194 protein-coding genes and 5 tRNA genes (2 of these 199 only partly in view) are annotated in these 230686 nt (G+C 38.8%); 99 read left to right on the top strand and 100 right to left on the bottom strand.

Annotated elements, in window-relative coordinates; all coding sequences use genetic code 11:
* The 8 genes from GQO80_RS05055 to GQO80_RS05020 form a co-directional block, all read right to left on the bottom strand.
* On the bottom strand, positions 1–593 hold the start of the coding sequence (locus GQO80_RS05055; RefSeq protein WP_157207232.1) for a glutamate-5-semialdehyde dehydrogenase. Its footprint begins 604 nt before the window's first position; 593 of the gene's 1197 nt are visible here — the first part of the coding sequence; it begins with the start codon at positions 591–593; its stop codon lies beyond the left edge, outside the window.
* A gap of 79 nt (positions 594–672) precedes the next feature.
* Positions 673–1800, bottom strand: a complete 1128-nt coding sequence (locus GQO80_RS05050) for an aspartate aminotransferase family protein (RefSeq protein ID WP_157207231.1) — start codon at positions 1798–1800, stop codon at positions 673–675.
* 1 nt (position 1801) lies between these two features.
* A complete protein-coding gene (gene proC, locus GQO80_RS05045; RefSeq protein ID WP_157207230.1) occupies positions 1802–2596 on the bottom strand; it encodes a pyrroline-5-carboxylate reductase in 795 nt (264 codons plus the stop codon).
* A 124-nt stretch (positions 2597–2720) separates the two neighbouring features.
* Positions 2721–3722 carry an N-acetyl-gamma-glutamyl-phosphate reductase gene (gene argC, locus GQO80_RS05040; protein ID WP_157207229.1) on the bottom strand — a complete coding sequence of 334 codons (1002 nt, stop codon included), beginning with the start codon at positions 3720–3722 and terminating at the stop codon, positions 2721–2723.
* Between the two features lie 67 nt (positions 3723–3789).
* The gene (locus GQO80_RS05035) at positions 3790–4965 is read right to left on the bottom strand and encodes an argininosuccinate synthase (RefSeq protein ID WP_157207228.1); all 1176 of its coding nucleotides are present in this window, start codon (positions 4963–4965) and stop codon (positions 3790–3792) included.
* 29 nt (positions 4966–4994) lie between these two features.
* Positions 4995–5561, bottom strand: a complete 567-nt coding sequence (locus tag GQO80_RS05030; RefSeq protein WP_157207227.1) for a GNAT family N-acetyltransferase — start codon at positions 5559–5561, stop codon at positions 4995–4997.
* A gap of 30 nt (positions 5562–5591) precedes the next feature.
* Positions 5592–6209 (bottom strand): GNAT family N-acetyltransferase, encoded by a 618-nt coding sequence (locus tag GQO80_RS05025; protein WP_157207226.1) that lies wholly within the window; start codon positions 6207–6209, stop codon positions 5592–5594.
* 460 nt (positions 6210–6669) lie between these two features.
* Positions 6670–8262, bottom strand: coding sequence for an NADP-dependent glyceraldehyde-3-phosphate dehydrogenase (locus GQO80_RS05020; protein ID WP_157207305.1), 1593 nt, complete (start codon positions 8260–8262; stop codon positions 6670–6672).
* Between the two features lie 235 nt (positions 8263–8497).
* Between GQO80_RS05020 and GQO80_RS05015 the strand changes: the two genes are divergently transcribed.
* The 4 genes from GQO80_RS05015 (at position 8498) to GQO80_RS05000 (ending at position 13317) form a co-directional block, all read left to right on the top strand.
* Positions 8498–9904, top strand: a complete 1407-nt coding sequence (locus tag GQO80_RS05015) for a 3-keto-disaccharide hydrolase (RefSeq protein WP_157207225.1) — start codon at positions 8498–8500, stop codon at positions 9902–9904.
* A 10-nt stretch (positions 9905–9914) separates the two neighbouring features.
* Positions 9915–11264: a Gfo/Idh/MocA family protein gene (locus tag GQO80_RS05010; protein WP_157207224.1), complete on the top strand. Its 1350-nt coding sequence runs from the start codon at positions 9915–9917 to the stop codon at positions 11262–11264.
* A 51-nt stretch (positions 11265–11315) separates the two neighbouring features.
* Positions 11316–12494 carry a Gfo/Idh/MocA family protein gene (locus GQO80_RS05005; RefSeq protein ID WP_157207223.1) on the top strand — a complete coding sequence of 393 codons (1179 nt, stop codon included), beginning with the start codon at positions 11316–11318 and terminating at the stop codon, positions 12492–12494.
* 97 nt (positions 12495–12591) lie between these two features.
* Positions 12592–13317 carry a class I SAM-dependent methyltransferase gene (locus tag GQO80_RS05000; protein WP_157207222.1) on the top strand — a complete coding sequence of 242 codons (726 nt, stop codon included), beginning with the start codon at positions 12592–12594 and terminating at the stop codon, positions 13315–13317.
* A 154-nt stretch (positions 13318–13471) separates the two neighbouring features.
* Here GQO80_RS05000 and GQO80_RS04995 read toward each other — a convergent pair whose 3' ends face one another.
* From GQO80_RS04995 to ilvD, 5 genes are all read right to left on the bottom strand, one after another.
* On the bottom strand, positions 13472–14314 hold the full coding sequence (locus GQO80_RS04995) for an aldo/keto reductase (protein WP_157207221.1): 843 nt from the start codon (positions 14312–14314) through the stop codon (positions 13472–13474).
* Between the two features lie 169 nt (positions 14315–14483).
* A complete protein-coding gene (gene ilvC, locus GQO80_RS04990) occupies positions 14484–15959 on the bottom strand; it encodes a ketol-acid reductoisomerase (protein ID WP_157207220.1) in 1476 nt (491 codons plus the stop codon).
* Positions 15960–15974: 15 nt separating this feature from the next.
* The gene (ilvN, locus tag GQO80_RS04985) at positions 15975–16508 is read right to left on the bottom strand and encodes an acetolactate synthase small subunit (RefSeq protein WP_157207219.1); all 534 of its coding nucleotides are present in this window, start codon (positions 16506–16508) and stop codon (positions 15975–15977) included.
* 128 nt (positions 16509–16636) lie between these two features.
* Entirely contained in the window at positions 16637–18370 is a 1734-nt protein-coding gene (gene ilvB, locus GQO80_RS04980; protein WP_157207218.1) for a biosynthetic-type acetolactate synthase large subunit, read from the bottom strand.
* Between the two features lie 41 nt (positions 18371–18411).
* Complete coding sequence (gene ilvD, locus GQO80_RS04975; protein ID WP_157207217.1) at positions 18412–20097, bottom strand: dihydroxy-acid dehydratase; 1686 nt, start codon at positions 20095–20097, stop codon at positions 18412–18414.
* Between the two features lie 583 nt (positions 20098–20680).
* On the opposite strand from ilvD, the gene metK reads away from it, so the two are divergent.
* The 3 genes from metK to GQO80_RS04965 all read left to right on the top strand — a co-directional run bounded on the left by metK (position 20681) and on the right by GQO80_RS04965 (position 23346).
* Positions 20681–21934: a methionine adenosyltransferase gene (gene metK, locus GQO80_RS04970; RefSeq protein WP_157207216.1), complete on the top strand. Its 1254-nt coding sequence runs from the start codon at positions 20681–20683 to the stop codon at positions 21932–21934.
* Positions 21935–22042: 108 nt separating this feature from the next.
* Positions 22043–22438, top strand: a complete 396-nt coding sequence (locus GQO80_RS15750) for a hypothetical protein (protein ID WP_198037723.1) — start codon at positions 22043–22045, stop codon at positions 22436–22438.
* Positions 22438–23346, top strand: coding sequence for an IS3 family transposase (locus GQO80_RS04965; protein WP_198037728.1), 909 nt, complete (start codon positions 22438–22440; stop codon positions 23344–23346). The genes GQO80_RS15750 and GQO80_RS04965 overlap by 1 nt, the downstream gene beginning before the upstream one ends.
* 38 nt (positions 23347–23384) lie before the next feature.
* Here GQO80_RS04965 and groL read toward each other — a convergent pair whose 3' ends face one another.
* The 8 genes from groL to miaB all read right to left on the bottom strand — a co-directional run bounded on the left by groL (position 23385) and on the right by miaB (position 30638).
* The gene (gene groL / locus GQO80_RS04960) at positions 23385–25016 is read right to left on the bottom strand and encodes a chaperonin GroEL (protein ID WP_157207215.1); all 1632 of its coding nucleotides are present in this window, start codon (positions 25014–25016) and stop codon (positions 23385–23387) included.
* Between the two features lie 12 nt (positions 25017–25028).
* On the bottom strand, positions 25029–25406 hold the full coding sequence (locus tag GQO80_RS04955) for a four helix bundle protein (RefSeq protein ID WP_157207214.1): 378 nt from the start codon (positions 25404–25406) through the stop codon (positions 25029–25031).
* 33 nt (positions 25407–25439) lie between these two features.
* Positions 25440–25724: a co-chaperone GroES gene (locus tag GQO80_RS04950; protein WP_157207213.1), complete on the bottom strand. Its 285-nt coding sequence runs from the start codon at positions 25722–25724 to the stop codon at positions 25440–25442.
* A gap of 142 nt (positions 25725–25866) precedes the next feature.
* Positions 25867–26235, bottom strand: a complete 369-nt coding sequence (gene secG, locus GQO80_RS04945; RefSeq protein WP_157207212.1) for a preprotein translocase subunit SecG — start codon at positions 26233–26235, stop codon at positions 25867–25869.
* On the bottom strand, positions 26235–27176 hold the full coding sequence (locus tag GQO80_RS04940) for a hypothetical protein (protein WP_157207211.1): 942 nt from the start codon (positions 27174–27176) through the stop codon (positions 26235–26237). The genes secG and GQO80_RS04940 overlap by 1 nt, the downstream gene beginning before the upstream one ends.
* A gap of 90 nt (positions 27177–27266) precedes the next feature.
* Positions 27267–27776, bottom strand: coding sequence for an LPS assembly lipoprotein LptE (gene lptE, locus GQO80_RS04935; protein ID WP_157207210.1), 510 nt, complete (start codon positions 27774–27776; stop codon positions 27267–27269).
* Between the two features lie 98 nt (positions 27777–27874).
* Positions 27875–29146, bottom strand: coding sequence for a sigma 54-interacting transcriptional regulator (locus tag GQO80_RS04930; RefSeq protein WP_157207209.1), 1272 nt, complete (start codon positions 29144–29146; stop codon positions 27875–27877).
* A 43-nt stretch (positions 29147–29189) separates the two neighbouring features.
* Positions 29190–30638 carry a tRNA (N6-isopentenyl adenosine(37)-C2)-methylthiotransferase MiaB gene (miaB, locus tag GQO80_RS04925; protein WP_157207208.1) on the bottom strand — a complete coding sequence of 483 codons (1449 nt, stop codon included), beginning with the start codon at positions 30636–30638 and terminating at the stop codon, positions 29190–29192.
* Between the two features lie 142 nt (positions 30639–30780).
* Between miaB and GQO80_RS04920 the strand changes: the two genes are divergently transcribed.
* From GQO80_RS04920 to GQO80_RS04880, 9 genes are all read left to right on the top strand, one after another.
* Positions 30781–32022, top strand: coding sequence for an LVIVD repeat-containing protein (locus tag GQO80_RS04920; protein WP_157207207.1), 1242 nt, complete (start codon positions 30781–30783; stop codon positions 32020–32022).
* A 129-nt stretch (positions 32023–32151) separates the two neighbouring features.
* A complete protein-coding gene (locus GQO80_RS04915; protein ID WP_157207206.1) occupies positions 32152–32913 on the top strand; it encodes a hypothetical protein in 762 nt (253 codons plus the stop codon).
* 144 nt (positions 32914–33057) lie between these two features.
* Positions 33058–35547, top strand: coding sequence for a type I DNA topoisomerase (gene topA / locus GQO80_RS04910; RefSeq protein WP_157207205.1), 2490 nt, complete (start codon positions 33058–33060; stop codon positions 35545–35547).
* Positions 35548–35709: 162 nt separating this feature from the next.
* Positions 35710–36876 carry a formimidoylglutamase gene (locus tag GQO80_RS04905; RefSeq protein ID WP_157207204.1) on the top strand — a complete coding sequence of 389 codons (1167 nt, stop codon included), beginning with the start codon at positions 35710–35712 and terminating at the stop codon, positions 36874–36876.
* Positions 36877–37038: 162 nt separating this feature from the next.
* The gene (porK, locus tag GQO80_RS04900; RefSeq protein WP_157207304.1) at positions 37039–38397 is read left to right on the top strand and encodes a T9SS ring complex lipoprotein PorK/GldK; all 1359 of its coding nucleotides are present in this window, start codon (positions 37039–37041) and stop codon (positions 38395–38397) included.
* Between the two features lie 93 nt (positions 38398–38490).
* On the top strand, positions 38491–39126 hold the full coding sequence (gene porL / locus GQO80_RS04895) for a type IX secretion system motor protein PorL/GldL (RefSeq protein ID WP_157207203.1): 636 nt from the start codon (positions 38491–38493) through the stop codon (positions 39124–39126).
* Between the two features lie 47 nt (positions 39127–39173).
* The gene (gene porM / locus GQO80_RS04890) at positions 39174–40730 is read left to right on the top strand and encodes a type IX secretion system motor protein PorM/GldM (RefSeq protein ID WP_157207202.1); all 1557 of its coding nucleotides are present in this window, start codon (positions 39174–39176) and stop codon (positions 40728–40730) included.
* A 140-nt stretch (positions 40731–40870) separates the two neighbouring features.
* The gene (gene porN / locus GQO80_RS04885; protein WP_157207201.1) at positions 40871–41761 is read left to right on the top strand and encodes a type IX secretion system ring subunit PorN/GldN; all 891 of its coding nucleotides are present in this window, start codon (positions 40871–40873) and stop codon (positions 41759–41761) included.
* Positions 41762–41895: 134 nt separating this feature from the next.
* Complete coding sequence (locus tag GQO80_RS04880) at positions 41896–42936, top strand: NAD(P)/FAD-dependent oxidoreductase (RefSeq protein ID WP_157207200.1); 1041 nt, start codon at positions 41896–41898, stop codon at positions 42934–42936.
* Positions 42937–42977: 41 nt separating this feature from the next.
* Here the strand turns inward: GQO80_RS04880 and GQO80_RS04875 are convergent, their stop codons facing one another.
* The 5 genes from GQO80_RS04875 to GQO80_RS04855 form a co-directional block, all read right to left on the bottom strand.
* Positions 42978–44960, bottom strand: a complete 1983-nt coding sequence (locus GQO80_RS04875; protein ID WP_157207199.1) for a putative porin — start codon at positions 44958–44960, stop codon at positions 42978–42980.
* Positions 44961–45168: 208 nt separating this feature from the next.
* A complete protein-coding gene (locus tag GQO80_RS04870; RefSeq protein ID WP_157207198.1) occupies positions 45169–46566 on the bottom strand; it encodes a DUF4302 domain-containing protein in 1398 nt (465 codons plus the stop codon).
* A 5-nt stretch (positions 46567–46571) separates the two neighbouring features.
* The gene (locus GQO80_RS04865) at positions 46572–47426 is read right to left on the bottom strand and encodes a substrate import-associated zinc metallohydrolase lipoprotein (RefSeq protein ID WP_157207197.1); all 855 of its coding nucleotides are present in this window, start codon (positions 47424–47426) and stop codon (positions 46572–46574) included.
* 24 nt (positions 47427–47450) lie between these two features.
* Entirely contained in the window at positions 47451–48962 is a 1512-nt protein-coding gene (locus GQO80_RS04860) for a RagB/SusD family nutrient uptake outer membrane protein (RefSeq protein ID WP_157207196.1), read from the bottom strand.
* A 7-nt stretch (positions 48963–48969) separates the two neighbouring features.
* Entirely contained in the window at positions 48970–52338 is a 3369-nt protein-coding gene (locus GQO80_RS04855; RefSeq protein WP_157207195.1) for a SusC/RagA family TonB-linked outer membrane protein, read from the bottom strand.
* Positions 52339–52619: 281 nt separating this feature from the next.
* On the opposite strand from GQO80_RS04855, the gene GQO80_RS04850 reads away from it, so the two are divergent.
* From GQO80_RS04850 to GQO80_RS04835, 4 genes are all read left to right on the top strand, one after another.
* Positions 52620–53219: a ribonuclease HII gene (locus tag GQO80_RS04850; RefSeq protein WP_157207194.1), complete on the top strand. Its 600-nt coding sequence runs from the start codon at positions 52620–52622 to the stop codon at positions 53217–53219.
* A gap of 113 nt (positions 53220–53332) precedes the next feature.
* Complete coding sequence (locus GQO80_RS04845) at positions 53333–55762, top strand: PQQ-binding-like beta-propeller repeat protein (protein WP_157207193.1); 2430 nt, start codon at positions 53333–53335, stop codon at positions 55760–55762.
* Between the two features lie 117 nt (positions 55763–55879).
* Positions 55880–56557 carry a TapB family protein gene (locus GQO80_RS04840; RefSeq protein WP_157207192.1) on the top strand — a complete coding sequence of 226 codons (678 nt, stop codon included), beginning with the start codon at positions 55880–55882 and terminating at the stop codon, positions 56555–56557.
* Positions 56558–56669: 112 nt separating this feature from the next.
* Entirely contained in the window at positions 56670–57719 is a 1050-nt protein-coding gene (locus tag GQO80_RS04835; protein ID WP_157207191.1) for a nucleoid-associated protein, read from the top strand.
* A 74-nt stretch (positions 57720–57793) separates the two neighbouring features.
* Here GQO80_RS04835 and GQO80_RS04830 read toward each other — a convergent pair.
* The 4 genes from GQO80_RS04830 to GQO80_RS04815 form a co-directional block, all read right to left on the bottom strand.
* Positions 57794–57866: transfer RNA gene (locus GQO80_RS04830), tRNA-Met, on the bottom strand.
* A gap of 118 nt (positions 57867–57984) precedes the next feature.
* Positions 57985–58167: a CPXCG motif-containing cysteine-rich protein gene (locus tag GQO80_RS04825; RefSeq protein ID WP_157207190.1), complete on the bottom strand. Its 183-nt coding sequence runs from the start codon at positions 58165–58167 to the stop codon at positions 57985–57987.
* A 68-nt stretch (positions 58168–58235) separates the two neighbouring features.
* Positions 58236–59060, bottom strand: coding sequence for a leucine-rich repeat domain-containing protein (locus GQO80_RS04820; protein ID WP_157207189.1), 825 nt, complete (start codon positions 59058–59060; stop codon positions 58236–58238).
* A 93-nt stretch (positions 59061–59153) separates the two neighbouring features.
* Positions 59154–61067, bottom strand: coding sequence for an ABC-F family ATP-binding cassette domain-containing protein (locus GQO80_RS04815; RefSeq protein WP_157207188.1), 1914 nt, complete (start codon positions 61065–61067; stop codon positions 59154–59156).
* Positions 61068–61152: 85 nt separating this feature from the next.
* On the opposite strand from GQO80_RS04815, the gene GQO80_RS04810 reads away from it, so the two are divergent.
* Positions 61153–61545 (top strand): DUF983 domain-containing protein, encoded by a 393-nt coding sequence (locus GQO80_RS04810; RefSeq protein ID WP_157207187.1) that lies wholly within the window; start codon positions 61153–61155, stop codon positions 61543–61545.
* 94 nt (positions 61546–61639) lie between these two features.
* On the opposite strand, the gene GQO80_RS04805 is transcribed toward GQO80_RS04810, so the two are convergent.
* Positions 61640–62683: an RluA family pseudouridine synthase gene (locus GQO80_RS04805; protein ID WP_157207186.1), complete on the bottom strand. Its 1044-nt coding sequence runs from the start codon at positions 62681–62683 to the stop codon at positions 61640–61642.
* Positions 62684–62732: 49 nt separating this feature from the next.
* Positions 62733–63350, bottom strand: a complete 618-nt coding sequence (locus GQO80_RS04800; RefSeq protein WP_157207185.1) for a PASTA domain-containing protein — start codon at positions 63348–63350, stop codon at positions 62733–62735.
* Between the two features lie 194 nt (positions 63351–63544).
* Between GQO80_RS04800 and GQO80_RS04795 the strand changes: the two genes are divergently transcribed.
* Positions 63545–64555 (top strand): D-alanine--D-alanine ligase, encoded by a 1011-nt coding sequence (locus tag GQO80_RS04795; protein ID WP_157207184.1) that lies wholly within the window; start codon positions 63545–63547, stop codon positions 64553–64555.
* Between the two features lie 94 nt (positions 64556–64649).
* Positions 64650–65105, top strand: a complete 456-nt coding sequence (gene coaD / locus GQO80_RS04790) for a pantetheine-phosphate adenylyltransferase (protein ID WP_157207183.1) — start codon at positions 64650–64652, stop codon at positions 65103–65105.
* A gap of 100 nt (positions 65106–65205) precedes the next feature.
* Here the strand turns inward: coaD and GQO80_RS04785 are convergent.
* The 3 genes from GQO80_RS04785 to GQO80_RS04775 all read right to left on the bottom strand — a co-directional run bounded on the left by GQO80_RS04785 (position 65206) and on the right by GQO80_RS04775 (position 68901).
* Positions 65206–65287 (bottom strand) — tRNA-Tyr (locus GQO80_RS04785).
* 59 nt (positions 65288–65346) lie between these two features.
* On the bottom strand, positions 65347–68049 hold the full coding sequence (locus GQO80_RS04780) for a carboxypeptidase regulatory-like domain-containing protein (RefSeq protein ID WP_394350995.1): 2703 nt from the start codon (positions 68047–68049) through the stop codon (positions 65347–65349).
* Positions 68050–68058: 9 nt separating this feature from the next.
* Positions 68059–68901 (bottom strand): GLPGLI family protein, encoded by an 843-nt coding sequence (locus GQO80_RS04775; RefSeq protein WP_157207182.1) that lies wholly within the window; start codon positions 68899–68901, stop codon positions 68059–68061.
* Positions 68902–69119: 218 nt separating this feature from the next.
* On the opposite strand from GQO80_RS04775, the gene GQO80_RS04770 reads away from it, so the two are divergent.
* On the top strand, positions 69120–69911 hold the full coding sequence (locus GQO80_RS04770) for a hypothetical protein (RefSeq protein ID WP_157207181.1): 792 nt from the start codon (positions 69120–69122) through the stop codon (positions 69909–69911).
* A 3-nt stretch (positions 69912–69914) separates the two neighbouring features.
* Positions 69915–70529 (top strand): deoxynucleoside kinase, encoded by a 615-nt coding sequence (locus GQO80_RS04765; protein WP_157207180.1) that lies wholly within the window; start codon positions 69915–69917, stop codon positions 70527–70529.
* Between the two features lie 85 nt (positions 70530–70614).
* On the opposite strand, the gene GQO80_RS04760 is transcribed toward GQO80_RS04765, so the two are convergent.
* The 4 genes from GQO80_RS04760 to GQO80_RS04745 form a co-directional block, all read right to left on the bottom strand.
* Complete coding sequence (locus GQO80_RS04760) at positions 70615–73017, bottom strand: sodium-translocating pyrophosphatase (RefSeq protein ID WP_157207179.1); 2403 nt, start codon at positions 73015–73017, stop codon at positions 70615–70617.
* A gap of 129 nt (positions 73018–73146) precedes the next feature.
* The gene (locus tag GQO80_RS04755) at positions 73147–73674 is read right to left on the bottom strand and encodes an inorganic diphosphatase (RefSeq protein ID WP_157207178.1); all 528 of its coding nucleotides are present in this window, start codon (positions 73672–73674) and stop codon (positions 73147–73149) included.
* Between the two features lie 114 nt (positions 73675–73788).
* The gene (locus GQO80_RS04750; protein WP_157207177.1) at positions 73789–76290 is read right to left on the bottom strand and encodes a DUF5686 and carboxypeptidase-like regulatory domain-containing protein; all 2502 of its coding nucleotides are present in this window, start codon (positions 76288–76290) and stop codon (positions 73789–73791) included.
* Between the two features lie 63 nt (positions 76291–76353).
* Positions 76354–77331 carry a pyruvate dehydrogenase complex E1 component subunit beta gene (locus tag GQO80_RS04745; RefSeq protein WP_157207176.1) on the bottom strand — a complete coding sequence of 326 codons (978 nt, stop codon included), beginning with the start codon at positions 77329–77331 and terminating at the stop codon, positions 76354–76356.
* Between the two features lie 214 nt (positions 77332–77545).
* On the opposite strand from GQO80_RS04745, the gene GQO80_RS04740 reads away from it, so the two are divergent.
* The 5 genes from GQO80_RS04740 (at position 77546) to GQO80_RS04720 (ending at position 82678) form a co-directional block, all read left to right on the top strand.
* Positions 77546–78292: an electron transfer flavoprotein subunit beta/FixA family protein gene (locus tag GQO80_RS04740; protein WP_157207175.1), complete on the top strand. Its 747-nt coding sequence runs from the start codon at positions 77546–77548 to the stop codon at positions 78290–78292.
* Positions 78293–78368: 76 nt separating this feature from the next.
* On the top strand, positions 78369–79328 hold the full coding sequence (locus GQO80_RS04735) for an electron transfer flavoprotein subunit alpha/FixB family protein (protein WP_157207174.1): 960 nt from the start codon (positions 78369–78371) through the stop codon (positions 79326–79328).
* A gap of 118 nt (positions 79329–79446) precedes the next feature.
* Positions 79447–80067: a bifunctional nuclease family protein gene (locus tag GQO80_RS04730; RefSeq protein WP_157207173.1), complete on the top strand. Its 621-nt coding sequence runs from the start codon at positions 79447–79449 to the stop codon at positions 80065–80067.
* A gap of 28 nt (positions 80068–80095) precedes the next feature.
* Entirely contained in the window at positions 80096–81667 is a 1572-nt protein-coding gene (locus GQO80_RS04725; RefSeq protein ID WP_157207172.1) for a NupC/NupG family nucleoside CNT transporter, read from the top strand.
* Positions 81668–81823: 156 nt separating this feature from the next.
* The gene (locus GQO80_RS04720; RefSeq protein ID WP_157207171.1) at positions 81824–82678 is read left to right on the top strand and encodes a thymidylate synthase; all 855 of its coding nucleotides are present in this window, start codon (positions 81824–81826) and stop codon (positions 82676–82678) included.
* 51 nt (positions 82679–82729) lie between these two features.
* Here the strand turns inward: GQO80_RS04720 and GQO80_RS04715 are convergent, their stop codons facing one another.
* On the bottom strand, positions 82730–83029 hold the full coding sequence (locus GQO80_RS04715) for an isoamylase early set domain-containing protein (RefSeq protein WP_157207170.1): 300 nt from the start codon (positions 83027–83029) through the stop codon (positions 82730–82732).
* Positions 83030–83333: 304 nt separating this feature from the next.
* Between GQO80_RS04715 and GQO80_RS04710 the strand changes: the two genes are divergently transcribed.
* Positions 83334–84242, top strand: coding sequence for a dihydrofolate reductase (locus GQO80_RS04710; protein ID WP_157207169.1), 909 nt, complete (start codon positions 83334–83336; stop codon positions 84240–84242).
* A 23-nt stretch (positions 84243–84265) separates the two neighbouring features.
* On the opposite strand, the gene GQO80_RS04705 is transcribed toward GQO80_RS04710, so the two are convergent.
* Positions 84266–84445 carry a hypothetical protein gene (locus tag GQO80_RS04705; protein ID WP_157207168.1) on the bottom strand — a complete coding sequence of 60 codons (180 nt, stop codon included), beginning with the start codon at positions 84443–84445 and terminating at the stop codon, positions 84266–84268.
* 194 nt (positions 84446–84639) lie between these two features.
* On the opposite strand from GQO80_RS04705, the gene GQO80_RS04700 reads away from it, so the two are divergent.
* From GQO80_RS04700 to lspA, 4 genes are all read left to right on the top strand, one after another.
* A complete protein-coding gene (locus GQO80_RS04700; protein ID WP_157207167.1) occupies positions 84640–86196 on the top strand; it encodes an NAD(P)/FAD-dependent oxidoreductase in 1557 nt (518 codons plus the stop codon).
* Positions 86197–86207: 11 nt separating this feature from the next.
* Entirely contained in the window at positions 86208–86768 is a 561-nt protein-coding gene (locus tag GQO80_RS04695; protein ID WP_317163219.1) for a sugar O-acetyltransferase, read from the top strand.
* Positions 86769–86851: 83 nt separating this feature from the next.
* Positions 86852–87733, top strand: a complete 882-nt coding sequence (gene fabD / locus GQO80_RS04690) for an ACP S-malonyltransferase (protein WP_157207166.1) — start codon at positions 86852–86854, stop codon at positions 87731–87733.
* A gap of 6 nt (positions 87734–87739) precedes the next feature.
* Entirely contained in the window at positions 87740–88270 is a 531-nt protein-coding gene (gene lspA, locus GQO80_RS04685; RefSeq protein ID WP_157207165.1) for a signal peptidase II, read from the top strand.
* Positions 88271–88354: 84 nt separating this feature from the next.
* Here the strand turns inward: lspA and galE are convergent, their stop codons facing one another.
* The gene (galE, locus tag GQO80_RS04680; RefSeq protein ID WP_157207164.1) at positions 88355–89380 is read right to left on the bottom strand and encodes a UDP-glucose 4-epimerase GalE; all 1026 of its coding nucleotides are present in this window, start codon (positions 89378–89380) and stop codon (positions 88355–88357) included.
* Positions 89373–90527, bottom strand: a complete 1155-nt coding sequence (locus GQO80_RS04675; protein ID WP_157207163.1) for a DegT/DnrJ/EryC1/StrS family aminotransferase — start codon at positions 90525–90527, stop codon at positions 89373–89375. The genes galE and GQO80_RS04675 overlap by 8 nt, the downstream gene beginning before the upstream one ends.
* Positions 90528–90790: 263 nt before the next feature.
* On the opposite strand from GQO80_RS04675, the gene GQO80_RS04670 reads away from it, so the two are divergent.
* Positions 90791–92026 (top strand): 3-deoxy-D-manno-octulosonic acid transferase, encoded by a 1236-nt coding sequence (locus tag GQO80_RS04670; protein WP_157207162.1) that lies wholly within the window; start codon positions 90791–90793, stop codon positions 92024–92026.
* 80 nt (positions 92027–92106) lie between these two features.
* Here the strand turns inward: GQO80_RS04670 and xylE are convergent, their stop codons facing one another.
* The 13 genes from xylE to GQO80_RS04605 all read right to left on the bottom strand — a co-directional run bounded on the left by xylE (position 92107) and on the right by GQO80_RS04605 (position 114725).
* Positions 92107–93525, bottom strand: a complete 1419-nt coding sequence (gene xylE / locus GQO80_RS04665; protein WP_157207161.1) for a D-xylose transporter XylE — start codon at positions 93523–93525, stop codon at positions 92107–92109.
* 12 nt (positions 93526–93537) lie between these two features.
* Positions 93538–94863 (bottom strand): xylose isomerase, encoded by a 1326-nt coding sequence (gene xylA, locus GQO80_RS04660; protein WP_157207160.1) that lies wholly within the window; start codon positions 94861–94863, stop codon positions 93538–93540.
* A gap of 312 nt (positions 94864–95175) precedes the next feature.
* Positions 95176–96672, bottom strand: a complete 1497-nt coding sequence (locus GQO80_RS04655) for a xylulokinase (protein WP_157207159.1) — start codon at positions 96670–96672, stop codon at positions 95176–95178.
* Position 96673: 1 nt separating this feature from the next.
* On the bottom strand, positions 96674–97690 hold the full coding sequence (locus GQO80_RS04650; RefSeq protein WP_317163218.1) for a GntR family transcriptional regulator: 1017 nt from the start codon (positions 97688–97690) through the stop codon (positions 96674–96676).
* Between the two features lie 292 nt (positions 97691–97982).
* Complete coding sequence (bglX, locus tag GQO80_RS04645) at positions 97983–100313, bottom strand: beta-glucosidase BglX (protein WP_157207158.1); 2331 nt, start codon at positions 100311–100313, stop codon at positions 97983–97985.
* A gap of 9 nt (positions 100314–100322) precedes the next feature.
* Positions 100323–101159, bottom strand: a complete 837-nt coding sequence (locus GQO80_RS04640; protein ID WP_157207157.1) for an endonuclease/exonuclease/phosphatase family protein — start codon at positions 101157–101159, stop codon at positions 100323–100325.
* Positions 101160–101170: 11 nt separating this feature from the next.
* Positions 101171–102748 carry a family 16 glycosylhydrolase gene (locus tag GQO80_RS04635; RefSeq protein ID WP_157207156.1) on the bottom strand — a complete coding sequence of 526 codons (1578 nt, stop codon included), beginning with the start codon at positions 102746–102748 and terminating at the stop codon, positions 101171–101173.
* A gap of 108 nt (positions 102749–102856) precedes the next feature.
* Positions 102857–104509 (bottom strand): RagB/SusD family nutrient uptake outer membrane protein, encoded by a 1653-nt coding sequence (locus GQO80_RS04630; RefSeq protein ID WP_157207155.1) that lies wholly within the window; start codon positions 104507–104509, stop codon positions 102857–102859.
* Positions 104510–104527: 18 nt separating this feature from the next.
* Positions 104528–107572, bottom strand: coding sequence for a SusC/RagA family TonB-linked outer membrane protein (locus GQO80_RS04625; RefSeq protein ID WP_198037722.1), 3045 nt, complete (start codon positions 107570–107572; stop codon positions 104528–104530).
* 291 nt (positions 107573–107863) lie between these two features.
* Positions 107864–110635, bottom strand: coding sequence for a helix-turn-helix and ligand-binding sensor domain-containing protein (locus GQO80_RS04620; RefSeq protein ID WP_157207154.1), 2772 nt, complete (start codon positions 110633–110635; stop codon positions 107864–107866).
* A 127-nt stretch (positions 110636–110762) separates the two neighbouring features.
* Positions 110763–111491 carry an MIP/aquaporin family protein gene (locus GQO80_RS04615; protein WP_157207153.1) on the bottom strand — a complete coding sequence of 243 codons (729 nt, stop codon included), beginning with the start codon at positions 111489–111491 and terminating at the stop codon, positions 110763–110765.
* Positions 111492–111622: 131 nt separating this feature from the next.
* The gene (gene glpK / locus GQO80_RS04610) at positions 111623–113113 is read right to left on the bottom strand and encodes a glycerol kinase GlpK (protein WP_157207152.1); all 1491 of its coding nucleotides are present in this window, start codon (positions 113111–113113) and stop codon (positions 111623–111625) included.
* Between the two features lie 64 nt (positions 113114–113177).
* Positions 113178–114725: a glycerol-3-phosphate dehydrogenase/oxidase gene (locus GQO80_RS04605; protein ID WP_232333113.1), complete on the bottom strand. Its 1548-nt coding sequence runs from the start codon at positions 114723–114725 to the stop codon at positions 113178–113180.
* A gap of 165 nt (positions 114726–114890) precedes the next feature.
* Here GQO80_RS04605 and GQO80_RS04600 point away from each other — a divergent pair, with 165 nt between their 5' ends.
* Complete coding sequence (locus GQO80_RS04600; RefSeq protein WP_157207150.1) at positions 114891–115643, top strand: DeoR/GlpR family DNA-binding transcription regulator; 753 nt, start codon at positions 114891–114893, stop codon at positions 115641–115643.
* Positions 115644–115657: 14 nt separating this feature from the next.
* On the opposite strand, the gene GQO80_RS04595 is transcribed toward GQO80_RS04600, so the two are convergent.
* Positions 115658–117139: a sulfatase family protein gene (locus tag GQO80_RS04595; RefSeq protein ID WP_157207149.1), complete on the bottom strand. Its 1482-nt coding sequence runs from the start codon at positions 117137–117139 to the stop codon at positions 115658–115660.
* Between the two features lie 353 nt (positions 117140–117492).
* Positions 117493–119103, bottom strand: coding sequence for a DUF6377 domain-containing protein (locus GQO80_RS04590; protein WP_157207148.1), 1611 nt, complete (start codon positions 119101–119103; stop codon positions 117493–117495).
* Between the two features lie 341 nt (positions 119104–119444).
* Here GQO80_RS04590 and GQO80_RS04585 point away from each other — a divergent pair, with 341 nt between their 5' ends.
* The 5 genes from GQO80_RS04585 (at position 119445) to GQO80_RS04565 (ending at position 129044) form a co-directional block, all read left to right on the top strand.
* Positions 119445–122471: a SusC/RagA family TonB-linked outer membrane protein gene (locus GQO80_RS04585; RefSeq protein WP_157207147.1), complete on the top strand. Its 3027-nt coding sequence runs from the start codon at positions 119445–119447 to the stop codon at positions 122469–122471.
* A gap of 7 nt (positions 122472–122478) precedes the next feature.
* The gene (locus GQO80_RS04580; RefSeq protein ID WP_157207146.1) at positions 122479–123978 is read left to right on the top strand and encodes a RagB/SusD family nutrient uptake outer membrane protein; all 1500 of its coding nucleotides are present in this window, start codon (positions 122479–122481) and stop codon (positions 123976–123978) included.
* Between the two features lie 88 nt (positions 123979–124066).
* Positions 124067–125455 carry a SusF/SusE family outer membrane protein gene (locus GQO80_RS04575; protein WP_157207145.1) on the top strand — a complete coding sequence of 463 codons (1389 nt, stop codon included), beginning with the start codon at positions 124067–124069 and terminating at the stop codon, positions 125453–125455.
* Positions 125456–125474: 19 nt separating this feature from the next.
* Positions 125475–126854 (top strand): alpha-amylase family glycosyl hydrolase, encoded by a 1380-nt coding sequence (locus GQO80_RS04570; protein ID WP_157207144.1) that lies wholly within the window; start codon positions 125475–125477, stop codon positions 126852–126854.
* 15 nt (positions 126855–126869) lie between these two features.
* Positions 126870–129044, top strand: coding sequence for a glycoside hydrolase family 97 protein (locus GQO80_RS04565; protein WP_157207143.1), 2175 nt, complete (start codon positions 126870–126872; stop codon positions 129042–129044).
* Positions 129045–129178: 134 nt separating this feature from the next.
* On the opposite strand, the gene GQO80_RS04560 is transcribed toward GQO80_RS04565, so the two are convergent.
* Both GQO80_RS04560 and GQO80_RS04555 read right to left on the bottom strand, forming a co-directional pair.
* Complete coding sequence (locus tag GQO80_RS04560; RefSeq protein WP_157207142.1) at positions 129179–129658, bottom strand: hypothetical protein; 480 nt, start codon at positions 129656–129658, stop codon at positions 129179–129181.
* A 116-nt stretch (positions 129659–129774) separates the two neighbouring features.
* Positions 129775–130056, bottom strand: coding sequence for a hypothetical protein (locus tag GQO80_RS04555; RefSeq protein ID WP_157207141.1), 282 nt, complete (start codon positions 130054–130056; stop codon positions 129775–129777).
* Here GQO80_RS04555 and GQO80_RS04550 point away from each other — a divergent pair.
* The gene (locus GQO80_RS04550) at positions 130023–130565 is read left to right on the top strand and encodes a T9SS type A sorting domain-containing protein (RefSeq protein ID WP_157207140.1); all 543 of its coding nucleotides are present in this window, start codon (positions 130023–130025) and stop codon (positions 130563–130565) included. The genes GQO80_RS04555 and GQO80_RS04550 overlap by 34 nt on opposite strands.
* A gap of 315 nt (positions 130566–130880) precedes the next feature.
* Here the strand turns inward: GQO80_RS04550 and GQO80_RS04545 are convergent.
* The 3 genes from GQO80_RS04545 to mutS all read right to left on the bottom strand — a co-directional run bounded on the left by GQO80_RS04545 (position 130881) and on the right by mutS (position 133737).
* A tRNA-Leu gene (locus GQO80_RS04545) sits at positions 130881–130964 on the bottom strand.
* A gap of 26 nt (positions 130965–130990) precedes the next feature.
* A tRNA-Gly gene (locus tag GQO80_RS04540) sits at positions 130991–131062 on the bottom strand.
* A 95-nt stretch (positions 131063–131157) separates the two neighbouring features.
* Complete coding sequence (gene mutS / locus GQO80_RS04535; RefSeq protein WP_394350994.1) at positions 131158–133737, bottom strand: DNA mismatch repair protein MutS; 2580 nt, start codon at positions 133735–133737, stop codon at positions 131158–131160.
* Positions 133738–133964: 227 nt separating this feature from the next.
* Between mutS and GQO80_RS04530 the strand changes: the two genes are divergently transcribed.
* Entirely contained in the window at positions 133965–134498 is a 534-nt protein-coding gene (locus tag GQO80_RS04530) for an RNA methyltransferase (RefSeq protein WP_157207138.1), read from the top strand.
* A 40-nt stretch (positions 134499–134538) separates the two neighbouring features.
* On the opposite strand, the gene murI is transcribed toward GQO80_RS04530, so the two are convergent.
* The 8 genes from murI to GQO80_RS04490 form a co-directional block, all read right to left on the bottom strand.
* Complete coding sequence (murI, locus tag GQO80_RS04525) at positions 134539–135318, bottom strand: glutamate racemase (RefSeq protein ID WP_157207137.1); 780 nt, start codon at positions 135316–135318, stop codon at positions 134539–134541.
* 67 nt (positions 135319–135385) lie between these two features.
* A complete protein-coding gene (locus GQO80_RS04520) occupies positions 135386–135892 on the bottom strand; it encodes an OmpH family outer membrane protein (protein ID WP_157207136.1) in 507 nt (168 codons plus the stop codon).
* A 33-nt stretch (positions 135893–135925) separates the two neighbouring features.
* Positions 135926–136990 (bottom strand): OmpH family outer membrane protein, encoded by a 1065-nt coding sequence (locus GQO80_RS04515; protein ID WP_157207135.1) that lies wholly within the window; start codon positions 136988–136990, stop codon positions 135926–135928.
* 256 nt (positions 136991–137246) lie between these two features.
* Positions 137247–139901, bottom strand: coding sequence for an outer membrane protein assembly factor BamA (bamA, locus tag GQO80_RS04510; RefSeq protein WP_157207134.1), 2655 nt, complete (start codon positions 139899–139901; stop codon positions 137247–137249).
* Positions 139834–140574, bottom strand: coding sequence for an isoprenyl transferase (locus tag GQO80_RS04505; RefSeq protein ID WP_157207133.1), 741 nt, complete (start codon positions 140572–140574; stop codon positions 139834–139836). Before GQO80_RS04505 ends, bamA begins: the two co-directional genes overlap by 68 nt.
* Before the next feature lies 1 nt (position 140575).
* Entirely contained in the window at positions 140576–141262 is a 687-nt protein-coding gene (porG, locus tag GQO80_RS04500) for a type IX secretion system protein PorG (RefSeq protein WP_157207132.1), read from the bottom strand.
* A gap of 301 nt (positions 141263–141563) precedes the next feature.
* A complete protein-coding gene (locus tag GQO80_RS04495; protein WP_157207131.1) occupies positions 141564–142448 on the bottom strand; it encodes an NAD kinase in 885 nt (294 codons plus the stop codon).
* Positions 142449–142453: 5 nt separating this feature from the next.
* The gene (locus GQO80_RS04490; RefSeq protein ID WP_157207130.1) at positions 142454–143113 is read right to left on the bottom strand and encodes a CBS domain-containing protein; all 660 of its coding nucleotides are present in this window, start codon (positions 143111–143113) and stop codon (positions 142454–142456) included.
* Positions 143114–143200: 87 nt separating this feature from the next.
* On the opposite strand from GQO80_RS04490, the gene GQO80_RS04485 reads away from it, so the two are divergent.
* The 8 genes from GQO80_RS04485 (at position 143201) to GQO80_RS04450 (ending at position 150934) form a co-directional block, all read left to right on the top strand.
* Entirely contained in the window at positions 143201–143932 is a 732-nt protein-coding gene (locus GQO80_RS04485) for a pyridoxine 5'-phosphate synthase (RefSeq protein ID WP_157207129.1), read from the top strand.
* A gap of 6 nt (positions 143933–143938) precedes the next feature.
* Entirely contained in the window at positions 143939–144703 is a 765-nt protein-coding gene (locus GQO80_RS04480) for an alpha/beta fold hydrolase (RefSeq protein WP_157207128.1), read from the top strand.
* 43 nt (positions 144704–144746) lie between these two features.
* The gene (locus tag GQO80_RS04475; protein ID WP_157207127.1) at positions 144747–145613 is read left to right on the top strand and encodes a class I SAM-dependent methyltransferase; all 867 of its coding nucleotides are present in this window, start codon (positions 144747–144749) and stop codon (positions 145611–145613) included.
* Entirely contained in the window at positions 145610–145963 is a 354-nt protein-coding gene (locus GQO80_RS04470; protein WP_157207126.1) for a phage holin family protein, read from the top strand. The genes GQO80_RS04475 and GQO80_RS04470 overlap by 4 nt, the downstream gene beginning before the upstream one ends.
* 127 nt (positions 145964–146090) lie before the next feature.
* Entirely contained in the window at positions 146091–147419 is a 1329-nt protein-coding gene (gene tig, locus GQO80_RS04465; RefSeq protein ID WP_157207125.1) for a trigger factor, read from the top strand.
* Positions 147420–147597: 178 nt separating this feature from the next.
* Positions 147598–148272: an ATP-dependent Clp endopeptidase proteolytic subunit ClpP gene (clpP, locus tag GQO80_RS04460; RefSeq protein ID WP_157207124.1), complete on the top strand. Its 675-nt coding sequence runs from the start codon at positions 147598–147600 to the stop codon at positions 148270–148272.
* 75 nt (positions 148273–148347) lie between these two features.
* Positions 148348–149580 (top strand): ATP-dependent Clp protease ATP-binding subunit ClpX, encoded by a 1233-nt coding sequence (gene clpX / locus GQO80_RS04455; protein ID WP_157207123.1) that lies wholly within the window; start codon positions 148348–148350, stop codon positions 149578–149580.
* A gap of 76 nt (positions 149581–149656) precedes the next feature.
* Complete coding sequence (locus tag GQO80_RS04450; protein WP_157207122.1) at positions 149657–150934, top strand: UDP-N-acetylmuramoyl-tripeptide--D-alanyl-D-alanine ligase; 1278 nt, start codon at positions 149657–149659, stop codon at positions 150932–150934.
* A gap of 8 nt (positions 150935–150942) precedes the next feature.
* Here GQO80_RS04450 and GQO80_RS04445 read toward each other — a convergent pair whose 3' ends face one another.
* Positions 150943–151692, bottom strand: a complete 750-nt coding sequence (locus GQO80_RS04445; RefSeq protein WP_157207121.1) for a TerB family tellurite resistance protein — start codon at positions 151690–151692, stop codon at positions 150943–150945.
* A 203-nt stretch (positions 151693–151895) separates the two neighbouring features.
* Here GQO80_RS04445 and GQO80_RS04440 point away from each other — a divergent pair, with 203 nt between their 5' ends.
* The 5 genes from GQO80_RS04440 to GQO80_RS04420 all read left to right on the top strand — a co-directional run bounded on the left by GQO80_RS04440 (position 151896) and on the right by GQO80_RS04420 (position 155294).
* Positions 151896–152306 carry a BrxA/BrxB family bacilliredoxin gene (locus GQO80_RS04440; protein WP_157207120.1) on the top strand — a complete coding sequence of 137 codons (411 nt, stop codon included), beginning with the start codon at positions 151896–151898 and terminating at the stop codon, positions 152304–152306.
* Positions 152307–152409: 103 nt separating this feature from the next.
* Positions 152410–152805 carry a hypothetical protein gene (locus GQO80_RS04435; protein ID WP_157207119.1) on the top strand — a complete coding sequence of 132 codons (396 nt, stop codon included), beginning with the start codon at positions 152410–152412 and terminating at the stop codon, positions 152803–152805.
* A gap of 27 nt (positions 152806–152832) precedes the next feature.
* A complete protein-coding gene (locus GQO80_RS04430) occupies positions 152833–153570 on the top strand; it encodes a lysophospholipid acyltransferase family protein (RefSeq protein WP_157207118.1) in 738 nt (245 codons plus the stop codon).
* A gap of 10 nt (positions 153571–153580) precedes the next feature.
* Positions 153581–154576: an acyl-ACP desaturase gene (locus tag GQO80_RS04425; RefSeq protein WP_157207117.1), complete on the top strand. Its 996-nt coding sequence runs from the start codon at positions 153581–153583 to the stop codon at positions 154574–154576.
* 64 nt (positions 154577–154640) lie between these two features.
* A complete protein-coding gene (locus tag GQO80_RS04420) occupies positions 154641–155294 on the top strand; it encodes an HD domain-containing protein (protein WP_157207116.1) in 654 nt (217 codons plus the stop codon).
* A 41-nt stretch (positions 155295–155335) separates the two neighbouring features.
* On the opposite strand, the gene GQO80_RS04415 is transcribed toward GQO80_RS04420, so the two are convergent.
* Positions 155336–156208, bottom strand: coding sequence for an AraC family transcriptional regulator (locus GQO80_RS04415; protein WP_157207115.1), 873 nt, complete (start codon positions 156206–156208; stop codon positions 155336–155338).
* 664 nt (positions 156209–156872) lie between these two features.
* On the opposite strand from GQO80_RS04415, the gene GQO80_RS04410 reads away from it, so the two are divergent.
* From GQO80_RS04410 to GQO80_RS04400, 3 genes are all read left to right on the top strand, one after another.
* A complete protein-coding gene (locus GQO80_RS04410) occupies positions 156873–157469 on the top strand; it encodes a hypothetical protein (protein WP_157207114.1) in 597 nt (198 codons plus the stop codon).
* Positions 157470–157661: 192 nt separating this feature from the next.
* The gene (glgP, locus tag GQO80_RS04405; protein WP_157207113.1) at positions 157662–159302 is read left to right on the top strand and encodes an alpha-glucan family phosphorylase; all 1641 of its coding nucleotides are present in this window, start codon (positions 157662–157664) and stop codon (positions 159300–159302) included.
* A gap of 150 nt (positions 159303–159452) precedes the next feature.
* A tRNA-Arg gene (locus tag GQO80_RS04400) sits at positions 159453–159524 on the top strand.
* Between the two features lie 2 nt (positions 159525–159526).
* Here the strand turns inward: GQO80_RS04400 and GQO80_RS04395 are convergent.
* Entirely contained in the window at positions 159527–159886 is a 360-nt protein-coding gene (locus GQO80_RS04395) for an arsenate reductase family protein (RefSeq protein ID WP_157207112.1), read from the bottom strand.
* Positions 159887–159955: 69 nt separating this feature from the next.
* Here GQO80_RS04395 and GQO80_RS04390 point away from each other — a divergent pair, with 69 nt between their 5' ends.
* The gene (locus GQO80_RS04390) at positions 159956–160420 is read left to right on the top strand and encodes a DinB family protein (protein ID WP_157207111.1); all 465 of its coding nucleotides are present in this window, start codon (positions 159956–159958) and stop codon (positions 160418–160420) included.
* Here the strand turns inward: GQO80_RS04390 and GQO80_RS04385 are convergent.
* A complete protein-coding gene (locus tag GQO80_RS04385) occupies positions 160400–161116 on the bottom strand; it encodes a DUF3298 and DUF4163 domain-containing protein (RefSeq protein ID WP_157207110.1) in 717 nt (238 codons plus the stop codon). The genes GQO80_RS04390 and GQO80_RS04385 overlap by 21 nt on opposite strands.
* Before the next feature lie 81 nt (positions 161117–161197).
* Positions 161198–162028, bottom strand: coding sequence for a THC0290_0291 family protein (locus tag GQO80_RS04380; protein ID WP_157207109.1), 831 nt, complete (start codon positions 162026–162028; stop codon positions 161198–161200).
* A gap of 358 nt (positions 162029–162386) precedes the next feature.
* Here GQO80_RS04380 and gdhA point away from each other — a divergent pair, with 358 nt between their 5' ends.
* Both gdhA and GQO80_RS04370 read left to right on the top strand, forming a co-directional pair.
* Positions 162387–163730: an NADP-specific glutamate dehydrogenase gene (gdhA, locus tag GQO80_RS04375; RefSeq protein WP_157207108.1), complete on the top strand. Its 1344-nt coding sequence runs from the start codon at positions 162387–162389 to the stop codon at positions 163728–163730.
* A gap of 85 nt (positions 163731–163815) precedes the next feature.
* Positions 163816–164610: a cation transporter gene (locus GQO80_RS04370; RefSeq protein WP_198037721.1), complete on the top strand. Its 795-nt coding sequence runs from the start codon at positions 163816–163818 to the stop codon at positions 164608–164610.
* A 134-nt stretch (positions 164611–164744) separates the two neighbouring features.
* Here the strand turns inward: GQO80_RS04370 and GQO80_RS04365 are convergent, their stop codons facing one another.
* Together GQO80_RS04365 and GQO80_RS04360 are read right to left on the bottom strand one after the other, a co-directional pair.
* A complete protein-coding gene (locus tag GQO80_RS04365; protein WP_157207107.1) occupies positions 164745–166163 on the bottom strand; it encodes an FAD-dependent oxidoreductase in 1419 nt (472 codons plus the stop codon).
* Positions 166160–167467, bottom strand: a complete 1308-nt coding sequence (locus GQO80_RS04360; protein WP_157207106.1) for a glycosyltransferase family 39 protein — start codon at positions 167465–167467, stop codon at positions 166160–166162. Before GQO80_RS04360 ends, GQO80_RS04365 begins: the two co-directional genes overlap by 4 nt.
* 178 nt (positions 167468–167645) lie before the next feature.
* On the opposite strand from GQO80_RS04360, the gene porZ reads away from it, so the two are divergent.
* Positions 167646–169985 carry a type IX secretion system anionic LPS delivery protein PorZ gene (porZ, locus tag GQO80_RS04355; RefSeq protein ID WP_157207105.1) on the top strand — a complete coding sequence of 780 codons (2340 nt, stop codon included), beginning with the start codon at positions 167646–167648 and terminating at the stop codon, positions 169983–169985.
* On the top strand, positions 169985–170704 hold the full coding sequence (gene recO / locus GQO80_RS04350; protein WP_157207104.1) for a DNA repair protein RecO: 720 nt from the start codon (positions 169985–169987) through the stop codon (positions 170702–170704). The genes porZ and recO overlap by 1 nt, the downstream gene beginning before the upstream one ends.
* A gap of 125 nt (positions 170705–170829) precedes the next feature.
* Here the strand turns inward: recO and GQO80_RS04345 are convergent, their stop codons facing one another.
* A complete protein-coding gene (locus GQO80_RS04345) occupies positions 170830–173250 on the bottom strand; it encodes a hypothetical protein (RefSeq protein ID WP_157207103.1) in 2421 nt (806 codons plus the stop codon).
* A gap of 79 nt (positions 173251–173329) precedes the next feature.
* On the opposite strand from GQO80_RS04345, the gene GQO80_RS04340 reads away from it, so the two are divergent.
* Positions 173330–173806, top strand: a complete 477-nt coding sequence (locus GQO80_RS04340; RefSeq protein WP_394350993.1) for a regulatory protein RecX — start codon at positions 173330–173332, stop codon at positions 173804–173806.
* 29 nt (positions 173807–173835) lie between these two features.
* Here the strand turns inward: GQO80_RS04340 and dnaE are convergent, their stop codons facing one another.
* On the bottom strand, positions 173836–178224 hold the full coding sequence (gene dnaE, locus GQO80_RS04335) for a DNA polymerase III subunit alpha (protein WP_157207102.1): 4389 nt from the start codon (positions 178222–178224) through the stop codon (positions 173836–173838).
* Positions 178225–178433: 209 nt separating this feature from the next.
* On the opposite strand from dnaE, the gene GQO80_RS04330 reads away from it, so the two are divergent.
* The 3 genes from GQO80_RS04330 (at position 178434) to rimM (ending at position 180805) form a co-directional block, all read left to right on the top strand.
* On the top strand, positions 178434–179495 hold the full coding sequence (locus GQO80_RS04330; protein ID WP_157207101.1) for a lactonase family protein: 1062 nt from the start codon (positions 178434–178436) through the stop codon (positions 179493–179495).
* A gap of 95 nt (positions 179496–179590) precedes the next feature.
* The gene (locus GQO80_RS04325; RefSeq protein WP_157207100.1) at positions 179591–180130 is read left to right on the top strand and encodes a 30S ribosomal protein S16; all 540 of its coding nucleotides are present in this window, start codon (positions 179591–179593) and stop codon (positions 180128–180130) included.
* A 150-nt stretch (positions 180131–180280) separates the two neighbouring features.
* Entirely contained in the window at positions 180281–180805 is a 525-nt protein-coding gene (rimM, locus tag GQO80_RS04320) for a ribosome maturation factor RimM (RefSeq protein WP_157207099.1), read from the top strand.
* 98 nt (positions 180806–180903) lie between these two features.
* Here the strand turns inward: rimM and GQO80_RS04315 are convergent, their stop codons facing one another.
* Positions 180904–181434, bottom strand: a complete 531-nt coding sequence (locus GQO80_RS04315) for a CvpA family protein (protein WP_157207098.1) — start codon at positions 181432–181434, stop codon at positions 180904–180906.
* Between the two features lie 218 nt (positions 181435–181652).
* Here GQO80_RS04315 and GQO80_RS04310 point away from each other — a divergent pair, with 218 nt between their 5' ends.
* The 9 genes from GQO80_RS04310 to GQO80_RS04270 all read left to right on the top strand — a co-directional run bounded on the left by GQO80_RS04310 (position 181653) and on the right by GQO80_RS04270 (position 190923).
* Positions 181653–182009 (top strand): hypothetical protein, encoded by a 357-nt coding sequence (locus GQO80_RS04310; protein WP_157207097.1) that lies wholly within the window; start codon positions 181653–181655, stop codon positions 182007–182009.
* Positions 182010–182247: 238 nt separating this feature from the next.
* Complete coding sequence (gene pheS / locus GQO80_RS04305) at positions 182248–183267, top strand: phenylalanine--tRNA ligase subunit alpha (RefSeq protein ID WP_157207096.1); 1020 nt, start codon at positions 182248–182250, stop codon at positions 183265–183267.
* Between the two features lie 335 nt (positions 183268–183602).
* Positions 183603–183842: a ribbon-helix-helix domain-containing protein gene (locus GQO80_RS04300; RefSeq protein ID WP_157207095.1), complete on the top strand. Its 240-nt coding sequence runs from the start codon at positions 183603–183605 to the stop codon at positions 183840–183842.
* Entirely contained in the window at positions 183835–184122 is a 288-nt protein-coding gene (locus GQO80_RS04295) for a type II toxin-antitoxin system RelE/ParE family toxin (RefSeq protein WP_157207094.1), read from the top strand. The genes GQO80_RS04300 and GQO80_RS04295 overlap by 8 nt, the downstream gene beginning before the upstream one ends.
* Before the next feature lie 155 nt (positions 184123–184277).
* A complete protein-coding gene (locus GQO80_RS04290) occupies positions 184278–184772 on the top strand; it encodes a GbsR/MarR family transcriptional regulator (RefSeq protein ID WP_157207093.1) in 495 nt (164 codons plus the stop codon).
* Between the two features lie 10 nt (positions 184773–184782).
* Positions 184783–185907, top strand: a complete 1125-nt coding sequence (locus tag GQO80_RS04285) for an efflux RND transporter periplasmic adaptor subunit (protein WP_157207092.1) — start codon at positions 184783–184785, stop codon at positions 185905–185907.
* A gap of 19 nt (positions 185908–185926) precedes the next feature.
* Positions 185927–189079 carry an efflux RND transporter permease subunit gene (locus GQO80_RS04280; RefSeq protein ID WP_157207091.1) on the top strand — a complete coding sequence of 1051 codons (3153 nt, stop codon included), beginning with the start codon at positions 185927–185929 and terminating at the stop codon, positions 189077–189079.
* Positions 189076–190494, top strand: coding sequence for an efflux transporter outer membrane subunit (locus tag GQO80_RS04275; protein WP_157207090.1), 1419 nt, complete (start codon positions 189076–189078; stop codon positions 190492–190494). Before GQO80_RS04280 ends, GQO80_RS04275 begins: the two co-directional genes overlap by 4 nt.
* 33 nt (positions 190495–190527) lie before the next feature.
* Positions 190528–190923, top strand: coding sequence for a hypothetical protein (locus GQO80_RS04270; protein ID WP_157207089.1), 396 nt, complete (start codon positions 190528–190530; stop codon positions 190921–190923).
* 16 nt (positions 190924–190939) lie between these two features.
* Here GQO80_RS04270 and GQO80_RS04265 read toward each other — a convergent pair whose 3' ends face one another.
* The 3 genes from GQO80_RS04265 to GQO80_RS04255 form a co-directional block, all read right to left on the bottom strand.
* On the bottom strand, positions 190940–191350 hold the full coding sequence (locus GQO80_RS04265; RefSeq protein WP_157207088.1) for a T9SS type A sorting domain-containing protein: 411 nt from the start codon (positions 191348–191350) through the stop codon (positions 190940–190942).
* Positions 191301–191921, bottom strand: coding sequence for a hypothetical protein (locus GQO80_RS04260; RefSeq protein WP_157207087.1), 621 nt, complete (start codon positions 191919–191921; stop codon positions 191301–191303). Before GQO80_RS04260 ends, GQO80_RS04265 begins: the two co-directional genes overlap by 50 nt.
* 79 nt (positions 191922–192000) lie before the next feature.
* The gene (locus GQO80_RS04255; RefSeq protein ID WP_157207086.1) at positions 192001–193002 is read right to left on the bottom strand and encodes an NAD(P)H-dependent glycerol-3-phosphate dehydrogenase; all 1002 of its coding nucleotides are present in this window, start codon (positions 193000–193002) and stop codon (positions 192001–192003) included.
* A gap of 210 nt (positions 193003–193212) precedes the next feature.
* Between GQO80_RS04255 and GQO80_RS04250 the strand changes: the two genes are divergently transcribed.
* Positions 193213–194148 carry a nicotinic acid mononucleotide adenyltransferase gene (locus tag GQO80_RS04250; RefSeq protein WP_157207085.1) on the top strand — a complete coding sequence of 312 codons (936 nt, stop codon included), beginning with the start codon at positions 193213–193215 and terminating at the stop codon, positions 194146–194148.
* A gap of 90 nt (positions 194149–194238) precedes the next feature.
* Here GQO80_RS04250 and GQO80_RS04245 read toward each other — a convergent pair whose 3' ends face one another.
* The gene (locus GQO80_RS04245; protein ID WP_157207297.1) at positions 194239–194748 is read right to left on the bottom strand and encodes an acyl-CoA thioesterase; all 510 of its coding nucleotides are present in this window, start codon (positions 194746–194748) and stop codon (positions 194239–194241) included.
* Between the two features lie 260 nt (positions 194749–195008).
* Here GQO80_RS04245 and GQO80_RS04240 point away from each other — a divergent pair, with 260 nt between their 5' ends.
* Positions 195009–195845 (top strand): CPBP family intramembrane glutamic endopeptidase, encoded by an 837-nt coding sequence (locus tag GQO80_RS04240; protein WP_157207084.1) that lies wholly within the window; start codon positions 195009–195011, stop codon positions 195843–195845.
* 79 nt (positions 195846–195924) lie between these two features.
* Here the strand turns inward: GQO80_RS04240 and GQO80_RS04235 are convergent, their stop codons facing one another.
* Positions 195925–196869, bottom strand: a complete 945-nt coding sequence (locus tag GQO80_RS04235; RefSeq protein WP_157207083.1) for an HU domain-containing protein — start codon at positions 196867–196869, stop codon at positions 195925–195927.
* 104 nt (positions 196870–196973) lie between these two features.
* On the opposite strand from GQO80_RS04235, the gene dprA reads away from it, so the two are divergent.
* Positions 196974–198077, top strand: a complete 1104-nt coding sequence (dprA, locus tag GQO80_RS04230) for a DNA-processing protein DprA (protein WP_157207296.1) — start codon at positions 196974–196976, stop codon at positions 198075–198077.
* Positions 198078–198186: 109 nt separating this feature from the next.
* Here the strand turns inward: dprA and trpS are convergent, their stop codons facing one another.
* Positions 198187–199155 (bottom strand): tryptophan--tRNA ligase, encoded by a 969-nt coding sequence (trpS, locus tag GQO80_RS04225; protein ID WP_157207082.1) that lies wholly within the window; start codon positions 199153–199155, stop codon positions 198187–198189.
* Positions 199156–199270: 115 nt separating this feature from the next.
* On the opposite strand from trpS, the gene GQO80_RS04220 reads away from it, so the two are divergent.
* The 4 genes from GQO80_RS04220 (at position 199271) to GQO80_RS04205 (ending at position 204116) form a co-directional block, all read left to right on the top strand.
* Positions 199271–200008: a lysophospholipid acyltransferase family protein gene (locus GQO80_RS04220; RefSeq protein WP_157207081.1), complete on the top strand. Its 738-nt coding sequence runs from the start codon at positions 199271–199273 to the stop codon at positions 200006–200008.
* A 349-nt stretch (positions 200009–200357) separates the two neighbouring features.
* The gene (locus GQO80_RS04215) at positions 200358–200708 is read left to right on the top strand and encodes a hypothetical protein (protein WP_157207080.1); all 351 of its coding nucleotides are present in this window, start codon (positions 200358–200360) and stop codon (positions 200706–200708) included.
* Positions 200709–200718: 10 nt separating this feature from the next.
* On the top strand, positions 200719–201468 hold the full coding sequence (locus GQO80_RS04210) for a GLPGLI family protein (protein WP_157207079.1): 750 nt from the start codon (positions 200719–200721) through the stop codon (positions 201466–201468).
* On the top strand, positions 201465–204116 hold the full coding sequence (locus tag GQO80_RS04205) for a TonB-dependent receptor (protein WP_157207078.1): 2652 nt from the start codon (positions 201465–201467) through the stop codon (positions 204114–204116). Before GQO80_RS04210 ends, GQO80_RS04205 begins: the two co-directional genes overlap by 4 nt.
* 97 nt (positions 204117–204213) lie before the next feature.
* Here GQO80_RS04205 and GQO80_RS04200 read toward each other — a convergent pair whose 3' ends face one another.
* The 4 genes from GQO80_RS04200 to recA all read right to left on the bottom strand — a co-directional run bounded on the left by GQO80_RS04200 (position 204214) and on the right by recA (position 207808).
* Positions 204214–205707, bottom strand: coding sequence for a hypothetical protein (locus tag GQO80_RS04200; RefSeq protein ID WP_157207077.1), 1494 nt, complete (start codon positions 205705–205707; stop codon positions 204214–204216).
* The gene (locus GQO80_RS04195) at positions 205708–206250 is read right to left on the bottom strand and encodes an RNA polymerase sigma factor (protein ID WP_157207076.1); all 543 of its coding nucleotides are present in this window, start codon (positions 206248–206250) and stop codon (positions 205708–205710) included.
* Between the two features lie 29 nt (positions 206251–206279).
* Positions 206280–206693, bottom strand: coding sequence for a hypothetical protein (locus tag GQO80_RS04190; protein WP_157207075.1), 414 nt, complete (start codon positions 206691–206693; stop codon positions 206280–206282).
* Between the two features lie 101 nt (positions 206694–206794).
* A complete protein-coding gene (gene recA, locus GQO80_RS04185) occupies positions 206795–207808 on the bottom strand; it encodes a recombinase RecA (protein WP_157207074.1) in 1014 nt (337 codons plus the stop codon).
* A 399-nt stretch (positions 207809–208207) separates the two neighbouring features.
* Between recA and trhO the strand changes: the two genes are divergently transcribed.
* From trhO to GQO80_RS04145, 8 genes are all read left to right on the top strand, one after another.
* Complete coding sequence (gene trhO / locus GQO80_RS04180; protein WP_157207073.1) at positions 208208–209278, top strand: oxygen-dependent tRNA uridine(34) hydroxylase TrhO; 1071 nt, start codon at positions 208208–208210, stop codon at positions 209276–209278.
* 10 nt (positions 209279–209288) lie between these two features.
* Positions 209289–210533: a peptidase U32 family protein gene (locus tag GQO80_RS04175; RefSeq protein ID WP_157207072.1), complete on the top strand. Its 1245-nt coding sequence runs from the start codon at positions 209289–209291 to the stop codon at positions 210531–210533.
* Entirely contained in the window at positions 210533–210763 is a 231-nt protein-coding gene (locus GQO80_RS04170; protein ID WP_157207071.1) for a ferredoxin, read from the top strand. The genes GQO80_RS04175 and GQO80_RS04170 overlap by 1 nt, the downstream gene beginning before the upstream one ends.
* Before the next feature lie 154 nt (positions 210764–210917).
* Positions 210918–212105: a PSP1 domain-containing protein gene (locus GQO80_RS04165; protein WP_157207070.1), complete on the top strand. Its 1188-nt coding sequence runs from the start codon at positions 210918–210920 to the stop codon at positions 212103–212105.
* Positions 212095–212592 (top strand): gliding motility lipoprotein GldH, encoded by a 498-nt coding sequence (locus GQO80_RS04160; RefSeq protein WP_157207295.1) that lies wholly within the window; start codon positions 212095–212097, stop codon positions 212590–212592. Before GQO80_RS04165 ends, GQO80_RS04160 begins: the two co-directional genes overlap by 11 nt.
* 59 nt (positions 212593–212651) lie before the next feature.
* Complete coding sequence (locus GQO80_RS04155) at positions 212652–214979, top strand: penicillin-binding protein 1A (protein WP_157207069.1); 2328 nt, start codon at positions 212652–212654, stop codon at positions 214977–214979.
* A gap of 87 nt (positions 214980–215066) precedes the next feature.
* On the top strand, positions 215067–215768 hold the full coding sequence (locus GQO80_RS04150) for a CoA transferase subunit A (protein WP_157207068.1): 702 nt from the start codon (positions 215067–215069) through the stop codon (positions 215766–215768).
* Between the two features lie 309 nt (positions 215769–216077).
* Entirely contained in the window at positions 216078–216734 is a 657-nt protein-coding gene (locus GQO80_RS04145) for a 3-oxoacid CoA-transferase subunit B (protein WP_157207067.1), read from the top strand.
* 53 nt (positions 216735–216787) lie between these two features.
* Here GQO80_RS04145 and GQO80_RS04140 read toward each other — a convergent pair whose 3' ends face one another.
* From GQO80_RS04140 to GQO80_RS04125, 4 genes are all read right to left on the bottom strand, one after another.
* Positions 216788–217603 carry a mechanosensitive ion channel family protein gene (locus tag GQO80_RS04140; protein ID WP_157207066.1) on the bottom strand — a complete coding sequence of 272 codons (816 nt, stop codon included), beginning with the start codon at positions 217601–217603 and terminating at the stop codon, positions 216788–216790.
* A 74-nt stretch (positions 217604–217677) separates the two neighbouring features.
* Positions 217678–218022: a DUF1304 domain-containing protein gene (locus GQO80_RS04135; RefSeq protein WP_157207065.1), complete on the bottom strand. Its 345-nt coding sequence runs from the start codon at positions 218020–218022 to the stop codon at positions 217678–217680.
* A 108-nt stretch (positions 218023–218130) separates the two neighbouring features.
* Positions 218131–218331, bottom strand: coding sequence for a dodecin family protein (locus GQO80_RS04130; protein WP_157207064.1), 201 nt, complete (start codon positions 218329–218331; stop codon positions 218131–218133).
* A 49-nt stretch (positions 218332–218380) separates the two neighbouring features.
* Positions 218381–219283 carry a NifU family protein gene (locus tag GQO80_RS04125; RefSeq protein WP_157207063.1) on the bottom strand — a complete coding sequence of 301 codons (903 nt, stop codon included), beginning with the start codon at positions 219281–219283 and terminating at the stop codon, positions 218381–218383.
* 169 nt (positions 219284–219452) lie between these two features.
* Here GQO80_RS04125 and GQO80_RS04120 point away from each other — a divergent pair, with 169 nt between their 5' ends.
* The 6 genes from GQO80_RS04120 to GQO80_RS04095 all read left to right on the top strand — a co-directional run bounded on the left by GQO80_RS04120 (position 219453) and on the right by GQO80_RS04095 (position 225670).
* Complete coding sequence (locus tag GQO80_RS04120) at positions 219453–220454, top strand: PorP/SprF family type IX secretion system membrane protein (protein ID WP_157207062.1); 1002 nt, start codon at positions 219453–219455, stop codon at positions 220452–220454.
* Positions 220455–220537: 83 nt separating this feature from the next.
* Positions 220538–221440 carry an AraC family transcriptional regulator gene (locus tag GQO80_RS04115; protein WP_157207061.1) on the top strand — a complete coding sequence of 301 codons (903 nt, stop codon included), beginning with the start codon at positions 220538–220540 and terminating at the stop codon, positions 221438–221440.
* A 17-nt stretch (positions 221441–221457) separates the two neighbouring features.
* Positions 221458–221808, top strand: a complete 351-nt coding sequence (locus GQO80_RS04110) for a bleomycin resistance protein (RefSeq protein ID WP_157207060.1) — start codon at positions 221458–221460, stop codon at positions 221806–221808.
* A 201-nt stretch (positions 221809–222009) separates the two neighbouring features.
* Positions 222010–224178: a histidine kinase gene (locus GQO80_RS04105; RefSeq protein WP_232333112.1), complete on the top strand. Its 2169-nt coding sequence runs from the start codon at positions 222010–222012 to the stop codon at positions 224176–224178.
* Positions 224179–224311: 133 nt separating this feature from the next.
* The gene (locus GQO80_RS04100) at positions 224312–225046 is read left to right on the top strand and encodes a LytR/AlgR family response regulator transcription factor (protein ID WP_157207059.1); all 735 of its coding nucleotides are present in this window, start codon (positions 224312–224314) and stop codon (positions 225044–225046) included.
* A gap of 108 nt (positions 225047–225154) precedes the next feature.
* On the top strand, positions 225155–225670 hold the full coding sequence (locus GQO80_RS04095; protein WP_157207058.1) for a gamma carbonic anhydrase family protein: 516 nt from the start codon (positions 225155–225157) through the stop codon (positions 225668–225670).
* Positions 225671–225682: 12 nt separating this feature from the next.
* Here GQO80_RS04095 and GQO80_RS04090 read toward each other — a convergent pair whose 3' ends face one another.
* From GQO80_RS04090 to GQO80_RS04070, 5 genes are all read right to left on the bottom strand, one after another.
* Positions 225683–226309, bottom strand: a complete 627-nt coding sequence (locus tag GQO80_RS04090) for a carbonic anhydrase (protein WP_157207057.1) — start codon at positions 226307–226309, stop codon at positions 225683–225685.
* A gap of 36 nt (positions 226310–226345) precedes the next feature.
* Positions 226346–227095 carry an SH3 domain-containing protein gene (locus GQO80_RS04085; protein WP_157207056.1) on the bottom strand — a complete coding sequence of 250 codons (750 nt, stop codon included), beginning with the start codon at positions 227093–227095 and terminating at the stop codon, positions 226346–226348.
* Position 227096: 1 nt separating this feature from the next.
* Complete coding sequence (locus GQO80_RS04080) at positions 227097–228866, bottom strand: BatD family protein (protein ID WP_157207055.1); 1770 nt, start codon at positions 228864–228866, stop codon at positions 227097–227099.
* Between the two features lie 74 nt (positions 228867–228940).
* On the bottom strand, positions 228941–229783 hold the full coding sequence (locus GQO80_RS04075; RefSeq protein WP_157207054.1) for a tetratricopeptide repeat protein: 843 nt from the start codon (positions 229781–229783) through the stop codon (positions 228941–228943).
* A gap of 128 nt (positions 229784–229911) precedes the next feature.
* Positions 229912–230686: the 3' portion of a vWA domain-containing protein gene (locus GQO80_RS04070; RefSeq protein ID WP_157207053.1), read on the bottom strand. It continues 263 nt past the right edge of the window; the window shows 775 of its 1038 coding nt (coding positions 264–1038); its start codon lies beyond the right edge, outside the window — the gene reads right to left on this strand; the stop codon is at positions 229912–229914.

Below are 230686 nucleotides of genomic sequence, written 5' to 3'. Positions count from 1 at the left end.
GATGCGTGTTCTTTTACGAAGGCAATTAAACGTTCGCCACCACGAGGCACGATTAAATCGAGTTTCTGTGTTGGTTTTTCTAAAAAAGCCTGGGTTTCGGTTCTGTTGAATTGTAAATATTCAACCCAATCGGTTGAAGCACCTTGACTTTTTAATGCTTGATGCCACAATTCAACAATCTTTAAGTTTGATTTTAAAGATTCTTTACCACCTTTTAATAAAATTTTATTTCCCGATTTAAAAGCAATTCCTGCAGCCTCTACGGTAACATCGGGACGCGATTCGTAAATAATCAAAATCGTTCCAAATGATGCCGTTTTATTATAGACCTGCATCCCGTTATCGTGTTTAAAACTAAACCGTTCTACACCAACAGGGTCGTCTTGCGACGCCAAATGTGTTGCAGCTTTAATCATCTCATCCACTTTGGAATCATCAACTTTTAAACGGTCGTACATAGAAATATCGTCGCCATCATAAGCATCTAAATCTGCTTTATTTATCTTAATAATAGCAGCTCTTTCTTGTTCCAAAAGTGCTGCCATTTTAAGCAATACGGCGTTTCTTGTTTCAATGTTTAATAAAGTATTCATTTTTTTGTTTTTTGTTTCTGAACTTTAAAGTGTTTTCAGATTTTCTGAACTTTAAGTTTCAGAGTTTTTACTCTACATGCTATTTTAAAGCTGTTTTTAAAGCTTCAAAAAATTGATCTACATGTTCTTTTCTAATAGTTAATGGTGGCAAAATTCTAATCAGTTTTTTGTTTGAAGCACCACCTGTAAATATACGATGTTCGTAAATAAGCTTTTTTCTTAATTCGCCAACTTCAAAGTCGAATTCCAAACCAATCATCAAGCCTTTTCCTTTGATATTTTTTATCTGCGGAATGGTTTTGGCTACAGAAATAAAATAATCTGAAATTTCATTCACATTAGCCATTAAATTTTCTTCCTCAATCGTGTTTAAAACCGCTAAACCAGCAGCACAGGCCAAATGATTACCACCAAACGTGGTACCTAACATGCCATGTTTTGCTTCAATACTGGGATGGATTAAAATACCGCCAATTGGGAACCCATTCCCCATGCCTTTGGCTATTGAAATCACTTCTGGCTTTACGTTGTAATATTGAAACGCGAAGAATTTACCCGAACGTCCGTAACCCGATTGCACTTCATCGGCAATAAAATAGGTATTGTTTGCTTTACAAAGTGCATCCACTTGCTCGAAAAATTCGGATGTTCCTTGATCCAAACCACCAACGCCCTGAATAAATTCTACAATCACCGCACAAACATCACCTTTTTCCAATTCTATTTTAACGCCTTCAATATCGTTCAGCGCTAAAAAAGTAACCTGTTGCTGTGCATTAATTGGTGCGACAATGCTTTTATTATCGGTGGCCGCTACCGCCGCCGATGTACGCCCATGAAACCCATTGTTAAAGGCAACTACACGCGATTTTCCTGTTTTAAACGATGCTAATTTTAAAGCATTCTCATTCGCTTCTGCGCCAGAATTACACAAAAACAACTCATAGCCTTTACAACCAGAAAGGGCTTCAATTTTATCGGCAAGTTCAACTTGTAGCGGATTTTGAATCGCGTTGGAATAAAACCCTAAAGTCTTAACTTGGTTTGTAACAGCCTCCACATATTTTGGGTGTGAATGTCCAATGGATATTACGGCATGACCTCCGTAAAGGTCTAAATATTCAACACAATTTTCGTCGTAAACATGCATGTCTTTACCCGAAACCGGTGTTACATTGTATAATGGATAAACGTCAAATAATGGCATTTTAATTCTTTTTAATTTGATTAATTTTCTCGAAAGAAGCCACAATACCTTGTATCAAAGCAGAGCTTAAACCTTGATGTTCCATAGCATTTAACCCTTCAATGGTACAACCACTAGGTGTTGTTACGCGGTCTATTTCCTGTTCTGGGTGTCTTCCAGATTCCAACAATAAACTCGCAGCACCATAACACGTTTGTGTAGCCAATTGATGTGCTTCGTGGGCTTCAAAACCTAACTGAATAGCTCCTTGTGTAGTCGCACGCACAAGTCGCATCCAGAATGCAATACCACTGGCACAAATTACTGTTGCTGCTTGAATTAAATCTTCAGGAATTACCAAGGTAGTCCCTAATTGGTTAAACACTTCTTGCGCCAAACCAACCTTGTCTTGTGCTTTATTATTAGCCGCTATACAGGTCATGGATTTTCCAATAGAAATCGCTGTGTTTGGCATGACACGAATAATATTTTTATCTTTTCCAATAATACCTTCAATTCTAGGAATTTCAACACCAGCAGCCACCGAAATAATAATATGCTTGTCGGTAATAATAGCCGATACACTCTCTAAAACCGCATTGATATGTTTTGGTTGCAGTGCAAAAATAACCATATCGCTTTTAGCCACCGCCAAAGCATTATCATTGGTAATCGTTACATTGGCCTCATTTTTATAAACATCAACATTCGCCGTGTTTTTATCGGCTAAATACAAGGATGTAAACGACTTATTATTGATAAGTCCTTTTGCAATAGAACTTCCTAAATTTCCAGTTCCTATAATGGCTATTTTCATATTAACTTTTTTTCCTCCCCTAACCCCTCCAAAGGAGGGGAACTGGAGCGTTTTTAATCATTATTAATCTTCATCTTTTTTAACCGCAATCTATTCCTCCCCTTTGGGGAGGTTAGGTGGGGCTTTAAAAACAAGTCGCTTTTAATTGCAATCCTGTGGTTTCTTCCAAACCAAACATCAAATTCATATTCTGTATGGCTTGTCCCGAAGCGCCTTTTAATAAATTATCAATAATACTTGTTACTAATAATTTATTGTTGTGCTTGTGTAAATGTATTAAACACTTATTCGTGTTTACTACTTGTTTCAAATGCAACACCTCATCTGAAACAAAGGTGAATTTGGCATCTTTATAAAATGCCTCAAATAGGGCTTTTGCTTCTTCTAAAGTACCTTCAAAATTGGTGTAAACCGTTGCGAAAATGCCTCTTGAAAAATTACCTCGGTTGGGCATGAATAAAATTTCAGAAGTAAAACCGTTCTGTAATTGTTTAACCGACTGATTAATCTCCCCTAAATGCTGATGCGTAAACGGTTTGTAATATGAAAAGTTATTATCTCTCCAAGGAAAATGCGAAGTTTCAGACAATGAAGTTCCAGCACCTGTAGCACCTGTAACCGCATTAATATGCACATCGTTATGCAACAAACCTTTTTCCGCCAACGGCAACAAAGCCAATTGAATAGCAGTAGCAAAACAGCCTGGATTTGCTATATAATCTGCGTTTTTAATAGCGTCTCTTTGCAATTCCGGCAAGCCGTAAACAAAAGTTTTAGCCTGTACTGAGCCTGTCGAAGTAAAAACTTTGTCTTTTTCAAGTCGGAAATCATTTCCTAAATCAATGATTTTAGTGGTAGCTGAAAACGCATTAGCCGATAAAAACTTCACTGAATTTCCATGCCCTAAACATAAAAACAACACATCTACATTTGGGTTTACAGTATCTGTGAATTTCATATCTAAATCACCCATTAAATCTTGGTGGATGTTGCTTATGCTATTTCCCGCATTGGAAGTGCTGTACACAAAATCAAGCTCTGCGTTAGGGTGGTTGATTAACAATCTAATTAACTCGCCCGCTGTGTAACCTGCGCCTCCAATAATACCTACTTTGATATTTTTCATTTGCAATCTTTTCTTTTCAAGACCTCTCAGGTTTTAAAAACCTGAGAGGTCTGAGTTTTAATTCAAATTAAGGATTAACTTGATGATAAATTTTGTTTTGATTTCCGAAGATTTTAATAAAACCTTTCGCTTCATCGGGTGTCCAACCTTTGTTTTCTTCACCATAACTTCCAAATTTCGCATTCATCAAATCGTGTTTGGAACTTATGCCATCCAAACTAAAATGGTAAGGCTTTAAGGTAACGAATACATCGCCGCTTACGGTTTCTTGACTACTTTGGAAAAACGCTTCCATGTTTCGCATTACGGGATCTAAATACTGACCCTCGTGCAAATGCATGCCATAGAAACTTGCCAAATATTCTTTATGCTGCAACTGCCATTTGGTCATGGTGTGTTTTTCCAATAAATGATGTGCTTTGATGGTAATTAACGCCGCAGGTGCTTCAAAACCAACACGTCCTTTAATGCCCACAATGGTATCTCCCACATGAATATCACGACCAATAGCGTATGCCTTTGCCAGATTATTTAAGGTTTCAATGTTAATTTCTGGGTCGTTTTCAATCCCGTTTACAGCAACTAATTCACCTTTTTCAAACGTTAACTTAACTTTTTCGCTCTCGGTATGTTTTAACTGCGATGGATAGGCACTATCCGGTAAGGGTTTATCGGACGTTAGGGTTTCAGATCCACCTACACTCGTGCCCCAAAGCCCTTTGTTTATGGAGTATTTCGCTTTTTCCCAAGACATGTCGATGCCATTGGCTTTTAAATAATCGATTTCTTCTTGTCTGGTTAATTTTTCATCTCTAATAGGCGTGATGATCTGGATTTCTGGTGCCAAGGTTTGGAAAATCATATCGAAACGCACTTGGTCATTACCCGCACCTGTACTGCCATGAGCAATGTACTTTGCATCGATGCTTTTGGCGTATTCTACAATTTCAATAGCCTGAATAATACGCTCTGCACTTACAGACAATGGATAGGTATTGTTTTTAAGGACGTTGCCGAAAATTAAATACTTCACCACTTTTTGGTAAAAGGTGGCTACCGCATCAATATTGTTGTAGGTGGTAACGCCCATTTTGTAGGCGTTCGATGCTATGTGTTCTATTTCAGCCTTTGTAAAACCACCGGTATTGACGCTTACCGCGTGCACTTCATACTTTTTTGACAAACTTACTGCGCAATAAGACGTGTCCAATCCGCCACTATAAGCTATTACTAATTTTTCCATTTTATATAATTTATAAACTTATTTGCTATTTATTTTAATTCCCGTATTTCAGCCTCAAAACGGGCATTCACATAATATCTAAAACTAAACTCATCCCGCAGTTTTCCTAATTTTTCTAGTTCTTCAACCAATACGGCAGACATTTTAGATAGGGTAACGTGTGTCATTCCCAATAATTCATTGTAATGGTGCACTTTAGGTGTTTGCGCTATGGAAATTAGAAAGGTGTCGCTATAAAATTCGGTTATTTTAGCCATTAGCAACAGTCCTAAATTGTATTTCCTGTACGCATCGGCAACCCACAAACTGGAACGCTCATAAACAAAATGTTCTTTAACCTGATGCTCGTGCACAAAAATATGTCCACAAATTTCACCCTCCTTTTTTAATATAAAGCACCCGTTTTCAACACGTTTCTTCAGCATGTCAACACTTACATAATATAAGGTAGGGAGTTCTCTTGAGCGTTCAGAAATAGTTTCCAAAGCCTTGTTGGAAAGTTTATAAACAAGCTGTACTTCTATGCCTGCTTCGGCACAAAAAGCTTCGGCCTTTTCAATAACACTTTCTATTTCTATATCCAATAACGTATTCATTTTAATTTAAAGTGAGAATTTCCCATTTCATTATTTTTTATCTTTTTTTAAAAACATGGTTTCCTTTATGTGCTTCAACCTATTAAAAACCTTTTCTTTTATTTTTTTTGGTTTAAATTTTCCTTGATTTTTTGGATCGTAAAGCATGCCTGTACATAAACACATTTTTCGGTTGGTGCGTGTTAAAACATCATAATTTTTGCAGGTTTGGCAACCGTCCCAAAAAGTGGGGTCGTCGGTTAGCTCAGAAAAGGGCACTGGTTTGTAACCCAAATCGGTATTCATTTTCATAACGGCCAATCCGGTGGTGATACTGAACACCTTGGCGTCTGGAAACTTGGTTCTGGAATGGTTGAACACTTTATGCTTTATTTTTTTAGCCAATCCAATACCACGATAATTGGGGTGAACGATTAAGCCGGAATTGGCAACAAATTTACCATGGCCCCAAAGTTCGATGTAACAAAAACCTGCAAACGTATCGCCATCTAAGGCAATTACGGCATTGCCATTTTCCATTTTTTTAGTGATATATTCAGGGTTGCGCCTTGCTATACCCGTACCTCTTACAGCAGCAGATTCCGCAATGGTTTCGCAAATTATCTCTGCGTATTTTGAATGTGATTTATCAGCAATTACAATTTTCATTATAATTAAAATATGAATTAAAAGTTAGCGTTATTTTTTTGCTGAACCGTACACTACAAGTTCAAAATTTGAAGGATGCCTTAGGGGCGACGCGGAAAAATATAGCCAAAGAAACGTTTGCTAATAAAATTATTAACTAAATTTTGGGATGCTATAATTACTGGTTTGTACACTAAGAAAAAAATTAAAATGACGTTTGGGTTTTGCTGTGATAACTAAGATTAAAAGCGGCGGCGACTGCGCACGGGCAAACCGGGGATAGTACAACGTATTTTATTTTTTAATGTTTTCATAGTGTAAAATTATGGTTTTATTCATTAATCATGCCAAAATTAAGTTATTTTTTGAAAAAATTATGGATAATTTACCTATTAGGCCGTTTTTTGGAAGATTACATTTGTTTTTAACAAATTTCATTGCATATTTTAGAAAGATATGCAATGAAACTCAGGCAATTTGTTCACAAAATATAATCGGTGCTTATAAAGTTTGATGTTTTCTTATCCAAGAGTTGCTTTAAAATGGCATTGTTATAATCATTATCCTTAGACGCTACAAAGGTTCGTATGGAAAATGAGCGCAAGGCATCATGGACGCTTAACGTACTGAAAGCCGAATCTTTTCTTCCGGTGAACGGATACACGTCGGGCCCTCGTTGGCAAGAGCTGTTTAAATTTACACGACACACCAAATTTACCAAAGTATCAATTAAGGGCGATAATGTGTGAATGTTTTTGCCAAATAAGCTTACCTGCTGGCCGTAATTGGACTCGGCCATATCGTGCAACGGTTCTTCAATATCTGCAAACGGAATTACCGGCACCACAGGGCCAAATTGTTCTTCCTTAAACACGTCCATATCTTTATTAACAGGATATAATACCGCTGGAAAAATAAAATTCTGGGTAAGTTCGCCGCCTTTTTTATTTATTATTTTTGCGCCCTTTTTTACTGCATCATCAATCAGGTTTTTAATATAACCTGGCTTTTCAGTTTCTGGCAGGGGCGTTAATTTTACCCCGGCATCCCAGGGGTTACCAAATTTTAATGCATCAACTTTTGCTGAAAAACGCTTGTTAAATTCATTTACGATGGACTCATGGACGTACAACAATTTCAATGCGGTACAACGCTGCCCATTGAACGATAAAGTGCCCGCAATACATTCATCAACCGTTAAATCTAAATCGGCATCGGGCAGTACAATGGCCGGATTTTTGGCTTCCAACCCCAAAACCAAACGCAATCGGTTTTTCTTAGGATGCTCTTCTTGCAAGGCGTTGGCCGATTTACTGTTTCCTATCAATGCCAAAATATCAATTTTACCCGATTGCATAATGGGTGTTGCCAACACACGACCACGACCATAAATAACATTTACCACCCCTTTTGGGAAACTGTTTTGGAAGGCTTCCAACAATGGCGAAATTAACAGCACCCCTAGCTTTGCGGGTTTAAAAATAACCGTATTCCCCATAATTAATGCAGGAATAAGAAGTGTAAAGGTTTCGTTTAGCGGATAATTATAGGGGCCTAAACACAAAACCACCCCAAGTGGGCCTCGGCGTATGTGTGCGTAAACGCCTTCATTCTTCTCAAACTTAGCTGAGTCCCTATCTATTTGCTTGTAGGCTTCAATGGTATCGTAAATATAATCGACCGTTCTGTCAAATTCCTTTTCAGAATCGGGCAGGTTTTTGCCAATTTCCCACATAAGCAGTTTTACAACCTCAGCACGTTTGGTTTTCATTTGCGCTACAAATTTTTCCATGCACGCAATACGGTTTACCACTTTCATGGTTGGCCACAGGCCTTGACCTTTATCATAGGCGTTTAAAGCAGAATTTAAAGTTTCTAAAGCTTCCTTTTCACCCAATTGAGGGACCGTTCCCAACAGTGTTGGTTTATAGTCGTTGGTAGATGAGATGGTTGAATAAACCTCGGCCGTTTCACCTGCCCATGTTTTTAATTTCCCGTCAACCAAGTAGGTTTTTTGGTGCAAAAGGTTCGTGATTTTATAGTATTCTGGAATTTCTAAAAAAGTATCGTCCATTTTGAAATATTTTGTCATTAAAAATACGTGCTAATATACCCATAATTTCACGAAATTGGAACATGGAAACGGATACATCCTATAAAAATAACATATTCATAATAGAAACATACGATACAAATCAAACACGTCGCACTCAATCGATTTCGATTTATAATTTCTTAAAAAAAGAAGTTATAAATTTTGAATAACAAAATAAAAACTTAAAATTTGTTTGAATGTAAAAACAAGACCAATGAAACCACTACCCGCAAAACTTTATGTAATAACAAGCATCTTATTGTTCAGCTTATTAAGTGCTGAAATGTTTTCCCAATCTACCAAAAACGATTGGACGCCCCTGTTTAACGGCAAGGATTTAAAAGGTTGGAAACAACTAAATGGCACTGCACCTTACAGCATAGCAAATGGCGAAATTATTGGCGTTACCAAAACAAATACCGAAAACAGTTTTTTGTGTACCGAAAAAAATTATGGCGATTTTATTTTAGAATTCGATGTTTTATTAGACCCATCAATAAATTCTGGGGTGCAATTCCGGTCCAACAGCATCAAGAATTTTAAAGATGGCAAAGTACACGGTTATCAATTTGAACTGGACCCAAGCGATCGGGCATTTACGGGCGGTATTTACGACGAAGGCAGAAATGGCTGGATCTACCCACTTTCCTTAAACCCCAAAGCACAAAAAGCATTTCAAAATGGCGTTTGGAACAGTTGCCGAATTGAAGCCATAGGCAACACCATTAAAACCTGGGTTAACGGCGTACAATGCGCATATTTAGTAGATGATGTTACGGCTTCCGGCTTTATTGCGCTTCAGGTTCATAGTATTGGTTCGGACGAAAAACAGGCAGGAAAAGAGATTAGATGGAAAAATATTAAAATTAAAACCACCAACCTAGAAACAGACCGTTGGGCTACCGACCCCGATGTTAAGGAAATGAGCTATTTAAAAAACAGCTTGACACAAAATGAAATAGACAAAGGCTGGCGCTTATTATGGGATGGCAAGACCAGCACAGGTTGGAAAGGCGCTAAATTGGATTATTTTCCTAAATCGGGTTGGGAAACCACAAACGACGAGTTAACTGTTTTAGCTACCGATGGCGGTGAATCGACCGGCCCTGGCGACATCATTACCGAAAAAGTTTTCAGCAGCTTTGAACTGGAATTGGAATTTAAAATTACCGAAGGTGCCAACAGTGGCATCAAATATTTTGTTGACCCCGAGCTTAACAAAGGGGCGGGGTCTGCCATTGGTTGCGAATTTCAAATCTTAGACGATGCCAACCATCCCGATGCCAAATTAGGCGTTAACGGCAATAGAACGATTGGGGCACTTTACGATTTAATTGCTCCTGAAAATCTTTCAATACCCGGCAGAGGCAAACAATTTAAAGGAATAGGCTCTTGGAACAAAGCCCGAATTGTAGTAAACGGCCCAAAAGTTGAACACTGGCTGAACAATGAAAAAGTGGTGGAATACGACCGGTCATCACAAATGTTTAGGGCTTTGGTTGCTTATAGTAAATACAAGGATTGGCCTAAATTCGGGCAATGGCCGACAGGCCATATTTTACTGCAAGACCATGGCAACACCGTAAATTACCGAAGCATAAAAATTAGGGAATTAAACTAAAAATAACAGTATGGGTACAAATAGACGGGATTTTATAAAAAAAGCGACCGCTGGCGCTGTTGGTGTTGCCCTCACAGGAAGCATCACCAGTACATCGGCAAAAAGCTATTCACGCATTATGGGTTCTAACGATAGAATACTGGTAGCGATTCAAGGTTTGGGAAGACGCTGGGGCGCTTATGTTCCAGCCATTTCAGACAAAAAAAACAATATCGAACTGGTTTATTTATGCGATGTTATGAAAAGCCAACGCGATAAGGCCGCGGCCCACATAGCAAAATCCATCAACTACGTTCCAAAATTGGAAAACGACATCCGCATCATTTTAGATGACAAAAAGATAGATGCCATCTTTATGGCCACCCCCGACCATTGGCACGCACCCGGTGCCTGTATGGCAATGCAAGCCGATAAACATGTGTATCTTGAAAAACCATGTAGCCACAACCCCAGAGAAGGCGAACTGCTTGTGGCCTATCAAAAAAAATACGGTAAAATGATTCAAATGGGAAACCAACAACGTTCTTCCGTAGAATCAAATGAAATCATCAATAACATTCATAATGGCATTATTGGCGACACCTATAAGGCTATTGCCTTTTACACCAACTCTAGGGGCGAAGTGCCGCTTCCTAAAAAAGCAAATCCGCCAGCAGGTTTAGATTGGGATCTTTTTCAAGGCCCATCGCCCAGAAAAGATTATATGCACGATACCTGGGACTATAACTGGCACTGGTACGGTTGGGATTTTGGCACTGCCGAAATGGGCAACAACGCCACGCACGAGTTGGATATTGCACGTTGGGCTTTGGATGTGGAGTACCCGGAACATGTAGGGGTGTATTCCGGAAAATTCCATTACAAAAATGATGGTTGGGAAATGTACGATACCATGGAAGCGACCTTTAAATTTGCGAATAACAAAACCATTCAATGGGACGGACAAAGCAGAAATGGCTACGATAAATATGGTGCTGGCCGCGGCACCCTTATTTATGGTTCCAATGGGTCGGTGTTTGTTGATAGAAGCGGTTATAAATTATTCGATTTAAAAGGTAAACTTATAAAGGAAAACGTTTTAAAAGGAGGTGGCGAAGACGGTGTAGCACTTGGTGGCGGCGGCGACCTTTCAACACTCCATTCGGTAAATTTTTTCCAAGCCATTCGCGGGAAGGAAGCATTAACATCGCCCATAGAACAAGGCGTTATTAGTCAAATGTTAACCCATTATGCCAATATTGCATCGCGAATTGACAAATCGTTTGAAGTCGATAACGTAACAGGCAGAATATATGATCGGGAAGCCATGAAGTTATGGGAACGCCGTTATGAACCGGGTTGGGAAATAAAACCTGTTTAATCATTCAAACGTATTTTGCTTCGTAGGAAGTAGCATCAAAAATCATTACAAATGAAACGAAGAGAGTTTATAACCAAAAGCGGCATTGTTTCCGCAGGCCTTATTGCCGGCACTTCCACATTGGGTGCCTTTTCAAAAAATATCGGTAGCAATAGCACCATAAACATTGGGGTTATTGGCTGTGGCAATAGAGGTGGTGGCCTAATTTCTGTATTGAACCAGATTGAAGGCGTTCAAGTTAGCGCAGTTTGCGATATTTTACCCTTTAATTTGGAAAACGGTTTAAAAAGAACACAAAATAAGGCAAAAGCCTATACCGATTACCAAAAATTATTAGACAATAAAACGGTTGATGCCATATTAATAGCAACGCCCTTTAGCACCCATGCAACCATTGCCATTGATGCTTTAGATGCGGGGAAGCATGTATATTGCGAAAAAACCATGGCTAAAGGATTTAACGGCATTGAGGAGTTGGTAAAAAAAGTAACCGCTTCAAAAACTATTTTTCAAACGGGGCATCAATACCATAGCTCTAAACTGTACAAACATGTGGTAAACATGATACAGAACGGTGATATTGGTGAAGTGGCATCCATTGAATGTCAATGGAACAGAAACGGAAATTGGAGAAGACCCGTTGCAGATCCTTCCCTAGAACGTGCGATAAACTGGAGAATGTACAGGGAATATTCCGGAGGCTTGGTAGCCGAACTTTGCTCGCATCAAATAGATTTTGCACATTGGCTTTTGGGCGAAAACCCTAAGAAAATTATGGGTACCGGTGGCATCAATTTTTGGAAGGATGGCAGGGAAACATTTGACAACATCCATTTACTTTACGAATATCCTTGTGGCGTTAAAGCAAGTTTTACCTGCCTAACAAGCAATGCTTTGGGCGATTATCAAATAAAAGTTCAGGGCAGCAAAGGCACCATACAACTCGATTACACGAAAGCATGGATTTACCATGAAAAAAGACACGAAACAAAATTAGGCGATGTTGATGGCGTTTCCGGAGCCACTGCAAGTCCATACCTGCAAGGTAAAGGTTTTGCTATTGAAGTTGACCATATAGAACCCAGCAAACAAGCTTTAATGGATTTTAGGGATTGTATTTTAAACAACCAACAACCCATATCGAACGTTTACACGGGTGCCGAAACCGCAAAGGCGGTACAACTATCTTTGGATGCTATGTACGAAGAAACAATCCAGTATTGGAAATAACTAGTATTTTAGAGTCTTCATTTTTGAGTTGCAGCGTGCTTTATGGAATAAATGATGGCTCTTTTGTTTTTATAACTATTTCAACAAAATAATTTTTATGGGTTTTTATCAGCAAATTGCCCCTTATTACCACCATATTTTTAAAATCAACAGCGCTCAAGTTGATTTTGTTAGGCTAAAAATACCAGAAAGCGGTGGTACTGTTTTAGACGTTGGCTGCGGCATTGGAACACTTTCATTTGCGTTGACCAATTTTTACAAAAACGTATTGGGAATTGATATGGATGCTGAAATGATACGGGCAGCTTCCATTAAAAAAGGAAACAAACCGGAATCCGTTCAATTTAAACAACTAAGCATGCTTGAATTGAACACTTCTTTTGCTGAAAATTCCATAAATGGCATCATTTGCTTTGGAAACACATTAGTGCATTTGAACACGTTGGAAGAGGTGTCCGAATTTTTACAACAATCTAAAACCATACTTAAATCAAACGGAAAATTGCTGCTGCAAATAGTAAACTACGATAAAATTATTGAAAAAAACATCACGCAGTTACCGCTCATAGAAAATGACACCATTACCTTTGAGCGCTATTATTCTTACCGTAAATTAGAAAACAAGATTGATTTCAATACGCGATTAACCGTTAAATCGACCCAACAACTAATTGAAAACAGCATAGCTTTGTTGCCGCTGCTAAAAAAGGAACTAGCACAGTTATTGAACAATGCAGGATTTAAACATTGTAATTACTACGGAAATTTTAATGAGGAACCCTATACCATTGACAGTTCTGCTTTGGTTGTGGAAGCTTGGTAATATTATTTACACCAAAAACTGAAACAGTTCAGGTTTATTGTTCAAGTAATCGCCATAAAAATTATGCAGCCTTTATTTAGGACGAGTTAGTACCAAAACCGCTATTTTTTATATACGCCTTAAGTTTGTCTTTTGTTAATTTTAAATTTTGAAGTCAAAAATCAACGGAATCAGGATTTAAGCCTGAAAATCCAAAGCTATCCATTCTATTAATTGTTGTCATATCGGATTCTGAAATTTCAAAATCAAAAACATCAAAATTTTCCTGTATTCTACTTGGTGTAATTGATTTTGGCAAAGGTAGTATCGCGTTCTGTAATGCCCAACGAATACACAGTTGAGCTACCGATTTGTTGTATTTAACGGCAATACTTTTCAATATTTCATTTTCTAAAACTCTTCCTGTTCCAAGCGGACTCCAAGCTTCAACCAAAATATTATTTTCTTTACAAAATTTTACGCAATCATTTTGCGTAAATCCTGGATGGTATTCTATTTGATTTACAGCAGGTAAAATTTCTGCATTTTCCATTAATGGTTCAAGATGATGCTGATGAAAATTGCTTACACCAATTGCCCTTATTCTACCTTCTTTATAAAGTTCTTCCATCGCACGCCAACTATCTGAATTGATTTTTTCCCAATTTTTAAATTGATTAGATGAAGCAGGCCAATGTATAAGATACAGGTCGAGATATTCAAGATTTAAGTCTTTTAGTGACTTGTTAAATGCTTTTAAGGCTGTATTATATCCTCGTTCTGTATTCCATAATTTGCTCGTAACAAAAAGTTCTTCACGTTCAATTCCACAATTCTTGATGCCTAAACCTATACTTTTTTCGTTATTATAAATTGCTGCTGCATCTATATGTCTGTAACCCGATGCTATAGCGGTTTTTATTGAATTTATTGCAATTTCTCCATCTGGTGATTGCCAAGTACCAAAACCTAGCGATGGAATTTTCACATCGTTGTTTAATTTGAAGTGTTCTTTCATTGTTTTATCCTTTCAGTATTTTTTGTCAATGTTTCTAAATGGTTATTTTGTAAGGTTGCACACAACCAAATTATAACCCTAATATAAACAATTCAACAAGACTTTATATATAAAAAAAGACCTGCAAGGTTTTAAAAACCTTGCAGGTCGGGATAAATTAATTTTACGGCTATACTATTGGTTTCATAGCCGTCATGGACGCTCTTAAAAACGAGCCTATTTTTTCAACGGGATGCTCCCTTAACGCTTTGTTTACGGCAATTAATTTGGCGTTATCTACAGCTTTTCCGTTATCTTTTGCGTATGCTTTCCCAATAACATTGGTATCGATTTTCTTCATAAAATCGGCCAATAAAGGTTTGCATGCATGATCGAATAAATAACAACCGTATTCTGCAGTATCCGAAATAACACTGTTCATTTCGTAAAGTTTACGTCTTGCAATGGTGTTGGCTATAAGTGGGGTTTCGTGTAACGATTCGTAATATGCCGAGGCATCGATGATGCCAGAATCGGTCATCGCTTCAAACGCCAATTCTACGCCTGCACGAACCATGGCAACCATTAAAACGCCGTCATCGTAGTATTCTTGTTCTGAAATTTCAACATTCCCAGCGGGTGTTTTTTCAAACGCCGTTTCAGCGGTTGCAGCCCTCCAAGTTAACAATTTTTCATCGTTGTTAGCCCAATCGGCCATCATGCCACTAGAAAAACGGCCTTCCATAATATCATCCATGTGCTTTTGGAATAATGGACGCATGATGTCTTTTAATTCTTCCGATAGTTCAAAAGCCTTAATTTTAGCTGGGTTTGAAAGGCGGTCCATCATGTTGGTAATACCTCCATATTTAAGGCCTTCGGTAACTGTTTCCCAACCGTATTGGATTAATTTTGATGCATACCCCGGCTCGATGCCTTTTTCGACCATTTTATCGAAACATAGGATAGACCCCGTTTGCAACAAGCCACAAAGAATGGTTTGCTCGCCCATTAAATCGGACTTCACCTCGGCAATAAAAGACGATGCCAACACACCCGCTCTATCGCCACCGGTTGCCGCCGCATAGGCTTTTGCTTGCGCCCACCCTTTACCTTCTGGGTCGTTTTCTTCGTGTACCGCAATTAATGTTGGCACACCGAAACCTCTTTTGTATTCTTCCCTAACTTCAGTTCCCGGACATTTTGGTGCCACCATGATAACGGTTAGGTCTTTTCGTATTTGCGTGCCTTCCTCAACAATATTGAAACCGTGTGAATACGACAAGGTGGCCCCTTTTTTCATTAAAGGCATCACCGCTTTTATCACGCTGGTATGCTGTTTGTCTGGGGTTAGATTCAAAACGAGGTCGGCTGTTGGAATTAACGCCTCATAAGTGCCCACGTTAAACCCGTTTTCGGATGCGTTTACAAACGATTTACGCTTTTCTGCAATGGCTTCTGCACGTAAAGCGTACGAAATATCCAATCCGGAATCCCGCATGTTCAACCCTTGGTTAAGCCCTTGTGCACCGCATCCTATGATAACGATTTTTTTTCCTTTTAAAACATTGACACCATCTTCAAACTCGGAAGCGTCCATAAAACGACACTTAGAAAGTTGTGTTAATTTATCTCTTAATGATAGTGTGTTAAAATAATTTCCCATTTTTTATTTTAGTTATTATTGATTATTGAATGCTACGAGCATTTCGCTTATTTTCATTTCATCCTTGGTTACCGCAATACGGCCGGAACGTACAAATTGCATGATGCCAAATACGTTCAAGTCGCGGCGCAGTGACTCAATTTCATTTCTTCTGCCCGATTTTTCGAGCACAAAAAACTCTTTGTTTACAGTAACGATACGCGTATTGCTTTCTTTGATGATGTTTTGGATTTGAGGTTCTTCAAACAGTAACGCCGATTTTATCTTGAACATACAGGACTCGGTGAAAATAGTTTGTTCGTCGGTATGATAATAGGCTTTTATCACTTCAACCTGCTTTTCAAATTGCCCCACGATTTTTTTTGCTTGCGCCTCTGTAATATTTACAACGATTACAAACCTGTTTACACCATCAATTTCCGATTGTGAGGTTGTTAAACTTTCGATATTAATGTGTCTGCGCTGAAAAATAGCGGAAACCCGATTTAACAAGCCGATGTTGTTTTCGGTATAAATTGAAATCGTGAATGTTTTTATGTCTTGGTCCATTTTTAAAAAGATGATAGAGAATAGGGAAAAGAGGAAAGACCTGTGTTGTCTTAAATTGAAACTCTTTGCACCACCTCTTGATTCTATATGCTTTGTTCTATGTTCGTTTCTCTATTTTTCAAAGTTCTTTATTCCAAACGTATGTCTGAAACCGACGCCCCCGATGGTATCATAGGAAACACATTATCTTCCTTTTCCACGCAAACTTCAAGAAAATAGGCTTCCTTTGAAGCAATCATTTCCTTAATGGCACCGGCCAATTCCTCGCGTTTTGTAACCCGTTTGGCGTTCATGTAGTAGCCTTTTGCAATGGCTATAAAATCGGGGTTGGTCATTTCGGTGGATGCATAGCGCTTATCGAAAAACAACTGTTGCCACTGGCGTACCATACCCAAAAACTCGTTGTTCAAAACTACCACTTTTACGGCAGCTTTTTGCTGAAAAATGGTACCTAACTCCTGAATGTTCATTTGGAAACCGCCATCGCCAATAATAGCAACCACCTCCCTATCGGGTGCGGCCATTTTAGCGCCTATGGCCGCTGGGAGCGCAAAGCCCATGGTGCCCAAACCGCCGGAGGTAATGTTACTTTTTGTAGTGGTAAATTGGGCATAACGGCAAGCAATCATTTGATGCTGTCCCACATCGGAAACAATAGCGGCATGCCCATTGGTTTCTGTATTGATTTGTTTGATAACCTCGCCCATGGTTAATCCTTCTTTTGTAGGCGACAGATCGTGTTTTATCACTTTTTCAAATTCGATGTGGTACAAATCATGAAATTCCTGTAACCATGCAGCATGATTATTTTCATTTAACAAGGGCAATAGTTTTGCTAAACTATCTTTTGAATTGCCTATCACCGCCACATCTGTTTTAACATTTTTATCTATTTCTGAAGGGTCAATATCAAAATGTACAATTTTTGCCTGTTTCGCATAGGTACTTAAATTGCCCGTAACTCGGTCGTCGAAACGCATGCCTATGGCAATAAGCACATCACATTCATTTGTTAGTTTATTGGGTGCATAATTACCGTGCATGCCAACCATACCAACGTTTAATGGATGTGAGGTTGGTAGCGCAGAAGCCCCCAAGATGGTCCATGCAGCAGGAATTCCAGTTTTTTCCACAATGGCTTTTAATTCATTTTCTGCCTTTCCCAAAATCACACCTTGCCCCCAAACTATTAATGGCTTTTTGGCGTTATTTATCAATTCGGCCGCCGCTAAAACAGCTTCTGGATTTGTTTTTGGAATTGGTATATAACTTCTTATACCTGTGCATTTTTCATATTTAAAATCCAACTCACCAAACTGGGCATCTTTAGTTATATCGATTAGCACGGGCCCTGGACGCCCGCTTCTAGCAATATAAAATGCTTTCGCTATAATGCTGGGGATGTCTTCAGACTTTGTTATTTGATGGTTCCATTTAGTAACAGGGGTAGAGATACCCACGATATCGGTTTCTTGAAAGGCGTCACTACCTAATAAATGCGAAGCCACTTGCCCAGTGATGCAAACAATGGGCGTGGAGTCTATTTGCGCATCGGCAATGCCAGTAATAAGGTTGGTAGCTCCCGGGCCTGATGTTGCTATGGCTACCCCCACTCTTCCGGAAATGCGGGCATAACCTTGGGCAGCATGGGCTGCACCTTGCTCATGGCGTGTTAAAACATGATGGATTTCATTTCTAAATTTATATAATTCATCATAAACCGGCATGATGGCACCTCCGGGGTAACCGTAAAGAATGTCAACACCTTCTGCCAACAAGCATCTTATAATAGCTTCGCTTCCGGTAATGCGTATGGTTTCTTGTGCCACTTCGTGTGTGTTATTTGCTGTTTGTGTATTCATAATCGCTACTTAAATTATTGGGATGATTGTGGGTGCAGGAATTAAAAGGCATCTGTAACACAACCCTTTGAAGCTGATGATACCGATCTTGCGTACTTATATAATATTCCTTTTTTGTGTTTCAATGCTGGTTGTATCCATTTTGCTTTTCTTTCGGCCAATTCTTCTTCTGAAATAAGCACGTTAATGGTATTGTTTTCTGCACTAATTCTAATTTTATCGCCTGTTTTTAATAAGCCTATGGTGCCACCATCTTGCGCTTCTGGGGTAATATGGCCCACCACAAAACCGTGTGTCCCGCCAGAAAAACGGCCATCGGTAATTAGAGCCACCGATTTTCCTAAACCTGCACCCATGATAAGCGATGTTGGCTTTAACATTTCTGGCATGCCCGGGCCTCCTTTTGGGCCTACATAGCGAATAACAACCACGTCTCCTTTTTCAACTTCGCCATTTGAAATACCCGTATTTGCAGCTTGTTCGCTATCATACACCACCGCTTTTCCTTCAAAAAGCAAGCCTTCATTTCCTGATATTTTTGCCACAGCCCCTTCGGGAGCTAAGTTTCCATAAAGAATTTGCAGATTTCCTGATGATTTTAATGGATGGTCCTTGGGGTGAATAACATCTTGACCATCTTCAAAGGTAAGTGGTTCCACATCGGCTAGATTTTCGGCCAATGTTTTTCCGGTTACCGTCATGCAATCGCCGTGTAAATAACCGTTATCCAACAAATACTTCATAACGGCGGGAGTTCCACCAATACCGTGCACATCTTCCATTAAATATTTTCCGCTAGGTTTTAAATCGGCTATCAATGGTGTTCTATCGCTTATACGCTGAAAATCCTCTAAGGTAAATTCAATATCGGCAGCATGTGCAATTGCTAAAAAGTGCAGTACCGCATTTGTAGATCCGCCCAGGGCGTTTACTAGGGCAATCGCATTTTCAATGGATTTCTTTGAAATAATGTCCAAAGGCTTCAAATCCAATTCCAAAAGGTTTTTAATGGCGATGGCCGTACGTTCGCTTTCCGATAATTTATTTGGGTTTTCAGCTGGAATAGACGAATTATAGGGCAATGAAAAGCCCATACATTCAATGGCCGAAGCCATGGTGTTTGCGGTGTACATACCTCCACATGCCCCTGCTCCCGGGATGGCGCTTTTTATGATTTCCCGGTATTCTTCATCATCAATTTCACCTGCAACCTTTTGTCCTAAAGCCTCAAAAGCTGAAACGATATTAAGTTTTCTTCCTTTATATTTTCCCGATACTATGGTGCCGCCATACATCATGATTGACGGACGGTTTAAACGCAACATGGCAATGACTGCCCCTGGCATATTTTTATCACACCCAACAACCGATATTAGCGCGTCATAACTTTGAGCGTTCATAACGGTTTCTATCGAATCTGCTATAATGTCCCTTGAGGCCAAAGAATAGTTCATGCCCGAAGTTCCCATAGAAATACCATCGCTCACACCAATTGTATGGAATATTAAAGGCACTAAGCCTGTTATTTTACATTCAATTTTCACCTCGGCGGCGATATTGTTTAAGTGCATGTTGCATGGGTTGCCATCAAAACCAGTACTGGCAATGCCTACTTGGGCTTTTTGCATGTCTTCATCATTTAAGCCTACGGCATATAACATGGCTTGCGAAGCGGGTTGTGATACATCTTGGGTTAATCTACTACTGTGTTTATTGAGTTTGTTCATTTTTTATTACTTATAATTTTTATGCTTGCTATTAATTGTATGCTATCTTTTAATTAAAGAAGTTTTTGTTTCTGCTTAAATTAGTGACCGAAATTAAATTATTAGGCCGTTTCTTCGATGGTTGTTTCTTATTTAAGGCTAAACCCATTAAGTTTAAAAATAATTTAAAACATTGAATACCAGTTTTTTAAATACTTATTTTTATGATGTTCAAAATTAAAAAATAATGCAAAAAAAACCTTCCGTTTTTGGAAGGTCTATAAATTCGTATTGTATTCATGCAAATAGCCTTCCTATCATTATGGAATAATCATAACGACGCCTATTTAATATTTGCCTGTTCATTTAATGAAACACAAATATTTGAAATTTAATCGTGATAGCTTATTTTTTCCGTTAAAAAAACAAAAAACAATTCGTACTTACTTTTATTTTTTTACTTTTGCAAAACAAATAACAGAGGAAAGATTTGACTGATTGCAACCTCTTTGTACCGAATTTGTTTCAGTATAAATAAAAATGCTAAAGGCAGTGTAAACTTCCTTCGACGTTATCGTCAAATCGCCTGCACAATTTAAACTATATGCCATATTTATTTACTTCGGAAAGCGTTTCGGAAGGACACCCCGATAAAGTAGCAGACCAAATTAGCGATGCTTTAATAGATCATTTTTTAGCTTTCGACAAAGATTCGAAAGTTGCCTGTGAAACCCTAGTTACAACGGGCCAAGTAATACTTGCCGGGGAGGTGAAATCGAACACCTATTTAGATGTACAAAAAATTGCCCGCGACACCATAAACAAGATTGGCTATACCAAAGGTGCTTATATGTTTGATGGCAACTCGTGCGGTGTGCTTTCGGCCATCCATGAACAATCGGACGATATTAACCGGGGCGTTGACAGAGCTACCAAGGAACAGCAAGGTGCTGGCGACCAGGGCATGATGTTTGGCTATGCCACTAATGAAACCGAAAACTTTATGCCTTTGGCCTTAGATTTATCGCACCTTATTTTAAAGGAACTTGCCGAACTGCGTCGAGAAAATAATGAAATTACCTATTTAAGACCCGATTCCAAAAGTCAAGTTACCATTGAATACAGCGATGATAATGTGCCACAACGTATTGATGCCATTGTGGTTTCTACACAACATGACGATTTTGCGGATGATGACACGATGCTTGCCAAAATTAGAAAAGACATTGTTAACATATTAATACCTAGGGTAATTTCAAAATTGCCTAAAAACCTACAAGCACTTTTCAACAGTGCTATTAAATACCATATTAACCCAACAGGTAAGTTTGTTATTGGTGGACCACATGGCGATACCGGACTAACGGGCAGAAAAATTATTGTGGACACTTATGGTGGAAAAGGTGCACATGGTGGCGGTGCATTTTCTGGGAAAGACCCGAGCAAAGTAGATAGAAGTGCTGCTTACGCAACCCGCCATATTGCCAAAAACCTAGTTGCCGCTGGTGTTGCCGATGAAGTGTTGGTACAGGTAAGTTATGCTATTGGCGTGGTTGAACCTATGGGCATTTTTATTAATACTTACGGCACTTGCCCATTTAATATGACCGATGGGGAAATTGCCGAAATTGTGGCTAAAATATTTGATATGCGCCCGTTCGCCATAGAGGAACGCTTAAAATTACGCGCCCCCATTTATAGTGAAACGGCTGCTTACGGCCACATGGGTCGTGAAAACACAGTTGTTACCAAAACATTTAACCAGCCTAATGGCGAAAGCATAACATTGGACGTTGAATTGTTTACTTGGGAAAAACTGGATTATGTTGATCAAGTAAAAGCTGCTTTTGGGCTGTAAAGCTCCTTAATTACAGCATAAAAAAAACGCTTCAAACCAGTTTGAAGCGTTTTTTTTATTGATAGCATGTCTCGTCCTAAAATAGTGATACACTAACCACTATTTAAAATGGAACTAGAAGATTCAAATTACAAAAAGCGCACACAAAAAGATTATAGTTTAAGTTTAAAACTTCAAATTGTTGAAGAAATTGAACACGGATTATTAACAACCACAGGGGCATTAGAGAAGTATGGAATACAAGCAGCTTCTACAGTTCGTACTTGGTTAAAAAAATATGGTAACTTTGATTATCAATATACAATTCAAAAAGGGATGTCTAAAACTCCAGAGCAACGTATTTTAGAATTAGAACAACAGGTTAAATTACTAGAAAAGCAGAAAAATAGAGCAGAATATTTAGCAGAAAGAGCTGATAAAAAAGCGATTCTGTTTGATATGATGATCGATATTGCTGAAAAAGAGTTTAATATTCCTATCAGAAAAAAGCAAGAACCCAAGTAATAGAATACTTCTCAAAACAACACAAACAAAGCATAAAAGCTACCTGTGATTTACTTGGGGTTAATAGACAGGTTTATTATCGTGATATTAAATCTGCAAAAGAGAAGTTAGAATTGAGTTTTAAGGTGATAACATTAGTTAAATCAAAACGTATTGTAATGCCAAAAATTGGCACAAGAAAACTTTATTATTTATTAGAAGATCAGTTACAAGAACTCAAAGTTGGTAGAGATAAATTATTTAAAATACTCAAGGCTAACAATTTATTAATAAAACCTAAAAAGAAATATCATATCACAACAAATTCTCATCATCGCTTTAGGAAGCATAAAAACCAAATTAAAGAAATAGAGTTTATAAGACCAGAGCAAGTTTGGGTAAGTGATATTACGTATATTGGAAATAGGAAAAACCCAAGTTATTTAGCTTTAATAACAGATGCCTATTCTAAGAAAATTATGGGATACAATGTTTCTGATAGTTTAAATGTAAAGGGGTCGTTACTTGCTTTAGAAATGGCACTGAAACATAGAGTTTACAAAAATCAGCCCGTTATACACCATTCTGATAGAGGCTTACAATATTGTTCGAATGAATACCAACAGGTTTTAGATAAAAATGATATTAGATCAAGTATGACTGAACAATACGATCCTTATGAAAATGCAATTGCAGAACGAATAAACGGTATTTTAAAACAAGAATTTGCAGTTGATAAGTATGATACTAACTTAGAAATTAAGACAAAATTAGTGCAAAATGCAATAGAGATTTACAATAACTTTAGGCCACATTTATCAAATTATATGTTGACTCCTAATCAGATGCACAGACAAAAAACTATCAAAAGAAAACAGTATAAAAACAAAAAAGGTAGCAATAAAAAATCACTACCTTTAATTTATTAATTCTGTAACGCTATTTTAGTACGTCACAGCATTTTCTACTACATCATTCCCGGCATACCGCCACCCATGCCTCCTGGCATAGCTGGGGCATCTTCTTTAACATCAATTAAAGCGCACTCGGTGGTTAATATCATACCGGCAACCGAAGCTGCATTTTCCAGAGCGATACGGGTTACTTTTTTTGGGTCGATAATACCAGCCTTCAACATATCAACATAGGTTTCAGACTTGGCATCGTATCCAAAAGAGCCTTTGCCTTCCATAACTTTTGCTACCACCACACTACCTTCGCCCCCAGCATTTTCAACAATGGTTCGCAATGGTGCTTCAATAGCGCGTGCTACTATTTGTATGCCTGTAACTTCATCAAGGTTTTCGGTTGTAATTTTTTCTAAAACCGATTTTGCCCTTACCAAGGCAACACCACCACCAGCAACTATGCCTTCCTCAACGGCAGCTCTGGTTGCGTGCAATGCATCATCCACACGGTCTTTTTTCTCTTTCATTTCCACTTCACTCGCTGCACCCACATAAAGTACCGCAACGCCGCCGGCTAATTTAGCCAAACGCTCTTGTAGCTTTTCTTTATCGTAGTCGCTTGTTGTGGCTTCTATTTGCGCTTTTATTTGGTTAACGCGTGCTTTAATGTCTTTAGCATCGCCAGCCCCATTAACAATGGTGGTATTATCTTTATCAACCGTCACGGTTTCGGCAGTACCTAACATGCTTAAATCGGCGTTCTCTAAAGTGAAACCACGCTCTTCAGAAATTACGGTGCCACCGGTTAAAATGGCTATATCTTCAAGCATGGCCTTACGTCTGTCGCCAAATCCTGGTGCTTTTACGGCAGCAATTTTCAATCCGCCACGTAATTTGTTCACTACCAAAGTAGCAAGGGCTTGACCATCAACATCTTCAGCAACAATTAATAACGGACGACCCGATTGTGCAACGGGCTCAAGTATGGGAAGTATTTCCTGTAAGTTTGAAATCTTTTTATCGAACAATAAAATGTACGGATTATCCAAATCGGCAATCATCTTATCGGTATCGGTAACAAAATAAGGCGACAAATACCCACGATCGAATTGCATACCTTCAACAACATCAACATAAGTATCCATACCTTTAGCTTCTTCAACGGTAATAACGCCTTCTTTACCAACTTTACTGAACGCTTTTGCGATTAAATCGCCAATAGTATCGTCGTTATTAGCTGAAATTGAAGCCACTTGCTTAATCATTTCAGAAGAATTACCTACTTTTTTGGATTGTTTTTCCAAGTCTTTGATAATGGCATCCACTGCTTTATCAATACCACGTTTTAAATCCATTGGGTTGGCACCGGCAGCAACGTTTTTCAAGCCTTCTTTAACGATTGCCTGTGCTAAAACGGTAGCCGTTGTAGTACCGTCGCCTGCTAAATCGTTGGTTTTGGAAGCAACTTCCTTAACCATTTGCGCACCCATATTTTCTAGGGCGTCCTTTAGCTCAATTTCTTTTGCAACGGTAACACCATCTTTGGTAACCTGTGGTGCACCGAATGATTTACTAATAATAACATTGCGCCCTTTTGGCCCTAAAGTTACTTTTACTGCATTTGCCAATGCGTCCACACCACGTTTTAAACCGTCGCGTGCTTCAATATCAAATTTTATATCTTTTGCCATAATTTTTCTGATTTACGCTTTAGGCTTTATGCCATAAGCTAATTTTAATTTTTGTTTTAATTGATGTGTTTTACTTTTAATAACGTTTACTTTTTCAACAAGAACACTGGCTTGATTATCTTCTATAAAGCCTAAGCCCTTTGCTAAAATGATTAAGTACTCGGTTTCGCTTGCCGACCCTAATGCTATGGTTAGAAATCTGTTGAATTCTAAATCTGAATCTCTGCCACAGCCTTCTGAAATATTTGCAGGAATTGTGGTTGAAGATCTTCTTATTTGAGAGGTTAAGCCGTAAATTTCGTCTTTTGGAAATGAATTAGTATTAGAATAGGTTTCTAGCGTTAATTCATGACTCAAATTCCAAATATGATACTTTTTAAAGTCTCTCATGCTTATAGCTTAAGGCCTACCGCTTGTAGCAAATTATATAATTGCCAATATATCGCTTTCGCGCATAATCAAATAGTCCTTTCCTTCAAGTTTTAGTTCGGTTCCAGCATATTTACCATACAAAACAGTATCGCCAACTTTAACAGTAGGAGTTTCATCTTTAGAATCATTACCAACTGCTACAATTGTCCCTTTTTGCGGTTTTTCTTTAGCGTTGTCTGGAATGATGATTCCGGATGCTGTTTTGGTCTCAGCTGCAGCAGGCTCTAAAACTATCCTGTTGTTAGTGCCTGCAATTGGTTTAATGTTTAATGACATATGAAATATTTTTAAGTTAAAAATTAATGTTTACGGGATTGTATGAGTCTAAAAGTGTGCCAATGCTGGTAAACTGACAAACTTACAGGAACAAAAAATGCCAACTTTGAAAGTTGGCATTTTTATACTGTTTCAGCATAATTTATTGGGCTGCTTTATCTTTTGGTGCGGCATTATTTGGTGCCGGCGTGTTTGTTGGCAATGGTTGCGATGCTGGCAAAGGCTGTGTGGTTGGCGCATTTTTATCGAGAGCTTTAGACTCTGCACTTTCGCCACCCCTGTTAATTGCCACATTGGACAGTAATATTAGTGCCAACAATAAAGTTGCCAGTGTCCAGGTGCTTTTGTCTAAAAAGTCGGTAGTCTTTTTTACACCGCCCAATTGTTGGGTACCGCCACCGCCAAATGATGATGACAACCCGCCTCCTTTGGGGTTTTGAACCATAATTACAACAATTAGTAAAAAGGCTACTACCACTATTAATGCCAAAAATATTGTAAACGTACTCATTATTTCTTATTGTTTTGTTCTTGTAATTGTTCTATTGCTTCAATTTGGTTTGCAAAGAAACTACTTTTTTCTGGATATTTCAAACTTAAAATTTTATAAGATTGAATTGCTTTTTTATAGTTTTTTTGTTCGAGGTAAATTCGGGCCAAAGTTTCGGTCATTAAAGCTTCGGGTTGTATCATTTGTGCTTCGGCAAGATTTGTTTTTGATACCGTAAACGACACGGGGCTTATTTTTGGGTTTTTGGCAATAAACTCCTCGATCAACTCAAATTTTTTAAGTTTGTCTATTTTGGCCAATTTCCCAGTTTCATCAATGCTTTTAGGGGTTTCGGCATTTCGTTCAATGGGTTTAAAACGTGTTAAATTGAGCCATTCATTAAAGGAATGTGTTTCGCTTTTATTGAACTCAAGTGGTTTTCCTAAGTTTAAAATCTGGGTGGCAGATGGTTCTGCTTTTGCAGGTTCGGATGAAGGCTCCAAGGGGTCAGAATCCTCAAAAACAAAAGTGGCTGCTTTTTGTGGGCGTTCTTCTTTAGTCTGAAACAATGTAGGGTCCAGAACACCCGTGGTTTCCTTTATTTGCTGTTTTAAACGATCGTCGATTGTTACGCTTCTGTTTATTGAAATGTCTTCAACATCAACTTCAATATCTTTTAAATGTGCCGTGTTTTGTTTGATGGATTGTGAAATTTGATTTTGAACGAACACTTCCGAAGTTATATAATCGAACAAAATACTTCTATCGGTGGTGTAGGCTGCTGTGGTTTTGAGCGCTTGATTGTACTTAAAACTTTCTTGATCCTTTAATCCTTTAAGATAGATGGCGCGTGCCGATTGAAAATAAGGAAACTCATCGATAATGGATTTTACAGCCACCGTTTGTTGATGTGTGATGTGCTGCGGATGCTGGAGCAGATATGTAAAATCGGTTTGGTTCATTGGCTTAGCCAAATTTAATTATTATTTTTCTCGCAAGGGCGCTAAGACGCAAAGTTTAAATATGGTTATTTTTAATTGTTTAATTGAAACCTACCATTTAGCAAGTGTTGCATTAAAAATATCCTGTGTTAATCGTTCAAAAATTTCTTCGTGTGCCGTGGTTTTCAAGGAGCCTATCAATTGGGAACTACCTGCATAATCGTAAAAAAACGAGAAGGATTGCTCTAAATCGTCATCTTCTTTTTTCCGGTTGAAAAACCGCACCTTTACACTTATGGTCAATCTGTTTTGAGCCGCCGTATTTTCAGAAGTTGCCGTAGTTGGCGAAATACGGTAATCGGTTATTTCGCCTTCATAAACCAAATCGCCATTAGACTGTACCAAGCCTAAATTGGTTTGGTTCTGTATCAAATCTTCCAGCGCCAATTTAAAATCGCGCTCTAAACCGGGTTCTACCAACAAAGCGTTGTTTTCAAAACGATTAACTTGAAACGTTTTTACATTTGCGGGTACCGATGCACCCGTGAACGAGTAAAAACCACAACCCACAAGTAAAACGTTAGAAGTAAGAAGTAAAAAGTAAATTAAAGTTTTTTTCATGTTTTAAAATGCTTCAATAAGCCAAGCATGACTTTTTATAAACGATTTCGTTTTTGTTTTGTTGTATGAAAACCGTAAACTGCGACTGTTGCCATTTTTTAGAGATCGTATTGCTTAATTTTTCTGTATAAGGTACGTTCGCTTATGCCCAATTCGGCAGCTGCTAATTTACGCTTTCCGTTATGACGTTCGAGCGATTTTTTTATTAATTCCAATTCTTTGTGCTGTAACGAAAGGGTTTCCTCTTCTTCAACTTCTTCTGCAAAATGGTATTTATCTAGGGGCGTTTGATTGTCGTCACGGGTTAAAGTATGTTCTGGAATGGAGATAACCTCATCATTTTCTATCGGTTCTTCCTCGTAATCAGCATCACTTTCATCGTTATTTCCGTAAATTTTCTGGATTAATGTTTCATTATTCTTCTCAACATCTTTGGCGTTGCCGTTTTTCATTAACTCCAAGGTAAGCTTTTTTAAATCGTTCAAATCGCTTTTCATATCAAAAAGCACTTTATATAGAATTTCGCGTTCGCTACTAAAATCGCTTTCAGCTTTTGCTGTTTTTATTACTGCCGGCAAATTGGCGCCCGAAGTTGGCAAATAACTTTTAAGGGTTTCGTTTGAAATGGTTCGATTCTGTTCTAACACCGAAAGTTGTTCGGCTATGTTGCGCAATTGCCTGATATTACCCGCCCAACGATGACCTACAAGGGTTTCAACAGCGGCATCGGACAACTTTATTGTTGGCATTTTGTACTTTAAAGCAAAATCGCTGGCAAACTTCCTGAACAACAAGTGAATGTCTTCTTGACGTTCGCGCAATGGCGGCAAGTGTATATCGACGGTGCTTAAGCGGTAGTATAAATCTTCCCTAAAATCGCCTTTTCCAATTGCTTGAAACATATTGGCATTGGTAGCTGCCACGATACGCACGTTGGTTTTTTGCACTTTGCTGGAACCCACTTTTAAAAACTCGCCATTTTCAAGTACGCGCAAAAGCCGTACTTGGGTGGTCAAGGGCAGTTCGCCCACTTCATCTAAAAAAATAGTGCCGCCATCGGCCACTTCAAAATAGCCTTCGCGGGTTTGGGTCGCGCCTGTAAACGAGCCTTTTTCATGCCCAAAAAGCTCACTATCGATGGTGCCCTCGGGTATGGCGCCGCAGTTTACGGCAATGTACTTATTGTGCTTGCGGTGCGACAGTTGGTGTATTATTTTTGGAATACTTTCTTTACCAACACCGCTTTCGCCGGTTACCAGCACAGAAATATCGGTAGGTGCTACCTGAATGGCTTTTTCAATAGCGCGGTTAAGCGACGGAGTGTTGCCAATAATACCAAATCGTTGTTTTATAGCTTGAACAGATTCCATAAGCCTATTCCTGCGAAAGCAGGAATCTCATTATTTATTGTTATTAATTGTTTTCCGAAAGACCAATAGCTTCCCCAATTAAAGTTGCGCTTGTGCAATCGGTTATTTTTACTTTTACAAAATCGCCAATTTTATAATGTTCTTTTGGGAACACGGTTACCAAATTTTGTGGCGTGCGTCCCGACCAATGTGTAGTTGATTTTTTCGATTCCTTTTCAATGAGTACCTCTACAATGGTGTTTAAGTTTTGTCGGGTCCTAAAACCACTGTGTTCCTGCTGAAGGTCAACCATTTCCGTTAAGCGTCGTTTTTTGGTTTCCTCAGGAACATCATCTTCCAATTTGCGTTCTGCCAAGGTACCTGGTCGCTCTGAATAGGTAAACATATAGCCAAAATCGTATTTTACATATTCCATTAACGATATGGTATCCTGAAAATCTGCTTCCGTTTCAGAAGGGAAACCAACAATCATATCTTGGCTAATGGCACAATTTGGAATGATACGACGGATATTGTCAATTAACGCCATGTATTCTTCACGGGTGTGCAAACGGTTCATTTCCTTTAAAATGCGGTTGCTGCCACTTTGTACGGGCAGGTGGATGTGGTTGCAAATATTTTGGTGCCTTGCCATGGTTTCAATAACATCCAAGGTTAAATCTTGTGGATTTGAAGTTGAAAACCTGATACGCATTTTGGGTTGTGCCGTTGCGCAAAGCTCTAATAAATTTGAAAAGTTAACCGCGGTGGCTTTTTGTAAATCGGTGGCTTTATCGAAATCCTTTTTCAAGCCGCCGCCATACCATAGGTAACTATCAACGTTTTGTCCTAAAAGCGTTACTTCTTTAAAACCCCTGTTCCATAAATCGTTAATTTCCTCAAGAATGCTTTGTGGTTCTCGGCTCCGTTCACGCCCCCTGGTAAAAGGCACCACGCAAAACGTACACATATTGTCGCAACCACGGGTTATGGAAACAAATGCCGTAACGCCGTTGCTGTTTAATCGTACCGGTGAAATATCGCCATAGGTTTCATCCTTCGATAAAATAACGTTAATGGCATCGCGCCCTTCCTCGACTTCGGCGAGCAAATTTGGCAAATCTTTGTAAGCATCGGGGCCTACCACCAAATCGACAATTTTTTCTTCCTCCAAAAATTTGGTCTTTAAGCGTTCGGCCATACAGCCCAAAACGCCCACCTTCATTTTGGGGTTACTGTCCCGTTTAACGGCATTGTATTTTTCCAACCGTTTGCGTATGGTCTGTTCTGCCTTATCGCGAATGGAACAGGTGTTTACCAAAACCAAATCGGCATCCTCCAGGTTTTGGGTGGTGTTAAACCCTTGATCTGCTAAAATAGAGGCCACAATTTCGCTATCGCTAAAATTCATGGCACAACCGTAACTTTCAATGAAAAGTTTGCGTTTGTTTCCTTGTTTTTGTTCAAGAACTAATGATTCGCCTTGTTTATTTTCGTCAATTATTTTTTCCATAGGTTGCTAAAGCACGCATTTTCAATAAGCATGCAAAGATACAATTTATTTATGTTTTATGACAGAATGGCAGTTTATTTTTTTTGTGAATTTTACGCAACCTTCTATCGCTTTGAGCATCTATAAGTAAACTTCAAGAACTATGAAACTTAAATATATTTTTTGGTCACTATTTTTCATTACTGCATTATCTTGCAATAAAGATGATAGCAATTATGAGCTTGTGGAGGTTGCTACACCTCAAATAATGAGTAAGGCGGCATTTAGAAAATCTGTTGAAATAGTCGCTCCCAGAAATATTGAAAAATCCGGAAAAATTTATGCTTACAAAGATTATATTTTTGTTAGTGATGTTAACAAAGGAATTCATGTTATTGATAATTCCAATCCTAAATCCCCCAAAAGAATTAAGTTTTTAAAAATCCCTGGAAATGAGGATATTTCGGTAAAAGATGATTTTTTATATGCGGATAGCGCAACCGATTTATTGGTTTTTGATATTTCCAACATGAATTCAATTTCTTTAAAACAAAGGTTAGAAGATGTGTTTAATGTATATAATTTTCAAATACCACTTGGAATTAGAGTTGTTGATTATGTGGAATTCAATTATCAAACCGATATTATTGTAGGATGGACCGTTACTAAAGAAAGAAGGGAGAAAACAGATAACCGTTTTATTGATGCTGATTTTGGAGGAGTGGCACTTAACTCCGGCACAAAAGAATCTACTACTGGGCAAGGTGGTTCTTTGGCACGTTTTCAAATTGTAGATAATTATTTATATACCGTAGGTTCGCATGAAATGTTCATATTTAATATCAGTAACCTATCAAAACCAACATTAACAAACACCTATTACGCAGGGAACAACATAGAAACGTTGTTTCAAGCAGATGATTATTTGTACATAGGTAGTACGGATGGCATGTATATTTACGATTTAGTGAATCCTGAAAAACCAAATCGTTTATCTGAATTTGTGCATTGGACAGGGTGCGACCCGGTAGTTGTTGATGGCGATTATGCTTATTTAACATTGCGTGGTGGAAATAATTGTGGCGAGCAAGAAAGCGTGCTTGAGGTGATTGATATTAAAGACAAAACAAAACCAACTTTAGCTGCAAGATATGCGCTAGACAACCCTTATGGCTTAGGAATTAAGAACAATACGTTGTTTGTTTGTGACGGAAACGCCGGCTTAAAACTTTTTAACAAAGAAAATCCGTTAAAAATTTACATGATTAAACAATTTAAGAACATTCAATCTAAAGATGTTATCCCTTTGGAAGATAAATTGTTAATAATAGGTGGCGACATTTTATATCAATATAGTCATGTACAGAACGGTGTGCAACTCATTAGTTCATTCTCCTTAAATTAGGCTGTACCTAGAATAAAAAGATAATGAATCCTGCACTCAGCAGGATTTTTTTGTTTAGATATTAATTTCAAGGCTTAATTCAAAAATTATTTTACTTTTATCATTCATAAATTAACCAACCAAATAACCATGAATACAATTAACAGTTTATTAGAAAAAATAGAACGCGCCCCAGCATTGGATTTCGGAACCATTTTTAACCAATCCATCGAATTATTTAAAAAAGTTTGGGTTCAAGGACTGGTCGTTGTGTTGCTTACCATGCTTTTGATGCTTCCTTTGTACTTTATCATATACATTCCAATGATTGCCATGGGGTTTTTAAATCCAGAAACCATGCAAGATCATTCAGATTTCAATCCTATTATTATGATACCCTTTGGAATATTGGCACTTGTATTTACACTTATTGCGATAGTGATAGGGTTTGGTATGAAGGCATCCTTTTTCAGGATTTGCAAACTAAAGGATTTGGAGGAAATGGGCAACGATGATTATTTTTTCTACCTAAAAAGACCCTATTTGGGCAAAACCATTTCTTTATCGCTTGCCACATTTGGTATTTCGGTATTAGCCATGTTGCTATGCGTGTTTCCTATTATATATGTAATGGTCCCAATTACGCTAATGAATGTTATTTATGCCTTTAACCCAGAGCTTTCAACTTCCGAAATGATAAAGGCAAGTTTTAAGTTGGGCAACAAAAAATGGCTGCTTACCTTTGGTTTGGTTGTTATTTCCGGCTTTTTATCGGGTATCGTTGGGTTTTTAATGTGCTGTATTGGCATCTACGTTACCATGTCGTTTGCCTACATACCTGTTTATTTTATCTATAAAGAATCCATTGGTTTTAACAAGGAAGCCGTTAACCAAGATGAGGAAAGACTGTAATTGATTAATTTTGAAAATTTCCATAAAAAAGGCTGCATTATTTAATGGAATGTGGCCATTTTTATTTAAAAATAGTACAGATAACGGCAAAATTAGGCAGATAAACTTTTTTTCATATACATTTGTACCTTCAAAAAAAGACGTATGGCGAAGAATTTAGTAATTGTAGAGTCACCTGCTAAGGCAAAAACGATCGAAAAATTTCTAGGAAAAGATTTCAAGGTAGAATCCAGCTTTGGGCATATTGCCGACCTTCCTTCAAAAGAATTGGGCGTAAATGTGGATGGCGACTTTAAACCCACTTATGAAGTTTCAAAAGATAAAAAAGCGGTTGTAAAAAAGCTAAAGGACCTCGCTAAAAATGCCGATATGGTTTGGTTGGCAAGTGATGAGGATCGCGAGGGTGAAGCCATAGCATGGCATTTGGCCGAAACTTTAAAATTGGACAAAAACAAAACAAAGCGTATTGTTTTCCATGAAATTACTAAAACCGCCATTCAAAAAGCCATTGAAAACCCACGCGGTATCGATTACGATTTGGTTGATGCGCAACAGGCACGCCGTGTGTTAGACAGAATTGTTGGTTACGAACTCTCGCCCGTTTTGTGGCGCAAAGTAAAAGGTGGTTTATCGGCAGGTCGTGTACAATCGGTTTCGGTACGCCTCATTGTAGAACGCGAACGCGAAATCCAGGATTTTAAGGCTGAAGCATCGTATCGCATCGATGCCGAATTTTCAAATGAAGCCGGACAAACCTTCAAAGCTAAACTGGCTAAACATTTCTCAGAAAAAGAAGACGCACAAGCATTTCTGGAAAAAAATGCTACAGCAAGTTTCAAGGTTTCCGATTTAGAGAAAAAACCTGCTAAAAAAGCACCCGCTGCACCTTTTACAACTTCAACCTTACAACAAGAAGCATCTCGTAAACTCTATTTTTCGGTTAGCAAAACCATGACCATGGCGCAACGCCTTTATGAAGCTGGTTTAATTACCTACATGCGTACCGATAGCGTGAATTTATCCGATGAGGCCCGCAACGGCGCCAAAGCTGAAATCGAGAACGCTTTTGGCCCAAAATACAGCAAACCAAGAAATTACACCAGTAATGCCAAAGGCGCCCAAGAAGCGCATGAGGCCATACGACCAACCGATTTTGCGACCCATTCGGTTGATATTGACAGAGATCAAGCACGTTTGTACGATTTGATTTGGAAACGCGCCATCGCATCGCAAATGAGTGAAGCCGAATTGGAGCGTACCAATGTTAAAATTAGTGCTTCAACCCACAACGAAAATTTCACGGCGAATGGGGAAGTTATTACTTTCGACGGATTTTTAAAAGTGTATTTAGAAAGTACCGATGAGGAAGATGTTGAACAAGAAGGCATGTTGCCGGCAATGAAAGTAAACGAAAAACTTCTAAACAACTATATTACCGCCACCGAACGCTATACCCGCCCACCTTATCGCTATACTGAAGCGTCCTTGGTTAAGCAACTGGAGGAATTGGGCATTGGTCGTCCTTCAACTTACGCGCCTACCATTTCAACCATCCAAAACAGAAATTATGTTGAAAAAGGCTCGGTTGAAGGCTCAGAACGCCATTATACACAACTTACCTTGAAAAAAGGCGTTGTAAAAGATAAATTGCTTACCGAAAAAGTGGGGTCTGATAAAGGAAAATTAGTACCAACCGATATTGGAATGATTGTAACCGACTTTTTAGTGAACCATTTTGAGCATATCCTAGATTACAACTTTACTGCGAAAGTAGAAGAAGATTTCGACAACATCGCCGAAGGCAAAGTTAACTGGACCAGTTTGATGAAAGAGTTTTATGATGATTTCCATCCGCAAGTTGAAAATGTTCAAGAAAATGCCGATAGGGAATCGGGCGAACGTATTTTAGGCACCGACCCCAAAACAGGCAAACAAGTGAGTGTGCGCCTGGGTAAATTTGGCCCCATGGTACAAATAGGCACACCAGATGATGAAGAAAAACCGCAGTTTGCCAGTTTAAGTCCAGACCAGCAGTTAAATACCATAACGTACCAAGAAGCGATGGATTTATTCCAGCTTCCTAAAAGCCTAGGCACCTATAAAGGCGAAGATATTGAAGTGAACAACGGCCGCTTTGGCCCTTATGTAAAGTTTGGCGACACCTTTATATCCCTTCCAAAAGGCATGGAGGCCCTTAGCGTTGAACTGGATGACGCTATTGCCCTAATTAATGAAAAACAAGAAGCCGACGCACCCATTTATACCTATAAAAAATTGCCGGTTCAAAAAGGAAAAGGTCGGTTTGGCCCCTTCATTAAATGGAACAACATGTTCATTAATGTAAGCAACAAGTACGATTGGGACCATTTATCGGACAAGGATATTGTTGAACTGATTGAAACCAAACTTCAAAAAGATATCGACAAGGTTGTACATAACTGGGAGCAAGAAGGGATTCGGGTTGAAAAAGCCCGTTGGGGACGGCACAATATCCTGAAAGGAAAACTAAAAATAGAGTTGGATAAATCGGTTGATGTTTCAAAACTAACTTTAGAGGCCGTAAAAGCATTGATTGAGGAAAAAACGCCAAAAAAGAAAACGGCCAAGAAAAAAACAACCACCAAAAAAAAATGATCTGCTTATAATGTACTCAATCAACAAATGAATGTTTAAGTGATTATTTTATAGCAACCGTACCTAAAAAGTCATTATTTCTTTTGATATTTGCCTTAAGCCCAATGCATAACCAAACAACCTCATAAAAACCAAACATCTTGATAATTCCGTTTGCCATCTATGAATTTTAATTTTCTTTCTCCAGTTTCCGATGTGGTTTTGGCCCATAACGAGCTACTTTCCCTGCAGGCTTTAGGCAGAAAAATCAAAATTCACTCAAAACAAAAAGGCATCCCCGATCTAGAGGGCGTAAACATAGCCATCTTAGGGGTTCTTGAAAACAGAAACGACATTAATTATTGCGGGGAAACCTTTCAATTAAACGATGTAAGAAAGGCTTTTTATGGCCTGTATCCCGGAAGTTGGAATACGGTTATAGCCGATTTAGGCGATATCAACAAAGGCGAAAGTGTTGAAGACACCTATTTCGCACTAAAAACAACCATCGCTATTTTAATCAAAAAAAACATCATACCTATTATATTGGGCGGCTCCCAAGATTTAACGTATCCAAATTATAGAGCTTACGATACCATCATGCCCATGGTAAATATTGTAAACATTGATTGTAAATTCGATTTGGGCGATTCATCCAAACCTATCAAAAACGATAGCTTTATTGGGAAAATCATTTTAGACCAACCATACAACCTGTTTAATTACGCCACGGTGGGCTACCAAACCTATTTCAATTCACAGGAAGAAAAGGATTTGATGGAAAGCCTGTATTTTGAATCGTACCGCTTGGGTGAAGTTTCAAAAGACATTACCATTGTTGAACCCGTACTGCGCGATGCCAATATTGTTACCCTCGATTTAAGCGTACTAAAAGGTGCCGAGGTTGGCTTAAACCAAAAATTCTCACCAAACGGATTGGATGGCAAAGAAATTTGCGCCATCTCAAGGTATGCCGGTATTAGCAACAAAGTGAGCTCGTTCGGAATTTACGAATACAAACCATCCAAAGACGATGATATAACGGCAATGCTCATTTCCCAAGTACTCTGGTATTTTATTGAAGGTGTTAATTACAGGGTAAAAGACGACCATTTTACAGACGATAGCAGCTACCAAAAATTCACAACGCTGGTCGAATCGGATGAACTGGTATTTTACAAAAGCACCAAAACGGGCAGATGGTGGATTGAAATACCTTTTTTAACAGAAATTAATACTAAATTAAAAAGGCATACGTTATTACCTTGCACGCATCAAGATTATATAGATGCCTGTAATAACATGGTGCCAGACCGCTGGTACAAAGCTTTTCAAAAGAACTGTGTTTAACAGTAAAAACAGGCTAAGTGCTCATTTCATCGGTAAAATGTTATTTTTTTACGATGAAATGTAAATTTTTTTAATAAAAAGTTGTTTTTTAAAAAATATATAAATATGTTTACGCTCTCAAAAAATGAAGCTTAAATAATTAACCTCGAGTTTTCTATGGATATGAAGAAGTTTATATTATTAACCGCAGTAGTAGCATTACTAGCCAGTTGTGGCTCAAACGACAAAGGCGAACTGGTTGGTGTTAAAGGGAAAAAATGGCATCCTGAAAAGCCGTTTGGAATGGAACTTATTCCTGGGGGCGCCTTTATTATGGGTAAGGCTGATGATGATTTGGCAGGGGTACAAGATGCGCCCGCTAAAACGGCCACCGTTCGTGCCTTTTATATGGATGCAACCGAGATAACCAATAGCGAATACCGCGAGTTTGTTAATTGGGTTAGAGATTCTATCCTTCGTTACCGACTAGCTGTTTTGGCAGACGAGGTTGGAAAAGTACCCGAAGATGGCGGTATTGGCGAGTACGCCTTTAAAGACGCCGACACTGCAAATATGTCCGTTTACGAAAAATACATGTTTGAAAATTACACCGGCCTAGGGCCAACAGGTTATGAAGGCCGAAAAATAAACAACAAAGTTGAATTGATCTTTGATACGGCGAAATATCCAGACGAATATTATACCGAGGTAATGGATACCATGTATTTAAAACTGGAAGAATCCTATAACGGACAACGTACCTGGGATGTTAAAAAGTTCAAGTTTCAGTACAACTATATGGATATACAAGAAGCTGCTAGAAACAGGGGCATCAAACGTAAAGACGTTATTAAAAAAGAAGAAATTGAAATATATCCTGATACCACCGTTTGGATTCGCGATTTCGCATATTCCTACAACGAGCCCATGCACAACGATTATTTTTGGCATGATGCATACAGCGAATACCCCGTAGTAGGCGTTACCTGGAAACAAGCCAAGGCCTTTTGCGAATGGCGTACAATCAAGAAAAACAGCTATCAAAAATCAAGAAAAGGTGCCGCTATGGTAAACACGTTCCGCTTACCATCGGAAGCAGAATGGGAATATGCCGCAAGAGGTGGCCTACAAGCCGCAACCTACCCATGGGGAGGCCCTTATACCAAAAGCGACCGTGGCTGCTTTATGGCTAACTTTAAGCCCGTACGTGGCGATTACGCGGCAGACCAAGCACTTTATACCGTAGAAGCCAAATCGTACGAGCCAAACGACTACAACCTATACAACATGGCAGGAAACGTAGCCGAATGGGTAGATGCATCTTACGATCCTTCTTCCTACGAGTTTACTTCAACAATCAACCCAAGTGTTAACGACAAAAACAACAAACGAAAAGTTGTAAGGGGCGGTTCTTGGAAAGATGTTGCCTACTTTTTACAAGTAAGCTCAAGAGATTACGAATATGCAGATTCTGCAAGAAGCTACATTGGTTTTAGAACAGTTCAAGATTATATGGGGACACAAGTAACTGGAAAAAAGTAATAAAACCAATTAAAAATTAATCAAATCAAATCAATTAAATAACCTATTAATTAACCTACTTAAGTATTTTACTTAACTTAAAAATCGAAAATTATGGCACAGTCAAAAGCAAAAAAGAAGTTCATGAATATGGCTTACGGATTAGGAGCAGCAATTGTAATTATTGGCGCACTATTTAAAATTACCCATATGGAGTTCGGATTTATTAACGGAAACCTGATGTTAACATTAGGTCTTGTTACCGAAGCCATCATATTTGCAATATCAGCATTTGAAGACGTTGACAACGAACTAGATTGGTCGTTGGTATATCCTGAATTGGCTGGTGGTGAAACTAGCAAAAAAGAAAAAGAAAATCCTCAAGGATTATTATCAAAAAAATTGGATGAGTTATTAAAGGACGCTAAAATTGACGGTGAACTCATGGCCAGTTTAGGCGAAAGTATCAAAAACTTTGAAGGTGCCGCCAAAAACATGTCGTCTAGCGCAAACTCCATTGAAGCATCCAAAAAATATGGCGAAGAGCTATCTCTGGCAGCAGCACAAATGGAATCGTTGAACAGCTTGTACAAAGTACAATTGGAAAGCATCAGCAAACAAGCAAGCATCAATGAAGAATCTGTTGAAAACGCCGCCAAGTTAAAAGAACAAATGAAATCGCTAGCTTCAAACCTATCCTCATTAAATGGTGTATATGGTGGCATGCTATCTGCAATGAACAAAAACTAATTAGGGGTTTATCCCAAATTTAACAATAACCAAAAACCTAATTAGACATGGCAGGAGGAAATTTATCACCCAGACAGAAAATGATTAATCTGATGTATTTAATATTCATAGCAATGCTAGCATTAAATATGTCGAAAGAAGTGCTTTCAGCCTTCGGATTAATGAACGAAAAGCTTACCGAGTCTAATGAAGCCGCTTCAGATCGTAATACGAGCTTTATGGCGAATTTAGAGCAAAAAGCGACCGATCAACCAGAAAAATATGTGCCCTTAAAGTCAAAGGCACAACAAATAGATGCCTTAGCGGCCAAGTTTAACACCTATTTAGAAGACCTAAAAGGCAAAATGGTGGAAGGCCTCGATAACCCTACCGATTACGAAGTAATGGATAAAGGCGATTACCTTGACGAAAATTTCTTTAAAGGAGGCAAACTAAAGCCTGCTGGTCAAGAGTTTATGGATCAAATGGCCGCTTTTAGAGATGGCGTTGCCAAAATTTTGGCCGGCGAAAAAGGCATGGAGCCCGTTATTAAGGATGTTCAGGAAAAATTCAGTACCGACCCTGTTAAACGTGGCGCAGGTACCGTACAATGGCTTGAACATAACTACAAGGGCTTTCCTTTGGTAGCTTCCTTAACCAAAATGACCCAAATCCAATCGGACATCAAAACCACGCAATCGGAAGTATTATCAACCATGCTACAAGGTACACTTACAAGCGAAGTTTCCATGACCAACTACACCACCATACTTAAAACAAGTAAATCGGCTTATTTTAACAGTGAGCAATTTGATGGTGAAATTGTTTTGGGCAGAACAGATGAAAGCACAAAACCTAGCAGGGTTGAATTAACCTTAGATGGCAGAAGACTTGCCGAAAACCAATATACCATTGAAGGTGGCAGGGTTAAATTAAAAGTAGGCGCAGGCAGCGTTGGCGAACATAAAATTGAAGGTAAATTAATTTTTGCACAAGATGGTGAAGAAATTGAAGTTCCCGTTAGCCAATCGTTCGCAACGGTAGCAAAACCAAATTCAGCGACTATTTCGGCCGACAAAATGAACGTGGTGTATCGTGGCGTAAAAAACCCAATGACCATATCATTTGCTGGAATTGCCGATAACAACGTAAATGCTTCAGCAGAAGGGTTAAGCAGAGTTGGAGGCAGTAAATACATCATGGATGCCACCAGAATTCAAGGAAGAGAAGTAACCATAAATGTTACCGGTAAAATTGATGGACTAACCGTTGGCGACCGAGCAACCTTCAGAATAAAAGATTTGCCAAAACCAACAGGTACTGTAAGAGGTGAAGACGGTTCGGTTCAAATGCAGCGCAATGCCCTTGAAATATCAACCATTGGTGCCAAATTTGATGATTTCGATTTCGAATTGCCATTACGCGTTACCGGTTTCAAATTTAAAGTACCCGGGCAACCAACCATTAACGTTAATGGCAACAAGCTAGATGGTAGTGCCAAAGCAGCATTGCTTAAAGCCAAAAGAGGCTCAGACGTTACCATTTTCGATATTGAGGCCAAAGCTGAGGGTGTTAGCGTGATCCTTAAAAAAGTATCACCTATCATTGTCGAGCTAACAAACTAAACTATTAGGACATCATTGGTTACAATTTCCTAATAATTATAAAGCAACAGTAAAACATGAAACATCCATAACGTACACTAAAAACCAGTAAAACACGTTATGGATGTTAAATGGAACCATTGAAAAATAAAGATAAGCTCATGAATTTAAAAAGTTTTTTATTAACCGTTACAGCTGTTTGCACAGTATCTGGTGTATTTGCCCAAGCCAATATCCTGAACGCCAAAAGCCCTGAAGAAATTGGGGTACGCACAGATGCTCAAAAAGCCATTGATAATGACAAGCCATTGGAATACGGATATGTTGACGATAGAGACATCCTGTTTTCAAAAATGACCTGGGAAAAAATTATCTTGGATGAGCGTGCCAACTTCCCGCTATATTACCCTATCGACACCAACAATATTGGAAGCGACAGACGTTGTTTGTACGATGTGCTTATGAAGAACATCAAAAACGGTAATATTAAAAACATTTATGACGATTCTTATTTTAAAACAAAACGTACTTTAAAGGATATTGAATCGGCATTGGTTAAAATTGACACAACCGAGCTAGGTATAGAACAATTGAACGCCGGTGAAGAGTTATCACCAGAATACATTAACAGAAGGGACATTACCGCCGCTGATATTACAGAATACCACATTAAAGGACTTTGGTATTTTGACAAGCGTCAATCGGAAATGAAATACAGACTGTTAGGTATTGCTCCCGTTGCTCCGGATGTTAACTTTATAGATGCTGAAAACCCCGATTTGGTTGAACTGTTTTGGATATTTTTCCCTGATGCGCGCAATGTGCTGCACGAAGCCAAATCGTTTAACAACAAAAACAGTTCCATGCCATTTTCATTCGACCACGTATTGAACTCACGACGTTTTCAGGCGTACATTTATAAAGAAGAAAACGTTCAGGGCGATAGAGCTGTTACAGAATACATTGCCCAAAACGCCTTGATGCAATTATTGGAATCTGAAAGAATAAAAGAGAAAATAAGGGATTTTGAACTAGATATGTGGACATATTAACTTAAACTCTTAAATAATAGGTAAAGAACGCTCACAATATGTGGGCGTTTTTTTTTGGTTTTGATACCTGCAAAATGTCCATTTCAACGCAACCGAAACCCTAAAGAACCTCAAAATGTTTCTATATTTGCAACATGAAACAGGTTGATTATATAGTAGTAGGCATTGGGTTGGCGGGCATAAGTTTTTGCGAACAGCTAAAAGCAAACCAAAAAACGTTCGTGGTGTTTGATGATGCCTCGCAACAATCATCAACCGTTGCCGGCGGATTGTACAACCCAGTGGTCTTAAAGCGTTTTACACCTGTTTGGAAATGCCAGGAGCAATTGGATTTAGCACTATCTTTATATAAGAAATTGGAAGTTGAGTTAAACGTAAAACTCGATTATAAAATTCCCGTTTACCGAAAATTCACATCGCTAGAGGAGCAAAACGATTGGTTTACCGCTTCCGATAAACCTTTACTTTCAACTTATTTATCTTCAAAATTGATTAAAAACGAAAACCCTTCGGTTGATGCGCCTTTTGGTTTTGGTGAAGTGCTTAAAACAGGACGCATTGATGTAAAAACATTGATGGATGCTTATAAAGAACATTTGCTGAAAACGAATTCATTTATGGAAACGGCATTTAATTATGAAGCCTTAAAAATGGAAGGTGGCAGCATCCAATACGACCATATAAATGCTAAGCATGTAGTGTTTGCGGAAGGTTTTGGTGTAACGAAGAATCCTTACTTCAAAACAGTGCCCTTGGTGCCCGCAAAAGGCGAATTGCTCATTATAAAAGCGCCCCTTTTAAAAATTGACTACATACTAAAGGCCAATGCTTTTTTAATTCCGTTAGGTGCCGAATTTTACATTGTGGGCGCCACCTACGAATGGGAAGATTTAAGCAATGCCACCTCAAAAAAAGCCAAGGAAGAACTTTTAAGCAAACTAAAAAAATTAATCCATTGCGAGTTCGAGGTTGTAAACCAAGTGGCGGGCATCCGTCCTACGGTTAAAGATAGGCGTCCTCTGGTTGGCCAGCATCCCGCACACAAAAACCTTTATGTATTAAATGGTTTGGGAACCCGCGGTGTTATGATAGGCCCCTATGTAGCAAAGCAACTTTATGATTTTATTGAAAAAAGAATACCCTTAGACCAAGAAATCGACATTGCACGATTTTAAAACATGCGCTAACAAGTTAAGCTTTTCAGCACAAAAAATGCCTATAAAAAGAAATTCCAAACAAGGCCGAAACGTACCGTAAAATCGCGGTATGGATAGTTTGGTGCCGCATAATAATTGTAGCCTGTAAACGAAGAATTAAAATGTTCTGCTTTCAAATACAACCTGGTTTGGCGAATTTTTGCGTTTATAAAGAAGTCCAACCTCGGAAAATTACCATACTCCCTATCGGTTTGCACATAAAACTCTGCCAACAAGGGGTTGTAGGCATCCATATAATACTTAGTGAAATAGTTTAGGGTAACGCCCGTTTGCAAATACATGGCTTTTTTGAATAAGTGCGTGGAAAAATAAAGCGTGTTGCGGGTTGTTAACTCTGGAATATTCAAAACATTGTTAGCATCTTGTTTGTTTTGATATAATATGGTGTTGTTTAGTGCGAACTTGCCGAGTTTTATTTCGTTTTCTAATTTTGCCCTTAAATAAGTAATGGTGGGACTGTTTTGAAACGGTTGCACTTGGTTTGAAGTTGCATCTTTTGCAAAATAAACGTAATCGTTGATGGTGTTGAGATCGACGGTTAAACCTACCCAATTTTTATATTTTAATTTGAATGCGAGTTGCTGGGTTTTAATGTTGTTGAAATTATTTTGCCATATATAATTTTCATAACTGCTTTGATACAATAGGGCGTTGTAATTGGGTGCTTTGGAACTGTGGTTTAATGTTGCCGACGCCGAAATATCGTCATTCAACTTGAAACTTGCGGTCGCTTTCAGGAAATTACCATCAAAATCGCCTGCCACATTAATGCCCAATTCGCCATTAAGCTCGAATCCTTTATAATATTTATGATAGTGGCCACCCGCAGAAAAAACGTCACCTTTTAAGCGGTTGGTTATGGTATTGCCATTTAATATTGCTATTTTATTGTAACCATAATTATAAGTGTTGGTTGTGATGTTGAATTGTAAATCGCCAATAATGTTGTTGCTGTAATTTAATTGAAATTGGTTATAGAAGTTTTCAAGCGTTGTTTTGTCCTTTAGTGATGTGGTTACGTTTGCGGTTCCAAAATAAGCTGTATTGGCACTTGTTTGCTTGTATTCATAATACTTATCTTCAAAAGAAATAATATGCCCAACACTAAGTTTGTTTTTTGAGAGCGAATCCCGTTTTCTTATAATATGGTAGGTATGGTCTAAATGAAAACGTTTGCCTTTCAACATGCTTTCGGCATTTTCAAAATTGACTTCCAGTATGGAACGGTCTTGAAATTCGGGTGCACCCGATTCAAAATCATCAATAAAATCATCGCGCAGGCCACCATTCTCTTGATTTAACAAATCTTGGGTAACAATATGCCCCTTAGCATTATACCGTTTGTTTTTGGTTTGATAATTACCGGTGAACCTAAAATTACCGCTGCTAGACAATATATGCTGGTATTTACCCAACGAGCGCAAGCCTTTGTAGGCTATTGAAAAGTTGAATTGCGGCGAGGTGTTTACGGTAAAAAACGAATCGGCCATTTGCCCTTGCTCAAACGCCGTTCTAAAAAGCAGCTCGGTTAAAGGTGTTGGCACGCGGTAATAGTTAATATCCTCAATTTCCATATAGAAAAAATGTTTCGCTTGGGCTGCAAAACCGGGCATCAAATTGGTGTTTTGAAAATTATAGGTGAGGCTATTATAGGTTTGCCCCATATTTGAAAAAGGCATCAAACCAAAATCGTCTTTTCGCAAGTAATTGAACTTATAATCCTTTTTTATGGAAAGGGTCGTATCAACGTAGGTCGTATCATTTTTATAAGAGATAATTAAATAATCGGTCACTTTTGGAAGCGGTTTGCTAGTAGAATCTTTGGGCTGAACAATCCCCAGTTCCCTACCCAATCGGTTAGTTTTTGCGGGTCTATCCTGGGCGAAAAGCGTATTAAATGACGCCAAAAAAAGAAGCAGCCATAGCAGGTTTCTAATTAAAAAATACTTTTTTATTGCTTTTAAACCCGGATATAAAGTCATAAGAATACGTTTCGATACTAAGTTAATCAGCTAAACATTTATTGCCATTTTTAACCTTGCAAAGGTAAATACAAAATATGATAACGCTATAAAACGTAAAAATTATTTAAGCAATAGTTTATATTTCTTGGCGGTAATCGTTAAAAATCCCTAAACCAAGACTGATTTAGGGATTTCTTTATGATAAAAACAACCTATTTAAGAGCTATTAACCGAACCACAAGCCGTAAACCCTAATGGAAGGATTATCTAAACTGGTAAAGGTACCTGCCCTGTTGATATAACTGGCTGCACTTGATGAAAAACTGCCCTCATCGGTATAAATAAGGCCTTTGCTACTTTTGAAAAAGTTTAACAATGGCATTACCAAAGGTTCGAAGATAACAGAATTACCCGCAGTAGGCCCTGAATATTTAAGGAACAATTTTCTGTTGGTGATGACACCTCGCTCAAAACAAAAGAACGAATTAAAGCGTGCACCATCGGCTGCCCTAACCAACTGTATGTACAGATAGGTATCGCAATTGTCGCTTTCAAAATCGATAATGAGTTGGTATTGGCGCACTGTCCAGGTGCCATAACCCGTCGTTTGAAAATTGGTGGTTATTTGCTTTAAAACATTGTCGTGCCCCAAACTGGTTAAAGGATTGCTTCCCAAACCTGGTTGGTACAAAAACCCTGTAGGCCCTAATTCCAATAATTCGTTTACATCTTCACTTATAAAAGCAGGTTCAGCATCAAACAAAATAGTGGCTGTTGACCCATTTACAGTTGAAACATAACTAGAAGTAGCAGCATTGTAAGTGAAATTGGTGTAACTTTCGCCATCGAACTCTAACGACGGACTTATCATTAAGCCATCGCCCGTAAAAGCAATACCAAAATTAAATTCCTTAATAGAGAGCACATCGCCTTCTACCAATACCCGAGGAGAGGCATACAGCCTAAAGGCATCATAATTGAAGTTGAAATTAGACTCTTTGTTCCCCTTTTTTATTTTTAAAACCTGAAAAACGGAACTCGTGGGCTTTGGCAATATATTTTGGCGCTGCGCCAAGGAACTCTGTACTTTTTGTACACTTTCGGTATTAAAGTTTGCCAAGCCAGAAGGCGTTAGTTCAAAACGCCCCGTTTCAGAATTTCTAACATCTTTTAATGTTATAACCCCGTTTGCATTGCCAAAATATTGGAATACCGAGGTGCCTTTAAACCCAGTTCCTATAAGCCCGGGCAAGTCGGGGTTGCTCACTTTTTGAATGTGGTTTCTGGTAGTAAAGACCAACTCGGTGGTGGCGCCGTAACGCACTTCATAAGAGGAGGTTTCAATGGCGGTTTCAGCATCAAAATCGGAGGTCATGTTCACCGTACCATCTGCATTGAACTTCATATAAAATGTAAACCCGCCAAACTCATCGTTCTTTGGGAAATACACCCCTTTGAAGCCATTGTTTTCCTTCAAAAGCAAATTAAGCAATTCGCTGTTTTTCTGTGCAATTCTATCAGCTGGGGAATCTGAAAAAAGGCTTTCGGTGGTGTCGTTGTTACACGATACCAAACCAAAAAACAGTAAACAGATAAGGCCAAATTTTAAATATATATTTTTCATAGAGATTAATTTACGAGTTTTTGGGTTGCAATGGCCACAAGTTCTTGAAGCTCATATAGATCAATATTGAATTTCTTTTTGTAATAATCGACCACCATGGCTTCTTTCATTCTAATTATCGCTTTAGATTCTGGGTTGCTGATGCTTTCAACCAGGGCATCGAACTCGGGTTTTGAATTGGTTAGCATTTCTGAAACCATCTCAACAAAATCCTCGCTTTCCTGACTGGAGCCATAGGCGGTAATATAGCCTAATTCCCTTGCTTCTTCATCGCTTCTATTAAACCATTGCGCCGTGTAATTTTCCGGGTTTATAAGTCCGTAAGTTGCATCAATGGGAATGTTTTGGTTTAAAATATGGGCGTACTCGTGCTGAACCGTTTTTAAAGGCTGCTTAATGCTATTGATATTGGAAAAATCCAAATAATCGATATTAAAGAGCGTTATTTTTGCACCGGCCTCGGCCACACCCAGGGTAATGGTAGGACTGTTTGGGTTGTAATTAAAGCTACCCACAAATGTAAACTGCCTAGGCGCAATTTTTTTGATGAAATTAGGCCCGCCAACTTGGGTGTAAGGTTCAATCCAAGCTTTTTGCAACGCGTTGGCTACTGGCTTAACGCTCGATTCAAAGGGTGGGTGCAAATACCTGTCAATATCGGTATCATTAATGTCCCATTTGTAAAGCACTTCAATATTGTACGGTGTTACAAAATTGCTTCTTAAATAAATATCCAATTCATTTAAAATGGGCGGGTTGGTATCGATTTGGCTTTCAGCTACGCTATCGGAACCATCGTCGCATGCCGAAGCAAACGCCAAGACCAATGAAGCTAGTAGTATATATTTTAATTTTTTCATTTTGATAAAATTTAAGTTTTAAAATTATCTTGGATTTTGAGGAATACCAAACGATTGAGCCGATTCTGGTATTTGAACTTGCCGCCTATTATCATTTTTAGGCAATTTGTAACTGTTGCCTAATATATCGGTATGGGTCAGTTCCACATTATGCCGTTTAATATCAAACCAGCGCAGGCCATCGTTATAAAAAATGGTTTGCTTAATGTCTAAAATAGCAGCAACAAAAGGTAGGGATGCCCCTGGAATACCGTAAAACGGAGTGTATGTTGTTGTTGGGAAGCCTTGGTATAGGGTTGCTATTTCTGAAGCGGTCAAGACATCGGTGGCGGGGTTGTAATTATCCGATTTTACGGATAACGACCAATTGATATCGGTTGTCGCTTTATCAAATTGCCCTAACATGGCGTAAGCTTCGGCACGGTTAAGCAAGACTTCATCGGTTGACAATAACACATAGGTGACAAATGCATTTCCGGTTCCTGCCGCTTGATTGGTTACCTTAAAATACTCTTGGAATTTTGGGATGTTGTAATACAAATCGGAGGAACCGTAAATTCCAAAAGACCAATCATTACCTGAGATATTCCCACCAAAGAACAATTTACTGGCTATGGCACTATTCATTTGATAACGGGCGCTGTAATGAAACCTATTATAAAGTGAGGATGCCGATACCAACAATAAATTTGCAGGTTCATCGGTAGAAGACGCATAAAAATAATTTTGTTCAGAATAGGTTTTTGGCGCATAATTAGTGGTCCAATTTCTCAAAACATTTAAAGCGTTTGTCCCCAAGGCTTCGGTGCTATGGTCGATCACTTTTTGCCAATCCCCTTTATTCAAATAAAAACGAGATGCAAACGCATGAGCTGCTCTTTTTGTGAAGTGATATGCCGGTACGTTATATTCATCCTTTATAAGCGGAATGCCCGTTTCAATATCATTTTGAATTTGGCTATATACTTGCGCTACGTTACCTCTTTCATATTTTGCCAACAATACCGTTTCGGGCTTGGTTACATAAGGAATACCCATATCGGTACTTGCGGTTGCAGAACTGTAGGCTTTTGAAAAGATACTTACCAGCATAAAATGGGCATAGGCACGACATAAAAGTGCTTCCCCTTTTAGGGCATTATAGGTAGAGCCTCCACCCAAAGCTTCGATTGATGCCAAAGCTTGGTTAGCTTGGGCTATGGCTTTATAGGCTCGGTTCCAGTAATTTGTGGGCGTGTCATCATCGGTATCGTTAATATCGTCCCAAAAATACATACGTTTGTTAAGTGTGGTCGCAAAATCGATGCCCGTATCGGCACTTGGGCCTTTATCGCCTGCATTATCGGACATGGGCTCTAAAAAAGGCACATAAGCGGCATCGGGATACGCTCCAACAAGCAATTCGGCTATCTTTTCGGGAGTGTCCAGGGCTTCAATTCTATTATCGGGCGTTTCATCCAAAACATCGTTACAAGATGATGCCAGTAAAACAAATGCTAAGACTTTTATTATATTAAATTTTATATTTTTCATCATATTCATTTTAAAAACCAACATTTAGTGAGAAGGTGAACAAGCGCGAAATGGGATAAGCAACACCACCAGATCTGAAAAATTCCGGATCTTGACCGCCCAACTTCGAATCGGAGTAAATTAAGAACGGGTTGGTAGTTTGCAAACTCAACCTAAAATTTGAAATCCCTAATTTATTGATGGTTTGTTTATCGAAGTTATAGCCCAATGCTATGTTTTTCATACGGATAAAATCGCCATCGGCAGTACGCGCCGTGGAATAATTATAGGCGTTGTAGGCCCTTTCCAGTTCGTTTTCGCCAAAAGCCTGCAATACACTTTGCGAAGCTATTGTTGGAACATTTGTAATGTTTTCATCACCAGAGGCAATCCAACGGTTTACAAATTCGCGTGGGAACACATCCAAATCGGTATATTTCGATTTGTAGGCAGATGCTAAACGTACTTTATTACCTGCTGAAAAAGAGATAAAGAAACTAAAATCCCAATTTTTATAAGTAAAGCTATTTGAAAGTCCGCCCGAAACATTGGCTTCGGTAGGGCCTTCATACACTAAATAGTCCAGCACCTTATCGGTATCCTGAAAATCGATTAAATCGTAAGGTTTTGCGGGGTTAAAATCTGGGTCTTCAGTTAAAAAAGTGGGTAAGCCATAGTTGTTTAGCCCTTCAAATTTATACGAGAACAATGCGCCTTTTGGATAGCCAATGGCATTGCCCCTACCAGTACCCGTTACCAAATCGAACACATTCGATTCTTGTTTAAGCGAGGTTACTTCTTGGTTGAAATGTGAGATGTTAAAACCGGTTTTCCATCTAAAATCATCACTATCAATGTTTACGGTATTTACCTGAAACTCGATACCGTTTGTGGTCATTTCAGAGTTGTTGCCCAACTTAAGGGATTCGCCTCCAATACCCGTGGTTCTTATAAGGTCGATTAAGTCTTTTCCTTTTCTAAAATAGGCATCAAAATTCAACATAATCCTGTTATGGAAAAAGCCTACATCAACCCCTAAATTCAGCTCTAAGGTTTTTTCCCAAGTTAATTCGCTGTTTTGCAAATCTTCAATATCAATATAATTTTCGCGGTCGTCATTATAAGTTCTATCGGTAATTTGGCTTCTAAAAACGGCCAGATTATTGGTGGCATTATCTGCTAAAAGAGCCACAAGCCCGTAGCTGGGACGGAAGGCGAGCGATGAAACGATATCCGATTTTTTTATAAAATCCTCTTTATCAACATTCCATTTACCGCCAATGGTGTAGGTTGGCAACCATCGCGAATCGGAAGATTTACCTGCCCTGTTTGAACCTTCGTAGTTTCCGGTAACGTTAAGCACGTATTTTTTCTCAAAATCATAGGTAAGGTTTGCAAAAAAGGACACCTCACGTTGCCTGGTTTCTTCAGCCGAAAAATAAGGATTGCCTTCTAAAATGGCTTTCTTTAAAATATCAGGATCGGTAAAAACCGTTCCACCGCGTGAAAATTGGTAGCCGTAACCTGTATTTTTAGTTTCGGTTCTATCGGTATATCTGTATTCTTGTCCGCCATAAATACGGATACCATGGGCCTCATTGTTGAAGCGTTTAGTAAAGTCCAAGGTATTCCTAAAGGTATAAGTAACCAGGGTGTTTTTTGAGGTGATTAATATTCCGCCAACGGGCAATACCACTTTGGGGCGTGAATTTGGAAAATCGGGGTCTGAAAACAGAAAGGTGTTTTGGTCCTGCACGATGGTGGTCTCATCTGCCCTATAGGCACCCGCAACATTCGAGTTTTCTGTTATGGCATGTTCGCCATTGGAGGTGGCATAGCGTGCAGAGCCCAAGAAGTTGTAGGTTATGTTTTTATTGATTTCATATTCGCCCTGACCTTGGAATTTAATATCGGACACGTTCAGTTCAATGCCATTGTTTTTTAGTTCATCTAAAATATTAAAAGGAGCCCAGTTGTATCGGGAATATTCCAAATTTCCATCTGCATCGCGCGGACGCAACGCTCTACTGGTATTGATGGCGTAGCTAAACGGATTGATATCAAAATCACGGGTATAGGAACCGCTTACCACATCTTCCTGTCTGGCAAAAGTGCCGGGTGCCAATTGATTTCTAATGGAGCCTTGCAATTGCGTCGTTATCTTTAATTTATCGTCCATTAAAAAATAAGTATTCCTTAAATTTCCGGTGATGCGTCGTACCCTATCGGCAACTGTCCAGCCCCCATCGGTATAATATCCCAAAGATGCGTAAGATGTAGAGTTTTCGCCACCTCCCGAAAAACTTAGGGTATGGGTTTGGGTGGGTGCCGCACTGAACAAGGTTTTAAACCAGTTGGTGTTTGCCAGTTCGTACTGTTGTAAAAAACGGGCACGAGCCTCGGGCGTATTTTGAAGTTGGAACTGCCCTGTGGTTTCATCAAAATTATTGATGGCGCGGTACATGATGTTATAGATGCCCCCATACCTACCTTGAAAGGAAGAAGGCAAGTTGAGAAAGCCCTTTGTTTCCATTTCCCGGTAAACTGAAACGGTTTCTTGCGAGTTCAATAAATCGTAGTTGGTATATCTGGGTATATCCCTCACGGCATATTCTGCGGCATAATTAAAGGTAGGCTTTTGGTTTTTCTTACCAGATTTTGTAGTAATAACCACCACGCCATTTAAGGCCCGTGCACCATAAAGTGCGGTTGCAGAAGCATCTTTAAGAATTTCGAAACTTTCCACATCGGAAGCGTTTAACCCAGCAACTGCCGAACTTAATAAGGTATTGGCATCGCCAGAAACCAAATCGGACACCGAAAGGTTCACGATTTCTTCTTGAATTACCCCATCAATAATCCAAATGGGCTTGGTATCGCCTAAAATGGAAGACGAACCACGAATGGTAATCCTGGGCGATGCTCCAAAAGTACCGGTTACATTTTGTACGCTAACACCTGCTACCCTACCTTCGAGTGCCCTTGAAATATCGGCCTCACCATCTAGTTTTATATCGGCTGCTTTTATGGTTTGCGACGCGCCCGTAAACAATTCGCGCTTTACGTTTTGGTAACCGGTTATTACAACCGTATCCAGGTTTTCGCGATCTTCATCCATTACAATATTGATGGTTGTTTGCGACCCTACCGTTATTGTTTGGGTTTTCATGCCAATAAAACTCACTTTTAGCACACTTCCCGTTTTTGCTAAAATAGTATAATCGCCATCAAAGTTGGATGCCGCCCCCCTATTGGAGCCTTCAACAATAATGGTTACCCCTCCCAAAGGGACGCCATTTGAATCGGTAATTTTTCCTTTAATTGATTTTTCTTGCGTAAAAGCAAACTGCATAGTGAGCACCAAGAAAAACGTTAACACACACGTCAACTTTCTTTTCATAGAATAGATATTTGAATTAGTCAATTACAAACATCTTAATATTATCTTAATAAAACAAAAAAAGAGTACTAAAAAACTGTCTAAAAATTAAAAAACACAATATTTAATTATAAAAACAGCAATTATAAAACAATATTTATGCGTTAAATTCAATGTTTTTGCTTTAATATTACATATTCAGCAATAGCGAAATGTATAATCCACAAAAATACCCTGCTATTTGATTTACTAACTACAAAAAATCGAATAAAAATTATAAATTTGATATAATTTTTGGGCAGATGTTATTAAAAAACCATTCCAACTTTAACCTAGAATGTGGAACCGATGAAGCTGGACGCGGGTGTTTAGCGGGTCCGGTTACTGCGGCGGCCGTGATTCTTCCTAAGGGTTTTAAAAATGGGCTTTTAAACGATTCCAAACAACTTAGCGAAACCAAGCGCGCCCTCTTAAAACCAATTATTGAAACAGAAACACTCACTTTTGGCGTTGCACATGTATTTGAGAATGAAATAGATGCCATTAATATTTTGAACGCTTCCATTTTGGCCATGCACAAAGCCATGGACCAATTAACCGCAAGGCCCGAATTTATTATTGTAGATGGCAACAAATTTAAACCATACCAGAATATCCCGTTTGAAACCATTATTAAGGGCGATGGCAAATATTTAAGCATTGCCGCCGCATCGGTGCTGGCCAAAACGTATCGCGATGCCTATATGGAAACCATTCATGAAGAATACCCAATGTACAACTGGAAACAAAACAAGGGCTACCCCACCAAAGCACACCGCGAAGCCATAAGCAAATACGGAATTACCAAATACCATCGAAAATCGTTTAGACTTTTACCCGAGCAATTGGAATTGGATTTTTAAAGAATACAGCCAAGAGAACAAACAATAAATACAGGCTGCGTGACGCGAAAGACTAAGATAAAACTCTGAAATAAATTGAAAAATATGTAGGTTTGTATAAATTAATTCGTTTTATGAGACTCATTTGTATTTCCCTCTTGTCCATTGCCCTTTTTAGCTGTTCAAACACCTATTCAAAACGTGTAAACCTTATTGATTTTGTTCCAGAAAATGCATCCATTATTATAAGAACAACCAATGTTGAAGATTTAAAAAGCAGCATCAACAACAGCGACTTTTTAGATAAGTTCTCAAAAACGCCTGCCTACAAAAATTTAGAATCGAAATTAGAGAACCTAAAACTTTTAAAACCCACCGGCGAATTGCTTATTTGCTTTTCAAAAGATGGCAACGATAGCCTTCAATACAGCTTCATAACAAAATACAGTGCACAACTGTTTAAAACCGATTCGCTAAAGAATTATGTCGAGGAAACACTCACCTACGAAACCGAAACGCTAAAAAAATCAACCTACAAGAACCATATTTTTTATAGCACGGTTATAGACAGTACCTTTTTTGCCTCATCTTCAAAAAACGTGGTACAAAATGTTTTTATGAACACGAACCTGAACGAAGAATTGGTTAAAATTTACAATGCCACCAGTAACGACAAAACATTTTCGGTATTTATTAAAGCCCATTCGCCGTTTGTAAAATCGTTTTTTATTGAACCATCCTTAAACTTGAAAACTTTTACAAGCTACATTGCCATGGATGTGGACGTAAACCAAGATGCCATTTACATAAACGGATTGACCAAAGCGAACGACTCGACAAAAAGTGCCATCAACATTTTTAAGAACACCATCCCGCAAGAAAACCAACTACAAAACATAGCCCCAATGGACAGCGATGGCTTTTTAAGCCTCACTTTTAAGAACTATAAGAATTTTGAAAAGAACCAAATGGCATATAGAAAAACCGATTCCATAGCCAGTACCGCCCTTTTTGATGCCATAGTAGAAGTAGGCGTGGTTTATAAAGCCGAAAACCGAGCGGTTATTTTAAACTCATTGGACGTTATTAACACAGAAGATGCGCTTATTGGCGAGCGCACGCCCATTGAATCGTTTAGAGGCATTGATATTTTCAGTTTTAGCAAACCCCAATTGTTCTATAAAACCTTTTCCCCCTTCATCAGCTTTAAAAACGCCACCAAGTATTGCGAGCTCGACACTTTTTTTGTGTTTTCAGACAATATGGCGATGCTGCAAAACATCATTTCCAACTACCAGAACCAAACCACTTACAGCGAACAGGATGCGTTTAAAACCATAAAAAAACAGCTTAGTAATGCCTCATCATTGCTATTTGTAACAAACAGCAACACTTTAAAAACGGTTTTGAACAGCAATTTTAATGGCGAATTGGATGGCTATTTCGGCAATTACACCACTTCGGCACTACAATTTATATACGACAGTAATTTTGCCCATGTAAACGCCATTGTAAAAAAGAGCAAAACCCGCGCCGTTCAAAATTCGGTTTCAGAAGAATGGAACATTAAATTGGCTTCCGATATTTTAAACCAGCCACAATTTGTAACCAATCATTTAACCAAAGAGAAGGAAATCGTGGTGCAAGATGTAAAAAACAACCTGTACCTAATTTCAAACAAAGGTAAAATTATTTGGAAAAAACAACTGGAGGGCGCAGTTTTAGGAAGTGTCGAGCAAATTGATATTTTTAAAAATGGCCGCCTGCAACTTGCCTTTGCAACAACAAACCGCGTGTATGTGATTGATAGGGACGGTAAGGATGTTGCGCCTTTCCCAGGGAAATTCAATGATGAGATCACACAGCCCCTAGCCGTTTTTGATTACGACAAAAACAAGGATTACAGGCTCATGGTAACCCAAGGAAAAAACATTTTGGTTTATGATGCCAACCTAAAAACAGTAAATGGCTTCAACTTTAAAGCTGCCGATGATGCCATTATTGCCCAACCAAAACATTTTAGAATGGGCAGTACCGACTATTTAGTGCTTAAATCGAAAAACAAACTATATATTTTGGACCGCACAGGCAACCCACGAATTACGCCAAAAACGACACAAACATTTTCAAACCAGCCCATTTTCCTTAACAATAATGCATTTACCACCACCACTTCAAATGGCAACATTATAGCGGTTGATGCCAAAGGGCGCGTTTCAACCCAAAACTTAAACCTTTCGGAAAAGCATGGTATCGATGCTTCCAGCAAAACGTTGGTTGCCCAAAGCGAAAACAAACTTTCTATAAAAAACAACGCCATTGAAATTGATTATGGCACTTACACCGCACCCAGCCTATTTTACCTTAACGACAAGATTTATGTTTCCATAACCGATTTACAAACCCAAAAAGTATTCCTGTACGATAGCCAAGGTAATTTATTGCCCAATTTTCCGGTTTACGGAAATTCAGCCATCGCTCTAGACCAAGTTGACCGCAGCAAAAACTTAAAATTTGTTACCAAGGGCGAAACCAACGCCATTTTACTTTACCAGCTAAATTAACATGCCTAACACATTCATATACAATGGGCTATGCCGAAATTTTTTTTTAAATCCATCTTTTTGATGAAAAGTATAGTTATCTTTAGGCCGCTATTAATCAATTAATCCAAAATCAAGATGAAACCTAACATCATCATATTGCTCTGTGCCCTCTTCGTGGGTTCGTTAGTAGACGGCCAAAATGCCTGCGACAGTTATTTTCCTTTTAAAAAAGACATTCAGTTTGAAATTACAAGCTACAACCCTAAAGGAAAAAAAGAAAGCGTAGCCAGTTATAAGGTGCTTAACATTGAAAACAATACAGCTACCATTGAAACGCAAGTTTCCGATGATAAGGGCAAAGACCTAACCACCTCAACATTTCAAGTAACCTGCAACGGCGACGGCATTTCAATCGATTTTAAATCGCTGATGAATGCCGAATTAATGAAACAATATAAAGATGTAGATTTAGAAATGACCGGAACCAATCTGGAATTTCCCAACGATTTAAAAGTTGGGCAAACCCTAAACGATGCCAACCTTAAAATGACAATGGATATGGGCGGTATGAAAATGAACATGACCGTTGATATTACCAACCGAAAGGTAAATGCCAAGGAAAGCATAACCACCCCAGCCGGAACGTTTAACTGTTATGCCATAAGCTCTAATTCGGAAACAAAAATGGGCTTAAAAATGATGTTTGAAATTAAAGAATGGGTTGCCGAAGGCATGGGCGTTATTAAAAGCGAGACCTACAACAAAAACGGCAAACTTATGGGCTATACCGAGCTTACTAGTATCAACAAATAAACCAACTAAGCAAAAAGTCCTCAAATCTGGGAGCGTCAAAGTTTATCTTTGGCGTTCTTTTTTATGTTTTTTTCTGTTGAAATCACTACTATTGTAACCTTAATAAAAAACCATGATTACTAGAAAGAACGCATCCATTTCAAAATTCATCATCCATAAGGTTGGCAACAAATTTAACGATACCAAAAACGCCTTTTCAGAAAAACTGGTCGATTTTGATGAAGTCAGCTACGACCTCATGCTGCCATTTCTATTACGCCCGTTTGGAAGCGTTGTACAAAGCTACCGGTTTAACCACCATGCCAACATTTCATTAAACGAAATAAACAGCTATTGCACACAAATTTTTAATGATGAAGATGCTTTTATAGACGTTTCAAAACACATTGTTACCCATTTATACGAACAATCAACATCGGCACAAATAAAAACGGGCGATGTACTTATTGTGATGTTTGAAGGCATCGAGTTTAATGAGATCACAACCAATGCCATTGGAATTTTCAAAATTGAAAACAAAGTCAATTTCTTTCAAACCTACTTAGAAAACAACAGCTACGATGTGTTGGTGCAAAAAGGCATTTCATCAAAAAAAGTTGATAAAGGCTGCCTTATTTTAAACCAGACCGATACCGAGGGCAACATCATTTTAAGTGTTGACAACAACAGCTACGATGCCCAATATTGGCTAAACCAGTTTTTAAACATCAAATATGCCGATGATGCCAACAACCACACCCAACAATACATAGCGCTGTGCAAAGATTTTTCGACCGAAATTCTAAAACCTACCTATGGCGCCCAAGAACAAAACATTTTTTTAGCAAAAACCATCGATTTTTTCAAGGAAAATGAAGTAGTGAACCTAGAGCGTTTTAAAGAAGAACTTTTTGAAGAAGACAAGCACAAAAACCTGTTCGACGATTATAAAAAAACCTTTGAAGACGAGCAAAACATTGTTTTGAGAAACCAGTTTGATGTAGCTGAAAGCGTTGTGAACAAAGAAAAAAAGAAGATTAAAACCGATATAAAACTAGACACCAACATACAAATTAAACTGGACATTGATGCCCCCGATGCCTCTGCCGAATATTTAGAGCGCGGTTATGACAACGAAAAGAAAATGCACTTTTACAAGGTGTTCTTTAATGTGGAAACTTAAATTTATAGAGCCAGATTCTGTACCCAAGACATAAAAAAAACCTCCACATTTCCGTGAAGGCTTGATTTTTCTAGTAGCGGGAACTGGACTCGAACCAGTGACCTTCGGGTTATGAGCCCGACGAGCTACCTACTGCTCTATCCCGCGATATATACAAAAACAGTTGACTTAGCTTTTAACTTTCGGTTCATAATGCCGACATAACTGTTTCGGATTGCAAATATACAACCCTTTTTAATTCCTGCAATAATAAAATTATAAAATATTATTGATCTATGCTATCTGCCTGAAAATCTACCAATTCAGCATCAATAAATTGAACCGTAACTTGTATGGGGTTACAGCATACTTCGCAATCTTCAATATATGCTTGTTTGGAAACCGATGCGTCCAACAGCATCGAAATAGGCTCCCAACAATACGGACAGGTAAAATGGTGTTCAAACATCGCTCACAATTTAAAACAAAAACGGCCAACTATGTTGCTGGCCGTTGGTTTGTGTTTTATTTAAAATACTAATCTTTTTCAATATCCAAAATAGCGGTAGCATTTTGTGTTTGAACTTGTAAAATATTAGGGGGCGTTTTACCCGAAACACTTATGTACTCTTGATTCAGGTTATTATCGCTCACCATTATGGTATTTAATTTTTTTAAACTTATAAAGGCCAATGGCAAATCGCCAGTGAGTTGGTTTGTTGATAGGATAAGCTCTTCCAAATTGGTTAATTGGGCAATCTCAACGGGTATTTCCCCCTCCAATTTATTGTCCATCAAACTTAATTTTTCAAGTTTTGATAATGCATAAATGTTGTTTGGAATGGTGCCCGTTAAAAAATTGCTTCCTAATAAAAGTTCTTTTAAATTGGTTAATTCCATTAAGGCCTGCGGAATGTTGCCTTCAAATTTATTGCTGTAAAGCTTTAATGTTTCCAGGTTTTTCAATTCGCCCAATTCTGATGGGATGGCGCCCTCAAAACCATTCATAAACAATTCCAATGATTTTAATTCCTTTAAGTTCTTTATTGATGAAGGAAGCGCACCTGATAGTTTATTAAACCCTAAATTAATTTTTCTTAGATAAATAAGGTTTCCTAGCTCTTGTGGCAATGTGCCCTGAAGATTGTTAAACTGTAAATTGATTTCTACAATTTTATCGTTTTCAACCTTAATGCCGTACCATGAATTTACGGGCGCATCTAAATTCCAGGTTGAATTCCATTGGCTGCCATTGGTGGCTTTATAAAGTGCCATTAAGGCGTCTTTTTCGTTTATAGAAATGCTGGCGAAGGAAAGGGCGGTTATAAAAAAAGACATAACCAAAAGTGTAAAAGTCTTCATGTTGAATAAATTTGGGATTAATTCTAACACGAATGTACTACCTAAATCGACTAAAAACTATTTTATTCGATGAAATGCATATTATTTTAACAATTACGCATCGATGAACTGTTCAATCTCTAATTGTACAGCTTCCCATTTTTCCATGGCGCTCTGTAAATTAGCCTTCAACTTTTGATAATTTTCAAAGAAATTTGGTTTGGCCGAAGTTGCTTCGTAATTGGTTTCGAGCTCTAAGTCCAGTTTTTTGATTTCGCGTTCCAGTTGATTAATTTCTGCTTCCACATTACTTAACCGATTGTTTAAGGATTTTAGCTTTTTTTGATCTTCATAAGATTGCTGTTTCTTTTCCTTCGGAACTTCTTTAATCACGGTACGTTTCTCGACCTCGCGTAAGCTTTCAACATTGCGCTGTTCTAGGTAATAGTCAATATCGCCCAAATATTCCTTTAATTTATGGTCTTTAAATTCATAGACCCTATTGGTCAATCCTTGCAAAAAATCGCGGTCGTGCGAGACCAAAATCAAGGTGCCTCCAAATTTTTTCAAGGCTTCCTTTAAAACGTTTTTAGATTTGATGTCCAAGTGGTTGGTTGGCTCGTCCATAATTAGCACGTTAAAAGGCTGGAGCATGAGTTTGGCCAATGCCAACCGGTTGCGCTCGCCACCCGAAAGCACGCGCACATACTTTTCGGCTTCGTCGCCACGAAACAAAAACGAGCCCAAAATATCGCGTACTTTGCTTCTGTTGGTTTCGTTGGCAGCATCAATCATGGTATCTAACACGGTTTTGTTGCCATCCAAATACTCGGCTTGATTTTGGGCAAAATAACCAATCTGAACGTTATGCCCTAGCTTTACATGCCCATCGTATTTAATTTCGCCAACAATAATTTTTGCCAGGGTCGATTTACCTTGACCGTTTTGACCAACAAAGGCCGTTTTACTATCGCGTTCAATTAACAAACTTATGTTTTTCAAAACGTGGTTGTGACCATAGTTTTTTGAAACTTTATCCATTTCAACCACCACTTTTCCCGGGGTGATGGACACGGGGAAATGAAGGCTCATCACGCTGTTGTCGTCTTCATCTACTTCAATCCTATCAATTCTATCGAGTTTTTTTATAAGCGATTGTGCCATGGTTGCTTTTGATGCCTTGGCACGAAACTTTTCAATTAACTTTTCGGTTTGCTCAATTTGTTTTTGTTGGTTTTTTTGCGATGCCAACTGTTGTGTTCGCAATTCTTCACGCAACACCAAGAATTTAGAGTAGGGTTTGGGGTAATCGTATATTCTGCCCAAAGAAATCTCGATGGTTCTGTTGGTTACGTTGTCTAAAAACATTTTATCGTGCGAAACAATTACAACGGCACCCGGATAATTTTTTAAAAACCCTTCCAACCAAATAATAGATTCGATATCCAAATGGTTTGTTGGCTCATCAAGAAGCAATATATCGTTATTTTGAAGCAATAATTTAGCCAACTCGATACGCATACGCCAACCACCCGAAAACGTATCGGTAAGTTTGTTGAAATCGGCCCGTTTAAAGCCCAAACCTTGTAGGATTTTTTCGGTATCGCCTTGGTAACTATACCCTCCCAGTATTTCGTATTGGTGCTGAAGCTCGTTAACATCAACCATTAATTGGTGGTAACCGTCGCTTTCATAATCGGTACGGTGTGCCAAATCATTATTAACAACATCCATTTTTGCTTCCAGTTGCTTTAGTTCCGTAAAGGCTTCATACGCTTCTTCAAGTACGGTTCGTCCAAAAACAAAATCGATGTCTTGCTTTAAAAAACCTATTTTCAGTTCTTTATCGGCAGCAATTTGCCCGGTATCGGGCTCCATTTCCTTTGATAAAATTTTAAGCATGGTCGATTTCCCTGCGCCATTTTTTCCGATTAAACCAACGCGATCGCCGTTACCCAGCTTAAACGTAAGATCCTCAAATAGATATTCGCCTTGAAATGAAATCGATAAATTGTGAATGTTCATCATAAAAATGTAACTTTTGCTACAGAGCTTTAGTTTTTAACCTGTATTTTTGTTCTGTAAATGCGAACGCAAAAGTACATTAAATTATATGTTTAAAAAAGGCTCAAAATTATATAGTATTTTCTCCGGAAGTTGCCCTAGGTGCCATGAAGAATCGATGTTTAAAAACAAAAACCCCTATGTGCTTTCCGAACTCATGGCAATGCACGAAACTTGCAGTAATTGTGGCACCAAATACAAAATTGAACCATCGTTTTTTTATGGCGCCATGTACGTTAGTTACGCTGTGGGCATTGCGTTTGCAGTGGCTGCTTTTGTGATTTCGTTTGTGTTTTTAAAGGCAACTATTAATAGTGTATTTGCTTCCATTATTGCTACTTTAATTGTTTTTATGCCCATAATTATTAGATTATCGCGAAATATATGGATTAATCTTTTTATGCACTACGACAAAACATTATCAAAGAAAAACCAAGCATGAGTATAGGTATAGTACGTTTTTTGCACTTTGATTATTCGAGGATTTTTAAAAAAAAACTAACTATTTCTTTCTTAGCTTGATAACAAACTAAAAATTATTCTTCCATATCTTGGTGTTTGGCATAGTTTCGCCATTTTTCTATACACTGCAACATATCGTCTGGAATGGGTGTTTCAAATTGTAAAAAAGCCCCTGTTTTTGGGTGCACAAACCCTAAGGTTTTGGCGTGCAATGCTTGCCGGGACAAAATTTTAAAACAATTATCTACAAATTGTTTGTATTTGGTGAAGGTAGTGCCTTTTAATACTTTTTCACCACCGTAACGCTCGTCGTTAAACAGGGTATGCCCAATATGTTTCATGTGTACCCGTATTTGGTGTGTACGTCCTGTTTCCAGTTTGCAGGATACCAAAGTAACGTAGCCCAAGCGCTCTAAAACCTTGTAATGCGTAACGGCAGGCTTTCCCTTATCGGCTTCATCGCCTAAATAAACCGTATTTTGTAATCGGTTTTTGGGGTGTCTTCCTATATTTCCTTCCACGGTGCCTTCTTCGGCTTCCACATTGCCCCAAACTAGGGCAACATATTCGCGTTCGCTGGTTTTTTCGGCAAACTGTAACGATAAGTGCGCCATGGCGTGTTCGGTTTTGGCAATTACCAACAGGCCACTGGTGTCTTTATCGATGCGATGAACCAATCCTGGGCGCTCACTGGTGTTGTTTGGCAAATTTTCAAACCTATAAATCAATCCATTTATAAGCGTTCCCGAATAATTGCCGTGTCCGGGATGCACGACCATACCCGCTGGTTTGTTTACCACCAAAAGCTCCTCATCTTCATACACGATATCCAGCGGGATATTTTCACCAACCAACAAATTCTCGTGTGGCGGATGCGTAAATAGTACCCGAATATTATCGTAGGGCTTAACTTTGTAATTGGATTTTACGGCGGTTCCATTTACCACAATACTGCCGTTTTTTGCTGCTGCCTGAATTTTATTTCGGGTGGCGTTTTCAACGCGGTTCATTAAATATTTATCAATGCGCAATGGGGCTTGCCCTTTATCAACGTTAAATGCATGGTGTTCGTAAAGGTCGCTTTCATCGTCAATAAAATCGGGGGTATAATCTTCCATTATCATTATATGAACCACGAAAACACGCAGTAGGGGTTGTTTGAATGTGTTAGTTTAAATCAGAAGGCACTTCCTCTAATGGGGCATCTGTTAAAGTATCCTCGGTTTCCAATCCGGGTCTGTTGCCATTCCCCAATACCAAGTCGATGGCCGTTGTTTTTGGTAGCTTATCACCCTGCTTGATGTCTTTGCCCTTGTATTGCATTTGCAGTACCAAATCTTTTGCAATGTTATCCACATAGGTTAGTTTTCCAACTTTAAAACCCAAGGCTTCCAGGGTAGGCTTTGCCTGCCTAAATGTGCGTTCTATTAAATCGGGCACGCCAATTTTTCGGTAACCCGATGGATTCACGGTGATGTAAATTTTTCGGTCTTCCTTAACCTTTGCCCCGGCCGATGGGTCTTGGTCTATGACCGAAAAACGAGGATAATCGGGGTTAAAATTTGCGGAATCCTGAACTTGCATTATCAAATTATTCTGTTCCAATTCTAGTTGCGCCACGTTTAATGATTTTCCTTTTAAGTTGGGCACGGTTTCAAATTCGCCATGATTTGTTGTAAAGCGCAACCATTGCATCATCATAAAACTTAGCACAACCACGGCACCAGCTGCCAACAACAATTGTTTAAAAAACACTTTACTGGTAAGAAATTTAATAAGGCTCATTTATAGAATTTTCAATTAGGCAAATATATAAAAACAGAACTGTTTTTTCTTTTGCAATTTATGTGATATTTTAGCTTAACTTATAATACATACGTTTTATTGTGGGTTTTAGATTGAAAAGACGCGGGATACGGAAAAAAAGAAAATATAGAATTTGATGCCTCGGTTGAGGGAACGACAAAAAAACAGAATTTATGAAAAAAAATATTGCCATCATCATGGGAGGGTATTCAAGCGAATACGAAATCTCGTTAAAAAGCGGACAAGTAGTTTATGATTCCTTAGACGCTTCAAAGTATAACGCTTTCAAAATCCATATTTTTAAGGAGAAATGGGTATATGTTGATGGTGCCAATGCCGAATTCCCCATAGATAAAAACGACTTTTCGGTAACAATAAACCATGCGAAAATTACGTTCGACTGCGTTTTTAACGCCATTCATGGGTCGCCCGGGGAAGATGGTTTTATGCAAGCTTATTTTAAATTGCTTAACATGCCACATACCAGTTGCGATATGTACCAAGCGGCACTAACCTTTAACAAACGCGATTGTTTAAGTGTTTTAAAACCTTACGGCATCAAAACGGCCGAATCGTTTTATTTGAATTTTGGCGATGCCATTGATGAAAATGCCATTATTGCAAAAGTTGGCTTGCCCTGTTTTGTAAAGGCCAACAAAGCAGGCAGTAGTTTTGGCGTTACTAAAGTGCATAAAAAAGAGGACCTGAAAAACGCCATTTCAGTGGCTTTTAAGGAAGATGATGAAATTATTATTGAATCGTTTTTGGATGGCACCGAAGTTTCGGTAGGCGTTTTTAACTACAATGGGGAAACCAAAGTTTTGCCAATAACCGAAATTGTGAGCGAGAACGATTTTTTTGACTACGAAGCCAAATATTTAGGAAAATCTCAAGAAATAACCCCTGCTCGCATAACAAAAGAGGAAGAAACCAAAGTAAATGCCATCGCAAAAAAGGTATATGAGGTTTTAAAAATGACAGGTTTTAGCCGAAGCGAGTACATCTTTAAAAACGGCGAACCGCATTTGTTGGAAGTAAATACCGTACCCGGGTTAACCAAGGCCAGTATTTTTCCTCAGCAAGCAAAAGCCGCTGGAATAAGTTTAGAGGCACTATTTGGTAATGCAATTGAAACCTCGCTTAAAAACCACACCCTGAATGTTTCAAAAAGAGGGAAACTTTAACGAGAAGGGCATGAGCCTTAAAATTACTTGTAATAATTAGGTATCTTTGGTACATAATCAACAAAAAGATGCCTGCCTTCGCAAAAATATAAAAATGAAACGAGCCATATTTCCGGGATCTTTTGACCCCATAACCCTAGGACATTACGACATCATTAAACGTGGCATCACGCTTTTTGATGAAGTTATTGTAGCCATTGGCATTAATGCCGATAAAAACTACATGTTCTCGCTAGAAGAACGCATTCAGTTTATTGAAGATACCTTTGCCAACGAACCTAAAATCAAACTAATGACCTACCAAGGTTTGACCGTTGATTTTTGTAAAGATGTCGATGCCCATTTTATATTACGCGGCCTGCGCAATCCTGCCGATTTTGAGTTTGAAAAAGCCATTGCGCATACCAACAGGCACTTATCGACCATTGAAACGGTTTTTCTTTTAACGGCCTCTAAAACTTCTTATATTTCATCTTCCATAGTGCGCGATGTTATTAGAAACGGTGGCGATTACACCAAATTTGTACCCGATAGTGTTAAGGTGAAATAGGTTTTGGTTCCTCTTGGTTCCCGAAACAAAATTTCATCAGTAACATTTCAAACTATTCAATAATAAAAAAGTCTGCGTTTGCAGACTTTTCGAGTTAAAGTGGGGAGAGCAGGATTCGAACCTGCGAAGACTAAGTCAGCAGATTTACAGTCTGCCCTCGTTGGCCGCTTGAGTATCTCCCCAAAACCGTGCGCAAATATATTATAGTTTGTTAACTGTACAAAATAAAAAACGTGCAATTTTACAATTCATAACGCAACCTAAACGACACAAATAACGGTTGAATAAAATATTCGGTAGCGCTCACCGAAAACGCGTCGGTATTGCTATTGTTTTGCGACTTGGTATTGAACAAGTTAGTGGCTTTTACTTCGTATTCCAACTTGGCATCCTTATCTTTTCTGTATGATAAGGACGCGTTTAAAAATTGATAACTGTTGATGGTTTTTGTTTCGTTACTGAAATTATTATAACTGTAATCGGTTTTAAAGGTGAAGGTTTTAAAAATAAGGGCATCAAGTGCTACCGAAGGCGCTTTTGTGTAAAACTTCGTGTTGCTGTTGCTGTTGTCCTGTACGGTGTAGCGATAGCCCAGTTCAACATTGGGGGCCGTTTTAAAATTGGTACGCAGCTCGGTTCGGTAGGTTTGCGAAAAACCTTCGTTTACGGTTGGCTGGTTTTGGATAAACTGATTGAATTTGGAATAATTAAAATTTCCGCTAACCGATGCCCTAATTTTTCCAAAGGTACGCTGAAACCTGCCGTTGGCACTGGCACTTTCATCAGAAAGCCCCGAATTAAACGGCGAGCTAACACGTATCACACTTCCGGGTTCGAAAATTGAGACGTTGCGTATGTTATCGATGCTTTTGTTGTAATTGATGCTCGCATAAACATTGGTGTAATTAAACATGTTAAAACTGTAATAGGATAGATTTATGTTGTGCGACAGCGCACTGGCCAAATCTGGATTGCCCGAAAACAACGAACCATAACTATTTAGCACCAAACCACTTGCAAACTTTGACACATCGGTAAATTGGGTTTGCATTTGATAGTTTAAGGAAATCTGTTCACTTTTTTTCAATTGCATGAGCATATTAAAATCGGGCAAGAGCCTAAAAAAATTATCGGTGGTTGTTTGGGAAAATTGGGTGTTTTTTGCACTAAAACCATGAGCAGAAACACCCGGTGTAAACGTAAATATCCCCGATTTTAAACGGTAATGCATGCCCAAATACACATCGCTAAAAAGGTATTTGATTGCGTTTGTGTCGCGCCCCTCATTAATGGTTGGCGTTGGGTTGAAGATGGAGCCATCATCAAAAAACTGAAAAATATTGGAGTTGAACTTCTGGCTGCTCAATACGGTTCCGAATGTAAAATTAATATCGCTTTTTTTGTTCAAAATGTTCCAATAATCAAGCTTTGCATCCATTTTATTGGACTTCACCCGTTTATCCTGCCCTATTTTATACCCTATTTGCGCACCGTTCAACCCTAAATTATTGGCAGTGGCTTCATAATTATCCTTATCATCTAAAATAGCTTTGTAAAATGGGTCCTCATCCTGTAATAAATGCTGAACCTCTAACGCAAAAATATTGGTCGCATCGAGGGTGTAGTAATAATTAAGGTTTTGGTTGATGCTGAACGGACTTGAACGCTCCAACTCATTGATATTGCCTATTTTACTGGAAATCACGTTCTGGATTTGCGATTCTTTTGAAACCCTTCCCAATACATCATAATCCAACTGGTTGTTGCTGGTGGGCTTGTATTTACCCGATAGTTTTAGCATGCCCAAATCGCTTCGTTGGGTCGTATTGTTTTCCTTGTTTTCGTTTCTCGAAACATCGTTCAATATTTGTATATCGCTAATTTCGCGCATCTCGGTTTTATTGTTCGAAAATATGGCAAAACCACTCAAATCCAAGGTTTTATTGGGCGACCAGCTAAAATTGGCTGCCCCAAATTTGGTGTTTATTGCTTTGGCCCTATCATTTTGCACCGTTAAAAACCCTAAATTATTGCTTCCTAAGTTAATATTGGTGCCGCTACTCCTGCTGGGGCTCCTAAAACCGCCCGTAAAATTGAAATAATCACGGCGGGTAAAGGCAATTTCACCTATATTATTCAAATCGGCAATGGTGTTGATGCTGTATTTCGGACTGTAATAAAAGAGTTTTGGCTGAAACAGATACAGACCCTCTTGGTTGGATGCACCACCTCCTGCCGTGATATTTCCAAACCAAAAGTTTGTTTTACCTTCCTTTAACTTGATATTGATGGCCACATTATCTTGGTTGTTGGTAACACCACTTAATTGCCCAATTTCGGCATAATTTTTAAGCACCTGTACCTTATCAACCGCGTTTGAGGGAATGTTTTGGGTGGCCAATTTTGAGTCGCCATCAAAAAACTCCTTACCATCTACCATCACTTTTGAAACTACTTTTCCTTCAACCTGTATTTGTCCGTCGTCATTAATTTCAACCCCGGGCAAATTTTTAAGTACATCGCCCAATTTTCGTTCGGTACCTTTATTAAACGAATCGGCGTTATAGATCATGGTATCGCCCCTCACCACTACGGGCATCTCGTAAACCAAATTCACTTCATCTAGGGTATTGTCATTTTTTAAACTGAAATTTTTAACAACATCGGTTTCCTTGGTTTGAAAAAGTTCCTCGCCCGTTTTCATGCCAATGTAACTTACTTGGAGTTTATAAGAGGTGTTCTTTTTCAAAATAAGCTTGAAACGCCCGTCGTTATTGGCTATACCGTAGGCATCCAAGGCTTTGGTTTCTTGGTTTATGGCTACCACATTGGCGAGTTCTAGTGGGTTTCCAATGCTGTCTCTTACGGTGCCTTCCAGTTTAACCTGTGCAAAAACGCTACTTACCATTCCTAATAGTAGCGCGGTGATTAGAAGTTTCTTCACAACAAACAATTAGTTCCTGCCAGGGCCACCATTACCACCACGGCTACTTCGGAAATTTTCGCGCATTTCCTCAATTTTCTTTTTTTGAAGTACGCTGTATGCTTCTTTGGTAATTTCCTTGCCTTTTGAAGGCACTTTTATAGCATCCTTTTCCTCGGGATTCAAAACTATTTTAGAACATAGGATGGTGGTTCTATCGGCAGATACTTCTAAAATTAAACCGGGAAGCCCCCAATACACATCGGGTCCTTGACTAACCGGGATTTGCATGGTGTACCAAGCCACTATTTGGATTTCTTTGGTGAGTGTTGCCTCATTTTCGTTGTCTGCAGGTGGCCTTCCAAAATTTCCAAAAGGGGCTGCATCAACAGTTTTGGTCAAGGTTGCCTTAAAGCAGGTGTATTGCCCAATTTGTTTGGTTTCGCCTGCCATTTGCCAATCAAGTTTTGGTAGCGAATCTTTAATTAAAAACTGTTTCCCAAAAAGTTCCTGTTCTTGCAACAGCATTTGATTTTTTACGTTTTTATATTGAGGGCCACCCGTAAAATTGCCCATCATGGCACCAAAACGTCCGCCTCCTGCCCCTGGGGCATCTAGTTTTTCTTCTTCTTTATAAAGAGATTCCGATTGGTTGAAGGTTAAGATATATGTTTTTTCCAACATGCTTTTCATACGTTCTGCAATTTGCTTCTTTTGGTCTTCACTCATACCACTGCGCCCAAAATTGCTCATATCCATTGAGGTTTTAGATTCGTAGTAGGCTTTCCCCTGAAAATCTTTTTGGGCAAAAGCAAAAACAGAGACCAAAAATGATAAACAGAAGGTGGTGGTTTTAATTAAATTGGGTTTCATAAATACGGGCTTAAAATTGAAATCTAAAAATATAACATTAAATGACTTAGACTTAAAAAATCGCATTTAGTTTAGCAAGCAAAATGTTAAAGTGTTCTTAAAAATTGGCAGATTGATTTTTAATTTGGGCAGCCTTCATGAATTTTTGAAACTGCTTCAAAATTTAAAATCATTTTCCGATTTGTAACTAATTTGGTTTTTGTATTTTTCGCTTTACAATGAAAAATGCAATTTACATACTTATAGTTTGTTGGTTTTCAGTTTATTCACAAGAACAAATTGAGGCCACTTTGATAAACAAAACCGCGTTTCAAGCAGATGCCGTTGTGGACGTTACCAATTTTAACACGACGTTTTACATTTTAAACAATGTGCTTTTGAAACATAACGAAGATGAACCAAAAGAGAATGACCTTGGGTATAACAATTTTCAATTGGGCAACATTACGTCCGTTAACACTTTTAACCCTTTAAAAATCAATATGTTTTACAAAGATTTTAATACGGTTGTCGTTTTGGACAATCGGTTGGCCGAAATATTCAAAATAGACTTTAATTCACTCGCCGATTATAAAAATATATCGCATGTTACAACGGGCTCGGACAATACGTTATGGGTTTTTAACGAGAACACCCAACAATTGGAGCTTTTCGATTACAAAACCAACACCACGCGCGCCAAAACATTGCCCATAAAGCATCCTGTTTTGGCTATGAAAAGCAATTATAATTATTGCTGGCTATTAACCGAAGCCTTTATTTACAAATATGACTATTTTGGAAATCTTTTAAACAAGGCCAAAAACGAAGGCTTTACTGCTATGGCACTAAAAGATGAAGATTTGGTGCTTAAAAAAAACAAGGCTCTTTTCTATTTAAAAAAAGAAACCGAAAACCCCATACCCATTGCTTTGCCCAATTTGTTAATAAATGGTTTTTTTGCAACCAACGAAACCTTGTATATTTACAACCTTAAAACACTATTTGAATACCAATTAAAAATCGACTAAACCATGCACATTGCTATTGCCGGAAATATTGGCGCAGGAAAAACAACACTCACAAAACTTCTTGCAAAACATTACAAATGGGAGCCACAACTTGAAGATGTGGTGGACAATCCGTATTTAGACGATTTTTACAATCAAATGGAACGTTGGAGCTTCAACCTACAGGTTTACTTTTTAAATAGTAGGTTTAGGCAGGTTTTGCAAATTCGCGAAAGCGGAAAAGACATTATTCAAGACCGCACTATTTATGAAGATGCCCATATTTTTGCACCCAATTTGCATGCCATGGGTTTGATGACCAATAGGGATTATGAAAATTACAAATCGCTTTTCGACTTAATGGAATCGCTGGTTCAAGGCCCAGATGTATTGATTTATTTACGAAGCACCATACCCAATTTAGTAGCTCAAATTCACAAACGGGGTCGCGATTACGAAAATTCGATAAGCATTGATTATTTAAGCCGTTTGAACGAACGCTACGAGGCCTGGATACATGGCTACAATAAAGGGAAACTATTAATTATTGATGTTGATAAACTGGACTTTGTTGACAACCCCGAAGATTTGGGGTTTGTTATCAATACCATTGATGCGGAGATTAACGGGTTGTTTTGATTCCCCATTGCTTCTATACCTAAATTACAAAATAAAAAACCACGCTTTTAACGGCGTGGTTTTTTGTTCTATAAAAGTTATATATCTAATTAACAACAGAAGCTTCTTTTTCTAAAGTGCCCATGGTAGCTACCTTGGCTTTCACTTCGGCCTCATCACCTTGAAACGTTTCGTAAGTAGTTGATGTAATGCCGTTTTCTTCAACTATGGTGGTTACAACAGCTTTTACACTACCATCCTCATTGGTGTGCATCGTTACTTTAACGTCTTTTGTAACCTCAACTTTTTCGGTCGCTTGATCGGAAACATAGGCCGTAACCACTTCAGAGGTCAAGGCAATACTTGGCGCTATTACCAAAGCAACCACACTCATTAATTTTAATAAAATATTCAATGAAGGGCCAGAAGTATCTTTAAACGGATCGCCTACGGTATCGCCAACAACGGCAGCTTTGTGCGCATCGGTTCCTTTTTTACCTTGCTCTTCAATGGTTTTTTTCGCATTGTCCCAAGCACCGCCAGCATTCGATTGGAAAATCGCCATCAACACACCGCAGGTTGTAACGCCCGCCAGCAAACCACCTAACATTTCGGCACCACCAATAAAACCAACGGCCACAGGTACCAAAATGGCCAACAACCCGGGCAAGACCATTTCTTTAATAGATGCTTTTGTTGATATGGCAACACATTTTTCATATTCAGCGTAGCCATCAGCAGCATCAAAAATGGCACGGTCTTCAGGAGTTGCCTTGCTCATATCAGAATCATATTTACGCATCACCGTTAGGGCTGCTTTTAACTGCGGAATATCCCTAAACTGGCGACGTACTTCTTCAATCATCGCCATTGCAGCACGACCAACAGCGTTCATTGACAGGGCTGAAAACACAAACGGCAACATGCCGCCCACTAACAAACCTGCCATAATATCGGGTTTAGAAACATCAATGGCCTTTACATTTGCCGTATGCATAAACGCAGCAAACAAAGCTAATGCCGTTAATGCCGCAGAAGCAATTGCAAAACCTTTACCAATAGCGGCCGTAGTGTTTCCAACAGCATCTAATTTATCGGTACGTTGGCGCACTTCTTTGGGCAATTCGGCCATTTCAGCAATACCACCCGCATTATCAGAAATGGGCCCATAAGCATCAACCGCCAATTGAATACCTGTATTTGCCAACATGCCCACTGCTGCTATGGCTATACCATATAAGCCAGCAAAATGGTGCGACACCAAGATAGCTGCAGCAATCAACAAAATAGGAATCATGGTGGACATCATCCCGATACCCAAACCGGCGATAATATTGGTAGCAGCACCCGTTTCCGACTGTCTTACAATGGAGTTTACTGGTTTTTTTCCTGTTCCTGTATAATATTCGGTTATTTTGCCCACTGCCAAACCAGCTACCAAACCAGCTATTGTAGCCCAAAACACACCCATTGAAGTATAAACAACGCCTTCAAAATCCCATGTAGCAGGAAGCATTTCTTGAATAATAAAATAGGAAGCCAGCACCATTAATCCTGCTGAACCAAATTCGCCAATATTTAATGCCGATTGTGGGTTTCCACCATCTTTTACTTTCACAAAAAATGTCCCAATAATAGACATGATGATTCCAACAGCTGCCAATACCAAAGGTAAATAAACAGCACCCATACCGCCAAACCCTGGGGTAATGATGATGGCACCTAAAACCATGGTTCCTATAATGGATCCAACGTACGATTCAAATAAATCGGCACCCATACCAGCAACATCGCCCACGTTATCACCCACGTTATCTGCAATAGTTGCAGGATTTAAGGGATGATCTTCAGGAATACCTGCTTCAACTTTACCTACTAAATCGGCACCCACATCGGCTGCTTTTGTATATATACCGCCACCAACACGTGCAAATAAGGCAATGGAGGACGCTCCTAAAGAAAATCCAGAAAGGACATTTAATACCATGACCAAATTAGCTTCACCGGGCCAAATTTGTTGATAGATTGCAAAAAGGCCACTTAAGCCCAATACACCAAGTCCAACAACCCCCAAGCCCATTACGGCACCACCGGCAAACGCCACTTCCAAGGCTTTCCCTAACGACGTTCTCGCGGCTTGTGTGGTTCGCACATTGGCCTTAGTTGCTACTTTCATGCCAATAAAACCAGCTAAAGCAGAACAAATAGCCCCAACTATAAAAGAAACAGCGACCATCCAATGGGATATTGGCATATTTGTTTGTGGGTCTAATTGCTGAAATTCACTATGTCCTTTAAAAAATAACAAAACTGCCACCGCCACTACAAAAACCGCTAAAATTTTATATTCAGCTTTAAGGAATGACATGGCACCATCGGCAATACTTTTGGCAATCCGAATCATTTTCTCACTTCCTTGCTCTTGCTTTGCTACCCAAGCACTTTTAAAAAATACAAATGCCAATCCTAAAACACCGAAAAGTGGCAATAATTTCACTATTAATTCCATATTAGTTAAGTTAGTTTAAATTAATCTTTTTTTAAGTGGGGCTAAAAATAGTAAAATATAAGTGATAAAAAAAACCACCTTTAGTTAAAGATGGTTCATTTTTTTTTATAAAAATTAAGAATTCAACAATTATATGGTGAAGGTTCTTTTTTTCTTGTGGTCGCTTTCTTCATAACGTTTTACACATTCATGATATATGGCAATGGCCGCTTCTGCATTGCCCCATCCGCCGGTATCCACTTTTTTCTTTTCCAAATCTTTATATACCTGAAAAAAGTGTTCAATTTCCTTTAGCCTGTGAGGGTTTAGGTCGCTAATATCATCTTTATTGCTCCAAATAGGGTCTGAAACTGGCACGCAAATAATTTTCTCGTCGGGTCCTTTTTCATCGGTCATGTAAAACACCCCAATAGGCCTTACTTCCATAACCACCATGGGATAGGTTGGCTGGTGCCCTAAAACCAACACGTCTAGCGGGTCTTGGTCCAAGGCCAATGTTTCTGGGATAAAGCCATAATCGCCCGGATACATCATGGATGAAAACAACATGCGGTCGAAACGGATTTTATGTAACGTAAAATCATATTCGTACTTGTTTCGGCTTCCTTTTGGTATTTCAATTAGCACATCAAATGTTACTATTTTTTTTTCGCTCATGATATTTTTTTCAATTTTTAGGACTGCAAATGTACAGAACGATTCGGCATTTAACAACAAAACGTGAAGTTTTGTGGGGTTAATTTGAAAGTAAAACCCATTGCTAAACAGCTATTAAAAATAAAAACCAAATGTGCCCGTAACCCCAAACTTTCGGGCATCGGGATATTCAAATTTATTCAAATAATTTCCTCTAAAGTTGAAATCGATTCTAAAAACCTTAAAGATGTTACCAACGCCAAAGCCGTATTCAAAATAAGGTTTGGTAGGTGCTTTTAAAGAGATTGTATTTGGATTGCTTGTGGTGCTTAAAGCCACATTTTCATTTGAAATTTCACCAACAACACCGCGGAACCCAACGATTTCACGAAGATTGAATTTTCTTAAAAACGGGATTCTGGAAAATAAGCGGCCGTTAAAATTATGCTCAATATGAAAAGACGCATAGGTATCGGACACGAATTCATAATAATCCAACTGCGAAAACGTATTGTAAATGGAAAAATACGATTGGTTACCAGGTATTACGCTTAACAGCCCCAGCGGTACCTCGCCAAATGTTTTTCCTGCCTCAATGGTGGTGTAAGTTCTGCCAAAACCACCAATTTGCCATGGTTGGCGGTACGAAAATTGCAGTTTGGTGTAATCGAAGTCGCTATTGAATAGGGTTTTATCGCCGCGGCTTATTTGCGCGAACAAACTTGCATAATCTGTATTGGTCTCTAAGCGTTCCACACCAAAGCCCGATAATTTCCGTTTCGGAAAAAACGATAAAGACAGTGTGCTTTCGTATTGGTTTATAGCCGATTCCTCGCCTGTTTCGGTATTGTAGTCCAAGCTGAAGGTGGGCGATGCCGATTCTAATGTGCGATAATTGCCGCCAAGTTTAATAACCACATTGCGCCAAGGCTCTGCTTCAATGGCAAAACTTGTTAAGTTTATGGATGTTAACTTATCGTTTGAGCCCGTTCCCACAATAGATGAAGATGCCAAACTTCTGCCCAAAACATCGGTACTTGTTGTTAAACTGGCGCCTATTTGTTCAACATCGCGCCGGTTGCCACCCGATATGATAAGTCGGCTTTTCTTGTCCAATAGCCATTTTCCTGAAACACCGTATTTGAATTTATCGTCTTTAAGCCCGTATGCCAAAAACCCTTCTAAACGCCATAAATCGTTCTTACCAAAATAGGTGCGCAAGCCCGTTCGCAACCGAACACCTTCAACTTCATTATAACCAAAGGTTGAAAAAATAGGCCCGTAATCTAAAGGGAGCTGGTTAAATTCTATATAACCCGATGCCAAAATGCTTCCTAAATTATAAAGTCTTTTAAATTTTTTTACCGTTTTTAAGGTATCCAACATTTTATAGATGCCCTTTTCGTCTTTATTTAACGATTCAAACCTGTTCTCTTCCCAAAAAGCATCATCTCTATCAAACACATCTTGGTTGTAATTATAAACATCCTTTTCATAAAATCTGGAGTCCTTTTGTATATCAAATTTATAATTATTGAACAAGGTGGTACGCTTGCCATACACGCCCCGAGAGGTTTCCTTTTTGTTTAGGGCGAAATCGGACATCATATAATCGCGTTTTACCAAAAAAATGGAATCGTTCAACACCTCAAATTCCTGTTCAATATATATGTCCTTTACCCAGTTGATATTGGCACTTTTTGATGCTTGAAGGTTTATTTTCTTGATGGCATAGGTGGTATCGGCTACCCAAAAATCGCCTTTAAAGGTGAGTTCGTTTTTTCGGCGTGGGTAATAAATAATGTTGTAACACCACTTGTTTTCAATAAAAGAACTATCCTTTAGCACGTAGTTATACGTTTGAATGCCTGCTCTTGAGAGTGGGCTCACAAAACTTTTATCGAAAAATTTTAGGTAGTTATCATACACACTAAAATCGGAATACAGGTCGTGCACAAAATCGATGATGATTTGGTTATCGCTGAAACCCGAATTTTTATTTCCTTTTAAAACTTCCTTTTTCTTATTATTTGTATTGTCGCCATAAACGGTTGAAACGGCTTCGTTGATAAAAATGGGCAGATAGGTTTTGCCCGTAACGCTGGAAGTATCAACTTGGTCGAAAACAAATTCCATACCCCGGAACAGTTTGCTTTTTATTAGCGCACTATCAATGGTATTCATGTCAAACTCTACCTTCTCGTATTTATCGTATTCGTACTGTTTGAAATGTTTTAGGCCATTTTTGCGCTTGTGTTCCCATATTTTCCGCAATAAATCGATGGCAGGATTGTTTTTTTTGGGCTGTTTTCCGGCAACTATAAACACTTGGCTTAACTGTTCGGCAGCTTCTTTAAGAGTTATCCTTAAATCGTAATTTACTTTTTTTGTTAACGGAACATCGAGGGTTTCATAACCCAAAAACGAAATGTTTAAAGCAGTCCAGGTGTTGTTGGATTCCATATAAAACTTACCGTTCTCATCGGTAATGGTGCCTTGTGTGGAGCCTTTAAAAATAACGTTGGCAAAGGAAATAGGTTGGTTAGCTTCATCAAACACATAACCGCTTACCTTGGTTTGGGCGAATGTGGATGTTATTCCGAAGAATAAGATGGCAAGGAGTAGTTTTGGGTTCATAATACAAAAAAACTTCATCAACAATCATGCTAATGAAGTTTATATAACGTGAAAAACACTTATTTATTTATACATTACTTTTTTTACTGCTTTAACGACCTCGTCGCTGTTTGGCAACCATTCTTCCATTAAAACTGGCGAATACGCTGCGGGGGTATCGGCCGTATTGATTCTAATAATGGGCGCATCTAAATAGTCGAATGCTTCCGATTGAACGATATAGGTAATTTCGGTAGAAACATTTCCAAAAGGCCATGCTTCTTCCAAAACGACCAACCGGTTGGTTTTCTTAACCGATTTTAAAACCGTTTCTTTGTCCAGAGGGCGCACGGTGCGCAAATCGATAATTTCGCATGAGATACCTTCTTTTGCCAATTCATCGGCTGCTTTGTAGGCTTCCTTAATTATTTTTCCGAATGATACAATGGTTACATCGGTGCCTTCACGCTTTACATCGGCAACCCCAATTGGCAAAATATATTCGCCTTCTGGCACTTCGCCCTTATCGCCATACATTTGCTCGCTTTCCATAAAAATAACTGGGTCGTCATCGCGAATGGCCGCTTTTAATAGGCCTTTTGCGTCATACGGATTGGAAGGAACGATTACCTTTAAACCTGGCGTATTGGCAAACCAACTTTCAAAAGCCTGCGAATGGGTAGCGCCCAATTGGCCCGCAGAGGCTGTTGGCCCACGAAACACAATGGGGCATTTAAACTGGCCACCAGACATTTGCCTGATTTTGGCAGCGTTATTTATAATTTGATCAATTCCTACCAACGAAAAGTTAAAGGTCATATACTCCACTATGGGTCTATTGCCTGTCATGGTCGAACCAACTGCGATACCTGCAAAACCAAGTTCGGCAATAGGTGTATCGATAACGCGTTTTGGCCCAAATTCGTCCAACATCCCTTTCGATGCTTTGTAGGCTCCATTATATTCGGCAACTTCTTCGCCCATTAAGTAAACGCTTTCGTCACGGCGCATTTCCTCGCTCATCGCTTCACAAATGGCTTCTCTAAATTGAATTGTCTTCATTAACTATATTTTAATTCGCGTTGCAAAAATAACAATAAATAATACACTTTGCTTAAAAGAACATTTAATAATTTACTATGCATGCATAGCAAATATTCAAAATAAAATAATTAACTTCGTAACCTTTAAATGAGTTCGCAGTTTTCTGTAACAATTTACAGTTGCAATAGCACGAAGCTTATAGCGGATATAAACGATAATTAAATAATTGAATATGAAGATATTAGTGTGCATAAGCCATGTTCCGGACACCACTTCAAAAATTAATTTTACCGAAGGCGACACCAAATTTGATACCAACGGCGTGCAATTTGTTATCAACCCAAATGATGAATTTGGCTTAACCCGCGCCATGTGGTTTAAGGAAAAACAGGGTGCAAACGTTACGGTTGTAAATGTTGGTGGCGCAGAAACCGAGCCTACCCTGCGCAAAGCCCTAGCTATTGGTGCCGATGCTGCCATACGTGTAAACAGGGCTGCCACCGATGGGTTTTCGGTTGCTAAACAATTGGCACAAGTTGTAAAAGATGGTGGTTACGACTTAGTGATTGCCGGTCGCGAATCCATTGATTATAATGGCGGCATGGTTCCTGGCATGATTGCAGGATTAACAAATGCCAATTTTATAAACAATTGTATAGGTTTGGAAATTGAAGGCACCACCGCTAAAGCCATTCGGGAAATTGATGGCGGAAAAGAAACGCTTTCAACCACACTACCGCTGGTTATTGGCGGGCAAAAAGGCCTGGTAGAAGAAAGCGACCTTAAAATACCCAACATGCGCGGTATTATGATGGCGCGACAAAAACCATTAACCATTTTAGAACCTGTTGAAGCAACTGCCGAAACCACGTCGGTAAAATTTGAAAAACCAGCACCCAAAGGAGCGGTGAAATTAATAGCCCCCGATAATTTGGACGCGTTGGTAGATTTGCTTCATAATGAAGCGAAGGTAATATAAACCCCCATTTTCAAATTCTAGATTCCAAAAACAAACCATTGGAATTTGGTGCTTGATTTTAAATTTTAATTTTATTATGTCAGTTTTAGTATATACAGAATCCGAAGAAGGAAAATTCAAAAAAGTGGCTTTAGAAGTTGCTTCTTATGCCAAAGCGGTTGCAAATCAATTGGGCACCACCGTTACGGCGATAACCTTTAATGCAGAGCAAGTTTCCGAACTTGGTAACTATGGCGTTGATAAGGTTTTAAACATCTCAAATTCCGAGCTAAAAACATTTAATGCCAATGGCTATGCAGAGGCCATAAAGCAAGTAGCCGAAAAAGAAGGTACCAAAGTGGTGATTTTAAGTTCCAGTGCCAATAGCAAATACATAGCGCCGCTTTTAGCTGTTGGTTTGCAGGCGGGTTACGCTTCAAACGTTATTGAAGCCCCTTCAAGCACGTCACCTTTTACGGTAAAGCGTACTGCCTTTACCAACAAAGCGTTTGAAACCATGACCATAAATACCGAAGTGAAAATTGTGGGCGTTTCACATAATGCATTTGGTTTGGTTGAAACCACTGGTAACGCTTCCGCGGAAAATTTTTCACCTTCAATTTCAAATTTACAGGTTCAGGTTGAATCGGTTGATAAAGCTTCAAATAAGGTAAGCATTGCCGATGCCGACATCGTTGTTTCAGCGGGTCGTGGTTTAAAAGGGCCTGAAAACTGGGGCATGATTGAAGAGCTAGCCTCTGTTTTAGGTGCCGCCACTGCCTGTTCTAAACCCGTATCCGATTTAGGATGGCGGCCTCACAGCGAACACGTTGGGCAAACCGGAAAACCCGTAGCCGCAAACCTGTACATAGCTATTGGAATTTCGGGAGCTATCCAGCATTTAGCGGGCATCAATGCCTCAAAAGTAAAAGTGGTTATCAATAACGACCCCGAAGCCCCATTTTTTAAAGCAGCCGATTATGGCGTTGTGGGCGATGCTTTTGTGGTTGTTCCGCAGCTAATTGAAAAATTAAAGACTTTTAAGGCGCAACAATAAATTATTTTTATAAATTGTATCGGTATAAGAACTGCTTAAATTAGCAAAAATTCTTAATTCTGCTTTTAGCAGTTGGTAAAGTCCTAATTTAAACAGTTCTTTGCGTTTTAATTCATTTATGAGTTTAGTAAGATTAAACATAAAAGGCATCTCATATAGCCAAACGCAAAATGGCGCTTACGCATTAATTTTAAATGAAGTTGATGGCGACCGAAAACTACCCATCGTTATTGGGGCTTTTGAAGCACAGTCCATAGCCATCGCCTTAGAAAAAGAAATTAGACCACCCAGACCTCTAACCCACGACTTATTCAAAAATTTTGCCGACCGATTTGACATTATTGTAAAACAAGTGATTATACACAAATTGGTTGACGGTGTTTTTTATTCAAGCCTTATTTGCGAACGCGATAAAATTGAAGAAATAATCGATGCCCGAACCAGTGATGCCATTGCCTTGGCATTGCGTTTTGATGCCCCCATCTTCACCTATAAAAACATTCTTGATAAAGCGGGCATTTATTTAAAAGTGAACCCGAAAAAAGAAGAGGATGATGAAACGCAGGACAGTATTTTAATGGACGAACTTATAGCCAACGAACTAGAACCAAATGCCCCACGCGAAAGCTTTAAAGGCAAAACACTTGAAGAATTACACAACCTATTAAACGAAGCAGTTGCAAACGAAGATTACGAAAAAGCAGCACATATTCGTGACGAAATCTCAAAACGGGAATAACGCTTTTTCAAACAACACCCTTTTTTTTATGAAAAAAATATTTTTGTCCATCGTCCTTACCTTCTCGCTTTTTTCATTTCCATTAACCGCACAAGGCACCGATAAAAATATTGCTCCCATAACCCAGAACAGCAATGTTCAGCAAGCACAGGAACCCACAAAAATTTCCGATTCAATAAAGCCCAATCCAGAGGCAAGCAAAACGGGAGAAACCCAAAAACCCGCAACCGTTTCTAAACCCATTATACCAAGCGAAGGTTTTTCAATCAATAGTTTGTGGCGCGGGGTTTTAGGCATGCTCGTATTGCTTTCAATCTCGTTTATTTTAAGCAAAAACAGAAAAGCCATTAATTGGAAAACGGTTGGTTTTGGCCTTTTGGCACAATTACTTTTGGCCATTGGTGTTTTAAAAGTGAGTTTTGTTCAAAAAACATTTGAATTTGTTGGCAGCATTTTCATCAACATATTAGACTTCACACGCGTAGGAAGCGAATTTTTATTTGGAGGTTTTATGAATATCGAATCGTACGGATTTGTGTTTGTATTTCAAATATTGCCCACCATTATATTCTTTTCGGCTTTAACCTCCCTATTGTTTTATCTAGGTGTCATTCAAAAAATAGTATCGGGAATGGCATGGGTATTGACCAAGCTCCTTAAAATTTCGGGGGCTGAAAGCTTAAGTGTAGCCGGCAACATATTTTTAGGGCAAACGGAAGCCCCCTTAATGATTAAGGCCTATTTGGAAAAAATGACCAAATCTGAAATACTATTGGTAATGGTAGGCGGTATGGCAACCGTGGCAGGAGGTGTTTTGGCGGCTTACATTGGGTTTCTTGGTGGCAACGACCCGGTTTTAAGGTTGTTTTACGCCAAACATTTACTAACCGCCTCTGTTATGGCAGCACCCGGGGCCATTGTGGTTTCTAAAATGCTCTATCCACAAGTGGAAGAAATTGACACCAACATAGAAGTTACCCAAGATAAAATTGGTTCCAATATTTTAGATGCCATTGCAAACGGCACTACCGAAGGCTTAAAACTAGCCGCAAACGTAGCCGCCATGTTGTTGGTGTTCGTTGCATTAATTGCCATGCTAAACGGCATTTTAGGCGGCATTGCCAGTTTTAACGGATTTACCATCACTTCCCTAAATTTCAATTGGCATTTTACCTCGCTTAACGATGTAATTGCCAACAACACGCCCTACAAAGAGGGATTATCGCTGGAATTTATACTAGGCTACCTTTTCGCCCCATTAATGTGGCTTATTGGTATTGCGAAAGAAGACATGGCTCTTATGGGGCAACTTTTGGGCATCAAACTTGCCGCCAGCGAATTTGTGGGGTACATCCAACTTGCCGAACTTAAAAACGTTGCCAATTTAACCCATTTGAAATTTGAGAAATCCATAATAATGGCAACCTATATGCTTTGTGGGTTTGCCAATTTCGCCTCTATTGGCATTCAAATTGGAGGCATTGGTTCCTTGGCACCCGGACAGCGCAAAACCTTATCGGAGTTTGGCATTAGGGCACTTATTGGCGGCACCATTGCATCGTTACTTTCCGCAGCTATTGCAGGCATGATTATTGGCTAGCACTTTCTTGCAGATGCAGGAATCCCATCGTTTTTAGTTAATAACTTTATGATATTTACTGAAACCCTAGAGAAAGTTTTTGATGCTTTTTTCTATTTTTAACTTCTGAAAATTTCAATTAAATTTAAAAAGATTCCCCTTTCGCGGGAAGTTGATATGAAGCAATACCACGACCTAGTAAAGCACGTTTTAGAAAATGGCCACGAAAAAGGAGACCGCACCGGCACGGGCACCAAAAGTGTTTTTGGCTACCAGATGCGTTTCGATTTAAGCGAAGGGTTCCCCATGGTAACCACTAAAAAATTGCATTTAAAATCGATTGTTTACGAATTGCTATGGTTTTTAAAGGGCGACACCAATATTAAATACCTCACGGAAAACGGCGTGCGTATCTGGAACGAATGGGCCGACGAACAAGGTAATTTAGGCCCCGTTTATGGTCACCAATGGCGCAACTGGAACAGCGATGAAATTGACCAGATTAAAGAAGTTATCGACACCTTGAAAAACAACCCAAACAGTAGGCGCATGCTGGTTTCTGCCTGGAATCCTTCGGTGTTGCCCGATACTTCAAAATCGTTTAGTGAAAATGTCGCCAACGGAAAAGCGGCACTGCCACCATGCCATGCGTTTTTTCAGTTTTATGTAAGTCCGCCAACCCCCGAAGGGGGCGTTCATGCCAAACCAAAATTATCGTTACAACTTTACCAGCGCAGTGCCGATATTTTCTTGGGCGTCCCTTTTAATATCGCATCCTACGCTTTATTAACCATGATGATGGCACAGGTTTGTGGCTATGAAGCGGGTGAATTTATACATACTTTTGGCGATGCGCATATTTACAGCAACCATTTTGAACAGTTGGAACTGCAACTTTCAAGGGAACTGAGACCGCTTCCTAAAATGAAAATAAACCCCAACGTAAAGGATATTTTCGATTTTACTTTTGAGGATTTTACTTTAGTAGATTATAATCCGCATCCTCATATTAAAGGTGAAGTAGCTATATAACAAAAAACGCCTTCCGTTTGGAGGCGTTTTTTATATGTTTTTAATGTTCAACTAAACAGTTACTACGCTATTATCAGCAGCAGCAAATGTGTTCCATACATAGGCATCGGCCGCCTCATCGTTTACATACACGGTTTCATCAATTAAGTATTTGAATTCGTATGAAGCGCTTGTTGGTAAATCCACAGCGCCTTTAAAAGTTCCGTTTTTTAGTTTTTTAAGCGGTGTTGCTTTTGCGTTCCATTCATTAAAACTTCCCACCAACGAAACATTTTTTGCGTCTTCAGCAACAATGGAAAAGGTTACTTTACAAATGGGTTTGCTTTTTAGATATTGTTTTGAAATAGCCATAATTTAAAATTTTTGTGTTGTTTTGTGCCACAAATTTATGAAACAATTTTTCAGTAACTAACCTTTAAAGCGGTAAAGCACAAAGAATTATCAATTTAACAATACCAATTCATAAAAAATTACGTGTTAATAAATAATTATGCTAATTCTTTACATTATCATCAAAACAAAAAAAAGGTTTTATTACTGATTTTCAAGTAGTTTCAAACGAAAACGATTGCGAAAATCGCGCTCCATCAACATTCTTGAGATTTACATATAGTATTGAAAAAAGCATTAACTTTACGCTTATATTTGTAGTACCATGTTCGGAAGGAAAAAAAACATACCAGAAATAGATAAAGAGCAGTTAGAACTGATAAAAACAGCGCAAAAACGCATCAAACAAAAAAAGCGTTTGTATGCGCATTTTGTTGTTTTTTTAATTGGTGCCGTATTTTTAATAGTGATCAATAAAGTCTTAAAAATTGGCGAAAGCTTCACTATTTTTGAAGTCGATTGGTTTGTTTATGCCATTTTGCTTTGGTTGTTCTTTTTTGTATATCATGTATTTAATGTGTTTATTACCCACAAATTTATGGGAAAAGCATGGGAAACCGAGCAATTAAACAAGCTGGTTGCAAAACAGCAAGAAGGCATTGAAAAACTTAAAAAGGAATTGCCAAGTAAAACCCAAGCAGAAACTGAAACTTTCGAGAACAGCCATTTGGAAGAAAAAAAAAAGTCTGAACTCACCATTATAGTTGCCGCTGCCGAGAATGATGCCATTGGCAAACACAATAAACTGATATGGCATATTAGCGACGATTTAAAGCGCTTTAAAAACCTAACCAGCGGCCATCATATTATTATGGGAAGAAAAACCTTTGAAAGTTTCCCAAAACCACTGCCCAACAGAACCCATGTGGTCATCTCCAGAAATTCAAACTACCAAGTGCCTGATGGTGTTGCAGTTGTACATTCTTTAGAAGAAGCCATTCAATTTTGCGCCAACGACCCACAACCTTATATTATTGGTGGTGGCGAAATTTACAAACAAGCTATGCTAGTGGCCGATACCATTGAATTAACACGGGTGCACCACACCTTTGAAGCCGATACTTTCTTCCCTGAAATCGATCCGGCAATCTGGAAAAAAACCCATGATGTTTTCCATCCTAAAAGCGACAAAAACGATTTTGACTTTTCATTTTTAACTTACAAAAGAATATAAGGCACTGAAAAACAATGGCTTATTCATCCGCCTTGTAACTTGTCTGCACCATCCAATAAGCCAACCAACTCTTGCGGATTATGTATTAAAACAGGAATATGTTGCGGACAGATATAAAACGCACTCTTTTGGTAATAAAATTTTGTAACTGGTGTTTCATCCGATGATTTTTCGCAAACCAAACACTTTTTCTCGTTGCTCATAATAGGTTTTGTTTTAAAGATGCCTAAAATTATCTTTAAAATTTTTATTAGATGCTAACTTTTATCATGTTTTAAAACCTATTAAAAATTGGGCTACCTTATAACAATTCCATCATCAAAATAGCTGCAAAACCATCAAGATACGGTTTAAAAAATCTTTTACCTGCTATGGCAAATTTCACTAATTTTGCATTATGATAAAAGAACTTCAGCTTCGTATCAGCCTTAAAGAAGAAGAACGTAGCGATATTTTGGTTATAAAATCGGCGCAGGCTTTAAATGTTGACAAAGAAGATATTACGGGCGTAAAAGTGCTTCGAAAATCGATTGATGCCCGAAAACCAAAAATTTTTTTCAACTATAAAATAGCGGTCTATATTCGGGAAGTACTTCCAAAAACATCCAATTATCACTTTGATTATAAAGATGTTTCAAAAGCAAAACCCATCCACATCATCGGTTTTGGACCTGCAGGCATGTATGCTGCCTTGCGCTGTATCGAACTCGGTTATAAACCCATTGTTTTAGAACGCGGTAAAAATGTACGCGATCGCCGCCGCGATTTACGAGCCATCAACCAAGAGCATATTGTGAATGAAGATTCCAATTATTGTTTTGGCGAAGGTGGTGCCGGCACGTATTCCGATGGAAAACTATATACCCGAAGTTTAAAACGCGGCGATGTACGGCGCATTTTTGAAAACCTCGTGTTTCATGGTGCTACCGAACAAATTTTAGTCGATGCCCATCCGCATATTGGCACCAACAAACTGCCGGTAGTGGTTCAAAATATTCGAGAAACCATCTTAAAACACGGTGGCGAAATTTATTTTGAAACCCGCGTAACCGATTTCATTATAAAAAACAACAAAATACAGGCCATTCAATTATTAAATGGTGAAGAAATGCCCGTAAACAGGGTTATTTTAGCAACAGGTCATTCGGCACGCGACATCTTTTATCTTCTGCATAAAAAGGAAATTGCTTTAGAAGCCAAATCGTTTGCCATGGGCGTTCGGGTAGAGCATCCGCAACACATCATCGATAGTATTCAATACCATTGCATTGGCGAACGCCACGAACTTTTACCAGCGGCATCTTACAGTTTGGTGCAACAAATAAATGACCGCGGGGTGTATTCCTTTTGCATGTGCCCGGGCGGATTTATCGTTCCAGCCGCAACCGCCAACGGTGAAGTGGTGGTAAATGGTATGTCGCCTTCAAAACGCAACAACCAATTTGCAAATTCGGGTATTGTGGTTGAAATTGATGTACACAAAGACCTGCCAAAATACGAGCATTTCGGCGCATTGAAAGGCTTGGAATATCAAAAAAGTTTAGAACGCATGGCATTTACCGCAGGTGGAAGAAGTCAAGCAGCACCCGCACAACGCTTAACCGATTTTGTTGAAGGCAAATTGTCCAATACGTTAAACCCAACATCTTACCAACCGGGTTTAAATACAGCGCCTTTACATTCGCTTTTGCCAAAATTAATTGGTAGCAGATTGCGAAAAGGGTTTGAGGCTTTTGGCCAGAAAATGCACGGATATTATACCGCAGAAGCCAATGTGGTTGGTGTAGAATCTAGAACCTCATCACCCGTTTGCATCCCTAGAAACGAACAGTTGGAACATCCACAAATTGAAGGTTTATTCCCTTGTGGCGAAGGTGGCGGGTATGCAGGCGGCATTGTTTCCGCAGCCATGGATGGTGAACGTTGTGCAGAAGCCGCAAGCAAAGGTTTATAAAAAAAATGATTATGACTGAAAAAGAAAAAATGCTGGCTGGAAAAATGTACAGTCCTACCGACCCGGAATTGGCAAAAGAGCGCCATAAGGTGCGCTTGTTGTTCCATAAATTCAACAGTTTAAGTGAAACCCATTTGGAGGAGCGCCAAAAAATACTTTACCAAATTTTCGAAAATGCTGGCGAAAACCTGTTTATAGAACCGCCTTTCCATTGCGATTATGGCAGCAATACCAAAATTGGCAGCAACGTATTCATGAATTTTAATTGCTGCATTTTGGATGTTGCCCAAGTTACCATTGGCGATAATTGCATGTTTGCGCCCCATGTTCAAATATATACTGCTACCCATCCGTTGGAATTCAAGGCACGCAACAGCGGTAAAGAATTTGCAAAACCAATTACAATTGGAAACAATGTATGGATAGGCGGTAATGCCACCATTTGCCCCGGTGTTACTTTGGGCAACAATGTAGTGGTGGCTGCGGGTGCCGTGGTTACAAAAAGTTTCCCTGATGATGTACTTATTGGCGGAAATCCTGCAAAAATTATGAAAACCATCGATAATCGCTAAAGTATAATGCCTATTTTTGCAACACAAAAAATTCAAATTAATTACTAACTAAAAATTCTTTCTCCAGAAAGATAACATACAGGATGAACGCATATATATTTCCAGGACAGGGTGCTCAATTCTCAGGAATGGGTTTAGATCTTTATGAAAAATCGCCGTTGGCGCAACAATTATTCGAACAAGCCAACAGTATTTTAGGCTTTCCCATCACCGACATCATGTTTGAAGGTACTGCCGAAGCTTTAAAAGAAACCAAAGTAACCCAACCAGCCATTTTTTTACATTCGGTAATATTGGCAAAAGTTTTAGGTGAAAGTTTTAAACCCGATATGGTTGCGGGTCATTCGCTAGGTGAGTTTTCAGCACTGGTAGCAAACGGTACTTTAAATTTTGAAGATGGTTTGAAATTAGTGTCACAACGGGCCTTGGCCATGCAAAAAGCCTGCGAAAAACAACCCAGTACCATGGCTGCCGTTTTAGGTTTGGATGATGCCACTGTTGAACAAGTGTGTGCTGCAACACCCGGTATTGTGGTGGCAGCCAATTACAACTGCCCCGGGCAATTGGTTATTTCAGGAGAGGTTGATGCCATAAATAGAGCCTGTGAAGCCATGAAAGAAGCGGGTGCCAAACGTGCGCTGGTATTGCCTGTTGGTGGTGCATTCCACTCGCCATTAATGGAACCCGCGCGTGAAGAATTGGCAACAGCCATTGAAAACACTACCTTTAAAAAACCTAATTGTGCTATCTATCAAAATGTTACAGCAAGCGCGGTAATCAATGAAACTGAGATTAAAAAGAATTTGATACTACAATTAACGGCCCCAGTACGTTGGACGCAATCGGTACAACAAATGATTGCCGATGGTGCTACCTTGTTTACCGAAGTTGGCCCCGGAAACGTGCTTCAAGGTTTGGTGAAAAAAATTGACAGAGAAGCGCAAACGGCTTCGGCAACACTATAATTACAAATGAAATTAACAAAACGTTCCCTTTACATCATCGCCATAGTTGTAGTTACCATTGCTATCGACCAACTTTCTAAAATTTGGGTACGGGCAACCATTCAACCCCATACCGACACCCAAATTGGCGAACGCATTTCATTGATTGGAGATAAATTCATAATGATGAACATTGAAAATTCGGGAGCTTTTTTAGGAATGGGAAGCAATTTAAGCCCAACCCTAAGAATTATTTTATTATTGATTTTGCCCGTAATTGTATTAGGCTTTGTACTGCGCCATATTTTAAAAGACAGCACCATCGACAACTGGTCGCTTTTTGCCTTTTCAAGCATTATTGGTGGCGGTATAGCCAATGTTTTTGACCGTATTGTTTATGGCTCGGTAACCGATTTTTTCTTCATCGACTTAGGTGGCGTTTTTAGAACCGGTATTTTTAATATGGCCGATATGTTTGTAACAACAGGTATGATTATTTTGATATTTGTTAGTTTTGGTAAGAAAAAGAAAAATGAGCACACCAAAGAAGTAAGCTAAAAAACCAGATATACGTTTAAATAAAAACACACAAGGCTGCATTTTTTTTGCAGCCTTGTGTGTTTTTGATACTTTCAAAGTGAATTATTTGTTGGCCCTCACTTTCTGCTCCCAATTCCAAGCAGACCGCATGGCATCATCTAAGGTTAATGTTGTTTTCCAACCCAATTCATTATTGGCTTTGGTTGTATCGGCATACGCTGAAATGATATCGCCTTCTCTTCTGCCTACAATTTTATAGTTCAACTTTTTACCAGAAACTTTTTCAAACGACTTCACTACTTCCAAAACCGAACTTCCTTTTCCTGTTCCCAAATTAAAGGTTTCATAATTGGCCTTGTTTTTATTGTTCAATAGACGCCCTAAAGCCACCACATGTGCTTTTGCCAAATCGACCACATGGATATAATCGCGAATACACGTACCGTCTGGGGTTGGGTAATCATCGCCAAAAACCGATAATTGTTCACGCAATCCAATGCCCGTTTGTGTAATGAACGGCACTAAATTTTGTGGTACTCCAATGGGTAATTCTCCAATATTAACCGACTCGTGCGCGCCTACCGGGTTAAAATAACGCAACGCAATCGCTTTAAGTGTTGGCGTTACTTTACAGGTATCGCGAATAATTTCCTCACCTATTTGTTTGGTGTTCCCATAAGGAGATTCTGCTTGTTTAACGGGGGCATTTTCGGTAATTGGCAACTCATCTGCTTGTCCGTAAACGGTGCACGACGAACTAAAAATAAAACTAGCTTTGGGTAGTTTTTTTAATTCCTTCAGGATATAAACCAAGGTACCGATGTTGTTTTCATAATACAACAATGGCTCTTGCACACTTTCACCAACCGCTTTACTGGCAGCAAAGTGAATAACGCCCTTTATGTCGTTGTGCTTTTTAAAAAAGGCCTCAACTGCGGCTTTTTCTTTTAAATCCAATTTTTCAAACAGTGGTTTTTTTTCTGTAATGGCAATAATTCCATCCAAGACGCTAATAGAAGAATTTGATAAATCGTCTATAATAACCACCTCGTAGCCTTCATTTTGCAATTCTACAACGGTGTGCGAACCAATAAAACCCAATCCGCCGGTAACTAATATTTTATCCATTTATAAAGTTTATAATTGTTGAAGTAATAAATTCAATTTGTTCGTCGTCCAATTCGGTATGCATAGGAAGTGAGATCACGTCTTTAACCAATTGATTGGTAACTACAAAATCGGTTTCCGCATACCGACTATCTGCATAGGCTTTTTGTAAATGAAGCGGGATAGGGTAATACACCCCACAAGGTATGCCCTTTTCGTTTAAATGCTTTACAAGCGCATCCCTATCGGTGCCCTTTACCCTTAAGGTATATTGATGGAACACGTGGCAATCGCAATTCTCACAAATAGTTTTGCAATTATTTGATAATTTGGGCGTGCTAATTTTATCGATGCCTTCAAAAGCTTTGGTGTATTTTCTCGCTGCTTCTTGTCGGGCTTTGTTATAAGCATCCAAATGAGGCAATTTAGCATCCAAAACTGCTGCTTGAATACTATCCAAACGCGAATTAACGCCCACAACATCATGGTGGTAACGCTCGTACATGCCATGGTTTACGATACCACGTATAATATGGGCCAACGCATCATCATTGGTAAAAATAGCGCCGCCATCACCATAACAACCTAAATTCTTTGATGGAAAAAATGAGGTTGCCCCAACATGCCCTATGGTACCTGCTTTTACTTTTTCACCGTTTTTATAGGCATAATTGGCGCCAATGGCCTGCGCATTGTCTTCAATAACATACAAATTATGGGCACTTGCCAACTCCATAATGGCTTCCATATTGGCACATTGCCCGAATAAATGAACAGGTACAATGGCTTTTGTTTTGGGTGTAATGGCTTTTTTTATGGCTTCAATACTGATGTTGAAATCGTCCTCATTCACATCTACCAAAACAGGGGTTAACTGCAACAGGGCAATAACCTCAACGGTGGCAGCAAAGGTAAAATCGGCCGTAATAACCTCATCACCAGGTTTTAAACCAAGACCCATCATGGCAATTTGAAGCGCATCGGTACCGTTGGCACACGGAATTACGTGCTTAACACCTAAATACTGTTCTAAATTTTTTTGAAATTGATGGACTTTGGGACCGTTTATAAAAGCTGTGGTTTCTAAAACTTCTTGGATGGAAGCGGTAACTTCCTGTTTAATTTCCTCGTATTGACCTTTAAGATCAACCATTTGAATTTTTTTCATCTATTTGGTTTCATCGTACTTAGCCACCAAACACAAATCGTTTAGGGGTACATTCGTGGTAAATAATTATTTTTTTAACAACAAGTAAGTTAAATCCATAATCCTACCGTTGTTGTGGTTTTTAGATTCATTACAGTTTAAAGAAACTTCTACTTTTTTGCCTTTAATCCATAATTTTATAAGTTACGAAATTACAAAATTAGTACACGGTAACCAATGAAATTATTTTAAAGAAATGTATTTTAGCACCAAATTTATAAAAATTGGGTTTTAGTTATAATATCGGTATCCAACTGGTGCGTTTTGGCTTAAAATGCGCAGCGCCATTCAACCAAAAAATTAAAAGTGGTGTGATGGGGCGACAAGACACCTTTAAAAAACTTAAAAAAAACATACAACCACACGACAAGACGCTTTGGTTCCATTGTGCCTCTTTAGGGGAATATGAACAAGGCCTTCCTGTTTTTAAGGCGTTGCGAGATCATTTTAAAACCCACAAAATTGTATTAAGTTTCTTTTCGCCGTCGGGATATGAAATTCGCAAAAATTCGCCAATTGCCGATGTTGTGGTGTATCTTCCACTGGACACAAAAGCAAATGCGAAACGTTTTTTAAACTTGGTGCATCCTGAGCTTACCGTTTTTGTTAAATACGATATTTGGCCGAATTTTCTGAATGAGTTAAAACACCGAAAATCAAGAGCCCTTTTAATTTCAGCATCTTTTAGGAAGTCCCAACTGTTTTTTAAATTTTATGGTGCGCCATTAAGAAACGCTTTATTTGCTTTTGAACATATTTTTACCCAAAACGAGCGTTCAAAGGAACTATTAAAATCTATTGGCTATGATAGCGTTACCGTTGCGGGCGACACTAGGTTTGATAGGGTTTCCAGTCAGTTGGAACAAGACAATACCTTGCATTTCATTGAAACCTTTAAACAAAATAAATGCTGTGTTGTAGCAGGCAGCACGTGGCCGGAGGATGAAACATTGTTTGTTAATTTTATAAATTCCGAAGCTTCAAAGGGTGTAAAATTTATCATAGCGCCACACAACATTAAATCTTCTCAAATAAAAAATTTTCAGGAACAACTAAAGGTTGAAAGTGTGTTGTTTTCTGAAAAAGACAGTAAAAAGCTAGAAAACGCAACGGTTTTTATTATTGACACTATTGGCATCCTCTCAAAAATTTATAGCTATGCCGATATAGCCTATGTGGGTGGTGCTGTGGGAACTACGGGATTGCACAACACCTTGGAGCCAGCAGTTTTTGGAGTGCCCATTATTATTGGGACCCATCACTCGAAATTTCCTGAAGCACAGGACATGATTGACAATGGCGGTATGTTTTCGGTTTCAAACCAAATGGCGTTTGATGCTGTTTTGAATGAATTGATTCAAAATGATGGCAAACGTTTGATTTCTGGAAGCAACAATTCAAACTACATTAAAAAAAACAGGGGCGCTGTTACTAAAATATTGACGTTTTTAGGATTGTAAAAGGTTCGCGATGGCATAAAACAAAGATGGTCTTCGAGCAATTGAAGACCATCTTTGTTTTAAATAGCTTTAACGAAACATCATTTCTTTTTCCACACCTCTTCCAATTCTTCCAGTGTTTTCCCTTTGGTTTCAGGCACGTATTTCCAAACAATCCACATAGCCAATAAGCCCATAACACCGTAAATCCAGTAGGCAAACCCATGGTTGAATTTTTCCAACAAATAGGAGTTTTTATCCATCATTGGAAACGTCCATGACACCAAATAGTTTGAAATCCATTGAGCCGCAACCGCTACTGCCAGAGCCCTACCGCGAATTTTGTTTGGAAAAATTTCAGATAACAACACCCAACATACAGGCCCCCAACTCATAGCAAAACTAGCTACATACAATAACATAAAAATCAAAGCACCAAAACCAACCGATTCCATAAAGAAGGTGGTTCCTAAAGCAAACATGGAAATTGCCATTCCTAGGGCACCAATAATCATCAACGGTTTTCTTCCATATTTATCAACCGTCATAATGGCCAATACGGTAAACAATAGGTTAACGGCACCAACTATAATGGTTTGCAACAAGGCGACATTGGTGCCAGAGCCCATGCTTTTAAAAATTTCGGGCGCATAATACAACACCACATTAATACCTACAAATTGTTGGAAAACCGATAATAAAATTCCAATTACAATAACCGTGATACCGTACGAAAACAATTTTCCTGAATGGCTTACTACGGTATTTTGAATTTCCAACAGTATTTTTTTGGCTTCTACCGTGCCGTTTAGTTTGGTTAAAATCGCCAAAGCTTTTTCTGGTTGCGACTTCAACACCAACGACCGGGGTGTGTCTGGAACAAACAACAACATGAACAAAAACAAGGAGGCAGGAAGTATTTCTGAAGCAAACATCCAGCGCCACCCAACAGTATTTAACCAAGAATCATCACCCTGTTTTGCTATATAATAATTGACAAAATACACCACGAGCATACCAAAAATAATGGCAAACTGATTTAAGGACACCAGTTTACCCCTAATTTTTGCTGGGGCTATTTCGGCAATGTACAAAGGAGAAAGCATCGATGCCAACCCCACTCCAATTCCGCCAATGATTCTATAAACTATAAAAATATAAATGAAGGTATGGTCGGCCTCACCTATTGGTTTTAGCAACATTTCCGGCATTGCAGAACCAATTGCAGAAAGTAAAAACAGAACAGCCGCTAAAATCAATCCGTTTTTCCTACCTAATTTTTTGCTAATAATACCGCCCGAAATGCCGCCAATGATACACCCAATCAATGCGCTGGAAACAACAAAGCCCAAGCGTGCATTTGCTTCCATTTCACCTAGCCCAAAAGGAAGGACAAAAAAACTTTCCAATGAACTTACGGTTCCGGATATAACGGCGGTGTCGTACCCAAAAAGAAGCCCCCCCAGTGTTGCCACTAAGGTTAATTTCAATAAATAACTCGTGTTTCCTGATGTTTCCATAACGCTTGTTGGTTAAATATATTGGTTGATGATATTCTCGAACAGCTCTTGTTTACCGCTCGTTAACGGCAACTCGCCATTTTCTTGGGCTATTTTGTACAGATCCTGCAAACTTAATTTACCGTTTTCAAAATCCTTTCCCTTGCCGGAATCGAAGGAGGCGTAACGCTCTTTCCTTATTTTTTCGTAAGGCGACGATGTGATGATTTTATCGGCAATCAACAAGGCCCTGGCAAAGGTATCGGCACCTCCAATATGTGCCAAAAACACATCTTCCAAATCGGTTGAGTTTCTTCTTATTTTTGCATCAAAGTTAACACCACCACCTTGCAGGCCGCCTGCTTTAAGGAAAACCAACATCGCTTCGGTAGTTTCTTGGATGTTGTTTGGAAACTGGTCGGTATCCCAACCGTTTTGGTAATCGCCACGGTTGGCGTCCAAACTTCCTAACATGCCCGCCTTTGCCGCTGTTTCCATTTCATGCTGAAAGGTGTGTTGGGCGAGTGTAGCATGGTTTACTTCAATATTTATTTTGAAATCTTTATCCAAACCATAGTTTTTCAAGAAGCCAATGGCGGTTGCCGTATCAAAATCGTATTGGTGCTTGGAAGGTTCCATGGGTTTCGGCTCGATGAAGAAGTTCCCTTTAAAACCTTGGGCACGTGCATAATCGCGACACATACTTAAAAATTGGCCCATGTGGTCCAGCTCGCGACCCATATCGGTGTTCAACAAGGTCATGTAACCTTCACGACCGCCCCAAAACACATAGTTTTCGCCGTTTAGGGCCATGGTTGCATCGAGTGCCAATTTTATTTGTCCGCCTGCCCTGGCAACCACCTTAAAATCGGGGTTGGTAGCGGCGCCGTTCATATAACGTGGGTTTGAAAAGCAGTTGGCTGTTCCCCACAATAATTTTACTTTTGAAGCGGCTTGTTTTTGTTTTAAATAGTCGGTTATGGCTGCCAACCTACTTTCAGATTCTGCAAACGAGGCACCCTCACGGATGAGATCGTAATCGTGAAAACAGTAGTAACCGAAACCCATTTTTGTGATGAACTCAAAAGCGGCATCGGCCTTATCTTTTGCTGCCTGGAGCGCATCGGAAGATTTGTCCCATTCAAAACTTTGGGTACCGGGACCGAATGGGTCGCTGCCCTGACCGCAGAAGGTATGCCAGTAAGCTACCGAAAATTTAAAGTGTTCGCGCATAGTTTTGCCCGCCACCACTTGGTCTGGGTTATAATATTTGAACGCTAACGGGTTGTCGGATTCCTTACCTTCAAACTTGATGTCTCCAATACCTTTATAGTATTCTTTATTTCCTAGTAATGCCATGATATTTTTTATTAATTGATTATTGTTTATTATTTATTCGAATGTTGATGTGTGTTCGCTATTGCGTTAGGGATTGAGCAATTTGTTTGAGCTATTTTTTGTTGTTGAAAATTTTGTGGTACTTCGCAAATACTGTAACAAAAAAAGCGAGTTGCGAAAGCCCGACCCTTGTGGTAACGCCCTAAAACTTATTTTCCATTTTTTATTATTTTATTCTCTGCTATATTCTATTTTCTCTTTTCTATTTTCTTTTTTTCTTGACTCTTGACTCTTGGCTCTTGGCTCTTGGCTCTTGGCTCTTGGTTCTCTTTTCTATTTTCTCTGCTCTTTTGCGAAAACAAGTTCCAATTCTTTTTTCCAATTCTCGTAAGCTAATTGATATGCCGTTTTGTCCTTAAGAGGCATGAAGGTCATCACATGGTCGTTATCGATTATCGCTTTTCCGAAGCTTTCAAAATCGCCTTTGTACAAACCAGCAGCTCTCGCAGCACCTATGGCACCCGTGGTATTGTAAATTTCGATTTCCTGTTCAATTAAAGTGGCAACGGTGTTGGCGAAAATCTCTGAACGGAATAGGTTGTCGTTTCCCGCGCGGATGACCTTTGGCGTGATGCCGTCCGATTTCATAATTTCCATGCCATATATAAAGGAAAACGCGATACCTTCCAAAGCGGCACGACATATATGGCCTTTATGGTGGTTGTTCAGGTTTAGGTTTACGATGCGCGTGCCTATTTCGGTGTTGTTGAGCATGCGTTCGGCACCATTTCCAAAAGGGATAACACAAACGCCATCGGAACCTACTGGAATTTCCGAGGCCAGATTGTTCATTTCCTCATAGGAATTGACCGAAAGATTATTCAGCAACCAACGATACTGAATGCCGGCACCATTTATGCACAGCAACTTACCTATTCTGGGGGTTGCGCCTTTTTTATAGTTTACATGTGCAAAATTGTTGACGCGAGCGCTTTCCTTAACCGACAAACTATCGGTAACCGCATATACAACGCCCGATGTACCACCAGTTGCGGCAACTTCACCCGGATTGAATACGTTTAAGGACAGCGCGTTGTTGGGTTGGTCGCCAGCCCTATAAAGAATGGGCGTTCCTTTAGCTATGCCACTTTCGGCTTCCCCTTGTTCATCTACGACCGATTGAATTCCAAAAGTTTCAACAATATCAGGGACTAAATTTTTATCGATACCGTAATATTCCAAAAGGAAATCGGCCACGGTATCTTTTTTAAAATCCCAAAAAACACCTTCGGAAAGCCCGGAAATGGTGGTATTTATGGTATTTGAAAATTTATAGGCTATATAATCGCCCGGAAGCATGAACTTATGGATGTTCTTGTAACTATCTGGTTCGTTGTGCTTTACCCATTTTAATTTTGATGCCGTAAAATTTGCCGGTGAGTTAAGAAGGTTTGTAGCACATGTTTCTTCGCCAATTGCTTTGAAGGCTTCATTGCCAATGCCTACGGCACGACTATCGCACCAGATGATGCTTTTACGAAGTGGATTTCCTGCTTTATCAACAATTACCAAACCATGCATTTGGTAGGAAATGCCAACGCCCTTAATTTGGGTTCTGGATATGTTATGCTGTTTTTTTAAACGCGCTATGGCCTTACAAACATACAGCCACCAATCGTCTGGTTTTTGTTCTGCCCAACCATTCTTTTGGGCAAACATACCCATTTCTTGTTCTGGTTCTTGCACAACGCCCATGCTTTTGCCCGTTACCATTTCAACCAAAGCTGCTTTGATGGACGAACTGCCAATATCTAGTCCTAAATAATACATGTTATAATGATTCTCTTAATATTAATTTTGTTGGAATATAGGTTTGTAAAGGTTTGTCGTGGGTAATAAACGATGCTGCTTTGGCCCCGAGTTCTTGAAAATCGGTTGAAACCACTGAAATTCCTTTGTATATGAATTTTTTCATAGGCGTTTCGTTATACGACAAAAAGCCCACATCGGTTCCCGGTTCCAGGTTTTTTGTTCGGCATTGCTCCAAAAATACACCGAGTATCCTATCACTTACGCTAATGTAAGCTTCATCCTTTACCACCAAAAACTCTTTAGGTTCGGTTATGATTTTATATTTAAAGCGGTGTGTTTCACAGAATTTTTTAAAATAAGTAAGCGATTCTGATGGGTGAAAGGTGAAAGTGGGATACACAAATACCAATTTTTTGTATTTTTTGAACACCGAAGCCGCTTCTTCCAAAGCATCGAAAAATGACTTTCCAAAATCTTGAAACACGTAATTATTGTATTCCTTAGCGTACATGTTCCAATCGATTAGCAACAACTTGTCGGTATCAAAATCCGATAAAACAGTTGGCACCTCTTTATGGTTAAAGGGCATGACCACATATTTATAGTATTTCCCTTTTGCATTATTTAATATGGTTTTGAAGTTGTTGATGTTATAGTGGTGAAACTGAACATCTACAATCACTTTTTTAGGCAAGTTATTTACAAACGCATGATAAACAACTTCCTTGTAGGCCTTAAAAGTATCTAAAACCAACAGTACTTTTCGGGTATCGTTTGCAACGAAATAACCCTTATTGGGCACAGATTCAATAACGCCATTGTCCTTTAAAATAGAATATGCCTTAAAAACGGTGTCCCTAGATAGCTTGTAATTTTTACAAACAACATTTACAGAAGGCAGCGCATCGCCATTAGATAGGGTGTTATTGGAAAGCGCATCGTTAATGGCGTTCACCAATTGTTGGTATTTAGGAATCTCACTGTTAAAATTTATATCAAAATCCATCAAACCGTTCTGTTCTGTTCTGTTCTCCAAAAATAAATAAATTTTTTAATAAACGGCCTTTTTCTTGGTTTAGTTTTAGGTTGTTGAAGAAAAAATAATGAGAGAAACACCCTAACAAGCAAGGTAAATTTTTGGGAAGGGGTAATATAGAGCTGAAGTTATGAGATTCTTAATGCTTTAAACATGAAAATAACGACCAAGCCCCAAAGCTTAAAACCATGAAGACCAAGTAACGAACCACGCACAACTCCCATTGAGTGTGCGCGTTGTTTTTGTTCAAAATTTTACAACCTAATAATAATTAAGTTTTTGAATAACTATGCTAATAGGGATTTATTACATTAAAGGTGGCTTTCAAGGGTGCCAATGAATCGCCACCCACCCAAACATTGAATTTACCGGGTTCTACCTCCCACTTTTTATTGGCAGTATAAAATTCAAGCGTTTTGGCATTAATAACAAATGTTACCTTTTTGGTTTCGCCTGCTTTGAGCATCATTTTTTGAAATCCTTTTAATTCTTTAATGGGCCTTACCAAACTGCCTACCAAATCGCGTATATAAAGCTGCACCACTTCTTCGCCATCCCGATTACCGGTGTTGGTAACATTTACGGTAACCTTTAATTCACCACCAGTTGAAATTTCCGTTTTGTCCAATTGTAAATTATCATAAGAAAATGTGGTGTAACTTAAGCCAAACCCAAATGGATATAATGCGGTTTTTGGCGCATCGCGATACCCAGAAAACGTTACATGGTTGCCTGCGCTGGGTCTGCCCGTATTTTTTTGATTGTAGTATAGCGGTTCTTGGCCCACGTTGTGCGGAAAGGAAACAGGCAGTTTTCCGGAAGGATTGTAATCGCCAAAAACCACATCGGAAATGGCATTTCCAGACTCGGAACCCAAATGCCAACATTCTAAAATTGCGGGAGCTATTTCGGAAGCACGACTAATATCCATCGGCCTTCCGTTCATCAAAACAATAACAATGTTTTTATTCACTTTGTAAATGGCTTCCAATAAGTCATTTTGAAGTCCTGCAAAACCAATATGGGTTTGACTTCGGCCTTCCCCCGTTTGGTACGCATTTTCGCCAATGGCCAATAAAACAACTTCCGATTTTCTTGCTGCTTCAACAGCTTCAGCCATTCCAGAAGTATTGGTTGTATTGAATTTTAAAGGAAACAAAAATTGATTAGATCCGGGCGCAACATTTGGAATGGTTAAATCGATTCCTTTGGCAAAATTTATTTTTGTAGTGCTACTTACGGCATTTTTAACACCTTCCAAAAAGGAAACCGCCGAATTATAGACTGCTTTTCCGCGCCAGTTGCCTAAAGGCGTATCTTTATCGTTCGCCAAGGGCCCGATAACCGCTATGCTCTTGATATTTTTGGAAAGCGGCAAAAGTGACTTGTCATTTTTAAGCAATACGATGGATTTTTTTGCCACCTCGCGGGCTATCGCTAAATGCTGTTGCGTGTAAACCTCGGTTGTTTCGCGTTTTTCATCACAATATTTATAGGGGTCATCAAACAGGCCAAGTTCAAATTTTAGGCGCAAAACGCGTTTAACGGCATCGTCAATCGCTTCCATCGTAATTTTTTTCTCATGCAATAAGGTTTCCAAATGCGCTTCATAGGCATAGGATTCCATGTCCATATCGCTACCGGCATTTAGGGCAATTTCAGCAGCATGTTTTTTATCTTCCGCATAGCCATGCGCTATCATTTCGCCTATAGAACCCCAATCGGATACCACAAACCCTTTCCAGTTCCAAGCGCCTTTCAGAATGTCGCGCTGCAACATGCTGCTTCCGGTAGCAGGAATACCATCAATATCGTTAAACGAATTCATAAAGGTTGCAACGCCCGCTTCGGCCGCGGCCTTAAATGGTGGCAAAATGGTATTATGCAGTTCATTATCACCTATATTTACCGTGTTGTAATCGCGTCCTGCCTCCCCAAAACCATAGCCTGCGAAATGTTTGGCACAAGCGGCAATAGTATGTGCTTGTGATAAATCGCCTCCTTGAAACCCCTGAATGCGGGCAACGCCAATAACGGAATTCAAATAAGTATCTTCACCGGCACCTTCCATAATACGACCCCAGCGGGCATCTCTTGAAACATCTATCATGGGCGCAAAGGTCCAGTTGATGCCAGATGCGGCACTTTCCTTCGCCGCTATTTGAGCCGATTGCTTGATAATACCCAAATCCCAACTGGCACTTTCGCCCAAAGGAATGGGAAAAATGGTTTTATAGCCATGGATAACGTCGAACCCAAAAATTAAGGGAATTTTGAGTCGGGAATGTTCCATGACTATTTTTTGCGTTTCACGGATGGATGCCACCGATGTAATGTTAAGCATAGAACCCACCTCGCCTTTTTTAAGTTTGTTCAATTTATATTGGTCGCCATTGGAAGATGATGGCCCTGTGGCATCCCATCCACCGCTATATTGAACCAATTGCCCAATTTTCTCATTGAGATGCATCAACCCTAAAACGGAATCGACCTTTTTTTCAATGGCATTAACAGAAGTTGCCTTTTTGGTTTTTGGGTCGTTATTAACGTTTTCAGGGTTAAAAACACCCAAGGCAACCCCTAAAGCGATGGTATATTTTAAAATTATGGTAGCAGTTTTCATATAATAGACTTATTTTAACTTTAATGTGGCGAATACGGGAAAATGATCGGATGGGTATTTAAGATTGATGGCACTGGTTAACACCCCATATTTTTCAACCGTAATTTTACTGGATTTTGAAAGCATGATGTAATCGATTCTTCGGGTTGCGGGCTCGTTGTAATTAAAAGCATTAAAAGTTCCGTTGGGGCCAAAAATGATTTTGGCGATGTTTTTTGAATCGACCATATCCTGTTTTAGCGTCGAAATCAATTCATCATTTGGTTCCACATTAAAATCGCCCGTTAGGATTACCGGAAGTTTTTGCGTATTCACTTCATTTATTTTTTTAAGGATTAACGCCATGCCCTTTAAGCGGGCGTTTACCCCTACATGATCTAAATGGGTGTTGAAAACCCAAACCTTTTGTTTGCTTTTTAAAACAGTAAACAATCCGTAAGTGCATATTCTTGGATAGGCCGCATCCCAACTTTTGGAAACCTTATTGGGGGTTTCAGATAACCAAAAGGTTGCGGTGTCTTCAACTTTTAATTTCTTTGAATTATAAAAAATGGCCGAATGTTCGCCCAAATTGCCACCATCGCGCCCTAAACCAATGGCTTTATAATCGTTTAAAACGGACTTTAAATCGTCCATTTGGTTGGGTCTTGCTTCTTGCACATTTAAAATATCGGGCGCATAAAAAAGCACTTGTGAACTAAAAAAATCTTTTCTGTTGGCCCACGCATTTTCACCATCTGAGGCAATATCCAACCGGATATTATAGGTCATCACATCCAGGTTCTGGCTCTTACAACTTGTAAAACCCATAATACATACCGCTAATACTACTACATACTGTTTCATCTTGATAAATTTTATTTTTTTAGTTGATACACCCTTACATAATCTACTTGCATTTGTTGCGGAAAAATGGTATCATCAATCCCTTTTTGACCGCCCCACATACCGCCAACAGCGACATTTAATATGAGATAGAATTTTTTATCAAAAGGCCATTCATCGGTGGTTTTATGCTCATTTATTATTCGATTATACACCACATCATTCAATAAAAAATCCATTTTATCAGGTGTCCATTCAAGTGCAAAGACATTAAAAGTATCATTTGGTTTATCAATAAAAATCGTTTTCCCCTTTTGGGTACCTTTTAAATGATTATATGCTTTTGTATGGATGGTGCCGTGTATGGTATCATTATCATAGCCCACATGTTCCATGATGTCAATTTCACCACTTTCAGGCCAACCAATATCTTTTCTGTCTTCGCTTAACATCCAAATAGCAGGCCACATCCCTCGCCCTTTGGGGAGTTTTGCCCTAACTTCAATACGCCCATATTGCCATGCGGCAAGTCCTTCGGTTTTTATCCGTGCCGATGTATATTGCGCCGTGTCAATTTCTCTTTTATAGCGCGCCCAATCTTTAATATTGGGGTTTTTAAAATCTTTATTGGCTATTTTTTCTTTGTGGGCTTCAATAATTAAATAACCATTTTCAACCCGAGCATTTTTCAAACTATCTGCATAATACTGTTTTTCTTGGTTGGCAATAAACCCATAATCGTAGCCCCATATGCTGGCATCGGGCTTTCCGGTATAATCAAACTCATCGTTCCAAACCAATTTATAGCCTTTAGCCGTAGGGCTTTCGGATACCCTTTTAAAAACCAGTTCGGGTTCATCGGTGGTTATGTAGTTGAAATCGTTTGCCAAAAGCCAGTCGATATCTTCGGTGGTATTGGCAGTCCATGCATTTAATAATAGGCCGTGGTTTTTGGCGCTTTCAATCCACTGGGGGTTTCTTTTAAGTTTGAAAAGTGCATAATCCAATCCGGAAATACCATCGTTTTTTAAAACTTCTGGTGTTTTGGAACCATCTAAATATTGCGTTTTGGCGTTGGCATCCAATTCTTTTACCTTTTTAAGAATTTCATGGCTAAAACTGATATATGCTAAAATAAAAGGTTGCGCTTTTAGTTCCTTCACCTGTTTGATAACACTTTCAGCAATCATTACATTTCTGCCTTCTATTTTTGAAGGTTTTATTTCGCATACCAAACCCGTTGTGGTATTGTTCTGCATACCTGCAAGTATATACTGCTTTAAAGTGGGCAGCATATCGCCGTTTGGAAGTTTGTACTTTGAAAGTTCCGCATAGGTAGTTTCCTCAATAACCAGACCATGATACTCGGGGTCGTGGTTGATGATGAGAACATTATCTGCCGTCATTCTTACATCAAATTCCGATCCTGTACATTTTAATGCGATGGCCTGTTTTAACGATGCCACCGAATTCTCGGGAAAATTATTGGCTTTCCAAGCACCGCGATGTGCAATAACCGGATTATTGGCAAAAATGATTTTGTTACTTACACTTGCCGTTTTACAGGCATTGAAACCTATAACAAGACATACTATTAACAAATAACGCATACTTTTATTGGGTTGACGGTTTGACTAAAGATAAAATATTCGACGATTTAAAATGCAAAGGGCAAATAATTTTTGCCCTTTGCATAAAAAAACTAAACAACAAAATAATTAATATCCTTCATTTTGAGGGTAATTGGGGCCCAAAAGATTCATTTCCGCAAGTGGTATTGGCCAATTAACCATGTGAGGTTTTATTGAAAATCTGGCATCACTTCTATAGGGCAGCGGTTTTGCTGGTGTATTGTTGGCGCCACCAGCTGTTGAGTTTTCAGGGCTCAAATCGCCTGCCATCCCATAACCTGCATGATCGCGCACAAAATTGTATAAATTGCCGGTTCTTTTTAGCATGTACCAACGGCGACCTTCAAAAGCCAATTCCCTTGCCTGCTCATCCAAAATCATTTGCATGGTAATGGTGGTTACTGCCGCTGCACTAGAACGGGTTCTTACTTTATTCAAGTTTTTTATGGCCTCGGCATCATTTCCTAACATTAAATTAGCCTCTGCGGCAAAAAGATAGGTTTCTGCTAAACGATACATGGATATATTTTTAAATTGACTGTCTTGGGTTGGAATACCATCATCTGGGAAATATTTTTTGCAACCGGCATTTAAACGGATAAACCAAAAATTTCTGTTGGCTGCCGTTGAGGCGAACTCTTTCCAACTTGGATGAACAATTTTGGTGCCCAATTCTATACCAGCCGGAAGGGTAGCAGGGTCATTATAAAGATAATCTTGAATATAATAGGTGCCTTTTATACGTTTGTCGTTAGGGTCTGCATTTAAAAGATCTCTCAAATAGTTGTTCATAGTTAACCAAGCAAAACCGCGCCCACCTTGTTCAACTGTGTATTTTGAACCCGGTATTTGTTCGGCATAATTTGGCATCAAATTAAAATTAATTTTATTGGTTCTGCCATTTACCTGACTTTTAAATTGTAATGCCCATAAAATTTCAGAACTATTTACTTCGCCCGCAAACACCAATCTTGGGTCGGTGGCCAAAGCGTGCTTTCCTGAATTAATAACTGCTTCCGACTGTAACTTTGCTTCTGCCCAATCTTTTTGCCATAGAGCCACATCGGCCTTTAGGTGGCGCGCCGTACCTTGGGTTATCCTGCCCCTTTGATTCGTGGTCCATTCCAGGTTGTTAATTGCAAAGGTTAAATCGTCTTTAATTAACTTATAAATATCTGCTTCTGGGGTTTTGTCCAAAATAATATCCGAAACGTTCTCTGGTGTTGTAGGTTCGGTAGTAATAAAAATATTATTGAACAGTTTGAATAAAGTAAAGGTTGAATTGGCCCTAAAAAATTTAGCTTCGGCAATCACCTGCGCCCTTCTTTTTTCGTCCATTCCTTGAATATTCTCTGCGGCTTTTATGATGGCGTTTGCCCTATCAATAATTCTATAATTGGTTTTCCAATAATCGCTGAATACCCCACTATTTTCTGGGGTGGTACCGTTTCTCATCCTGCCATAGTTTGAGATTTCCCCGCCGCGAGGAATGGTAAGGTCGTCGCGCGAATCGATAACTATGGGGTTGGAGCCATTATTTGCTGAATTTTCCCAAAAGGCCCTTTGAAAACTATACAACGCAACCACACCGGCTTCCAGACCATCGGGCGTATTGTAAACCAAATTTGCCGTGAACTGGGAGGTTGGTTCTTCTTGTAGAAAGTCGTCGCAAGATGTCATGAAAACAAGCATTGAAAACAGAGACAATGCCCATTTAAAATATATATTTTTTAGTTTCATAATTATAGTTTTTAATAGTTATAAAGTAATATTTACACCTAATGTTAATGATTTTGTATCGGGAAAATCGCCCGCATTATTTTCAGGGCTATACGATTTGTAATCGGTTATGGTAAATAAATTGGAGCCCGTAATGTATAATTTTGCAGCATTCATGTTCAGTTTTCCCAATAAGGACTGAGGCAAACTATAGGATAGCGACAAGGTTCTTAACCTAACATAGGAAGCATCGGTAATGCCCAAAACGCTTATGTTTGCTGGGGCACTGGCGTAATTGGGCCTTGGTGCTGTGTTGGATGGGTTTTCTGGTGTCCAGTAGTCGCGCACAATACCGTTTCTAACAGATGTTATGGTACCGCCCTCGTTAAAATCGGCCAGATAAGGATTGTATCTTTTGGCACCTTCAACAATATACAAATCGGCCAATAACTCAAAACCTTTAAACTGGAAGGAAGATGAAATGGATGCAAACCAATCGGGGTCCCTGGCAATAATAACTTTGTCATCATCCGTAATTCTGCCACTTCCATCAACATCTTTTATTTTGATGGCACCTGCGGTAAGGGTCGTAACGTTCTGGAAAGGTGTAACCGTACCATTTAATGTGCCCTGGGGTGACGCTAGGGCATCGGCATCCGATTGGAAAATACCATCAAACACATAAGCTCTGTAAACATTGATGGGTTCGCCCGCATATCGGTTTCTGCCCAAATCGTCCTTTGGTTTTCCATCTACATCTACGATGCCGGTTTTGGTTATTTCGTTGCTGTTTTTGGTAAACACGCCGGTTATGCTCCATTTTAGATCATTTTTTCTTATGATCTCACCGGTTAGCAATAACTCGATACCGCTATTTTTGGTTTCGCCCCCATTGGTAATCATGGAGCTAAAACCAGAATTGCCGCCCAACGATATATCGGTTAACAAATCGGTTGTTTTGGTGCTATAATATTCCGCAGAACCCCTTAACCTGTTTTTAAAGATGCCATAATCAAGACCTATATTGGCCGTGGTTGAGGTTTCCCAAGTTAGGTTGGGGTTTGGCAGTACGGTTCCGGGAAGGTTACCGCCCACAACGGCACCCCCAAATATATATGGATAATTATCAACAACGCCCAATGTGGTATAAGGGTCTAAAGATTGGTTACCTACCGAACCATAGCTCATTCTTAGCTTCAATTCGTTGATGGCTTCTATGTTGTTAAGAAAAGATTCCTTATGTAATTGCCATGCCAAGGAAGCTGCCGGAAAGAAGCCCCATTTATTGTTTTCGGCAAAAACGGAAGCCCCATCCTTACGACCTGTTAAGGTTAATAAATATTTATCCATTAAAGTATAGCGAATCCTGCCTAAAAAGGAAGATAACCTATATTGTTCCTCAGCTCTATTGGCCGTGAAGTTTAAGGCGCCACTAATACCATCATAACCAAGCACATCATTACCAAACCCTGTTGCTTCGGTAGTTGTTCTTGAAGAATTTCTTTGGTTTATGGATTGTACAAAGGTTACATCCAACCTATTATTTTCATTTAGTTCTGGTGAATAATTGAAAATATTCTCTATTAAATATTCTTCCCTAAGTGTATTTGAAACCGTTGCCCTTCCATTAGGCGTTACACCTTGAGAGTGTATTTTAGATAGGTATTGGCCTTCATCAACAAACCTTCTGCTTAATAACGTATTTAACTTATAGGAAAAACTTTTTGTAAACTGATAGTTGGCCACTAAATTAAGATTGTATAAATCGGTTTTTACATCGTTGTCAGACTCCTTAATGTTCCATAAAGGGTTGATGCTACTGCTACTTGCGTTTGCGCCTGCCAGATCTTTGACCAAATTACCGTTTTCATCATAAGGCCCTGTAAATGGCGAAATGGTTATAAAGTCTAAATTGGTCGTTTCTTTTTTCTGATTGGCCGTACTTAGGTTTAGGTTTGCTTCAATGCTAGCTTTGTCGTTAAGTTTTTGGTTCAGGTTTAACCTAAACGAGCCTCTTTTGTATCCCGAGGTTGGTATCAAACCTATTTGGTCAAAATAATTGGCACTCGAAAATACCTTGGTGTTTTCATTGCCGCCATTAACGCTTAAGGTATGGCTCTGGATCATGCCGGTTCGCAACACCTCATCTTCCCAATTCACGTACTTGCCTGCAACAAAAGCGGCATACTCGGTTGCTGAGCTAAAATTTACGGTATCATCGCTATATGCCTGTACCCCATTTACTACTGGATTTGTTGTTCTAACGGCCTCTCTTCTTAATTTTATAAAATCTTCGGCAGAGTACAAATCGAAGTTTTTGGTAAGTTTTTGTACCGTAGTATATGAATTTAATGAAACCCTTACTTTACCATCTTTACCTTTCTTGGTTGTAATAAGTATAACCCCGTTGGATGCCCTTGCTCCATAAATTGCCTGCGCAGATGCATCTTTTAGCACTTCAATGGACGTGATGTCGTCGGGGTTTACATCGTTGATGTTTTCAATGGGAAAACCATCCAACACAATAAGCGGATCGTTACCACCCCTAATGGAATTTCTACCTCTGATTAAGATATTTGAGGTACCACCGGGCCTTGCGGAAGTTAAATTTACCTGAACCCCAGCGGCTTGACCCCTAATCATTTCAGAGATGTTGGTAGTTGGAATAGCAATGGCATTATCCATTTCAACTTTTGAAACAGCCCCTGTTACATCACTTCTTTTTTGGGTACCGTAACCTACAACTACCACCTCGTCCAAGGTATTGGTATCAACCGCCAAGGATATAGTTATATCATTGGATGTAATGGCCACCTCTTTCGTTTTATACCCTATATAAGATACTATTAATGTGGAGGCATTGTTTGAAACGGATAGTGCAAATTTACCATCAAAATCGGTTGAAGCACCGTTGGAAGTTCCCTTAACAATTAACGATGCGCCCGGTAAGGGCATGCCATCTTCGGCAGACAAGACCGTTCCCTTAATTGCTTTTTGTGTTTGAGCCACCATTAAAAATGAGGTGAATAAAAACAGCATTGGAAATAGAATTCTAATTCTTTGATTACATAGTTTTAGTTTCATATTAATTTAGTTTAAAGTTTAGTTTCAAAAGTATGGGTTTGCTTCATTTAAGATTTATTTTAAACATTAAGCTTTTGTAAACTTAGCCTCAAAAAATGATAAATCCATAAAATCTACCTCGATATAAAACGAACACAGCAACAAAAAGCACTATTAACTATTAAATTATCAGCAAAATGCCTGTAAATACTGTGATTAACAAACATTTTAAAGTGTGTGAAGGGCATAAAAAAACCATCCGTTTTTTAGGCTTGTCGTGGTAATGTCGTGGTAAAAAACGGCTATGTTGTGTTATTGAAAGTTTAAGATGTATGTTACCAGGCCGCTATCGTGTTCCAAACCTAATTTCTTTCGTAATCTATAACGTTTGGTTTCCACGCTTTTTATGGAAATATTGAGCAAAGGCGCCATTTCTTTGGAGGATAGGTTTAGGCGAAGGTAGGCGCAAAAGCGTAAATCGTTGGGTGTTAAATCGGGGTGTATCAGCTTTATTTTATCTAAAAAATCTTTATCTGCATTATTAAAAGCCTGTTCAAAAAAGGACCAATCCTTCGCGTCGTTTAAGTTGCTGTCTATTAGGTTTAAGGCTGCATTATTACTGGTATTCTTGTTTTTTTTCAGTTCTTTTTTTATACTGTTCAAAACCTCGTTCTTTTTTATAATGCTCATGGTTGAAATTGCCAATTCCCTATTTTTGTTTTCAACATCCTGATTCAACCTTTCATTTTTTATTTGCATGATGGTTTGCTCATTCTGCATCTTTTCATGCTTGAACTTATTGATGTAGTATCTCTTATAAGCTTTGTGGGTAATTAAAATTATGATAAGGAACAATATGATATAAAAAACCAAAGCGGTGTTGGACACATACCAAGGGCGATGCACCAAGAAACTGTAACTAATGGTGTTTTTTGAAAGATCGTTGCCAATTTTAGCGCGTACCTTGAGCGTATAATTTCCAAAGGAAAGATTCTCAAAGCTTACCTCCGGCGTTTCGGTCCACTGGCTCCATTTGTTTTGAAAACCTTCTAAAATATATTGGTATTTAACATCAACATATTTATCATAAACCGGTACCGAATACTTAAATTGTACAATGCCCTGTTTGTAGTTTAACGCCCCGTGTTGTGCAATAGGGAAATCGATTATGGCTTCATCAATATTTTTTAAGGTAACCGCATTTAAGAAAATATAACGATTAGGACTTGTTTTGAGTTTAGACAGATCGATATTTATATATCCGTTTGCTGTTCCAAGAACGTATTTATTATCACTTATGAATGAAATGTTCTCAAACCCCAACACCCCTTTTCGCAACTTTGCAGGCATGGGAATGTGGTAAATAACAGGTTTGTTTGAAACGGCATCGCTTTCAATATATTCAATGTTATCGTTGGAAAACGCCCAAAGTCTTTCGTTTTTATCGACTACCAATTTTCCGGAAACATAGTTGTCTTCATCGATAACAGCACTTAAAAGCACATCTCTTTTAAAAGTTTTGGAAGACGCATCGTATTTAAAGACCCCTTTCTCGGAAGCATAGATAATGTTATTTTTGTATTTAATTAAACTGGAGTTTTTTCCGGGAGATACGCTCGATTCCATATCAAATTTCAACACTTTCGATAAGCTGTCATCCAAGGTTAACTTGAACACTCCCTTATACTCGTGGTTCACCCAAACCTGATTTTTTTCGTTGATTTCAAGATAGCGCGATGAATTTTTAAAGCCTTCAATTTTATTTCTAACGTGCCACGTGCCATTTTTCTGTTCAAGAACGAACAGCCCATTGTAATTCCCCTGAAGCAATAAATCCTGCCGATTGGGAATGGCCTTGAACGTCCACGCACCCAAGGTGTTGCTTATTTTTTCAACACTGTTTTCATGTACCAAAAACGTACCCAAATGATGGCCACAAAACAAATAGGCGTCGTTATAATTAAACAAGTCCCATACTTGTCCCGCTGTACCATCTATAAACTTAAAAGGCTCGTTTACGGCATTTAATTTTCTATAAAAAAGGCCTTGATTGGACCCTATGTACAAAAAATCCTTAAAAACCTGTGTGGTGTAAACAGTGCCTAAAACCCCTTCATAGTCAAAAAAAGTCTTGAAGGCCGATTTTACATTGATGCAGTTGATACCATTATCTAAACCTGCCCAAACATTATAATCCTTGTCCTCAAATAACGACAGTACGGTATTGTTGCCCAAGCCGCTTTTTTGGGTTATTTGGTTCGTTATTGCGCCTGTTTTGCCAAGGCACAAAACACCATCTGAAATGGTGCCAATGATAAAACCGCCATCTTTCAACTGAATACAACTGAAAACATTTACCCTATTCAAAGTCGCATCGGCAGGTATTTCCCAACGCTGCATTTTACCAGTTTCAAACTTATAAAATCCGGAGTGCCTGGTTAAAACAAGAAGCCCCTGTTTGCTTTCAAAAAGATTGATAATTCGTTCGGTTTTTGCAATCGCATCGTTTATAACTAGCTTGGGCTGCCCGTTTTCTATCCCATAAATCCCTTCATTGGCCACATGGTAATAGATGCTGTTTTTTACTTGGAAAATCTTGTAAATGGTATTGGGGGATGATATTATTTTAAACGTTTCCGTTTCGGAATTATAAAAATAAATGGTGTTATTGGATTGGAACACGACCCATTCTTTGTACGCGATGATGTTCCAAACCTGTTCGTCCTCGGGCATTTTTACATCGAGCTTGGGCATTAATGAGGTGTATTCCAACAGGCCTAACCTGTTTTTTTTCCAATAACCAAATTCAGCATAACAACCGGTATATATTCTATCTTTTATAACATTTACCGCCCTTAATATGGTGTTGTTTGGTGAAGCGTAAGAAGTCCATTCAGCTCCGTTAAACTCCAATAAACCCTTGTTATTTGCCACATAAATATAGCAGTTATCACTCTGGGAAATCATCCAATTTTGATTATCACCAAGGTAGTCATCAGGTGAATATTTTTCAATAGGCGGCAACTCTTGGGCAAAAGTAGCCATGACCATGAACATTACTATAACCGATTGGAAAATTTTCATTGTAATAAAAACTTGAGCTTTTTAAAAACACAAAAACTACCCTAAAGATAGTTTTTAGTTACCGATTATTCAAAACACCCCACAAAACTTCTTTAAGTGAAAGCAAATAATATGGCATTTAACTTAATTAAGATAGCGCTAACATTAACAAGGCCGCTAGTATGGCTCCTACAATAGGGCCTAAAACCGGCACCCATGCATAGCCCCAATCGTTGGATGCTTTGTTTTTAATAGGCACTAAGGCGTGCACTATTCGAGGCCCTAAATCGCGCGCAGGATTGATGGCATACCCAGTGGTGCCCCCTAACGATAAACCAATAGACCAAACCAAAAAAGCAACAGGCAATGCACCCACCGAGCCCAATCCCACCACAGTTTGCGTATCGGTAATGGTGGCATCGGTGAAATATAAAATGGTGAGAATAAGAACAAAAGTGCCCAATGCTTCACTTAAAAAGTTAGAAACTGTATGTCTAATTGCCGGTGCGGTACAGAACACCGCCTTTTTGGCATTGCCATCATCAGTAACGTCAAAATGATTTTTATACATAAGCCAAACCAGAAAAGCACCCAACATGGCCCCTAAAAATTGGGCTAATATATATAAAGGCACCTCTTCCCAAGGAAATTTGCCAGCTACAGCCAGTGCCAAACTCACCGCCGGATTGATATGCGCGCCACTATAAGGCCCTGCAATAACTACGGCCACATAAACCGCCAATGCCCACCCTGTGGTAATAACTATCCACCCGCTATTGTTGCCAATGGTTTTGTTTAATACTACATTGGCAACTACGCCGCCGCCTAACAAAATAAGGATGGCCGTTCCTATGATTTCTGAAATGAATGGTGTCATAGATTAAAACTGATTTATGATTAACGAACAACAATTAACGCGCTTTGAACATTAAAATTCTTAATTGGTTAATCATCATTCGTTGTTAGTTAATATTTTTAATTGTTTTCCCTTCGGAAGCTAGAGGCATTTTATTTCGTCCAATATTCTAGGGCAGCAATGGCTTTGTACCAACCTTTGATGCTTTTTTCAATTTCTTTTCTATCGGTATTCGGGTTGAAATAGGTGTCGGTTTGCCATATTTGTTCAATTTCCTCAGGACTTTCCCAATAACCAACTGCTAAACCAGCTAAAAAGGCGGCTCCCATGGCTGTGGTTTCTACAATTTTAGGGCGTACGGTTACCGTATTCAAAACATCTGCCTGAAACTGCATAAGCGTATTGTTTACGGTGGCACCACCATCTACACGCAATTCCTTAATGGTTATTCCTGAATCTTTTTCCATGGCTTTTAATATATCCATGGTTTGGTAGGCAATGGCTTCAATGGCTGCCCGGGCAATGTGCGCATCGGTGGTGCCGCGCGTTAATCCAAAAATAGTGCCCTGGGCCTGCTGGTTCCAGTGTGGTGCGCCTAAACCCGCAAATGCAGGCACAAAATAGACCCCATCGGAGTTTGAAACCGAACTTGCCAATGCTTCTACTTCAGCAGAAGTTCGTATTATTTTTAAGCTATCGCGCAACCATTGCACCACAGCACCTGCAATAAAAACGCTGCCTTCCAAGGCGTAATTGGTTTTTCCGTTCACTTTCCAAGCGACGGTAGTTAGCAAATTGTTTTTAGAAACAATGGGGTTTTCACCAATATTCATCAACATAAAGCAACCTGTTCCGTAGGTATTTTTAACCATGCCGGGGTTGGTGCACATTTGCCCGAACAAGGCCGCCTGTTGGTCGCCCGCAATTCCTGAGATGGGAATATTGGCATCATAAAACGTCGATTTTGTATGCCCGTAAATTTCACTGGATTGCTTCACTTCCGGCAGCATACTTTTGGGAATGGTGAGCAATTCCAGAAGTTCATCATCCCAATCCATGGTATTGATATTGAACAACATGGTACGGGACGCATTGGTAACATCGGTAATGTGTTGTGCGCCCTTGGTAAAATTCCATACGAGCCAAGTATCGATAGTCCCCAAAATAAGATTGCCTGCTTCGGCTTTCTGTCTGGCACCTTCCACATGATCCAACAGCCATTTTACTTTCGTCCCTGAAAAATAGGAATCAATAACCAACCCTGTTTTTTCACGTACTAGCGTTTCCTTTCCTTGTTTTTTTAGCGCATCGCAATAATCGGAAGTGCGTTTGTCCTGCCAAACAATAGCGTTGTAAATAGGTTTGCCCGTATTTTTATCCCAAACCACTACGGTTTCCCGCTGATTGGTGATGCCTATTGCGGCTATGTTTTCAACGTTTAACCCTTTTTTTGCCAGTGCTTCCGCAGCGACACCAGCTTGTGTGGACCAAATTTCCAAAGGGTCGTGTTCTACCCACCCTGGTTTTGGGAAATATTGTGTAAACTCTTTTTGAGCAACCGAAATGATACTGCCTTTTTTATTAAAAACGATGGCTCTGGAACTGGTGGTACCTTGGTCTAGTGCTAGTATGTATTTTTCCATAAGAAAATTGCGTTACCAAAAAAACGTAAAAAAACGTTATTGGTGTTAGTTATTAATTTCAAAATTAGTTTTTAATGACATAGCGGCTCGCAATTTCAATAAAATTGGAGATTTGCCCTTGTTTCCATTCGTTATCTTTGTGTAATTCCTTGGCTAACATCGTAGCGATCATTGGCGATATTTCTATGGCTGCTTCCGCATCTAAAAACAGCACTCTTACACGTCTTGCCAACACATCTTCAACGGTTCGCGCCATTTCATTTCTTATGGCCCACACAACTTCAGCTTTAATGAACTCCAGTCTGGGATGGATTTTTTCACCCAGTTCTGGCGATTCATCAATAAGTTGACGAATCCCTTTCGTATCGCTACCATAAATATACAAATGCTGGGATGTGTCAGTGCTACCATCTGCTCCATGAATTAACAAGTTCTTTGTTTTGCATTTAGATGCCGGCAGTTTACCCAGTTCGATGGCCTTATTTAAAGTGTCTTGCGCCATACGCCTATACGTGGTCCATTTTCCGCCCGTAATGGTTATCAACCCCGATTTAGAAACAATAATTTTATGGCTTCTTGATATTTCCTTGGTTTTTTCCGATTTATCTTTAGGTGCTGCTAACGGACGTAACCCAGCGAAAATACTAAGCACATCGTTTTTAGTAACCTGTTTTATTAAGTACCTGTTGGCCGTTTCCAATATAAATTCAATTTCCTTATCAAGTGCTGTGGGTTCCAAGCTATGGCTATCCAACAAGGTATCGGTAGTTCCCACAACCACCCTGTTATGCCAAGGCACCAAAAACAGCACGCGACCATCATCTGTTTTAGGTATCATAATGGCGTCGTTGCCCGGTAAAAACGATTTGTCCAGAACCAAATGCACGCCTTGGCTGGGGCGAATGCTGTTTTTAGCCAGGGCATCATCCATTTGCAAAATATCGTCTGAAAACACACCCGTAGCGTTAATGACTACCTTGGCGTTTAGACTGTAAACGGTATTGGTTTCTGCGTCTTTGGCCACAACACCATTCACGATGCCCGCTTCATTTTTAAGTAGTTTTTCAACTTTAAAATGATTCAAAACCGTTGCGCCTTGCTCAATAGCGGTTTGTGCGATGTTAACGGCCAATCTGGAATCGTCGAATTGCCCATCATGATACACCACACCACCTTTAAGATTTTCTTGTTTTATGGTTTTTAAGCGTGATGCCGTTTCGTTTTTTGAAATACGAAGTGATGTTCCGAAGCTTAATTTACCAGCCAAAAAATCGTATATTTTCAATCCGACAGTATATAAAAAAGCATCCCACCATTTGTAATTGGGAATGATGAAAGATTGGTTGCGAACTAAATGGGAAGCATTTTTCAGCATTAGCCCGCGTTCATAAAGCGCTTCTTTAACTAAGTCGATGTTACCTTGTGCCAAATAACGCACACCACCATGAACCAGTTTGGTACTTCGGCTGGAAGTGCCTTTGGCAAAATCAACCTGTTCTAAAAGTAAGGTTTTGTAACCTCTTGTGGTACTATCCAATGCGATTCCTAAACCTGTGGCACCACCACCAACAATAATAACATCCCATTGAGACTGTTCTTTTAATTGATTCACTAATGCACTTCTACCAAACACGCGTCGCTTTCTTTTAATTATTAATTTAATTTATTTTGTTTCAAATATAGAAAAATAAATGATATATCGAAACTAAACGAAACTTTTTGTGTTATTTTTGAAGTTTTAAACTTCAATTTCTTTCATTTTATTATATTTGTTTACATGAAAAGACACGAAATTATCCTGCAAAAGATTGCAAAGCAAAAACATATTGAAGTTTTAGAGTTATGCGAAGCCCTAGAAGTTTCGGCCGTTACCATTAGAAAAGATTTAAAACTTTTAGAAAAAAAAGGATTGCTTTACAGAACGCATGGTGGTGCTTCTTTAGAAAACCCCTATATAAATGAACGCGCCGTTGTTGAAAAAGAAAAAATTTCAGTTGAAGAAAAAAACGGTATTGCCCAAGCCGCTGCCAAATTAATTGAAGAATACGACTCGATTATGATAGCTTCCGGCACAACCGTTCAGGCACTTTCAAAATTCATAAACCCTAAAGAAAAACTAACGGTTATCACCGCTTCCGTATATGTTGTACTGCATTTAATTCACAATAAAAACATTGAAATTTTGCAACTTGGTGGTTATATTAGGCACAGTTCAGCTTCTGTTATAGGTTCGTATGCGGCACAAATACTGAGCAATGTGTCGTGCAGCAAACTTTTTTTAGGCGTTGATGGCATTGATTTCGATTATGGTTTATCTACAACAAGCCTGGAAGAAGCACAATTGAATCAAAAAATGTTGGCATCGGCACAACGAACCATTGTGTTGGCAGACTCCTCAAAATTCGGCAAAAAAAGTTTCGCCAAAATTTGCGACATCAGCGACATTAACGAAATTATAACCGACAGCGGTATTTCCTCATTCAACAAGAAAAAACTTGAAGAAAAAGGCGTGAAAGTGACGATTGTTTAAACACTAAAAAACCATTACTGCTGAATATTTGCTTCACACCAATTCACATAAGCCTGTTCTAATTCTTTTACCTTTTCAGGGAATTTTTTGGCCAAATCCAAACGCTCTCCGGGGTCTGTTTCCACATTAAAAAGTTTCAGTTCCATGTTATCCACAATGGGTGCGATATATTGTACGGAAGGCTCGCTTTTCCAGTGGTTTTCGTTGGTGTTGGTCAATTTCCAATCGCCTTGCCTAACGGCCCAGGTTTTTTGCCATTTCCAAACCAACAACCTATTGGGGTCGGGTTTCAATAAGCTGATACCATCGAGTGTTTCGTCTTTAACGGGCATACCTGCAGCATTTAATAATGTTGGTAAAATATCGGTTGCTGAAACATACCTGGTTTCCACTTTATTCGCCGCAACATTACCTGCCCAACTTATAGCCAATGGCACGCGTATGCCGCCTTCCCAAAGCGCATATTTGCCGCCTGTAAGGGGTGCATTATTGGCACCCGTAAGGGGCGAGCCCCCATTATCTGAAATAAAAACAATTAAGGTGTTCTTGTCTAATTTTTGTTCTTTCAAGGCATCCAAAACACGCCCAATATTATCATCTAAACAGTTAAGATTTGCCAAATAGTAATTGCGTAATTCTTCCGCTTTTATCGCTCCAACGCGGGAATATTTATCATAATAAGCCGAATAAGTACCCGGTTTGTATTTTTCAAAAGCCATCAAACTATCGGGGTCGTAGTTTGGTATTTCCTTAGCACCATATTTGTCTAAATATTTTTTGGGAACCTCATGGATTAAATGATGCACCGCACTGTACGCCAGCGTTAAGAAAAAAGGTTTTTCGCGTTTTCTTTTTATGTAGGCAATGGATTCATCGGTTAAAATATCGGTTAGATAGCCTTCTTCATAACTTTTCTCGCCCATATTGTGCATCAATGGCCCTAAAAGTGCACTGGTACCGTAGGGATCGGGGGTGCGTTCTTTAATTTTATTGGAACTCAACCAATAATCATGGGCGTGGGCACTAAAGCCTAAAAACTCATCGTAACCATGGTTTAAAGGGTATTCACGAACATTATATTTATGAAAATTACGCCCTAAATCGTTCTTGCCAATTCGTGCCGTTTCGTACCCTGCCTCTTTTAAATATTCGGCTATGGTTTTTACATTGTTGGGCAAACCAGGGCCCCAACTAGCGGGTTTATCCCATCGAAACTGATTTTTACCTGTTAAAATCCCCGCTCTTGATGGACTACAAACGGGTGCCGTTACATAGGCTTGGGTAAAAACGGTGCCCGATTTCCCTAATCGGGTGATATTGGGAGTTGAAATGCTTTTATCATGTTCTTTAAATGGTGAAAAATCCGCATACCCCTGATCGTCAATTACTATTAACAAAATATTGGGTTTTTCGCTTTTTTTATTAACGGTTGTTTCAACGTTTGTCTTGCAACTGAAAACACTTATAACCAAAAATAACATGAGCAAATTCTTCATGATTAGTTTTATTTAATTTCAAATTTAATAAAAAAAATTAAAAACGAAATAAAACGAAAGTGATTTTTGCGTTTTTAGACAAAGTTTCTATCTAAAGATTTTATGATAGGAGAATATAATGCAAAAGAAGACGATTTGGATAAAAATAGCCGTTAATTTTATCTTAGTATTATCAAACCTTAATGCTTAAAATAGACTATTCTTTTTGCATTTTCGGTGTGCAATTATTAAAACAATCTAACATTTTTAATTGAATAATTCATGCGCTTACACATGGCTTTAATGGACATGCTTTTATCTAAATATTGGGGTTTCACAACAAAGCATAACAAAGATGACATATTTAACTACAATTATTCATTTACTTCAAACTGTTTGATCTCCATAATTTTTTGCTCAAAGTTTTCCTTAAAATTGGACTTGTTCTTTATGCGTGTTTTATAGGAATATACCGTTGCCACGGATAATTCAAGAAAATCAGCAACCTGCCTACTGTCTTGTACCCCTAACCTATATAATGCAAATATGCGAAGCTCATTGTTTAAGGATGTATCAGTTTTAACATGTACACGTTCTATTTCAGGGAATAGGTTGTAATAATCATCCAGAAAGGAAGGGAAAAGCTTTAAAAAAACCTCATCAAATTGCTGAAATAGATGGATGCGCGCTTTTTTTACACTATATTTTTTTAATACACTAAAAACCTCTTCAGGTCTTTTAGCCATAATTTTTTGATAAGTACTTTTTTGGATTTGGTCAATTTTATGAATAAAATCAGACGATACTTTAAGGAAATAAGCAATGTATTCTTGCTTAATACGATCGGCTTCCCTCAAATTCGTGTTAAGTTTTTTAAGTTTATGATTAGAGTGGGCAAGTATGCGTCTGGATTTTTTGAGTGCCTTAAGCTGTTTAAAAATAATAAACAAGAAAACCACAACTAGTATTGCTAAAATGGAAAGTATAACAATTATTGCGCTCAGGGTAACATTTTGTCCTTGTGTTTTTTTAATTTGGGCATTCTCTATAATGGGCAAAATCGAGGATAATTCTACTTTTCTATGACGGGCATTATAAAAGGTAGCATCTTCCATGGCAATACCAATATATTTATATGCCTTTTTTAAGTCTCCAACCTTAAAAAGTTCACTTGCCAAGTTGCGTAACGCAACCGTTTCTTTGGTAGCACTCTGTATATCCGCAATGGCGGCAAGTGTTAAATAATGGATGTTTTTTTCATTGTCCCCAAGCATAGAATAAACATGTGCCAACGAAGAGGTCGCTATGGCATAATTCTCGGTAGGCAAATTAAAATTGGCTATCCAAGTTTCAAAGGCTTCTTTGGCACCTCCCCAATCCTGCGATTTAAGCCTTCGTAAACCTTCTGTACTCCAATATTCATTAGTTGCTGGTTTCACATAAAAAAGTGCTTTTAATAGAAAATCACTGCCCTTTTCAATGTAATCGGCACTAAAGCGATTATCTCCAATATAATCAGCCCAATCATAATAAGTTCTTGCCTTTACGGAATAATATTCAAATTTATAGACATCTGTAAGAGTTTCAAAATTAATACTATTAAGGGTGTCAATGGCTTGGTTGAACAGTCCAGACGACATAAGCACAAAACCTTCTTTAATTTTTATTGTGGAAATCATTACGGGGTCGTTAATTGCTCTAGCGACCAATTTAGCTTGCTCAATGTAATAATAAGCCGAATCGTACCTAAACGATTGGTATTCCTTGAACAACAAAAGATAATCCTCATAGAGTTTTGATTGATCGCCATTCCACACATGTTTTGTTGCTTCTTTCTTGATTTTTTCAATTGCCGCATATTTCTTTTTTACAAATACTTCCCTTTTATTGATGGTTGACTCCAATTGTTGAAGAATGGTATCCTTTTGAAAAGAAAAACCTTTCAGGCTTAGCATAAAAACAATTAAAATAAAATGTTTACTCATTGTGTCTAAAAATTAAAATCGCAATTATTCCTGTTCATTTATACGAATGTAGATAAAAAAAACCAACATTTGTAACAAAATAACAAAACATCAACCTTGATTTCTAAAAAAAAAACCTTGATTCTAACATTTCACAAATCAATGTTATCTAATTGAATATCAAAAATATAAATATTTAAAACATAAAAACATTTCTTGATTTTATATCAACATTTTTTTGCCGTTCAATAAAGCCTCTATCTTTACAATAATCGTTCAACCCATTTTATCTAATTATCTATTGTTCAAACAACTAAACAAATGTGCTTATTTAAGCGAAAAAGTAAACTAAACTGTATTATATGAGAAGAGAACCAATTGAAAATCGTAAAGGATTTTTTAAAAATGTAATGCTTAAACTAATGTTCTTGTTGGTTTTCGCATCCAGCATGGCGTACCCAGTACCCTTATTAAAAAATAATATGGCCACAAGTGCCATGGGGGTTAATGCACAACAGTTTGTAGCCAATGGCCAGGTTACCGATGAGAGCGGCATGCCCCTGCCTGGAGCAAACGTTATTGAAAAAGGCACTTCCAATGGGGTAGTAACCGATTTTGATGGTAAATTTAGCCTATCGGTATCTAGCAGTTCTGCCACCCTTGTTATAAGTTACCTAGGTTATAAACCTTTGGAAGTGAAACCCAGCAATACCAACCAAATATATGGTTTAGAGGTTAACGCCAGTACCTTAAACGAAGTTGTGGTGGTAGGTTACGGTTCCACAAAACGTAAGGATGTTACCGGCGCGGTAGCCTCGGTAGCCGAGGAGGACATGAACCAAGGCGCAATAGCCAGTCCGTTACAGCTCATTTCCGGTAAAGCGGCGGGGGTAAACATCAACCAAACCGGCAGTGAGCCTGGGTCTTCGCCAAGTGTGAGAATTCGCGGTATTTCATCGCTTATTGGTGGCAACGACCCTTTGGTGGTGGTTGATGGGGTACAGGGCAACATGGACTTGTTGAGCCAGATACCTCCAAGTGAAATTGCTACGGTTGACATATTAAAGGATGCCTCGGCCACGGCCATATACGGCTCTAGGGGGGCTGCTGGCGTTATTATTGTAAGCACCAAAAAAAATAAGGCGGGCATAACCACCCTGCAATATGTGGGCAGTTACTCGGTAGATTATATTCCTGAAAAATTAGATATGCTTAATGCAGACCAATGGTGGACGCAGGCACAGCTTTCAGGGGTTCCAGCCTCGGCAAACCACGGTTCAAATACCGATTGGTACAACCTATTAACACAAAATGGCGCTACACAAAGTCATACTTTATCATTTGGGGGCGGTACCGACAAGTTTAATTACCGCGCCTCAATAAGCGCCATTTTGCAGGATGGCGTCGTGATCAATTCAAACAACCAAAAATATATTGGGCGCATTGTAGCCACCCAAAAGGCCTTGGACGACAAGTTAACCTTAAGCTATAACCTTAACAGCGGAATTATTGAAAATACCGGTACGGTACAAAGCATTGGGCGGGCGTCCTTCACCTCAAACCTTATTACCAATGCGTACTTAATGCGCCCTACCGATCCTGTTTTGGATGTAGATGGCAGCTACTTTAACGACCCGAACGTTTTCCAGTACCTTAACCCCTACGCAGTAGCCCAAACCGTTGTTAATGAAAGCCAACAGGACAATTTGTTCGGCAGTTTAAAAGCCGATCTGGATGTGTATGAAGGCTTAACGCTGGGTTGGTTTGGTAGCTGGCGAAAAACCAATTACACCAATGGCTTCTTCCTTCCGGTAGAATCTACAAGTGCCAACGCCATCGACCAAAAAGGTTTTGCCAATATTGTAAACAACAAACAAAATGAGAAATTGATGAACATCAGTCTTTCCTATAAAAAAGTATTTGGAGAGCACAGCATCAATGCCTTGGCTTTGTACGAATGGCAAAACCAAACCTACCAAGGCAATTATGCCCAAGCGCGGGGTTTCATCAATAATATTGCAACCTATAATGCCCTTCAGCTAGGCGATTTATCAAACGTTCGCCCCGGTGATGTTTCTTCATATAAAAATGACCGTACCTTAATTTCATTTTTAGGGCGTGTTAATTATGCCTTTATGGATCGTTATCTGCTAACCGTAAGTATGCGGCGCGATGGGTCGTCGGTATTTGGTGCCAACCACAAGTGGGGCAATTTCCCGTCGGCTTCGGTGGCATGGCAAATAGACCAAGAGCCCTTTATGGAAAACCAAACTATTTTTAAAGAACTGAAACTGCGCGGTGGCTACGGGGTTACGGGCAACCAACAAGGTTTGTACCCGCAAAACGCATTGTCGTTGGTTGGCGGCGCAGGGGTTACTTATTTTGGAGGGCAACAAATTACAAACTTCAACGTGATCCAAAATGCGAATGCCGATTTACGCTGGGAAACCAAGAAACAATTCAATATAGGTGTGGATTTTGCCCTTCTTGAAGGCCGTTTGCGCGGCACCGTTGATGCCTATACAGCCACCACCGACAATCTATTGTTTGATTATACAGTACCACAACCACCCTACCCATACAGCACCATAAAGGCGAATGTGGGAAGCATTTTAAATGAAGGGCTGGAACTTTCGCTTGCATACGACGCCATTGATACGGACGATATGTCCTTAACCTTGGCAGGCAACGTTTCCTTTTTGAAAAACGAGGTTAAAAGCCTGAGCGGCAGCATAAACGGCGTGCCATTAAACACCAATTATGTACCTTGGGGGCCTAATTCCTATTTAATTGAAGGACAACCCATTGGCAGCTTTAACATCCTGCACCATACCGGGAAGGACGATGCCAATTCTGAAACCGTTTTGGACGTAAACGACGATGGCATTATAGACCAGGGCAACCAAAGCCCGGACCGAATGCTACAAGGTTCTGCACTGCCAACCTATACCTATGCTTTCAATCCTACCTTCCAGTACAAAAATTTTGATGTGGCCATGCTATGGAGAGGCTCTGGAGGCAATAAAATATACAATGGGTTAAAATCCAGCTTAAGTTATTTGGAAAACGTGGGGCGTTCCAATGTGTTGGAAAGCGGCGTTCATCTGGGCATCTATAATTCGCGCTACGGCTCGGATCTGTGGTTGGAAAAAGGCGATTTCCTAAGGCTTGAGAATTTAACCGCCGGTTACACCTTCAACTTCAACAAAATCAAATATATCGACGCTGTTCGCCTATCAATTACGGGCAACAACCTTCTATTGATAAGCGACTATTCAGGAATCGACCCAGAGCTCAACTTTACAGGAGGTAACGGGTTTGGTGGCGATAATGGTATTTATCCGCGCACCCGAAGCTTTGTTATTGGTTTAGATATAAAATTAAATTAAAAAGGACATGAAAAGAAAAAATATAGTTTTAACAGGATTTTTAAGCATCCTTTTGATGGTTGCCTGCACCAATGTAGATGAAAATGTGTACGACAGGTACGAGGCAAACGCATTTTACGCCACACCCGAAGGTTCTGATGTAGCTTTGGCCGCCGTATATGCACAAGTGGCCGGCAATTGGGATGGCGTTGGCTATGCCGGTGCCGATAATGGCTGGTACGACTTGAATGCCATGAGCGCCGATGAACAGGTAATCCCACACAGAAATACGGGCGATTGGCAACTGGATTTTGCCCGTTTGTTCAAACACGAATGGTTGCCAACCGATTTAATTGTAAACAACACCTGGAACTGGCTGTACCGCTCTATATTTAATGCCAATTTAGCGGTGGACCAGCTGGTTAGCGCCGAAGCTGCACCTTCTAAAATAGCTGAGGCGAAGGTACTGCGCGCTTTCTTCTACTACCTGCTTATGGATGATTATGGCAACGTGCCCTTTTACACCAAGAACGATGTAACCATCGATCAAATTCCACAAGCAAGCAGACTGGAAGTCTATAATTTTATTGTAAATGAACTGGTTGAAAACGTTGATTTGCTCTCTCCCGAAAAAGGGGGCAATTATTATGGCCGTTTTAACAAGTGGGCAGGTTATGCCTTATTGGCCAAAGTATATTTGAATGCTGAAGTGTATTCAGGTACCCCACAATGGCAAGCGTGCCTAGAGGCCTGCGAAACCATAAGCAAAGGTGGTTTTTCATTGCACCCATCGGCCGAAAATACCTCTAGCCCGTTCGGTTCGCAGTACTATGATCTTTTTGGGGACGTGCTGCCCGCGGACGAAACCATTTTGGCCATGTACGCAAGCGTTAACATTGTGTCGCGCAACATTTATGGGGTAAGGACCCTTATGGGCCCACACGCCCAGGCCGTATTTGGTTACAGCGGTTGGAACGGTACCATTGTGCCAAAACAATATTTCTTGCAATATGATGAAAATGATGTTAGGAGAAGGCAATTCATCTTCGGTCCACAGCCTGGTGGCGTTAATTACGCCATGGAGGTTACTTCCCTAGACGATCCGGGCGCTGCGCCACAAGCGGGCATTCGCGGCCTGAAATTTTACCCAGCCGGCAATATGGACGGTGGCGGTGCCTCCAACGATTTCCCCATTTACAGGTATGCCGACATCCTTTTAATGCAGGCTGAGTGCCATGTGCGCTTAAACAACCCCTCGGCCGCCAAACCGCTTGTTGATGCGGTAAGGCAGCGTGCTAAATTGGATGCCCTTTCTGCCAATCCTACCTTAATGGATGTTTACAGGGAACGAACCTTTGAACTGAACTGGGAAGGACACAGAAGACAGGACATGATCCGTTTTGGAACATTTTTACAGCCCAATGAATTTAGGGGCGCCTCAAGCGAGTTCAGGAAATTGTTCCCCATTCCAACATCGGCCCTCAACGCCAACCCTGGTTTAACGCAAAATCCAGGATATGCAAATTAAAAACCCTGGCATGGGCACGACCGAAAATGGACAACAAAGCAAATATGCCAATAACATATAACGGTTGAAAAAACATAAATATTAAATTATGAAAACATTTATAAAAACATTATTTACACTTAGCCTTTTGCTGTGTACGCTTGCTTCCTGTGAAGATGATGCTGAATTAACTACCTTGCAAGCCGTTGGTTTTCCGGGCAGTATCGAGGCAACACCCAATAGCATTGCCCTTTCTACGGAAAACAATTTTGAATCGGTGTTAACCGTTTCTTGGCCTGCAGTCCAATTTCCAATCAAGGCACCCGTAACCTATACCTTGGCAATAGACGTTGCGGCAGACACGTTTGGTGAAAACGGCTGGTCCCAAGCCATAAGGGTACCGGTTGGCGAAGATGCCTTAAGCACCTCATTATTGGGCAAGGATTTGAACGATTATGCTGCCGATTTGGGATTGGCTCCCGACGTTGAAGGTGAATTGATGGTACGGGTGGAGGCCTATTTGGACAGGTATGCGTATTCTGAGCCTTTGGCCATTAAGGTGACGCCCTACGTTGAGGAAATTCCCTTTGGCGAAATTTATATCCCAGGGGCTTACAATGGGTGGGATCCGGCCACAGCTTCCAAGTTATCGGCCATTGCCACCGGCGTTTACCAAGGTTATTTAACCGTGGTCGCACCACAGGGTTTAGCCTTTAAAATAACGCCAGAACAAAATTGGGATACGTTTTATGGTTTGGATGGCAGCGGTAATCTTACCTTAGGGGCCGATGGCGATTTATCCGTTCCAAATTTTGGTTCTTACCAAATCACCGTTAACCTCAATACCCTTACTTATACCGTGGTGCCTTTTTCATGGGGCATTATTGGCCCTTCAACGCCCGGTGGTTGGGATGCCGATACCGATATGGGCTACAATTACACCTCACAAAAATGGGAATATACAGGATTTTTGGCTGCTGGCGCTTTAAAATTCAGGCTTAACAACACATGGACCATCAATTATGGCACTGAAAGCGGCAACAGCGGCGACATTGAAAACGGCGAAGTGTACCTAGACAACCCAGGGGCGCACACCATTCTTGAAAGTGGTTTTTACAAAGTTTCCTTCGCTGTCAATCCAACCGATCCAGGCATTGCCATTTACTCGGTAAGTAAGGCGGCCTATTCCTGGGGCGTTATTGGCGATGCCACCCCCGGCGGATGGGATGCCGATACCGACATGACCTACGATGCCAGTACCTCCAAATGGAAATTTACCGGTAATTTGGTACCCGGTGCATTAAAATTTAGGCTCAATAATGCCTGGGCCGTTAATTACGGCACTACCGATGGCAATACGGGCAACATTGCCAATGGCACCGTGTATTTTGATAACCCTGGTGCCCACACCATTGCGGAAGCAGGCAACTATGAGGTTACCTTTAGCGTGGGGGCCAACAATCCTGCTTCAGCGACCTATTCAGTAACGAAGCTATAATCATAAAAAACAAAATTCGATGAAAAATCTATTTTTAAATATATTATTTGCCCTGTGCTCCATCACGGCGTTTACTTCTTGCGATTCAGACAAGGACCCTGTTGTTGCACCACTTTACGAACAATATGGCACGCCGTTTACCAACATGCCAAAACCAAAGGATGCCATCATCTACCAGGTTAATCTTAGGGCTTTTAGCAATGCGGGAACCATCAATGGTGTTAAGGAACGTTTAAACCATATCAAATCCTTGGGCGCCAACGTTATTTACCTCATGCCCATTTACCCCGTTGGCATGGAGCGTTCTGTGGGCGAATTAGGCTCCCCTTATTCTGTAAAGGACTATAAGGCAGTAAATACAGAATTTGGCACTTTGGACGATTTACGCAGCCTTGTGGAGGAAGCGCATAACATGAACATGGCCGTGATGCTGGATTGGGTTGCCAACCATACTTCTTGGGACAACTCCTGGATTGACCAACATCCCGATTGGTACCAACAAGATGCAAACGGAAACATCATCGCGCCCCCAGGAACGGGCTGGAACGATGTTGCCCAATTAAATTATGATAATGTTGAACTAAGAAAAGCCATGATCGATGCCATGTCGTATTGGGTTTACAATGCCAATATTGACGGCTTTAGATGCGATTTTGCCGACGGTGTACAACAAAGTTTCTGGGCCGAGGCCATTGCAGCCATACGTGCCATAAAAGACCAGGACATGCTTATGTTGGCTGAAGGCACCCGTAAAAACCATTTTGATGTGGGGTTTGACTATACGTTTGGTTTTAGGTTTTTTGAGGTCCTTAAAAAAGTGTTTTCTGAAGGTGCACCGGCTTCTTCGTTGCAAAACGCCAATGCCGAGGAATATAGCAACAACTACAATGATGATAACCGTGTTGTAAGATATACCACCAACCATGATGTAAACATTACCGATGGTACACCGCTAGAGCTTTTTGGTGGCAAACCCGGTTCTTTGGCAACATTTGTGGTGGCTGCCTATATGAAATCGGTGCCTATGATTTACAACGGACAGGAAATTGGTTATGCCCAACGCATCCCGTTTTTTAACCATACCCCGATTGATTGGACCACTGCCGATGCCGATGTTTTTGCAAAATACCAAAAAATAATCGATTTTAGAAAAAACAGCGAAGCCATTAAAACGGGTACTTACAACGGTTATAGTAGCAATGCGGTTTCTGCGTTCACCATGAAAACCGACACCGAAACTGTATTGGTGCTTTCAAACCTAACCAATAGCAATGCTAAATATTTGGTGCCGGCTGCACTTTCAGGAAATACTTGGATGGATGCCTTTACCAACCAAACCATGGCCTTAAATACTGAAATCACCTTAACCCCTTATCAATACATCATCTTAAGGAAATAACCCTCAATCAACATTATGCTTTACCACTCTAGATTTTCAATAAAATCCAAGGCGCATTTTGCCCTAAGCTTTCTACTGTTTTTTGGTTTGAACGCTGCATTAGGTGCGCAAACCATCACTTCGCCCAACAAAAATCTGTCCCTTACCTTTGAGGTTAAAAACAATGGCATTCCTTTTTATCAACTTCAATATAAAGGAAAACCCGTAATAAAACCAAGTGCATTGGGCATTGAGGTGAAAGACAGCCCGTCTTTTATGGAAGGTTTCGAGATTGATAGAACAGAGGTAAGCAGCGTTGACACCACGTGGGAACCGCTTATGGGCGAACAGAAAACCATAAGGAACAACTACACCGAATTGTTGGTGCTGCTAAAACAGCCGCAGGTTGATAACCGGCAATTAAGGATCAGGTTCAGGTTGTTTAATGATGGCCTTGGGTTTCGGTACGAATTCCCAAAACAGCCCAATTTGAATTATTTCATCATAAAGGAAGAACATACCCAGTTTAACCTGGCCGGCAACCATAAAATATTCTGGATTCCAGGCGATTACGACACCAATGAGTATGCCTATACCACTTCAAAAATAGCCGAGTTGCCACAGTTGATGGAAAAAGCAACGGTTTTTATAACCGCGCAACATCCCATTGAAAATCTGGCGGTACAAACCCCCACGATGATGAAAACGGACGATGGCCTATACATCAACATCCATGAGGCGGCCCTGGTGAATTACCCAGCCATGTCCTTAAACGTAGATGCCGTAAACTTTAAAATGAGCTCGCATTTAACGCCCGATGCCGTGGGCAATAAAGGCTATATACAAACCGATGCACAATCGCCATGGCGTACTGTTGTGGTAAGCGATAAGGCCACGGAAATACTGGCTTCCAAGCTCATTTTAAACCTGAACGAACCCACGGCATATAAAGATGTTTCTTGGATAAAACCCATAAAATACATAGGCGTTTGGTGGGAATATTTTGTGGCGGGCAAAAGCACTTGGGCCTATGGCACGGAAACAAACGTGAAACTGGACCAGGATTTTAGCAAACTTACGCCCAACGGAAAACATGGCGCCACCAACGCAAGGGTAAAATCGTATATCGATTTTGCATCAAAACATGGCTTTGATGCCGTTTTGGTGGAAGGATGGAACATTGGATGGGAAGACTGGATTGGCAATTGGAAAGAAAATGTGTTCGATTTTATAACCCCCTATCCTGATTTTGATGTAAAAATGTTACGCGATTATGCAGCTTCAAAAGGGGTTAAAATCATGATGCACCACGAAACCTCAGGCTCTGCAACCAATTACGAACGCCGTTTGGACCGCGCTTTTCAGTTTATGAAAGACAATAATTATAATGCGGTTAAAACAGGTTATGTGGGGCAGATTGTTCCACGGGGCGAGCACCACGATGGGCAATGGATGGTGAACCATTACATTCATGTGGCGAAACGTGCGGCCGATTATAAAATAATGGTGAACAGCCATGAAGCGGTACGGCCCACAGGATTGAACAGAACTTACCCCAACTGGGTTGCACAGGAGTCGGCACGAGGCACCGAATTTGAGGCCATGGGCGGTTTGGCCCCAGAGCATACCACCATTTTGCCGTTTACCCGATTAATGGGAGGCCCTATGGACTTTACGCCCGGCATTTTCCAGACCGATCTAACCTATTACAACACAGGCGGCAACCAGCGCGTAAACACCACGCTTGCCAAACAATTGGCATATTACGTTACCATGTACAGCCCCTTGCAAATGGCGGCGGATATTCCGGATAATTACGAACGTTTTCCCGATGCCTTCCAATTTATAAAAGATGTGGCGCTGGATTGGGACGCTTCCTATATTCTAGAGGCCGAACCCGGGGATTACATCACCATAGCCAGAAAAGCCAAAGGCAAAAACGAATGGTATGTGGGCGGTATTACAGATGAAAATCCAAGAACAGCAACCATAGACTTTTCTTATTTACCCGAAGGCAAAAAGTACTTCGCCACTATTTACGCCGATGCCAAGGATGCCAGTTGGGATAAAAACCCACAGGCCTATACTATAAAAAAAGCCGTGGTAACCAGCAAAAGTAAATTGAACCAATTCTTGGCCCCTGGTGGCGGATTTGCCATAAGCATTAAGGAAGCGGAGGCATCCGAACTGAAATCCTTGAAAAGACTATAAAGAAAAAGTGCACTTTAAGGTGCATTCATTTTAATACTAACTAAATAAATATCACCATGATGAAAAAAATTACCTTTATTATTGTTTGTTGTTTAGCAATTAATTTTGTTAATGCACAATTAACTTCCGTAGCCTTAGTGGGTTCTGGAACTGAACAAGGTTGGCCTGTAGATCCACAAACAGATGCCCATCAAATGACCTCGACCGATAATGTAAATTGGACCATTGCCAACATCGCCCTTAAAGGAGGCGCCATAAAATTTAGAGGGAACAATTCCTGGGCCTTGCCGTACAATTGGGGAGGCGCTACCTTTCCAACCGGTAGCGCCATTGTAGATGGCGCTGGCATCGGCCAATGAGGAACTTAATTTTAAACCCGGTTGGGACAGGGAATTTAAACCTGTTGTAACATGTTGGATGTTGTTTATTAATGCATCCAACCTTACAGCATCAAGTTTTGTGTTGATACTGTTCAATGAATTAACAAAAGCGGTATTGACCTTAATGGCTGCCTCCTTTATGTTCAAGGTCTTGGCTTCGAGCTTATCGATGGTAGCCGATACCTTGTCGGCATTTGTTGTAAAATTTAGGCTATAATTAATTGAATTTTCCATATATTTGTATCTCCAATAAGTCTTGATATGGTCGCCATTTTATTAAATACGCTTTTTGCAGTCATTGGTATCCTTTATGTCATTAGTGTAATTAGACAAATGTTTAATCTTGACGTTTAATTATACTTGCTATTTTCTGCCTTACGAATCCAATGCAATTCTTTAATATGTTGTGCCCATTGGGTATCGCTCAGGCTGTCGGGGTCTTGTATGTGCAGATAGTACCTTAATTGGGCATTGGCAATGCGGACCCATTCCTGGTGTTCATCTACAACCGCCGCAGCCTCTAAAGCTTTACCAGCTCTACCTCCTTGATGCCTATTAAATCGCTTAATTTTTGCGATGCTGATACAAAGTAGCTGTCTTGGGGCATAATATAAGTATTTTTGGCGATGCAACGCCGGGCGGTTGGAATACGGATACCGATATGGTTACTTCAGATAATGTGAACTATAGCATAAACAGTGTTCCGTTGATTGCTGGAAATCTTAAATTCCGCGGCAACCATTCTTGGGATTTGCCCTATAACTGGGGAGGAACCGCTTTTCCTTCCGGTACAGCTATTGTAAATGCAGATGGCATTGTAGTGCCTACAAGTGGAACTTACAATATCACTTTCAACATAAATACGGGAGCTTATGCTTTTAGCGCTACTTTGGGGATAAACGACGTTAAAAACATACATTTTAAGGTGTATCCCAACCCATCCAGATCTGGTTGGAACATTCAATCTGAAAACATCATGACCTCGGTTGAAGTTTACAATGTTATTGGCAAACACATCATGTCCTTAAAAAGAGCATCAAATTTTATTTTCATTGAAAATGACGCGTTACAGAAAGGCATTTATTTTGCCCAAATAACATCGCATTCCGGCATTAGCAGCTTGAAATTGGTAAAGGAATAATTTACTAGAAAAAGCCGTCTCGAACCAAAAAACGAGACGGTTTTCATTTGTTCTTTTCTTAAACTAATGAGTGAATCTTTTCATTTGAAATTTCGGAAAGTTTTTAATACCAAACTACAACCAATTTAATGGACAGAAAATAAGCGTTTTTAGAACATTTTTGAGTTGTTAACCCCATGAATCAAGGATTTTGACAAGTACTAAATAGGTTCTAAAAAAAAATAAGTATTGTGACACTTTGAAAAAAAGTAAAATACTGAACTTATGTTGCACCTAATAAAAAAGCCTTTATCTCAAGAAAGATAAAGGCTTTTGTACTGAGGACGGGACTTGAACCCGTACAGCCTAATGGCCATTGGATTTTAAGTCCAACGTGTCTACCAATTCCACCACCTCAGCATTGGTATATTTTTAAAGAAACTATGAGCGAAAGACGGGATTTGAACCCGCGACCCTCACCTTGGCAAGGTGATGCTCTACCCCTGAGCTACTTTCGCGTTTTTTAGGAACTAACAATAGTGCTATTGCGGATGCAAATTTAAAATTTTTATATTAAATCCAAAGCCTTTTGGCAAAATAAATACATTTTATTTTACATACGTTTTTTCTTAACCAACATACGCTTAATTTCATTCAGTTTCATCAAGGCTTCAACGGGCGTAAGTGTGTCTATATCAATGTGTAATATTTCCTCTTTGATATTTTCAAGCAATGGGTCGTCCAAATTGAAAAAACTCAGTTGCATGTCATCCGCCAACGTTTTTACTTTGTCGGTTAATGCTTCACTGGAATGTGACTTCTCTAACTTCTTCAGAATAGCATTGGCACGATGCAGTACTTGCTGTGGCATGCCCGCCATTTTCGCAACATGAATGCCAAAACTGTGCGCGCTTCCTCCTTCCACCAGTTTCCTGATAAAAAGCACATTGTCTTTTAATTCTTTTACAGAAACGTTGTAGTTTTTTATGCGACCAAAAGTCTCGGTCATTTCATTAAGTTCATGGTAGTGGGTCGCAAACAGGGTTTTTGGTTTTGCTGGGTGCTCGTGCAGATATTCGCTAATGGCCCAGGCTATCGAAATACCATCATAAGTACTCGTACCGCGACCAATTTCATCGAGCAACACCAAACTTCTATTGGAAATATTATTTAAAATAGAAGCCGTTTCATTCATCTCAACCATGAAGGTTGATTCGCCCATCGAAATATTATCGCTTGCGCCCACTCTGGTGAAAATTTTATCAACCAAACCTATGCGTGCTTCTTTTACAGGCACAAAACTTCCTATTTGCGCCAACAAAACAATTAAAGCGGTTTGACGTAAAATGGCCGATTTACCAGACATATTTGGCCCCGTAATCATGATGATTTGTTGCGTAGTTCGATCCAAAAACACATCGTTGGCAATATAGGGTTCTCCAATAGGGAGCTGTTTTTCAATAACGGGGTGGCGGCCATCCTTAATCTCCAAATCGAACGATTCGTCAATAATTGGACACACGTAATGATTGTGGGTTGCCAACTGCGCAAACCCGCACAAACAGTCCAATTGCCCAATTAAATAAGCGTTTTGCTGCACCGGTTTGATGTATTGGTTGAGCCAAACCACCAACTCTGCAAACACCTGCTGTTCAATGGCTAAAATCTTGTCTTCCGCCCCTAAAATTTTGGTTTCGTATTCTTTTAGCTCTTCGGTAATATAACGCTCTGCGCTCACCAAGGTTTGTTTTCGCACCCAATCTAACGGCACTTTATCTTTATGCGTGTTGCGTACTTCAATATAATAGCCAAAAACGTTATTGGAATCTATTTTTAATGAAGTGATGCCTGTGCGTTCACTTTCCCGTTTCAACATGTTATCAAGATAGTCTTTTCCTGATTTTGACAACCCACGCAATTCGTCCAATTCAGATGAAAACCCAACGGCAATAGAATGCCCTTTTAATACGTTAACGGGTGCATCTTCATTTAGTGTTTCTTTAATTTTTTCGCGAAGCACCTCGCAACTTTGAAGCATATCGCCTATAATTTTAAGCGACTCGTTGTTACAGTTGCTCGCTAAGGTTTTTATAGGAACAATGGCTTCTAAGGAATTTTTAAGTTGAATGACCTCGCGAGGATTCACTTTTCCGGTAGCCACTTTAGAGATTAACCGCTCTAAATCGCCTATATGCTTGATGTGGTTTTGAATTTTTTGAAGCACCGTGGTATCTTTGGTTAAAAAACGCACTACTTCATGGCGCTGTTTAATCTTGTCGATGCTTTTTAAAGGCAACGCCAACCATCGTTTTAGCAACCTGCCACCCATGGGCGAAATGGTTTTATCAATCACGTTTAGCAACGTTACCGCGTTGTTGTTGGTAGAATTGTAAAGCTCTAAGTTCCGTATGGTAAATTTATCCATCCACACATACTCATCTTCAGCAATGCGAGAAATAGCTGAAATGTGCTGCAGTTTATTGTGCTGCGTTTCACCCAAATAATGAAGAATGGAACCCGCGGCGATAATGCCTTCATACAGTTCGTCAATGCCAAAACCTTTTAATGTTTTCGTGTTGAAATGTTTAACAAGGGTTTCATAAGCATAATCGCTTTGATACACCCAATCTTCCATATAAAATGTATGGAAATCTTTTCCGAAGGTATCCTTAAACACTTCGCGTTTTTGCTTAGAGACCAGCACTTCGCTAGGGCTAAAATTTTGCAGCAGTTTATCAACATATTCCGCGTTGCCCTGTGAGGTTAAAAACTCGCCCGTTGAAATATCCAAAAACGACACCCCAATCTGTTTTTTATCGAAATACACCGAACACAAAAAGTTGTTTGATTTGGACACCAAAACCTCATCGTTAAACGCTACTCCAGGTGTTACTAATTCCGTAACGCCTCGTTTTACAATGGTTTTGGTTTGCTTGGGGTCTTCCAACTGGTCGCAAATAGCAACTCGTTGTCCGGCTTTTACCAATTTAGGCAAATAGGTGTTTATAGAATGGTGCGGAAACCCTGCCAACTCAATCTCACTCTCGCTACCGGCACCGCGTTTGGTTAAAATAATGCCCAAAATACCCGCAGCTTTCACTGCATCGGCACCAAAAGTTTCGTAAAAATCGCCCACCCGAAACAACAATAAGGCATCGGGGTACTTTGCTTTAATAGCATTGTACTGTTTCATTAACGGGGTTTCTTTTGTGCTTTTGGCTGCCAAATGGTTTAGTTTTTTAGTAAGTTTGCTAATGTAACCAATTTTCCATTTTCTTTGAAGTGGTTATACTAGAAGTTATTGATAATTATTCACAATCTATAATCGTCATTACCAAGGAAACATGACTGAAGCAGTCTTTGGGTTTGTACCAAAAACAAAGAGATTACTTCGTTTCTCGGAATGACCCACAATAAAATATGCGTAAACTAAAAAACAGTGAATTGGATAGATTAAGCGTTGAAGACTTTAAAGAAGTAAAAAAAACGCCCATTGTAATTATATTAGACAACATTAGAAGTTTAAACAACATTGGTTCGGTGTTTAGAACCAGTGATGCCTTTCTTATTGAAAAAATTTACCTCTGCGGCATTACGGCAACCCCGCCACATAAAGACATCCACAAAACCGCTTTAGGCAGTACCGATACCGTTGCTTGGGAATATGTTGAAGACACAGTTGCTTTGGTTGAAAAATTGAAAGCCGAAAACATTAAAATTATCTCCATTGAACAAGCTGAAAACGCTACCATGCTAAACGACTTTAGCCCCAAACAACAAACAACTTACGCACTCGTTTTTGGCAACGAAGTAAAAGGCGTATCGCAAAACGTGGTTTCGGCGAGTGATTTGGTTGTTGAAATTCCGCAATATGGCACCAAACATTCCTTAAATATTTCGGTAAGCTGTGGTGTGGTGGTTTGGGATTTGTTTTGTAAGTTGAAACGTAGGTAATATGTAGCTTAAACTAAATAATCATTAACAATGGCCTAGATCAAAAATTGAGGTAGTCAACTTTATATTTTTCACCTAAAAGCGTTGCTATAACACGGGTGTTGCCATTGGTAAAAAAACGGTTTTGTGCTTTTTTGGTTTGTAGATTTAACAAATCATGCTTAACCAAAACGGCTTTTGTTTGTCTTGCAACGGCTTCACCAGAATCTATAATTTTTACGTGCTTAGGAAGCAGTTCCAACAGTAAGGGCATAAGATAAGGATAGTGCGTACAACCCAACACCAAATAATCAATGTTGGCCGTTATCATGGGGTTTAAATATAGTTTTAAAAGGGCCTTCATTTCTTTTGAAAACAACTTTCCGTCTTCTATCAACTCAACGATGCCTTCGCCAACTTGTTCGATTATTTTAATAGAACCTGTAAAAGCACCCGATGTTTTTGAAAACAGTTCGCTGCTCAAAGTGCCTTTGGTTGCCAAAATACCAATGGTTTGTGTTTTTGTTTGTAAGGCGGCCGTTTTAATGGCGGGTTCTATGCCAATAAAGGGGATGTTATACGTTTCCCGCAGTACCGTAATGGCATTGGTGGTGGCCGTGTTACAGGCCACAACAATAATTTTGCACCCTTGCCCCATTAAATATTCGGTGTTTTTTTTGCTTAACGCAATAATGGCTTCTTTACTTTTCGTACCATAGGGTGCATGGGCACTATCGGCTAAATAGAGCGTATTCTCGTGGGGCATAAGTGCATGTATGGCTGTCCAAATGGAAGTGCCACCTACGCCCGAGTCGAAAATACCAATAGGTTGTGTGTTCATGGTTTAGCAAAAATAAAAAAGCTGCCTTGTAAAAGACAGCTTTTTATAAACTTATTTATACTATAATTTAGATACCTAATTCTTTTTTAACATCGTCGAGCAAGTTTTTGCCATCGGCTAAAATAGTTACGCCTTGAGAAGCATCCAATACATAGTCAAAACCTTGGGCTCTACCAACCTTTAAAATAGCGGCTTTTGCTTTTTCGGTAATGGGTTGTAGCAAATCCATTTCTTTTTTCTGTAAATCTTTTTGGGCATCGGCCTGGAACTGTTGGATGCGTTGTTGTTTCTCTTGTATTTCCTGACCTCTTTTAGCGTTTTCTTCCTCGGTTTTGGTACTGGCTTCGGCTTCGTATTGTTTTAACAAGGTTTGAAACTCGGTAACCGAGCTCTGGATATCTGTTTGGTATGCTTTACTTGCTGTTTCAAGTTGTTTTTGCGCCTCTTTCATCTCTGGCATAGACGTAATCAATTCTTGGGTATTTATATGGGCAATTTTGCTTTGGGCGTTTGTAAAGCTTACGGTTCCAAGGCATAATGCGGTTGCCAATAATAAGGTTTTCAATTGTTTCATTTTTTTAATAGTATTAAGTGTGTTATAAATTATTTAATTGTTTTTTGTACTCTCTTTTGCCTTTTGGCGTTCTTCTAAAATTTTATTTTTACGGTCTTCAAGTTCTTTTTTTCGCGCTTCCCTTTCGGCTAATTTTTTTTGTCTGTTCTCTTCTATAAGTTGCGCTTGTGTTTTGGTTTCGGGTTTGGTATCGGTTTTAATTTCTGGTTTTGCTTCAGGTTTTTCCTCTGGTTTTGCAACTGTTGGGGTTTCAAGTGCCTTGGTTGCTTCTTCTACTTTTGGTGCTGTTTCATTGGTAATCTTTTCTTCGGCAGGTTTTCTGGCATCTAGTTTTTCCTGTTTTGCCCGTTCACGGTCTTCCAAAATTTGCTGGCGTTTTGCTTCGGCTTCTTGTTTTGCCTTTTCGCGCGCTTCCAAAATTTCCCGTCGGCGTTTTTCAATAGCGCTTTCACGCTCTACTTTTTTTTCTTCCAATGCTTTTTCACGCGCTTCCTGTTCGTAATTTACTTCTGGAACTACTTCTTCGGCTTCGGCCGCTTTTCGTTCGGCTTTTGATTCGGCTTGGGTGCGTTTTGATGATCTGGTGATGCTTCGTATTATTTGGTCGCTTAAATCGAATTGTTTTGCTGAATACAGCATGGTGGCATCGGATGATTTATCAAAAATAAAATCGTATTTTTTGGTATCGGCCATATCTTGAACCGCGGCAAAAATCTGGTCTTGAATAGGCTGCATCAACTGTTTTTTTTGAATGAACAAATCGCCGTTGGGGCCAAATCGCTTTTGCTGATAGTCTAAAATTTCCTTTTCTTCAAAGGCTATATCTTCTTCGCGCTCGTCAATAAGTTCTTTGGTTAACAGTGCTTTTTCGTTGCTTAAATTTTTTCGTTTTTGTTCAACAGCTCCTAATTTGGCCTCAATTTCGTTTTTCCATTTGTCGGCCTTTTCATTTAATTGCATGGAGGCTTCTTGGTACTCGGGTATGTTTTCCAAGATAAACTCGGTATCGATGTAACCAATTCTTACGCCCCGTTGCGCTTGCGCTGTAAAGCTTGTGATAAAAACTAATATCAGTAAAAAAAGAACGTTGTTTTTCATCTGTGTCTGTTTTTTTTTATTGTTTTTTAATCCTAAAACCGACAGATGATTTTTCTGTTTCTGCCACTTCTTGGAATTATCGTTTCACCTGATTATTTCGTTGATTTTAACCTCTCAGATGTCATTCGCAAATTAAGCATTTTCAATGTAAAGAAAAATTTTAGCTTGCTCATTTCAAAATTAACGAAATTTAATCTTAAAAATTTTAATTCTCATTCAAATCATCACATTGTTATTAGAAAATATCGTGCCAAAATTAAAATTGTTGCCCAATAATGAAGTGCGTTTCCCAGCCATGGGCTTTTGTTTCGGTAGATAGCGGGTCGAAACCATAGCCAAAATCGATACCCAACAAACCAAATGCCGGCATAAAAATACGGATGCCCAAGCCCGCAGAACGCTTGATATCAAACGGGTTGTAATCCCTAAAGTTATTATACGATGCACCACCTTCTAAAAAGCCTAAACCATAAATTTTTGCCGAAGCTTTTAGTGTGATAGGGTAACGCAGTTCCAAAGAGAATTTATTGTAAATGGTACCACCATCTTGATCGGACAGGGACTGGTTGGGGTAACCGCGCAATGCAATGGCTTCCCTACCATCTAAACTGTAGCTTCCTAAACCGTCGCCACCCAAAAAGAAACGCTCAAAAGGAATCACCCCACGGTCGTTATTATAGGCCCCTAAAAAGCCAAATTCCATGCTTGGTCTTAACACCAAATCTTTGGTAAGCTGTGTAAACCATTCGCCTTTAAAGTTAATTTTATAAAATTCGAGCCATTTGTATCGTTCTTGGTCTATACGTGCAATTTCTTTGTTGGCAGCGATATAAACAGGATCGGCAGTACTGGTGGCGCCCGCTCTTTTTATCTTTTCGGCATCGTAAATAGTTGATAATTCTTTATAGTCAACACCATCAAACAAGGAATAAGGAATTGTTAATTTGGCTGTTACCCCAAATTTCGAGCCCCCGGTTGGATAAATAGGATCTATGTTGGTGTTGTCCCTGCTTAACCCAACCGTGTACGATAGGTTGTTTGCATAGCCATCGCCAAACGTGAATAAACCGGTGTTGTAATTGTTTAAATCGTAGCGCTGAAAACTTACGGCCTGTGATAACACAAAGAAATCGTCTGGCACTTGCAAACGCTTTGCCAAACCAACAGTAATGCCCGTAATATTGAAACTTTTTGATTTATCGGCATTTCCCGTTTGGTAATTATACAAAAACTGTTTGGTATGCGATAACGATGTTGAAAACTGTACAGGGCGTTTACCACCTAACCAAGGCTCGGAAAACGAAAAGCTGTATGTTTGGTAAAAACGGCTGGCCTGCAAGCGCAACGCCAGTTTTTGGCCATCGCCCATAGGTATGGGTTTATAGGCATCTTTTTTGAAGATATCTTTTATAGAGAAGTTATTGAACGATAACCCCAAAGTACCAATAAAACCGCCGCCGCCGTAACCACCTTGCAGCTCGATTTGGCTGGAACCGGTTTCCTTAACCGAGTATTCCATATCGATGGTGCCTTCGTTGGGGTTTGGGTTGTTGAAGTTTGGCGATATTTCCTGAGCATCAAAAAAGCCCAATTGCCCAAGTTCCCTAACGGTACGCACCACATTTGCTTTACTATACAACTGCCCGGGGCGCGTTCTAATTTCGCGGTAAATAACGTGGTCGTTGGTTTTGTCGTTGCCAACCACGCTTACATTGTTGAAATAGGCCGGTTTTCCTTCGGAGATCCTAATTTCCATATCAATTACGTTGTTTGCTGCCCCTACTTCAACAGGGTTGATGGTAGAGAACAGATAACCGTTATTTTGGTATTCGTTGGTAATATCAAACCCATCGGGCTTGGTATTATCGGCAATGCGTTTTTGCAACAATACCCCATTATAGGTGTCGCCTTTTCTAATACGCAAGATTCTGTTCAAGTATTCGTTGGTATAAACGGTATTGCCAATAAATGCAATATCGCCAAAGGTATATTGCTCACCTTCTATAACGTTAATATGGAGTGATATGGTTTTATCGTCGTTGGTAATGAGGCTGTCCGATAAAATACGGGCATCCCTGTAACCGTGTTCTTTATATTTATCAACTACTTTTTTTAAATCGGCCTGATAAGCGGAATCGATAAACTTGGAACGCTTCAAAATACGAAGTCGGTTTATCTTTTTGGTACTTTTCATGCTTTTACGAAGGGTTTTATCGCTTAAAACGGCGTTTCCGGTAAAAGCAATATCCTTGATTTTTACTTTTTCACCTTTATCTATATTAAGCACCATATTAACACGTGCGGTGGTGATAGAATCTTTAACCTCAATAGTATTAACATGTACTTTTGTGTTTAGATACCCTTCTTTTTTATATTTTTTCTCAAGGAAGTTTTTGGTAGTGGTAATAAGGTTTTCGGTTACTTTGGTGCCTTTGGTTAGTTTGCTGTCCTTAATAATGGCTTCTGTTTTGGATTTTTTTACCCCGTTTATTTTAATTTCGTTAAGTTGGGGCAAATCGGACAGTCTAATTTCAAGATAGGCCACATCGCCTTCAATTTTGGTAACATACACTTCAATGTCGTTAAATAATTTTGAGTTCCAAAGTTTTTTAATGGCATCGCCAATGGTTTCACCGGGTATGTTCACTTCCTCGCCTTTTCTTAAGCCCGAGTAGGTAATGATGGTTTGCTCGCTGAATGTGGTATTTCCGGAAACGGTTATATCGCCTATGGTGTATTTTTTACCGGAGTTGTTTGGTAACTCTTGTGCTTTGATACTTAGTGTACTTAGGAAAAGCAAAAGTACGGTGCCGTGTTTTAAAAATGTTGTCAAAGGTAAAATATTAGCTAAGTTGTTCACTTGTTTTCCCAAATCGTCGTTCTCTTTTTTGATATTCATTAATGGCTTCATACAGATGCTGCTTTGTAAAATCTGGCCATAGTACACCTGTAAAATACAGTTCAGCATAAGCAATTTGCCAAAGTAAAAAGTTGCTTATGCGCTGTTCGCCACTGGTTCTGATAAGCAAATCTACGTCTGGTAAATTTCGCGTGTAAAGATGCTCATTTATAATTGATTCATCAATTTTTTCGGGCGAAATTATATTATTTTTAACTTTAATACTAATCTCTTTAACAGTATTTAGCAATTCTTCGCGCGAGCCGTAGCTTAACGCTAGGGTTAAAACCATTCTATCATTGCCTTTTGTTTGTTCGATAACTTCGTGAAGTTCGTTATACACTTTTTTGGGCAGTGTATGTAGGTTTCCTATGGCAGCAAGCCTTATATTGTTATCTTGAAGCGTTTTTATTTCTTTTTTAAGTGAAGAAACCAAAAGCTTCATTAGGGTTTGCACTTCTAATTTTGGACGGTTCCAGTTTTCGGTCGAGAAGGCGTAAAGCGTGAGGTTTTCAATGCCTATTTCAGCAGCAGCTTCAACCGTTTGCCTTACCGCTTTGGTGCCATTTTCATGTCCGAAAGCGCGCATCATGCCTTGTTGTTTTGCCCAACGCCCGTTGCCATCCATAATAATAGCGATGTGCTTGGGGAGGTTTTTGCTTTGAACAGTTTCTTTTAAATCCATTTTAATTGTAACAGTAACATGGTTTTTCGCCAAATGTATAGGTTAGCGTTATGCCCGAAAACACATACCAATCGTTGTTGTTGATATTGCCAAATCTGTATGGTAAATGATTGGCGCTATCTGGCATGCTACCTTCCAATTCATCTGAAAATGTATAACGCGCGCCCACTTCAACCCCTAAGATAATGGCTCCCAGAATGTTTGTTTTATAGCCCAATGCCATGGGAATGCCGTAGGCCCAACTGGAATTGTTCTCGCTGGTTTGAACGCCGTTTAAAAAGTAATAATTATCGTGATGGGCAACGCTTATGCCGGTGAATAAATAGGGCGTGCCTATTTTTCGGCCGGTATGCAAATTGAAGTCGATAAAGGTAAACTCCATGCCTGCGGAAATTTCCAGCAAGTTCGATTTGAAATAGTAGTTTCTTTGAAGGCGCCGTGGATCGTCGGATTTGCTATCGTCGGCCTCTAAATCAGAATAAATCAAGGAGACCCTCCAGGAATGTCTAGGGCTTCTGTTCCATTTATATAAAATGCCAAGGGCAGGATTGTTGGGCGCAATAAAATTGGTTGCACCTACATCGCCAATAAAGTTGCTACCGCCTAAAAAAACACCGAGTTCGTTAATTTGTGAATGGCTTAGTTGGATGGTTAAAATACTTAATATCAAGATGGTTATGTGCCTCATAAATATTCAAAAGTTTGCAAATATAATAAATAAGATTAGCCTAAAACAATTTGAGATGGATTGTATTTTTGTAAATGTTAAAAAACAATGCAAGGCATGCACGAATTTTTCTGTTTTACGCCTAACACTGTATTAATGCCACAAATTTTAAAAAACCCCAAATGAATTTTTTCAAATAAACCATCAATTCCATTAAACAACATTTTTTGTGGATTTGTGGTTTTTTTATCTGTAACACATCCTAATACGTTTGCACTGTAAATTGTATTAGTGTAAAACACCATTTATTTAAAATTATTGCCTAATTGCGTTTGTCTTCGCCCCAAAGTAGTTTTTTTCGAAGGGTGCTTAAAAAACTTTCATCTAAAAGATCGATCATTTTGATTTTAAAATCGGCTTTTTTTATTTTGATGATGGTGCCATTTTCTAGGGTGGCAATGCGGGAATCGAGGGAAATTAAATGACTTTCCTCGCGACCTTCAACCTTGAGCTGTATTTCGGTTGAATCGGGAATAATCAAGGGGCGCGCACTTAAATTATGCGGTGCAATGGGCGCCAGAACAAAGCTATTGGTATCGGGAGTGATTACAGGGCCGCCACAACTTAACGAATAACCGGTTGAACCAGTTGGGGTAGATACGATTAAGCCATCGCTCCAGTACGATGTTAAATATTCGCCGTTCAAATAGGTTTCTACGGTAATCATGGAGGTGGTGTTTTTCCTGCTTATGGCTACTTCATTGAGGGCAAAATTAAGTGCCTTTATTTCGGTATTCTCGGGCAGTGTTTCAATGGCGAGCAAACTGCGTTCGGATATTTTATACTTGCCGTCCATGATATTTTGGATGGCTTTTTCTATTTGATCGACTTGTATGGTGGCCAAAAAGCCCAATCTTCCAGTATTGATGCCAATGATTGGTATTCCTAAATCCTTCACAAAAATAATGGATCTTAAAATGGTGCCATCGCCCCCAACGCTTACCAATAAATCAAAAGACCCATCTAAAGCATCAAAGGTTTTAAAGGTTTTGTAATCATCAAAATTTGGGATTTCTTTTTTTATAATGTTGAAAAACTCGGTTTCAATGTAAGCGTCGGCATGTTTATCCAATAAATAGTGGAACAACCGCTGTACGGAAGTGGTCGTGCTTTCATTGTAAAATCGTCCAAAAACGGCAATTTTCATACCTTTTATATGTTTAGATATTTATTCAAATAATCCGATCGATCCTTTAAGCTTTCTAAATAGCTGTCTTCTTCGTGCCCAGATACAATGTGGTAGCTATACCGCCTAAAGGTTTGAATGATGTCGCTTAGCCCCAAGTTGCTAACTTTTAAGGTAACCTGCACAACATCCATGTCCATTTTAGAAATAAAGGCCCCCAAAAGTTTGCCGTTGTTCGATTCCACAATTTGGCAAATTTCACTAAAGGAATAATCGTTGATGCCTTTTTCAACTATTAAAATCCCACCGGCATCCGAGAAAAATGGCGATTCACTGAACAAATTCATCACATCATTCAATTCATAATAACCCAAATAGGCGTTTTGGTCGTTTAAAACGGGCATGATATTGGTTGAATTTTTTGCAAACGCCTCTAAAACGTCTAGCCACAAAGTACTATCGCGCACAAAAAAAGGCTCAAGGGCATATTTGTAATCGCCCAGTGTTTTATCTTTTTCAAAACAGTGGGCATCGGTCTCGGAAAAACAGCCTAAATAGAATTTGTTTTTGTCCTGAACCGGCATGTGCGAATAGGTTAACTGGTTGAACAGCAATTGCAAATCGCTAATTTTGTTGGTGTTTTTTAACGGCTTTATGTCGTTTATAATGTATTTTGATAAATTCATCACCTAGTTGTATGCATGCAAATTAATCAAAAAAAAAGCATATAAGCCTGTTCTACTTTGTATTTTTGTCATTTAAAACAGTGAACCATGACAAAGTTAAGTGTAAACATTAACAAGATAGCGACTTTAAGAAATTCTAGGGGCGGCAACGTGCCCAATGTGGTGCAATTTGCAAAGGACGTTCAACGCTTTGGCACCCAGGGCGTTACCATACACCCACGCCCCGACGAACGCCACATTCGCTACCAAGATGCGTTTGACTTAAAGCCTGTTGTTTATACCGAATACAACATAGAAGGCAACCCCGTAAAATCGTTCTTGGACTTGGTTTTAAAAGTGAAACCTACCCAAGTAACCTTAGTGCCCGATGCCGAAGATGCCATAACCAGTAATGCGGGTTGGGACACCTTGAAACACAAGGATTTTTTAGTGGATGTTATTAAGGAATTTCAACAAAACGGCATCAGAACCTCCATTTTTGTCGATCCTGTCTTGAAGCAAATTGAAGGAGCCAAAGCCACAGGAACCGACAGAATTGAACTTTACACCGAAGCTTTTGCGCACCAATACGCTTTAGGGAATAAAAATGCCATAAAACCATACGCTGAAAGCGCCCAACTTGCCACAAATTTGGGATTGGGCATAAATGCAGGCCATGATTTATCGTTGGATAACATTCAATATTTCAATGAAAACATACCCGGCCTCTTGGAAGTTTCCATTGGGCATGCGCTTATTGCCGAAAGTTTGTATTTGGGCATTGAGAACGTTATTCAAATGTATCTTCGTAAACTCAATTCAGAATTCAGTAAATCGTAAATCACAATGCTTTTACACTCCAACATCATCGGCAAAGGCACCCCTTTTGTAATACTCCATGGCTTTTTGGGCATGAGCGACAACTGGAAAACACTGGGCATGCAGTTTAGTGAAGCCCATTTTCAGGTACATTTGCTCGATCAGCGCAATCACGGACATAGTTTTCACAGTGAAGAATTTAACTACGATGTGCTGGTTGAAGATTTAAAACATTACTGTGAAGCGCACCACCTTGAAGAAATTATTTTATTGGGCCATTCCATGGGCGGAAAAACAGCCATGTTATTTGCTACGAAATATCCAAATCTTGTTTCAAAATTGATTGTAGTTGATATTTCACCCCGTTTTTACCCTGTTCACCATGATGGCATATTAAATGGTCTTTGCGCTTTAGATTTTGATAAAATTAAAAGCCGAAGTGAAGCCGATGCGCTTTTAAGCAAACATGTTTCCGATTATGGCACTAGGCAATTTTTACTTAAAAACCTCTATTGGGTCGAAAAAGGAAAATTAGGCATCCGCATGAATTTACAGGTTTTAAAAGCTGAAGTCGCCGAAGTGGGCGAGCCTTTGCCGGCACAAGCTACCTTCACTAAAGCAACCCTGTTTGTTCGGGGCGATCGTTCAGAATACATTGGTGCTGATGATGAAACCATTATTTTAAACCATTTTCCAAACGCAAAACTGGCAACCATTGCCAATGCGGGCCATTGGTTGCACGCCGAAAACCCAAAAGATTTTTTTAAAACGGTAATGGGGTTTTTAAAATAACCGCCATTATGTTGAAATTAAATAGTAGCTTTATGACTTTAATATGAAAAAAACCAAGAAGTTAAGGAGTTTCTGGTACAGCTTAAGCTCGCGTCAAAGATTTTTAATACGCAGATTGTATTATTTGCCCATAGATATTTTTGACAAAATAACAGGCAAAACACACCCTTACGTTCCTGCAAGAGGATTTATATATACGGGGTCTCCGGCCAGTGCCAAAAATTACATACAGCAAGGATTAAAACAATTGGACTTGCTTAAGGAAACCATCAACCTTCAACCAAACGACGCTATTTTGGATATAGGAAGCGGTATTGGAAGAACCGCTATTGCCTTAACCGGCTACCTTAACCAAAACGGCACTTATGATGGTTTTGATGTTGTAAAGAAGGGCGTCGATTGGTGCAACAACGGCATAGGAACAGATTTCCCCAATTTCAACTTTAAATACGTGCCAATCTTTAACGATCTGTATAACACATCCTCATTAAAAGCTACTGGTTTTCAATTTCCGTATCCGAAAAACAGCTTCAGCAAAATCATATCATTTTCATTGTTTACCCACATGCAGGCAGATGAAATTCAACATTATTTTTCCGAAATAGAAAAAGTACTAAAACCAGAGGGTTTGTGTTTTTCAACATTCTTTCTGTATGATTCTGAAAATGAATCCTTTATTTCCGAAAAAGCCACCATGGCCTTTCCCTATAAAAAAGACAATTACCGGTTAATGCACAACAACGTTAAGTCCAGCAACATCGCTTTTCACAAAAACGAGATCAAGCTCATGCTAAAAAAGGCGAACCTTGAATGTGTGAAGATGATTGATGGTTTTTGGAAGGACACCATCAGGGATGCGTCCAAAAAAGAATACCAAGACATTGTAATATTTAAAAAACTTTCTATATGAACCTCATTTTAAAACTCTTGTTAACGGCCCTTGCCGTATTTATTTTGGCCTATTTTTTACCAGGCGTTACCCTATCCGGAAACACCTTTGTTACTGCCATTATTGTAGCCATTGTGCTTGCGGTTTTAAACCTGTTGGTAAAACCCATTTTGGTTATCTTAACCTTACCCATCACCATTGTTACCTTGGGGCTATTCTTGTTGATAATTAACGCCTTAATCATTCTTCTGGCCGATAAATTAATCGATGGTTTTGCAGTAAACAGCATCTGGACAGCCATCTTGTTTAGCATCCTACTCTCCATATTGCAATCGTTTCTACATTCGCTTTTAAAAGACGACAAAAAATAGCTTACAATCAAGCTGTTAAAAACTTTGTAGGGTTGTAAAAATGTTATATTTTTGCAACCCAATTTTAATGACATATTTAAAAATAAAATAGTTCGTAAAACGCCCCTAAGGCTTCATATCATTTAAAATGAATATTACAAGAGAAAACGTTGATGCATTAAATGCTGTAGTAAAAGTAAATATCGCAAAAGAGGATTACAGCGATAAAGTGGAAAAAATCTTAACCGATTACCGCAAAACAGCAAATATCCCCGGTTTTAGAAAAGGCCACGTACCCATGGGAATGGTAAAAAAACAATACGGTAAAGCGGTATTGGTCGATGAAGTTAACAAGCTACTGCAAGACGCTTTAAACAAATACCTTACCGAAGAAAAACTGGACGTTTTAGGGCAACCACTGCCAAAGCCTCAAGATGCCATTAACTGGGATGCCGACACGCTTTCATTTGAATTTGAATTAGGCCTAGCTCCAGAATTTGAAGTAAGCCTAAACAGCAAGGAACCCCTAACGCACTACCACATTGTAGCCGATTCTAAAATGATTGACGAACAAGTGGCACGCATCCAAAAGCAATACGGAAAATTAATTTCGCAAACCCAAGTTGAGAAAGATAGCGAAATTACAGGGGTTTTTAAAAATGAAGAACGCGACATTGAAAACAAAGTAACCCTAACCTTAGATAAATTTAAAGGAAAAGCGACCGAAAAACAATTTGTTGGCGCCAAGGTTGGCGATGTTATTTCATTGCAAACCAAAGGATTGTATGAAGACGACCACGAACTAATGCACGCTTTGAAACTGGGTCATGATGACGTGCACGGATTGGACATTGAGGTTTCCTTCACCATTTCTGAAATCAACAAACGCGAACTTGCCGAGTTGGACCAAGAACTGTTCGATAAACTTTTTGGGAAAGATCTGGTTAAATCGGTAACGGAATTAAAAGATAAAATTAAAGAGGATGCCGAAAAGCAATTCACGCAACAAGCAGACCAAAAACTTTTAAACGACGTCACCGAGTATTTGGTAGAACATACCAAGTTCGATTTGCCAGCAAGCTTCTTACAGAAATGGATGCAAACCGCCGGCGAGCAACCCATGGATGTGCAACAGGCCAAAGAAGAATACGAAAAATCGGAAAAAAGCTTACGCTACCAATTAATCGAGGGCAAACTTATTACCGACAACAACATACAGGTTACCATGGATGATATAAGAAATCATTCCAGGGAAATGATCAAGGCACAAATGGCACAATTTGGCCAATTAAACCCTTCCGACGAAGAACTGGATAGCATTGCTGCCCGTATTTTATCAAATCAAGAAGAAGCACGCCGTATCTCCGAGCAATTGGTAAGCCAAAAATTATTATCACTTTACAAAGAAAAAGCAAACCTTAAAGTAAAGGAGTTAACTTACGAAAACTTCGTAAAAGAAGTGTATGGGCACGAATAATATCTGTGCCTATACGGAATAATTCACTATATTTAGGCGCTATAATTAGTTTTATAGCGCCTAATTCGTTGGGTGCATTTAACCTTAAATGAAGGCTTCAATTTAATTTGCGCTTCATTATAAAATCACCCAATAAAGGTATTCGTTATTTAATTTAAAACAACAACAAGCAACAATTATGGATTACGCTAAAGAATTTGAAAAATTCGCGATAAAAGACCAAGGCATCAGCAGTACCTACTACAATAAAATTATCAGTAGCATGTACCCAACAAACCTAACGCCCAATATTATTGAAGAGCGCCAAATGAACATTGCTATTTTTGACGTATTCTCACGCTTAATGATGGATCGCATCATTTTTATGGGCACCGCCATAAACGACCAGGTAGCAAACATCATTCAAGCCCAACTTTTGTTTTTGGAAAGCACCGATTCTTCAAAAGATATTCAAATTTACATCAATTCCCCAGGCGGAAGCGTGTATGCAGGTTTAGGTATTTATGATACCATGCAGTTCATAAAACCCGATGTTGCTACCATTTGTACTGGTATGGCGGCCTCCATGGGCGCTGTCTTGCTATGTGCGGGTGCCAAAGGAAAACGCAGCGGCTTAACTCATTCGCGCGTAATGATCCACCAACCCCTAGGAGGTGCGCAAGGTCAAGCCAGCGATATCGAAATTACAGCTCGTGAAATACTTATCCTTAAAGAAGAACTGTATAAAATAATTAGCAAACATTCGGGACAAGATTACGAAAAAGTATATGCCGATAGCGATAGGGACTACTGGATGAAAGCCGATAAAGCCAAAGAATATGGTATGATTGATGAAATTTTGGCCCGTAATTAAATAAAAAATTGTAATTTTATAGAATTGTTATAGCCATATTTATAATAATTCACTCCCTAAAATAGAAAAATATTAATGGCAAAGGAAGAATTAGAATGTTCGTTTTGTGGTCGTAAAAAACCCGAGACCAACTTATTGATCGCAGGATTAGATGCCCATATTTGCGACAGATGCATAGAGCAGGCACACGGTATTGTGCTGGAAGAATCAAAGCAACACGATGGCAGCGACCTATCCTCTGAACTAAAACTGCGTAAACCACAACAAATTAAGGCATTTCTCGATGAATACATCATAGGGCAAGATATGACCAAGAAAGTCATGTCGGTTGCCGTATATAACCATTACAAACGCTTATTGCAACCCACCACCAAAGATGATATTGAAATCCAAAAAAGCAATATCATTATGGTAGGCCAAACGGGAACCGGAAAAACCTTGGTAGCCAAAACAATATCCAAAATGCTTAACGTGCCATTGGCTGTTGTTGATGCCACGGTTTTAACAGAAGCCGGCTATGTAGGTGAAGATGTAGAAAGCATTTTAACACGCTTGCTACAAGCAGCCGATTACAACTTGGAAAAGGCCGAAAAAGGCATCGTTTTTATTGATGAAATCGATAAAATTGCGCGCAAAAGCGACAATCCATCCATAACCCGCGATGTTTCGGGCGAAGGCGTACAACAAGCACTTTTAAAACTTTTGGAAGGCACCATCGTTAACGTACCGCCAAAAGGAGGGCGCAAACATCCCGACCAAAAATTTATTGAAGTTAACACCGAAAACATTTTATTTATTGCCGGTGGTGCGTTTGATGGTATTGAACGCCATATCTCAAAACGCCTAAACATGCAAGCAGTAGGTTACAGCGCCTCCAAATCGGAAGATGTAGTCGATCACAACCATTTGCTTCAATACATTGTTCCTAAAGATTTAAAGGATTTTGGTTTAATCCCTGAAATTATCGGGCGTTTACCAGTGCTCACCTATATGGACCCCCTAGATGCCCAAGCGTTAAGGGCCATACTTACTGAACCCAAGAATGCCATCATCAAACAATACCAAAAATTGTTTTCAATGGATGATGTCGATTTTACCATTACCGACGGCGCTTTGGATTACATAGTAAACAAAGCCATTGAGTACAAATTAGGCGCACGTGGTTTGCGTTCGCTGTGCGAGGAAATTTTAACCGATGCCATGTTTGAACTACCAAGCAGCAACGAGAAAAAATTAAACGTCACAAAATCGTACGTTGAAGATAAACTGGTTAAAACAACTTTAAAGAAACTTAAAGCCGTTTCTTAAAAGTACCATTATATATAGTACAAACCACGCTAAAATGCGTGGTTTTATAGTTTTTAAATAACTACAAGCCCATCATTTGAAAACAGCAACGCTCCACAGTCTTTTCTTAACATGCAACGCTGCGTGTACCGATACCAGAAAAATTAAGAACAACGCGATGTTTTTCGCTCTAAAGGGCGAAAACTTCAATGGCAATTGCTATGCCGAACAAGCTTTGGCACTTGGGGCAAGCTATGCCGTTATTGATGAAGCTGAATATTGCACATCACCAAAAACCATATTGGTAAACAATGTGCTTGAAACCCTTCAAGAACTGGCCACCTTTCATCGTGAATTTTTAAAAACCCCAATCATCGCCCTTACAGGAAGCAATGGCAAAACCACAACCAAAGAGCTTATTAACGCTGTACTTTCACGAAAATACCAAACTACGGCCACCATTGGCAATTTAAACAACCACATTGGGGTGCCTTTAACCCTACTATCCATGACCCATAACACCGAAATTGGGATTGTTGAAATGGGCGCCAACCACCAAAAGGAAATAGCATTTTTGTGCGATATCGCAAAGCCCGATTATGGTTATATTACCAATTTTGGAAAAGCGCATTTAGAAGGATTTGGGGGTGTAGAAGGCGTAATAAAGGGCAAAAGTGAAATGTACGATTTTTTAAAGGCCAACCATAAAACCATTTTTGTTAACGCAAACGATGCCATTCAAACCGAAAAAACCAGCAACGCAAAAACGTTTACTTTTGGCAACAACCACAATTGTAATGTACAAATAAATTTTTTGGAAGCGCAGCCATTTGTAAAATGCAACTATAACAACCTAACCATAGAAAGTCAACTTATTGGCGATTACAACTTTTACAACATTGCTGCTGCCTTGGCCATAGGGCATTATTTTAAAGTGGACGATCACGCCATGAAGCGCGCCATTGAAGCCTATGTGCCTGCAAATAACCGCTCACAAATAATTGAAAAAAACACCAATAAAATTATATTGGATGCCTATAATGCCAATCCAACCAGTATGACTGCGGCCCTTCTTAACTTTGAAAAGCAACAGGGCAAAAAAATAGCCTTTATTGGTGATATGTTTGAGTTAGGCACCGATGCGGAAACCGAACACCAAAACATAGCCAATTTGGCCCTTTCTTTAGAAATAGACCAATTGGTATTTATTGGTGACCATTTTTCCAGAACAAAAATAAGCTCAGAAAAAGCCTCACAATACAAAACCTTCCAAGACTTTAAGGAAACCTTCAATGGGTCGGTTATTAAAAACGCCGTACTTTTAATTAAAGGATCGAGAGGAATGGCACTGGAAAGGCTTTTGGAAATACTTTAACCAACCGTTTAAAAACCGCGCTCCTTTTGCAGTTGCCCATACGCTTCCTGCACTTGTTTAAACTTTTCCTCGGCCCCTTTTTGATGCTCTGTTCCTAAATGAGCTACTTTGTCTGGATGGTACTTTTTAGCCATGGTTCGGTAGGCCGTCTTAATGTCTTCGTTAGTGGCCGATGCATCAATTTCCAATATTTTATAGGCCTTATCACTACTGTTGTAAAACATGGCCTTGATACTTTCGTAATCGATGTGGCTAATTCCTAAATACCCCGAAATCAGTTGTATTTGCTGTAATTCATCATCGGTTATGGTACCATCGGCCTGTGCAATTCCAAATAAAAAATGAACAAGTTGCAGGCGCGATGCATGTTGCATCATCTGCCTAATTTGCAAGCAAACCTCTCGCGTTGAAATATGTTGTTGCTTACTTATTTCCTTAAAAAGCTTAAACGCTTTATTAGCACGCTCCTTTCCATACATGGCTACAAACTGCATACGCACAAAATCCAGCTCGCGTGGATCTTGTTTTTTGTCGGCCTTAATTACAATAGAAGCCAATATGAGCAAACTAACTTCAAAATCGCCAGGTTGCGTATGTGCTCTATAAGCGCTTTCCCGTGGGTCACCTTCCTCAAAACCATCCCTATTTCCGCTACCCAGAGCATCAATAGCACTTCCCAATGCCAACCCAATAATGGCGCCTATTGGCCCACCAAACGACCACCCTAAGGCAGCCCCAATCCATTTTGAAAAATTCATCTACTTCTTTTTATTGGCTTCAAATATAATACTGTTAACCGAGTTATCCGACGGTTTCTTATCAAAAAACAAAAGGCCATTGCCTCATTTCACTTCAACAAATACCTGTTTTAGATAGCTAAGGATACGTTAAACGCACGATTAAACCACTTATTTTTCTGTATATTTGCAAAATAAAATATTAATACTAAAAATTAAAAAATATGTATCCAGCAGAATTAGTAAAACCAATGCGTGAAGATTTAACCAAAGTTGGTTTTGAAGAATTACATACTGCCCAAGCTGTGGATGCGGCTTTGGCAAAAGAAGGCACTACCTTGGTGGTTATTAATTCCGTGTGTGGTTGTGCTGCCGCCAATGCACGTCCTGGTGCCCGAATAAGTTTGCAAAACGCCAAAAAACCAGACCATATTGTAACGGTTTTTGCAGGTGTTGACAAAGAAGCTGTTGATGCTGCGCGAGGCTATATGGCACCTTTCCCTCCAAGTTCGCCAAGTATGGCTTTGTTTAAGAACGGTGAATTGGTACACATGTTAGAACGCCACCATATTGAAGGCAGGCCCGCAGAATTGATTGCCGAGAACCTAAAAGATGCTTTTAACGAGTATTGCTAATCACCGTAGCTAACCATTTATGAAAACCACGATGCCCTCGTGGTTTTTGTTTTAATGCACGCAACCTTTCTGGAAAATTCACGTCTTAGAAAAAAATATAAACATGAAAAATATTCATTTACTACTGTTTATTTGTTGTTTTACGTTTATGGCTTTTCAATGTGATGATGAAGACAACTTGCCAACCAGCAAAGAAAGTGAGCAAAAAGCCCTGAACAATTCAAAAAAAGCCATTGAAGCTTTGGCGGCGACATCGGTTTGCAACGAAACGACCACTTGCAAATTCATTGCACTGGGTAGCAAGCCCTGTGGCGGCCCATGGAGCTACCTGGTTTACTCAACGTCCATCGATGTTAAAAAACTGGAAACAATGGTAGAAACCTATAACAAAAGTGAGGCAGCTTTTAATCAAAAATGGAATATTGCCTCCGATTGCGCCTATGCCATGCCGCCCACCAGCGTAAATTGTGAAAATAACACCTGTGTTGCTATTTATTAAAAGCCTGTTTTTGCTTATTTTTGAAGCATGCAAAAACTACTATCCTACCCACTATCGGTTATTTATTATTTGTGTTTTTTTTTAACACTGGTTATTTTTCATCCCATCCAATGGCTTTGTTTTAACGTTTTTGGCTATCAAGCGCATAAAAAAAGTGTGGATGTTTTACAGTTTTGCCTCATGCGCTGTGCCAATATTCTGGGTACGCGATTTACGTTTACCAACCCTCATAACATACCAACCAACCAAGCTTTAATAATTGTTGCCAACCACCAGAGTTTGCACGACATTTACCCGTTAACCTGGTATATGCGCAAACACCACCCCAAATTTATTAGCAAAATAGAGTTGGGCAAAGGCATTCCAAGTGTTTCTTACAATTTACGCCATGGTGGTGCCGCTTTAATTGATAGAAAAAACCCAAGACAATCATTGCCCGCACTCATCAAATTTGGCGAATATATTGAAACCAACAAACGCGCCGCTGTAATTTTTCCGGAAGGTACACGAAGCAAAAATGGCGAACCTAAACCGTTTCAAACAAAAGGTTTGGACATACTTTTTAAAAAAATCCCGTCGGCTTTAGTGGTACCAATTACAATAAACAACTCATGGAAAATGTTAAAATATGGTAATTTCCCTATGGGATTGGGCACACACATTACATTTACCGTTCATAAACCTATAAAAGTTAGTACCTTTGTAAATAATGAAGACCTCATCAATAGTATTGAAAACACTATTAAAGCAAGTATTAACAAATAAATCAGAATAAATGTCGTTGAAGAATGTGCGATTGGAAGTGATGCAGTTTTTAGAAAAAGACGTCGCATCGCTCATGGAAAAGTATTTGATACCCATTGATAAAATATGGCAACCAACAGATTTTTTACCAAACTCTGAAGGCGACCGTTTTTTTGAAGAGGTTAAAGAAATAAGGGAACTTTCAAAAGAATTGCCCTATGATTTTTGGGTGGTTTTAGTTGGCGATATGATTACCGAGGAAGCATTGCCCACTTACGAATCGTGGCTTATGGATGTTGAGGGCGTAAACCAAGTTGGCGAAGAACAAAATGGTTGGGCCAAATGGGTAAGACAATGGACCGGTGAAGAAAACAGGCATGGAGATGTGCTAAACAAATACCTTTACCTTTCCGGACGTGTAAACATGCGCGAAATTGAAATTACAACCCAGCACCTTATTGCCGATGGTTTTGATATTGGCACCGACCGAGACCCCTACAAAAACTTTGTTTACACCAGTTTTCAGGAATTGGCAACCTATATTTCGCATAACCGTGTTGCAAAAATTGCCACCCAAAACGGCAACAAACAATTAGGAAAAATGTGTAAAATAATTGCAGGTGATGAAATGCGCCACCACCACGCCTATTCCGAATTTGTAGAGCGCATTTTTAAGGTAGATCCTAGCCAAATGATGATGGCATTTCACGACATGATGAAACTTAAAATTACCATGCCAGCACATTTTTTACGGGAATCGGGCAACAAAATAAGTACGGCCTTTGAAGAATTTTCAAATACCGCCCAACGCATAGGCGTTTACACATCGCATGATTATGTTGAAATTTTAGAGAAATTAATAACCCGTTGGGAAATTGACAAAATTTCCGGACTTACCGATGAAGCCGAAAAAGCCCGGGATTATTTGATGAAATTGCCCGCCAGAATGTACCGCTTATCAGAGCGCATCAAAATACCAGAAAACTCATATCAATTCAAGTGGGTGGAACCTGCTTTAATTCGGTAACACCAATTTTAAATACAAACTAATTCCTTTCAAAAACCGAAAGGATTTTTTTATTTTCGTGCCTATGGACCAAAAAAACATTATTACCAATACCATTGCATTTGTAAAAAAACAACTGGCAAATGCCGAAGGCGGACACGATTGGTTTCACATAGAACGTGTTTATAAAAATGCGATGCTAATTGCTAAAAATGAAAGCGCAGATATTTTGGTCATACAACTAGGTGCCTTGCTCCATGATATTGCCGATAGTAAATTCCATGACGGCGATGAAACCATAGGCCCCAAAATGGCGCGTGAATTTTTATTGAAACAAGATGTTGATTTACAGGTTATTGACCATGTTATAGATATTATTGAAAACATTTCGTTTAAAGGTGGCAATGAGGCCCAAAAATTCAAATCGGCCGAACTGGATGTGGTTCAAGATGCCGATAGGCTTGATGCGATGGGAGCCATTGGTATTGCGCGCTGTTTTAATTACGGGGGCTTTAAAAACCGTGAGATTTACAACCCGGATATTGAACCAAACTTAACGATGGGCAAAGCTGAATACAAAGCTTCAAATGGGCCAAGTATCAATCATTTTTACGAAAAACTATTGCTTTTAAAACATAAGATGAATACCAAAACAGGTAAAGCTTTAGCTGAAAAAAGACATGCCTTTATGGAACTTTATCTTGAACAATTTTATAAAGAACGGGATGCCAATGTTTAAATGGAGGTTTCCATAGGTACAAATGGAACTTCCTTAAATATTTATTGAATAATCAGCTTAATTTCCTTCCTATAGTTTGAAGCACTCTTTCCCGTAATTTCATTAAATTGTTTATTGAAATGCGAAAAATTATTAAACCCGCACTCAAAACAAATATCGGCAATACTTTTTTGGCTTTCGTTAAGTAATTTGGTGGCATGCACTACCCTACATTCATTAACCATTTGCGTAAAGGTTTTACCGGTAGCCTTTTTAAAATATCTACAAAAGGCGGGCACCGTCATGCTTACCTCATCGGCAATTTCATCCAAAGAGATATGGTTTTGGAAATTTTTGTTCACGTACTTAAAAATCGTGTCAATTTTAGCGCTATCCTGTGGTTCGGTTTCAAAAGCAAACCCATCGGCATTTAGCAGGGTATAATCATCGGTAGTTGACAAATAGTTTAATATGTCCAAAAATTTAAGCACCCGTTTTAAACCCGTATGTTGCATGAGTTTATCAATTTTGGGCCCAATTACTTGTTTGGTTTCCATTTTAAATCGAATGCCCTGTTTGGCCCTGTCGAATAAGGATACTATGGCAGCCATTTCTGGAACATGCAAAAAATCATCGCCTAAAAAGTTGGATTTGAACTGTACGGTGGTTTCGGTGCCATTTGCCGTTAACCTATCCGTAAAACCATTGTGAGGCAAATTGGAGCCAATAAGTATTAATTGACTGTTATTGAAATACGACAAATGGTTCCCAATATGTGTTTTTCCTTGCCCTTTGTTTATATAAATAAGTTCTAATTCTGGATGAAAATGCCAATAAGCACCGTCCTTATCTACAACATCCACATGTTGTTTAACCAATATAGAACTACCAAAACTGGGTGTAAGTTTCCTAAATGCCGGTTTTTTATTTGCCATACCTATTTATTGTATTACAAAATTACAACATATACTTCTTAAAATATATATTCAATTGCCCCAATTGTGTGCTATTTTAACTTAACATTTATTTAACATGGTGTTAACAGATAATATAGCACATAAAGTAGTCAAATTTGATGTTTTAATAGCCTTCATTGCACCGTATCTTTGTACTGTTAAAAGTTATTAAGTGAACATCTTTTTATAGTTTAACAATCGTTGAAATTTCGATATTTAAAATTATAAAAAAATAAATATAACTCTGTTGAAAAGGAGTGAACAATATTCATTAATAATTAGTTTAATGTCTTATTTAGTTTAGTTGGTAAAAGTGAGCTGTGGTGGCTCACTTTTTTTTTGCTTCAATTTCTTTTTTTTATAGTATTTATGGGGTCAAGCACAATTGTTGTGTTTAAGCAAAAATTGTTGTTAGTCTATAAAGGAATAATTCTACATTCATTACACACCAAACTCGCCCAAGAGTATTAAATCACATTTAGTTGAGTGTGATAAATTAACATGGTTATATGTTATTTTAACCTTATACTATTCTAATATTTCATATACAGATAAAATAGCATATAAATTTGTCAATATCAATGTTTTCTTACACGTTATCCCGCCCTATATTTGCCATGTGAAACGTTAAAAAAACCTAATTATGAAAAACGTATTAAACAACTCAAAAAAAAGATTCTTAATGGTAACTATGCTTATTACCTCGTTAAGTTTCGCCAAAGAACCATCATTTTATTCTATTAAAAATGATGTTAAAAAAACGTCTCTTACCTTAAGCAATGTAAAACAAGGCAATAAATTTTCCATTAAAGATAAAAATGGGATTGTATTATATAATGAAGAAATCCAGAAATCAGGAGTTTACACTAAAGGCTTCAATTTTTCTTCGCTTCCAGATGGCAATTATGTTTTTGAATTAGACAAAGATCTCGAGATAAACACAATACCATTTACCGTAAAAGAAAACACCGTATCTGTAAACAAAAATTCAGAAACCACGACTTATAAACCTTATGTAAAGCAGAAAAACAACTTGCTGCTAATCAGTAAATTATCTCCAAATTTTGAAACCATGAATATAAGCATATATGCCGATAACCATAGAGATTTTGAACTAATATACACTGAGAAAATTGAAGGCATAAAAGTTATTGAAAAAGTTTATAAATTAGAAAAAGGAACTTATAAAGTAACCATTAACTCTAATAATAAAGAGTACACAACAATCATTAATAATTAGTTTAATGTCATATTTAGTTTAGTTGGTAAAAGTGAGCTGTGGTGGCTCACTTTTTTTTGCTTCAATTTCGTTTTTTTATAGTATTTATAATTGATAAAAATTACAAAAAAACCAACCTTCAACACTAAATAGCATCGAAAAAGCAACTGTTTTTCACTACTTTTACTCTTTCATTTTCATTATCGTTTTATTATGCAACATACATACAGCAACTGGCATCACCCTTATACCCCAACAAAAAAATACAGCAAAAAAGTAGCCTATTTTAGTATGGAATTCGGAATAGACCAATCGTTTAACATTTACTCTGGAGGATTGGGCTTTTTGGCAGGCTCCCACATGCGTTCGGGCTATGAGCTAAAACAAAACATGATTGGTATTGGCATGCTCTGGAAATATGGCTATTACGACCAAGCGAGAAATGAAGACCAAACCTTGAAAACCGATTTCAACATAAAGCACTTTGATTTTTTGGAAGATACAGGAATTGAAGTGCAAATTAAACTTCACGACAACCCACATGTAAAAGTAAGGGCCTATGTTTTAAAGCCCGAGGTTTTTGGAACCGTTCCAATGTATTTTTTGAGTACGGACGTTGACGGCAACGACCATTTGTCCAGAACCATCACTAATCATCTATACGACAACAACCCGGTTACTCGTGTTTCCCAAAGCATTGTATTGGGAATAGGTGGAGCCAAGGTTGTGGAAGCCTTGGGCGGAGCAGATACCTACCACTTAAATGAAGGCCATGCTTTACCTGCATTTTATTATTTAAGAGATCGAGGCATAACAAAAAACCAGATGGTGTTTACAACCCACACCCCCGAAATAGCTGGGAATGAAGAACGGGAAGCACGCCACCTAAACAGATGTGGTTTTTTTGGCAGAACACTTTCTGATGAAGAACTTGAAAATGAAATGGTTAATGGCGGCATGATCAATTACACCGTTTCCGCATTGCGAATGGCCAAAAAAGCAAATGGGGTTTCAAAGCTTCATGCCAAAGTAGCCAACGCTATGTGGAAAGACTATCCTGGAATATGCGAAATTATCCCGATTACAAACGCCCAAAATCAAAAATTCTGGCAAGATGATGTCATTAATAACGCATGGATAGCCAAAAACGTCCATACCTACAAAAAAAGGAAAACAGATTTGAAAAACGATTTGTTTAAGGAGGTTTTTGAGCAAACCGGAAAGAAGTTTGACCCAAAGGTGTTGACCTTTGTATGGGCGCGCCGTTTTGCTGGCTACAAAAGAGCCGATTTACTATTGCATGATTTTAATCGCTTTATGCAATTAATTACCAATGAAACATATCCCGTTCAAATTATTTGGGCAGGAAAACCCTATCCGTTTGATTATGGGGCCATCGACCTATTTAACCATTTAATTCACCAGTCTAAAAACAAGCCAAATCTTGCTGTATTGATTGGTTATGAAATTGAGCTCTCCAAAAAGCTGAAATGTGGTTCGGATGTTTGGTTAAATACACCACGCATTACAAGAGAAGCTTCCGGAACCAGTGGCATGACGGCCGCAATGAACGGTTCGGTAAACGTTTCGACTAATGATGGTTGGATTCCAGAATTTGAAAAAGACACCAAAAACTGTTTTGTTTTACCTGCCCTAGACCATAACTTACCAACATGGGAACAAGATAAAATAGACACAAACAATTTATTTGATATTTTAGAAAACAAAGTAATTCCAACGTATTATGACCGCCCGGATACTTGGCAGAATATTGTGTTCAAGGCCATGGACGATGTTATTCCTGCATTTACAAGCCACAGAATGGCCGATGACTACTACAAGAAATTATTCTAATTAACAAAAAAACGTCCATTCTCATAAAAAAAGAGTACCATACAAATTAAAAAATAACAATAATTAACGCATTTTTTAAGTGCCAACATGGCTGCTAATTTTATAAAACCTATTATATTTGGGGCCTGAAGCATTCATCCCATGCTTTTTGGCTCCATAGTTCAAGGGATAGAACAAAAGTTTCCTAAACTTTAGATCCAAGTTCGAATCTTGGTGGAGTCACATCATTTTATTTTTGCAATAGCTTCTTTGGCAGCTTCCACGACCGCTTTCGAGTTTCCAATAAAAATAGCTTCATCCAAAATTATAACCGGCCTGCTTAAAAACGTATAATGTTCCAAAATATAATGTTTATAATCGCGCTCTTCAAGTTTTTGGTCTTTTAGCCCCATGGCTTTGTACAGATTAGAGCGTTTACTAAAAAGTGCCTCATAACTGCCCGCAAGTGCATGCATCGCTTCCAATTGCTTCACGGTAATGGCCTCAGTTTTTATATCCTGCAGCTCAAACCCAGAAGGTAAATTCAATTCTTTCAAAATCCTGATACAGGTGCTACACGTTTTTAAATAATAGACTTTTTTCATGTTATTTATCTTTTTGAACAAAATAAAGTAATTTTAACCATTTAACTATTTTTACAAAAAAATAATCACATGCATTTTACACTAGCAGTACTGCCAAACACCCGTCGATTTTTTAGCAAGTATTTAGAAACCACTTCTTTGGAAGATTTGAATAAAATACCCCAAGGTTTCAACAACAATATAATTTGGAATATTGGCCATATTGTTGTAACCCAACAGCTTTTGGCCTATAAATTATCCGGTTTACCAATGATGATAGACAATACGCTTGTTGAGGCCTACAAAAAAGGGAGCAAACCCGAAAAAAATGCAACACAGGCTGAAGTTAACAAACTCAAAGCATTACTTTTTTCTACTATTGAAAAAACCACTGAGGATTATAAAAACGGATTGTTTAAAAATTACGAAACCTACACCGTTTCAACCACCGGAAACACCTTAACCAATATTGACGAAGCGTTTCAATTCATCCTGTTCCATGAAGGGATGCATTTGGGCTATGTCATGGCACTATTACGAGCCATTAAAAGCTAGAAAGGAACCCGCCTCTTTAAAAGGAATGGTAAACTCGATGACGCCCGTGGTGTAAGGAGCTATTTCATAGGTGTTATAGAGTAAATGGATGCCCTCATCTACATAACCCATATTTTCGGGCAATTGGAAACCATCGGACTTAAAAAGAACCGAATCGGCCGTAAGATTCCTTTCAAAATACGAGGCTGCCAACTTTTTAAAACCTGCTTCATCTGTTATTAAATCGGCATTTTTGATACGTTTTCCCGTTTGCGCATCAAAATTTAAAAACACAATCACGGTATTGCCATGAGCACCTCCCGTATTCAGGTACGAGGTAATAGAAACACTTATTATTTCATCCGATTGAAACAGTAATTCGCCATCAATTTGGGCTTCCCAGGGCATGGAAACCTCAGGATATTCCTTGCTGAATGTTTGGTATTCATTATTAAATGCATGGATGCTTTCTTCTACGGATGACAATGTTGCGCTATTTGGCTCACCAACCTGCAAAGCATTGATTACTTGTTTATTAATCTCGAAATTGATGTTGTTTGAAATCGTTGGATTTCCGAAGGCTTTAGGAATATTAACCGTTACCAACGTATTGGTTTCGGTAGTAATTTCAACTTCAGAAAATGTTGTTTTTAATTCCTGGTTGCAGGAATAAAAAAGAAGACACAGAACAACAACTAGGTGTTTTTTAAAAAGCATGGGTTAGATATTTACCTTCCTTAAAGGTACATATTGCTTTTTACAATATGGCACAAAAAAGATGCTTTAATACTAATTTCTTTAATCCAAATAGTAAATATACCCAACATTAAGCCAGAGCAGCCAGTCGTTATTCTTATCGTAATTTCGCCAGTTGTGGTTCAGGCCATCAACCCAATCGTTAAAAAAATATTGCCCTCTAAAATCGACCAATAAATCGGATAACTTGTCAAGTTTGTAACGCATCCCTACACTGGCAACCGTGGACCATGTGCTTCCGCCATCGACATTAATAGGATAGGTACCACTGCCCACAGGAAAATTATCGAACCAGTACGAATAAATGTTGGTGCGGTTAAAAACATCGCCATAGGCACTTGGATCCGGATTGTTAAAAGTTGTGCTCGCTTTGGGGTTAAAAGAGGTATAATGCACCCCAAGACTTGCATAAGGCGCGACCCGATGGCCAAAGGCTTGAAAAGAACGGATGCTCATGGGGAAATACTCTAACTGTGTACCAATATCAAAATTTTCGGCAACACCATGATGCCCTCTCAGTTGGTCTGCCTGAACGCTTACCTTATCGGGTTGTACCCAAAACCCATGGTGGTCCAGGTTTGTTTTGTTCCATGAAACTTCGTTTCGTATCTTAAAGTGGTCGTTAAAGTAAGTATCGGTAGTATAGCAGTTACAATCTGCTCGGTACGAAAAATTTATATAGTGAACAATACCAATGCCAATTCCGGAATTTTTAAAGTTGGTTTCAAATTCATTGCTGCTACCAAAATCGGATCTAAATTGAACGGGGCCAGCAACAATGCCTATTTCATGTGAAAAGCCTAATTGAGAGAATGCCGTTTGATAGAAAACGAAAAGGCAAAAAACCGAAGCTAACCGTTTATAGTTTAGCATAATATAACACTGTATTTTGAGGCATTAATATTAACAAATATATAAAAACTAGGCAAACAAACAAACATTTAAAAACCTAGGCCAACCATAATCGAATTATTGAGAGTGAAACATAAAAAAAATACGGTTATTTTTATAGATAACGTATATTTGTATTGGAAAATTTTATAGCCCATTTTTTTAATGCATTCTTAAGATTGGTTTATTAAAACTTATTGTGGTCTATTTTAATTTTTAATCACGCGTCAGCGCTTAATCAAAAAACAAAAATAAATCAATTGAGCATCTTTAAAAGACTATTAAGTAAGGAATATTGTTTAGTAAGATGTTCTGTCAATCTTAAATAAATACTAAACAAATGAAAAGTAATGTTGAAACTTTTTTAGATCTGGTTAAAGAACGCAATGCTAACGAACCTGAGTTTTTGCAAGCTGTTGAGGAAGTAGCAGAAACCCTAATTCCCTTTATTGTTTCGAACAAGACCTACCACGGAAAAAATTTGTTATTGCGAATGGTTGAACCTGAACGTGCCATAACATTTCGGGTATGTTGGGTTGATGATGCTGGAGAAATACAGATAAATAGAGGTTATAGAATCCAAATGAATTCGGCCATTGGCCCTTACAAAGGCGGTTTACGCTTTCACCCTACCGTAAACATGAGTATTTTAAAGTTTTTGGCATTTGAGCAAGTATTTAAAAACAGCTTAACAACTTTGCCCATGGGTGGCGGAAAAGGTGGAAGTGATTTTGACCCAAAAGGAAAGAGCGATGGTGAGATTATGCGTTTTTGCCAAGCCTTTATGAGCGAGCTATTTAGACATATTGGCCCCAATACCGATGTGCCCGCAGGTGATATAGGCGTGGGTGCACGTGAAATAGGTTTCCTTTTTGGAATGTACAAAAAACTACGAAATGAGTTTACCGGCATTTTAACAGGAAAGGGGCTGACTTATGGTGGTTCACTAATTCGGCCAGAAGCCACTGGTTACGGAACCGTTTATTTTACCCAAAAAATGCTTGAGACCAAAGGCGACAACTTTACGGGAAAAAACATAGTTATTTCAGGATCTGGAAACGTAGCGCAATATGCAGCAGAAAAATGCATTCAATTAGGCGCAAAAGTACTAACCATGTCCGATTCGTCTGGTTACATTCATGACGCTGAAGGTATCGATACCGAAAAGCTAACTTACATCATGGCATTAAAAAATGAAAAACGGGCGAGAATAAAAGAATATCTAAACACTTACCCTCATGCTAAATACGTTGAAGGCAAAACACCATGGGAAGTAAAATGTGATATTGCCATGCCATGTGCCACACAAAACGAACTTGACGAAAACGATGCCAAAACACTTTTAAACAATGGCTGTTTTTGTGTAAGCGAAGGTGCCAACATGCCCTCAACGCTCGGTGCTGTACGTGTGTTTCAAAAAGCAAAAATATTGTACGCTCCCGGTAAGGCTTCCAACGCGGGCGGTGTTGCCACTTCTGGATTAGAAATGACCCAAAATTCATTACGCCTTAGTTGGACCCGAGAGGAAGTGGATTTAAAACTTAAAGACATTATGTGCAACATTCACGATGCGTGTACCCAATACGGAAAAACGGAAGAAGGATACATTGATTATGTGAAAGGCGCCAACATTGCTGGGTTTGTTAAGGTGGCCGATGCCATGTTAGCCCAAGGGGTGGTTTAAATTTTTAATGGAAAACATATTAAAAAAAGCTTTTAAGGTATTTTAAGAGGTTTTTGTAAGTAATGCTGGAAAACCAACAAACCGAGTGAAAAAGACAATATTTGAAATTACCAAAATGGACTGTCCTTCTGAGGAAAATCTTATCCGAATGAAATTGGACGGAATTTCGAGCATTGCGAATCTGGACTTTGATATTCCTAACCGAAAATTGACCGTTTTTCACAGCGGAGAAATTGACCAAATCGAAAAGTCCATAATCGAACTGAATTTAGGCGGAAAGAAAATCTCAACGGAACAGACCGACCAAACGGAATTTAATGAAAACGCAAACCAAAAAAAGCTACTTTGGTCTGTACTTGTCATAAATTTTGCCTTTTTCCTAATCGAAATGACAACAGGCATTATCTCAAAATCTATGGGACTTGTTGCCGATAGTTTGGATATGCTTGCGGACAGTTTTGTTTACGGAATTAGCTTGATTGCGGTTGGCGGAACGTTGATTAAGAAAAAGCGGATTGCCAAACTTGCTGGATATTTTCAAATAACACTTGCAATTATTGGATTTATAGAAGTTTTAAGAAGATTTTTTGGAGCCGAAAAACTTCCCGATTTTTCAACAATGATTATCGTTTCGGTTTTTGCACTTATCGCAAACGGAATTTGTCTTTACATTCTGCAAAAGTCGAAAAGCAAAGAAGATGCACATATCAAAGCAAGTATGATTTTCACCTCGAATGACGTGATTATAAATCTAGGAGTAATAATTGCAGGAATTTTTGTAAATTATTTGAATTCAAATAAACCTGATTTGATTATCGGAACAATCGTCTTTCTATTGGTAATCCAAGGTGCATTTCGGATTTTGAAACTAAGCAAGTGAATGAGAAAAACACCTCTTAAAACAATGACCATAAATAATTGCCTACTTTTGAAAATTGTCGCCAATTTTCAGTTTGGTGTTTACCGCTACGTTAAGTGTTAACGCGCGCAACCGAGACCGTATATGGATAGAAATTAAGGGGCCAAAACATCTTTTACCACCCCTTTTTCTTGATACGCATCATCTGTATTTATGGCCCACAAATCTATTGGGTTGTTACTTACAATTTTTTCTGCTGCCATAAGTCCCATATAAATAGAGTGGTCTTGATTGTTGTATTTAAACGATCCATACCTGCCAATGGGCATTAAATTTTCATACCTTTTTAAGTAGTTTATGATAACATCTAATTTTTCTTGATACCCGGTTTCGTACACAGGATAGCATTTGGGCACTTTAACAATTTTAGCGTTGATGATGGTTGTTTTTTTAGGCGTGAGGTTGATACTTAAAAGTTCGGCTTTAGCCAAATCAATAATGTCATCTTCATTTTGCGACCAGATGGGGTCGGCTTCAAAGCACCAATATTCTAAAGCCAGTATGGTTGCGTTTTTTCCTTTATTCAATGAAGGGCACCAATTTCTAAAATTTGTAATTCGGCCTAATTTCACGTTTGGCGAATGTATGTAAAGCCAATTATCCTCAAATAAATCTTTTTCTTCTATCTCAAAATACACCAAAATGGTATTTCTGAAGAAAAGGGATTGAATAGCTACTTCTACTTGCTTGGGCACTTCATTAAAACCTTTTACCAAATGGGTTAACGGCATGGTTGAAACCACATAATCTGCTTCTACAACAGATCCATCGGTTAGGGCAACGCCGTAAACCTTATCATTGGAATCAACCAAAACATTTTTAATTGGTGTGTTTAATTGTACGTTTCCGTGGTTGGTTTCAATAGCTTTTGCAGCACGTTCGTATAAAGTTCCTGAACCATTTTTTGGATAGGCAAATTGATCGACCAAGGTTTTGTGCTTATTGCCCTTATTATTAAAAATAGCGGAAATTACCGCTTGGGTCAACGATAAGGTTTTTATGCGTTGGGCTGCCCAATCGGCATCTATTTGTGTACATTTTACGCCCCAAAGTTTTTCGCTGTAATGTTTAAAAAAAATGGTATATAGTTTTTTTCCGAAACGGTTACTTATCCATTCCTCCAGATTTTTTGGGTTTTTAATTGGTTTTATGGTTTGTATGGCATAATCCCATAGAATTTGAAATATGGTTACCAACGACAAGTTTCGCAACACATTACTAAATTTTAAAGGGTATTGAAAATATTTGCCATTATAGAATATGCGCGTTTGCCTATTGACCAGAGTAAAGTCGTCCTGTATTAGTTCCTTGAAAAACCCATTTATTTCTTTCTGGTTCGAAAAAAAACGGTGAGGACCCAAATCGACTCTTTGGCCCCATAAATCAAAACTTTTTGCCATACCGCCTACGGCATCACTAGCTTCAAAAACAGTAACCATAACCCCTTGTTTACTAAGTTGGTACGCACAAGCAAGTCCTGCTGGGCCTGCTCCAATAACAATAACTTTTTTCATCTGTATGATTTTGATAAACCTGAGGTTGCAAATAAAAGATACATTGGCAAGATAGGCACTAAAAACCTTGCAGCTCCTATGGGGCCTGTTAAACCAACAATATAAAGTATTATGAGCAACATAAACCAATATAGGGCTGGTGCCGTTTTGTAATGCCGAACCCAAAATAGCACGAACCCAATAAACTTAAAAACATTAAACAACAGTAAAATGGGTATAAGCACAATAACCAACAACGGTTGATTTTTGAAATAATTTAAAGTGCCACCGATACCGTTTTTATTCAGTTGATTCAAAAAACCCATTTCACCAGTATTCTTTAACTCAAAAAAATTATGGATATCGAATCTGCCCGGATCAAAAAATATCCTTAAACTTCCCTTTAGGTGCATAAAAGCATATTCTAACCCATCTTTTTTTAGATAACTTATCGATTGTTCCTTAATAGCTTTTTGCTGCTCCGCGTAGGTGTTTTTGGCGTTGGCAATTGCTGATATTTTAGAATTTACCTCCTGGGCATAAGCTTCACCATACTTATTCACATTAAAATAATACAAATTATAGTTCTTTAGGTTGATGTTTTGAATGCTCGAAAACTCGAAGCTACCTGTTCTTTGATAATTCCAGTTCATATACAAAACACAGGCAATTATTGGTAAAAAAGCGTAAAGATAAGCGTTTTTGATGTGTTTTGTAAACCATACGGATAAAACCAAATTAGGAACCAAAAACAAATAAAAAACAGGCTTGGTTAAAAACAGCAAAATTATAACCAACTGAAAACAAACAAGATACAGCCATTTTTTTTCTGTAACAATCGCATGGAACAAGTAGCACAAAAGTACTATTAGAAACTGTAACAAAATTTCACTCATCAAATAGTTTGAATACACAAATTGACTCAAGGATGTGAACAAAAAAGCCAGTAATATTTTTTGGCTAATGGGTTTGTAATATGCTTCAAATAAACGCAAACACATAAAAATACTGGCAATGGAAAGCACATTTTGTACAAAAAGCACCGCAATTTTTGAATGTAGCAAGAATGAAAAAACAAGGATAAAAATACTATATAGCGGAGGCCGTTTGGTATAATCTTCAAATTGGATGTTTGCATGAATATCGCCCGAATAAAACCCAACGCCATGCTTTATGTTTTCGGCCAAACGATAATATTCAAAGGAATCTTCAATGAAAAAAAAGTTGCCAAGCGATAGTTTGATGGCAAAAAAAAGCCCATGGGCAACCAATATCACAAGGAACAATTTATACTTTCCGCGGAAGCGTTCTGGAATGTGTATCAAAAGATTCTAAATGCTTTTAGGATAATGCAACTAAATTTTAAAAGATGCTATCGAAGGCAAATCTAATTGAATTGCTTGCAACATAAAAGAAAATTTTGATTTACTTTAAACCATATTCTAAATAATTTTAACCTTTTGTCGTTAGTTATAAATATATTTGGAAACTCAACAAACTAGAATGTATAAAAAATTCGTTGTCCTTATTTTATGCCTTGCGCCTCTTTTAATTGATGCACAAGATTTCTCTGCGCTTTGGAAAGGCTATTTTTCATACTACAATATTAAAGAGGTGGTAAAAGGCACCACTAAAATATATGCTGCCTCCGAAAATGCAATTTTTAGTTATGATACCCAAACAAACCAATTAAGCGAACTTACCACTATTAACGGTTTATCGGGCGAAACCATATCAACCATTTATTACAGCGAAACCTACGCGCTTTTGGTTATTGGCTACGAAAATGGGCTTATTGAAATAGCTTTTGATGATGACGACAAAGTGCTAACGGTGGTTGATATTGTTGAAAAACCAACCATTCCGCCCTCAAACAAAAGGATAAACCATTTTAATGCTTATGGCAAGCAACTCTTTGTTGCCACAAATTATGGCATATCGGTTTTTAACCTAGAACGATTGGAATTTGGCGACACCTATTTTATTGGCAATGGCGGCTCCCAAATACCCGTAAACCAAACCGCTATATTTGGCGATGCTATTTATGCTGCATGTACCGGCGGAAACGGATTGAGAAAAGCCCAGGTTTCTAGCCCCAATTTAATAGATTACCAAAATTGGCAGGTTATAGCAAATGGCGATTTTAAAGCTATTGAAACTGTTGGCACTCGTTTATATACCGTAAATTATAACCAACGTTTGTATGGTATAGTTTCCGATAATCTAACAGAGCTAGTTGCCTACCCCAGTTTGCCGAAACAAATTAAATCGAGCAACGATACTTTAATAGTTACCTTAGCTAATACCGTTTATGTGTATGATGCCAATTTTAACCTTATTTCACAAGCATCTATAAGTCCAGAATTCCCTACACAATACACTTCGGCAACCACCGATGCTAATTTTATTTATATTGGCACAACCGATTTTGGAATTTTAAAAACCCCTCGTTCGTCGCCAAATACCTTTGAGGAAATACACCCTAGCGGCCCCCTATTGAACGCGCCGTTTTCTATCAATGCTCAACCCAACGGTGTTTGGGTTACTTTTGGCGAATACAACTCGTTTTACAATCCGTATCCTTTAAATAGCCGCGGATTTAGCCATTTAAAAAACGACCAATGGCTTAACACGCCTTATAGCGACGTTCTTGATGCCAAATGCCTAAACACCATAACCGTTAATCCTGCCAATGCCAATCAAGTGTTTATCAGTTCCTTTTTTAGTGGCCTATTGGAAGTTAACAATGAAGTCCCTACCCTATTGTACAATGAAAAAAATAGTGGTCTCGAATCTTTGATCCTTCCCACCGACCCCAATTATATCGACGTGCGGGTAGGTTCAACGGCCTTTGATGCCAACGGTTTGTTATGGTCTATAACAAGTTTAATTGATAAACCCTTAAAATCTTTCAACCCTTCCAACAATAGCTGGACGTCCTATAGTTTTACCGGTCTTTTCCAAGATCGAAACTTAGGGTTTGGCGATCTGGTAATAGCGCCCGATGGCACCAAATGGATAGGCAGCTATGAACAGGGCCTCATTGGTTTTAAGGAAAATGGCAACAAACCGTTATTAAAAAAACTGGACAAGGAAGAAGAAAATATGCCCGCCAAATATGTGCGTTCCCTAGCGCTGGATAAACGCAACCAACTCTGGATAGGTACTTTTAGGGGCATACGCGTTTTATACAATACCTCCAACTTTTTTGAAGATGCCAATGCGGAAGTTGATGAAATTGTTATTTTGGAAGATGGCATCGCCAAAGAATTGCTGTTCCAACAGTTCATCACGGCCATTGAAGTTGATGGCTCCAATAATAAATGGATTGGAACTGCCGATTCGGGCGTGTTCTATTTGTCGCCCGACGGACAAAAAACCATTTATCATTTCACAAAAGACAATGCACCATTGCCATCAAACACCATCACCGATATTTCTATCGATGGTACCAACGGCATCGTATATATTGCCACTACAAAAGGGTTGGTATCCTTCCGTTCTGGAAGTTCAGGCACGTTTGATACCTTAGATAAAGCATTTGCCTACCCCAACCCCGTACGCCCCAATTTTAATATGACAGACGAAAAGATTAAAATAAAGAACATTTCAGAAAACGTCAATATTAAAATAACCGATATTGAAGGCAATTTGGTTGCCGAGGCCCAATCCAGAACCAACCCACGTTACAATGGCTACAATCTGGAAATTGATGGTGGCACAGCCTATTGGAACGGAAAAAACCTCGCCAATAACCAAGTCGCTTCGGGAGTTTATTTAGTAATGCTCTCCGATTTGGATACCTTCGAAACAAACGTTTTAAAAATAATGGTGGTTAGATAATGCTTATTACTACAAATGCCCTTGTACTTTCAAAACTTAAATACAACGACAACGATTTAATTGTAAAGTGCTATACCCAACAATTAGGCATCGTTAGTTTCTTGTTACGGGGTATTTTAAAAAACAAAAAGTCGCCTACAAAAGCGGCCTATTTTCAACCGCTTTCCCTCGTACAGTTAACCATTGTTTACAAAGAAAACCGGTCGTTGCAAAGTGTGAGCGATACCAAAATGAACCATCACTACGCCAGTTTACACAGTCAAGTTTTAAAAAGCGCCATCGTTATGTTTCTATCGGAAGTGTTGGCAAGCACCTTAAAGGAAGAAGAACCCAACAAGACCCTTTTTAGTTATTTGGAAACCACCTTGTTGTGGCTAGACGAGCAAACCGATTTTTCAAACTTCCACCTGCTTTTTATGCTCAATCTATCCAAATATTTGGGTTTTTACCCCGATACTGGTGCTATGCATTTGCCTTATTTTAATTTAAGTGAAGGTAAATTTGAAAACAATTTGCACGGCGATTATACCATTTCGGGCCACAACTTAACACTTCTAAAACAATTGTTGGAAACCCCGTTCGATGCTCTTTCCGCAGTAAAAATAAACTCCAAGCAACGGCAATCGTTTTTAAACATGCTGCTGTTGTATTTTGAGTTGCATTTGGGAAGTTTTAAACCGCCCAAATCGCTGCAAATATTAAACCAGGTGTTTAATTAAAGTCGAAACAATCCCCATGCGAGAAGCTACAACGAGGTAATCTCACTAATAGGAGTTCAAATTTAGAAACAATAAACAGATGGCTTCGTTACTTGCCATGACGGAAACCGTACCTCGCCATGACCTTATTTTTTAAACGCTTTTTTAGTGATAACACCGCCATTGGACAAGGTTACTTTTGCCACAAAAACACTGTTGTGCAAGTTTGAAAGCTTATAGGTTTCTTGGTTGCTGTTTCCTGTAAATTGGTACAACTGCCTTCCTAACAAATCGAAAATAGCAACGTTTTTTATGTTTAGGTTGTTTGTAGCAGTAAACTGAACTTCATCGTTTTCAAGCTGTACAATAGTAAGGGCGTTTTTGTTTAAAAGCACATCTTCAACTGATAAGGCTTGGTTGCTAAAAGCAATTTCAAAACGGTTGTTAAACTCGCCTACTTCCGAAGTAAAGCTATAATCGGAAGTACTTAAACAATGTACCTTGTTAAGCAGATGGTCTTTTAGGAAAATGGCGTGGTTGTTTAAAAAGTCGCCTTGAATGTGTGCCAATGAAAATTTATAAAGTGTTGCGGAAGATATTGACGTGTAAAAGCCTAACTTGATTGTTTCATCAGGGCCTAAACTGTTAACTGCTTTCCCTTGGATGGCGAATTTATTAGTATTGTCATCACCAATCAAGGTATATATAATAGACGAAGCACCACTTGACAACATTCTGGTAGCGTCATAGGCCATACCATCATTATCGTTGGTTGCACCATCTACATAAGCAACTAGAACTTGATTGAATACTCCATTGTCTGAAGTTAAATTAACCCAAATTTTATTCGCTACATCATTAGATTTACTTTTGTTATTTGTGCTTTTAAAAAATTGATTGTTGCTTGTGGCATCAGCCATCCGCATCGAATTATCAAAATTCACTACACCAATAGCTAAACCAGAGATAAAAAAACCTTGCCCAGAAGGAATATAATCATTTGGCACTATACCATCTCCATTATCAGAATTAATACTTCCGCTACCTGCTGTAATAATAGCATAATCGTTTTGAGAAAAATTAAATGCTTCATTGCCACTAGCATTTGGATCGATTGCAGTTCGATGCGACCATAAATAAGCTGCTCCTTCAACAACTCCAGAATTGGCAGCGTAAAAAGCATTGAAATCTAATGCACAAGGGTATGGATTGCCGATTAAATTCCAGTCTTTATCTCCATTTGCGCCATTATAGAAAATACTTGCTGACAATGGACCATTGTTAAAAATTCCATAAAACTCATAAGTATATTGTCGCGCCCCAGAATATCCTGTTTGTGAATGTGTAGCTGCAAAACCAACACCTGGATTCATAGGGAAACTATCATAAGCAAATGTCCAGTCATCACCATTATCATCAATATCATCGTGACCTGTGCTAAAAACTCCTGAATTACCAGTTTCCGCCAAAATATCTTCATATTTGGAAGCATCAAACCAATGGCGCATGGTAGAGTCCGTTAATGGGCTTGTACCAATAGTTAAACCAGAAATAGGAGAACACCAATAGGTATAATCATACCAGTTATTCAATATGGATGTTTCTTTCCTAACAACCGACGTTCCACCTAAACCATGTGTATATGTAGAAGTATTACTGTTTTGCTTGAAAGCACCATGGTTATCAACTATTATATTTCCATTTACCACAACATCATTCTCAACCTCAACATAATGGCCATTTGTAACCCTTAAATTAAAACCTGCATTTACGGTTAAACTGCATGCGCTAAAACTGCTATTGGTGGTTGTATTGTAATTTGCTGCAATAATGGCATTTTTATTGATGTCTGGTGTTCCCGCACTCCAAGTTGTGCCATTCCAAGTTGTTGTAGTTGGACATGGAACACAAGTATAGGTACAACCGCCTAAAGTTGAGTATCGGGTAGTGCTAATATTCCAATTAGTAGCAGCTGATACTGCTGCTAAGGTTAAAACTTGATTTGTAGTAACAGTACAATTATAATTCCCATTAGAATTGTTTGCAAAATACACAGCATTTATTCCATTTGTAAGACCAGGAGGTATTGCTGTTGTAGCTGAGTCAATTGCATCAGACCAACCAGCTGACCCATAATGAATTGAATTTATAAAATTTGGAGAGGAAGACGCGCCTTGATAAGCTAAAATTTGGTCACTAACCGTATTTAGTGCAAAACCACCTGCCGCACTTACAGTTCCATACGAAGCTGTTAGGTTTGCGTTTGTTACACGCTCTAAAAATATTTCTGTTCCGCATGGTAAATCAGACGTTGCTTGCCATGTTAATGTTCCTTCAGTAGTTCTTAAACCAGTAGTTAAATTCCAGCCATTATCAGTAAACTTAATTTGTGTAGTATTAGTAACATCTTTTAACAGAACAAATGTTAACTGACTTGGAGCACCAGAATTAAAACCCGTAATAGCAATATCTCCTGCAACAAGTGTAGTTTGACCATACCCAAAACCAACAGCACAAAAAAGGCTAATTAAAAGTGAGAGCGTTTTTAAAGAAGTAATTTTTTTCATGGTGTTAAGTTTAAAATTTAAGATTTGGTTTTATTAAATTTTTAATCAATTATTAGTTTCCTATTGCTATTTTTGGAGCATGCTGCCACCAAAAAAAACATATACCGTACAAGAAGCCACCAAAAAATTGGAGCATTATTGTGCGTACCAAGAACGTTGCCATAAAGAAGTTGTACAAAAGCTACAAAGCATGCACATGATACCCGAGGCCATCGATGTGATTGTGGTGCATCTTATTCAGCATAACTTTCTAAACGAAGCACGCTTTGCCAAAGCATTTGTAAGGGGTAAGTTTAAATTTAAGGCTTGGGGCCGACGCCGATTAACTTTTGAACTCAAGCAAAAGGACGTAAGCAAAGTTAATATAAATCAGGCACTTGCAGATATTTCGGACGCGGAGTATATCGGCGTTTTTAATGATTTAGCCGAAAAAAAGGCACTTTCTATTAAAGAACCCAACGTTTTGAAAAAAAAGAAGAAATTTACCGAGTATTTTTTATACCGTGGTTGGGAATCGCATTTGGTGTACGACAAAGCCAACGAACTTATTAGGTAACGCATTTCAAAATACGGTTTATTTTGAAATCAATTCAATTTAAACTTCATATCTTGAAGCAGTAACTCATTAAGCAACTCCTGCGATACTTTCACTTTTTGTTTTCTACTGGGCATGTTCAGTTTTAACTGCTCTTTGTTATCATACACCACAAAATTAAGTGCCTGCGAACCGGGATGCATCTGCAAAAGTTCTTTAAGTTGAATGATTTTTTCTGCTTTTAAATCATCAATATCAATTTGTATGGATAGCTTTTTAGCATAATTCTCCATCACATCGTGCAATAATTGAAAACTGTTGAACTGCAATCGGGGTTCACTTTTTTTGCCCGTTTCTTTGTTTATCCAACCTTCACGGATGAGGGTTTTAACAAAAACAAAATTGTTTTTCATTAAAAAATGCCTAAATTTTAGGTATTCTTCACCAAAAATGCGAAACTCGAAACTATCGTTATAATCTTCAACGGTAAACAATGCCCAACCTTTACCTTGTTTGCTCACACGGTGCTGCACATCGGTAACCACGCCACCAAAAGTAAGTTCGCGGTTTAAAAAGGTTTCTAAATTTTTAAACGAAGCTAAACTGGCATTGCAAAAGGTGTTCATTTCTATTTTAAAATCATCCAACGGATGTCCTGAAATGTAAATACCAACAACTTCTTTTTCGCGTGCCAATTTTTCCATGGTGCCCCACTCTTCGCAGGGTGGTACTTGGGGTTCGGCAATTTGCACGGTGCTGGCATCGCCAAACAAGCTTACCTGTGCCGAATTTTCGTTTTCTTGGTGTTTGCTGCCGTAGCGAATGGCTTTTTCCAGAAAGGTAATACCATCGCCATCATCGTGGAAATATTGGGCGCGGTGGGTTTCCTTAAAACCATCAAAACCACCCGCCAAAGCTAAATTTTCGAAGGCTTTTTTGTTGGCAGCGCGTAAATCGATGCGTTTTGCAAAATCGAAAATAGATTTAAAAGGGCCGTCTTTTTTTCGGCTGTCCACAATAGTAACCACAGCACCATGGCCTACCCCTTTAATGGCGCCCATGCCAAAGCGTACGGCATTGTTTTTGTTTACCGAAAACTTGTAAAAAGACTCGTTAACGTCAGGCCCTAATACATCCAATTTCATGCGTTTACATTCTTCCATAAAAAAGGTAACCTGCTTGATATCGTTCATGTTATTGGACAGTACCGCAGCCATGTATTCCGCAGGATAATGTGCTTTTAAATACGCCGTTTGGTAAGCTATCCACGCGTAACAGGTAGAGTGCGATTTATTGAAGGCGTAACTGGCAAAGGCTTCCCAATCTTTCCAAACTTTTTCGAGAGTTTTGGCATCGTGCCCATTGGCACTTGCCTGCTCTACAAACTTGGGCTTCATTTTATCGAGTACCGCAATTTGTTTTTTACCCATGGCTTTTCGCAACATATCCGCTTCACCTTTTGTAAATCCTGCAAGCTTTTGGGAGAGCAACATTACCTGCTCTTGATATACGGTAATACCATAGGTTTCCTTTAAATATTCTTCCATGGCATCCAAATCGTACTCGATAGGTTCGTCGCCATGTTTTCTGCGAACAAAACTAGGGATGTATTCCATGGGCCCAGGGCGGTACAGCGCGTTCATGGCGATTAAATCTTCAAAAACAGTGGGTTTTAAATCTTTAAGATGCTTCTGCATCCCGGGCGACTCGTATTGGAACACCCCAACGGTTTCGCCTTTTTGGAAGAGTTCATAAGTTTTTTCGTCGTCGAGCGGAAAGGTATCGGGGTCCAACAAAATACCGTGTCGGGCCTTAACAATTTTAACGGTATCCTTTATGAGGGTTAAGGTTTTTAAGCCTAAGAAATCCATTTTTAACAGGCCCGCTTCCTCTACCACCGAGTTGTCGAATTGGGTAACGTACAAATCGGAATCCTTGGCGGTTGCTACGGGCACGAAGTTGGTAATATCATCGGGCGTGATGATGACCCCACAGGCATGAATGCCCGTGTTGCGCACCGAACCTTCCAAAATACGTGCTAGGTTTACGGTTTCGGCCTCTAAATCGTCGCCTTCGGAAATGTTTAAAAGTTGGTTGACTCTTTCCAAATCTTCCGCACGGAACTTGCTGCCCAATTCTTTTTCAGTTAAACCGAAAATCTTATTCAGTTTGGACATGGTAGGAATTAGTTTCGCAATCCTATCAGCATCAAAAAGCGGTAAATCCAACACCCGAGCGGTATCGCGAATGGACGATTTTGCAGCCATCGTACCATAGGTTATAATTTGTGCTACTTGATTGCTACCGTATTTTTTGATAACGTAATCCATAACCTTACTACGGCCTTCATCATCAAAATCGATATCGATATCGGGCATGCTGATACGGTCGGGGTTTAAAAAACGCTCAAAAAGCAAATCGTACTTAAGTGGGTCGATATTGGTAATCCATAGGCAATATGCCACCACCGAACCTGCCGCCGAACCACGACCGGGACCTACCGATACGTCCATATTTCGGGCTTCGCGGATGAAATCTTCAACAATTAAGAAGTAACCCGGATACCCCGTATTTTGAATTACTTCCAGTTCAAAATCCAAACGTTCTTTTATTTCCTCTGAAAAATCGTCGCCATAACGTTTTTTGGCACCTTGGTAAGTTAAGTGGCGCAAATAGGCGTTTTCACCCCGTTTACCGCCATCCATCAAATCTTCAGGATTTTTAAATTCATCAGGGATATTAAAAGCAGGAAGCAATACTTCGCGCGCCAATTCGTAGGCTTCCACTTTATCGACCACGTTTTGAATGTTACTTATTGCCTCTGGAACGTCGTTAAAAAGCTGTTTCATTTCTTCGGCCGACTTAAAATAATATTCCTGATTGGGCAATCCGTAGCGGTAACCGCGCCCACGACCTATGGGCGTTGCTTGTTTTTCGCCATCTTTCACACACAATAAAATATCGTGGGCATTGGCATCGGCTTTTTTTCTATAATAGGTGTTGTTGGTGGCTACCAGTTTCACGTCGTGCTTTTTGGCAAGAGCTATCAACACAGGGTTTACACGGTTTTCATCCTCTTGGTTGTGGCGCATTATTTCAACATACAAATCATCGCCAAACTGTTCCTTCCACCAAATCAAGGCTTCTTCGGCTTGGTTTTCACCTACATTTAGCACCTTGCTGGGCACTTCACCATAAAGGTTTCCGGTAAGAACAATTAAATCGTTCTTGTATTTTTGAATTAAATTTTTATCGATTCGGGGCAAGTAATAAAACCCATCAACAAAGGCAATGGACGATAATTTTGCCAAATTATGGTAGCCTTTTTTGTTTTTTGCCAATAGCACAATTTGGTATCCATTGTCCTTTCTGTTTTTATCCGTATGGTCTTCACAAACAAAAAATTCACAACCAATAATAGGTTTTATTTCATTAACCGTTGGCTTTTCGCCTTTTGCCGTGGCTGCCTCATTTTTTGCCTTGGCGTTTTTATTATGATTGCTCACTGCCTTTACAAAGTGAAAGGCGCCCATCATGTTCGCATGGTCGGTTAGGGCTACGGCGGGCATGTTATGTTCGGCGGCAGCGGCGACCAAATCGGCAACACTGATGGTAGATTGCAATACCGAAAATTGGGAATGGTTATGCAGATGTACAAAATCGACTTCCTTTAAATTGGATACGTTTTGTTTAATTTCTTGGTTTGAAATGGTTTTCGTATCAACTTTTTTAAGCCGCTCGCGAATTTTGGCGCTTTCCTGTTTTAAGTTGATGTGCTTTAAGCCTAAAAGCTGAATTTGTTTAGGGTTTGCCTCTTTAAACTTTTGGAAATAATCGGGTTGAACGTCCAGTTCTTCTTTGGTGAATTGCTCCAAACGAATGAGCTCCAAAAAACAACGGGTTGTTGCCTCCACATCGGCCGTGGCGTTGTGTGCCTCATCAAAAGGTACGTTAAATAAATAATCGTGCAACTCGGTAAGCGTTGGCAATTTGAATTTACCATAACGCCCTCCCGGAATTTGGCATAAACTGGCGGTTTGTTCGGTACAGGTATCTAAAACGGGCAGTTCTTGCAACGGGTTGGCAATGGCAGCACGTACAAATTCGGCCCCCATTATGTTTAAATCGAACTTGAGGTTTTGCCCAACAATAAATTTGGTTTTACTTAAGGCCTCGTTGAACTTTTCCAAAACCGTAGTTAGCGGAACGCCTTGTTCTTGGGCCAATTCCGTGGAAATGCCATGTATTTTTTCGGCATCATACGGAATGTTAAACCCATCGGGCTGCACCAAATAATCTTGATGTTCGATACAATTTCCCAACGCATCGTGCAGTTGCCATGCCATTTGGATACACCTTGGCCAATTATCGGTATCGGTAATGGGTGCATCCCAACGTTTTGGTAATCCGGTAGTTTCGGTATCGAAAATTAAGTACATAAAAGCGCGCTTTGTTTTCTCTTCGGGAGAAATTTATAGCTTATAAAATTACACAGAAATAGCGCTTTCTTAACAGGAAGTTATCAAGAGTTTTTAACAAAAAAACATCAAAATGGATTGATTGTGAAAACCAGATAAAATGAGTACTCCGTTTTAAAGGTGTTGTATTATGAAAAAGTTTATTTTTGAAATCACATAAATTTTAACCCATGAAAACGACCCTGTTATTTTTAAGTCTAACTTTAACTTTTTTAACAAACCACGCCCAAAACATCCCTCTATACGTTGGCACTTATACTGATGGCACCAGCGAAGGCATCTATAAGTTTCAATTTAACACAAAAACCGGGGCGCTTAGCGAACTGCAATTGGCAATGGCAACCGAAAACCCGTCATTTATAGCCTATTCACCTAATAGAAAGTACATGTATGCCGTAAGCGAAAGTCTTGGTGGCAGTGTTTCGGCATATAAAATCCAGGAAAATGGACTGTTAAAATTTCTAAACAAAGTAAGCAGCAATGGCACCGGCCCTTGCCATATTGCTATAAACAAACAAGACACCAAAGCCGTTGTGTCCAACTACCGGGGTGGAAGTGCCGCCATTTACAGTATTGCCAGAGACGGAACATTGCAGGAAGCATCGCAAGTTTTTAATTATGATACCCCCGAAAGAAAAGCGCATGCCCACTCTGCCCAGTTTTTTAAAGACGATTTATTTATAGCCGATTTGGGCATGAATGTTGTATATCATTACACCTTAAAAAACAACCAGTACGCGCTTGCAACACCTTCTATTTTCAGCACAACCCAAAACCCTGGCCCAAGGCATTTTACTTTCACCAAAAACGGCCAATTCTTCTATGTGATTAATGAATATGGCAATTCCGTGGTTTCGGTAAAAAGAACGGATGCAGGTTTTGAACAAATTGATGACGATAGTACCTTAGATGAAAATTACAAAGGCGAAAATGCCTGTGCCGATATTCATTTATCAAAAAACGAGCTTTATCTGTATGGCTCGAACCGGGGCGAAAATACCATCGCTGTTTTTAAGAGAAACAAATATAACGGCACGATTGAAAAAATCCAAACCATGCCCGTTCATGGCGATTGGCCTAGAAACTTTACCTTGGACCCTACTGGAAAGTTTCTGTTGGTAGCCAACCAAAAGAGCCAAAACATATCGGTTTTCAGTATAGACATGCCTACCGGAAAACTATCATTTTTACACGAAGTAAAAGTCCCTACGCCCGTTTGTTTATTGTTTTAAGAAAAGCGCAATTATTAATTGTTAATTGTTAATTATTAATTATCTTTGCGCCCTCATTAATAACCGAGGTCGAGAACCTCAATTAATTAATTATTATGCCAGTAAAAATTAGATTACAAAGACATGGTAAAAAAGGGAAACCTTTTTACTGGATTGTTGCAGCCGATGTACGATCAAAAAGAGATGGTAAATATCTTGAAAAATTAGGCATTTACAACCCAAACACCAACCCAGCCACTATCGATTTGAACGTTGATGGCGCTGTACAATGGTTACAAAACGGTGCACAACCAACCGACACCGCTAAAGCTATTCTATCCTACAAAGGAGCTTTGCTAAAAAACCATCTTGCCGGTGGCGTTAGAAAAGGTGCTTTAACCGAAGAACAAGCTGAAGCAAAATTCAATGCTTGGTTAGAAGAAAAAGCAGGTAAAGTTGGCGCAAAAACCGAAGGTTTGGCAAAAGCGCAAGCCGATGCCAAAGCAAAAGCACTAGAAGCTGAAAAAGTAGCTAACGAAGCGCGCATTGCTGCCGCTGTTCCTGTTGCTGAAGAAGTAGAAACTGCTGAAGCTACTGCTGAAGAAGCTCCGGAAGCTGCGGTTGAGGAAGCTCCAGAGGCCAAAACAGAAGAATAAAAAATATTTTTTTATACTTTTAAACTCCGATAGCGCTATCGGAGTTTTTTATGCAAAATGGTTTTGCATGATGCTGAATTTATTTCAGCATCCCAAAAATTTAATTAATGAGATCCTGAACCCAGTTCAGGATGACAAATAAAATTTGTCATGAAAAAGGAAGATTGTTTTTACTTAGGTAAAATAGTTACAAAATATAGTTTTAAAGGGGAACTTTTAATAAAATTGGACACCGACCAACCTGAGCTGTATGAAGATTTGGATGCCGTTTTTATTGAAGTCCGTAATTCGCTAATTCCCTTTTTTATTGAAAGTTCGCAATTACACAAATCGGATTTGCTGCGTGTGCAATTTGAAGATGTTACCAATGAGGCCGATGCGGATGCTTTATTAAAAAGCGACGTATATTTGCCCTTGGAGTTTTTACCAAAACTTGAAGGCAATAAATTCTATTTTCACGAGGTTATCGGGTTTGCCATCGAAGATGTAAACTTTGGAAAAGTAGGCCACATTGTTGGTATAAACGATACCACAGCACAAGCATTATTTGAGGTTGAGCACGAAGGCAAGCAAATTTTAATCCCGATGAACGATGAGTTTATCGTAAAAGTTGATAAACAAAACAAAACCATCGTTGTTAAAACCCCCGAAGGATTAATTGATTTGTATCTTTAGCTGCTTCTTTTAAACTAAAAAGGACCCCCTGTGGATTTTAGTTGAAATATGTGCAAACAAACCCTCAAACCGTCCCAGTTTCAAAAGAAAATTACCGTTTATTCTTCTGGTGTTTTGGTTGTTTCCGCATCTTCGCCAATAGGCTTTCCATTCACGATTAAACTGGGGTAAATCAATGGAATAATAGATTTAATGGGTTGGTATAGCTGCGAATCGGCTTTATCTTCTTCCGTAGTAAACGGTATGGGGCGATGCATTTTTTCAAAAACAAAAAGTACGGCACTTAAAACCACGGCCACTTTCAATCCGCCAAAAAACGCCCCAAATAATTTATTGAACAGTCCCAAAGCCGCAAAATCGGCAATTTTTGTTAATGCCTTTCCTGCCAACGAAATCGCCAATACAACCAATAACAACGTACCAAAAAAAGCGGCAATATTTATGGTGTTTTCGCTCCATTCAACTTTTTCCCTTAAAAATTCGGCAGTAAAACCACTAAAGTGAAACGCGCCATATACCCCGACAACCAAGGCAATTAAAGAGGCCACTTCAACAAATAAACCGCGCCAAAAACCTCTTACCATTCCTAGCACCAAAAAGGCCAATAAAACAATATCCAAAGCATTCATAAAAAACAGTTTGCGTAAATATACTTAATTTGCACGCTTTTTAAAGCAACTTTCCTGAAACTAATGGCGCTATTTAGTAACTTTGAAGCCGAAGGATTTTTGATTAACGATTAACGATTAACGATTAACGAACTTTAGAAATTTGAACTTGAAACCCTTACCTTCTAACCTCTAACCTCTAACTTCTAACTTCTAACTTCTAACTTTTCACTTTTAACATGTCTAGAGACGAACAATTAAAAAAACGCTGGGAACTGGTAGTATCCAAACTTTCAAATCAATTTGCCGATGGCGACACCTTGGACCTCGATGCCATTATCTATTTAATAGGCGTGCAAGAACTTGGGCAATTGGACAGGGCTTTTAAAAAAGACCAAAAACTTGATTTAATGCATATTGCCATTTGTAAATTGTTAACGCCCTACGGTTACTATGCGCTCGATTTTGTTGATGAGGAAGGTTGGCCACATTACAAAACCCTAGAAACCCTGCCCCATTTAAAGGCAGGCGAACAAAGCGTTTTAATGAAAGAGGCCATTGTAAATTATTTTTTAGAAACAGAGTATATAAATTAGTTTTTGGGTGTTAGCTTTATCCTGAAACAAGTTTAGGAACCGGGTCGGGCTTGTAGTTTTTCTTGCTCGAAAAAAGGCTTGAATCTTTTGTTTTTTGTCATTCCTACAAAGGCAAGAACATACAATCAAAGTTGAGAGCTAGTTTTTTTAGGAATAAAAAACAAAAGGATTTTCACTGCAATCCCTAGCGCAGTTATCGTAAAAAACAGTAAATTTGCCATCATTTTTTAATGAACCCATGATAGATAAAATAAAAGAACTGATAGCTGAGGCCGAAGCCTTTAAAGCACATACCAAAGACGAGGTGGAAGCTTTCAGAATTAAATTTTTAGGAAAAAAAGGCTTGTTAAACCAGTTTTTTGCCGAATTTAAAAACGTAGCCAACGACCAAAAAAAGGAATTTGGCCAAGTAATAAATACCCTTAAAAAAACGGCCGAAGACAAAGTAATGGCCTTAAAACAGGAACTGGAAAGCAAGGAGGAAGTTAAGGGCATTTATGGCGATTTGTCGCGCCCGGGAAACCCTGTTCAAATAGGGGCGCGCCATCCCATTTCCATAGTAAAAAATCAAATTATCACTATTTTTTCAAACATAGGTTTTAACGTAAGCGAAGGCCCCGAAATAGAAGATGATTGGCACAACTTTACAGCCTTGAACCTGCCAGAATACCACCCTGCGCGCGATATGCAGGATACCTTTTTTATACAAACAAACCCCGATATGCTGTTGCGCACCCACACCAGTTCGGTGCAGGTACGCTATATGGAAACCAACCAACCGCCCATTCGCACCATTTCCCCGGGCAGAGTGTATAGAAATGAAGCCATTTCAGCACGTTCGCACTGTTTTTTCCATCAAGTAGAAGGTTTGTATATTGACAAGAACGTGAGTTTTGCCGATTTAAAACAAACCCTACAATATTTTACCACACAAATGTTTGGGAAAAGCAAAATACGGTTGCGCCCCTCCTACTTCCCGTTTACCGAACCCAGTGCGGAAATTGATGTGTATTGGGGCTTGGAAACCGAATCGGATTACCGCATTACCAAAGGTACCGGTTGGCTTGAAATTGGCGGTTGCGGCATGGTGGACCCTAATGTTTTGGAAAACTGCAAAATAGATTCTAAGGTTTATTCCGGGTTTGCCTTTGGTGTGGGCATCGACCGCATTGCCATGTTGTTGCACCAAATAAACGACATCCGTTTACTAAGCGAAAATGATGTACGGTTTCTGGAGCAGTTTAAGAGTGCTTTGTGAAAATTTAGCAAGCAAAATAGTTTCCATTAATAAGAATGAACATAAACTATCAACTTAAAAATTCGGGTTTTTGAATATCAGCTTTATACTTCTTCAAAATCAAAATTGAAGCAAAAAAACGTTTGTCTGTATTTGTAATGGTAATAAAGCACTACTGGGAACTTCTTTTGAAAATAATGGCTTAATGCTCGTCAACTATCAAAAATCCTAAAACTTTCATACTCACTTAATATTCGCTTAATGTAGCTTTTAACCTCTAAACATACCACATTAAACAACATAAAAACTTGCAAACAATTCAGTTTTGGTGTAAATTAGCACCAAAATCGAATCAAATGGCACGACAAAGCATTTCATTTACAAAACCAAATGATGAGTGGTTAAAAACACAGGTTGAAAACCAAGAATATTCAAGCAAAAGTGAACTTATTAATGACTTAATAAGACAAGCGCGAAACAAACAAATTGAAATAGACTGGATTAGGGCCAAAATAGAGAAAGCAGAAAACAATGGATTTACCAACGACAGCAAGGACCAAATTTTAGCACAATCTAAGGCTTTGCTTAATGGCTAAATACAAACTAAGCAACGAAGCCAAAAACGATTTGATACGCATTCATCGCTACGGGGTCGAAAAATTTGGAATGACGCAAGCCGATGTATATTTCGATTCCTTTTTTAAATATTTTGACATCATCGCACAAAGTCCTTATTCATTCCCATCTGTTTCTTTCATAAAAGAAGGATACAGACGCTGTGTTTGTGGCTCCGACACTATTTATTACAAAATTACTGATGGCGTTGTTGAAATAATGGTAATTGTTGGAAGACAGGATTTAAACAATATCCTTTAAACTTTTGCAAAAACACTTTAGCATACAAGAGCCAATAAAAACATCCTGAACAAATGAAGCCAATGAAATCATTGGCTTTTTTTTTAACTTATATTTAACTTCGATTAGTTCGGTTTGTTCCGAACCAATATTATCTTTGCCCGAAATTTGTACTTATGACCACCGAAATTTGTAACGAAAAACAAGCCTTGGTTGAGCGACTGGGCGTTTTTATGGAACAAAAAGAGCAATTGGCGCCCCTAGCGGCGCGCATCTTGTCGTATATCGTTCTCACAGGGAAAAAAGGTACTACTTTTGAAGATTTAGTACGTGTTTTGTGTGCCAGCAAAAGCACCATTTCTACTCATTTAAACCATTTGGCCGATTTAAACCGTATTGTTTATTTCACTAAACCGGGCGATCGAAAAAAGTATTATACCATCAATCAAGATAGCATTTTGCAAAGCATCGATACCATGATGGCCTCATGGATTGCACAAAAGGAACTTCATCTTGAAATTAAAGATTATAAGGAAAAATTCAACAGTAAAGCTTCACCAGAAGAACCAAAATTAGAGCTTGATTTTCACGATAGCTATATAAAATTTTTAGAGGAAGTTACCCAATCGGTAGCCAATTTAAGATCAAAAATAATAGAAAAAAAATACTAAATCCCAATCAATGAAAACAATTAAAACCCCGTTAATAGCTGTATTTGCAAGCATCACACTTTATGTTAGTTGTGGCAATAACGACCAGAAACAACAAGCACCACAAGGCCCCATGCCTTTTCAAGTAACTACCGTTCCGCAAAAAACCGTTACGGGCTTTACCAGTTATCCAACACGTATTGAAGGGGTAAACAATAGCGAGGTGCGTGCTAAAATTTCGGGCTACATTACCGCTGTTTTGGTTGATGAAGGTCAACAGGTAAAAAAAGGGCAAACCTTATTTAAGCTAGAAACCCAATCGCTTTCCCAAGATGCTGCCGCTGCCAAAGCAACCGTGAATGCAGCCCAGGTTGAAGTGGAAAAATTAAAGCCTTTGGTTGAAAAAAACATTATTAGCAACGTGCAATTGGAAACTGCCAAAGCAAAGCTACAACAAGCCAAAAGCGCTTATAACAGTATTGGTGCCAACATTGATTACGGCACGATTAAAAGCCCTGTTGATGGCTATGTGGGCGCCATTAGATTACGAAAAGGAACGCTTGTAAGTCCTTCAAATCCCGAGCCTTTAACAACAGTTTCAGATATTAGCAACGTGTACGCCTATTTTTCCATGAATGAAAGTGATTATCTCGATTTTATCCAAAATTCTGAAGGAAAGGATGTGCCATCCAAAATAAAAAACTTGCCAAAAGTTACATTGGTCTTGGCAAATGGAACAGATTACGATGCGGAAGGCACTATCGAAACCATCAACTCGCAAGTGAATGTTAATACGGGTTCCATATCATTTCGCGCCGTTTTTGATAATGCCAACAGATTGCTTACCAACGGCAATAGCGGCAAGATAAAAATTCCAAAAACATATAAAGATGCGGTTGTGGTACCTAAGGAAGCTACCTACGAACAACAGGGCAGCACGTATGTTTACAAACTAACTGAAAACAATATGGCAGTGGCATCACGCATTAATGTTTTAGCCGATGTTGACAACCTTTTTGTGGTTTCTGAAGGCCTTAAACCTGGCGATAAAATTGTTGCAAAAGGCGTTGCCAAATTAAGAGGCGACACCCCCATAAAACCTATGGAAGTTACTTTTGATAGCATTGCGAAACCAATAGAAAGAGTATTCAGATAAACCACCAAGAAACAAACCCATGTTAAAAACATTTATAGAACGGCCTGTACTTTCAACGGTTATCTCCATCATCATCGTTATTTTGGGTATCCTTGGCCTTACCTCATTATCCATTACGCAGTATCCTGATATTGCACCGCCAACCATTTCGGTAAACGCCACCTATCCGGGTGCGAATGCTGAAACCATTTTAGAAAGTGTGATCATCCCCATTGAAGAGCAAATCAACGGTGTTGAAGGCATGACCTACATTACCTCCAGCGCCTCCAATACAGGAACTGCAACCATTACGGTGTATTTCGACCAAGATGTGGATCCAGACATTGCTGCAGTAAACGTACAAAACCGTGTAACTCGTGCCAATTCCAGATTACCACAAGCGGTTCTTCAAACGGGCGTTACCACTTCAAAACAACAAACAAGTGCTTTAATGTTTATGTCGTTTTACAGCGACAACCCCGATTATGATGATACTTTTATTCAGAATTACCTAAAAATAAACGTAATCCCAGAATTGCAAAGGGTAAATGGCGTGGGCGATGTTAGTGTATTTGGCTCGAAAGATTACGCCATGCGCATTTGGCTGCGACCCGAAAAAATGGCTGCCTATGGCCTTATCCCTACCGATGTTACTGCGGCGTTACGCGAACAAAGTTTGGAAGCTGCGGCAGGATCATTTGGTGAAAATGATGGTGAAGCTTTTAGCTATGTTATCAAGTACGGCGGGCGTTTTAAAACCGAGGCGCAATACAGCAACATCATCATTAAGGCCTTGGGCAATGGGCAATTTTTAAAATTGGCCGATGTGGCCGATATTGAACTGGGAGCACAATCTTATTCGGGAGGCTCTATTACCAATGGAAAACCAGCGGTAAACTTGGGCATTTTTCAAACAAAGGGCTCCAATGCTCGGGACATTATTGTTGAAATTGAAAAAAAACTAAAAAGTATAGAAACTGAATTGCCAAAAGGTGTTGAGATTTTTGTGCCTTACAATACCAACAATTTCTTGAACGCTTCCATTGAAAAGGTAGTAAGCACCCTGGCCGAAGCGTTTTTACTGGTATTTTTGGTCGTATTCATCTTTTTACAGGATTTTAGATCGACCTTAATTCCCGCCATAGCGGTTCCGGTGTCTATTATTGGTACTTTTTTCTTCTTGAACCTGTTTGGTTATTCCATCAACTTATTAACCCTGTTCGCGTTGGTTTTGGCCATCGGAATTGTGGTTGATGATGCCATTGTGGTGGTTGAAGCGGTTCATGCCAAGATTGATCAAGGCGAGCACGATCCAAAGAAAGCGACTTTTGATGCCATGCACGATATTTCGGGCGCCATCGTTTCCATTACTTTGGTGATGTCGGCCGTTTTTATTCCGGTTACGTTTATTAAAGGGCCTACCGGTGTGTTTTACGAACAATTTGGGGTAACGCTTATTGTGGCCATTATTATTTCGGCAGTCAACGCCCTAACGTTAAGTCCGGCGCTTTGTGCCCTGTTTTTAAAAGGACATGACGAGAAACAGAGCAGCAAAAAGAAAGGCTTCTTGGGTCGGTTTTTTAATGGTTTTAACCGTGGATTTAACGCTTCGGTAAAAAAATACGGCAAGTCCGTTCACTTCTTGTACCGCAACAAATGGATTACCGCCTTGGTGCTTGTAGTGGCTGTTGTTGCCATTTGGTGGTCTTCGTCGGTATTAAAAACAGGCTTTGTTCCTGATGAGGATAGAGGCATCGTGTTCGTTAATGTTGAACTTCCTGCAGGCTCATCCATAGATAGAACGCATCAAGTGAATGCAGATTTATATAAGAAATTAATTCAAATCCCGGGTGTAAAAGGTGGTTCGCTTATTGATGGGCGCAGCTTTTTAGGAGGTGCCGGAAGCAACTTCGGACTAGGTTTTATTAGATTGGATGATTGGAAGGACCGAAAGGATGATGCACTATCGGTACAGAACATCACTGCGCAAATGTTTGGTGCCGCAGCACAGATACCAGAAGCCAATATTATCTTTTTTGCACCACCGAGTATTCCAGGTTTTGGAAATTCGGCAGGTGTTGAAGTTAACTTGTTAGATCGCTCTGGCGGAAGTTTTACCGAACTCGATAATGTAACCCAGGAATTTATTGGGAAACTATCGCAACGCCCCGAAATTTTATATGCTCAATCGTCCTTCAACACAAAATATCCGCAATATGAAATCGAGCTCAATGCCGAATTGGCAAAAGAATTGGGCGTGCCAATCAGCGATATTTTCTCCACCCTACAAGGTTATATAGGAAGTATTTTTGCTGCCGATTTTTCTAGATTTGGCAAACAGTACCGTGTTTATGTGCAGGCTTTACCTGAAGATCGTGCCGAGGAAAGCGATTTGGACAAGCTTTATGTGCGCACTGGTTCGGGTGAAATGACCCCCATTACGGCTTTTGTTAACTTAAAAAAAGTGTATGGGCCACAGTCGGTAACACGTTTTAACCTCTTTAATTCCGTTACCCTAAACGCCGCCATAAAACCAGGATATAGTTCTGGCGACGCCATTAAAGCGGTAAACGAAGTGGCAAAAACCCTACCCGCCAATTATTCAACCGCCTATTCCGGCCTTACACGCGAGGAAGTAAATGCAGGCAACCAAACCACAACCATTTTTATATTGTCGTTGGTATTTGTTTATTTTTTACTAGCGGCACAATACGAAAGTTATTTAATTCCATTCTCGGTACTTCTTTCCCTTCCTTTGGGTGTGTTTGGAGCTTATTTTGTTACGCAACTAACTGGATTGCAAAACAATATCTATTTTCAAATTGCATTGATCATGCTACTCGGGCTCTTGGCCAAAAACGCCATTTTAATCGTGGAATTTGCGTTGCAACGACGACGTAAAGGGGAATCGCTTTTGGATGCAGCCGTCAATGGTGCCGAAGCGCGTTTACGCCCAATTTTAATGACATCATTCGCCTTTATTCTTGGTTTAATGCCGTTGGTTTTGGCAAATGGTGTTGGCGCACAGGGCAACCGCTCTATTGGTACAGGTGCCGTGGGTGGCTTATTGATAGGTACCGTTTTGGGGGTTTTTGTCATCCCAATCTTGTTCATCTTCTTTCAATGGTTGCAAGAAAAAATATCGGGAACACCCCAACAAACATTAGAAATTAAAAAAGACACACGTTTATGATTGCAATTCTAAAACATAAATATATGGTAATGTTGACTATTTCAGCCATTACCCTACAAAGTTGCTTTGTTGCCAAAGATTACAAACAACCCGAACTGATTGAAACCCAAAATTTGTTCAGAACCGATGAGTTGCCAACCGATAGCGTATCCATGGCCGATGTATCGTGGAAAACCTTATTTACCGATGCTTATTTAAACCAGTATATTGATGAAGGCCTCCAAAACAACATGGATATCCGAATCGCCATTCAGCAAATACTTTCGGCGGAGGCCTATTTAAAGCAAGGAAAAGCCGGCTATTTCCCTACCTTAAATGGCAATGCCACTGTAAACCGTTCCTACATTTCCGGAAACGGACAACAAGGTGCTATTTTAAGCAGCCTTGGTACCGACCATATCGACCAGTTTGAATTATCGGGCACATTATCATGGGAAGCCGATATTTGGGGAAAAATGCGCAGCAACAAACGGGCATATCAAGCCGGTTATTTGCAAAGTGTGGCAGCGCACCAAGCCGTAAAAACGCAATTGGTTTCCAGTATTGCGGCTACCTACTACCAACTGCTGGCCTTAGATGCACAATTGGCCATTACCAAACAAACCATTGCAACGCGCGAAACCAGTGTGGAAACCATTAAAGCTTTAAAAGATGCCGGTCAAGTTACACAAGTAGCAGTCGATCAAAACATTGCGCAGTACAACAATGCAAAATCGTTGCAGGTAGATTTAGAAACCGCCATTTTTAGAACCGAAAATGCCCTAAGTATTTTATTAGGAAAAGCACCGCAGCATTTTGAGAGAAGCGCCATTGATATGCAAAGCATTGAAACCAATTTAAAATTAGGCGTACCTGCAATGTTATTAAGCAACCGTCCTGATGTAATTGCTGCCGAGTACGGTTTGATACAATCCTTTGAGCTAACCAATGTTGCCAGAAGTCAATTTTATCCATCGTTAAAATTAACGGCTTCCAGCGGATTTCAAAGTCTGGATTTTGATAATTTATTTGATGCCAATTCGCTATTTGCCAATTTGGTTGGTGGCTTAACACAGCCTGTTTTCAACCAACGAAAAATTAAAACGCAATACGAAGTTAGCAAAGCACAACAAGAGCAAGCTTTATTAAGGTTTAAAAAATCGCTTTTAGTAGCAGGTAACGAAGTATCGAATGCCTTGTTTGCTTACCATGCCGAAACCCAAAAGTTTGAATACCGACAAAATGAAGTTGAAGCGTTGCGCAATGCCGAAAGCAACTCGGAAGAATTGCTTAAAAACGGTTATGCCAATTATTTGGATTTATTAACCGCCCGACAAAGTGCCTTAAACGCCGAATTGAACGTGATAGACAGCAAATTACAGCAATTGCTAACGGTGGTCAATTTATACGAAGCGCTTGGTGGCGGCTGGAAATAATGAAATAAACTCATTTACTTACTTTTTTATTAGATGAAGAAAGATATTGAAATCCCTAAAGTTGCAGATGTTTACATTGCTATCGTAAATGAATACAACGATATTTACAAAACCCACGATTGGAACGCCTACATCATCAACGATAAGAACGTGGATCTAGAAATGGTCTTGATTGTAACAAGTGGTTTTTCCGAAGAAAAAATAACCTCAACATTCCGTAAAAAAATAGATATGCTTCCTAAGAAAAGCTATGCCAAAATCGAGTTGATGCAAGAAGCCCTGTTTGCATTGAACAACACGTTTAAAGTATCTTTTTTTGAAGGAAACACGATGTTTGATAAAACGTATTTGTTCAGAAAAAACACGATTAATTTAAAGGCGTTGCAAAACATCCCTTTAATGGAAGCGCGTGGTGTTTTGGTGAAGTAATAATCAATCTTCTTAATTATTTAACAACAAGTTTTTTAGTATGAATTTGAGATTTATTTAAGTATTTTAATAAATAAATACCAGATTGTAAATCAGATACATCAATACGGTTTTGTCCACTTTTGATTCTTACAGATTTAATCAAAGCCCCAGTTATATCTAATATATCGATATTTAAGTTATTGTAAGAATCATTTTTAATGTAAACAATGCCTTTTGAAGGATTTGGATAAACACTAACATTATTATCAACTAAAGCGAAATTTCTAGTTCCTAAAGCTAAATCTGATTCAACCAAATAATAAGCTTGTGAGGAAATTAAAGACCCAGTATAATACACCTCAGATGTATTGGCTAAAGCAAACTTATTTAAGGTATTATACCAATAATGTGAGATTGTTGTAGTTTCGGGTAGTGTGAAACCCATAAAAAATATCGGTGCTTTTAATGACAGTTTTTATTCTTAAAACATTATTTATAGTTGCATAAGGTAAAATTAAATTGCCATAACCATCAGCAGTAATTTCGATTGTTCCAGACCTATCATATGTTTGAGACGCAGCAATATTCTCTACTATTCCTGAAAATGTTTCGTTAAATACATCATTATAGGTAATTGGAAATTTAAGATATTCTTGTTTGTCGGAGTAAACGGCTCTTAAGGTGCCTGCCAGATAATTACCTTCAATTGAAACATCAGAATTTGAACTTGAAAGATAACTTTCTGCATTTGTTCCGAGTGAATAAAACACAAAATTAGCTGACGGAAAAGTAGCTGGTTCAGAGGAATTTAGTAAGTTAATAACATTGGTTTTCTCTGTTGTGCCAGAAGCAGTAGAAAAATCCCATGTTTGGTTTGCACCACTTTGACTTACATTAAATGTATAATTAGGAATAGAAACATAGCTGTAAGAATCTCCAATTGCAGGTGTATTTGTACTACTGGTTAATGTAATTTGAGCATTTAATGCTGTTGTGGTAAAAAAAAAGCGCAGCAAAACAAATTAGAGTGTAAAGTTTTTTCATGTATCAAAAAAATGAAATAGTTTACAAACATTGCAAGAATAATAAAAAAAATTAATCCAACTTCTCAGTCAGTTTTTTAAAGGTTTGTTTGGGGTCCTTGCCTTCGTATAGAATCTCGTAAACGGCGTTTATAATGGGCAAACGTGTTTTCTTTTTATTTTTTTCGTTCAATAAATGGGCACTTTTGGTGGCGTAATAGCCTTCGGCAACCATGCTCATCTCCATTTGTGCGCTTTTTACGGTGTAGCCCTTACCAATCATGTTTCCAAACATGCGGTTTCTTGAAAATACCGAGTAGCCCGTTACCAACAAATCGCCCAGATACGCCGAATTATTGATGTTTCGTTTCATTTTGTGCATCTTTTTAATGAAACGTTTCATTTCGCGAATGGAGTTGCTCATCAGTACGCTCTGGAAATTATCGCCATAGCCCAAACCATGTGCTATACCGGCGGCAATGGCGTAAATATTCTTCAACATAACGGCATATTCCACGCCAATAACATCGTCGCTAATTTTTGTTTTTATATAATCGCTCGTTAATGCATCGGCTATGGTTTGCGCTTTTTCAGCATCTGAACATGAAATGGTTAAGTACGACAAGCGCTCTAAAGCCACTTCTTCCGAATGGCACGGGCCCGCAATAACCGCAATGTTTTTATACGGAATGTTATACGCTTCATGAAAATGTTCGCCCACCAACAAACCGGTTTCGGGAATGATCCCTTTTACGGCCGAAACGATTGTTTTCTTGGAAATATCGACGGTCATTTTTTGTAATTCCGAATAGATAAACGCCGAAGGAATAACGAAAATCAACACATCGGCATACTCTGCAATTTCATTTATATCGTTACTCAATTTTAATTGCTCAATATGAAATTCAACTGAACTCAAATAATTCGGGTTATGGTGTTCTTTCAACAAATGCTCTTTAGCATACACACTTCGCATGTACCAACCCACTTCATCCACATTTTCGCATAGCATCTTAACAATGGCCGTAGCCCAACTTCCCGCTCCAAAAACCGCGTATCTTAAAGTTTTGTCCATAAATAGTGTGATTGTTTATTGTTCAAAAATACATAATTTATAGAAAAGTAAGACCATTAGTAAAAAGAACAACGAATACAAACCAACGACAGCTACTTTAAACCCGAAAACCAAAACCCGAAAACTGAGAATGCGATTGAAAACCGCTACCAAAAAAAACGTGGCACGTGTTTTGAAAACCTTAACCTATAACCCTAAAAATGTTTGATTATGAAAACTATAAAATTACTTTTAGCTGTTGCGCTAACCGCAACCTTATTCACTTCGTGCTACACTGAAGTAAACCAATTTGATGACGAACCCACCATATCGTTGAACCAATTGCTGAATTCATACGAAATTTGGTATGTTGACATTAATAAAACCGAAGGTTACGGCACAACCCCGTTTTTGCAAAAGGCCTTTACCATGTCGTTTAAAAACGGTAGTGTGTATGCAAACAACAATATTGTAGGTTTGGGCAATACCGGCAATGGATTGGGCATTAAAATTGGAAATTATGATGCCTACGATATGATATTGGATGTTTTTCATCTGGTTGATGGTTTTGAAACCTTCGACATTTACCAAATCAATTCAAATACCATAGAACTTTACAACCCAAACAACGATACCTCGTACTTTTTAGAAGGCTATCAACGGAATAATTTCGATTACGATTTCGTGTTTTACGATAACATTCACTATTTCTTGCAAGAATACAATGCTTGGGAAAAAACCTATACCAGCGATTTTGGCGCGCTGAACGATTTTGACAACGAAAACTATTTACAGTTTTTATCGGGCGGAAACGACTCGGAATTTAGGAGTTCGCAAGATGCAACCGGTAAAAACGTTAACAATTTATATTGGGATTATACAGGTGTTTATGGCGTTGGAAACATTACTGGAAACTTAAAACTTAAAACTTTAACATTAGATTATGATTTCTTCAACAATGAACACTTTGAATTGAGCGTTATAAATGACAAGAAGATAGAATTGTACCACCCCGCATCAAAAACCGTATATGAATTTACAGGAAGGGGTTACATACAATATTTAAAAACCGCAAATACAAAAGAAAAAACCGCAACAACCGAAAAGTTGCGTAAACAAAGAAAAGATAAAGTAGAAAACCCAAGAACAAGCACAAGGGTTTTATAAAATTTTGGTTGGTTATTTAGTTTAGAAACCGTTTGAAGCAATTGCTTTGGGCGGTTTCTTATTTTAGTACAGATTAGAACAAAACCAAAACTACATAAAAAACGCTTTTAACTCAGTTGCTTCATGGGGCTTCATTTTCCCAGACAACAATAAACTGAGTTGTTTGCGTCGTAAAGCGGCTTCAAAACGTTGTTTTTCCAGTTCGGTTTCGGGCAAAATTTCAGGCACTATTACGGGCTTGCCAACATCATCAACGGCTACAAATGTATAAATACCTTCATTGGCCTTGGTACGTGCGCCCGAAATGCGGTCTTCAATCCAAACATCAATAAACACCTCCATCGAGGTATTAAAAGCCCGCGATACCTTGGCCTCAACCGTTACCACGCTTCCTAAAGGTACCGCTTTACTAAAAGCCACATGGTTTACCGAAGCGGTTACTACAATGTGCCTGCTATGGCGACGTGCAGCAATACTAGCGGCCCTATCCATGCGCGCCAACAGTTCGCCCCCAAAAAGATTGTTCAATGGGTTGGTTTCACCGGGTAAAACCATATCGGTAAGGATTGTTTTCGATTGTTCGGGTGTTTTCGCTTGCATCATAAAAAAATTAAATATGTTGTAAAGGTAAGCGGATTTTTAATTTACAACACGACTGCTAAGGTTAAAAAGACCCTTCCTATTAAAGAACCACAGCGATTTAACGGGAAATCCGCAGTAATAAATTTAAAAAATTACAGAAAAAACGTTTTTTACAAAAAAAAAGGTTTACAAACAATTTTATATTCTCGATATTTGAAGGAATAATAGTCTTTTATACTAATTCCAAATGCAAATAAATTTATAGTAAACAAAAAAATATGAAAGGCTGGCAACGCATCTTACTATTAATTATTCCCTATTTTGTTTTTGTTGGGATATTTCAATTTACAGGGTTTCTCATGGCGAGTGTCGATTTAAAATCCCTGGAGGCCGAAAAAACCACGGCACAGCATCTGATAATAACTTTTTTTAATTTTACGGGCACAATTGTCTTGCTTTGGTTTTTTATGGTGTTTATCGATAAAGAAAAATTCATCAACCTTGGCTTCCAAATAAAAAACAGGTTCAAGCATATTTATTTGGGCCTCCTATTTGGGTTTATCATTATGGGCTTAGGCTTGCTTATCCTGTTAGCCATCAATCAAGTGAAGTTTTTGGGCATAACCCTCAGCTTTAAGGAACTTCTATTCTCCATATTAATATACATCTTTGTGGCCATTACCGAAGAAGTGCTTTTTAGGGGCTATATACTGCGCAATTTTATGGCGTCCTTTAATAGCTATTGGGCGCTATTGCTCACCTCACTTGTATTTGCGATCGCCCATGGCGCCAACCCCAATATGGACTGGTTTAGCTTTTTAAATTTATTTTTAGCGGGTATCGTTTTAGGGGCTTCTTATATTTATACCAAAAACCTATGGTTTCCCATCGCCTTACATTTTAGCTGGAATTTGTTTCAAACCTTATTTGGGTTTAATGTGAGCGGTCAAGATTTTTACTCTTTAATCGAGTTTAAAACAACAGAGAAAAACATGATTAATGGGGGCGATTTTGGTTTTGAAGGCTCTATATTTTCTGTTGTAGTACAAGTTTTGCTAATAGGCACAATTTGGTTTTATTTTGAACGTATAAAACCAAAAAAACTACAACATTAAAAATCCATCACGAACAAATTGCAGTAAAATATTCTAGTGTTACCGTTTAAACTCATCTAATAGGAAGAAATACGGCTGTTTAGTTAACCAAATCCAAGTCCTTAACCAACAACCACGCATCTTCGTTATGATTGTTTCTAACGTTGCGCAACACTTTTAAGGCTTCTTCGGCAGTTTCGTAGCTACCGTAAACCACTTCGTGCAATCCGTATTTGTTAACGCCTATGCTTCTTGCGTTAAAACCTTGGGCTTTCAAGTCGCTTAAAATTTGCGCGCAGTTATCTTCTACCCTAAAAGCACCAGCAACCACATGGTAATTACCAGATTGTTTGGCAACGTTTAGCGTAATAGCGGGCAATGGGTTCAAATTAAAAGTGGCTTGCTGTATTTTACTGTCAAGCTTTTGGGTGGCCACTTCTTGGGCAATTTGGTTGTGTTGCTCAATTTGGTCAAGATAGTATTTTGAGGGCACCAATGCGCCCAAAGCCAAGGCTATTAAAGCCACCGCAGCATATTTAAAATAAGGGGATGCTTTGCGCTTTTCTGGGGTTATGGTAAGCGGTATTACCTTTTCAATAGCTTCCACTTCTTGTTTGTAAACCTCGCGAGAAACGGAAGGCGACACAAATTGCGACAAGCCAAACGCATTGGTCAAATAGTTTAAATGATATGTTGGTTCAAATATAATCTTGCCTTCACTGTTAAAAATAATTTCACCAATATTTTTAAAACTAACGGTTTCACCTTGCGTTAAATTTGATTTCAGCAACTTAACCCGATTTGCAATTTTCTCATTGGCAACCTCAAACGGAATTTTCTCAATATCGGCAATATAATGTGCCAACAGCCCATCGTTTTTTTGAATTTGCTCGTTAAACGACACGGTTTTTTTGGGTGGATAAAAGGTATGTGTGGCCGCATCAATCGACGCAGAGGCTTTTTGTGTTAAAAACGCACCAAACCCTGGTATGGTAACACACTCATATCTATAGAGTAAATCGCTTATGTAGGTTTCTAATTGCATAAAAACAAAGTTAAAATTTTTTGCTTTTAGATAAAATTTATGCCGAAGTATTTATTAACAGTTTAAAAATTCTTTTCTTGCAGCTTCAAAATCAATGGCATAAAATGAACCAAACCGATTTGCTTTACACCCTTGCCCTACAACATGTGCCCAATATTGGCGACATTACGGCAAAACGACTCATTAACCATTGCGGTTCTGCGGAAGCGGTTTTAAAAGAAAAACGGCAAAACCTGCAAAAAATCGATGGTATTGGCAGCGTAATCTTGGGCGAACTGTTTAAACCGCACCATATAAAAGAAGCCGAAAAAGAGCTTGTTTTTATTAAGGAAAACAACATTGAGGTTTTATATTTTGAAGAAAGCCATTATCCCGAAAAATTAAAGCACTGCATTGATGGCCCCATGCTATTATTCCAATCTGGAACCATTAATTTAAAACAACGGCACATTATTAGCATTGTTGGCACTAGAAAAATCACAACCAATGGCATGGCGTTTTGCGAAGATTTAGTTGAAAAACTAGCCATTTATAACCCTGTTATTGTTTCAGGGTTTGCTTACGGCACCGATATTACGGCCCATAAAGCGGCTATGAAACACCATTTACAAACCATTGGTTGTTTGGCGCACGGGCTCAATCAAATATACCCGGCGGTGCACAAAAAATACATGGTTCCCATGGAAAAAAACGGTGGCTTTTTTACCGATTTTTGGAGTACCGATACTTTTGACAGAAACAATTTTTTAAAACGCAATCGCATCATTGCCGGTTTAAGTGAAGCGACCATTGTAATAGAATCGGCCGAAAAAGGTGGCAGCTTGGTTACGGCCGATATTGCCAACTCCTACAACCGCGATGTGTTTGCTGTACCTGGAAGAACCACCGATTTACAAAGCACAGGCTGCAACAATTTAATAAAACACCAAAATGCCCACATGCTTACCACGCCTTTAGATGTACCTTATATTTTGAACTGGAAACTGGAAGATGAAAACAAACCAACCATTCAAAAACAATTATTTGTGGAATTGGACGCGACCGAAAAGCTAATTTTCAACTATCTAAAAGAAAAGGATAAACAACTGCTGGACGTTATTGCCATTGAATGTAACATGCCCATTTTTAAGGTTGCCAGCGCGTTATTGAATATGGAACTAAAAGGCGTTGTACGCCCGTTGCCGGGGAAACTGTTTGAGGTTATTTGAAAAATTTCTGCGAAAGCAGGAATCTTACGAAATGGACGATTATTTGTAAATCGCATTATTTCATTTTTTGATTTAAGATTTGAATACAAGATCCCAGCTTTTGCAGGAATTAATACCCAACCTTCTCTCGAACGCGCTTTAAAACAGCATCTGCCACCAATCTCGCTTTTTCGGCACCCAAAGCAAGTGCCTTTTCAACTTCTTCTAGGTTGTTCATGTAATAGTGGTAGCGCTCGCGCTGTACCGCAAATTTATCAACTATTAGCTCAAATAAGGCTTGTTTGGCATGTCCGTAACCATAATTACCGTTTTCATAATGGGCTTTCATGGTTTTAATTTGTTCATCGCTTGCTAATAAATTATAAATAGCAAAACAGTTGCACGTACTCCAGTCTTTTGGGGCTTCAAGGGGTGTGCTATCCGTTTGAATGCCCAATATTTGCTTGCGCAACTTTTTATCATCCAAAAAAATATTGATGGTATTATCGCGACTTTTGCTCATTTTTTCGCCATCCGTTCCCGGAATAAGCATGATGTGTTCTTCAATTCTTCCATCGGGCAACACAAAAACATCGCCCATTTTTGCATGAAAACGTGCCGCCACATCACGGGTCATTTCAATGTGTTGCAATTGGTCTTTTCCAACGGGTACAATTTCAGCATCGTACAGTAAAATATCGGCAGCCATTAACATGGGGTAGTTAAATAAACCGGCGTTTACATCTTCCAACCTATCGGCTTTATCCTTAAAACTGTGCGCCAACGTTAGGCGTTGATACGGAAAAAAGCAGCTTAAATACCACGACAGTTCTGTAACCTGTGGCACATCACTTTGTCTATAAAACACCGTTTTTTCAATATCCAATCCAAAAGCCAACCAGGTAGCTGCCACCGAATACGTGTTTTGCCGTAGTATCGCAGCATCTTTAATTTGGGTTAAGGTGTGCAAATTCGCAATAAATAAAAACGAATCGTTTTTGGGGTTGTTCGCCATTTCAATTGCTGGTATAAGCGCCCCTAAAATATTGCCTAAATGTGGTGTTCCCGTACTTTGTATGCCTGTAAGTATTCTTGCCATCTTTTTCATTCTCGCCAAAGCGGGAATTTCATTAAAATTAAACTATATGCTTTCTGCGAGCAAAGGTAATTTTTTTAATAGAATTGCTCAATACAATTATGTATTTTTGAACTTGATGAAACTTTTTAAATATATTTTCTGGATTTTGTACCGCATTTGGTTCTACATACTTGTAGCATTGCCCATACTTATCCTGTTCCCCATACTTTTAATTTCAATTTCAAAAGAATCGTGGTATCCTTTCTTTTTTAAAATTGCACGTATTTGGGCAAAATTCATATTAATTGGCATGGGCTTTAATTGGCAAATTAAGCGAAAGCAAACGCCCGAAAAAAACAAAAGCTATCTGTTTATAGCCAACCATACCTCGATGGCAGATATTATGCTGATGCTGGTGAGCGTTAAAAACCCGTTTGTGTTTGTTGGAAAAAAAGAGCTTGCCAACATTCCCTTATTTGGGTTTTTCTATAAACGCACCTGTATTTTGGTTGATAGAAGCTCGGAAAAAAGCCGAAAGGCCGTTTTTTTAAGAGCACAAAAACGATTGAAAACCGGTGTTAGCATTTGTATTTTCCCTGAAGGCGGCGTGCCCGAAGAACATATAATATTGGACGAATTTAAGGATGGTGCTTTTAGGCTCGCCATTAACCACCACATCCCTATTGTGCCCATAACGTTTGCCGATAACAAAAAACGGCTATCCTATACTTTTTTTAGTGGTGGCCCTGGGCGTATGCGCGTAAAAATCCATAAGTTTTTAGAAACCGAACATTTAAAAGTTGCCGACACAAAGACTTTAAATGAAGAAGCAAGAAGTGTTATTTTGGGACAACTAGAAAAGTTTAGCGTATAAAATCCCTAGAAAACAATTCGGTTTTTTAATTTTTACGGGATACCCACAGCAATATTTTTAATAAAACATCAAATAACTTAAAAATGCAAAAAAAAAGTTGCAAATGACGATTTTTTTTTTTTTACATTTGGATTGTTACTTACAAAATTCTTAGGTTAATTAAGAAGTCTCCTATAAATGAGTATTTAGCAAAACATGTTGCAACGTAGCTAGCGCTAGTTTTTTTATTTTCCTTAATAATTACAAGAGTAAAAGACTTCTTTAAACGACTTCTTAATTTTTAGACTTCTTAAACAACTTGTTTACTAACTATCCTAAAATTAATTTTTAGGATCAAACTTTAAAAATTATGAAGAAAATTTTGATTTTATTCGTTTTAACGATCAGTTCTATTTCATTTGCTACTAATGGCGTTGACTATTCAAATACTAATTTTTACCTTTATGAAAATAATGATTATGGGGTCTCTGCTGTAGCAATGTATTCTTGTACTGCAACTGTAACTTATAATGGGGTTTATAGAACTAGTTTTACTTATTATAGTGCAACTTATTCAGGGCTAGCAATAGCATGTGCTTTGGCAAGAGGCGATGCTGATGCTTATATTAAAAGTCAGCAATTAGCTGTGTTTTACTCTTTAGAAGAATTTTTAGGAGAACGAGCTAATCCAGGAGAGGAAGAGCCTTCAATATTTGATTAAAAATTTAAAAATGCAGAAAAAAATAAAATTACTTCTTTTTTTACCTCTTGGTTTACTTGCTCAAGAAAAAGGAATTTCAAACAATATTTTGTTTGTAAATTATACTTATTCAATTCATATGAAAGGTCTTCCAAGTGCATTCGTAGTTAACTCTTCTTTATCGGCAAATCAATATGGCTCTTTGTATGAGACATATTTATTAGGAAATGAAAATTTTAAAGAAGAAGAAGATTCAGAGAAAGGAGTAATTTTATCTATAAAGCCCAAAAATAACGATTTCATTTTCAAAGATTTTGAAGAAAGAAGTATTTATAGTATTGAACTTGTAGAGATGAAGCCGTTTCTAGTTAAGGATTCTATGAATATTTTTAACTGGGAAGTCAAAACAGAATTTAAAGATGTTATAGGATACAAATGCCAAAAGGCTACAACGCATTATAGAGGAAGAAATTATGAAGCTTTTTTTGCCATCGAGATTCCTTATCAAACAGGCCCTTGGAAATTTTACGGTTTGCCTGGGTTAATACTGGAGGTTTATTCAGTTGATGATGTTTTTAAACTTACAGCTAATAAATTGCAAATTAAAAATGCTGATTCTAACATAGAAAACCCATTTCAAACAAACATTCAAAAGGCTATCTCTTGGGATGATTTTTTAGTTCTTTACAAGGAAAAGTTCAATGAATTCTTATATTATAGAGGCCCAGGAGGATCAACTAGGAGAATACCTAAAGAAGGAATAGAAACTTATATTGATTGAAACTAACTCATACATACTTACTAAAAAAAAATAAATCCATACCAATTGGTATGGTTTTATTTTTTTTTACATCTATTTATGGTAATTCTCAAATTTATTTACAAGGTTTCATAAAATCTTCAAGTAATTCAGAACCTATACCATTTTGTAGTGTTTTGGTAAAATCTATTGATAATAATATAATTGCTTATTCAATAGCAAACAATGATGGGTTTTATACTGTTGATTTGCCAAGTAAGCACAAAAAATTAATTATAGAAACATCAATTATTAGTTATTTACCAACTATTAAAGAGATTGATGTTTCAGATTCAAATGTAGCAGCTTACACTTTAGATTTCGAATTAGATGAGCGTTTAACGAGATTAGAAGAAGTTTATGTAGCTTCCAAAAAAACACCAATAAAGATAAAGAAAGATACTACAGAGTATGATATTATTCAATTTAAAAACGGAAGTGAACGGGTGGTTGAAGATTTATTAAAAAAGCTGCCAGGAATTACCATAAGCGATAATGGCACTATAAAATTTAAAGGAAAACAAGTTACTACACTGTTATTAGATGGTGATAATGTTTTTAACGATAACTATACTATTGGCACTAAAAATATAGATTCTGACATAGTAGAAAGCGTTCAAGCTATAGAAGATTATGATCCGAATTATTTGTTGAAAGGAGTAAAAACGTCTCAAGATGTTGCTATTAATTTAGTATTGAAAAAAGGAATGTCCGATATTTCTGGAGACATAGAAATTGGAGCAGGCTTAAAGGACAAAAAGTATTTAAGAGCTAATGCAATTTCGGTGTCAAAAAAATTAAAAGGATTCTCTACTTTAAGCTATAATAATATTGGCGAAAACCTAAGTCCTTACAATTTTTCGTCAAATTCTTTAGACATAGCAAAGATTAACGAAGCCAATCAACGAAGCACAAATTTAATTAATAAAAACACGTTTAATTCTGTCTTAGCAGAAAACAGAACCTTAATAAACAGCAACTATTTTGCAAGTTTTAATGCGCTGTATAAATTCAATAACAAACTTTCTCTAAGATTTAACTATGGTCTATTTAAGGATCAATTAAAAAGAAGCGAAACTAATGATACAGATTATACTTTTGAAAATAATATTTCTATAAATACTCAAGAAAATTTTGTTAAAAACCCTTTCATAAACACTTTCGATTATGAGTTTATATATAAAATCAATAAAAAGTCTTTATTCACTGCTATTGGGAAAATAGATTTTCAGAACATTACTAGTGTTTCAAATGGCTTTAATAACGGAATTGCATTTGAAAATTTATCGAAAAGTGAAGATTTATTTTTTAGCAATAAAGCAGAGTACACATATAAATTCAATAATACCCAAGTTTTTCAATTTTTATCTAACGTATCTACCAATAATGTACCTCAAAATATAAATGTTTTTACTAATCTAGAAAGTTTTAATCAAAATATTGATTTAAAAAAGAGCGTAATTAATTTAGAAACTAAATATTTATCAAAGATTAAAAAAACAGAATACACATTGGCTTTGGGATATCATTATGATGAAAATTTCATGGATTCTAATCTTAACGGCATAACAATAGAAAATCAATTTTTATCAAACAATGTTTATTATAAACTATCAAAAATTTATTTTAATGTTAATTATAAATATAACATAAATAAATGGCAATTTTCTTCAAGTTTAAAAAACGAACTATTGAATGTTACAATTAATGATTTTAATTTAGATTACGCATCTCAAGAAAACACTTTATTATTTAATCCAACATTTTCAATTAACTATTATTTGAATAAAACATCTTACTTGTATTCAAGTTATAATATATCTAATCAAATACCTAATATATCAAAAACATATTCAGGATTACTGTTTATTAATAATAGGACGTTATTAAATAATAGTTTCAATTTTAATGCATTTAATAATAGCTCAATTAATTTTGGCTATAGAATCAATGATTTTTACAATCTTTTCCAGTTTAATTTATATACTAGATATGGTTTTAAAAAATATGGTTATATAAATAAATTAAATGTTAATGAAAATACAGATTTTTATACTTCAATAGTAGATGTAACAAAAAATAAAAGCTTGAATTTTGGCTTAGATATTGAAAAGTATGTACATGTATTAAAATCTACATTTAATATAAATAGTTCTTATGCTATTCAAGAATACCAAAATATGGTTAATAACTCTGGTTTGAGGGATAATACAAGTAAAACATTTTTTGGACAATTAGATATGAGAACAGGCTTTAAAAAAGCCATGAATTTTAACAATAAGTTATTATTTAATATTAATAAGTTTGAAACAGCTTTGAGTGATTCTAATACTGTTACAACTTTTCAAAATGATTTTTCTATAAAATATATTAAAGATGATTTTCAATTTACTGTAAATAGTCAATATTTTAAACCAGATTTAAAATCAAGTATATCTGGAGACTTGTTTTTAGACACCTTTATTTTTTATAAACCCAAAAGCAATAAAGTAGAATATCAATTTAAAGCCAATAATCTACTTAATAAGAAAGTTTATAAGAATATTAATAGTAATGATTTTTCAACTTCCATTTTTGAACATAATTTAATTGAACGATTCGTTTTGCTCTCTATCAATTTTAAATTCTAAAAAAAATCATAAAAAAAACTGCTCTGGGGAGAGCAGTTTTCCAGTGATATTGATTTTCGAGCTTACTGAAAACCAACATCTAGATCTAACCAAAAACCTAGAATTTAATGGCGAATCCCGTATAAACACCTATAAAATAGGGTGAAAAATCGCCAGATGTATTGCTAAACGTATTTATTTGATATTTAAACATGGGTTCTACATTCAAGTCTATTTTTTTAGAGACTTGGTAATTAAACCCAACACCAAAATTGGCGCTATAACTTACGTTATTTATATTGTTTGCTTCACCCAAAAAGGTTTTTCCACCACCCTCGGCTTCAGAATATATTTTATTATCACTTAAAAAAAACGAACTAAAACCGCCAATTAGGTTAATGCCCAATTTTTTGTTTACAAGGGCGTATTGCAGCTCTAAAGGCACTTCAATATAGCCCAGAGCTTGATTGATAGAGGTGCTGGTCGTGGCCAACAGCTCCGATTTACCGTTTAAACTTTCGCCACTAATAATGGAAGTGTTGGCACTACTGCTAGGACGGGCATCTAAATTTTTCAAAGTGCGCTTGCTGGAACTTACGCCAACCGATTGATACACCACCACATTGTTTGTGTTATAGCCCAAATTGACTTTGTTAATGCCCGATCGCACCTTTAGTTTAGCGTTTACCGCATAACTGGCACTTACCCCATAGCTCATGTTTACCTCGCCAGTTTTGGAATTACTGTTAAATTGCGGGTCGATGGAGGAACCTTCGCCCAAACTGCTAAAATAAACAGGCGCCGCATTGGGGGCGATACGCCACTTGTTTATGCTTTTTTCCTTTTCAACTTTATCGTTTGCAAGGGCTAGGGCTTCTTCAATAGTAAGGGCGTTCTTATCTTTTTCTTCCGAATTGGCAATCGTTGTGTTTTCTTTTGAGGCGTTGTTGATAAGTTCTTTAGCCTTTTCAGAAGCTATTAAGGTTTCCCCGGTTTGAAGCGCTTCTTTTTTGGTTTCAGATGTTGAGGCAACCTTGTTGTTCGCGGTATTGTTCAAATTGTTATCTTTCGATGTTTCTTCGGAATGGGAAGCGACCGTGTTTGTATTTCCGCCTATACCATTCGAGGATTTATTCGATTTTTGGGTTGAAGCTTCCTTCCAATTAAGCTTGTTTACGTTTTTAGGAGCGGTTGCGGGGTTATTGGCCATTGCTGGTTCGTTTGAAGCTTCTACGGCATTTGGGAGTACTTGTTCTTGCTTATTTTCAAAACCTTCTTCCTTATTTTTTTTCATAACAGCATCTTCCTCAACCGCAACTTTAACGGCATTTGTTGGGTTTGAGCTTCGGGTTTGCCCTTCTTGGTCGGTATTTACCACCTTATTTGTTGGAGGGTTTGGGGAGTTTTTAATGTACAAACCGCCCAAGGTTAAAAAAAGCAACAAGGCTGCGGCCACACCTGCATAGCGCCACCAAATGGGGATGATGCGGCGTTTTTTGTTTTCTTGGTTAAGTACCGCTTCAATATTTTTCCAAACAGCATCGTTGGGGGTCGCTTCAAAATCTTTAAAACGCTCTTGGAATAACCTGTCTATATGTTTTTTATCATTCATCTATAATGACTGTAAACGTTGTGTTGTTTTGTAATCTTCAATAGTTTGTTTCAAAATGAACCTGGCGCGCGCTAGGTTTGATTTTGAAGTCCCAATATGGATGTTTAGCATATCTGCTATGTCTTTGTGCGAATAGCCATCTAGCACGTACATATTGAAAACCAAACGGTACCTATCAGGCAATTCTTGAATAATTTTCAACAAATAATCCATGGACAGGTCTTCATCGTCCATTTCTATTTCAACTTCATCAACCACGGTTTCGTTAACCATATCAAAAACCTTTTCGCTTCTGTATTGCTGCATCACCGTATTTATGGTAATGCGTTTTAGCCAACCTTCAAAAGATCCCTTATTTTTATACTGCTCCATTTTTTTGAAAATGGTTAAAAACGCGTCTTGCAAATTATCTTCAGCTTCGGCATAATTACGCGAATACTTTAAGCACACCGCAAATAGTTTACTCGAAAAGAGTTTGTACAATTCACTTTGTGCTTTAGTATCATTGTTTTTACAATTTTCTATGAGTTGCTCTAAACTCAAATTAAACACGTATTAATTAATACCTAAACTTATTCTACTACCGGCACCTCTATTATTAAATATTGGTCTTCACCAGCTTCGTCTTCACCTTGCCAAAACTTAAAAACGTACGATCCGTTGCTGGTAACAATAAAGTTAAAGGTAGCCTCTTCCGTGGTATTTTCCAAAGTTTGGCAATTATCATTTTGATATACCAATGTGATAGGTGCCACCGTGCGTTCGTTTAGGTTTTTTGAATAATAAAATTCTTTGAAAACGTGGCACGATGTAGGTTTTAAATAGGTAACCGTTATGGGGTATGTTTCCCCTAATGTGAATTCACTGGGAATATCCACACTTGCAACTGGCAATATCTCAAAGTTGTAATTTGCCTCGTTATCATCGTTAAGACTGCACGAGGACATAAAAATTAGCATTAAACTTAGGGCAAATAACTTTTTCATCTCTTCACTTTTTTTGATTTGTTTTTATTGTTAGATGCATTTTTATTTGAAAGGTTGCGTGTATAAACAAAAAAATCCCGAGCTTATCGGGATTTTTTTGTTTATTCGCCAGCAGAGGCTGCCTTGGCAACTTTCCTGACCTTGACCTCCAGTTCGTCCATAAGTTCTGGGTTGTCTTTAATAAGTGCTTTTACGGCGTCGCGCCCTTGCCCTAGCTTGGTTTCTTCATAGCTAAACCAAGAACCGCTTTTTTTAATGATCTCGTTTTCAACGGCAATATCTAAAATCTCGCCTACTTTACTAATGCCTTCTCCGTACATAATATCAAATTCGGCGGTTTTAAATGGTGGCGCCACCTTATTTTTAACCACTTTTACGCGGGTTTTGTTACCCGAAACGCTGCCATCGGTTTCTTTTATTTGGGTAGAACGACGAATGTCCAAGCGAATGGATGCATAAAATTTTAAGGCATTACCGCCAGTTGTTGTTTCTGGGTTGCCAAACATAACACCAATTTTTTCCCGTAATTGGTTGATGAAAATAACTGTGCAATTGGTTTTGCTAATGGAAGCGGTTAATTTTCGTAAGGCCTGCGACATTAAACGGGCATGGAGCCCCATTTTAGAGTCGCCCATTTCACCTTCAATCTCGCTTTTTGGAGTTAGTGCCGCTACCGAATCTATCACCACAATATCAATGGCGCCCGAGCGTATTAAATTATCGGCAATTTCTAGGGCTTGCTCCCCATTATCGGGTTGTGAGATGATTAAATTTTCCAAATCGACCCCTAACTTTTCAGCATAAAACCTATCAAAGGCATGTTCTGCATCAATAAATGCCGCAATCCCTCCTGCTTTTTGGGCTTCTGCTATGGCGTGCAAAGTCAGTGTTGTTTTTCCCGATGATTCTGGCCCGTAAATTTCAATTACCCGTCCGCGCGGGTAGCCGCCAACACCTAAAGCGATGTCCAAACCTAACGAACCCGATGAAATGGCATCCACATCAACCACTGCTTGGTCGCTCATTTTCATCACCGTTCCTTTGCCATAGGCTTTATCTAATTTATCTAACGTAAGTTTTAATGCTTTTAACTTTGCTTCTTTTTCGCTGCTCATCTTTATTTATTTTTTCTGAAGTAATGGATGCTAAAATACTATAAGTTTTGTCATCTTACAATTTTATAACGCAACCTTTTTCAACATTCTGCATCTATGAAATAGAGTTGGGAAAATTTTTGCTATGAAAAAAATTAAATCGGCTTTAAAGCAGACTAACTCAAACTATTCTTGGAAAGCACTTATTAAATTTAATAGGTGCTTTTTTTGTTATAAAATGTTAGTTTTATTTTTTCTTGACAGGGTTTTCATATATTAAGACCCATTAATTCATGCTAATTAGTAACATTCGTTTCTAAAAGATTTCTAAAAAATTGTACTTTTGCGCTTTAGTTTCATTTTCCCTTCCTTTTGGGAAGGTTATGATGGGCTTCTTTAACCTTAAAACATTGGTATAGCATGCAACTGTACAATAAATTAAGCGCGAAAGAAAGGGCCGCATTAATCGACCACGCAGGAAAAAGTCGGTTAACACTTTCTTTTTACCAATATGCCAACATTGGCAATCCGCAACTTTTACGCGACCATTTGTTTTTAACCTGGGACACACTGGATGTTTTGGGCCGTATTTACGTTGCCCACGAAGGTATAAACGCACAATTATCAGTTCCTGCCGACCGCTTCAACGAATTCAAAAACCATCTTGATAGCATTGATTTTTTAAAGGACATCCGTTTGAATGTTGCCATAGAGCACGACAATAAATCGTTCTTAAAGCTAAAAGTAAAGGTACGCGATAAAATAGTGGCCGACGGTTTAAACGACGCAACTTTTGATGTGACCAACAAGGGCATCCACTTAAAAGCTGAAGATTTCAACACCTTTATAGAAGACGAAAACACCGTTTTGGTGGATATGCGCAACCATTACGAAAGCGAAATAGGCCATTTTAAAAACGCCATCACGCCCGATGTGGACACCTTTCGGGAATCGTTGGATATTATTGAAGCCGATTTAAAAGACCACAAAGAAGATAAAAATTTGGTGATGTACTGTACCGGCGGTATCCGTTGCGAAAAAGCCAGTGCCTATTTCAAACATAAAGGCTTTAAAAATGTGTATCAATTGGAAGGTGGCATTATTGAATATACCCGCCAAGTAAAGGAACAGCAGCTGGAAAATAAGTTTTTGGGCAAAAATTTTGTGTTCGACGACCGCAGAGCGGAAAAAATAAGCGACGATATTATTGCGCAATGCCACCAATGTGGCGAACCTTTTGATATACACACCAATTGCGCCAACGAGGCCTGCCATTTGTTGTTCATCCAATGCCCTAAATGCAAGGAAACCATGGAAAACTGCTGTTCCACAACCTGTATGGACATTAACAGATTGCCCTACGAAACACAAAAAGAACTTAGAAAAGGCCAGGGCAACAGCAACGACATCTTTAAAAAAGGACGTGCCCACCATCTTAACCACCAAAAAGATTTAAGGAATATTTTCGACCATTTTCAAAAGAAACAATAAAAACGAACCTATGCAAAAAATTGAATTAATGGCACCCGCAGGAAATTTTGAATCGCTGCAAGCCGCTTTGGATAATGGCGCAGATTCCATCTATTTTGGGGTTGAGCAGTTGAACATGCGGGCAAGAGCCTCCATAAATTTCACTTTAGGCGATTTAGCTGAAATCTCAAAACGCTGCAAAGCCAAAAACGTAAGAACTTATTTAACCTTAAACACCATTATTTACGACCACGATTTATCCATCGTAAAAACCCTGATAAACAAAGCGAAAGAGGCCGATATTACCGCCGTTATCGCTATGGACCAAGCCGTTATCATGGCAGCACGCGAAGTGGGCATGGAAGTGCACATTTCTACCCAAATAAATATTACCAACATTGAAACCGTTAAATTTTACGCTTTGTTTGCCGATACGATGGTTTTAAGCCGCGAGTTAAGTTTACGACAGGTAAAGAAAATAACCGAACTTATTGAAAAGGAACAGATAAAAGGCCCATCGGGAAAATTGATTGAAATTGAAATTTTCGGCCATGGTGCCCTATGTATGGCGGTTTCTGGAAAATGCTACATGAGCTTGCATGCCTACAATTCATCGGCAAACCGTGGTGCCTGCAAACAAAATTGCCGCAAAAAATATACGGTTATAGAGCAGGAAACCGGCTTTGAAATGGAGATTGACAACGAATACATCATGTCGCCCAAAGATTTGTGCACCATCGATATTCTGGACCAAGTGGCCGATGCCGGCATCAAGGTTTTAAAAATTGAAGGCCGCGGGCGCGCACCAGAGTATGTTGCCAAAGTAATAAAATGCTATCGCGAGGCCATTGATAGCTTATATGCTGAAACTTACCAAAAAGAACAGGTGGTTATTTGGATGCAAGAACTTGAAAAAGTGTATAACCGAGGGTTTTGGAACGGGTATTATTTGGGGCAAAAATTGGGCGAATGGAGCAATGGTTCGGGGTCGCACGCCACCCAAAAAAAGGTATATATTGGCAAAGGCACGCACTTTTTCCCGAAACCACAAATAGGCGAATTTAAAATTGAAGCCTTCGATATTGCGGTGGGCGACACTATTTTAATAACGGGCCCCACAACGGGCGCCAAAGAATTGGAAGTGGGCGACATGATGGTAAACGACCAAAAATCATCAAAAGGCACCAAAGGCGATTTGGTAACCATTCCGCTTGGTTTCAGAATCCGTCCTTCCGATAAATTGTATAAAATTGTTGAAAATAAAGTAGAAGCTTAATGGTGGTTATCACATTGCAGCGCAACAAATGCATTGGGTGCAATTATTGTGTGGAGTTGGCGCCCAATCAGTTTCAAATGTCGAAAAAAGATGGCAAATCGGTGTTGCTTCATTCAACGGATAAAAAAGGATTTTTTACTTTAAAATCCAATGAAAACGATATTTTAGAGGCTTGCGAAAATGCTTCCAAGGCCTGTCCTGTTAAAATAATTAGCGTGAAGTTGGTTTAAAATGTGCTGTATAACCATTCATTTTCATCAAAAAAATGATAATTCGTCTTCTATTTTAAAGTAAGCATAATAATCTTATCTTTACGTTTTCAAATAATTATGAACCTCCTTCCAATAAAACTTCGGTTTTAGTTGGAATCAATATATAAAATGTATGGCTTGTAACAGTTGTTCAACTGGAAAAGACGGACAACCCAAAGGATGTAAAAATAATGGCACGTGCGGAACGGATAGTTGTAATAAACTTACGGTGTTCGATTGGCTGGCCAATATGTCGCTTCCAAACGGAGAAAAACCGTTTAATTGGGTAGAAGTCCGCTTTAAAAACGGTAGAAAGGAATACTATTTAAACTCCGAAAACTTAACGCTAAGCATTGGCGATGTGGTAGCAACACAAGCGCCATCGGGCCACGATATTGGCATGGTTACCCTTACGGGAGAATTGGTACGCGTTCAAATGAAGCGTAAAAACATATCGGAAACCCCCGAAGAGATTTTTAAAATATACCGAAAAGCAAGTCAAAAAGACATCGATATCTGGCGGGATGCACGCGATAAGGAAGAGCCCATGAAAGTGAAGGCACGCCAATTTGCCATCGATTTAAAACTGGCCATGAAAATTTCCGATATCGAGTTTCAAGGCGATGCCAGTAAAGCAACGTTTTACTATACGGCCGAGGAACGGGTTGATTTCAGGGAACTCATCAAAGTATTTGCCCGCGAGTTTAGGACCCGAATTGAAATGAAACAAGTGGGTTTTCGCCAAGAAGCATCCAGACTTGGTGGCATTGGTTCCTGTGGGCGCGAATTATGCTGTTCAACATGGCTAACCGATTTTCGTTCGGTAAGCACCTCGGCAGCGCGCTACCAGCAGCTATCATTAAATCCACAAAAATTGGCAGGTCAATGCGGCAAACTAAAATGCTGTTTAAACTATGAACTGGACAGTTATTTGGATGCCCTTAAAAGTTTCCCAAAACCCGAAATAAAACTACAAACCGAAAAAGGAACGGCCGTTTGCCAAAAAACCGATATTTTCAAGGGCCATTTGTGGTACGCATACGAGGGCGAATGGGCCAATTGGCACAAAATAACCACCGTACAAGCCAACGAAATTATTGCCCTAAACAAGAAGAACGAAAAAATTGTTAGCCTGGAAGAATATGCCATAGAAGTTGTTGAAGATACTAAAACAGCGTTTGGAAACGTTGTAGGTCAAGATAGTTTAACGCGCTTCGATAGTCCAAAACCCAGTAAAAAACGTAAAAATAACAAGAACCGGAACAACAGGAACAAAAACAAGAACCAAAAACCCCAAAAGCGTAAAGATGATGCGAAATAATGTGTTGTTATTTTTATTGATATTTTTTTTGGTTCTAACTTCATGCGACCCCAACAGGGTATTCGATGGCTACCAAGCGGTGCCCGAAAAATGGCATAAAGACTCCATTATCAGCTTCAAGATTACGCCACCAGACTCTACAAACACCTATAATTTATTTGTGAATTTACGCAACAACAACGCATACAAATACAATAATCTGTTTTTAATCGTCGAAATGGTGTTTCCCCATGGCAAAACCTTAACCGATACCTTAGAGTACAAAATGGCAGATCCATCAGGAAAATTTCTAGGCACCGGTTTAATGGATATTAAAGAAAACAAACTCTGGTATAAAGAAGGGGTCATTTTCAAGGAAAAAGGCGATTACCAAGTTAACATTCAACAAGCCATGCGCGAAAACGGCAAAGTAAACGGCGTTACCGAACTTGAAGGCATTACCGATGTAGGCTTCCGAATTGAAAAACCAGCAAAAAACACCCCCTAACTTTAAGCTCTTATAACTTAAAAACACTTTATACACTTAAAACTTTAGGCACTTATTATATGGCAATAAAAAAACAACCATCGGCAAACCAAGACTTCTCAAAATACATCCGTAGGTTTTGGATGCTGTTCGCAGGAGGTATTCTGTTTGTAATTCTCATTTTCTTGTTGGCCTCTTGGGGCCTTTTCGGAACGATGCCAGACCACACACAGCTGGAAAACCTAAAATCAAATTTGGCCACCGAAATCATTTCTTCCGACGGAAAAACACTTGGAAAATTTTATTTGAACGATAATAGAACACCCGTAAGTTATGAGGAACTGCCCCAACATTTAATTGATGCCCTATTGGCTACTGAAGATGCCCGTTTTCACGACCATTCCGGTATCGATGCATTTGGAACGCTTCGTGCCATCGTAAAACTAGGCGGCGGCGGCGGCGCCAGTACCATTTCGCAACAACTGGCAAAACAGTTATTCCATGGGGAAGGTTCTAGAAACAAACTGGGAAGGTTGACCCAAAAAATTAAAGAATGGATTATTGCCACCCGTTTAGAACGCCAATATACCAAAGAAGAAATTATTGCCCAATACTTTAATATTTACGACTTTTTAAACAATGCCGATGGCATAAGAAGTGCCGCACGCATCTATTTTGGCAAAGAACCTAAAGAACTAGATTTAAAGGAATCGGCCATGTTGGTTGGGATGTTCAAAAACTCATCGTTGTTCAACCCTAGAAAGCGCGAGGAATTAACGCGTCAGCGTCGTAATGTGGTGCTTTCCCAGATGGAGAAATATGGTTATATCAATGAAAAAGTGAAAGACTCACTTCAAAAAACACCATTGGATTTAAACTATAATCCAGAATCCCACCGCGAAGGCATAGCCACTTATTTTAGAACGTATTTAGATGGTTTTATGAAAGATTGGATTAAAAACAACCCAAAACCAGATGGCACCAAATACAATTTATACAATGATGGCTTAAAGGTTTACACCACCATCGATTCGCGCATGCAGCTCTATGCCGAAAATGCTGTGCAACAACACATGGCGCAACTGCAAAAAGAGTTTTTTAAACAAAACACACCCGAACGCAACAAAACGGCCCCTTTTTTGGATTTAACGCCCGACGAAATAAAAACCTTATTAAAAAACGCCATGAAACAATCGGAGCGCTGGCGCAAAATGAAATACGATTTGGGGAAATCGGATAAAGAAATAGAGGCCTCTTTTTACAGACCAACCGAAATGGCCATTTTCGCCTGGAAAAAAGGGAAGGCGACAGAAATCGATACCATTATGAAGCCCATCGACTCCATTCGCTACTACAAAACCTTTTTAAGAACGGGCATGATGGCTATGGAACCCCAAACTGGCCACGTTAAAGCTTGGGTAGGCGGTATTAATTACAGACATTTTCAATACGATATGGTTAAACAAGGAAAACGGCAAGTAGGCTCAACCTTTAAACCCTTTGTATATGCCGCGGCGATAGACCAATTACATTATTCGCCCTGCGACGAATTTCCAGACACCCCATTTTGTATTGAAGCCAACAAATATGGCAATTTGCAAGATTGGTGCCCAAAAAACTCCGATGGCAAATATGGTGGCACCAGAACCTTAAAAAATGCGCTAGCAAACTCGGTTAACACCATTACCGCACGATTAATGGACAAAGTAGGCCCAAAAAACGTTATAGATTTAGTTAAAAAACTGGGCGTGGAATCAAACATTCCAGAAGTACCTTCTATTGCCCTCGGAACTGCCGATTTGAGTGTTTATGAAATGGTTGCAGCTTATGCGGCATTTGCAAATAAGGGCGTTTATACACAGCCCGTTATGGTAACCACCATTGAAGATAAAAACGGCACGGTACTGTACCAATTCAAGCCAGAAACACGCGATGTGATAGGCGACGAACCGGCCTATGTAACCGTAAAATTGTTGCAAGGCGTTGTAGAGTCTGGATCTGGGGCACGATTGCGCAGAACGGGACCACCCGATCAATTTTATAAAGACATCATAACGGGCTACCCCTACGGTTTTACAAATCCAATAGCCGGAAAAACAGGTACCACACAAAACCAAAGCGACGGTTGGTTTATGGGCATGGTACCCAATTTGGCAACCGGTGTTTGGGTAGGTGGCGAAGACAGATCGGTGCACTTTAGGTCTATACTTTATGGCCAAGGCGCTTCTATGGCATTACCCATTTGGGGCCTTTTTATGAAAAGTTGCTACAATGATAAAACCTTGGACGTTTCTACCCAAAACTTTGATGCCCCAGCACAACTATCCATTAATGTTGATTGCTCTAAAGGCTCTGGAAATTACACCGATGGCATAGGCTCTGATATTCCTGACGATTTGACTTTTTAAATTTAATCCTTAAATAAAAATGACAAGCCATTCTTTTTAGAATGGTTTTTTTATTTTGTATTTTTAAAAAGAAAAAACAAAATAAGCATGATTAACAAAACAGTTGCAAATGTAGAAGCAGCACTAAACGGCGTTAAAGATAACATGACCTTTATGTTGGGTGGCTTCGGGCTTTGCGGCATCCCGGAAAATGCCATTGCCCACTTAGTGAAACTGGGCATAAAGGGTTTAACCTGCATATCAAACAACGCCGGCGTTGATGATTTTGGCTTGGGCCTGTTGCTTCAAAAGCATCAAATCAAGAAAATGATTGCTTCCTATGTAGGTGAAAACGAGGAGTTTGAACGCCAAATGCTCACAGGCGAACTGGATGTGGAGCTTATTCCACAAGGCACCTTGGCAGAGCGCTGTCGTGCAGCCCAAGCAGGGTTTCCCGCCATTTACACCCCCGCAGGTTATGGCACCGAAGTTGCCGATGGAAAAGAAACACGGGAGTTTGATGGCAAGATGTACGTTTTGGAACATGCCTTTAAAGCCGATTTTGCCTTTGTGAAAGCTTGGAAAGGCGATGCAGCCGGCAATTTAATTTTTAAGGGAACTGCCAGAAATTTTAATCCGGTGATGTGTGGCGCAGCAAAAATAACGGTCGCCGAAGTTGAAGAATTAGTGCCTCTTGGAAGCTTAGACCCCAATCAAATCCACATTCCAGGTATTTTTGTACAACGTATCTTTAAAGGGGAAAACTATGAAAAACGGATTGAACAACGAACGGTTCGACAAAGCAATTAATTCATTCGATAATTAACTCATTTGAAGATTAAATCGATTCGGATAATTTAATCGTAAAATTGACATTTGAATTAGGTTGCTTTTTCTGAAAAAAATGAGAGCTGCCAACAGATTTGAAATTTCAGCTAAAGAAACCGATAAATTAGAATACTGCTTGCGACTATATAAATCGTTTGAACAGTATCCAGATTCAGATGAAAAATTATTGAAAGATTTAAAATCCGTTATTCTGATAATTTCTAAAATAATCGTATCGAGCAAAAACCATAATTGATTAATTTTCAAATTGACACATTAACAAATTAGAACATGTTAGACAAAATAGGTATCGCAAAGCGCATTGCAAAAGAAGTTAAAAACGGGTATTATGTAAACTTGGGTATTGGCATACCAACATTGGTTGCCAACTACGTTCGCAATGATATTGAAGTGGAGTTTCAAAGTGAAAATGGTGTATTGGGCATGGGGCCTTTTCCTTTTGAAGGGGAAGAAGATGCCGATATTATTAACGCCGGTAAGCAAACTATTACCACACTACCGGGAGCAAGTTTTTTTGATTCTGCCATGAGCTTTTCAATGATTCGGGGCAAACACGTTGATTTAACTATTTTAGGTGCCATGGAAGTTGCCGAAAACGGTGATATTGCCAACTGGAAAATACCGAAACAGATGGTAAAGGGTATGGGCGGTGCCATGGATTTGGTGTCGAGTGCCGAAAACATTATTGTTGCCATGATGCACACCAACAAAGCGGGCGAATCGAAATTATTAAAACGTTGCTCGTTACCTTTAACCGGCGTGGGCTGTGTTAAAAAAATAGTGACCAATTTGGCGGTTATTGAAGTTACTAAAAACGGTTTTAAACTTTTGGAGCGCGCCCCGGGCATTTCGGTAGAAACCATAAAAAAAGCTACCGAAGGCAGCTTAATTATAGAAGGCAATATTCCTGAAATGGTTATTGATTGAATTCACAAAACCTTAAAAAAAACAACCTTTTCAGGAAATAGCAAAGTTAAATATTACTCCTTCTTCTGAATTTCAACTTGATGTGGATATGGTATTTCAATTCCGGCAGCATCTAAGGCCAGTTTTACATTTTCGGTAACCTCAAAGTAAACTGCCCAATAATCTGCCGCATTGCACCACGGTCTTACCGCAAAGTTTACAGAGCTATCGGCTAGTGCCAATACGTTTACGGTAGGTTCGGGCGCACTTAAAATTTTAGGGTTTGAAGTTAAAACACCCATTAGCACATCCTTTGTTTTCTTGATATCCGATTCATACCCAACTCCAAAAACCAAATCTACCCGTCGTACCCCCTCGGTGGTATAATTGATGATATTGCCATTGGACAGGGCACCGTTGGGAATTATGATTTCTTTATTGGAAAGCCCTGTTAATTTAGTCGTGAAAATTTCTATCGATTTAACAACCCCCGTTTCACCTTGGGCCTCAATAAGATCGCCTATTTTAAAAGGTTTAAAAATCATGATCAGTACACCGCCCGCAAAATTGCCCAAAGATCCCTGCAGTGCCAAACCAATGGCTAAACCAGCAGCAGCAATAATGGCGGCAAAGGAGGTAGTTGGCACCCCTAAAGTGCCCAATAAGGTAATAATCAACACTATTTTTAAGCCCCAACTAATAAGATTAATTAAAAAACTTTGAAGGCTTTCTTCATACTTGCTTTTGGTCATAATTTTCCTGGTGGCCTTGAGTATTTTTTTAATAATCCAAGAACCGATAATCCATACAACAATGGCTGCCAAAATTTTTAACCCGTAAGCGATGGCCAGCTCCAACCATTTTTGGGTATCAATATCTTTCAAATTCATACGTTTTTACTGTTTTTTTTATAATCTATTATACCATTTTACTTTCAAAATTCAAAATATTGCCGGTTATTTTTTTAAATGAAGCAACTTAATAAAGCTATCAAAGCAGGAACTGCCTGAATAAAAAAGAGCTTAATACGCTGTGTTGAATAGGCCCCGTAAGTGCCTGCAATTATAACACAAATAAGAAAAAAAGCGGCCAATTCAATATCTTTTTGAATGATGGCATACAACAAACCGGCAGCTATAAACCCATTGTAAAGTCCTTGGTTTGCCGCCAATACTTTGGTATCCTCAGCAAATGCTTTAGACTTTAGCCCGAAGGTTTTTATTCCATAAGGGGTGGTCCATAAAAACATCTCCAATATTAAAAAATAAATATGTTCAACTGCAACCAGGGCAACTAAAAACAGGGTCATGCCGTTCGCTTTTAAAATTCACAAAACTACTTTATTTTTATCCAAACTTAAATTTACAAAAAAAGCGCCCCTATTTAGAACGCTCGTTTTTATTAGGTTTTAAGGTGCTTAATTAACTTCAAAAGTGATTTTTACATTCACTCTAAATTCGGTTACATTACCATCGGTTACGCTTGCACTTTGTTCCTTTATGTAAACCGAACGAATATTTTTCACGCTTTTAGCTGCATGTTTTACGGCATTTCTTGTGGCGTCTTCCCAACTTTTATCGGAGTTCGCTAAAATTTCAATGACTTTTAATACTGACATAATTTTAATTTTTTAAGTGAATCCTTAAAGTTAAGAAAAATAATTGAGATTACCCATTTATGGCCTCAACCATGGCCACTTTTCCAGGAAGCATTTGCTTAAGCATGTTTTCAATACCGCTTTTTAGGGTGTAAGTAGATGATGGGCACCCACTACAAGCCCCTTGAAGCATGACGCTTACGTTTTTGGTTTCCGCATCATACGAGATAAATTGAATGTTGCCTCCATCGCTAGCCACGGCAGGTTTTACATATTCTTCAAGAATGTTGATGATTTCTTTTGAAACATCATCCAAAGTTTCAAAATAGGTGTCTTTTTGCGGGCTTGTTTTTTTCAAACTTTCGGCGGCTTCAGGCAACACAACATCTTTGCCGTTTTCTATGAAATTTCTAATGAATTCACGAAGTTGATTGGTAATGTCTTGCCATTCAGCAATATCGTACTTGGTAATGGACACGTAATTCTCATCGATAAAAACGCTTTTTACAAACGGAAAATGAAAAAGTTCGGTTGCCAAAGGCGATAATTTTGCCTCATCAATGGAAGTGAACTCAAAAAGCGTGGTCACTATTTTTTTGTTGGCAACAAACTTCATAACGGCAGGGTTGGGCGTACTTTCAGCATACACCGTAACGGGTACTTTTTTAGCTTGCACCGTATCTTCTATCACGATGCCACCATCGTTTAAATAATCTTCAATTTGTTGCGCCACCTCATCTTGTACATCGCTCCATTCCAAAATATTATAGCGTTCAACCGCAATAAAATTTCCTGATATATACACCTTTTTCACAAAAGGCAAATAGAATAATTGTTGTGCCAAAGGCGATGGTTTTGCTTCGTCTATATTGTTGAACTCAAAACTTTGGTGCTTGGTTATAAACGCATTTACCTCGAATTTAACAATGGCATTATTGGTTGTTTCTTGCACGGAAACCTTGAAAGTATTCATTTCAGCTAATTTTTCACAAAAATACTAAAAGAAAACTTTAGTTATCCATATATTTGAGTTTTGTTGCCTTTTTTAAAGAAGAAAAGACAGCTTTAAACGTTCTATTTTCGAGCGCCCTTTTTTAAGAAATAAAACGTTTTTTAAGTAGAAATCTGCCTATAACGAGTTTATGAAACTAAAATATATTTTAATGGTAGTATTGGGTGGTTTTTTTGCCCAACATGCAAGGTCGCAGGAAGGCCTACCCATTTACACCGATTATCTTACCGATAATTATTATTTAATACACCCTTCTATGGCAGGAGCTGCCAATTGCTCGAAAGTTAGACTTACGGCGCGCCAACAATGGTTTGGACATGAAGATGCCCCGAAACTTTTAACCTTGAGCATTAACGGTCGTATAGGTGAAACGGCTTCGGGGGTAGGCGGTATTTTGTTTACCGACAAAAACGGATACCACTCGCAAACAGGCGCTTATGCTACCTATGCGCACCATCTGATGTTTTCAAGAAGCGAAACCGATTTGAATATGCTTTCCTTTGGGTTAAGTGCTGGTTTTATACAGTATAAATTAGATGAAACATCGTTTCTGTTTGATGGCCCCGACCCAATTATTGATGGCATTGTACAGAATGAAACCCATTTTAATCTCGATTTTGGGTTTTCGTACCATTTCCTAAACTTTTATGCACATGCCACCGTAAAAAACATGCTTAAAAATTCGGGCGTTAACAAAGACATTAATATTACAAGCAATTTACGGCGCTATTTAATCTCAACGGGCTATGTTTTTGGCAAATACGGCAGTGAATGGAGCTATGAACCCTCGGTCATGTTTCAGTATAGAGATGGCACCAAAGAGGCTTCCATTGATTTGAACGCTAAAGTTTATAAAAACGTTGAATTTGGTAAAATTTGGGGCGGACTCTCCTACCGAAACAGCTTTGATGGCGCAGAATATACCCAAACGGGCAGCATTAACAGTCAGCGATTACAGCAAATTACGCCCATTTTAGGGGTTAACTACAAAGAGTTTATGTTTGCCTACAACTATACTTACCAATCAAATTCCGTGGTGTTTACAAATGGCGGTTTTCATCAACTTACTTTAGGGTATAATTTTAATTGCAAGCGCGAACGTTACGATTGCAATTGCCCTGCGGTAAATTGAACATAACTAATTAGTATTTAAACCGTGGTGGTTTTAAAATCATCGCTATTGCCCATGCATCAAACCATAATGCATCTAATGAAATGAATGCCAGTTATATAAAACAGATAAACAAAATCTTGTTGTATATTGACGATAATTTGAATACTGAATTATCACTTGAAAAACTGGCGGCCATTGCATATTATTCGCCATTTCACTTACACCGGCTTTTTAAAGCCTACACCAATGAAACCCTCAATACATACATAACCCGTAAACGGATTGAAAAAACCGCTTCATTGCTCATCCATAAAAAAGAGGTTTCCATTACCGAGCTTGCCCTAAATTACGGTTTTAATAGCAATGCCTCATTCACGCGAACCTTCAAAAAAATATATGGTGTAAGTCCTTCTGAATTTAAAAAATTAAGTCCGGGCCATTATAGCAAGATTGGTAAAGTTGAAAGCAAGAATGGTAAAATGCAGCCCACATTTAACAACTACATTTGCAACATCAACAATCATAAAAATTGGATTAACATGAATGCAACCATTGAAGTTAAGGACATCCCACAATTAAACCTTGCCTACATTACCCACATGGGCGTAAATGACTTAGATATTGCTTTTGAAAAACTTGTTAAATGGGCGAAACCAAAAGGCATACTTGATAATCCCCATACTAAAATGGCAAGGATTTTTCACGACAGCTTTAAAATAACCGAACCAGGCAAAGTACGGATGAGTGTGTGCATTTTACTAGAAAAACCCATTGAGGTAAGTGGTGAAATTGGGCTAACTTCCATTGAAAAGGGCAAATACATTGTTGGCCATTTTGAAGTGGAACTAAAGGATTTTGAAAAATCGTGGACAGGTCTTTTTGTGTGGATGAATGAAAATGGCTATAAAAAAGCAGATGGCAATCCTTTTGAAATATATCATAACAATTTCAAGGAACATCCTGAAAACAAAGCGATTGTTGACTTTTATATTCCGATAGAATAACATTTTACGTTAAGTATATGCTCACAACAATATGCCCAAAGTTGCCAATGCGAAATAAACTGGCTACCAAACACTTTTACATAACCCAGTTGGGGTTTGAAGAAATAGGCAATTATGAAGGCTATTTGATGGTTAAAAAAGACACCGTAGAGATTCATTTTTTTGAATTTAAAGAACTCAACCCAAAAGAAAATTACGCACAGGTATATATACGGACCAACGATATTGATAACTTATACCAATCAATTTCCGACCATAAAATAGAGGTTCATCCAAACGGAACGTTACAAACCAAACCTTGGGGCCAAAAGGAATTCGCATTACTGGACCCAGACCATAACTTGCTTACTTTCGGCCAACCTATGTAGCATCATGTAATTTTTAACTAGTGCATAAACCAACTTCTTTAATTTAAAACCCACAATGAGCAACGGCGTAAACCAAATGAGCCACTTCAGCATATAAATTCGTGAACATGGTATTTTTACCAAAAATTGACGTTTTTTTATAAAATCCCTATTTTATTTTATCAACTAAAGTGCGTAAGTTTATCTATCTTAAAAGTATAGATGAAATTAGGTATAAAATATGGCATGTTTTTATGTGTCGCGTTGTGGGCAACGGTTTTGTGGGCACAAGAACCCAATAGCGGGCCACAATTTACGGTACGCGGTTCAGTGGTTGAAAGCGATACCAAAAACCCCATTCCCAATGTAAACATCGAGGTTAACGGAGGCTCTTACACCACCACCGATTATGGCGGAAACTTTAGGATTGAAGCACGAAAAGGCGACGAACTTACCATAAAGCACAAAGATTTTGAAACAGTTTATTACACCATACAAAGTAACGAGCGAATTATGGTGGAGGTGCAACCAAGCAGCGAGGAAACACCGTATTCCAAACAAAGAATCTATTCAAGAACCAATCCTGTTTTATTCAAATCGTTGCTAGATTCGGCAGAAACAAGCCTAAAAAAAGATGCCAAAAAAAGTATCCAGTTTATTGAAAAAGCATTGGGCGCAAGCAATTCAACTAAAGAAAATAGCGAAGCTTATGAAGTGTTGGGAGATATTTACATGTTCTGGAAACAGTTTGATTTGGCGGTTTCAAACTACCGGATAAGCTTACAGAACAACGAAACCAATACCGTAAAATTAAAACTGGCCGCGGCTTATAAAGAGAACAAAAACTATCAGGAAAGTGTTCAAACCTATAACCGTATCCCTAAAAAGGAGCTCTCAAATTGGCAATCAATAACACTTTATGAAGGCCTTGGCGATGTGCATTTGTCAACAAAGGCTTATAACGCGTCCATTAACGCCTACCAACAAGGGTTAAACGTGGCACAAAAACATCAAATTTCAGCCAAAATAACCGATTTGAATTCTAAAATTGCCCAGGTTTATAACGCAAAGGGGGAAACACAAAAAGCCGAAGGTTATTTCAACAAATCCTTAAAACTTGCAAACAGCCAAACAAAAAAACGCGCTGCGGAAGAAAAAATAAAGGTTGCCGATTTCCAGAATAATATCAACAATTATTCCAATGAAATTGAACTTCGGAAAGACGCATTAAAAGACCTAAAGACCATTAAAAACAATGCACCCATCGACCTAAGCAGCGATTTAACGGCCCAAAAACAAAATTACAAAATTGGCAATGCCTTCGCTTTAAAAAAGGATTATGAAAACGCCATTCCCTACCTAAAAAAGAGTATTGAAGAAGCTGGTGCCATGAAAGACCTCATCGTTCAAAAAGATGCCACCCGAAAACTCTCGGAAATATATCGCGAATCGGGCAACTTTGACAAAGCCCTTCTAGCCTACCAAAGCTATGTGGAGCTGGTTGACAAACTGTATGTAATTAAAGAACAACAAATAGCACAAGCGGCGCGGTTTAGCAAAGATATTGTTGCAAAACAAAACCGTATTTTAAGTTTAGAAAGCGATCGAGCGCTATCGCAAAGCACCTATCAGCTCACAATCGAACAGGCAAAACTGCAAAAACTCATCATTTATTCCTTAATTGGCGGCGTTTTGCTGTTGTTGGTTTTAGCGTTTTTAATGTTTAAATACATCAAACAGCAGCGTTTGGCTAATAATTTATTGGCGCTAAAAAGTTTACGAAGCCAAATGAACCCGCACTTTATATTTAATGCGCTAAACTCAGTAAACAGCTTTATAGCTTCCAATGATGAACGAACTGCCAACAAATATTTAACCGATTTTTCATTATTGATGCGCGCCGTTCTAGAAAATAGCGAACAGGATTTTATCCCTCTTGAAAAAGAGATTGAACTGCTAAAACTATACACCAAATTAGAGCATTTTAGGTTTCAGGATAAGTTCGACTATACCATACACATTGATGAAACCATCCAAATAAACGACTTTATAATTCCACCCATGTTGTTGCAACCGTATATTGAAAATGCCGTTTGGCACGGGTTGCGTTACAAAAAAACGAAAGGATTTTTAGAGGTTTCAATAACACAAACCACTTCCGAAGAAATCAAAATAACCATCATCGATAATGGAATTGGACGCGAAAAATCGAAAGCCTTAAAAACCGTAAATCAACAAAAACAAAATTCAAAAGGCATGGGCAACATCAACAAACGGGTCGCAATCTTAAATGCCATGTACAAAGATAAAGTTACCATAAATGTTGCCGATTTTCAAAAAGAAGCAGATGATGTGGGCACAAAAGTAGTGGTAACGCTAAAGAAGGATTAGTGATTTACGCTTTTTGAACCTGTTAGAGTTTCTGTGGAAGCAATAATAATTGACGCGTTTATGCAAAATTCAGATGAAGTGACAATTAAAAATAATGTTTAAAAAATAACAACAAAAACCAAGCAATACCAAAATGAAACTAACCGCCATTATTGTTGAAGACGAAGAAACAAGTAGGGAAATACTTAAAAATTACCTCAAAAAATACTGCCCCAGCGTAACCATTTTGGGTGAAGCGGCAAACGTTGAAGAAGCCTTGGTGCTAATACGCAACAATGCGTTGGATTTGGTTTTTTTGGATGTTGAAATGCCCTATGGAAACGCCTTCGATTTACTTGATAAAGTTGGCGATATAAATTTTGAAACCATATTTGTAACCGCCTACAACCAATACGCCATGGATGCCCTTAATGCCCATGCATCGTATTATTTGATGAAACCCATTTCCATAGATGCGCTAATTAAAGCAGTAGATTATATTACCGAAATAAAAACCAAGGAAACCGCCTTACAAAACCGTGTATTGGTACCAAAAACCAATAACGTACATGGCAAAATAACCATTCCGCAGCTAGATGGCTTCGAGGTTATCAATACCACCGATATTTTATATTGTAAGGCAGATGATAATTATACCGAAATTTATTTAAACACCAACAAGAAAAAAATAGTAAGTAAAACGCTAAAATATTTTGAAGCTATTTTAATTGACGGTAATTTTGCAAGAGTCCACAAATCGTATTTAGTAAACGTGAACGAAGTTGTAAAATACGTGAAAGGTAAAGGCGGAAGCGTGGTGTTGAGCAACGGCAAGGAAATTATGGTTTCAGCTTCAAGAAAATCGGAGTTTTTATCGTATTTTGAATAAATTCCTGCGGAAGCGGAAACCACATTTTTAAAAAAATCATTTAATGTTAACATAAAAAAGGATTCATTCATATTGATAAACAGATTCCTTTTTCCAAAGAAATTTAAGATGCCAGTAATAAAACCAGTAGAAGGGAAATATCCACAAATTCCAGAGGATTGTTTTGTGGCCGAAAACGCAACCATTGTGGGCGATGTACAAATGGGAAGCCAATGTAGTATTTGGTTCAGTGCCGTAGTTCGCGGCGACGTTAACTATATTAAAATGGGCAATAAAGTAAACGTTCAAGATGGTGCCGTTATACACGCTACCTACAAAACCGCGCCCACCAATATTGGCAATAATGTTTCCATTGGGCACAACGCCATAGTACACGGATGCACCATTCACGATAACGTATTAGTAGGCATGGGCAGCATTATCATGGACGATTGCGTTATTGAAAGCAACAGTATTATTGCTGCGGGTGCGGTGGTAACCCAAAAAACCAGGGTAGAATCGGGCAGTATTTATGCCGGAGTGCCTGCAAAAAAGGTGAAGGATATTAGTGAAGACCTAATTTCTGGGCAAATAGACCGTATTTCAAACAATTACATTAAATATTCGGGTTGGTTTAAGGAGTAGTTTTGCGGTATATCAATCCAAATGGTAAATCTCCATGATGTTCTTTAGGATGTTATCAAAGTCAATTTTTAAATCCACCAGTTTACCCGTATTAACATCAAAAACCCAACCGTGCACTATAAGTCCGCGATCGCGTGAAGCCTTTTGAACCGTTGCTGTTTTAATAAGGTTTACGCACTGTTCCTGTACGTTAAGCTCCACCAAGCGGTTGTATTTTTTGTTTTCGTCTGAAATGGCATTGAGCTCGTTTTTATGAATGCGATAAACATCGCGAATGTTTCGCAACCAAGGGTTTAATATCCCCAAATCGGCCGATTGCATCGCCGCCTTCACGCCTCCACACTCATAATGTCCGCATACAACCACATGGTTCACTTTTAAATGGTCCACCGCATAATTTACAACCGACATCACATTCAAGTCGATGCTAATTACCATGTTGGCTATGTTTCTATGTACAAAAACTTCACCGGGACCCAAACCCATTAATTCTTCCGCCGTTACCCTACTATCGGAACAGCCAATAAACAGCAATTCAGGGTTTTGCCCTATGCCCAATTCATTAAAGTAATTTGGATTATTGGTTAGTTTCTCTTTGATCCATTGTTTATTGTTTTCAAAAACTTTCGCTACATCCATACCATGATTTTTATCGTATAAAGATAAAATAAAAATTTAGAGTGCTTTAATATCTTCTGAAGAAATCCAACCTGTTTTACCATCTTGCAACTTGATTTTTTTCCAATTGTTAACGGTATCCAAAATTTGAACCTTGGTGCCTTCATGTAGTATAAACGATTCGTTGCTCCTAAAATTGGGCTCGCTTTTTACCTTGCTTTCCTTTGAAAAAACGATGGCCGGTTGATCATTTTTATCTAAATTATACTTATGAAAGGCAAACAATAGCGACAGCCCCATAAAAAACAATGCCGTTAAACTACTTATAAACGCCAAACGCTTTTTTAAGGTTTCATAGGCAAAATAGTAGATTAAAAATAAAGTCACAAAACAAAATACCAACACAACGGATAGTTTTGCCCATCCATCAAAAGTTAGGGTATTGGCGGCATTGTTTATAAGTTTGGTGAAACCACCTTCGGGAACCACGTCTATGGCATCAATGGTCATGTTTCTGGCCATGGTTAGGTTGTTTGTTATATCGGTATCGTTGGAGCTTAATTGCAACGCTTTTTCATAAAAATAGATGCTTGGGGCGATGCGGTTTAACTTATAATAGGCGTTGGCCAAATTAAAATAAAGTTCGGCCGAATGGTTCTTGGTGGCTAGAATGGCTTGGTATTGGGCTATGGCATCGGCATATTTGCCTTCATTGTAAAATTTATTGGCCCTTTCAAAAATGGCCGTGTTTTGCGCAGATACACCTAAATTTAATAAGAACAATACTATGTAGAATATCTTTTTCATGTTATCGTGCCTGTTTATCAATTAATGAAATGGTTTTGGCAGCTTTATCATAATCTTCTTGCATGGTTACCTGATCTATGGGGGTGTATCTAGCCAACTCGCAGTTTTCGATAATCCCTATAAAATCTTTGATTACCGTACTTTCAACCTGTCTATCCAGTAAAAGCTGATTGATTTTATCCTTACTTAAATCGCTGGTTTCAATATGTAGTTTGGCTTTTAGGTAATTGTGCAAGGCTTTTTCTAAAGCAATGTAAAATGCTTCTTTTTTACCAAGCGATTTTTTGGCATTGCTCAAATATTTTCTTGCCAACCTATCGGCTTCCCTTATGCGGTTTCCATAAACATCAGCATCTCTACTGGCTTTTTTGTTCCTTACAACAATGGCGAATGGAATTGCTAAAAACGGCAATAGCAACAAACTCCAAAAAAGCGGGGTTTTAAAAAAGTAAGAGCTGCTGGTGCTGGAAAAATTGGTGCTTGTTTTAATAAACGCAAATTGGTTGTTGCTTAAAACAATGGGCTGTTTGGTCCTGTTTGCAATATTTTGATTAGCAGCACCCGAATTTAGTGGGCCATCCAAAACATCTAAAACAATTTCATTGGAATTTAACTGTTTGTAGGTTTTTGTTTTAATATCGAAATATGAAAACGAGATACTAGGTATGGGGTATTTCCCTTTATATTGCGGTACAATGGTATAACTATCGGAAATACTTCCTTGCATGCCCGAAAGATTGGTGTTTACGTTTTCGCTATGCTCGGGTTCATACACTTCGAGCGAACTTGGTAGCGACAGTTTTGGCAATTTAAAAAGCTTGAGGTTGCCATTGCCTTGTACCTCTACCTTTGCCTGTAATGATTCGGATGCGTTTAGCTGTGTTTTTGTGGTGGTTACCTTAAACGAAAAATCGCCAACAGCTCCAGTAAAATCTAACGGTTTTCCTTGTTCGGGCAGGGGTTTAACGGTAATGGTGCTGTTGCCCGCCGATACCCTTTTATTGGCACGCGCCATGATGCGGCTTCCAAAAAAATCACGTCGGTTGGTTGCTACTTGTACCGAGGCATCAACCGTAAGCGGTTCCATGTTTAACTTTCCTGTTTTTTGCGGGTATAAAACTGCTTTTCTGTAAACCACATAATTAAACTCCTTGCCATCGTACATTCCCCTTTCTACTTTTAACTGTTTTATAGGAATATCCTGACTCCAAAAATCGTTGTATTTTGGCGTATCTATGTCGTTAAGGTTGGTAACATTCACATCGGAAGAAAAATAGAATTTATAAGTAACCACAACGGCTTCATTCAAATACGGATTAGTGTTTGAAATTTCAGCAACCAAATGGATGCCCTCCGAAGCCACATAATCGGGGTCGTTCGGGTCTTTGGGAAGTTCTATGGCCGCCGTTACTTCAATTTTAATGGGCAAGGTTTTGTAAGTTTCGCCATCAATATGTATGGTTGCCTGTGCAATGGTAAATTCGCCCCTGTTTTTAGGTGCCAAAAAATAACTATAGGTTTTCTTATAGCTTCGCACGCCGTTAATCCACGAATTGCTGACCGACTGATTAGGGCCGCCAACAACCGTGAAATTTGAAAAATCGGGCGGATTGAAATTATCGCCATCTTGATTCATCTCAAAATCGACCCGTAAACGTTCATTAACGCCTAATTTTTGCTTGCTAACTTTTGCCTCGAACTTTACTTGGGCAGAAACCATGCTAGTTACAAATATGAAAAATGCAATAAATATATGTCCTTTAAATCTCATTTTTAAAATTACTATTAATAACCAGAAGCCTATAAAAGTCTCCATGAAACTAAAAATTGTGACTGCTTACTTATTTACCAATCTTTTTCGGTTTTTATTATAACGCCTTTTTGTTTTTCGGCATTCATTTTTTCTTGAACTTTCTGTTCTTCATTATTCATGGCTTCCAATAAGTTTTTTACCTGTTGCGGCGACAATTGTCCGGGTTGTGGCTTTGGTGGCTGTTGCTGTTTGTCTTTACCGTCTTCCTTACCTTTGTTGTCTTTTTCATCTTTGGGCTTTCCTTTATCGTCTTTTTTATCGTCGCCCTCTTTTTTGTCTTGGTCGCCTTTATCCTTTTGGTCTTGGTCTTTTTTATCCTTATCGTTGCCTTTGTCGTCTTTTTTGTCCTGGTCTTTTTTATCGTCTTTATTATCCTTATTGTCTTTATTCTTATCGTCCTTATTGTCGTCTTTTTGTTGGTCGGCACAAATTTTTGCCAGTCCTAGGTTGTAGCGTGTCTCATCATCGGTTGGGTCGTTTCTTAGGGCGTTTTTATAAGCTTCAACCGCTTCCTTGCATTTTTTGTTTTTCATAAGCACATTGCCTATGTTGTGATATGCTTTATGTTTTTCGCTTTTTGAAGTCGCCGCTTTTGCCGCTTCATCCAAACGGTACAGTGCTTCATCAAAACTGCCTTTTTTGATATAGGAATTTCCTAAATTGTAAATACCGGCAACCGAAGTGGCCTGCTCTGAAATGGCTTTTCGATAGGCCATTTCAGCCGAAACAAAATCGTCGTTGCCCATTAAACTATTTGCTTCATACACATAGTTGTTTGCTTTTTTTTGAGCCAACAATTGTGCTTCCTTATCCTTTTCCTGTGAAAAAGAAACTGTTGCAATTAGTGTAAAAAGTGTAACAAGTATGTACTTCATTTTTGTATGCTTTAATCAACTGTTAAAGATATGAAACCTTGCAAAGGCTTATTGTTAAAGGTTTTATAAAATAATTTTGGTTTGCGATTGACGATTTCTAATAGTTCCATTTCAAAAGAAAAGTAACTCTAAAGGTTTTCATTAAACAGGTTCAACTTTTTCAACCAGGCCGTTTTGCGTTCCAACAAGAAAATATCAAGCAGCAAAAAGAAAAGGGCCAGAGCCAAAAACCATTGAAACTGGTCTTTAAAATCGGCATATTCCTTGGTTTCAAACTCTTTTTTGTCCATGCCGTTTAATATATCCTTGATGGTTTTTACCACATCATTGGTATTTTTTCCGTTTATATACACTCCATTGGCTTGGGCCGCAATATTTTTCAGGGTTTCCTCATCCAACCTGGTAATGACCGTTTCGCCTTGGTTATCTTTTTTATAATTCAAAACAATTCCGTTGCGTTTTTCTGGAATAGGGCCGCCTTGAACATCGCCCACGCCAATAGTGAAAATACGGATGCCTGCTTCTTTAGCTTCCTCGGCAACTGCGGCGGCTTCCTCGCTGTGGTCTTCGCCATCGGAAATAATGATGAGAATTCTATTGGTTTGCTCTTCGTCATCAAAATAGGTGGTTGCCAATTTTATGGCTTCGTTTATGGCCGTTCCTTGTGAAGAAAGCATATCGGTATTCATGCTTTGCAGGAACATTTTTGCCGAAGCATAATCGGTGGTAATGGGCAATTGCGGAAATGCTTTTCCTGCGTAAGCGATGATGCCCACACGATCGCTTGCCAAATTATTGATGATTTGCGTTACCAGTTGTTTCGATTTTTCCAGACGGTTTGGGGCAATATCTTCGGCGAGCATACTTTTAGAAACATCGACCGCAAAAACAATATCGACACCC

It is taken from the genome of Mariniflexile maritimum (genome assembly GCF_009746565.1).
In the GTDB taxonomy this organism is placed as follows: domain Bacteria; phylum Bacteroidota; class Bacteroidia; order Flavobacteriales; family Flavobacteriaceae; genus Mariniflexile; species Mariniflexile maritimum.
The sequence above is the reverse complement of the archived record's forward strand: the minus strand, read 5'-3'. Positions and strand labels throughout refer to the sequence as shown.

What these genes read in the sequence shown, in the direction of transcription:
- GQO80_RS05050 (WP_157207231.1), bottom strand. Translation starts at nt 1,800, where the DNA reads ATGCCATTATTTGACGTTTATCCATTATACAATGTAACACCGGTTTCG.
- proC (WP_157207230.1), bottom strand. Translation starts at nt 2,596, where the DNA reads ATGAAAATAGCCATTATAGGAACTGGAAATTTAGGAAGTTCTATTGCA.
- argC (WP_157207229.1), bottom strand. Translation starts at nt 3,722, where the DNA reads ATGAAAAATATCAAAGTAGGTATTATTGGAGGCGCAGGTTACACAGCG.
- GQO80_RS05035 (WP_157207228.1), bottom strand. Translation starts at nt 4,965, where the DNA reads ATGGAAAAATTAGTAATAGCTTATAGTGGCGGATTGGACACGTCTTAT.
- GQO80_RS05030 (WP_157207227.1), bottom strand. Translation starts at nt 5,561, where the DNA reads ATGAATACGTTATTGGATATAGAAATAGAAAGTGTTATTGAAAAGGCC.
- GQO80_RS05025 (WP_157207226.1), bottom strand. Translation starts at nt 6,209, where the DNA reads ATGAAAATTGTAATTGCTGATAAATCACATTCAAAATACGCAGAGATA.
- GQO80_RS05020 (WP_157207305.1), bottom strand. Translation starts at nt 8,262, where the DNA reads ATGGACGATACTTTTTTAGAAATTCCAGAATACTATAAAATCACGAAC.
- GQO80_RS05015 (WP_157207225.1), top strand. Translation starts at nt 8,498, where the DNA reads ATGAAACCACTACCCGCAAAACTTTATGTAATAACAAGCATCTTATTG.
- GQO80_RS05010 (WP_157207224.1), top strand. Translation starts at nt 9,915, where the DNA reads ATGGGTACAAATAGACGGGATTTTATAAAAAAAGCGACCGCTGGCGCT.
- GQO80_RS05005 (WP_157207223.1), top strand. Translation starts at nt 11,316, where the DNA reads ATGAAACGAAGAGAGTTTATAACCAAAAGCGGCATTGTTTCCGCAGGC.
- GQO80_RS05000 (WP_157207222.1), top strand. Translation starts at nt 12,592, where the DNA reads ATGGGTTTTTATCAGCAAATTGCCCCTTATTACCACCATATTTTTAAA.
- GQO80_RS04995 (WP_157207221.1), bottom strand. Translation starts at nt 14,314, where the DNA reads ATGAAAGAACACTTCAAATTAAACAACGATGTGAAAATTCCATCGCTA.
- ilvC (WP_157207220.1), bottom strand. Translation starts at nt 15,959, where the DNA reads ATGGGAAATTATTTTAACACACTATCATTAAGAGATAAATTAACACAA.
- ilvN (WP_157207219.1), bottom strand. Translation starts at nt 16,508, where the DNA reads ATGGACCAAGACATAAAAACATTCACGATTTCAATTTATACCGAAAAC.
- ilvB (WP_157207218.1), bottom strand. Translation starts at nt 18,370, where the DNA reads ATGAATACACAAACAGCAAATAACACACACGAAGTGGCACAAGAAACC.
- ilvD (WP_157207217.1), bottom strand. Translation starts at nt 20,097, where the DNA reads ATGAACAAACTCAATAAACACAGTAGTAGATTAACCCAAGATGTATCA.
- metK (WP_157207216.1), top strand. Translation starts at nt 20,681, where the DNA reads ATGCCATATTTATTTACTTCGGAAAGCGTTTCGGAAGGACACCCCGAT.
- GQO80_RS15750 (WP_198037723.1), top strand. Translation starts at nt 22,043, where the DNA reads ATGGAACTAGAAGATTCAAATTACAAAAAGCGCACACAAAAAGATTAT.
- groL (WP_157207215.1), bottom strand. Translation starts at nt 25,016, where the DNA reads ATGGCAAAAGATATAAAATTTGATATTGAAGCACGCGACGGTTTAAAA.
- GQO80_RS04955 (WP_157207214.1), bottom strand. Translation starts at nt 25,406, where the DNA reads ATGAGAGACTTTAAAAAGTATCATATTTGGAATTTGAGTCATGAATTA.
- GQO80_RS04950 (WP_157207213.1), bottom strand. Translation starts at nt 25,724, where the DNA reads ATGTCATTAAACATTAAACCAATTGCAGGCACTAACAACAGGATAGTT.
- secG (WP_157207212.1), bottom strand. Translation starts at nt 26,235, where the DNA reads ATGAGTACGTTTACAATATTTTTGGCATTAATAGTGGTAGTAGCCTTT.
- GQO80_RS04940 (WP_157207211.1), bottom strand. Translation starts at nt 27,176, where the DNA reads ATGAACCAAACCGATTTTACATATCTGCTCCAGCATCCGCAGCACATC.
- lptE (WP_157207210.1), bottom strand. Translation starts at nt 27,776, where the DNA reads ATGAAAAAAACTTTAATTTACTTTTTACTTCTTACTTCTAACGTTTTA.
- GQO80_RS04930 (WP_157207209.1), bottom strand. Translation starts at nt 29,146, where the DNA reads ATGGAATCTGTTCAAGCTATAAAACAACGATTTGGTATTATTGGCAAC.
- miaB (WP_157207208.1), bottom strand. Translation starts at nt 30,638, where the DNA reads ATGGAAAAAATAATTGACGAAAATAAACAAGGCGAATCATTAGTTCTT.
- GQO80_RS04920 (WP_157207207.1), top strand. Translation starts at nt 30,781, where the DNA reads ATGAAACTTAAATATATTTTTTGGTCACTATTTTTCATTACTGCATTA.
- GQO80_RS04915 (WP_157207206.1), top strand. Translation starts at nt 32,152, where the DNA reads ATGAATACAATTAACAGTTTATTAGAAAAAATAGAACGCGCCCCAGCA.
- topA (WP_157207205.1), top strand. Translation starts at nt 33,058, where the DNA reads ATGGCGAAGAATTTAGTAATTGTAGAGTCACCTGCTAAGGCAAAAACG.
- GQO80_RS04905 (WP_157207204.1), top strand. Translation starts at nt 35,710, where the DNA reads ATGAATTTTAATTTTCTTTCTCCAGTTTCCGATGTGGTTTTGGCCCAT.
- porK (WP_157207304.1), top strand. Translation starts at nt 37,039, where the DNA reads ATGAAGAAGTTTATATTATTAACCGCAGTAGTAGCATTACTAGCCAGT.
- porL (WP_157207203.1), top strand. Translation starts at nt 38,491, where the DNA reads ATGGCACAGTCAAAAGCAAAAAAGAAGTTCATGAATATGGCTTACGGA.
- porM (WP_157207202.1), top strand. Translation starts at nt 39,174, where the DNA reads ATGGCAGGAGGAAATTTATCACCCAGACAGAAAATGATTAATCTGATG.
- porN (WP_157207201.1), top strand. Translation starts at nt 40,871, where the DNA reads ATGAATTTAAAAAGTTTTTTATTAACCGTTACAGCTGTTTGCACAGTA.
- GQO80_RS04880 (WP_157207200.1), top strand. Translation starts at nt 41,896, where the DNA reads ATGAAACAGGTTGATTATATAGTAGTAGGCATTGGGTTGGCGGGCATA.
- GQO80_RS04875 (WP_157207199.1), bottom strand. Translation starts at nt 44,960, where the DNA reads ATGACTTTATATCCGGGTTTAAAAGCAATAAAAAAGTATTTTTTAATT.
- GQO80_RS04870 (WP_157207198.1), bottom strand. Translation starts at nt 46,566, where the DNA reads ATGAAAAATATATATTTAAAATTTGGCCTTATCTGTTTACTGTTTTTT.
- GQO80_RS04865 (WP_157207197.1), bottom strand. Translation starts at nt 47,426, where the DNA reads ATGAAAAAATTAAAATATATACTACTAGCTTCATTGGTCTTGGCGTTT.
- GQO80_RS04860 (WP_157207196.1), bottom strand. Translation starts at nt 48,962, where the DNA reads ATGATGAAAAATATAAAATTTAATATAATAAAAGTCTTAGCATTTGTT.
- GQO80_RS04855 (WP_157207195.1), bottom strand. Translation starts at nt 52,338, where the DNA reads ATGAAAAGAAAGTTGACGTGTGTGTTAACGTTTTTCTTGGTGCTCACT.
- GQO80_RS04850 (WP_157207194.1), top strand. Translation starts at nt 52,620, where the DNA reads ATGTTATTAAAAAACCATTCCAACTTTAACCTAGAATGTGGAACCGAT.
- GQO80_RS04845 (WP_157207193.1), top strand. Translation starts at nt 53,333, where the DNA reads ATGAGACTCATTTGTATTTCCCTCTTGTCCATTGCCCTTTTTAGCTGT.
- GQO80_RS04840 (WP_157207192.1), top strand. Translation starts at nt 55,880, where the DNA reads ATGAAACCTAACATCATCATATTGCTCTGTGCCCTCTTCGTGGGTTCG.
- GQO80_RS04835 (WP_157207191.1), top strand. Translation starts at nt 56,670, where the DNA reads ATGATTACTAGAAAGAACGCATCCATTTCAAAATTCATCATCCATAAG.
- GQO80_RS04825 (WP_157207190.1), bottom strand. Translation starts at nt 58,167, where the DNA reads ATGTTTGAACACCATTTTACCTGTCCGTATTGTTGGGAGCCTATTTCG.
- GQO80_RS04820 (WP_157207189.1), bottom strand. Translation starts at nt 59,060, where the DNA reads ATGAAGACTTTTACACTTTTGGTTATGTCTTTTTTTATAACCGCCCTT.
- GQO80_RS04815 (WP_157207188.1), bottom strand. Translation starts at nt 61,067, where the DNA reads ATGATGAACATTCACAATTTATCGATTTCATTTCAAGGCGAATATCTA.
- GQO80_RS04810 (WP_157207187.1), top strand. Translation starts at nt 61,153, where the DNA reads ATGTTTAAAAAAGGCTCAAAATTATATAGTATTTTCTCCGGAAGTTGC.
- GQO80_RS04805 (WP_157207186.1), bottom strand. Translation starts at nt 62,683, where the DNA reads ATGGAAGATTATACCCCCGATTTTATTGACGATGAAAGCGACCTTTAC.
- GQO80_RS04800 (WP_157207185.1), bottom strand. Translation starts at nt 63,350, where the DNA reads ATGAGCCTTATTAAATTTCTTACCAGTAAAGTGTTTTTTAAACAATTG.
- GQO80_RS04795 (WP_157207184.1), top strand. Translation starts at nt 63,545, where the DNA reads ATGAAAAAAAATATTGCCATCATCATGGGAGGGTATTCAAGCGAATAC.
- coaD (WP_157207183.1), top strand. Translation starts at nt 64,650, where the DNA reads ATGAAACGAGCCATATTTCCGGGATCTTTTGACCCCATAACCCTAGGA.
- GQO80_RS04775 (WP_157207182.1), bottom strand. Translation starts at nt 68,901, where the DNA reads ATGAAACCCAATTTAATTAAAACCACCACCTTCTGTTTATCATTTTTG.
- GQO80_RS04770 (WP_157207181.1), top strand. Translation starts at nt 69,120, where the DNA reads ATGAAAAATGCAATTTACATACTTATAGTTTGTTGGTTTTCAGTTTAT.
- GQO80_RS04765 (WP_157207180.1), top strand. Translation starts at nt 69,915, where the DNA reads ATGCACATTGCTATTGCCGGAAATATTGGCGCAGGAAAAACAACACTC.
- GQO80_RS04760 (WP_157207179.1), bottom strand. Translation starts at nt 73,017, where the DNA reads ATGGAATTAATAGTGAAATTATTGCCACTTTTCGGTGTTTTAGGATTG.
- GQO80_RS04755 (WP_157207178.1), bottom strand. Translation starts at nt 73,674, where the DNA reads ATGAGCGAAAAAAAAATAGTAACATTTGATGTGCTAATTGAAATACCA.
- GQO80_RS04750 (WP_157207177.1), bottom strand. Translation starts at nt 76,290, where the DNA reads ATGAACCCAAAACTACTCCTTGCCATCTTATTCTTCGGAATAACATCC.
- GQO80_RS04745 (WP_157207176.1), bottom strand. Translation starts at nt 77,331, where the DNA reads ATGAAGACAATTCAATTTAGAGAAGCCATTTGTGAAGCGATGAGCGAG.
- GQO80_RS04740 (WP_157207175.1), top strand. Translation starts at nt 77,546, where the DNA reads ATGAAGATATTAGTGTGCATAAGCCATGTTCCGGACACCACTTCAAAA.
- GQO80_RS04735 (WP_157207174.1), top strand. Translation starts at nt 78,369, where the DNA reads ATGTCAGTTTTAGTATATACAGAATCCGAAGAAGGAAAATTCAAAAAA.
- GQO80_RS04730 (WP_157207173.1), top strand. Translation starts at nt 79,447, where the DNA reads ATGAGTTTAGTAAGATTAAACATAAAAGGCATCTCATATAGCCAAACG.
- GQO80_RS04725 (WP_157207172.1), top strand. Translation starts at nt 80,096, where the DNA reads ATGAAAAAAATATTTTTGTCCATCGTCCTTACCTTCTCGCTTTTTTCA.
- GQO80_RS04720 (WP_157207171.1), top strand. Translation starts at nt 81,824, where the DNA reads ATGAAGCAATACCACGACCTAGTAAAGCACGTTTTAGAAAATGGCCAC.
- GQO80_RS04715 (WP_157207170.1), bottom strand. Translation starts at nt 83,029, where the DNA reads ATGGCTATTTCAAAACAATATCTAAAAAGCAAACCCATTTGTAAAGTA.
- GQO80_RS04710 (WP_157207169.1), top strand. Translation starts at nt 83,334, where the DNA reads ATGTTCGGAAGGAAAAAAAACATACCAGAAATAGATAAAGAGCAGTTA.
- GQO80_RS04705 (WP_157207168.1), bottom strand. Translation starts at nt 84,445, where the DNA reads ATGAGCAACGAGAAAAAGTGTTTGGTTTGCGAAAAATCATCGGATGAA.
- GQO80_RS04700 (WP_157207167.1), top strand. Translation starts at nt 84,640, where the DNA reads ATGATAAAAGAACTTCAGCTTCGTATCAGCCTTAAAGAAGAAGAACGT.
- GQO80_RS04695 (WP_317163219.1), top strand. Translation starts at nt 86,208, where the DNA reads ATGACTGAAAAAGAAAAAATGCTGGCTGGAAAAATGTACAGTCCTACC.
- fabD (WP_157207166.1), top strand. Translation starts at nt 86,852, where the DNA reads ATGAACGCATATATATTTCCAGGACAGGGTGCTCAATTCTCAGGAATG.
- lspA (WP_157207165.1), top strand. Translation starts at nt 87,740, where the DNA reads ATGAAATTAACAAAACGTTCCCTTTACATCATCGCCATAGTTGTAGTT.
- galE (WP_157207164.1), bottom strand. Translation starts at nt 89,380, where the DNA reads ATGGATAAAATATTAGTTACCGGCGGATTGGGTTTTATTGGTTCGCAC.
- GQO80_RS04675 (WP_157207163.1), bottom strand. Translation starts at nt 90,527, where the DNA reads ATGAAAAAAATTCAAATGGTTGATCTTAAAGGTCAATACGAGGAAATT.
- xylE (WP_157207161.1), bottom strand. Translation starts at nt 93,525, where the DNA reads ATGGAAACATCAGGAAACACGAGTTATTTATTGAAATTAACCTTAGTG.
- xylA (WP_157207160.1), bottom strand. Translation starts at nt 94,863, where the DNA reads ATGGCATTACTAGGAAATAAAGAATACTATAAAGGTATTGGAGACATC.
- GQO80_RS04655 (WP_157207159.1), bottom strand. Translation starts at nt 96,672, where the DNA reads ATGTATTATTTAGGACTAGATATTGGCAGTTCGTCCATCAAAGCAGCT.
- bglX (WP_157207158.1), bottom strand. Translation starts at nt 100,313, where the DNA reads ATGAAAACTGCTACCATAATTTTAAAATATACCATCGCTTTAGGGGTT.
- GQO80_RS04640 (WP_157207157.1), bottom strand. Translation starts at nt 101,159, where the DNA reads ATGAAACAGTATGTAGTAGTATTAGCGGTATGTATTATGGGTTTTACA.
- GQO80_RS04635 (WP_157207156.1), bottom strand. Translation starts at nt 102,748, where the DNA reads ATGCGTTATTTGTTAATAGTATGTCTTGTTATAGGTTTCAATGCCTGT.
- GQO80_RS04630 (WP_157207155.1), bottom strand. Translation starts at nt 104,509, where the DNA reads ATGAAACTAAAAAATATATATTTTAAATGGGCATTGTCTCTGTTTTCA.
- GQO80_RS04625 (WP_198037722.1), bottom strand. Translation starts at nt 107,572, where the DNA reads ATGAAACTAAAACTATGTAATCAAAGAATTAGAATTCTATTTCCAATG.
- GQO80_RS04620 (WP_157207154.1), bottom strand. Translation starts at nt 110,635, where the DNA reads ATGAAAATTTTCCAATCGGTTATAGTAATGTTCATGGTCATGGCTACT.
- GQO80_RS04615 (WP_157207153.1), bottom strand. Translation starts at nt 111,491, where the DNA reads ATGACACCATTCATTTCAGAAATCATAGGAACGGCCATCCTTATTTTG.
- glpK (WP_157207152.1), bottom strand. Translation starts at nt 113,113, where the DNA reads ATGGAAAAATACATACTAGCACTAGACCAAGGTACCACCAGTTCCAGA.
- GQO80_RS04600 (WP_157207150.1), top strand. Translation starts at nt 114,891, where the DNA reads ATGAAAAGACACGAAATTATCCTGCAAAAGATTGCAAAGCAAAAACAT.
- GQO80_RS04595 (WP_157207149.1), bottom strand. Translation starts at nt 117,139, where the DNA reads ATGAAGAATTTGCTCATGTTATTTTTGGTTATAAGTGTTTTCAGTTGC.
- GQO80_RS04590 (WP_157207148.1), bottom strand. Translation starts at nt 119,103, where the DNA reads ATGAGTAAACATTTTATTTTAATTGTTTTTATGCTAAGCCTGAAAGGT.
- GQO80_RS04585 (WP_157207147.1), top strand. Translation starts at nt 119,445, where the DNA reads ATGAGAAGAGAACCAATTGAAAATCGTAAAGGATTTTTTAAAAATGTA.
- GQO80_RS04580 (WP_157207146.1), top strand. Translation starts at nt 122,479, where the DNA reads ATGAAAAGAAAAAATATAGTTTTAACAGGATTTTTAAGCATCCTTTTG.
- GQO80_RS04575 (WP_157207145.1), top strand. Translation starts at nt 124,067, where the DNA reads ATGAAAACATTTATAAAAACATTATTTACACTTAGCCTTTTGCTGTGT.
- GQO80_RS04570 (WP_157207144.1), top strand. Translation starts at nt 125,475, where the DNA reads ATGAAAAATCTATTTTTAAATATATTATTTGCCCTGTGCTCCATCACG.
- GQO80_RS04565 (WP_157207143.1), top strand. Translation starts at nt 126,870, where the DNA reads ATGCTTTACCACTCTAGATTTTCAATAAAATCCAAGGCGCATTTTGCC.
- GQO80_RS04560 (WP_157207142.1), bottom strand. Translation starts at nt 129,658, where the DNA reads ATGGAAAATTCAATTAATTATAGCCTAAATTTTACAACAAATGCCGAC.
- mutS (WP_394350994.1), bottom strand. Translation starts at nt 133,737, where the DNA reads ATGAAACAGTACAATGCTATTAAAGCAAAGTACCCCGATGCCTTATTG.
- GQO80_RS04530 (WP_157207138.1), top strand. Translation starts at nt 133,965, where the DNA reads ATGCGTAAACTAAAAAACAGTGAATTGGATAGATTAAGCGTTGAAGAC.
- murI (WP_157207137.1), bottom strand. Translation starts at nt 135,318, where the DNA reads ATGAACACACAACCTATTGGTATTTTCGACTCGGGCGTAGGTGGCACT.
- GQO80_RS04520 (WP_157207136.1), bottom strand. Translation starts at nt 135,892, where the DNA reads ATGAAACAATTGAAAACCTTATTATTGGCAACCGCATTATGCCTTGGA.
- GQO80_RS04515 (WP_157207135.1), bottom strand. Translation starts at nt 136,990, where the DNA reads ATGAAAAACAACGTTCTTTTTTTACTGATATTAGTTTTTATCACAAGC.
- bamA (WP_157207134.1), bottom strand. Translation starts at nt 139,901, where the DNA reads ATGAAGCCATTAATGAATATCAAAAAAGAGAACGACGATTTGGGAAAA.
- GQO80_RS04505 (WP_157207133.1), bottom strand. Translation starts at nt 140,574, where the DNA reads ATGGATTTAAAAGAAACTGTTCAAAGCAAAAACCTCCCCAAGCACATC.
- porG (WP_157207132.1), bottom strand. Translation starts at nt 141,262, where the DNA reads ATGAGGCACATAACCATCTTGATATTAAGTATTTTAACCATCCAACTA.
- GQO80_RS04495 (WP_157207131.1), bottom strand. Translation starts at nt 142,448, where the DNA reads ATGAAAATTGCCGTTTTTGGACGATTTTACAATGAAAGCACGACCACT.
- GQO80_RS04490 (WP_157207130.1), bottom strand. Translation starts at nt 143,113, where the DNA reads ATGAATTTATCAAAATACATTATAAACGACATAAAGCCGTTAAAAAAC.
- GQO80_RS04485 (WP_157207129.1), top strand. Translation starts at nt 143,201, where the DNA reads ATGACAAAGTTAAGTGTAAACATTAACAAGATAGCGACTTTAAGAAAT.
- GQO80_RS04480 (WP_157207128.1), top strand. Translation starts at nt 143,939, where the DNA reads ATGCTTTTACACTCCAACATCATCGGCAAAGGCACCCCTTTTGTAATA.
- GQO80_RS04475 (WP_157207127.1), top strand. Translation starts at nt 144,747, where the DNA reads ATGAAAAAAACCAAGAAGTTAAGGAGTTTCTGGTACAGCTTAAGCTCG.
- GQO80_RS04470 (WP_157207126.1), top strand. Translation starts at nt 145,610, where the DNA reads ATGAACCTCATTTTAAAACTCTTGTTAACGGCCCTTGCCGTATTTATT.
- tig (WP_157207125.1), top strand. Translation starts at nt 146,091, where the DNA reads ATGAATATTACAAGAGAAAACGTTGATGCATTAAATGCTGTAGTAAAA.
- clpP (WP_157207124.1), top strand. Translation starts at nt 147,598, where the DNA reads ATGGATTACGCTAAAGAATTTGAAAAATTCGCGATAAAAGACCAAGGC.
- clpX (WP_157207123.1), top strand. Translation starts at nt 148,348, where the DNA reads ATGGCAAAGGAAGAATTAGAATGTTCGTTTTGTGGTCGTAAAAAACCC.
- GQO80_RS04445 (WP_157207121.1), bottom strand. Translation starts at nt 151,692, where the DNA reads ATGAATTTTTCAAAATGGATTGGGGCTGCCTTAGGGTGGTCGTTTGGT.
- GQO80_RS04440 (WP_157207120.1), top strand. Translation starts at nt 151,896, where the DNA reads ATGTATCCAGCAGAATTAGTAAAACCAATGCGTGAAGATTTAACCAAA.
- GQO80_RS04435 (WP_157207119.1), top strand. Translation starts at nt 152,410, where the DNA reads ATGAAAAATATTCATTTACTACTGTTTATTTGTTGTTTTACGTTTATG.
- GQO80_RS04430 (WP_157207118.1), top strand. Translation starts at nt 152,833, where the DNA reads ATGCAAAAACTACTATCCTACCCACTATCGGTTATTTATTATTTGTGT.
- GQO80_RS04425 (WP_157207117.1), top strand. Translation starts at nt 153,581, where the DNA reads ATGTCGTTGAAGAATGTGCGATTGGAAGTGATGCAGTTTTTAGAAAAA.
- GQO80_RS04420 (WP_157207116.1), top strand. Translation starts at nt 154,641, where the DNA reads ATGGACCAAAAAAACATTATTACCAATACCATTGCATTTGTAAAAAAA.
- GQO80_RS04415 (WP_157207115.1), bottom strand. Translation starts at nt 156,208, where the DNA reads ATGGCAAATAAAAAACCGGCATTTAGGAAACTTACACCCAGTTTTGGT.
- GQO80_RS04410 (WP_157207114.1), top strand. Translation starts at nt 156,873, where the DNA reads ATGAAAAACGTATTAAACAACTCAAAAAAAAGATTCTTAATGGTAACT.
- glgP (WP_157207113.1), top strand. Translation starts at nt 157,662, where the DNA reads ATGCAACATACATACAGCAACTGGCATCACCCTTATACCCCAACAAAA.
- GQO80_RS04395 (WP_157207112.1), bottom strand. Translation starts at nt 159,886, where the DNA reads ATGAAAAAAGTCTATTATTTAAAAACGTGTAGCACCTGTATCAGGATT.
- GQO80_RS04390 (WP_157207111.1), top strand. Translation starts at nt 159,956, where the DNA reads ATGCATTTTACACTAGCAGTACTGCCAAACACCCGTCGATTTTTTAGC.
- GQO80_RS04385 (WP_157207110.1), bottom strand. Translation starts at nt 161,116, where the DNA reads ATGCTTTTTAAAAAACACCTAGTTGTTGTTCTGTGTCTTCTTTTTTAT.
- GQO80_RS04380 (WP_157207109.1), bottom strand. Translation starts at nt 162,028, where the DNA reads ATGCTAAACTATAAACGGTTAGCTTCGGTTTTTTGCCTTTTCGTTTTC.
- gdhA (WP_157207108.1), top strand. Translation starts at nt 162,387, where the DNA reads ATGAAAAGTAATGTTGAAACTTTTTTAGATCTGGTTAAAGAACGCAAT.
- GQO80_RS04365 (WP_157207107.1), bottom strand. Translation starts at nt 166,163, where the DNA reads ATGAAAAAAGTTATTGTTATTGGAGCAGGCCCAGCAGGACTTGCTTGT.
- porZ (WP_157207105.1), top strand. Translation starts at nt 167,646, where the DNA reads ATGTATAAAAAATTCGTTGTCCTTATTTTATGCCTTGCGCCTCTTTTA.
- recO (WP_157207104.1), top strand. Translation starts at nt 169,985, where the DNA reads ATGCTTATTACTACAAATGCCCTTGTACTTTCAAAACTTAAATACAAC.
- GQO80_RS04345 (WP_157207103.1), bottom strand. Translation starts at nt 173,250, where the DNA reads ATGAAAAAAATTACTTCTTTAAAAACGCTCTCACTTTTAATTAGCCTT.
- GQO80_RS04340 (WP_394350993.1), top strand. Translation starts at nt 173,330, where the DNA reads ATGCTGCCACCAAAAAAAACATATACCGTACAAGAAGCCACCAAAAAA.
- dnaE (WP_157207102.1), bottom strand. Translation starts at nt 178,224, where the DNA reads ATGTACTTAATTTTCGATACCGAAACTACCGGATTACCAAAACGTTGG.
- GQO80_RS04330 (WP_157207101.1), top strand. Translation starts at nt 178,434, where the DNA reads ATGAAAACGACCCTGTTATTTTTAAGTCTAACTTTAACTTTTTTAACA.
- GQO80_RS04325 (WP_157207100.1), top strand. Translation starts at nt 179,591, where the DNA reads ATGCCAGTAAAAATTAGATTACAAAGACATGGTAAAAAAGGGAAACCT.
- rimM (WP_157207099.1), top strand. Translation starts at nt 180,281, where the DNA reads ATGAAAAAGGAAGATTGTTTTTACTTAGGTAAAATAGTTACAAAATAT.
- GQO80_RS04315 (WP_157207098.1), bottom strand. Translation starts at nt 181,434, where the DNA reads ATGAATGCTTTGGATATTGTTTTATTGGCCTTTTTGGTGCTAGGAATG.
- GQO80_RS04310 (WP_157207097.1), top strand. Translation starts at nt 181,653, where the DNA reads ATGTCTAGAGACGAACAATTAAAAAAACGCTGGGAACTGGTAGTATCC.
- pheS (WP_157207096.1), top strand. Translation starts at nt 182,248, where the DNA reads ATGATAGATAAAATAAAAGAACTGATAGCTGAGGCCGAAGCCTTTAAA.
- GQO80_RS04300 (WP_157207095.1), top strand. Translation starts at nt 183,603, where the DNA reads ATGGCACGACAAAGCATTTCATTTACAAAACCAAATGATGAGTGGTTA.
- GQO80_RS04295 (WP_157207094.1), top strand. Translation starts at nt 183,835, where the DNA reads ATGGCTAAATACAAACTAAGCAACGAAGCCAAAAACGATTTGATACGC.
- GQO80_RS04290 (WP_157207093.1), top strand. Translation starts at nt 184,278, where the DNA reads ATGACCACCGAAATTTGTAACGAAAAACAAGCCTTGGTTGAGCGACTG.
- GQO80_RS04285 (WP_157207092.1), top strand. Translation starts at nt 184,783, where the DNA reads ATGAAAACAATTAAAACCCCGTTAATAGCTGTATTTGCAAGCATCACA.
- GQO80_RS04280 (WP_157207091.1), top strand. Translation starts at nt 185,927, where the DNA reads ATGTTAAAAACATTTATAGAACGGCCTGTACTTTCAACGGTTATCTCC.
- GQO80_RS04275 (WP_157207090.1), top strand. Translation starts at nt 189,076, where the DNA reads ATGATTGCAATTCTAAAACATAAATATATGGTAATGTTGACTATTTCA.
- GQO80_RS04270 (WP_157207089.1), top strand. Translation starts at nt 190,528, where the DNA reads ATGAAGAAAGATATTGAAATCCCTAAAGTTGCAGATGTTTACATTGCT.
- GQO80_RS04265 (WP_157207088.1), bottom strand. Translation starts at nt 191,350, where the DNA reads ATGGGTTTCACACTACCCGAAACTACAACAATCTCACATTATTGGTAT.
- GQO80_RS04255 (WP_157207086.1), bottom strand. Translation starts at nt 193,002, where the DNA reads ATGGACAAAACTTTAAGATACGCGGTTTTTGGAGCGGGAAGTTGGGCT.
- GQO80_RS04250 (WP_157207085.1), top strand. Translation starts at nt 193,213, where the DNA reads ATGAAAACTATAAAATTACTTTTAGCTGTTGCGCTAACCGCAACCTTA.
- GQO80_RS04245 (WP_157207297.1), bottom strand. Translation starts at nt 194,748, where the DNA reads ATGCAAGCGAAAACACCCGAACAATCGAAAACAATCCTTACCGATATG.
- GQO80_RS04240 (WP_157207084.1), top strand. Translation starts at nt 195,009, where the DNA reads ATGAAAGGCTGGCAACGCATCTTACTATTAATTATTCCCTATTTTGTT.
- GQO80_RS04235 (WP_157207083.1), bottom strand. Translation starts at nt 196,869, where the DNA reads ATGCAATTAGAAACCTACATAAGCGATTTACTCTATAGATATGAGTGT.
- dprA (WP_157207296.1), top strand. Translation starts at nt 196,974, where the DNA reads ATGAACCAAACCGATTTGCTTTACACCCTTGCCCTACAACATGTGCCC.
- trpS (WP_157207082.1), bottom strand. Translation starts at nt 199,155, where the DNA reads ATGGCAAGAATACTTACAGGCATACAAAGTACGGGAACACCACATTTA.
- GQO80_RS04220 (WP_157207081.1), top strand. Translation starts at nt 199,271, where the DNA reads ATGAAACTTTTTAAATATATTTTCTGGATTTTGTACCGCATTTGGTTC.
- GQO80_RS04215 (WP_157207080.1), top strand. Translation starts at nt 200,358, where the DNA reads ATGAAGAAAATTTTGATTTTATTCGTTTTAACGATCAGTTCTATTTCA.
- GQO80_RS04210 (WP_157207079.1), top strand. Translation starts at nt 200,719, where the DNA reads ATGCAGAAAAAAATAAAATTACTTCTTTTTTTACCTCTTGGTTTACTT.
- GQO80_RS04200 (WP_157207077.1), bottom strand. Translation starts at nt 205,707, where the DNA reads ATGAATGATAAAAAACATATAGACAGGTTATTCCAAGAGCGTTTTAAA.
- GQO80_RS04190 (WP_157207075.1), bottom strand. Translation starts at nt 206,693, where the DNA reads ATGAAAAAGTTATTTGCCCTAAGTTTAATGCTAATTTTTATGTCCTCG.
- recA (WP_157207074.1), bottom strand. Translation starts at nt 207,808, where the DNA reads ATGAGCAGCGAAAAAGAAGCAAAGTTAAAAGCATTAAAACTTACGTTA.
- trhO (WP_157207073.1), top strand. Translation starts at nt 208,208, where the DNA reads ATGCAACTGTACAATAAATTAAGCGCGAAAGAAAGGGCCGCATTAATC.
- GQO80_RS04175 (WP_157207072.1), top strand. Translation starts at nt 209,289, where the DNA reads ATGCAAAAAATTGAATTAATGGCACCCGCAGGAAATTTTGAATCGCTG.
- GQO80_RS04170 (WP_157207071.1), top strand. Translation starts at nt 210,533, where the DNA reads ATGGTGGTTATCACATTGCAGCGCAACAAATGCATTGGGTGCAATTAT.
- GQO80_RS04165 (WP_157207070.1), top strand. Translation starts at nt 210,918, where the DNA reads ATGGCTTGTAACAGTTGTTCAACTGGAAAAGACGGACAACCCAAAGGA.
- GQO80_RS04160 (WP_157207295.1), top strand. Translation starts at nt 212,095, where the DNA reads ATGCGAAATAATGTGTTGTTATTTTTATTGATATTTTTTTTGGTTCTA.
- GQO80_RS04155 (WP_157207069.1), top strand. Translation starts at nt 212,652, where the DNA reads ATGGCAATAAAAAAACAACCATCGGCAAACCAAGACTTCTCAAAATAC.
- GQO80_RS04150 (WP_157207068.1), top strand. Translation starts at nt 215,067, where the DNA reads ATGATTAACAAAACAGTTGCAAATGTAGAAGCAGCACTAAACGGCGTT.
- GQO80_RS04145 (WP_157207067.1), top strand. Translation starts at nt 216,078, where the DNA reads ATGTTAGACAAAATAGGTATCGCAAAGCGCATTGCAAAAGAAGTTAAA.
- GQO80_RS04140 (WP_157207066.1), bottom strand. Translation starts at nt 217,603, where the DNA reads ATGAATTTGAAAGATATTGATACCCAAAAATGGTTGGAGCTGGCCATC.
- GQO80_RS04135 (WP_157207065.1), bottom strand. Translation starts at nt 218,022, where the DNA reads ATGACCCTGTTTTTAGTTGCCCTGGTTGCAGTTGAACATATTTATTTT.
- GQO80_RS04130 (WP_157207064.1), bottom strand. Translation starts at nt 218,331, where the DNA reads ATGTCAGTATTAAAAGTCATTGAAATTTTAGCGAACTCCGATAAAAGT.
- GQO80_RS04125 (WP_157207063.1), bottom strand. Translation starts at nt 219,283, where the DNA reads ATGAATACTTTCAAGGTTTCCGTGCAAGAAACAACCAATAATGCCATT.
- GQO80_RS04120 (WP_157207062.1), top strand. Translation starts at nt 219,453, where the DNA reads ATGAAACTAAAATATATTTTAATGGTAGTATTGGGTGGTTTTTTTGCC.
- GQO80_RS04115 (WP_157207061.1), top strand. Translation starts at nt 220,538, where the DNA reads ATGAATGCCAGTTATATAAAACAGATAAACAAAATCTTGTTGTATATT.
- GQO80_RS04110 (WP_157207060.1), top strand. Translation starts at nt 221,458, where the DNA reads ATGCTCACAACAATATGCCCAAAGTTGCCAATGCGAAATAAACTGGCT.
- GQO80_RS04105 (WP_232333112.1), top strand. Translation starts at nt 222,010, where the DNA reads ATGAAATTAGGTATAAAATATGGCATGTTTTTATGTGTCGCGTTGTGG.
- GQO80_RS04100 (WP_157207059.1), top strand. Translation starts at nt 224,312, where the DNA reads ATGAAACTAACCGCCATTATTGTTGAAGACGAAGAAACAAGTAGGGAA.
- GQO80_RS04095 (WP_157207058.1), top strand. Translation starts at nt 225,155, where the DNA reads ATGCCAGTAATAAAACCAGTAGAAGGGAAATATCCACAAATTCCAGAG.
- GQO80_RS04090 (WP_157207057.1), bottom strand. Translation starts at nt 226,309, where the DNA reads ATGGATGTAGCGAAAGTTTTTGAAAACAATAAACAATGGATCAAAGAG.
- GQO80_RS04085 (WP_157207056.1), bottom strand. Translation starts at nt 227,095, where the DNA reads ATGAAAAAGATATTCTACATAGTATTGTTCTTATTAAATTTAGGTGTA.
- GQO80_RS04080 (WP_157207055.1), bottom strand. Translation starts at nt 228,866, where the DNA reads ATGAGATTTAAAGGACATATATTTATTGCATTTTTCATATTTGTAACT.
- GQO80_RS04075 (WP_157207054.1), bottom strand. Translation starts at nt 229,783, where the DNA reads ATGAAGTACATACTTGTTACACTTTTTACACTAATTGCAACAGTTTCT.